Source organism: Ekhidna sp. (assembly GCF_039960695.1).
In the GTDB taxonomy this organism is placed as follows: domain Bacteria; phylum Bacteroidota; class Bacteroidia; order Cytophagales; family Cyclobacteriaceae; genus Ekhidna.
In genome coordinates, this window is sequence record NZ_JBDVKP010000006.1 from 1 (window position 1) to 230,686 (window position 230,686).

Sequence of the window (230,686 nt, forward strand, 5' to 3'; positions counted from 1 at the left end):
TACCGGCCTGCCTGACAACCTAAAATCAGGAATCGAAAACCTCTCCGGCCATTCCATGGACGATGTGAAGGTTCACTACAATTCTTCTCGTCCAGCCCAGCTTCATGCACATGCCTTTGCGCAAGGCAATCAAATCCATCTGGCTTCAGGTCAGGAAAAACACCTACCACATGAAGCCTGGCATGTGGTGCAACAGAAGCAGGGAAGAGTAAAACCGACCATGCAATTGAAATCCAGCGTGCCTGTTAATGACGATCCGGGATTGGAAAAGGAAGCAGATGTGATGGGTGCAAAAGCCAGATTAAGTGAAAACTCTAGAATTCACAACTCAGTACAACATAAAAATGAAAGTGGAAGTAAAGTAATCCAAAAGCAAAATGCACAACAAGCTGGTATGCTTGGTGGATATGCTCCAGGCGCCAATACTAATCTATACAATGCTAGAGGGGGTATAGGACTTCCGAATGGAACACTCTATACCCATGCTCTCCCGGCCGTACCTTCAGCGAATGGAACAGCTGGCGTGCTAGACGCTTACATGACTGCTACTCGACCTTATGCTGGCCCTTTGGCAGGAAGACAGTTTCTTGATTCACCAAACAATCCACAGATGCCACCATCTGTAGCTAATTGGGGTGGTGGTGGAGCAAACTATATTACTACACTTGAAAATTGGCTTCAAGCTCCTGTTAATACATTAAATGCAATGGTTCCACCTGGTGGTACAAGAGCGGGAGCTATCGCTTTCCAAAATACATTAGCTGCCAACCGAAACGCCCTAAGAAATACTGCAGCATATGGATTGATCGATCCATTCATTTCGCAGCTTACTATACCCGTGGTAGGCGCAGCTGCTCCCTGGATTATTAGAACCAATTTCTCTCATGCTTCCTTTGGCTATATAATTGACATTGATATTGGGCCACACAATGTGCACGGACAAATTGCAGCAAGTGTACCTGCATTTACAGCTATAAGTGGGGCGGTTCCGGGTGTGGCTGCTCCACATGTTTATTCGCCGGGGCACGATACAACTAATCTTAACACGGTAGGACAACAGATCGGTACTGTAGCAGGTGGATCTACACATGGTGCCAACCATATTGGACTTGACGCGGTTACAAAACTAGCTGCAGAAGGTGCTCGTTTTGAGCCCGTTCGTCAGTTAGGAACAAACCTTAAAATCAATTCTATATTCTTTGCCACTAGTCATTCGGACAATCAGGTCAAATATTTGGATTTTCAGACGCTATATCAGCGTTGGGGGACCTGGTTCGGAAGAGCTTATTCCATTACATCAGCCGCTGTAAAAGCGCAAGTGCTAGCACATGGACACGTCTTGAATCGTCCACTTGATTTGCCAAGTGACTATGACACGGGAGCAGGTGCACCAGCGCATGCAGAAGTCGGTAATTATACAACAGCTATTACACATTACATTCAGGCGATTAACCATGCGAAGCAGAAGAAAATAAATTATGCAAAAGGTAAGGGACCAAAAAAACAACATGCAGTGGCTGCTTACAATCGTGGGAGAAATCAGGAAATTGAAATGGCTAAATATTGGCTTCGCCCATATAATGTGATGGTTCCTCATTTGGTTCATGCCGTCAGACATCCTGCACCGCCTCCTGTAGCAATTGTCCCTGTTGTCGTACCGCCTGTAGCTGTGCCGGTTGGAGTTGGTGCTGGTGTAGCTCCTCCTCCTGCTAACAACCACACGATGAGAAATATCCTAATAGGAGGTGTATTTTTCGCAATAGTGGCGGCAGTTGAGGTAAACAACTACTTATACGGCCAAAACGGACTTTTTTATGATTATGGAAAATTCAAATAGCCTTACAATAGGTAAATGAAAATTGAGTAACTGAGGCCAAAAGATTAATTCAAATTTTCTGCCTTCTTTTTGATTGCAGTGTCCTCAATCTCTTCAAAATACTCATCAGCCTTCCAATCATTCTCCTTGTCACCATCTATTAGGTAAAGCAAGCCTAAGTACCATCTTGCCTGATCCTGGAAAAGGTGATTGGGATCATTGACCAGTCGAATCAAAACATCCTCCGCTGATTTAAAATCCTTTAAAGCCATGTAGCTAATTGCCAGCATCAATTGAGCTCTATAATCATTCGGAGTTTCTGTTAATAAAATTTCAAATTGAATAATCGCAGAAGCATATTCTCCATCTCTGTAATGGATGGTTCCTAGCATATAAGTGTCAGTGTCTTCGGTCAAACCTCTTGGTGTAGTCTGGATAACATACGGTTCGAAAAATTCATTATAGATTTCATCTGGAGTGCTAGGTGTAGAAAGCGTCCAGATAATCCACGAAGCTGAGATGAGTAGAGCTACTGTTGCAGCAATTTTTAACGGACTAAATCCACTGGATGATTTCTTATTGAAGTAATCTGTACTGGTTTCATTTACAATCCTTCGAAAGATGTTAAAATCACTTTTATCACTTAAGACTTCATTAAGCTCTTGCTCTAACTTTACCCTTTTACGAAGTACTTCATCCTTTTCGAGTTGATCTTCAAAACGTCTGAGCTCAATTCCCTCGAGTTGTTTTTGAAGATATTTTTCAATTTTTCGTTGAGTATCTTTATTCATTCCCTAATCAGCATTTTATACTCAGGATCATTTTCAATGGCCTTTATCAGGCTTTCTTTACACTGAAATTTCCTCTTTTTTGCATAAGAGACACTTGCAAAGCCAAAATGCTCTGCGATTCTTTTCATGTCTATACCATTGAGAAACATCTTCAGAATTTCCTGACACTTTTCGCTGATTTCATTGAATTTTTTGATGTAGTAATTGTATCGGTCAATTTTAAGAACAGTATCTTCCAACTCTTCCTGTGCAATATTGTGAATGTCATCGGACATTTCCATGGGACGATTTTTCTTCTCACGCAATCGCTTCTTCCATATATTGGAGCTTACGGCATGCAAGTAGGTTTTGAATTGGCAGGTGAGTTCAAACTCTTTATTTGATACATTCTGAAAAATAGCCATCATCGCATCCTGAAAAACATCCTTGGCATCATCTTCTGAACCAGAGTTTTTTAGGATATGACTTTTTACATAGGGATAAAAATTCTCATATACCTCTTTAATAGTTTTTTTCTTACCCTTCCTTAGACCATCAATAATGGTTTCATCAGAATTGTTTCTTAAAAATTCTATACTAATCATTCTAATAGTGCAAAACGGTGACGGTTCAATTAGAAGTGTATGTGATTTTAATTCAATAACCTTTTAGTTGCAAACTATTTTGGATAATTTGTAAGGCTTACGCCAACAAACCGGAACCACCATGACTCACTATCTGCCGGCAATGAAAATTGTCAGGAGAGCTGCACTATCGCTCTGCCTAATTTTTACAATACCGTTAATTGAAATAAATGCAAATTGTTCGAACCAATCAACTAATCATGATAAAATAGATCTTAAAAATCTAACTCAAATTGAATACGCACACCTCTATTTTGAGGGGATGATAGATACAGACTTCAATGCCCTAATAGATCCATCTACCAAGGAAGAAAAGACTGAATCGAATGAAATTTTTTTGAGTTTACTCACGCGAGTGAATCAGCTGAGATCGCTAACACTTAATGATCAGGGAGCCGAAAAAAATATTAATCATCTATCCAGTCGAATTCAGACTGATGTTGCTTTGTTGGGATTAATCAATGATAAGGATCAATTATCACCTTATGTGATTAATTATGCCTACTTAGATAGAAAAAGCCACTATTATTCCATCAAGCTTGATTTGATGAATTCACAAGCGAAAAAAGGACTAATAACAGAAAAAAGCCTCATATCATTTTACAAGGTTGCATTACATTTCGTGGATGAATTTTACACTTCGGGACTCATTAATAATTACCGTAAAAATGTACAAACAGACAAATATGGTCTTTTGGAAAAAATGTTGAAGTACATATCTCAATCTCCTTCGATTCAAAGTTATAAATCCACAGTCGACAAGATTTATTCTGTAAGTAGAAGCGGTGAGGTGAGCTTAAATAGAAGCCTTATAATCAAAGGGAATAATCGCTCAAAAGTTATAGCTGGTTTGATGATGCAAATAGAGCCCTTAGAGCAAAGGCTTTATCAAAGCACAATGACTGATGACCATATAACATATCAGCATTTAAGAAATGAACTTAGAGATAGATATTTGAAAGTAATTCAGTCAAAGAATTTTTCAGAAATGAAAGTGTTAACTGATAAGCAATTTGACATAACAACCATCGCATTTTTTTCAGGTAAAGACTACATCTTTCAATATGTCTCCGATGAATCAGAATCATTTCAGCTGATTGATCATCCGCTAAACTTGTTAAATCAAGAGGTTAAATATATCATCGATGAAATGGATAATGCACTTACTCAATTCAGCGGGAATATGAATTCTTTGCGGCAGATTGAAAAGGTTTTGAAATCAATATCTGATGATATTATCAAGCCTGTTGAGAAGAACCTATTGGGTACGATACAGATTATTCCGGATGGTCAATTATGTTTTTTTCCATTCGAGATGCTTATCAATAACAAGAGTGAGTTTTTGTTTGAGGCACATGAGATTGCCTATCAATTTGACTTTGATCATTTGTCTTCTGAAATCCAATTCGATGAATTGTATAACGTAAATGGAAAATTTGAAGGAATGCGAAAGCTTGCAGCACCTAAAAGTGAACTTTCATTGGAGAATTTTAAATCCATAGCTGAGGACAAGTCTTTGCTTCACTTAAGTACACATCAAATTTTTGAAGATAACGAACCTCATATTTTATTAAGTCGATCAGATTCAGTAAGTAGGGGAGATTGGTATGATACACCTGATATCATGGGAGTTTTAATGAGTATGTGCGCTGGATTTAGAGGTCAGCTAATATCCGGAGAAAATGCCAGAAGTTTTGGAAATAGGGCGTTCGAGGCAGGTGCTGAAAATGTAGTGTCAAGTTTATGGTCTGTTGATGATTTTGCTACAACGCGTTTGATTGAAAAGTATCTAGAAAATCTAGATAATGGTATGACAAGTAACGTAAGCTTAAGGCAGGCTAAGCTCAGTTATTTAAGGGAAAGTGATAGCTTTCACCGGCATCCCGTTTTTTGGGCTGCCTTTGTTCATTATGGGAGTAGTTACAAAGCATTAAAAAAAACAAATTATTTATTCATTGCTTTGTTCTTTTTTCTACCAATCATTTTTTTCAAGCTTAAAATTAGAATTAAGTATTGACCGCATACGAGCGTTCAGTTAGAATTGATTTTTTGTAATGCAGTGCCGAATATATTTAGGGGAATGTTCATTCTAACTTGCCTTTCAAGTGAAAGTTCCATAAAACAAATATTATGAAGGCTAAAAGACAAAAAACAGATACATCTAGATCTGGCCGAAAATTGGTACTATCTAAGTACCGAACTTACCTCAAAGAGAAACTCTCATCTGTCTATAAAAACTATTTTCCTTTTGAAGAGCTGAGTCCACTGGATCATTATTTAAATGAGGAAGGCGTATATGCTGAACAAGACCATCTAGGCAATCCAAGGATAATAGTACAGATAAAAATGAATCCATTGAGAATCGAAGTACAGGAACTGGCGAGTCATACAAGACGAGTAGTTTGGCAAATGATCGGTGGCTAATCTATCGATATCGATAAACTTCATGAGGACCAAATCCCAAAAGATTTATTGTTTTATCATAACTGGCTCCAAGATTACGTGCAAGTTTTTTTGAGGACTCGTTAGAAGTATCGATATAGCTAACGAGCGAATCCATCTTTAATTCGTTCAAAGCAAAATCTCTTACCCGGATTCCTGCCTCATATCCAAAACCCTTTCCCTGAGCTTCTGGAAGTAGCCAATATCCAAGCTCTGGTTCTGGCCATGGTTCTGAATTCCATAAACCGACTGTCCCAATTAAATTCCCTGATGATCGTTCTTGCAAAGCAAGATATGAGTAGCTGAGTAGTTCATAGTGTCCAATGTATGTTGCCAATAGACGCCAGGAATCCTCTGAGTTTTTCACACCGCCAACAAAAAGTGCATTTTCCTTTTTCGAAAAAAACTTCGCAAGTTGATTGAAATCTTCAGCTTTCCATTGTCTGAATATCAATCTTTCTGTTTCCAGGTGAATCATAGGCTTTAGAGGATGATTTTGTATCACCAAATCTATCATTTCTCTTTTTATGAATTTGCAGCCCAAATAGTGGCCTTAAAAAACGAACTCTTCTTATCAGCAATTCATACATCATCATACTCCCCACAAACGTGAAAATGTTCACGATTATAAACGTTCCGAAAGAGCTGACATTCATAGGGAAAAGCACATAACAACCAATATAAATGAATATCATATGAATGATATACACAGGATACGCAGCCTGACTTAGATATTCCAATGCTTTACTTGGTTGGTTCAAGTGTCTATAGCCAAATCCAAAAACAGTAAAGATCCATAGACAAGATTCGACAGCCATTAAATAGTCAGGTGTCCGTAATTCGAAGAATAGCAATCTGATTAGATAGAAAATCACCGCGTGTGTAAAAAGCATCCACCTTTGCTTTTTCACATTGTTCCAAAAAACGCTCCCAGCAAATACACAACAAAAACCAGTACAGAATGCAACGAGTCCTAATGCAAACCCATGCCAGGTCATTGCATACATTTCATATTCTTGAGGAGCTGAGATTATTCCTTCAAGAATAAATGGAATCATAAGTAGTAGGAGGCTCCATTGATTTGCGAGTAATCTTTTGACGAAATGTCCAATTGGTCCCTGCCTATTTCGCTTCAAGTAAAAGAAGACAGGTGACAGTAGAATCACATAAACAAATATGTTCCCCAAAAACCAAAGGTGGGCTGGGTTTGGTACATATTTAATTTCCTGGGTATAATAATCCTGCCATAGAAATATGTGCAAAGGAACAATGGCCAAAATTCCGAAAATATAGGGTAACAATATGCGCCTTGATCTTTCGGCAAGCAGTTGTATCCAATCTCTGCGTTGTATAGCAAACCATACACCCATGCCAGATACAAAGAAGAGTAAAGGAATTCGCCAAATGTTCAATATTGACATTGGTATCCAAATAGCCTCAATTGGTTCATTGGATTGAATAAAACCGATAAATACCCCCCACGGCTGAAAAGCGATCGCTACATGATAAATTAATAGTAACCCGATCGCAAGTACTCTAAGCCAGTCAATATCGTGTCGTCTTTCAATAATCATTGAACACTTTCTTTTATCAATTCGGCTATGACTGGACGAGCATTTTCTATTTGATCATAGTCGAGCTTTAAACCCAATGGACCCAGGTCACGACTGATTTGATCATAGAATGGTTTCATATCTTCAAATGGAGCAGAGATTGTTTCTAGTGGTGTAGAGCCATAGTTGTTGCGTAAGGTGATATCCGCGCCATTGTCCAATAGCATTCTGGAAATTTCAGTCCTTCCAAAAAATGAAGCTGAGTGCAAAGGAGTAGAACCATCAGCACTTTTTACATTAAGATCGGCTCCAGCTTTTATAAGCAGTTCAGCAACTTGAGGCTTTCCGAAAACTGCTGCTATACTTAAAGGAGCAGATCCATATTGATCTTTTTCATTTAGATCTGATTTAGCTGCTATGTGAGCTTTAAGTGCATCTAAATTCCCCATGAATGCTGCTTCATGCAAGGTCATTTTAGGGCTACTTGATTCTGATGTTGATTTTTGACCATTTGAGTCACACGCGCTAAGGCTTACAAGAGCCACAAGCAAATACGCTGATATGGATTTTCTAATGGAATTCAGTTTTAAATTGTTCATTGTTATTGTGTTATAAATGTTTGATGAAACAAAGGTCGGAATGGAAATAAGGGTATGGCTATCAGGTATGAGACAAGATTTGTCAACTATGAATTATCTCTTATAACTATGAATCATCACTATAAACTATGATGCAAAAGGCTTAATTTGTGTTGCTGAAGGGTATTTATTTGACGATCATTGTTGCCACTTAAGCACAATATATATGGCTGATTTTCTTCATCCTGAAAACGATTTCCTGCAAAAGGTTATAGCCATTATAGAAGAAAACCTTGCTGATGAACATTTTGAGGTACCCGATCTGGCTCAGCAGCTAAACATGAGTCGATCCAATCTTCTAAGAAAAGTGAAAAGCCTTTCCGGGCTCTCGGTGAGTGTATTTATCCGACAAGTAAGGCTACATCACGCCAAGCAGCTTTTAAGAGATGATTCGCTTACAATCTCAGAGGTTTCGTTCAAAGTAGGCTTTAATAGCACTTCCTATTTCACCAAGTGCTTTCGTGAGACATTTGGATATCCACCCGGAGAGGAAAAAAGTCAAATAGTCGAAGAAACGGACACTCTTATAGGTGAAGGAAAAAGATTAAAAGCTAAATGGTTGCTAATCATTGGTTCTCTGATCGCAGCAATCTCTTTGATCTTAATGGCAAAAGAGTCAACTGGCTTTGTTGAGTTGGATAAATCAATAGCGGTGCTTCCATTTAAAAATGATAGCAACGATTCATCAAACGTCTACATCATCAATGGACTGATGGAGACCATCTTGGATAATCTTCAGAAGATTGAAGATTTGGATGTCACCAGTCGTACCACTGTAGAGAAATATCGTGGAGTTGTAAAAACAATTCCTGAATTGTCAAGGGAGCTCAATGTAAGTTATTTCGTGGAGGGAAGTGGTCAAAAAATCGGCAATCAAATACTACTTACTATTCAGTTGATCGACGCAAAAAATGATCGTCATATCTGGTCGCAGCAGTATGAACGCGAGGCGAGCGATATATTCAAGATTCAGCAGGAAGTTGCCAAAAAAATCGCAGTTAAAATCCAAGCAATAGTAACGCCAGAAGAGCGTAAGAGAATTGAAAAAATTCCAACTGAAAATGCGGTTGCATATGATAATTACCTCAAGGGTCTCGATTTGACAAAAAATATGAAGACACCTGATGGACTTGATGAAGCAATCTCATACTTCGAGAAAGCGATTGTTGAAGACCCACAATTTGCTCTGGCACATGCATATATTGCCATTTGCTATTATTACCTGGATATTTTTCAAGTCGATAAACAATACAGTCTTGAAATTAATACCTATGCGGATAAGGCACTATTATTCGACGAGGAGTTACCCGAAAGCCTCATTGCTAAAGCATTGTTTTACATGCAGGATGAGCAATATGAATTATCGGCAAAATTCTTCGACAAAGTTTTGAGCTACAGCCCCAATTCGGGTTGGGTACATAATCGACTGTCTGATATTTACGCAGATTATATACCGAATACTGAGCAGTACCTGAAGCACGCTATACAAGGTATTCAATACGCGATTTCTGATCAAGATTCTGTGGAAGCAAGCTACACGTATTTGCATTTAGGCAATGCTTTAGTAGAGACAGGATTCATCAATGAATCAGAGCAATACATTCAAAAATCATTGATGTTCAATCCCGAAAATAGATTTTCTGAATACCTCTACATCTACCTTAAATTGGCTCAGAATTTTAACTTAAAACGAACTAGACAAGAGTTAATCTCTCTCCTGGAAAAAGACACAATGCGTTTAGATATTATTCAGGAGATAGGAAAAGTGAGCTACACAATGGAAGAATATGATGTGGCTTGGGAGTATTATAAGAAATTCCTTAGGATCAAGGAAATGTTCAACCTGGATATTTACAATTCAGAAGATATCCATATCGCATATGTTTTAGAAAGACTAGGCAGGAAAGAGGAAGCAGATGGCTATTACCAGAAATTTTTAACCTATGCTGAAAACGATCCGACGATTTATCATGATTTAAACATGTGTTCATACTTTGCTGCCAAAGGGGAAGTGGAAACAGCGATGGAATATTTCAAATCATTCACTGACAAAAGTGACTATTTCTATTGGTTGATTTTGTTCCTTGATAAGGATCCTATCATACTTAAACTTTCTGACCATGATGATTTCAACCAAACACTAAAGACAATCACGGAGAACTTTTGGATTCAGCACATGGAAATGAGAAAACTGCTAGAAGAGGAGGGAGTGATCTAAACCTCAACATGAAATCAATTCTTAACAAACACCTTATCACTTTCAGGATGATGCGTTTGATACATGTGATAGTTTATTCCGTCTTTTAAACCCACATCTGGTACGATGATGTTTTTCGCTTTTGCCGATCGCATAACAGCAACGTAGATATCAGAAGCAGGCACGATTACATCCGCGCGATCTGGATTCAATTGAAGTTTATTTAATCGATCTTCAAACGTGAGATTTTTCAATACATCCTGAGTTTTTATGAGTCTTTCTAAGCTCATCTTCTTTGATTTCGAATTAGAACGAGAGAGTTCGAATAGTTTATTAATGTTTCCACCAGTCCCTACTGCGGTAATCTTTTCTCCTTTTTTTAAAGCATACTTAGCAACCCAATCACGCATTTCTTTCCAGGAATCTGGCGTATCCCGACCTTCAAGTGTTCTTACCGATCCCAATTTGAAGGAATGAGAGTAGACTTTTATATGATTCTCATAGATATTGAGTTCTGTACTACCACCTCCAACGTCAATATGTATATAGTGACCATTGTCCAACCCTTGCAAAATAACCTTGTTAATCATTTCTGCTTCTTCCTCTCCTGAAATGATTTGAATTGGTAAATCAAGTTTTTTCCGAACCTTTTTGATGATGTTATTACCATTTTCAGATTCCCTCATAGCTGAAGTTGCACAGCCATAAAACGCATCTATCTCATACAGGTCGATCAGGTTTTTATAAGCTGTCATTAGTTTGAAGAATCGATCGATATTATAATCACTGATTCTTCCTGTAGAAAAAACATCGTGACCTAAACGAAGCGGAAATCTTACATATTCGAGCTTCTTAAATGTAATGACCTTGTCGTACTCAAGCACGCGTGTTATTTGTAGTCTAACCGCATTAGACCCAATATCTATGGCAGCCAATTTCATAAAGCTAAATTACATTGATTCCAGTCCTAGTAACTCGTTTGAAGAACAATATCACCAAAATTATTAATCGATGATAGAGAACTTGATTGTTTCCAATGTAGCCCCATGAATCTCATCCTTTAATTTGAGAATGTAGGTTCCAGAAGGAATTTTTAATTCAGATCGATTGAATGTCCATCTTTGATTCGAATCAAGTTGCTTCTCAAGTATAGGTTTTCCGCTTATTGAGTAGACAAGAAGAACAGGCTTCACTAATTCTATATCGGAAACAACCGTTATGTGATTGGAGGTAAGTGGGTTTGGGAAAACAGAAAGTGACCTAAGATTGGCATCAGTAAATGAAACGTGAATTATCTCATGAAACTCATACTCACCATTAAAATCGACCTGTTTTATTTGATAAAAGTAGCTCCCATTAGAAACATCCAAGTCAGAGTATGAGTAGCGCACTTCCGAGTTAGTATTTCCAGCACCGCTGACTTTTGCAATGGAATTAAATGTCTTGCCATCTGTGGATCTCAGTAATTCAAAATGATCATTATTTATTTCAACCGCGGTTATCCAGGAAAGATCAATTCCACTATCCTTTTTTCGCCCAGTAAATGATACCAATTCCACCGGCAGTGGAGCTCCACCTCCAATCGTCATTGTTGCTCCGGGATCACTGGTTAATATGGTTCCATATGCCTCCTCATCTGTCATGCCAGGGACATCACCTATATCTACAGTAGCACCGTCTTCAGCATGGATTCCACTACCAGATTCTACATCATTGCCATCTCGAAAGGAGTCACTGATTGTCAAACTTCCACCATCTTTAACAATGATCATGTCCGCATCGCCGGGCACGTCATCTGGTGGGTCTTCGTCAAACTTTACATCATCAAATGCAACAACAGTTCCATAAATATTTAATACTGAACTTTGGCCATCATCATTCATTACAAGATCATCAAGATCCATATCCAATGTTTGCATAAGATCAATTACCGAGGTGCCGAAAAGTGATAAATCTCCTGTTGAATTATTAACAATGCCAGCAAAGCTGCCAAGCGTATTGTGAAATTCAATATTTTTTGATGAATTTGTGGCTGTCATTGTAGATCCATCCTCTTGTGTAAATGTACCCCCAGTCACAATGATCCCCCGATTGAATTCTAATGTACCGCCACTAAAAGTAACATCAGAGTTAGTAAAGAGTAACTCTTCACCCGTACTACCATTATAATCCAGTAGACCACCGGTCATACTGAAAACTCCATTTGTCATAGATAGCTGATCATCTACATCAAGCTCACCACCTGTGATTTCAATTTCTCCACCATTGGTAGCGGTGATAAATTCCGCGGTGAATAAGCCCGGATCAGCAACTATTAGTTTACTTCCGGAACCATCTATGGAAGTAACTCCCTCGGAAGAAATATCCAAAGTGTCTTTTACCTCCAATTGTCCTCCATTAAGAATGTTAATTTGACCAGGTCGAAAAGCTGAGAAAACATCTACTGTAGCTAAGAGACCATCTATTGTTATAGTGGAACCATTAGAAGGAAGACTAGGATTACTACTCCAATTTGTAGGATCGTTCCAATTTGATCCTCCCCCCACCCACGTCTGTGCATGAGATGAAGCGGCGGTCAGAAAAGTTATCACCAATAACTTAAAGTGAAAATTGCGTGGTATCATAATTAGCATTTTTTGTTTAAGAACCTTGAATATGGTTAGGGTGATAACTGAATTCAAATCGCAAAATAACTTTGAGGTGACTTTAGAAAAGAAAATCGGAGGTATACTATGTGTATACAAGTGATAAACAGCTCAAAAATGAGAGTCATCGAGGAAAGTATTTTAGCCTATGTTGTATTGCGACTTGGGAAAGATCGAAAGCTGAGTATATTTGCTACACTTATCAAGAAAGACTGAGGGATTGGGCCCAATGACGTCTTAGCAACCTGATCTCCAATGTGTGATTTTCGGTGCTACTTCCCAACCTGCAGTAGCAGGGGAGATGAGCGAATCCATTCGGAACTTTCTCTGGTAAGTAAGCTTTAAACCAGAGAATGAAGAACTTACTTAACACTTTACATAAAAAAATTCTGGTGCTCGATGGCGCTATGGGCACCATGATTCAGCGTCATAAACTTGAAGAGAAGGATTTTCGTGATGAACGATTAAAAAATCATTCAAAATCATTAAAGGGTAACAACGATCTACTTTCAATCACCAGGCCTGATATTATTAAAGACATTCACAGGAGGTACTTTGAAGCAGGAGCTGACATTGCTGAAACTAATACATTTTCAAGCACTACCATCGCTCAAGCTGATTACGGATTAGAGGAGCTAGTGTATGAATTAAATTTTCAGTCGGCAAAAATTGCGAAAGAGGTCGCTCATGAATTTTCTAGAAGTAATCCCGATAAGCCCAGATTTGTTGCTGGATCAATGGGACCAACTAATCGAACAGCATCACTATCTCCTGATGTAAATGATCCTGGATTTCGTGCAATTACTTTTGAAGAGCTGAAAGTAGCATACAAGCAGCAGGCCGAAGCCTTACTAGATGGTGGTGTCGATATGTTATTAGTTGAAACTGTGTTTGATACTCTTAATGCAAAGGCAGCTCTCTTTGCGATTGAAGAAGTTAAAGAAGAGCGAAATATTGAAATTAATGTCATGGTGTCAGGTACAATTACTGATGCCTCTGGAAGGACGCTTTCCGGTCAAACTACCGAAGCATTTCTGATCTCGATTTCACATATGGACCTTTTGAGTGTTGGGCTGAATTGTGCACTGGGGGCTTCCCAACTCAGACCTTACCTTAAAACCTTATCAGATAAAACGGATTTTTTTGTGAGTGCGCATCCAAATGCAGGACTTCCAAATGAATTCGGCCTATATGATGAGACACCAGAACTAATGACGGATCAGATCCGTGAATTTCTTGATGAAGGTTTAATCAACATTATAGGAGGATGCTGCGGTACTACTCCGGAGCACATCGCTTCTATCGTAGAATTAGCTGCTCAATATGAGCCACGAAAGAAGGGGGAGCTGGTATGAAACCATTAATTCTCTCTGGACTTGAACCTTTGATCATCACCGAACACACCAATTTTGTCAATGTTGGTGAACGAACCAACGTTACTGGCTCAAAAAAATTTGCCAGACTCATAGCTGAAGATAAATATGATCAAGCACTTGAAGTAGCATTGGATCAGGTAAGAGGAGGAGCCCAAATCCTGGATGTAAATATGGATGAAGGCATGCTCAATGGCAAGGCTGCTATGATTAGGTTCCTAAACTTAATTGCTTCAGAACCTGAAATCGCACGAATTCCGATTATGATAGATTCGTCCAAATGGGAAATCATCGAAGCGGGTTTACAGTGTATCCAAGGAAAGGGAGTTGTAAACTCTATAAGCCTGAAAGGAGGGGAATCGGAATTTATCGAGCAAGCCACCAAGGTCAAGCGATACGGAGCAGCAATAATTGTCATGGCTTTTGATGAAAACGGTCAAGCGGATAGCTATGAAAGACGAATAGAAATTTGTGAAAGAAGCTATCGAATCTTAGTAGACCAAGTCAAATTCCCATCTCAGGATATAATTTTTGACCCAAACATCTTTCCTGTCGCTACAGGAATTGAAGAACATAATAATAATGCGATAGATTTTTTTAACGCTACAAGATGGATCAAACAAAACCTTCCTGACGCTAAGGTGAGTGGGGGAGTTAGTAATGTCTCATTCTCTTTTCGTCTCAATAATGTAGTAAGAGAGGCCATGCACTCAGCTTTTCTGTACCATGGAATAAGAGCAGGTATGGATTTAGGAATTGTAAACGCAGGAATGATTGAAGTATACGATGAAATTCCTAAAGATTTTCTGGAGCATGTTGAAGATGTTTTGTTTAATAGGAGAGAAGATGCCACTGATCGATTAGTAGCATTTGCAGAAAATGTGAAGGGTTCCGGTAAGCAAAAAGTAGAAGATTTAGGCTGGAGAAATGCCACTGTCGAGGCTCGATTATCACATGCGCTGGTCAAGGGGATTGTAGAATTTATTGAGGATGATACTGAAGAGGCAAGAACTAAATATGATAGTCCACTCAAGGTAATTGAGGGACCACTTATGGATGGAATGAATGTTGTTGGTGACCTATTTGGGAGTGGGAAAATGTTTTTGCCACAAGTAGTAAAGAGTGCACGCGTAATGAAGAAATCTGTGGCATATCTGACACCATACCTGGAAGAAGAAAAGGCAGCTGGAAATACGCGAGGAAAAATCCTTTTAGCAACAGTGAAAGGTGATGTTCATGACATTGGTAAAAATATTGTTGGGGTTGTTATGGCATGCAATAATTTTGAAATTGAGGATATGGGCGTTATGGTTCCTGCTGATAAAATACTTGATCGAGCCGAGGAAATTGATGCAGACATAATAGGCCTCAGTGGTCTGATTACACCTTCCCTTGATGAAATGGTGTATGTAGCTGAAGAAATGAAGCGTAGACAAATGAAAACTCCTCTACTCATAGGTGGAGCTACTACATCACGCATTCATACGGCCGTAAAAATCGCACCAAAATACAATCAAACAGTCGTACACGTTTTGGACGCATCCAAAAGCGTGGGAGTTTCTACCAGCTTGTTAAGCGATCGTTCACCAGAATTTAGTGAGCTGATTAAAACTGAATATAAAGAGTTGGCTGAATCGCATGCTTTAAGAACGGAAGCTAAGAATTATATTTCATATGAAACTGCAAGAGAAAATGGAGCGATCGATATTAACAGGTCGTTAGATTTAACTTCCCCAAATAAGTTGGGACTTTTAGTTTTTGACGACTATGATTTAAGTGAAATAAGAAAATATATAGACTGGACACCTTTCTTTTCTACTTGGATGTTAAAGGGGAAATACCCTGCCATTTTTCAAAATCCAACTGTAGGTGGTGAAGCAAAGAAACTCTTTGATGATGCAAAAGAAATGCTTGATGAGATCATCTCTCAAAAAGCATTAACCGCAAAAGCAGTAGTAGGTCTATTCTCTGCTAAAAGGACCGGTGATGATGTGGAAGTCACCAGCGATGGAGATAAAACAAAATTTCATTTTCTCAGACAACAGGGTAAGAAAGCACCCGGAATTCCTAACCTTTCTTTAGCAGACTTTCTTCATCCTGATGAGCAAGATTATTTAGGTGGGTTTGCTGTAACTGCCGGAATTGGAATCGAAAAATTGATTGAAAAATACAAGGCAGACCACGATGATTACAAAGAAATCATGATCAAAGCTTTAGCCGATAGATTGGCAGAAGCATTTGCTGAACTCATGCATGAGAAGGTAAGAAAGGATCTTTGGGGTTATGCAACTGATGAACAATGGTCGAATGATGATTTGATCAAAGAAAAGTACGCTGGAATTCGTCCGGCTCCTGGATATCCTGCATGTCCAGATCATACAGAAAAGAGAACATTGTTTAATCTTCTGAATGCCGAACAAAACATAGGGATTCAGCTGACTGAGTCTTTTGCAATGTATCCGGCATCTTCGGTTAGTGGATTTTACTTTTCTCATCCAGATGCTAAGTATTTTGGACTTGGGAAAATTGGTAAAGATCAGGTGGAAGATTATGCTCGAAGAAAACAAATGAAAATAGAAGAAGTAGAAAAGTGGTTGGCACCTAACCTAAATTATAAATGAAAGTAACCGAACATATTGATCGTGCAGAGGGCAGTCTATTTTCGTTGGAGATAATTCCACCTAAGAAAGGGGATAGCATAAGAAATCTGTTTGATCAAATTGACCCTCTGATGGAGTTTAAGCCTCCATTTATAGATGTCACTTATCATCGCGAGGAGTATGTTTATAAAGAACGTGAAAATGGACTTTTAGAGAAGCGAAGCATCAAGAAAAGACCCGGCACAGTCGGTATATGTGCTGCGATTCAAAATCATTATTCGATTGATGCAATTCCGCACATTATCTGCGGTGGTTTTTCCAAAGAAGAGACGGAGAATGCACTAATTGATCTCAATTTCTTAGGCATTGATAATGTATTGGCGCTTCGAGGTGACAACATAAAATCTGAACCCGCTTTTATTCCTGAACCAGATGGTAATGCTTATGCATCGGAGCTTGTAGGGCAAATTGCGGCAATGAATAATGGAGAGTATATGGATGAAGAATTGCAAAATGCCATTCCAACGAACTTTTGTATTGGAGTTGCAGGATACCCAGAAAAACACTTTGAAGCACCTAATATGAACTTCGATCTGAAATGGTTGAAAAGGAAGGTAGAACTTGGAGCTGAATACATAGTCACTCAAATGTTTTTTGATAACAAAGCATTTTTCAAGTTTGTTGATGATTGTAGAGCAATTGGGATAAAAGTACCCATCATCCCAGGGTTGAAACCTGTTGCTACAAAAAGTCATCTCACTACACTTCCTAAGATTTTCAAGATTGACCTACCTGATGAATTGGAACAAGAAATAGGAAAATGCAAAGACAACACAGAAGTGCGCGAACTTGGAATTGAATGGGGGATTCACCAGTGTCGAGAATTGATTGATGCTGGTGTGCCGGTTCTTCATTTTTATAGTATGGGAAAATCAGATGCGATACATCGGATAGCCAGGGAGTTTTTTTAGTTTTGAAAATTATAAACAGCATCCATAATTAAATGAAGATTATCGAATGTCCAAGAGACGCCATGCAAGGGATGCATGATTTTATTCCAACCGAAACTAAGATCGATTACATCAATCATTTACTTACAGTAGGTTTTGATACCATTGATTTCGGAAGCTTTGTTTCCCCGAAGGCCATACCTCAGATGCGTGATACTGCGGAAGTTCTGGCTCAATTGAATTTGTCTAGTACAAGCTCACACCTCTTGGCTATTGTGGCAAACATTCGTGGAGCTAAAGATGCCTGTCAATTTGATGAAATAAGATATTTAGGATATCCACTTTCTCTATCGGAGACTTTCCAGCAACGTAATACCAATCGATCCATTGATGATGCATTTAATGATTTAGCAGAGATGCAAGAGCTTTGTGAAGATCATGAGAAGGTCTTGGTTGTTTACTTATCGATGGGATTCGGTAACCCCTACGGTGATCCCTACGAAATGGATTTTGTTGGTGAGTTTGTAGATCGCCTAGATGAGATGGAGGTTCAGATAATTTCTCTCGCTGATACCATAGGTGTTTCTGATCCTAAGAATATTTCTAAACTTTTTGAGACGTTGATTCCCAAGTTTCCACACATTGAATTTGGTGCCCACTTGCATTCAACGCCAGATACGATTGCAGGGAAAGTGGCAGCTGCTTACGAATCAGGTTGTCGTCGCATGGACGGTGCAATCAAAGGGTTTGGCGGATGCCCGATGGCCAAAGATGATCTGACAGGCAATATGGCAACAGAGAAGATGCTTGATTACTTTAAGTCAAAGGATGTTGAGACCGGACTTAATATGAAAAAATTTGAAGAGGCCATGAATATGACCCCTAGGGTTTTTGGGTAGTTCATTTATTCGTCCTTTAATACGTCTACCGGATTTAGTCTAGCTGCCGAAATAGACCTTGACCCCATAGTCAGGGTGGTCACAATGCCCGTAACGACCAGAGCTGTAGTTATTATTTCCCAGCCTATAGTGATGTGATATTCAAACCCCTCGAGCCAGCCTTTCATGAGCCAGTACGACCCAGTGGCAGAGATGGCAAAAGCAATGATTAGTAACAGCATTACCTCTTTTGCAAAAAGACGTAGAATCTGATGTATCTCCGCACCTACAACTTTTCGGATTCCAATTTCCTTTCTCTTGGCATTCGCCATGTAATCTGTCAATCCGTATAGTCCTAAAATGCTGATTATCAGCGCCACTATGACAAAGAAACTAATGCTTTTGCCAATGACTTCTTCGAATTTGTATCTGGATGCAATTCGCTCATCAAGAAAGCTATATTCAATAAGGAGTTCTGGATATGTCTGATCCCAAATGGTTTCTACTTTAGCCAGAGTTTCAACTGGGTCAGCTGTTTTAGACACTTTAAAAGCTAACTCATAATAGCCTTGTGGTTCATATGAAAGCATTACAGGCATGAGCTCAGATTTTAGTGATCTCGCATTAAAATCTTTAATAACTCCAACAATCTTTTTCTTACCTCCCCATGTTGCTTCTAACTCCATTCCTACTGCATCATGCGCATTTCCCAAATTGAATTTAGAGAGCCCTATTTCAGTTAATAGAATATTTTCATTCGAGTCATTTGAGTTTAAATCACGACCACTAATCAACTCAAGACCAAATAGGTTTACGTAGTTTTCGTCTATGCTTTTTGAGTTTACTGTGAAGGTTTCTTCATTACCAATTAGTGGGTTGAAAAATTTATCCGTGTTGTTGGTGTTAGCCATTGGACTACCAAGATGAAGAGATGTTGCCTCAATCTCTGGCAAAGCATCGAGTTGACCTTTCAGTCTTTTTTGTTTATCAGGATCAGGCTCGGGAAATTGTAACGTGATGATATTATCAGAGTCAAATCCCATATCGTAATTCTTCATGTATTTGATTTGAGAAAATATAATAATTGCCCCCATTATCATCATGATTGAAAAGCCGAATTGAACACCAACCAGCAATTTCCGCATTGGAATTTTGCTCTGTTTGTCAATATTGGAAATCTTGATTTTGATAGCACTTAGTGCTGAGAATTTAGACAATACAAGTGCCGGGTACAGACCTGATAAAATGGTCATGGAAACCAGAATAATAATTGAGAAAATAATCCAGTCATTCAAAACAACTGATGTTAGTTCGAGTGTAGTTCCTAACATAGTGTTGAAAAGAATGAGAATTTGTGATGCTAATACAAATCCAACACCAAGAGAAATTAAAACAATAACAAAAGTTTCTAGAATAAATTGAGCAATTAAATCAATTCGTTGTCCACCCATTACTTTTCTAATGCCAACTTCCCTGGCTCTTTTCAGCGCACGTGCTGTTGTAAGGTTAATAAAGTTGATACTTCCAATTATCGCTAATAGAATAGCTATTGCATAGGAAATAGTGGTGTATTTTGGTTCAAAGGAAATTCCACTATAATTCCCAATTGGCTCAAAATGAACGTTGGCCAGAGGCTGCAATTCTAAATCATATCCCTCGATTTGATTGAATTTAACATAAGCGTCCTTAAGACTATTTTCAAACACAATTGGATCGGTATTTTTATCCAATCTCAATAGGTTTTGAGTTCCTCCATTGAGCCTTCCCCAAATTTTGCCCTCTCCAAAGTATGGATTTACACCATCTTGCTTATCATAATAGACCATCATTTCGAATGGAAAATCTGTATTTCTTGGTAAGTCTTTGTAGATACCGGTTACAACTAAGTTATGTTTATTAGCCAATACAATTGTTCGCCCAATGAATGATTCCAAGGTGCCATCATTTCCAAAAAATTTTCTGGCTGTTGAAGCTGATAAATAAGTGGCGTTCGGATTGTCTTCATTTGTCTGTCCAGCAATCCATTCAAAGGTTAGAATATCGAAAATTTCATGATAGACAAATCCAATTCGTTCTTGCTTGAGCTTTTTTAGTTGATTATCTGCTTCTGGAATATTAATCTGATCGGATAAGAGAAAGGTATTGGTAATAGCGACAACTCTTGAAAGCTCGGGCTTTAAAGCCTGAGAAAGTGGGTGTGGAACGGTTGAAGTTTTGCCTTCATCATTTCCTATCTGATAGGTGCCAATTATCCGATAGATATCATCGTAATGTTCCTGATGCTGATCAAAGTTGCTCTGGAAATTTATAATTGTGTAAATAGCGATCACACATGAAATACCAAGAGATAATCCAAGTGTTCCTAGAAAGAAATACACTTTGTTTCGAGTCAGGGTCCTGACAGATGTAATCAAAAAATTCTTAAGCATGGCAGGAAGGGTTTGTTGCTTTTAATATGAATACTATGCCAAAAGATGAAAGTGACAGATTATCAGATGTTTATCTGATATTGATTTTCAATGGAATGTCCATATTTGAACGTTAAAATGATCGCTCAGGCTATTCCAAACTTCTTCCCGGGCATGCTTTTTACCAAATTTTTGAATTCCAAGCTGAGTAGGTGAGAGGCAACCTGATTGATTGAAATCTGGGTTTTTATTGAAATCAAGTCTATTTCTATGGGTGACCGACTTTCTGAAAGTAGGGTATAAATAACAAATTCAGATTCATTTAATTCAGGTAATATTTTTTCATCTTCATTTTCATCTGCTGTTAAATCCCAATTAAGATGGTAGACCAAATCTTCAACGCCAGTATAAATCAGCGCTCGCTGGGTGGCTATCAATTTGTTAGTTCCTTCAGAATAGGTATGGCCCACATCTCCTGGCACAGCAAAGACGAGCCGGCCATATGAATCAGCTATGTTGGCAGTAATCAATGCGCCCCCTTTTTCGGCAGCTTCAACTACAATAGTAGCATCCGTCATTCCTGCGATTATTCGGTTTCTTGCAGGAAATAAATGTGGATCTGGTTTGGTTCCTGGAATGCTTTCTGAAATAATTCCACCTAATCCCTGCATTTCCTCAGCATATTTCTTGTGAATTGATGGATATATTCGATCCAACCCACCGGCCAGAACGGCAAAAGTGGGGATCTTCTTTTTCAAACATGATTTATGTGATTGAATGTCTATCCCATATGCCAAACCGCTGACAATTGTAATATCCAATGCACTTAAGTCTGAAACGATTTTGTCAGTGATGGTTTTACCGTATTCGGTTGCCTTACGTGTACCAACAATGGCAACGGTTCTTTTTGGATTTAAATCACCACTGCCTTTTTTATAAATAATATTGGGTGAGTCCGCCACTTGTTTCAATCGCGTGGGAAATAAGGGATTCGTGTAATGCAATGCCTCAGTTCCAATTTTATCTGCGGAGTGTAGAATAGCTTCAGCTTCCTTAAATGGACTAGCACTTTTAAGCATATTAGCCATTTTGTCTCCAACACCAGGTATTTTAAGAAGCTTACTCTTGGGGGATTTAAAAACATCTGCAGCAGAGCCACAGTAGCTGATCAGTTGCTTTATTCCTTTACTACCTACACCTGGTATTAGCTCCAGTGCTATCTGGAAAACTAACTCCTCAGACATATATTATGGAAGTTCGCTTTTTAATTCAGAAAGAAATTTTCTGATTTTCTTTAGAGACTCAATCATCTCCATTTTATCGGAAGCTGTTTCGCCACCATTGGTGATAAAGTCTCTGGCTCCTTGTAGGGTATACCCTTTTTCTTTCACCAAATGGTAAATGAGCTTTACGTTCTGAAGATCGTCTTTAGTGAATTGCCGGTTGCCTTTACGGTTTTTCTTCGGCTTAATATTATCAAACTCTCCCTCCCAAAAACGGATAAGGGAAGTGGCTACACCCAACTCGTCGGCAACTTCGCCGATGGTGTAGTACTTCTTTTCAATTTCCTTTTCCTTGTAGGGCACTGTAGGTGAGTAGACTTTAGTTTTCTTTAAACACTATACTTCCACTCTCATTAATCATCACCGGATTTTCAGGGAAGTCTTCCAAAGATAATCGTTGGATTGTTTTTATTGAAGAAAGATTAGAATCATTTCTTGGCCCGAGTGAATAACTTTGGCGAAAAGAATGAATGCGACCATTCAAAAACCTTCCTAGGGCATCAGTTTGGACTTCTAGCAGTGGGGCTTCACCCGCTAATCCTCTTAAATTAAATCTTCCATAGGTCAAAAAATTACCTAAACTGTAAGCGATAATCCGCTCTTTGTAAACCTCAATTGCCCTGACGATGTGAGGACCATGTCCCAAAACTACGTCAGCACCATTGTCGATCATCAAATGGGAGAGCTCGTAAACATTTCCTCGATCCTCTCCATAGTAGTATTCTCTTTTTCGAGTGACATGTTGATGTTTGGAGCCTTCCGCACCCGCATGAAAGGAAGCCACTACGATATCTGCAAGTGAATCAAGCAATTGGATTGTAGATATGATACTTTCATATTGGTGTATACTTGCGGTTCCTCTGTTAGGTGCAAAGGCACAAAATCCAATTTTTATCTGACCAATTTTCACTATGGTATAAGGCTGGTCGATAGATCCTGCATGAGCAATGCCAAGGGAGTCTAGTACTCGTTGTGTGTTTATTCTGCCTGCTTCTCCAAAATCGTTCGCATGGTTATTCGCAACACTCATAAGATCAAATCCATTTGCTTTGAAATTTCCTGCGAGATATTCTGGTGACCGAAACAGGTAACATAATTTTGGGTTGTTGCACTCCTTCTGATCTCCGCCTTCATTCAAGATGGTCCCTTCAAGATTTCCGAAAGTAATATCAGCACGTTGTAGAATTGGACGTACATGATCCCAGAGGTAGGCACCGCTATCTCGGGGTAAGTAGGATTTATTTGGAAAATTGGTTCCGATCATAAGATCGCCAACTGCAGCAATTTTTACTGTATCAGGAAGCAATCTTTCAAGCGATACTTCAACTTCTTGATTTAAACTGTATAATGTATCACCTTTCTGAGTTATCAAATACACCGTATCAAGCACTGCAATAGCAGGTATGCTATCTGATAGACTTGCTTGATCACTTTGGTTATCTGCAATTGGTTTGACGTTCTTGCAGGCTAAAACAACTCCAAAAATTAATAATAGGTAGCGCGATTTCATATAGCTGTAAAATAAAAAAAGCGGTTAGTCAAATTGACCAACCGCTTAAATTTTAATTCTTTTCTATTTTAGTAGTTACCCATTGACTGATTTTCCAAAGCGGAAAGTCTCAATACTTCAGCGTACTCTTCATCACTCAAATCTTGATAGAAGAAATTGACAGGGTTCACCTTCTTATTGTCTTTGATCACTTCATAATGAAGATGTGGAGCAGTCGATCCTCCTGTATTTCCAGAGTATCCGATGACCTGACCTCTTTTCACTTGCTGTCCAGGCTTAACAATGAACTCGCTCAAGTGAGCATAAAGTGTCTGATATCCAAAACCATGTTTGATTTTGATGTGCTTACCATAACCTGAAAACTTAGTTTTTGCGTAAACAACTTGTCCATCTCCAGTTGCATATACAGGGGTTCCTGTAGGTAACGAAAAGTCAGTTCCTGTATGCATCTTTCTCACTTTATAAATTGGGTGCATACGATAGCCAAAACCTGAGGCCAGTCTTTTTAACTCTTTATTTGAAACAGGTTGAATTGCAGGCATACTGGAAAGTAATGCTTCTTTATCTCTTGCCATACTCATGATATCATCATAAGACTTGGTTTGAATATACATTTGCTTTTTAAGCTTATCAATACGCTGCATGTTGTTGAGAATCAACTCCTCACGTTCCAGCCCTTTTTCCAAAAGATCTCTGTATCTATTCGAGCCTCCTACTCCAGCAGTTCTTATTTCATCAGGAATTGGCTCAACGCCAAATACAACTCGATAAATATCATCATCACGCTCTTCCAATACGGATAACATCTGATTTGCTTCTGCAATATCATTTTCAAGTAGCTCGTAGTAGAGTTTTAATTCCTCGTTTTCTTTTCGAAGTGTAGCCTTAGCTGGTGATTCGAAGTAATGATCTGTGACGAAAAAGATTCCTAATCCAATGATCGAAGAAACAACTAGAAAACCTAACAGGTTAAGCACTATGTCCCAAGAAGAGACTTTTATGCGCTCGTACCGGCAAGATTCAGTGTCATAGTAGTACTTAATTTTAGCCATGGGTTGATAGGGTAATTGTCGTAATTTTGTAAAATAAATTTTTCAGGTGGTTTACAAAATACCGGTGCAATTTACGGATAATTGAGATTTTTTCATAATTACAAGATTTTACAGTAACATTCTAATTTTTCATTCCTAAATGGATTCCAAAGCAATCAGGAAAACTTTCCTTGACTTTTTCGAAAGCAAAACTCACAAAATCGTTCCTTCTGCGCCCATAGTGGTACAAAATGATCCAACTCTCATGTTTACAAATGCAGGGATGAATCAGTTTAAAGACTATTTTTTGGGCAATAAGGTTGCGGAAAATAAAAGAGTTTCTGATACACAGAAATGTTTGCGCGTTTCAGGAAAACACAATGACTTGGAAGAGGTAGGTATCGATACTTACCATCATACAATGTTTGAAATGCTCGGAAACTGGTCTTTTGGCGATTATTTCAAAAAAGAAGCTATTGAATGGGCCTGGGAACTTCTGGTAGATCATTTTAAGCTACCCAAAGAGCGGTTTTATGCTACCATATTTGAAGGTGATAGTACCGAAAAATTAGATCAAGACACCGAGGCAAAGGAAATCTGGATGAAATTTCTACCCGAGGATCGCGTGCTGAACGGTAGCAAAAAAGATAATTTCTGGGAAATGGGTGAAACAGGACCATGTGGTCCATGTTCGGAGCTACATATTGATCTTAGACCGCAAAGTGAGGTAGATAAGATTCCAGGAAAAGACTTGGTCAATCAGGATCATCCACAAGTAGTAGAAATATGGAACCTTGTATTTATTCAATACAATAGGCTTGCAAATGGAACTTTGGAAAACCTGCCCGAAAAACATGTAGATACAGGAATGGGCTTTGAGCGTCTGGCTATGGCTATTCAAGGCAAGCAATCCAATTATGATACGGATGTCTTTCAACCAATGATCCAGTGGATTGCAAAAAAAGCTGGATTAGAGTATGGAAAAGATGAAAAAACCGATATTGCTATCCGAGTTATATCGGATCACATTCGAGCAATCTCATTCACCATTGCAGATGGACAACTTCCAAGTAATAATAAGGCTGGCTATGTCATTCGTAGGATTTTAAGAAGAGCGGTCCGTTATGGATATACTTTTCTAAACTTCAAAGAGCCGTTTTTATACGAGATGCTGGATATTTTGGTAGATCAATTTGATGGTGTTTTCCCGGAACTAACTGGCCAGAAAGATTTCATTGCTAAGGTGATCAAAGAGGAAGAACTTTCTTTCTTGAGAACATTGGATAATGGCCTGAAGAAGCTTGATTCTATTACTTCCGGAAAGTCCAGTGTAATTGAGGGCGCTACTGCTTTCGAACTGTATGATACTTATGGGTTTCCACTTGATCTCACAGCTTTAATCGCCCGAGAGAACAATATGGAGATAGATGAAGCCGGCTTTCAGAAGGAAATGGAAGTGCAGAAAAATCGCTCTAAGAGCGCTGGGAAGCAAACAACAGGAGATTGGAATGTAGTAAATGATGGTGAGGAAATCACATTCCTAGGCTACACGGAGATAAGTGCAACCACCCAAGTACTTCGATATCGGGAGGTTAAGCAAAAAGATAAAGTCCAATATCAACTCGTCTTAGAAAAAACGCCATTCTATGCCGAAAGTGGGGGTCAGGTAGGAGATACCGGTTATTTGCTGTTTGGTGATGAGAAAATTGAAGTCATCGATACGAAGAAGGAAAACGATCTGATCGTACACTTTGTAAAGAAGCTGCCTCAACGGATAAATGGAGAAGTACGCGCTGTAGTTAATGAAAGTAAAAGAAGGCTCACTGAAAACAATCATTCAGCTACTCACTTGCTTCATGCAGCTCTTCGCCAAGTATTGGGAGAGCATGTACAACAAAAAGGGTCACTTGTAAATGATAAAATTCTTCGTTTCGATTTTTCTCATTTCGCAAAGATGACAGATGAGGAAATAGCAAAAGTCGAAAGCATCGTCAATGAAAAAATCAGGAAAAACATTGAGCTGAATGAAAAGCAAAATGTACCCATAGAAACAGCAAAAGAGATGGGAGCAATGGCACTTTTCGGTGAAAAATATGGCGACTTTGTTCGTGTGATCACATTTGATCGTGACTATTCAGTAGAATTATGCGGGGGAACGCACGTTCCTCAAACGGGTAACATTGGCATATTTAAGATTGTGAGCGAAGGGTCTACAGCAGCAGGAGTTCGTAGGATTGAAGCAGTCACTGCTTTACAAGCAGAAAAGTATTATCAACAGAAACTCGATTTGATGGATGAATTGGAAGAAATGCTGAAGCATCCAAAAGATTTAAAGAAGGCAGTTGAAAATCTGATAAAAGAAAATCTTTCCAATCAAAAGAAGATTGAAGAGATGAATCAACAACAAGCCGGGCAAATCAAAAATCAGTTGAAAAATTCTGCTAGTGACGTAAACGGTAAAAAATTAATTACCTATAAAGGTGATTTCCCATCCGCAGATAGTATGAAACAAGTAGCATTCGATCTTAAAAGAGAAGTTGATAATCTTGTACTTCTAGTTGCAGCCAACATTGATAATAAACCGATGTTAACCGTGATGCTATCAGATGAGTTGGTTAAAAATGGACTAAACGCAAATGATGTCATTCGAAAGATGGCAAGCGCCATTAAAGGAGGCGGAGGAGGTCAGCCTTTCTATGCAACTGCTGGTGGCAAAGATCTTTCAGGCCTAGATGAAGCGCTTAAGCTTGGCAAAGAGATGATCACAAGTTCTTAAATGAAAAAGGAAGCTAATACCGACTATCAACTTGTAGTTGGACTGGAGGTTCACATCCAGCTATCCACTGAAAGTAAGCTTTTTGCTTCGGATTCCACTGCTTTCGGACAACCACCCAACACCAATGTGGGTGTGATCACATTGGCACATCCGGGTATTATGCCAAAGCTGAATAAGAAAGCTGTAGAATATGCAATTCGGATGGGTCTTGCTTGTAATTGTGAGATATCGAGGTATTGCATTTTCGACCGGAAGAATTATTTCTATCCAGACCTGCCTAAAGGGTTTCAAACCACTCAGGACAAAACACCAATCTGCATTGGAGGTGAAATACCAGTGCAGCTGAAGGACAATTCTGTGGTTTCAATAAAACTTAATCGAATACACCTGGAGGAGGACGCGGGTAAATCCATTCATGATGAAGAGTCAAATGATTCACTAATTGATTTAAATAGAGCTGGAGTGCCTTTAATTGAACTGGTAACTGAACCAGTTATTGGATCGTCTGAAGAAGCAATGGCTTTATTGACGGAAATCAGAAGAATTATCCGGTATCTCAATATTTGCGATGGCAATATGGAGCAAGGATCTATGAGATGTGACGCTAATATTTCTGTGAAAAAGAAAAACGATTCGCAGTTGGGTAAAAAAGTGGAGGTAAAAAACATGAACTCTATTCGCAACGTGGGTCGAGCTATTGAGTTTGAAATGAAGCGACAGATTCAATGCATAGAAAATAATGAAGAAGTGATCTCAGAGACTCGTTTATTTGACGCAATTGCAGAAAAAACATCAAGCATGCGTACCAAAGAAGAGCTAAATGATTACCGCTATTTTCCAGAGCCTGACTTGAGCCCATTTGAGGTATCACCAGAATGGTTGAGTGAAATAGAAAAACAGATGCCGACAACACCGTACGAATTACGCGCGAAGTTCGCTAATGTCTATGAACTGTCAGACTATGATGCTACGGTACTCATCGACAACAAAGAGCTAGCAACTTTTTTCGAGACAGTATGTGAGAAAACGCATCATTATAAACAAGTTGCAAATTGGATTATCGGACCCATTAAGTCTGTTCTGAATGAGCATAAAGAAGAACGAATACCTCTGACTGCCGATCAATTGGCTGATTTAGTAAATGCAATAGCATCAGGAGCCATAAACTCTTCTGTCGCCACGAAGAAAATTTTCCCAGAGTTGATCCATCAAGCCAAATCATTGGCTGAAATTTTGAATGAGCTTGAACTCCCAACTAATTCACAGGAAGATATTTCAGATGTAATTTTGCATGTCATGAGCACTTTTCCGGATGAGGTAAAAGCCTATCAAAATGGAAAGAAAAATTTGATTGGTATGTTTATGGGAGAAGTAATGAAAAAAACCAATGGAACAGCAGATCCAAAGAGGACGAACGAACTTTTGAGAGATGCGTTAGAAAAAAGAACTAATTAGTGATGATGAAAAATACGTTGATTTTAGGCCTTTTATTAATATTAATTGGATGTAATCAGTCATCTAATGAAGGCGTGAAGCTCTCTGGAAATTTAGAACAATTCCCAGCAGGTGGCTTTGCATATTTGGAGAAAGTGACAGAAAAGGGAATCGAACCACAGGATACGCTTGCTGTAGCTGCCGATGGTTCATTCAGTGCGAATTTAGAAATCAAAGAACCGGCATTCTACAGAGTTAATTTCAACGGCCGTCAGATCATTACTTTGATTCTTACCGGCGAAGAATCTGAAGTTGTGGTGAATGCAAATGGAAATGACCCTAGAGGATTTTCTGAAGTATCTGGTTCATATGATACAGAATATAAGAGACAAATGGATGATATGATGCAAACATATCGTGGGCAAATCCAGCAGATACAGCAAGTTCAACGTCAGGCTCGAGTAGATAATGATGCTCAGGCGTTTCAGAGTGCGCAACTTCAGATGATGGATCTCGCAAAGCGAACTGAAGGCGAGTTGAAAAGCTTGATTCGTGAAGCGAGTCCATCGCTAGCAGCTTTTTATGGCATGCAAATGATTGATGCCAATCAGAATGTTTATTTCATCGACTCCATAGCCTCTCAACTACAAGCGGAAATGCCTGAAAACTTTCATGTGCTGAGCTTGGTTTCAAAAGTGTCTACCAATAAGAGTTTGGCTATTGGAAAGGAAGCACCGGAAATTGCCCTTCAAAATCCAGATGGTGAGGTCATTAAGTTGAGCTCATTGCGGGGCAATTATGTACTTATTGACTTTTGGGCAGCTTGGTGTCGACCATGTCGAGCTGAAAATCCCAATGTAGTTCGTCTTTACAATGAATATTCAACCAATAACTTTGAAATACTTGGAGTTTCGTTGGACCGCACACGGGACAAATGGCTTCAAGCAATTGCTCAGGATGGACTACCGTGGCTTCATGTATCCGACTTAAAATACTGGAAAAGTCAAGCAGCTCAAGATTATCAAGTAGGTGCAATACCCGCTACATTTCTCATCGATCCGGATGGGATTATAATTGCCAAGAATTTAAGAGGTCCAAGTTTGGTGGCCAAGCTTAAAGAAATATTTGGATAGTCAACGGGCTTATCCAAGAAGTAGAAAGAGTTTTTTTTGTTATTACTAGGGGTCTTAGAACCATTAGTTGACAAATAAGTATAAAAACCTAAACTCACTACCAATGAAACTTAAACTCACTACCTACTTATTTTCGTGTACTATTCTTTTCTCAATCTTGGCAAATGCGCAAGAAGCGGAAGCTCCTGTAGGTGATACCATTCTCGAGAACGAAAACCCTTACCGAAAAGGCCAGACTAAATGGCTTAATCAAAATGAATTTTATACTGAAGGATATGACTGGAGCGATCCGGAAATCAATCTATTCCTTAACAAGGCTGTGAAAAGACGATCTACTAGCAATGCTTTGGGCATAGTGGGCGGAAGTATTCTTGTACTTGGGCTAGTAGCCAATATCACTGGGAGTTTAGTGCATAGTATTTCAGACTCAAATCCTAATGAGGAGTATCAGGTAATTAAAGGGCCATATTATCTGGGTGGGGCATTAGTTGTCACATCTGTTGCTCTAAGTTTTGATGCGATAGCTAAACTGAATAAAGCAAAGAACGCTAGAGATAAGAAATTTAAATAATCAATCCCGCTTTGGGCGAGAAATAACGCGAGTAGCAGGTCTCTTTTCCTCAGCTTCCGGGTTTACCTCATTTTCTTTTTTCTTTCCTCGATATTTTATCTGAAGTCCCTGTAAGAAGTTTCTTAGAAATTGATCCTTGCATATTCTGTACTGTTTTTGAGTGGGCTTACGGAAGAAGGCATTGATCTCGTGTTTGCTCACTTCAAAATCAGCCAGATCCAATAGCGCTACAATGTCTTCATCTCGCAGATTTAAGGCAATCTTGATCTTTCGAAATATTAAGTTGTTATTAAGGCTTTTTTCAGGTTTGGGTTGTTCACTATCCTTTTTTCCACGATGTTTAATGATTAGTCCATTGAGAAAAGCTGCAAGATCTACATCATAGATAGGCTTTTGATCTTCTTCATCTTTCTTAAGCCAATCACTGATTTCTGTACGAGTGACTTCCTTCCCGCCATTCTTAAAAAGCTTAATGACCTTATCGTCGCTAAGATCAAATGTGTATCGAATGCGCCGAAGGATGTCGTTGTTGTTCATATCTCACTCATTGGTAGCTGACCAAACATCAAAAGGTATCAACAAACTTCTGTAGTGCTGCCCATAGCTTAGCCTTTTCCTGAATATCTCCTGATATCTGATCGAGCGGTTTGGAGCAAAGAAATTCACTGTTCTTATAAGGAATTGGCGCATAGAATGCCTTTGCTTCAGGAACGAATACAAGTGCTTTTTTGAAATGCACTGATTGATCAAACCCTCCACCAAAAATCTTGTACTGGTCCTGAGGGAGCTTACATGCATCTATGATTTTGTGTAAAAGCTCTATATCTGCTGTATTGTTGCTGCTATGGAAAACTGCAAAAGTAATTTCGCCAGGATCCTCTAAATCATGATGGGGTATTTCAGGTGATTCTTGTGGCGTTTCAATATGAGTCGGTGTCTCTCCTGTTTCAGAAACTGCCTTTTTTTGCTCTTTCTGGCCTGATTCTTTAAAATCTTGATCATCTACTTTTTGTCCTGACTTCTCTTTCGAGGAGATGGCTTTTGGCTCAGCATCTTCCTCTTCCGACTGACTTTTCACTTGTCCTTCAGTGTTTTCGTCTTGAGGCAGCAAGTAGATTTCCTCAGTTATTAACAGATGTAGATGCTCTTGTTCCATGGATTAGTCTTCCATATCAAATATAGACTTTAGTTCTTTGGCTTCACTGGGTTTCATGCGTTTGCCAAGTACTAATCTAAGTTGTCGTCTTCTCAGAGCTCCTTCATACAGTTCTTTTTCGAAATCTGTCTCTGGCTCAACCAATGGAATATCTATTGGCTTACCCGATTGATCAACTGCCACAAATGTGAAGAAGGCTCTGTTGGTATGCACTTTCTTGTCGGCTGGGATATCTTCAGCTATCACTTCCAAATATACCTCCATGGATGAGTTAAATGCACGTGTCACAAAAGCAGAGATAGTTACTGTGTTTCCTTTACGAATAGGCTCAGAAAAAGAGATATTGTCTACAGAGGCTGTTACTACGATTCTGTTGGAGTGCTTTTGTGCAGCGATAGCTGCGGCTATATCCATCCAGTGCATCAGTCTACCCCCCATAAGATTGTCGAGGCCATTGGTATCGTTTGGAAGAACCAACTCTGTCATGGTTACAAACGAATCCTTACAGTTTTTCACTTTTTTCATATGTAGATTTTATATCTGAGTTATAACCTTACTCTAGCGAGTTATGTGCCTTACGCTGGGATTTAACTATCGACGCATTTTTTTAATAAATAAGTTACTTCAAGTGGACCAGCCTTTTGCGCCTCGCAAAGGTACAAAGCTAAAATGGTCGAATTGCTTCTTTTTTATTTTGTTTTCATCCATTTTTTGGATCAAAACCATAGATTGTATGTCATTGTTCCCTACAGGTATCACTAATCTACCGCCAATTTTTAGTTGCTGAATTAGCTCTTCAGGTACTGTAGGAGCTCCGGCTGTCACTATAATGCCATCATACGGCGCAAATCGAGGCATCCCCTTAGATCCGTCACCCTGATACATATGAGGTTGATAACCAAGTTTAGGTAAAAAACGAATAGCTTTTTGGTACAACTTCTTTTGGTATTCAATGGTATAGACTTTGGCTCCCAACTCTACTAGTACACACGCCTGGTATCCAGATCCGGTTCCTATTTCCAGAATTTTATCACCCGGTTTGACTTGAAGCAACTGTGATTGAAATGCCACAGTGTATGGTTGGCTGATGGTTTGACCAGCTTCAATCGGGAAGGCTTTGTCCTCATAAGCATGAGAATCAAAAATTTTATCAAAGAAGAAATGACGAGGAATCTTGCTTATTGCGTTTAAAACAGCTTTGTCTGTTATGCCTTTCTTTGCAATCCCTGAAACCAATTGCTTCCGTAAACCTTTATGCTTGTAGGTATCTTCCAATTCACTTATTTTGAAGCCTAAATTTAATCAGCGTGTTTACAGGAATAGTCGAAACAGTAGGGAAAGTAGAAGAAATAAATCATCAAGGGGCAAATGTTGATTATGCGATTTCATCTAAAATATCTAATGAACTAAAAATAGATCAAAGTGTCTCGCATAATGGTGTGTGCCTCACGGTGACTAAAGTCTTAGGGGGAATACATTGGGTAACTGCTATTGATGAGACACTGAAAAAATCAAATATTGGAAATGCACAGATTGGAGATTTGTTAAATCTTGAGAGGTGCATGAAGGCAGACGGGCGATTTGATGGACACATTGTTCAAGGTCATATTGATTCAACTGCTATTTTAAGGTCTGTAAAAGATGAAAATGGGAGTTGGTTGATGATATTTGAACTGGAAAAGGAGGGACTTGTCGTTGAAAAAGGGAGTATTTGCATTAACGGTACAAGCCTCACTTGTTTCAACGTTGATAAAAAAATCTTTTCTGTCGCGATAATTCCATATACATTTGAATATACCAACTTCAATCAGCTGGCAGTTGGTAGTGTTGTAAATATTGAATTTGATATTATTGGAAAGTATATTCACCTAATCCTAAATAGAAAATAGATGGCACTTAATTGCATGGTGGTAGATGACGACAAAATGTCGCGTCTCGTTATTAAAAAATTTATAGATAAGACTGACTCACTGGTACTATCTCATGATCTTGATAATACTCAGGAAGCACACGATATCCTTTTAGGAGAAAGTGCCAATGATGTAGATGTTGTATTTCTGGATATTGAGATGCCTGGAATGAGTGGTTTGGAGCTTGTAAAATCCCTTCAACATGCATATAATGTAATTCTGGTAACGTCAAAAAAAGAGTATGCAATTGAGGCTTTCGAAGACTCGGTAGCTGACTATTTGGTGAAGCCTGTGGAGTATGAACGCTTCATGAAAGCGGTGAATAAGGTGAAGGAGACGCTGGAGAAAGAGAAGCTCATTGCCGAGCAAGAGGATCACATCTATGTAAAAAGTGATGGTAAACTCTTTAGATTAAGTTATGATCATATCCTTTTTGTAGAGGCTCTTGCAGACTATGTGATATTTAATACCGAGAGCGGTAAAAAGCACATTGTTCATCACACAATGAAGGGAATTGAGAAGCGACTTCCGGAAAGTATTTTCAGTCGTGTGCACCGAAGCTACATTATCAACAGAAATAAGATTCATAAAATAGAAGATTTACAAGTCCATATTGGAGAGAAGACTTTCTCAATTGGAGCTTCCTACAAAGAGTCCTTAATGGAGAAGTTTAACCTTCTTTAGATTTTCGCGTGGGATCAAATAATTACTAGGTATTGGCTGGTCTACTCGATCCAGTCAATGCCTTTTTTTAAAAATTCCAAAGTTTCTTTTTGTAGCACTGTTTCTGGGACATGATCATATTCCCAGTTAGCTTCCGGAGGTAGACTCATTAAAATTGACTCTGTTCGTCCGTTGGTATCAAGTCCAAATTTTGTCCCTTTGTCGTGAACGAGATTAAACTCAACGTATCTTCCTCGTCTAATCTTTTGCCACTTTTTGTCTTCTTCTGAATAAGCCTTATCTCTTAATTCATCCACCGCATCAGTGTAGGCTGGAATGAAGGTTTCGCCTACATCATTTACAAAATTCCAATATTCTTCCTTTGACTTCCCACCACTTTCAGTTAATCGGTCGAAGAAAATTCCACCGATTCCTCTGGTCTCGTCTCTGTGCTTGATAAAGAAGTAATCGTCTGCCCATTCCTTGAATTTAATATAGAATGATGGATCGTGCTTGTCGCAAGTGGACTTCAGGAGTTGATGAAAGGTTTTGGCTTTTTCAGGAATTACTACATGGGGAGTAAGATCTATTCCTCCTCCAAACCACCAGACTCCATTACTCATTTCGAAGTACCGCACATTCATATGAATTATTGGTACCCATGGGTTATTTGGATGCAATACAATTGATACGCCAGTGGCAAAAAAGTCTGTTTCTGATAAGTTGAGCGCTTGTAGAATTTTGTCGGGAGTTGGTCCTGATACTGCTGAAAAATTCACACCTCCTTTTTCAATTAGATGGCCATTTTTAATGACTCTTGATCTACCACCGCCACCTTGCTGTCTGATCCACTTATCTTCTTTGAACGTAGATCTTCCATCTAGCTTTTCTAATGAAGTGCATATAGAATTTTGAAGTCCTCTAAACCAATCTGCTATTTCTTCTTTGCTAATTTTCTCCATCAAAACGGATATCCAATACCAATATTTATTTCTGAATTTCGGCTGAAATTTGAGAATAATTCATTGCCAACAAATCGCTCGCCTTTTTTCTGTGCGGGATCGAATAGTTTCATTCCCAGATCCACTCTGAAGATGAGAAATTGTAAATCAAATCGTAAACCGATACCTGTTCCAACCGCCATCTCTTGCATGAAACTATTGAATTGGAAAACTCCATCATCGCCTTCGTCATCTACTCCTACGAGAGAGTTTCGTACGGTCCATATATTCCCAGCATCAACAAAGATGGCCCCTTCAAGAAATCCAACAAGATCCTGTCTCAATTCAATACTAGACTCGATCAATAATTCTCCTCGCTGTTCATTGCTATAATCGATGAATTCGGTCGGATTTTCATTGGCGTCCTTTTCAAAAATCCCAAATGCTCCTGGCCCAAGTCGTCTGGGCCTCCAGGCCCTAATACTACTACTTCCCCCTGCAAAGAAATATTTTTCATAGGGCAGTGATTTATTATCCCCATAGGGGTAAGCCAGACCTACATTTAATCGAAAAGCCAGATTTGTATTACGTGTCAGTCTTTCAATCTTTCTAAGATCGATTTGAGATTTAGCAAACTGATAAGTTTCGAGACTATCACCAAACAATGAGTTGCCTAGAACATTGTTGAGATTGCCACCAATTTCTGCATTGAACTGGACATACCCACCATCTTGTCCATTTGCATAATCTCCCAGATAAAGATCTAAACGGAATGCAGTACTACTCACAATGGCTGAATTAAAAGCTAGAGCATATGGGTTATTGTCTGTGGTAAGTGAATCAAGGAAAGACTGAAATTCACTTGTTGTGGTTGCGTCTGTCAAGCTAAGTTGAATTGGTATGAGTGTATATTTTATTTGATCTCTAACTTGCCAGCTATATGCCCAAGTACCACGATAAGTCAGTCGTTTATATTCATTGATTCGATCTTCAAAGGAAAAACTGAATGATACCCTGGTTTTTGGGTTGAATCGACCAATCTTATTTTTGTAGTAAGATCCAAGGGGAAATAAAAACTGAGGAAAGGTAATAGCGGCTTCAGCCCCAAATTGACGCGAAGTGTAATTGCCGGCAAATCCGGTTTCCTCGCGCACGGATTGCAGGTCTTCTAACTTCGCATTTGCATCCAAACTTAATATCTCAAGAGTTCTAAATGTATTCCTGTTTTTAAGATTGATATTTACAAAAGGCCCTGGCCTGCCTTGTGTCCGAGATAAACCAAATTCACTGGAGGTTTGGTATTTGTCAAATGATGAGGTAAAAATATTCGCTACGAAGTAGTTTCCAGTTGTGTCGTAATTGATATTAATAAATTTGAAATTGTCCAAATATGACAGTTGCCTTTGGGTTTCAATAGTCAAATTCCTACTGTATGGATCATCTTGCTCCAGCGGAACCCTCCATTCTAATACTTTTTTTGAATATCGATTTTTTCCAAATTTGAAGGTGATATCCCGATATTTTTCCTGAGTTCTATTAAAAGTTTCATTCACACTAGCGTCTGTAATGAATACGATGGAATCCAGGTAGAATATTTTATGCTTGTTTTTCCCCGAAGGGTTTTTGATTATTTCACGCACTATAACAGTATCGCGACCTAATTGAACAGAATCGATTTTGAATTCTAAGTATTGCTTAGAAAATTCATAGTATCCATTGTTTAAAGCCAGGGTATGGATAAAGTCTCTTTCTTTGCTTAGTTTTTCTTGTTCGTAATAACCTTTTTTTAATGGTGATTTATCAAGGTTCTCAAAAATAAGCGCTCGTAAAACTGTATCTGCAATATCATATTGAATGCTATCAATAACATATCTAGTGTTTAATTCGATGTTGTATTTGAGATCTATGTATCTATCATTATGTCCAAACCACCCACTAACCCAGTTTCTTACACTTCGAGCAAACTTTCCGACAGCACCTAAACTATCAATATGAGTAGTGTCTATTTGAATAGAAGCGTCGAAATATCCTTGTGATGATAGATATTGGCTCATTTTTTCGGAAGATAGCCTGGAACTCAAATGGTTATAAATGGAGAGAGGTTCTCCCCAGCGCATAAGCTGATTTCCTTGTTTTACTTTTCTGTTTTTCTTGTCGTACTTTTTAGCTTTTTTGTTTCTTAGTTTCAACCTTTTTGCGTCGGTTTTGGCAGCATCGATCTTCTGGTCATACTTAGCAGCAAGTGAGTCACGTTTGGCAATGGCTTTCTGCTGATCGTAACCTTTGAAGATCCATCCATTTTCGCCCAGCTTGTATAAGTGAGCTAGGTGGGTGAAGGGGTATCCAAATAGAATTCGTGTGTTGGCTTCTTGTTCGTAAAGTCCTTTTGCATCGTCCTCTAAAGAACCGGAAAGTCCGTTAACTCTTTGTGTAGCTAAAATTTGCTGATCATCAACTAAAAATTTAGAGCCCAGGCAGGAGGTAAGGAATATGCCTGCGAATAGTGATATTTGGCTTAGTTTAAAAAATCGCTTCAAATCAGATGCTCTCTAGGAAGGACCAGAAATTTATAAAATCGCTCAAAGTTAAGAAGTACCGCACTCGTGAGGAGTGCTTTTTGGTAGAAGGAGCAAAAAATGTGCAAGAGTTGTTAAATTCTTCATTTAAAGTTGAAATGGTAATCGGTACTGAGAATTTCTTTTCCTTGAATATGAAATCGGGAAATCATCGAAATGAGATTGCAAATGCGGATTTATTATCCCAGCTAGGTACATTTAAGTCTAATGAGGATTGTATTGCAATAGCCAAGATGAAAAATTGGACATTAAGTGACGTGAAGTTTGATGAGCACATTTTTGTTTTAGATGGAGTTGGAGACCCTGGGAATGTTGGTACAATTATCCGAACATTGGATTGGTTTGGGTTTAACCAAATAATCTTATCTCCTGATTGTGCCGAGTTTTATCACCCCAAGGTCATAAATAGTACAATGGGATCTTTTACGCGAATTAATGCCGTGACAGTTGATTTAGAAACGTTTTTTAAGCATAGTGAGCATAAAGCTTATGCTGCTGACATGAAAGGAGCAGAATTAGCAACTGTTGATTTTAATTCGCCATCTGTAATAATAATGGGAAGTGAATCACATGGGATAAGCGAAGACACAAGAAATCACGTCTCGCAATTTGTCACGATACCACAGTACGGCAAAGCGGAATCATTAAATGTCGGAGTTGCCACTGGAATACTGGCTGCTCATTTGCGCATGTCAAGATAGCGCTTCATTAGGGAGGTAGTGGAAGAATCATGCCTTCCATCTCTATTCTCTTTTAATTCTGCTAGAATAGGTTTGGATAATTGTTTTCCTAATTCGACTCCCCATTGATCAAAACTGAAAATATTCCAAATTAACCCCTGAGTAAATACCCGATGCTCATAATAAGCTATGAGTTTACCTAGATTAAATGGATTCAATTCTTTAATTAGGATGCTGGTAGATGGTCGATTTCCTTTGAATACCTTCGAATTTTTTAGAATATTACTTGCTCCGGGATCAATTTCTCGAAGTACTTGTTCCAGTGATTTACCTGTCAGCAAAGCTTCAGATTGAGCAAAGAAATTGGCTAACAACTTTTCATGATGATCGTTGTAATTGTGCGCAGGATTTGCAATGCCAATAAACTCACAAGGTATGACTTTTGTCCCTTGGTGTATTAATTGATAAAAGGCATGTTGACCGTTAGTTCCCGGTTCTCCCCAAATAATTGGTCCTGTTTGGTGTTTCACCTCATTACCTTCCCTGTCAACGTATTTGCCATTACTCTCCATATCCACTTGCTGCAAATAGGATGGAAGGTATCTTAATCTATGGTCGTAGGGTAGAATGGCCATGGAATCATACGTACGAAAATTATTATACCAGATCCCAATTAGCGCAGAAATTACAGGTAGATTACTATCTAAGTCTGTATTTCTGAAATGATCATCCATCTCTTTGCCACCAGATAATAAAGCTTCAAATTGATCATAACCTATCACACATGCGATACTTAAGCCGATAGCGGACCAAAGCGAAAATCTACCACCAACCCAATCCCAAAACTCAAACATGCACTCGCTTGAAATCCCAAAATCAATAACTGCTTTTTCATTGGTGCTTACAGCTACAAAGTGCTTGCTTACATTTTCTTCGCTTCCTCCATTCTTGATAAACCATTCTCTTGCGGAATATGCATTCGTAATTGTTTCCTGAGTAGTAAACGTTTTGGATGCGATTATAAAGAGAGTAGTTTTCGGATTAAGGTTGTCTAGCGTTTCCGCCATTTGCGCTGCATCGACATTAGAAATAAAATGAGGTGTAATACTTTTCCAATAAGGACGCAGCGCATTGGTAACCATCTTTGGCCCCAAATCTGATCCACCAATGCCAATATTGACTATATCTGTAATTGGCTCTCCATTATAGCCAGCAATTGTGCCATCATGTAGCTTCGCTACAAATTTTTTGATTTTGTTAAGTTCCTTTTCAACTTCAAAATTACCTGCACTTCTGAGGGCCACATGTAGAACCGCTCTACCCTCTGTTTCATTGATCTTTTTGCCGTCAAACATTGCCTTGATGCCATCATCTAGTTTACACTCTTTTGCGAGATCAACTAAAGCAGTCATCACATCATCAGAAATTTCATTTTTAGAAAAGTCGAAGTGAAAATCCTGAAGATCAAATGTGAATTTCTTTATTCGGGAGGGCTCTTGAAGTAGCTTTTGAATGTTGTATTTGACTGCAGCTAATTCGTTGAGCTTTACCCATGACTTAGTGGTCGTTGGGTCAATCTTTGGTAGCATGATAAAAAAAATTTAGAAAAATCCAGGAAGGATGTCTTCCCTCACGAAGAGATAATACGAGTATGCCACGAATCCGATCAAATATACAATCCCTTCCGCTCTGTCGAGTTTGTATTTATTCAGCGTAAACATAAATATGAATAGCATGAGTGTTCCTAGCATAACTATATACAAGTCTGTATTCAAGGAAGGTGTGTATACCAATGGCGAATGCACGATTGATGTTACACCAAGAACGAGGAGTAAATTGAATATGTTAGACCCAACAATGTTACCTACAGCTAAATCGGATTTTTTGTGGAAGGCAGCTACAGCGGATGTAGCAAGCTCAGGAAGTGAAGTGCCTGCCGCTAGGATTGTAAGACCTATCATTTTGTCACTAACATGGTAAAATTTTGCGATGGTGACAGCATTTTCAACAATTAGATTCCCGCCAAACACCAATCCAACGATTCCTAAAACGATCATGATAGTTGTCTTCAGACTACCATAAAGTTCAATATCTTCTACTTCAGCTTCTGGATTTCTGCTCAGATTCATAAAAATGTAGACCAGAAAGAGCACAAACATTACAAGCAAAATGATTCCATCCTTGACATCAAGCATGTTAGTTTCTGTGTCAAAGAACAGAGCGTCATTTACTAAGATGAAGAAAATGAAAGTTGCTAAAAGAGAGTATGGCACTTCTTTCCATAGTGCATTTCTTTCAACCGTGAGTGGATAAATAATACTCGCCACTCCAAGAATAAGGAAGATGTTAAAGATATTTGAGCCAATGATATTGCCAAAAACAACTTCATTAGCGCCACTTCCTCCATCTTGAACTGAACCAGAAATTATATTCACGACGAGCTCTGGTGCGGATGTTCCCATCGCAACCACTGTAAGTCCAATAGCTATATCGGAAATATTAAAACGCTTGGCTAAAGAAGAAGCTCCGTTTACCAGGTAGTCCGCCCCTTTGATTAGGAGAACGAAACCTACTATTACAAGCAAAAAATTTAGTAATACGTTGCTCAATTCAGTTTAAGGTTAGATTGGTGACTCACTATTTTGAAAGACTATTTTACATTATCCTTCTAATCTTCGCAAATTAACACTTTTGGTTTATTTAATCCAATAATTTGCCTTTTGATCACAAATTCAAGTCATTCAATAAGTTATGGATTTTTTCTTTCAATTTATCCTCTGTCTTAAAATAGCCTTCTTCATCTAATTCGCTCATAACCGAAAAATAAAATTTAATTTTTGGTTCTGTGCCCGATGGACGAATGCTTACTTTGGTTCCATCTTCAGTAAGGTATTGAAGTACATTCGATTTTGGAAAGCGGATTACCTCTTTTTTTCCCTCCAAGTCAATTTTATGTCCTTCTAAGTAATCTATTATTTGACAGACTTTTGAATTTGCAAGATGTGATGGTGGATTCTTCCGGAAATTATCCATCATTTCTTTAATCTCTGCGACTCCTTTTAGCCCCTTTTTTGTTATGGATTTAAGCTCTTCGTAATAAAATCCATACTGTCTATAAATTTTAATGAGTAATTCAAATACAGTCAGGTTTTGACTTTTTGCCCATGCTGCCATCTCAGCAATCATCACACTGCTAGCCACAGCGTCTTTATCTCGAACTTGCTCTCCAATCATATAGCCGTAGCTTTCCTCACCACCACCGATAAACACTTCCTTCCCTTCTTTCTCACGGATCAATGCTGCTATCCATTTAAAGCCAGTTAATGTGTCATAACAGTTGGTTTTGAAGCTTATGGCAATATCTCTGATTAATTCAGTAGTAACTATTGTTTTACCAATATATTCATCACCTTTCAATCCTTTCTCATTCCACTTTTCCAATAAGTAGTACACTAAAAGTGATCCTGTCTGATTCCCGTTCAGCAATTGAAATTCTCCTTTTGTGTTTTTAACAGCAATACCAACGCGATCAGCATCTGGGTCTGTTGCCAATACGAGATCAGCATCAATTTTTTCTGCCTCTATCAATGCCATTGACATAGCCTCTTTCTCTTCGGGATTTGGATAAACTACTGTCGGGAAATTGCCGTCTGGTGTTTCTTGATCTTTAACAATATGGATATCAGTAAATCCGATTTTCTCTAATGCGACTGGCACCATGGTAATTCCTGTACCATGGATAGAGGAGAAGACAATTTTTAAATCACAATTGGATTTCCTGATCTCAGTAGATAGAGACAAACTGGTGATCATATTTAAATAGGCATTATCTATTGCTTCACCTATTGGTTCGATAAAATCTGGATTAGATTCAAAGTTTATCTCATCTATGGATTTAATCTTTTTCACTTCGCTGATCACATTTTTATCATGTGGAGGAACTAACTGTCCTCCGTCAGACCAGTAGGCTTTGTATCCATTATACTCTTTTGGATTATGCGAAGCGGTAAGAACTACGCCTCCCTGGCAGCCTAAATGTCGTATCGCGAACGATAACTCTGGAGTCGGTCTCAGTTCCTGAAATAAAAAAACCTTGATTCCATTAGCGGAAAAGACATCAGCACACGTTTCTGCGAACAATCGACTATTATTTCGACTATCGTAAGCGATTGCAACTGTGATTTTACCGTCGAATTGTTGCTTCAGATAATTTGAAAAGCCTTGTGTTGCCATTCCAACCGTATACTTATTCATCCGATTGGTCCCGATACCCATTAATCCACGAAGACCACCAGTACCAAACTCCAAATCTATTTGGAATGATTCGGCTAGGTCATCTGGGCTTGCTAAAAGGGTCTGAATTTGACTTTTAGACTCTTCGTCTATATTGCTGGCATTTAACCATTGATAAGCTCTATCCTTTGCGTTCATTTATGCAAATCCTAATTTCGTTTTAACTCTGTGTAAGACTTCATTTGCAACAACAGCTGCTTTTTCCTCACCTTTTTTTAGTTGACCTTCAAGCTCGTCGAGATTACTTATGTAATAGTCGTATTTTTCTCTTTCCACTTTAAATTTTTCGAGTAGCAATTCAAATAATTCCTGCTTGGCATGGCCATAGCCATAATTTCCACCTTCATATTTTTTTCTCATATCAGCAGTTTGACCTTCTGATGCAAGAAGTTTGTAAATAGAAAAGACATGACAGGTATCAGGATTCTTTGGCTCTTCAAGCGGAGTGCTATCGGTCACTATTTGCATTACATTTTTTCTGAGTTTCTTTTCTGGCAGGAAAATATCTATGATGTTGCCGTAGCTCTTACTCATTTTCTCCCCATCGGTTCCAGGAACTGTCATCACTTGATCATCAATTAGCGCTTCCGGAATAGTAAATACCTCGCCAAACTGGTGATTAAATGAGGTAGCCATGTCTCGAGTCATTTCAAGATGCTGTTTCTGATCTTTACCAACGGGTACAAAATCCGCATCATAGAGTAAAATATCGGAGGCCATAAGAACTGGATAATCAAAAAGCCCGGCATTAACATCTGCCAATCGATCAGATTTATCCTTAAATGAATGAGCGTTTGCTAACATTGGAAATGGAGTGAAGCAATTCAGATACCAAGTAAGTTCACAACAAGCCGGTACGCGTGATTGTCTGTAAAAAGTATTTGCGTTTGTATCAAAACCACATGCTAACCATGCAGCTGCTACAGCATTCGTATTTTCTATGCGTAACTTTGAGTCTTTGATGGTTGTGAGTGAATGCAAATCAGCAATAAAAAAGAAAGATTCATTCTCTTTGTTTTTAGACAACTCAATGGCTGGCATGATTGCCCCTAAAAGATTGCCTAAATGTGGTTTGCCTGAACTTTGGATACCTGTAAGTATTCGTGCCATTAATTGAAAAATTTGTGCAAACCTATATAATTTGATGCTTTGTCCTTCGTCTTTAAAAGAACCAAAATGAAAATTACAATGAGACTTTTTCTATCCATTTCAGCACTTTTAGTTCTGATGACAACTATAGCTCAATCAAAGTTGGATTTCGCTAAGGTAGATCATGATTTTGGTGAGATCAGAGAAGAGGCAGGGCCCGCGGAATTTACTTTTCATTTTGTCAACAATGGAGATGAGCCTATTCGGATTACGGGCGTAAAAGCATCATGCGGATGTACAACTCCTGGCTGGACCAACGAACAAGTACTACCCGGTGATTCTGGGTATGTTAAGGCAAAGTACAATCCAAGAAACAGGCCAGGAAGATTTAGGAAATCGTTACGAGTATCAACTACTGATGCGTCATCAAATAAAACACTTTATATCGCAGGATTTGTAAAGCCGAAACCTAAAACACCAGAGCAAGAATATCCAGTTAATTTAGGTGTTTTTAGGCTTAAGTACAGAGGTATGAATATGGGAAAAATCACGACGGAGAAGGTCGTCGAAAAGAAATTCGATATCTATAACAGCTCTGATACAACTGCTATTTTAAATCCAAATTCGATGACACTTCCTGATTATATCACTGTTTCACTGGAGCCTGCATTTTTAAACCCCAGAGAAGTTGGAGAGATTAAGGTTACTTATGACCCAATCAAAAAGAATGATTTTGGATATGTGAGCGATAATATACAGCTGGAAAACGATTCAAAAGAAGACTTATCTGTAATTGCTGTTATAGAAGAATACTTTCCAGTGATGACAGCAGAAGAACTTGATAATGCGCCAAAATTAGAGATTTCTGATAGGTCATTTGACTTTAGTAAGGTTAAAGCTGGAACTGTTCTAGAGATAGAATTTGAATTGGCAAATACGGGAAAAGAGAAACTCTTTTTTAGAAGTGTGAAATCAAACTGTGGATGTATCACATACGAACTTAAAAACAAAGGCATCAAAAAAGGAAAAAGTCAAGTGCTTAAAGTCTTTTTTGACACCTCTGAAATGCGTGGAAACCAGTACAAGTCAATCACCATATATTCAAATGATCCAGTAGCTCCAACACAGATAATAACGATAAAAGGAAAAGTAGAACAATAGAAGATCTTTTATTTCTCCCACTTATTATTTTCTCTATTTACATCTGCCATATATCCGCTTTCATCAATTTCAATTGATTGAATACTGGTATTTGGAGCATCAATTGTAAACTGATAAGTTGGATGTGTCCAGGACCAGTCTGGTAGGATTATACGTTCCAAATTTGATTCGTTTTGCTTTTCACCTCTCATAATTGAAAGTGGTGCATAATAAATTTTCTTGGAACCGTCAGCGAATGTCACATAAACATCCATAGGCATTGGCATTTTACCTTCCCGCTTTAAAGTCACAACGGTTTTTTCTTCAATATCTTCAACCTTAGATACCGCATAGTCAATTGTACTTGTCGTATTCACCCAATAATCGAGATACCAGTCTAATTCTAAATCAGACTCCTTTTCAAATACACGAATCCAATCATTGGCATCTGGGTGTTTGAAACGCCACTGGTAATAATATTTTTTCAGCGCTCTAGCCGTAGCTTCTATCCCGATCACATAATTCATTTGAGCAAGAGCGATTGCTCCCTTGTAATAAGAACCTAATCCATATGCTGCATTCGTTTCAAAATGATCCGCATGTGTACTAAGAGGCTCTTCCTTGCCGGATTGGGTTAGGTAGATGTACGTTCTGTAGTTACCCTCTTGAGTTCGATTGGAATTGCTGAAAATATGGGACATTGTTTCAGCTGTTGCGTAAGTTGTAAAACCCTCGTCCATCCATGCGTAGTAGCTTTCGTTGGTAGCTAAAAGCCCCTGATACCAGCTGTGCAAAGCTTCATGAACCGTCACACCAACCAAACTTTGAAGTTTTCTATTACCGGTGATTAATGTTGCCATTGGATATTCCATTCCACCATCACCACCTTGTATAATAGAATAGTGAGGATAAGGATATTCACCAAAATTTTGCTCGATAAATGAAAATGCTTTCACCGCCAACTCAGGGAGCTGTTTCCATGCTTCTGTTTTTTCTCCTTCTTGGTAAAAGAAATGTAGTTCTGGTCCACCTTCTACCATTGCTGTTGTGTGAGTGTAATCACGATCAGCAGCCCAAACAAAATCATGTACTTTTTCGGCTTCAAATCGCCAAGTAAGTTTTTTCCCCTTTCGTTTTACTTTTACTCCTTCATCTTCGTATCCATACCCAATTTCATTTGGATTTTGCAAAACTCCCGTAGCAGCTACTATATAATCTTTATCTATTGTGAGGTTTACTTTAAAGTCTCCCCATGGGGCATAAAATTCTCTTCCTACATAGGGATGTGTGTGCCAGCCACGTTCGTCGTACTCTGCCATTTTGGGATACCACTGTGCCATACTATAATCTATTCCCTCGGCATTGTCCCGTCCACTTCTACGAATTTGGATGGGCACTTGGCTTTGAAAATTCATATTTAAAACGGTTGCGGAGCCAGGTAGGATTGGTTGGGCAAGTGTAACCTCAAGTAAGGTTCCTTCAACTTTGAAGTTTACCGCTGAACCATCTTGAGTAAGTGATTTTATTTGGTGATACCCAATCTCAGAATCATTCAATTTCGAAATACGATCTCCAACACGTCCATCAGGATCTTCTATTGTTCTACTTCTTTTGTCCATCATGCTCTCAGGCTGGAAAGCGTTGAAATAAAGATGATAGAAAACACGAGTCAAAGTATCTGGACTATTATTGAAATATTTCAATGTTTGACTGCCAGCAAACTGATGGTTTTCTACATTAAAGTCAATATCCATTTCATACGCTACGCTTTGTTGCCAGTACGTTTGTGAGTAGACGAATGATGTCATTCCGACAAATAAAAGTGTGAAAAAGGCTTTCTTAATAAAATTATATTTCATAATCGAAAATTAGTTTAACATTTTATACTCAGTGTGGTTATTAAATACGTATATTCATAAATCAATTAACCACTGAGAGTATGGAAAAAATTTTAGACTTCTTCCTTTTGATCATTTTCGCTTTTGGATCTGCTATCCTCTTTACGTTTGCTGTAATTTGGAAGTTTATTCAAGCAATGTATCAGGTTATTACTTCTAAATAAGTTATACGTCAACCTTGGCGTATTTCGCATTCTTCTCGATGAATTCTCTTCGTGGCGCTACTTCGTCACCCATGAGCATTGAGAATAAATGATCTGCTTCTGCAGCTGACTCTATCGTCACCTGCTTAAGGCTTCTATGCTCTGGATCCATAGTGGTTGTCCAGAGCTGATCAGGATTCATTTCCCCTAGACCTTTATATCTCTGAACTCCGACTGTATCTTCTTTACCTTCTGGTGCAATTTCTTTTATCACACGTGCTCTATCATCTTCCGACCATGCATACTTTTCGGTCTTGCCTTTTTTAATTAAGTATAGAGGGGGTAAAGCAATATATAGGTATCCACTTTCAATAAGTGCCCTCATATATCTAAAGAAAAATGTAAGAATTAGTGTTCGAATGTGGCTACCATCGATATCAGCATCGGTCATAATAATAACCTTATGGTAGCGAAGCTTTTCCATATTTAAGGCTTTCTCATCCTCCTCTGTCCCAAACGAAACCCCAAGTGCTGTGATCATATTCTTGATCTCATCATTATCATATATTTTGTGCTCCTGAGCTTTTTCTACATTCAAAATCTTACCTCTAAGGGGTAGGATAGCTTGGAACTTTCTATCTCTGCCTTGCTTGGCTGATCCACCAGCAGAGTCTCCCTCCACCAAGTATAGCTCGCATACTGAAGGATCTTTATCTGAACAGTCAGCCAGTTTACCAGGCAGACCTGTTCCCGAAAGAACATTCTTTCGTTGTACCATTTCCCGTGCTTTACGAGCGGCATGCCGTGCTTGTGCAGCCACAATTACCTTGGATACAATTTGTTTTGCTTCCTTCGGATGCTCTTCTAGGTATTCATTGAGAATTTCGCTTACGCAAGTATCTACTGCACCCATTACATCGGAGTTGCCAAGCTTAGTTTTGGTTTGACCTTCAAACTGAGGTTCTGCTACTTTTACTGAAATCACGGCCGTAAGTCCTTCACGGAAATCATCACCCGATATATCCACTTTGACTTTGTCCAGAAGTCCAGATTTGTCTGCATAACTCTTCAAAGTTCGTGTTAGAGCTCTTCTGAATCCTGACACGTGCGTACCACCTTCAATGGTATTGATGTTGTTTACATACGAAACTACATTCTCTGAATATGAAGTATTGTAGCTCAGTGCAACTTCTACAGGTACAAGGCCTTTTTCACTTTCAATATAGACTGGGTCAGGAATAAGGCTTTCTCTAGTAGAGTCCAGATAACTAACGAATTCAGCCAATCCACCTTCTGAATAAAAAGTCTCTTTTAGTGGCTCACCGGAATCATCTAGGTCCCTATGGTCGATCATATGAATGGTGATTCCAGAATTAAGGAAAGATAATTCCCTTAATCTGGAGGCGATTGTTTCAGAGTTGTATTTGTTGGCACTGAAGATATCCATGTCCGGTTGGAAATGAATTACTGTCCCACTGATATCCGTTTTGCCGATTTCTTTTACTGGAGCCTGAGGTACTCCAATCTTATACTCCTGCTGAAAAATTTTACCATTTCGGTGTACAGTTGCGATTAGGTGAGACGAAAGTGCATTTACACACGATACTCCAACTCCGTGAAGACCTCCTGATACTTTGTATGTGTCTTTATCAAATTTACCCCCTGCGTGAAGTACTGTCATTACTACCTCAAGTGCACTTCTATTCTCCTTCTTATGGATGTCTGTAGGTATGCCCCGACCATTGTCAGTTACAGTAATTGACTCATCCGTATTGATCTCTACAGTGATCGTATCACAATGACCAGCTAGCGCCTCATCTATTGAGTTATCGACAACTTCCCAAACCATGTGATGGAGGCCTTTTAGACCAATGTCTCCAATGTACATTGCAGGTCTTTTCCTAACAGCTTCAAGGCCTTCTAAAACCTGGATATTACTGGCAGAGTAATCCCCTTTTTGCATTTGCTTATTTTCTTCCATGTGCAGTGATTAAAAAACAGGTAAAAGAGCTTAAATGGCTATTTTTTTGCATTTTTTTGATTTGCTCTCTGTTGTTTAAAATGATGTCATTTTCAATCTACAAAGGTACTTAAATTATATCGATTTGGCGAGATTTTTGATAGTTAAAATAGACCTTTAAAATCACTCTATTACCAAACCTGTAATGCGACTAATTTCCCTCTTGTGTTTTCTATTTCTCACTTCCATTTCCTTAGTTGTTTTCACGCAGGAAACAAATGACCATTTGGACCAGAATGAGGGGGACAGTGTAGTCCTGGAAAGAAGAAAGAGATATGAGGCAACTCTTAAATTCATTGAAGAAATGCGGAGAAGAAGGGAGAAAGATCCTCAAGGGTTTGCAGATTCAATTGCTCAAATAAAGGAGAAACAAAAATTCCACACAGCTTCAGCAAGGATAGAGGAATATAGGCAGTCTCAGAACTTAAATGAGCTAGTTGAAATAGATATTAGTGGAGCCAGGTTAGTTGAAATTCCAGATTGGATATTTGAAGCTAAAAATCTTGAGATTCTGGTTTTGGATAACAATCGAATTTCCGTTTTGCCCGATCGGCTAAACGAGTTGAGTAAACTTCGTAGAATCTATTGGAGACATAACGATCTTGGAAATGCGAATGTCAGAATTTCTAGATTAGATAGTATAGAGAAAATTGACTTGACAGGAAATGATCTTTTAAAGCTACCGAAGGTTCATCGTTTGAAAGGATTGGAAGAATTGGTTTTGGAAGATAATTCGTTTAAAAAAATCCCCACATGGCGAGCAAGAAGACTTAAAGACTTAAAGGAACTAGATTTATCAATAAATCCGCTTGAAATTGATAAAAGATGGTATGGCTTACTTGATCACATTGAGATTTTAAAATTGAATAAATGTCACATTAGTGATTTACATCCTTCAATCTACAGGATGATTGAACTTAAAGAACTCCAAATTCAAGTGAATGATCTTCAAACTATTCCAGATGGAATATCTGCTTTAGAAAAGCTTGAGAAATTGTCATTTTATAAAAATCAACTTGCAGTTCTCCCGAATGATTTTTTTGATTTGGATATGTTGAAAGTTATTGACTTTTACTACAACCAATTTGAGAAAATTCCACCTGAGATAGGCAATTTGAAGAATATAGAAATACTTTATCTTTCCTTTAACAGACTGTACGACATTCCAGGAGAGATTAATCAATTGGAAAATCTTGAAGAGCTGTATATCCATCACAATAGACTGAGTGAAATTCCACTCAAATTAGGCGAGTTACAAAAACTTAAAACATTTCATTTTCAGCATAATTACATACCGGAATTTCCAAGTCAAATTTTAGGAATGAAAAACCTAGTAGATCTGGATATTTCAGATACAGATATTAAATCTATTCCATCGGGTATTATTGATTTACATCTTAAAAATTTCTATTGGCGTAACCTTGAAATTAATCTGGCAGATCCAGATAATAGGCAAACGACTCAGGTATTGATGAAACTAATGGATCAGGGAACCAATGTTGTACCTGGCATCTCTATTGTTGAATTATTTGATGATTAAGAGATATTTATCTTGAAAAATGAATTTTATTACTTGAAAAAGTTCAATTTTGATAGATTAAGACCTCCAGATGAATCAGCTATCACGATTATTTGTATTGATTCTTTTTTTCAATACCGCCAAAATGTACGCTCAAACAAGTATTCCTCAGATTCCTGCTGAAAAGCAAATCAGTTCCAGCACCGGTATATGGCTTGGATTTTATACCAAATATCATTTCAATGATAAGTGGGCATATTACGGTGAGTATCATGTCCGAAAAAGAAATGGATTCGAGGACATGGCACAAGTCTATTTACGATTTGGAGCTACATATACCGTTATGAGATATTTAGACGTTACCGTAGGGTTCGTTCATCCTTTCTATTGGGCGCCTAATCAGGAAGATCCGAATGTAGACAAAATCGTACCACAATATCGATTGTGGCAACAAGCAGTCTTAGCAACTCCATTTGAACACATTAAGCTTTATCATCAGCTGAGAGTGGAACAGCGGTGGAAGCGTGATTACGAAAAAGGTTCTTCCTTTAAGCTAACCCATCGATTTAGATATAAGATGACCGTTTACGTTCCGTTGAATAAACCAGCTTTTGAAAATCACACATTGTTTCTTTCTCTCTACAATGAGATTTTTATTCAAGCTGGAAAAACCATTGTATACAACCATCTGGAAGATAATCGAACGTTCGCTGGATTAGGGTATAACTTAAATGAGCAATTTCAGATTCAAGGCGGATATATGTTTACTTTCAGACATAAAGGATCCCCTTTTGATTATGAAAAACGTCATATTTTCAGATTGAGTTTGTATCACCACATGGATCTTCATCTAAATCGGCATAGGGAGGAGAGAGATATTCCTATTCATTAATAGAGGTCATTTGCCAGCATAACAAGTGTGCAAGCAAACTGTACGTCAATTCCGTTTTCTTTAGCCTTTGTTGCCAAAGAGGGGTTCTCAGATCCAGGATTGAAAATAATTCGTTTCGGATTCAGGGAAAGAATGTATTCTTCCCATTCGCCTTGATTTTGTGGGCCGATATACATTGTAACTGTATCTATATTAGCTATTGATGGCGTCTTTCTAAGGTCTAAAATCTCTTTACCAAATACTTCACCTTTTTTTATTCCCAGAGGTACGATTTCATGATTCTTTGATACCAATCTATTGGCCGCTAAATACGCGTATCTGTTTCGATTAGGTGTAGCACCTATAATCGCAGTTTTCTTGCTCATTGAGTCTTGCTTTTACTTTTTGTAGTAGCAAATCCAATATTCAAACCTATTATCAACGGAAAATGAACAGAGGATTTAATCTCCTGATCAAAATAATTGTCTAAGACTTGAATTGCTTCATATTGTTTGTTGAAAGAACGAGCTGAAACCCCAACCCCAACAAAAGCATCTAAGGTAAAACCTGAAGTACCAACATCTTTCATCCATCGAGAGCCAATGAAAATCCCATATCCGTAAGAGGTTTCTACCAAGTTGCCAAACCTTCTTGGCTCTTGAATGATAAGAGTGTCGGTGTGATTCACCTGGTTGTTGAGGTACTTGAAGTTTACTTCATGACCAAAATAGAACATCCCTAACTTCGAATCTGCATGATAAAATTTTTGTCTAAAATGTACTTTCATTCCTCTTCGGTAAACCTTGTAATCGCCAATTTCACTGTCGGGTGTAAAAAAGGGTGATCTAAGAAGATCAAGTTGTAATTCATAGCCAAGGCGTTCTTGGATGTAATACTCAATGGCAATGGGTAACTGATCATCGAGAAGCCAAATGGGATTAGTTCCAATTATGACACCCTTATACTCGTTAACTCTAGGCAAAAAATACCGTAATCCTCTTTTTTCGGGATGGTAAGTTGGTTTATCAAGGGATTCTTTTTCTTCAAAATCACTTGTTACTCTGGTTTTAAAAATTGGCTTTTCATTCTCATAAATAGGATGGTAGGTGCCTGCCGTAGTTCCGTCGGGATTATATAGTGTCCATTCGCCTACACGTTTATCATCCTTTATTTGACCTTTCATTTTAATGGTGCCGTCAGGATAATATCCGGTGTAATAGCCTTTATTATCATTTAATTCAGCTTCTCCTTCGAGATGCCCTTGATCGCTGTAATAGTACCATTTCCCAGTTTTTTTTCCGCTCAGAATGTGACCTTTAGACTTCTGATTTCCACTTGGATAGTATTCATTAAACTCACCGTCACCTTCATCAAAAAGGACTTCTCCTAAAACTTCACCAGTAGGATAGAAGAGCTTCCAATAACCATCTTTCTGATCATTTGTAATTATTCCTGATTGACTTAATTTACCGTTTTCATGATAGTATTTCCATTCACCTTGACGATCGCCATCAACATATATACCTGAGGCTGCTCGTTCACCGTTTTTGTGATAGTAAATCCATTCTCCACTCCTTAAACCATTTTTAAACTCACCTATTGCCTCTATTTCACCAGACTCGTAATAGTAGATCCATTCGCCTTCACTCTTGTCATTGATGTTTCGACCTTCCATTCTCCGATTACCTGATGGGAAAAATTCAGTGTACTGACCCTTACCATTTTTTATTATTGCCTGTGCTTTGATGGATCCATCTTCGAAAAAATAGTTCCAGATCCCACTCTTCTGATTTTTTGCATAATCACCACTGCTTTTTTCACCATCATTCTCATAGTAAAACTTCCAGTGTCCTTCTTTAGAACTTCCTTTTAGCCTTCCTTCTGATTTGATATTGCCATTTTCGTAGTAATATTTCCAGATTCCTCTGGGGATACCTTTGGTAAATCTTCCAACTGCCTTTTTGCGGCCATTTTCATAGTAGTAGTGCCACGCACTATCGGGTTTATTTTTTTCATACCATCCATAGGTTTTCAACGAACCATTAAAATAAAATGCCTCATATGTTCCCTGAAGAGTAGAATCTTTGATAGAGAAGTGATAAACCTCACGTACTTTGGAACTATCTGAATCGAAAAAATTCTTTCCTTGTTTGATTTGCGAAAATAGGGGTCCAGACAGACTTATAATGACGATATAGGCGCCAATTTTAAGCATGAGGACTTTCCAATGCTCTTTTGAATTTCTGACCCCATTCCTTCATTTCTTCTTGCGTCCATAACTCTGGATAAAAGATAATTCGTTGGCGTCTTGGCGGCAGATATTTTTGCCAGTTAGTTCCTCCAGATGCCTTTATAACATCAGGATCCCTTTGGAGATATCTGGTTGCAGATTTAAGATGCTGAAGTGGCCAATCTACATTGGCTTTTAGATCTAGTTTTTTCATTTCGGTAACAATCTCCTCATTACCTAAATAATGCTCCTTGTATTTGCTTAGTAAATTGCAATCTGCGGTTTGCTGGCCCAGTTCGATAAATTCCTTACCGTACTTTGCTTCGAATTGCCTGAGTGTCAGTGTTTTCTTTCCTGTTGCTAATTCTGTCGCTCCAGTCTTCCAATAAAGAAACTCATAAAGGACTGAAATGTCACTTTCATTTTTTAATTCGTCTCTTTTTTCAAGATTCAGTAAGTTTTTGAAGTCTGTGGAATAAATCTCAAGTTTACGATACTGTGCTGATTGAAATCCACTAGCTGGTAATAGTGCCATTCTGAATGCAAGAAATTGGTCTTGATCCATTCCGTCTGTCATCACATCAAATGAATCTATGAGGTGATCTAAATAGCGATTAATCCTTTTTAGTCTTTTAAGAAATGTGGTTTCTCCCACAGGATCAGTAAAAACAGATTGTTCCATTTCATTTAGGATCATTCTGAAATAAAGCTCTGTAACTTGATGATAGAGGATAAAAATTTTCTCATCAGGAATTGCAGTTCGAGGAGATTGGAGACTAAGAAGTGTATCCAAATGGATATAATCCCAATAGGTTAAGTAATCTGAATAGAGGAGGCCATCCAAGTAGCTGGAAAGGTCCTGACCCATAGCTTCATATTTCTCTCCCAATTTGGTCAATTGTTGACGTATGGTTTCGTCTATCTTCTTTTCCTCCATCGTAGTGTTTTAGTTGAATTATATGGTTGTAAATTTGGCCAAAATTTTAACAACAGATATAAAAACCTCTCCATCTGATGAGTGCAGAAAAGCGAAACTTTGTAGACGAATTTGAATCACCTGATTTTTATGTGTTGGATGATTTACTTACTGATGAACATAAACTTATACGATCATCTGTAAGAGATTTTGTAAAAAAGGAAATTACACCATTTGTGGAAGGATGGGCCGAAAAGAATCATTTCCCTGAAGAAATTGTAAAAAAATTTGGAGAGGTTGGTGCTTTTGGGCCAACGGTACCTTCGGAATACGGGGGTGGCGGATTGGATTACATTTCTTACGGGTTGATTATGCAAGAGATTGAACGCGGTGATTCAGGAATGAGGTCTACTGCATCAGTTCAGGGTTCTCTGGTGATGTATCCAATTTATGCATATGGCTCAGAAAAGCAAAGAAAAAAGTACCTACCAAAGCTTGCGTCAGGTGAAATGCTTGGCTGTTTTGGTCTAACAGAGCCAAATCACGGATCTAATCCAAGTGGTATGGAAACCAACTTCAAGGATATGGGGGATCATTATCTTTTGAATGGAGCCAAAATGTGGATTTCCAATTCTCCGAAAGCGGATATTGCTGTTGTATGGGGAAAGAATGAAGAAGGTAGGATTCATGGCTTAATAGTTGAGCGTGGCATGGAAGGTTTTACTACCCCAGAAACACATGGAAAGTGGTCTTTAAGAGCTTCTTGTACTGGAGAGCTTGTATTTAGTGATGTGAAAGTACCTAAAGAGAATTTGCTGCCAGGCAAAAATGGACTTGGTGCGCCGATGGGTTGTCTGGATAAGGCTAGGTTTGGTATTGCTTGGGGTGCAATTGGGGCTGCAATGGATTGTTACGATTCGGCAAAAAGATACTCAATAGAAAGAATACAGTTTGGTAAGCCCATAGGATCATTTCAATTGGTGCAGAAGAAATTGGCAGAGATGTTAACCGAAATCACAAAAGCTCAATTGCTGAATTGGAAGCTTGGTAAAATGATGGATGAGGGCAAAGCTAGTACTTCACAAATATCGATGGCCAAAAGGAATAGTGTAGAAGTTGCGCTGAATATTGCAAGGGAAGCGAGACAAATTCATGGTGGAATGGGAATTACTGGTGAATACCCTATGATGCGGCATATGATGAATTTAGAATCTGTATTGACTTATGAAGGAACGCATGATATTCATTTACTGATTCTCGGAGCTGAGATAACTGGAATACCAGCCTTTAAATGAATTATTTATAGATAATAGTCAAAACCACCTTCAATGGTGGTTTTTTTGTTTTCGATAGTCGTGAATAATTTGGTGCAAGCTTATGGCTAAAAAAAAGGCCCGATACTTAATCTTCGTGATTTGCATCGGACCAACCAACTATCCTTGGATAGATTTTTCTAGAGTCCTCGGTAACTCTTATAAGTTTTAACCAACTATGGTTCGAGATTAATCACTTTCTGTGAAACGGTATTGGTGTTACCCTTGAAAGTTTTTAAAAATACCCAGAAGTGGGTAGCGTTATCAGCAATTTATTATCAAGTGATAATATAAATACCATTTTTTGGGTATTTATTTTCATATGTGTGGTGGCTACCTTGCCTTAACTTATTACCACCACAACTATGAACTTGAAGTATGTTTGGCTTACACCGATACTCTTATTTTTTATTGGTCATAAAGCAACAGTAAGTCGGTCATCGCGCGAAGTGATGAGGCAGCTAACGGAAGCGCAAATTGTAGAGCCCGAATTGAATTTGGATGAATATTGGCCCTTCCCTGAAACAATTAGTGATGCGGATCCATATTTGTATGAGCTAGAAAAGAAACTTGCTGATCTTAAGCTGTGAAGGAATGCACCAATAGATTAATAGCTAAAGATTTGTTTATTTCGGTGTAGAAGCTGAGATGCACATTCAATAAGCCAACTCCTTCTTACATATCTCTTATGAGATGACTAATTAAAAGAACCAAGTTTTTTTCCGCGGCTTTTGCAGTAGAAATAATGTCTTCAATATTCACTGGAGAAAGATTGTCAGGGTCACATTCATCTGTAAGTACAGAGATGGCGGAAACAGGTAGATTCATTTGATTAGCCGCAATTACTTCTGGGACCGTACTCATTCCTACAACATCCGCTCCAATCATCCTTAAAAATCGATATTCAGCCTTAGTTTCGAGACTAGGACCTTCAACCGAGACATATACTCCCTTATTTAATTTTATTCCACTTTCTGCAGCTATAGAGAGAAGTTTTTTATTCATTTCTTCATCGTAGGGATTACTCATATCTGTGAATATCTGACCAAAAGCGGATGCTTCACGACCTCTTAATGGATTCTCAGGCTGAAGGTTAATATGATCTTCTATAAGCATAAGCTCACCTTTTTTCCAATCAAGATTCATGCAACCGCCAGCATTCGAAACTATGAGTTTTTTAATACCAAGATGTTGCATCACCCTTACTGGGAATACAACCTGACCCATGTTATGTCCTTCATAATAATGAAACCTTCCTTGCATGGCCACAACCTTCTTTCCTTCAAGCACTCCGTAGAGTAATCTTCCCTTATGAAACTCCACAGTAGCAATGGGAAAATGTGGGATGTTAGAGTAGACAAATTCATGTTCAATCTGAATTTCATCAGCAAGTGCACCTAGCCCCGTTCCAAGGATAATTCCAACTTCTGGACTGTCGAATCCTTTTTCTTTTAAGAATTTAACCGCCGCACTTACTTTTTCTATCATTTGCATATTTGGATTCTTTTTTTTGAGCTTGTATTTCTTAGAAATATCTAAATTGACTTGAAATTAAACAGACAACCATCACAATGAAAAAATTTCTTATCGCCTTCTTTTTAATTGCTTGTTTTGCCTGCCATTCTCAAGCTCCACTTACATCTACGAAAATGGAGCTATTTGGAGATCATATTTTTATTCATTTAAGTGTTGATGGATCTGAACCACTTGATTTTATCTTCGATACAGGAGACGGATTACCGGTGATTGATTTGGATATAGCAAAAAAATTAAATCTGGATTTAAATCACGCCTCCTCCAAAACAAGTGCTCAAGGAGCAATTAAAGGAGCATTGATTGATCATAACACTGTAGAACTTAATGGCATTCAGCTTGAGAAAGACATTCAACTCTATGCCACAAGCCTCAGACATTTAGAAATGAGTATTGGAAGAAATATTGATGGAATAATAGGCTACGACCTTTTACATCACTATGTAGTAAGACTGGATTACACGAATGAGATGTTTGAACTTTACACCCAAAGTACTTATGGCCATGATGGATTTGGCGAAAGCTTTGAGTTCAAACTGGATAATTACATTCCTCATATAGAAGGAGAGGTAACTCTAAATGATGGTGAAGTGATTGAAGGTGATTTTTTTATCAATACTGGTGCCGGCACAACACTTGATTTCAATACTAGGTTTGCAAAAAAAGAAGATGTCATTAATCGTACTGGAGAGCATTTTTCATATCCTGTTGCTGGTCTTGGCGAAACGGAGACGTTGCACTATGAAGGACGAGTAATGAATTTCGGATTCGGAACTTTTGATTTTAGCAAAATGCCAATTGGAATTAGCTCTGCCAAACATGGTATTCAGAACAACAAGAAAGTTGCAGGGATAATCGGTAACAAAGTCTTGAAGAGATTTAACATCACATTCGACTATTCAAGAGAAACAATCTATTTTGTTAAGAATAGAAATTTTGAAGATGCATTCAAAGTCAACGCAAGTGGTTTATATCTTCAGATGAGCGAAGATATGAACAAGGTGTTGGTACATCGTGTATATAATGATAGCCCAGCCAAAGTTGGTGGAATAAAGAAGGATGCTGAAATATTAAAAGTTAATGGGAAAGAGGTTAGTGAATATACTCTGCCAGAGCTAAGAGAGTTATTAGAACAAGTAAATGAAGACGTTGAACTAACACTGTGGCAAATGGGCGAAGAGAAGACATTTACATTGGATTTGAGTGCCTTAATTTAAGCACAATTAAGCTTTATCAATGGCCTGCAGGATAATCTTGCAGGCTTTTTTTATTTCATCTTCCGTAATGATTAGGGGAGGAGCAATTCGCATCGATTTATCATTGAATAAAAACCAGTCAGTAACTACACCCAACTCTATCGCTTTATCAATGATTGGTTTTAGAGTATCATAGGATTCAAATTCGACAGCCATCATCAGGCCTTTGCTTCTGACCTCTTTGATTTTTGGATGCTTTAGAAGTTTGTGAAAAAGCTTTTCTTTTTCCTTAATATCATTCAATAACCTTTCATCTAGAATAGTTTGTAGTGTAGCAAGAGAAGCTGCTGAAGAAACAGGGTGCCCACCAAAAGTTGAAATGTGACCTAGTACCGGATTTTCAGTAAATACTTGCATGATCTCCTTATTGGATATGAAGCAACCAATAGGCATTCCACCACCCATTCCTTTCGCACTAACCACCACATCAGGAATAATGTTATAATGTTCAAAAGCCCAAAAATTTCCAGTTCTACCAAAACCACATTGTATTTCATCCAAAATAAGCAGAGTACCAGTCTCATCACATTTTTGTCTAACGGCACTCCAGTATGCATTATTTGCGTGGCATACTCCAGCCTCACCCTGAATGGTCTCAACTATGAATGCTGCGGTTTCGTTAGTGATGGCTTCTAGTTGATCTCGATCTCCGTACTTTATATGGGAAACACCTGGAAGTAACGGACGATAATTCCGCTTAAAAGACTCAGATCCTGTCAAAGACAGTGCACCATGAGATGATCCATGATAAGCGTCATAACAAGATAAAATATTCGATCTTCCAGTGTATCTTTTGGCAAGCTTCATCGCTCCCTCAATTGCTTCACTTCCAGAATTAACGAGATAAACCGAGTTCAATCTCTTTGGAAGAGTGTTAGAAAGAGCTTCTGCTAATCTCACTTGTGGACTTTGGATAAACTCACCATAAACCATGATGTGCAGATGCTTATCTACCTGACTTTTTATAGCTTCAATCACTCTTGGATGTCTATGTCCTACATTCGAAACTCCAATTCCTGATATAAGATCTATGTAGTTCTTACCATCCACATCCTGCATATAAATACCGTTAGCGGAGAGCATTTCCAGCATAAGCGGTGCGTCGGATGTTTGAGCTAAGTGATTTAAGAAAAGTTGTCTTTGTGAAGGCATGATGCAAAGATGCAAGACAAAAAAAGCCGAGACAATTTATCTCGGCTTCCTTTTACATTTATATAAATGTCAGCTTTTACGCTGTATGGCTCTCTTGGCTTTTTCCACAATGTCATTGACACCTAATCCATACTTATCAAGAAGTTCTTCCGGCTTGCCACTTTCTCCAAATTGATTATTGACAGCCACGAATTCTTGCGGTACGAGATTGTTCCTTACAATTGTCTGAGCAATACTTTCGCCCAATCCTCCAGCAACCTGATGCTCTTCTGCTGATACTGCACATCCTGTTTTAGCTATTGACTTTAGAATTGAATCTTCATCAAGCGGCTTTATGGTATGAATATTGATTATTTCTGCTGAAATACCTTGTTCAGAGAGTATAGCTTCGGCCTCAATTGCTTTCCATACAAGGTGTCCTGTAGCAAAAATGGAAACATCACTACCTTCAATCAAGGTAATGGCTTTTCCAATTTCAAAAGGCTGATTTTCCATAAACATTGGCCAGCCCGGTCTTCCAAATCTTAAATAAACCGGGCCATGGTAGTCAGCTATTGCAATCGTTGCTGCCTTTGTTTGATGATAATCACATGGATTAATAACTGTAAAATTAGGAAGCATTTTAGTCATACCAATGTCTTCTAGAACCTGATGGGTAGCACCGTCTTCTCCAAGGGTAAGACCTGCGTGTGATGCACATACTTTCACATTCTTTTCAGAATATGCTATTGACTGCCTTAATTGATCATAAACTCTACTTGTTGAAAAATTTGCAAACGTTCCAGTGAAAGGTATTTTACCACCTGTAGCAAGTCCGGCAGCAATTCCCATCATGTTCGCTTCTGCAATCCCTACTTGGAAAAAGCGTTCAGGAAATTCCTTTTGAAAGGCGTTCATTTTCAATGATCCGGTCAAATCAGCACATAATCCAACAACATTGGGGTTCTTTTTTGCAACCTCAAGCAGACCGTCACCAAACCCTGATCTTGTGTCCTTTTTTTCTGTGTAGGTTAATTTAGTTTTCATATTAATTAAACTGATGTGGTTGGTTAGTAATCCCCTAAAGTTTCTTCAAGCTGGCTAAGAGCATCCGCGAGTTGCTCATCGTTTGGAGCCACGCCATGCCATTTGTGCGTGCCTTCCATAAAGTCTACACCCTTACCCATTTCAGTAGTCATTAATACCATGACTGGCTGGCCTTTACCAGATTTGCTTTTAGCATCTTCAAGTGTCCGGATAAGTTCTTCAATATTGTTCCCATTACATTCCAGGACCACCCATCCAAAAGATTCGTATTTAGCTTTAAGATTACCCAGATCATTGACTTCAGAAATCGGTCCATCAATCTGTTGGCCATTGTAGTCAATGGTTGCAATAAGGTTATCAACTTTATTATGAGCTGCAAAGATAGCAGCCTCCCAAACTTGACCTTCCTGTTGTTCTCCGTCTCCCATCAAAACGAAAACATTTCTATCATCTCCGTTAAGTTTTTTTGATAAGGCCACACCTATAGCAGCCGAAAGTCCTTGTCCGAGTGAACCTGAAGCAATCCTAACGCCTGGCAATCCTTCTTCAGTTGCAGGGTGTCCTTGCAATCTGGATCCTATTTTCCTGAATGTGGCAAGTTCTGCCACTTCAAAGAAGCCTGATCTCGCAAGAACACTATAAAACACAGGAGAAATATGACCATTGGATAAAAAGAATACATCCTCATCTTGTCCTTCCATATTGAATGATGAATCATATTTCATAATGTAACTATAGAGAGTTACAAAATACTCCGTGCAACCCAGGGATCCACCAGGGTGACCGGAGTTTACAGCATGAACCATTCGCACAATGTCACGACGCACTTGAGAGCAAATTCTTTTAAGATTTTCTAGGTTAGGAGGATTTGTCATAGATCAAAATTTAGGTCTGCAAAACTATTGTTTTCAACGAGAATATATGGAACAACATTGAAAATGATCTTTAAGGACCTATTCTCGAATGAAATCATTATGAGTGTACAAATGGTATACTCACATCCATTACGGGTATTGGTCTATGGGTTAGTCCACTGCCTTGCTCTAACATTATCGATCAATAAATATTTTTTTAACAATAAAAAGTAAAGTATGAAGAGGATTTTACTACTTACTACTTTGTTCTTTTTTGCTTTTTCACAATTGATAGCACAAAGAACAGTAACAGGTAAGGTCACCGATGATTCCGGTGAAGGTCTACCTGGCGTAAACGTTGTGATTAAGGGCACAACTACTGGCGTTACCACAGATCTAGATGGTAACTATCAAATCTCTGTAGATGATGGAGCATCACTTGTTTTTTCCTACGTAGGATTTGAAGGACAAGAGGTGGCTGTGGGTTCAAGAACTACAATTGATATTTCTATGAGTGGAGTCACGGAATTACAGGAAGTTGTTGTGACTGGTGTTGCAATTGGCACCTCCACAAAGAAGTTGGGATTTTCTGTTGCTAAAGTAAGTGAAGAGCAGCTCCAGAGAGTGCCAGCTACTGATCCTGGCAACGCTTTGCGTGGAAAAACTGCTGGTATTACAATAGTTCAACCTTCAGGTAATCCAACATCAGCTCCATCTATTCGACTAAGAGGATCGACAAATCTTGCGGGCAGTCAGAGCCCATTAATTATAGTTGATGGAGTGATTACCGACGGATCCCTCGCTGATATTAATATGAATGACGTTGAATCTATTGAAGTGGTCAAAGGAGCAGCCGCTTCTTCTTTGTATGGATCACTGGCAGGCAATGGAGTTGTTCAAGTCATTACTAAAAGAGGAAGAGGTGCCAAAGAGCCAGAATTAAATGTAAGAGCAGAGTACGGATTTTCTCAAATAGCGAGAGATTATCCCATAGCTGAAAGACACTACTTTATGTTAGACGGAAATGGTGATTTCATTTTGAATTCGGGAGGACAGCTCACGGAGGATGTTGCCGATCCAGATGGTTTGATGGATAATCCATACCCCGCAGATTTAAACTTTGATAATGTCAAAGCTTTAATTACTCCTCAGCCTTGGAGGAACTTATCTACCTCTGTAGGAGGAGGATCAGAAAATATTAATTATTATTTATCATATCAGAACCTTAATCAAAAAGGAATTCTTGATGGAGCTCCAGATTTCAACAGAAATTCAGTCAAATTGAATTTGGATTTTTCTCCAATTGAAAAAGTAGAAATAAAATCTACTATTAATTATATAAAGTCGTCTGGTCCCACGGTAAGAGAACAGGGACAAGGTTCAAGTAATTTGTTTTTTGCCGCTCTTACATTCCCTCAGTATATTGATTTGACTGAAAAGGATGAAAATGGCGATTATGTAGCAGCACCAGAAAGATCAACTTGGTTTGATGGAAATTTTTCATATAGCCCGTTATATTTTTTGCAAAATGCTGATTTCGGATTAGAAAGAGATCGGATAATCGGAGGGGTTGACGTTAGTTATAAACCACTTGACTGGTTGACCATAAATGGCGCAATTACGGTAGATAATAGTAATGAGAGATCAAGAACTTTCATTCCTAAAGGCTTTGAAACCAGAGAGCCAGGTTCATTGAATTTTGGTACTATCACTATGGGCACTGAACGAATAGGTACTCAAATTGCCTCAGGCTCCATTATAGCACAACGGAATTTTGGCGATTTTAATACCGCATTAACTTTAAAATACCTCTTTGAGGACAGGACTTATACTTATGAGCAAATAAATTCGTCGGAATTCCTCGCGAACGGAGTTAATACCGTTCAGAATGCTCCTCAAACTAATTTCGGCCTGTTTAATACGAGTCAACCTCAAACAGCGGAGAACTATTTCATCAATTTGGATATAGATTATCAGGATAAAATCATTGCAAGTGGACTAGTACGTAGAGATGGCTCTTCTTTGTTTGGATCTGATGCTCGCAGCAAGTGGTATTACAGAGGATCATTAGCATATAGACTTACTGAAGACTTTGATGTACCAGGTGTTCAGGAATTAAAGCTTCGAGGATCTATAGGGACATCTGGTCAAAGACCTTCTGTATGGTCCTCCCAATACGAAACATTCTCTGTTAGTCAGTCTGGCATTGTTGGAAGAAACTTTGGAAATGCAGACCTGCAACCATCTACTGTTAAGGAAATAGAGTTAGGGATTAATGTAGCATTTTTGAATAGATTTTTGTTCGAGTTTAATTACTCAGATTCTCGAGTAGAAGATGACATATTGCAGGTTCCACTATCTGCTACATCTGGATTTGCTTTTCAATATCAAAATGTTGCTAATCTTAAATCAACAGCATGGGAGTTTATGCTTTCAGGTGATGTTATGACTAAAGATGATTTCAATTGGAATTCAAACTTCAACTTAAGTACTAATGAAACTATTATTAGTTCCTTGAATGGCGTAGCTCCATTCACAAGAAATACTAATACTGCGATTCCTGTATTTAGAGTTGAGGAAGGACTACCATATGGTACTATCTACGGTAGAGATATAGTAACATCCATAGATCAATTGAATACAAATGAAGATGGTATAGTGTTAAATGATCCCCATTACATTGCTACGGGTCAAGGAGCTACTATCGATCAATATGTTACGAATGAAGATGGATATGTAGTTAGAGAGGCTTTCTATAACACATCCAATGAAAATGTAATGTTTGCAATGGATGAGAACGATCAATTCGTTGATAAGCAAATTGGTGATACTAACCCAGATTTCATAATGGGATTTGGTAATACACTTACTTATCAAGGACTTTCTTTATACATACTTTTAGATTATCAGTACGGAGCTGATATCTATAATTATACCAAGCAGCTACTCTATTTTAACTATAGACACCAAGATCAGGTTGAGTATGCATCTGTAGGTAAGCATAGAAACTACAGCGGGCCTAGTAGCAATATATACTATGGTCAAGGGGCCACCTCTCATTTTGTAGAAGATGGCACATTCTTAAAAGTGCGTGAAATTTCTTTATCCTATTTGTTGAATTCTGAACAACTAGGTTCGGTTGCTAATGTGATCAAAAGTGCCAGGATTTCAGTATCGGGGCGTAATTTATTCACATTCACCAATTATTCTGGCTGGGATCCGGAGGTTGGTTTAGGGGATAATCCAACAAACTTCAGAATGGATGAATATTCTTATCCAAACTTTAGAACCTATACCGCATCTCTTCAACTTAAATTTTAAACAATATGAAGATTTTAAAGAGAATATGTTTGTTAACGCTTCTAGTTTTCGCTCAGTCATGTGCGGAGCTTGATGTTGAAAATACTAATGCGCCGGATGCTGATAGAGCATTAGCGAGTAGTACGGACTTGATTAGTTTAGTTACAGGTGGTATGGGTGATGTGTTTTATGGACAAACTGCAAATTCTGGTCCTAATCATATGGCACTTCAGGCTGACATTCTAACTGCGACCAATAATGCTTATGGATTTTGGCATGTTTGTGATCAGCCGCGAAGAGAATTGGTAAATAGTACGGGATATCCAGAATATCATATTTTCGATACGCCATGGACACTAAATAATACTGCTGTTGCTAACTTAAATCTTGTAATTAATCGAATTGTAAAAGATGAAACTATTATTCTCAATGAATCGGGAGATGATGTTTCACAGCAATTATTGGCTTGGGCTTACATGACAAGGGGGGTAGCACTAGGTTCTACAGGTATGGTCTTTGACAGAGGTTACGCTGCTCTAGAGGAAGTTCCTGCCACAGAATTAGTCCTTGTAGACTTCCCTGAAGTTATTGATGCAGCAGTTACATCTTTTGATAGAGCTATCGAAGCGGCAAATGGTGCTTCTTCGTTTGAATTAGATTTTTTTGGCAATATCTATTCAAAAGATTATTTCATCGCGCTATGTAACAGTTACGCTGCTCGATATGCAGCATCTTCTGCTAGAAATAGTTTACAGGCAGCTAATTTAGATTGGGCAGCAATACTTGATTATGCAGAAAAGGGAATTACTGAAAGTTTTATACCTATTTCTGATAACTCTGCTATCGCTGCAGAAAACATATCATTTATTGAATCTCCTATAGCTTCTGATGCTACATATATTCCTGCCGATCAAAAGATTGCTTGGTTGTTTGATCCAGTAAATATGCCTAAGAATTATCCTTCAGATGCCACAGTATTGGATCCTCCGGAGACTGATGATGCAAGGTATGATTTGTACTATTTCTACTCAACGAACTTTGGGTTCCTAAATGCCTCAAGGAATAGGTCGATGTTTAGCAATATGAACTATAACAGATATCCCGAGTTGAGAGGAAATGCGTCATATGCAAATACACCGGTTCCATTGATGTACGCAGCTGAGATGTTATATCTACGTGCTGAAGCTGAATGGTATCTTGGAGATAATTCAACAGCCTTAGGCTTAATTAACTCAGGTCCTAGATCAACAGTTGGTGGTCTTGAGGATGAATTATGTAGTACTGATGACTGCCTAGAGCATCTACTACATTATGAGTACAGCATAGAGCTAGCCCATTCAGGTATGGGTATAGGTTGGGCCTATATGAGAAGACATGACCTACTTCAAATTGGTACACCGCTTCACTGGGCTGTACCTGCACGTGAACTCGAAGTTTTAGGACAGGAAGTTTACACGTACGGAAGTCCAATTAAAGCGGATGGGGTAAATACTGCAGATGGTAGTAATTCTTGGACTAATAACTAATTAATATTATGAAAAAATATATTTTTCCATTAATTGTCCTAGTGACAGTTTTTACTTCCTGTGATCCAGATGATCCAGGATTTGAATCAGTTGATTTTGCTTCAATTGATAGTGTATACAACGTTGTTTCTGGTGAGACCACCGTTGTAGCGGGTACCAATTTTAATTTTTCTGTCAAAAATCGACAAGGATCTTCTTATGAATTCTTCATAACTGGTTACAATGCTACATTCGTGAACGATAATACATATCCTTTTATTGGTACTGGTACATTTGAGTACTTTGATTCTGGAGATCCTGTTAATGCTACCGTAGAAGTCAGAGAAACTACTTCATGGGGGATAAATGAAACGTTTACTTATGATATTGTAGTTGTACCATACAGCAATGATTTCAGTCCAGAGGAAATGTATTCAGGTACCACTCAATATTTACGTTTAGATAATTTGTTTGGTGGCTCTTCTTATAACTGGTCTATTTCAGGTGCCGATAATGCAATGTTGAGTAGTACAGATAGTACAGTAGCTGTTTTAACCACTACAGCGAAGGCAACTGACGATGTAGCAACAGTGACTGTAGTAGAAACTACCGCAACAGGGGATGCAACTGAGTACTCCTTTGAAATAAATATTCTTGCATATTGTGCATATGGCCTTGAAGCGATAGATGGAACTGTTTTTGGAACAACCGAGTACGATTTGAGCTATGGTTCACAGGGTTCTGTGGGTAACTTTGGAGGTGATTATTCCAGTATTGCTTCATTTGATTTCGATGGAACTTCAATTATTGCTAACGATTTGAATGTTAACTGGATGGTGGATTTTTGGGGGGAAACGATAGACGTCCAAAATCCAGTTACAATTAAAGCCGACGAGCTTGGCTTGATTTTGACAATTGATGAGCAAGTATATATGAATACCACATATAATGATGCTCCATACACTTATACGATAGATGGGTCTGGATTAGTTGATGGATGTTTAGGAACTTTTATTCTTGAATGGAATCTATGTAGTGTAGAAGATGGATATTGTTTACCTTTTAGGATGGAAGGCGAATTGCCAAATTAGAATTCTGATAACGATATAAGTTCGAAATGTTAAATATGAAACCTGCAGAGTGGTCTGCAGGTTTTTTTGTGGAATCTTAAAGAAGCACAAGAAAAAGTACAGAGTTAGAGGCATAGACTTAATGAGAGCCAACCACCAATGAAATTAAATTATAGTTGTTAAAACAATAACTTCAATTAAAATCGTCGCAATTACAATGTTACCTTATTGTTAAAGTTGGGATAATTGACTTACTTTGATGGATTAGTAACCTATTTTTTTAACAAAACAAAGTAAAGTATGAAGAGGATTTTACTACTTACTACTTTGTTCTTTTTTGCCGTCACATGTCTGATGGCACAGAGAACAGTGTCCGGTAAGGTCACCGATGATTCCGGTGAGGGATTACCGGGTGTGAACGTTGTGATTAAAGGCACAACAACAGGTGTTACCACAGATCTAGATGGTAACTATCGTATCTCCGTTGATGAAGGAGCTACGCTTATTTTCTCCTATGTTGGATTTAATACTCAAGAGGTATCAGTAGGATCGAGAACTACAATCGATCTTTCTATGTCTGGAGCCACTGAACTTCAAGAAGTAGTTGTTACTGCTTTTGGAGTGGAACGGGAAAAGAAAGCTTTGGGTTATAGCGTGCAGAGTGTTGATAGTAAAGCTATTACCGATGCTGCCGCTCAAAATCCAATTGATGCCTTAAGTGGTAAAGCTGCTGGGGTACAAGTTATCCGTTCTTCGGGTACAGCTGGAGGAGGATCTAGAGTAACTATTAGAGGTGTTACGTCCATGGTTGGAGATAATCAGCCCCTTATAGTAATAGATGGAGTTCGAGTAAACAATGAAACTTATTCAAGTGAGGCTCAAACAGCGGGTACTTCTCAATCTAATAGATTGATGGACCTTAACCCTGATGATATTGCATCAATGAACGTACTTAAAGGTGCTGCTGCAACTGCTCTATACGGTACAGCTGGATCTACAGGAGTAATTGTAATTACTACAAAAAAGGGAAGCAAAGGTCAAGCACTTGATGTGAGTTTTACTTCAAGTGTACAATTTGATCGTGTTTCTACTTTACCGAAACTACAATCAACATATGCTCAAGGATGGTCAGGTGCTTACGATGCACCGGAAACTGGAAGCTCAACATCTTGGGGACCTCATCTGTCGACCCTAAGCTACGATGGAGATTCAAGTTACCCATATGACAAAAATGGTAGAATTGTAAGTGCAACGGATGCAAGCGCAAATGGTCAAGCAGTTAACAGTTATGATAATACTGGTGATTTCTTTCAGACCGGTAAAGCATTTACCAACTCAATTGCAATTGCTGGAGGAGGCGAGACAGCTTCTTTCCGTTTATCTTATTCAAACCATACTCAAGAAGGAATTATTCCTAACAATAAGTATGACAGGAATACTCTTAAGTTAGCTTCAGATCTTCAAGCTACTGATAAGCTAAGATTCTCAGGATCAATCAACTATACAAGATCTGATCATGTTAGAATCCAGCAAGGTTCGAATACCTCAGGTATCAACCTTGGTCTATTCAGAACTCCAGTAACATTTGATAATTCAAATGGATTTGGAGCTGGAGCTGTAGATCAGCCTTCTTCATACATTTTTGAAGATGGATCACAAAGAAACTATCGTGGTGGTGGTGGTTATGACAACCCTTTCTGGGTAGTTAACCTTGCGCAAAGATTGGAAAATGTAGATAGAGTTTTTGGTAACTTGATGGTTACATATGATTTCAGTCAGTGGGTCAAAGTATCATTAAATGTTGGTACTGACTTTACAAGTGATGAGAGAAAGCAGGAATTCGAAATTAATTCAAGAACTGCTCCAGGAGGTCGTGTGATTCATGACGATTATACGGTTAACCAAACAGATGCATACTTGCAAATCTCAGGTGGTGGCCAGTTTGATCAAATTGGGTTTAACTACTCAGCGGGAGTAAATCTATTTAACTACCGATTTGATAATTCATTAACAACTGGTAATTCACTAGCTTCTCAAGGCTTTGTCAATATGGCTAATGCTTCTGACGTGACTAATGTAAGAACTATTAATCGCTACAGAACAATGGGTATTTTCGCAACAGCTGAGGCAAATTATGCGAATACAGTATTCTTAACTTTGACAGCTAGACAAGATTATGATTCTCGACTAAGTGCACCAAGTAAAGATTTTGCTGCAGGTGATATTGGTTTTATCTATCCATCAGTTAGTACCTCATTTGTATTTTCTGAATTATTGGATGTTGATTTCTTAACTTTTGGTAAAGTAAGAGCTTCATGGGCTCAAGTGGGTGCAGGTCCGCCGAACCCATATTCAACTTCTTCTGTTTTCGTTTCTTCGAATGTTGGAGATGGCTGGGGTGACAATATTCCATTCCCGCTTGGTGGTGTAACAGGATTCGAGTTATCAGGAACGCTAGGGAATCCAGAATTGACTCCTGAATCAACTACTTCTGTTGAATTAGGTTTAGACGTACGATTCCTTGATGGAAGAATTGGTTTGGATGCAGCATACTTCAAGAGAGAAACAAAAGATGCTATTCTTCAAGCTTCATTGCCTAGATCAACAGGATACACCAGTGTATGGTTAAACTCTGGAGCAATGACTTCAGACGGAATAGAGCTAACACTTGATGGTGATATTCTTAACTCAGGAGATTTGAGATGGAATACTAGTATCAACTTCACAAAATTCAAATCTGTTGTTGATGAACTTGCTCCAGGACTGGAAAGATTCCAGATAGGTGGATTTACCGGAACGGGTATTTTCTTGATAGCTGGTAACCAATACGGTGCAATTTTTGGAGGTGCTTACCTTCGAGAAGGAGCTGGTGGAGCAAATGATGATGGACTAAATATTCCTGATGGCGAAATCGTTATTAACGATGATCCAGCAAGTGGAGAATATGGATTCCAAATTCCTGATCCATCACTGAGAGCTATTGGAAATAGCAATCCGGATTTCCAGGTTGGTTTTAAGAATAGTATAGACTACAAACGATTTAATTTCTCGTTCTTGCTAGATTGGAAACAAGGTGGTGAGATGTGGAACGGAACAAACTGGGCACTTACTTTCTTTGGCACATCTCAGCTTACAGCTGATACCAGAGAAGAAGCTCCATTTGTAATACCAGGTGTGAAACAATCTGATGGTACGCCAAATGATATTCCTATCGTTAGAGGTCAGAATTACTGGACAAGCTCTCTAGGAGGATTTGGTAGTGTTGATGAGCAGTTTATTCAGTCTACTTCATGGATAAGATTAAGAGAGGTTTCTCTTTCTTACAGATTCGATACATCAAACATATTGAATGGATTCTTTGACGCTGCGTCATTAGGATTCTACGGAAGAAACCTATGGTATGACACACCTTACGATGGTGTTGATCCTGAAACTAGTTTGGTTGGTACAGGGAATGCTCAAGGGTTAGATTATTTTAACCAAGCGAGCTCAAGATCTTACATTGTAAGACTTAACCTTAACTTTTAATTTCTAAAGAGACTAAACATGAAAAATATATTTAAAGCAATAACACTTGCTTTTGGTGTCCTAGTGATGTCAAGTTGTGAAAGTTATTTAGGAGGGGATCTGAATGAGAATCCAAACTCCCCTACAGACGCTCCAGTATCAGTTGTTTTGCCAGTTGGACTGGTAAATGCCGCTGATTTGACTGGTGGATTTTTCTCAAGAAGTACAGGCGTTTTGACGCAGCAAGTTGAAGGAGTTGCGCGTCAATGGTCTTCTATTAACAATTATTCCAGTTTCAACCCTGCGTATGCAAACACAGGATGGAATAACATGTATGAGAATACTTTGATTGAATTCTTTACGGTTAAGGAAAAGGCAGCAGAACTTGGATACGCTCACTATGAGGGTGTAGCTGATATAATGATTGCCTATTGCTTAATGTTAGCTACTGATGTATGGGATGATATTCCTTACAGCGAAGCTCTTCAAGGAACGGATGTTCTACAGCCAGGACTTGATACACAAGCTGAAATTTATACTGAAGTATTTGCATTCTTGAATTCTGGAGCGACATTGCTAGCAGGATCTGATGGAGGCTTAGCTCTTGGTTCTGATGATGTTATCTATGGTGGCAGCGCGAGTCAATGGATAAAGGCAGCATCTGCTCTTGAAGCCAGAGCTCAGCTTCACAATGGTAATTATGCTGCGGCATTAACTGCAGCTCAAAATTCATTCACTAGTTCAAGTGATAATCTAGCTTATCAGTACCCGGGAGGAGATGCAGGAGCTGGTCAGTGGTATCGATTCAATCGAGATAGAACTGGTGACATTGAATTCCATCCGACAATGGAGGGAATTATGGAAGGTTTGGGTGATACCTGGAGAGAGCCAGTATTCGACAATACTTTCATTACATCGCATCCATATTTGACTGATGATTTCAATCAAGAATTAATCACTTACAGAGAGATTAAGTTTATTGAGGCAGAGTGCATTTCAAGAACTACAGGAGATCCTACTACGGCATTTCTCGCTGGAGTTCAAGCGCATTTTGATCATTTGGGAGTTGGAGGATACGCAACTTATGTTGCAGCAAACTATGCTGCAGCACCTTCACTCAATCAAATCATGACTGAGAAGTATATAGCTATGTTCTTACAGCCTGAAGCTTATAATGATTGGAGAAGAACTAATGTTCCTTCTTTAACTCCAACATCTGGCTCAGCTGTACCTGTTCGCTTCCCTTATGGTGAAGATGAAATTACGTTCAATACAAATGTGACGGATGTTGATATTTTCACATCAAATGTTGGATGGGACAACTAATAGTTATTTAAATGAAATATGACATGAAAAAAATAACATATATGATAATGGCATGCTTACTTTTTGTGGCATGCGATAATACGAACCCTTTAGAGGATTTGGGAGGTGCAAAAGCTGCATTCGCAAGTTGGGTTTCGGCACCTTCTGGGGATTTACTTGTATCTGATGCAGCGTCATCAGTTAGTTGGGAATTTGAGTTAATTGATGGAAATGGAGGTAATGATGTTACCTCTGTTGCAATCGACGTAACAGATGGAACGAATAGTGGAAATTTAGCTACTGTTAGTTCTTTTTCAGCAAATAGCAACGGAGTACAAGGAGCTTCGGGAAGTTTTAGCTTAACTGATATTGCTACTGCACTTGGTGTAGCAGTTGGTACGATTGGTGAAGGCGCTGATTTCGATTTTACTATTACAGTAACTAAAAGTGATGGTACTACATGGGGCCAAGCAAATGCTGGTGCTGCATCAGGATATGATCCTGCTGTACCATTCTCTATGAGTACTGCAACTGAAACTGTAAGTGTAGCAAGTTTTGCAACTATAGATACTTACCTTAATTCAGGTAACGTGGATACTGTATTCTTAGAATTTGCTAATGATTTCACTTCAGAATTGTCTGTTCAGCCTACTGTGACACGCATTTCAGCGGGTGGGAATACAGATGATGCCATTGGAGCAGTTCAAGTATTAACAGATGCTAGTGGAGCAGATTCAGTATACTATGTAAGCTATACTCCAGGAGCGGCAGCAAATGATACTATTAACATCGTTGTAGCAGGTGCATCAGCGTTTGCAACTGGATTTGTAATGACAAATGACACGACTGAAATGGTCTACATTATAGATAATGCAAATCCTACAATTGCTGCGAATGGTTCATCTGAGCAGTTTGGAACTGGTGGTGCATCTCTTGGCTACGAGTTCAATCTTGTAGCTAGTGAAACTATTGGTTGGGCAGTACTCGATGTTGATTGGGTAGATGTTGGCACGACTGATTCTACTGTAAAGATTGATGGTGATGATACCGCAGTTTTGAACTATATGTTTGATTGGGCTCAGGCTGACGGTGCAGTGACACTAACAATGACAGTTTATGATTTAGCTGGAAATAGCGTGGCTATTCTTCCAGTAGTATTAAATTAATTTTTAATATTATTAGATTTCAAAAAGGTCACCGCTTGCGGTGACCTTTTTATTTAATTTTTATATTCGATTCATTTAAGCTTCTTATGTCTCAGCTTTTTAAGTTTTATAGAATAGTATTTTTATTACCTGGTATGTTGTTTTTTGGATGTGAAACCAAAAATGAACAAGGTGACAGCACCTTGTTCAAACATGTCTCTAATTCAATAGATTTCATTAATGTTTTAAAAGAGGACACAGAACTCAATCCGTTTATTTATGATAATATCTATAGTGGATCGGGCATAGCTATTGGAGATATTAATGGTGATGAATTACCGGATTTGTATTTTGGGGGAAACCAAGTTAAAGACGAGCTCTATCTGAATCTGGGGAATTGGAAGTTTGAGAAAGTTACTGAGAAGGCCGGAATACTCAATAGAGGAGGATGGACAAGTGGAGTTTCTATGGTCGATATAAATAATGATGGTTTTCTTGATATTTATGTGTGCAAAACCTTGTATGATGATTCACCTGAATTAAGGATGAATGAATTATATATCAATAATGGTGATGGTACATTTTCTGAAGAAGCACAATCCTTTGGTTTAGCAGACCCTTGGAGAAGTCAACAGGCAGTATTTTTTGATTATGATAAAGATGATGACCTTGATTTATTTTTAGTCAATCAGCCACCAAATCCTGGCATACTTTCTGAGTTAAAAGGAAATGACTGGAGAATACCATTGCTTAGCTGGAGACTCATGCGTAATGATGAAGGTTTCTTTAATGACGCAACCGAGGCTGCAAACGTCAATGATGTTGGCTATGGATTGAGTGCAATTCCTTCAGACTTTAATAATGATGGTTGGACTGATATTTATGTAACGAGTGATTACAATAATCCTGACTATTTATATATCAATCAAGGCGACGGCACTTTTAAAAATGTGCTGCAAAAAAGTATGGGTCACATAACCTATTTCAGTATGGGAGTAGATGCCTCAGATATCAATAATGATGGTTGGTCCGATTTAGTTGTTGTGGATATGGTTGCGAAGGACAATTTTGGATTAAAGTCAAATATGAGTGGAATGAATCCTGACGCATTTTGGAATACCGTCGAAAATGGGGGGCATTATCAATATATGATGAATACCCTGCAGCTAAATCAAGGGGTAGATGAATCCGGAACAAACGTCTTTAGTGACATTTCTTTGCTGAGTGATGTTTCATTTACAGACTGGAGTTGGACACCACTTTTTTCAGATTTTGATAATGATGGATTTCAGGATTTATTTATTTCTAATGGTATTTATCGAGAGCTAAGGAATACCGACGCTATTGCTGAAATAAACAAAAGTGTAACGTCCTATTTAAAACAAGGGATGAGTAAAGATGATATTCTGAATAAAGCTATCAATTCATTGTTGGCTATTTATCCTCAAAGACGAGTGTCCAATTACGTTTTTAAGAATAAGAATGGAATGGAATTTCGTGATCTAAGTACAAATTGGGGACTTGATGATGGATTCTGGACAACTTCAGCAGCATATGGTGATCTTGATCTCGATGGCGATCTTGATTTAGTTATAAATAATCTAAACGATACATCAGTCGTTTATCAAAACTTATCTAATGAATTAAATAAGAATAGTTTCATTAAGCTTTCGGTTCCATCAAAGGAGATCGGAGCGAGAATAGAAATTTCTTATAAAGAAGATTCTAAATTACTGTACCAGTTCAGGGAAGTAAATAACATTAGAGGGTTTTATTCTTCTGTAGACCCTACGGTTCATTTTGGTCTTGGCAAAGCCAAAAAAATAGAGCGTTTGAAAATCACCTGGAATGATGGTTCAATAACGGAATTGAAGGAAGTTGCTATAAACAAGACAATAAAATTAGAGAAGCAATCAAGTAGTGAACCTTCTGAAGAAGTAATAAGAGCTTATGCTGGGCTATTTGTAAAGAAGCCTTCAAAGGCTTTTCATAGGGAGAATGAATTTGATGATTTTGAAAGAGAAATATTATTACCGCATAAGCTTTCTGATTTTGGACCAAAGTTATCAGTAAACTCAAAAAATGAAATATATTTTCCTGGTGCATTGAATTCTGTGGGAAAGCTGATAAACCTTCTCACTAACGAAACAAGGGATATCAATTCTAATCCAGATGTTGAAGAAGTTGCATCGGTTTTTTTTGATGCAGACAATGATGGTGATGATGATCTTTATGTTGTTATTGGAGGCAATGAACAAAGTTTAGATCGATCTTCATATCAAGATTTGTTTTACGAAAACAAGGACGGTAATTACTCTAGAAGAAATATTTTACCGACTTTTCAAAGTAGTACCATTGTAGCTAGACCGTTTGATTATGATGGAGATGGAGATGAAGACTTGTTCATAGGAGGTAGACTTGTTCCAGGTGAGTATCCATTGGCACCAGGAAGTCGATTATTCAAAAATACGTTCATTGAAAATGGGATTTTGGGATTTGAAGATGTAACAGCGATATCAGCACCGCAGCTATTAAATACGGGGATGGTAAATGATGCAATCTGGTCAGACTATGATGGAGATGGTGATTATGACCTAATAATTGTTGGAGAGTGGATGCCCATAACTGTATTTAAAAATGAGGCCGGAAAATTGACGAGTGTTTCGAAGGATTTAAATCTTGACGAGAAAACTGGCTGGTGGTTTCATATACAAGCGGCGGACTTTGATAATGATGGAGATGAGGATTATTTAGTTGGAAACCTTGGTCTTAACTATAAGTACAAATCATCTGCTGAGAGCCCATTCTCCCTGTACAGCCACGATTTTGATAGCAATGGGCGGAGAGATATAGTCTTAAGCTATTTTGATTCTGGTAAGGAAGTGCCATTAAGGGGTAAATCATGTTCCAGCCAACAGATCCCTGATTTAAAGAAAAAAATAAAATCTTACAATGAGTTTGCATCCTTAAGTGTAAATCAGATTTATGGTGACGAAGCATTGAGCAACTCACTCACATACAAAGCAAATACATTTAAAAGCATGCTTTTAATGAACGAGAATGGATCACTTATAGAAAAGACTCTGCCAATTGAAGCTCAAATAGCTCCCTTAAGAGCGTCAGTTCCAATTGATTTAAACAAAGATGGATTACTGGATATCATTTATGGCGGCAACCTTTATGGTGCTGAAATAGAAACTCCTCGAGCAGATGCCGGAGTAGGAGGTGTGCTAATTAATGAAGGAGGGTTATCATTTAGGTCATTATCAGCTCACGAGACCAAACTCTATTTAAACAACGATGTTAGAGATATATTAGTAATTGATAACAATACTGAAGTTGATCAATTGATTGTTTCTGCTAATAATGATAGCTTAATGATCTACACGATCAATCCAACATATAAATTCGAATAGATCATGAAAAAAACACTTTGCTATTTTACAATCCTAGCAGCTTTTGCTGTAAACGCTCAGTCTCCATATGAAATAATTGATAGCGTTAGCTCTGAGAGAATAAAGCAAGACATTCAAAAGTTGGTTTCGTTTGGCACAAGACATACAATGTCTGATACTGAGTCAGAAACACGCGGAATCGGAGCGGCTCGAAGATGGATACAATCAGAATTTGAAAAGATAAGTAAGGATTGTGGAGGTTGCCTGGAGGTTTCCACACAACGAACTTTAGAAAAAGGAAGTGAAAAAACACGAATTACAAAGGATACAGAAATTGTTAATGTGATTGCAGTGATTCGAGGAACTAAATATCCAAATCGTTACGTAATCATGTCTGGTGATATTGATAGTAGAGTGTCTGATCCATTAAATTATACTGATGATTCACCGGGTGCTAATGATAATGCTTCGGGTATGGCTGGTGTAATTGAGGCGGCTAGAGTCCTCTCTAAATATGAATTCGAAAGCTCAATAATGCTGGTAGGTCTGTCAGGTGAGGAACAAGGGCTCTACGGAGGGAAACATCTTGCAGCTAAGGCAATAGAAGAGGAATGGGAGATTGTTGGTATACTCAATAATGACATGATAGGTAATATTCAAGGAGTAGATGGAGTAATTGATAATCGAACATTTAGAATTTTCTCTGAACCAACTAATCCGAAAGACTCAGATTTCCAAAAACGAATGATGCGGTATTACGGTGGCGAGGTTGATGGTGTATCAAGGCAGTTGGCAAGGTATGTCTATCAAATAACTAAAACCTACATGCCGGAAATGAATCCGATGATGATTTACAGACTCGATCGATTTGGCAGGGGAGGACATCATCGACCATTTAATGATGCTGGATTTGCAGGAGTACGAATAATGGAGGCACATGAAAATTATACACAGCAACATCAGGATATCCGCGAGGAAGATGGTATTAAATACGGAGATGTAATTGAAGCTGTTAATTTTGAATATGCCAAAAAACTAACCACAGTCAATGCGATTTCGCTTGCCGCACTAGCTTCGGCTCCTTCCCAGCCTCAAAATGTAGCAATAAGTGGAGCTGTTCAACCTTCTACTACCCTTTATTGGGATAAAATTGCCGATCCTAACCTTGCGGGATATAAGGTTTATTTTAGAGATACTACCTCACCAACCTGGGACAAATTTTATCATGTAGATAAAGAGGCAAACGAATTTACCTTAAAAGGAATAGTCATCGATAACTACTTTTTTGGCGTATCGGCTGTAGGTAAGAATGGTAATGAGAGTTTAGTCGTATTTCCGAGTGAAGTAAGGAGATAGAAAGAAATTCAACTACAAAAAGCCTCATACTGAATTCAGTTTGAGGCTTTTTTTATTCCTTCAGTTGAATCCATACATTTTACACGACAGTAAATGGATTCTTTTTAGACCTAATTGGTAGCCTATACACATAAAAATCGAAAAAGGTTGGATTTCGACCCATGCCTTTTTTTACAATTAATTGGATGACTTGGGAGCTAACATTAAAGGTTTATTCAACTAATTAAATTTTATGAAAAAAGCTTACTTAGTATTAATGGCATGTCTTTTTGTTGCCTCAAGTTTGATGGCGCAGAGGACGGTAACGGGTAATGTCACCGATGATGACGGTGAAGGAATACCCGGTGCAACGGTTCAAATTAAAGGAACCACAACTGGTGTAGTTACTGATGTAGATGGTAGCTACAGTTTGACAGTTTCCAATGATGATGTCTTACTTATATCATTTATTGGATTTATTACACAGGAAATTCCTGTTGGAAATAGAACAGTAATTGATGTTTCAATGGCTGCAGATTTCACGGAACTTCAGGAGGTTGTGGTTACAGCAATTGGATTGACAGCTCAAAAAAGAGATTTGGGCTATTCTGTTCAGGAAGTAAATAGTGAGGAAGTAGATCGTGCGAATGAGGTCAATTTAGTAGCTAGCTTAGCGGGTAAAGCTGCAGGTGTTCAAGTAACGAGTTCCGGAGGAACAGCAGGTGCAGGAGCACAAATCAGAATACGGGGAAACTCAACCATTCAAGGATCGAATTCTCCACTATTTGTTGTGGATGGTATTCCGATAGATAATAGTACATTCACTACGGCAGATTCTCCAGAGGATGCAATCTCTAATTTAGGTTCTGGTGGTGTAAATAACTCAAACAGAGCTATTGATATCAATCCGAATGATATAGCTAGTCTTACCGTTTTGAAAGGTCCTGCAGCAACCGCACTTTATGGAGTACGAGCGGGAAACGGAGCTATTTTGATTACAACTAAAAGAGGTAAAAAAGGTGCTGCCAAAATCAATTATTCATTTGGAATGACCTTTGACAAGGTCAATAAGCTACCAGATTTGCAAACGACATATGCTCAAGGTAATGTTGTAAGCGGAGTGCCAACTTTCCAGGGGCCAATGACAGGTTCATTTACAGGAAATAGTTGGGGTCCGAGGATAGATGAGTTGCGTTATGCAAATGAAGCATCAATTTGGGATCCAAATGGACTTATAGTACATTCTTCAGATTCCAGAGCAACAAGTAGAGTAGCGCAAGCATATAACAATACTGAAGCATTTTTTGAAACAGGTATTACGGCAAATCACTACATAAGTGCTAGTGGTGGAACCGATAATGTTAATTACTACCTATCTGTTGGGTACTTGAATCAGGAAGGGATCATTCCGAATAATACGTTTGAGAGAACTTCAGTTAAAGCAACCATTTCATCTAACCTTACGGATAGATTGAAAGCAACAATCTCTACCAACTTTATCAATAGTGGTGGACAAAAAGTACAGAATGGATCAAATACCTCAGGCGTGATGCTTGGGCTATTAAGAACCACACCTTCGTTTGATAATAGAGCTGGTGTCGATCCAGATAACGACCCATCTGCATATCAGTTTGATGATGGAACACCAAGGGCATACAGAGGTCAAATTGGCGGTGGTGCCATTTATGATAACCCATATTGGACTGTTTACAAAAATTTCATGAATGATAACGTAAACAGAGTTATTGGCTATGCACAATTAAGTTATGATTTTACCGAGTGGTTTACATTAAACTCTCGGGTTGGTATTGACCAATATTCAGACTTCAGAAAGTTTAGAAATGATATCGGTTCAGGGTCTTTTGGAGTGGGTCAGGTTATTAACCAGGCGATTACAAATACAGATCTTAATGTTGATGTTTACGGTACGATTCAAAAAGAATTGACCTCTGATATCTATCTAAATGGTACGTTCGGATGGAATTATTATGATAAGAAAGTTGAAAATAGAAGAGAAGATGGACAAGGTCTGGCTTCTAGAGGTTTTTTCAATGCAGCTAGTGCTCAAAGCTTTAGCGTGGTAGAAAGACCAACAGCTAAGCAATTGTATGGTGTATATGGTGACATAAGACTTTCGTATCAAGAAATGCTCTATCTAAACATTACCGGAAGAAATGACTGGTCTTCCACTTTGGGATCGTCTAATAATTCATTTTTCTATCCAGCGGTTGCTCTAGGCTGGGCATTTACTGAAAATATTGATTTAGGAAATGCACTGCCATATGGTAAATTAAGGGCTTCCTATGGAAAAGTTGGTAATGATGCTCCGTTTGGATTTACAGCATCATCATTCACGCAAGCAAGAGTACGAGATGGATGGACTACACCAAACGGTGTTCTTTTCCCAGCTTTAGGAACAAACTCGTTTATTCCTAACAACATTCTTGGTAACCCAGAGTTAAAACCTGAATTCACAACTACCTTCGAGATAGGTGCCGATTTGAAATTTTTAGGAGGTAGAATTACCGCTGATATTACTTATTACAAATCATTGACAGAAGATGCAATCATTAGTGTAGATCTTCCTTACACTACAGGATTTGCTCAAACTGTAATTAATGCTGGTGAAATTGAAAATAAAGGTATAGAGGCAGTAATTACAGGAAGTGTTGTAAGAACGCAGGACTTTGAATATGAGATTGGTTTAATCTTTAATAAGTACGAGTCAATTGTAAATGAGATCGCCCCAGGCTTGGATGTGATCACGATTGATCCATTTGGCACACAACGAATCCAAAAAGGGGAACCGTACGGAATTTTCTTCGGAACTAGATTCCTAAGAGATGATCAAGGAAGAATGGTAATCGACCAGAACACAGGAATGCCTTTGCAAAACCCTGTTGATGGAAAAGTCGGTAACCCAAATCCAGATTTCACACTAGGATTCAGAAATACTTTTACATATAAAGGCATCGAGCTTTCTATGTTATTTGATTTCCGTAAAGGGGGCGATGTATACAATGGTACTTCAGGAGTGTTGAATGGCTTTGGCGTAGGTGCTGAAACATTGGATAGAAATGAGGTTGTAGTTTTCCCAGGTGTGGAAGCTGATGCCAATGGTAATCCAACAGAAACTGTAAATACCCTTGCTGTCGTAAAAGGCGGTACTGACGGAGGTACCAATTTCTATCAAAACTATGGTTTTGTAAACTTGGACGAATTGACTGTACAGGATGGCTCATGGATTAGATTGAGAGATGTAAATATCTCGTATAGCCTACCTGCATCGCTGATAGATGGGCTTCCATTCTCAGCAATTACAATCAATGCAAACGCACGAAATGTATTCTTGATTACCGATTATACTGGGATTGATCCGGAAACCAACTTGACTGGTGCAGCTAGTAATGTATTTGGATATGACTATTTCAATAATCCGAATACGAAGAGTTATGGGTTCAAGTTAAACTTTACCCTATAATCAATCTAAAAAGATAATAAGATGAAAATAAAAGTAATATCTATATTGACTTGTCTCGTTTTAATCAGCAGTTCATGCGATTTTGATGAGGACATTAATGTAAGCCCGGCAACACCTGCTGATGTATCAGCACAAGCGATTGTGCCTGCTGCTCAAGCCGGAATGGCGTGGGTAGTTGGCGGTGAATTGGTTCGATTGAGTGGACTATTCACCCAACAGTTTGTTGGAATTAACGCTCAACAAGCGGATAACTATCGCTATTTATGGGTTCCAGCCGATGGCGATGGAATCTTCTTTAGGATGTATGTATCTACATTGCAGCCTCTAGTAATTATCGATGAAAAGGCAACTGCTGAGGAGTCGAATCATACTTCTGGTATGGCCAAGGTTTTGATAGCTCATGGGCTAGGATCTATGACGGATCTATTTGGCGATGTACCTTATACAAGCGCTTTTGGGGCAAGAGATGGCAACCTTCAGCCTACCTATGATACGCAGGAGGATGTTTATACGACCATTCACAGCTTGTTAGATGACGCAATCACACTTCTTAGTGGACCTGCTGGAAATGGTGCAGCTCTAGGTGGCGATGACCTTATTTATGGTGGTAATACTGCAAGCTGGATTGCTGCAGCACATTCACTAAAAGCTAAGTATTACATGAGGCTTTCAAAGGTAAGTGCAACAGCATATTCAGATGCTGAAGCGGAACTTGCAAATGCAATTGCTTCTTCTGCTGGGGACTTGCAGTTATCATTTGGAACATCTCCTAATGAATCTAATCCTGCATATCAGTTTTCTCAAGATAGAGGAGGTAATATTAATATTGATCCATTTTTCTTTGGCATGCTGAATACGCTGAATGATCCCAGAAGATCTGCTTTATTTTTAGTAGATGCAACTCAGCCTTCTGGCTATTCAACCACATTTGATGCTGGCACTTATTATACCAATATCAATGCTCCAGTGATAATGACAAGCTACACAGAGATGAAGTTTCTCGAAGCGGAAATTGAATTAATGGGAAATAGTGATATTCCTGCAGCGGAAGCCGCTTTGGCCGAAGCTATCGGATCATCTATAGCGAAGCTGACAAGCTCCAGTGATGCGGCATATGTGGCAACAAACTCCGCTTTGGCCGGGCTTGCGGATGATGCAGCTCGCTTGGAGCAGATAATGACCCAAAAGTACATTGCAATGTATTCTAATGGGATTGAGCCATGGGCAGATTATAGAAGAACAGGATATCCAAATCTGACTCCAAATTCAAATGGAATTAACTCGTTCAACTTAAATGGAGAAATACCAAGAAGAGTTTCATATCCACAGACAGAGATTGATTTGAACAATGCAAATGTTCCGATCAAAGATGGGAACTTGCAAACGCCAATGTGGTGGGATAATTAAATGAGAATCAACTAATCAAAAACTAAAACCGGGAATCTTAGATTTCCGGTTTTTTTATGAATTAAGCCTTAGATTTATTCGCTAGCTACTTTAAGATTTGTGCTGTATGGTCTTTGGTTTTTACCTTCTCGATTACTTCTTCAATGTTACCTTTTTCATCGATTAAAAAAGTAGATCTAAGCGTACCCATATATTCTCGTCCCATAAATTTTTTAAGATCCCACGTGCCAAACGCTTCATGAACAGATTTGTCTTCATCAGCGAGAAGTTTGAAGGGTAAATCGTATTTGGTGATAAATTTTTGATGAGATTTTTCTCCGTCGCTACTTACACCTAATACTTCATATCCCTTCTCTTGGAGTGCTTCATAATTATCTCTTAGGTTACAGGATTCTGCTGTACAGCCAGGTGTATTATCTTTTGGATAGAAGTATAAAACAACTTTTTTCCCATGATAGTCAGAGAGTTTTACTGCATTGCCATCCTGGTCTTTGCTTTCAAAATTTGGCGCCTTATCGCCGGGCTTGAGTGTGATCATAATGTTTTAGTATATATCGTTCCGTTGTTCGAATTGTCAATAACTTCTAACATAAACCTTCCACGAAAAGGAATGTTTTTATTCAGTTTTTCAGACCAAACCAGCTTACGCTTGGGCTCATAGTGCATCAGCACAAATTCACCATCGATAGTTGCTTTGAAACTTTTGATGCCGGATAGCTCATCATCAATCCTAAACTTTAGCATATCTGGGTTTGCCATTTTTAGCTCGATATCCGGCGGAATTGAATCTTCAAGTATTGTATATGTAACCAGATCACGAGTGTCAAATGTGATTTGATCATTATCCCATTCTCCTCCCATAAAATTGAAGCGTTTACCAAAAACAGAATACACTTTCGCTTTTTCCTGGTTATAAGAGAGTTGCGGGTTTAAGGAAATATTCATATTTGATCTAATGGGCTGAGTAGGATTCTTAAAGTGAAACAATTCAAGATTTCTTGTAGAATCTATTTTCTTGTCAAATGCCAGATACAAGGTATCAAAAAGGGATCTCCTTGCAAGATTAAGAGTAAATTCGGGTTGAACATAACTGATTTCTTGGTTGGAAGGAAGCAAACCAACCAAATGAGTAGTGATTGTTTCGCCATCTATGAACAAGCTCTTCGGGGTTCCTTTCCTCAGATCCCAGAGGTAGTATTCAACCTCACCTTCTTGTCTGTAGGATTGAATGTTAACCCACTCATCAAGCATGACTGAAGCTTGCTGGGCTGATTTGAAATGAAGGTAGTTCCCAATCTGTTCTATCGCTCTCAACCGAGGAGGTTGAATTACCTCTTCTGCATTTAGTAATATGCGTGTAGTTGATGAATTCTTATAACTATCCTCGGTGTTTATCAGGATTTCTCTTTGGTTCGAGAATGTAATCCCTCGATTGACAACTGTATACATATTGTGCTCATTGCCATCCGCTAGGTATAACTTATTAAACCTTCTGCTTCCTTTTTTATAAGCTGGATAATTATAATGAACGAGTACATTTCGCTGTTTTCCAAACGAAAATGATTCCTTGTGTTCTGAAAATAACGTATCGCCATCCAGCTGAAAGGTTGTTTTCACGATTCCATTTTTGTTTGGAATGCCGTCCATTGGATCATATGAGTAAATTTCAACACCTATGTTTCCTTCCAGATAAATTGGCTCTGTGGTTTGAAACCAACTGGTGTTTTTGATGAGATCAAATTCGTATCGTCCAAAAAAACCATTGACTCGAGCTTTTTCATCTAGTGTTATAAATGCCACTTTCTTCACTACTGGTGGAATATTATCCCTAATTTCTTTAAAACCCAATGTCAACACATCTATGGGTTGATGATTAGCGTCTCTAATTTCAAAATGCAAATGAGGCCCACTAGAGGATCCTGTATTTCCAGAGTATCCGATGATATTTCCCCTTTTAAAAAGAAACTGATTTGCTTCTGGAAAAAGATCTACTTCGAATGATTCTTTTCTGTATTGCTCCTTAAGCACCCATGCAGCAATTTTTGGATCAAAAGCTTCAAGGTGCGCGTACACTGAAAAAGTCCCGTTTGGATGTTTCATATACAATGCATATCCATATCCGGATGAAGACACCTTGATTCTGGAAATATATCCATCAGCAACAGCGTAAATCGGCAAGCCTGTCCTTCCTCCGGTTTTCACATCAATACCTGTATGAAAGTGTGAGCTCCTAATTTCACCTACTGTACCAGCCAAATAGTTTTGTTGACCTGGATTAATTGGAAATTGATAGTCAATGGAATTCAGGTCTTGCCCGATAAGGTTCAAGACGAATAAAAGCAGTATAGATGGTGGTAAAAACCTCACTTTGTTATTTAACCTCAAAATCAAACATCTGTTTATCCTCCAAATATCCTACCAAACGATCACCAATCTTTACTGGACCCACTCCTTTTGGTGTTCCGGTGAACACAATGTCTCCGGTTTTCAATAAGATAAACTGGGATACATAAGAAATAATTTCATCAATTGGCCAAAGCATAAGACTTGTATTTCCCTTTTGAACTTCCTGGTCATTGATTTCAAGTTTAAAGTTGACATCAGACATATCGCTATCTCCTTTTGGGATGAATTTAGAAATTGGAGCTGATCCATTAAATGCCTTGGCAATTTCCCATGGATGACCTTTTTCCTTCACTTTGGTTTGCCAATCTCGTGCAGTAAAGTCTATGCCAAGTCCAATTTCATCATAGTATTGATGTGCAAATTCTTTTTGAATTGATTTTCCCTCTTTTTTTATTTTCACCAAAACTTCGACTTCATGATGTACATCTTTAGAAAAATCAGGATAGAAAAAAGGCTCGTTATTCTTTAGAAGTGCTGTGTCTGGCTTCATGAAAATGATTGGATGTTCCGGCCGTTCATTTCCAAGTTCAGCTATGTGTTCGGCGTAGTTTCTGCCAATGCAAATGATCTTCATATTCTTACTTAAAGTTATACTAAAACCTTCCCGTACTTCTGGATAGATATTTCAGCATTTATACTTGTAGTAAAGATTCTGAAACAAGTTCAGAATGACCAATATTTTAGGCATTTAGTGAGCTAAAATTTCTTCCAGCTCCTCAACCTCCACATGCCCATTGGAATTAATTTCTTTCAAAGTCACTTTTTTCACTTCATTGATGAGGATAGGATCATACTTTGCAGCTACTCGTACATAATTTTCTGTAAAACCATGCATGATGCCATTTTGTAAATCTTCCTCGAAAAGGACTTCAGAAGTATTTCCAAGCATCTGCTCATAAAAATATCTACGCTTCTTTTCCGAAAGACCTCTTAGCATTTTTGACCTTTGGTTTCGTTCTCCTAGATCTACGATACCTTCCATATTAACAGCTTTCGTGTTTGGACGCTCTGAAAAGGTGAATACATGCAGATAGGAAATGTCAAGCTCATTGAGGAAGTTGTAGGTGGTTAAAAATTCTTCTTCTGTTTCACCTGGAAAACCAACGATTACATCCACTCCAATACAGCAGTTTGGCATTAATGATTTAATCTTTTCAACTCGACTTTGGTATAGATCTGATAAATAGCGACGATTCATTTTTTTCAAAATATTATCACTACCAGATTGCAATGGAATGTGGAAGTGCGGAACAAAGCGTTTGGATTGGGCTACGAACTCTATCACCTCGCTGGATAGCAGATTTGGTTCAATAGATGAAATTCGAAATCGATCAATTCCTTCCACTTCATCCAATGCCTTGACCAGATCAATAAATTTTTCTTTCCTTCTTCCTTCCTGAATACCAAAGTCACCGATGTTTACTCCCGTAAGCACAACTTCTTTTACCTCTGTTCGCGCAATCTCTTCAGCCTGTCTTACAATATTTTCAATAGTATCACTTCTACTCTTGCCTCGCGCCAGCGGAATAGTACAAAACGCGCAACCATAATTACATCCATCCTGTACTTTTAGAAATGTTCGTGTCCGATCAGCGATGGAATAGGAGGCGTTATAAGTTTTTGCTTCCTTGATCTCGGAAGCAAACACACCACCTTTTGTGAAATCATCCAGATAATCAAATAAACGAAACTTCTCAGCAGCGCCTAGGACAGCATCAACTCCCTGAATTTCAGCAATTTCTTTTGGTTTTAGCTGCGCATAGCAGCCAATGATGGTGACGAAACTATCTGGGGAAATTTTCTTAGCTTCCTTTACAATCTTCTTGCATTTCTTGTCAGCATTTTCAGTAACTGAGCAGGTGTTGATAATGAAGATATCCGGTTGATCGGTGAAATCAACTTTTACATAACCTTTGCCTTCGAACATCCGGGAGATAGAGGATGTCTCCGAGTAGTTAAGCTTACAACCCAATGTATAGAATGCGACCTTTTTCATATCGGATCGCAAAGTTAAACTGAATAAATATTAAAGCAACGGTGAAAGATACTCCCAAACCGTTTCAGCAACAATCCGGTGACCATCAGGAGTAGGATGGATGCCGTCTCGAAGATTAAGCTCTGGGATACCTGCTACATTTTCTAGCAGAAACGGAATGTATACTGCATCATTTTTTTGAGCTAATTCAGGAAAAATATTTTTGAATTGATTGGTATAGTCTTCTCCAAGGTTTGGTGGCACCATCATACCAGCGATGATAATTTTTGCTTGAGAGTTTTCTTTTTTTACTGCATCTATAATGGCTTGTAAGCTTTTAATCGTTTCTTCTAAAGGCAACCCTCTCAAACCATCGTTTGCCCCAAGCTCGAGAAAAAATATATCTGGCGTCGTACGCAACACCCAGTTTATTCTACTTTTACCTCCCGCTGAGGTTTCTCCACTCAGTCCCGCATTGATGGTTTTGTAGTTCAACCCGAGAGAATCAATTCTCTTTTGAATAAGTGCAGGAAAAGCCTGATCCATATCCAGTTGGTAACCTGCGGTGATGCTATTTCCAAAAAAGAGAATAATCTTTTCAGATTTATCTTTTTCCTGAATAGTTTCATTTTTTTCAGTAGGCTTCTCTGGCACTTCAGTAGTAGCTTCACCAGCTGTACTACAACTAGCAAAAAGGACTAAAAGGACTAAATTTCGGACGCTAACGAGCATAGAATGTGTGTTAGTATTCAAATATGCTTAGTGGTGTAACATATACGCCGCTTAGCTCATTTATGATGTATTGAGCCTAAGTTACAAACATGAGCGAAGGCTTTGCGTTTACATTCCTAAAATTTTCTTCATGCCAAACGAAGCACCCATTTTAGAGGTTTCATCTACTTCCAAAACATTTAAGAACGGAACAAGAGAAGTTCACGTGTTAGTAGATATCAATTTTCAAATAGCAGAAGGCTCATCTGTAGCAGTAGTTGGCCCTTCTGGTAGCGGAAAAACAACCTTGTTGGGATTATGTGCTGGGCTTGATAGACCTACTTCAGGTTCCATTACTCTCAATCGAATCTTGCTTGATCGGTTGACAGAAGATGAAATGGCCCAAATCCGAAATCAACATGTTGGGTTTGTATTTCAAAATTTCCAACTAATTCAGACATTGACTGCATTGGAAAACGTAATGATCCCACTGGAGTTACAAGGAATAAAAAGTGCAAGACAACAAGCTGCTGAGCTATTGGAGCGAGTTGGGTTAGGTGAGCGTATCAATCACTATCCTTCTCAATTGTCTGGTGGAGAACAGCAACGAGTAGCGATCGCACGTGCATTTTCCAATGAACCAAAAATTCTATTTGCTGATGAGCCCACAGGAAATTTGGATGAAGAGACCGGTCAATCTGTGGAAGACTTGCTCTTTGAAATCAATCAGGAAAAAGGAACAACACTTATCCTGGTGACACATGATTTAGAGCTAGCCGAAAAAACCAACCAGATCATACAGCTCAAAGGAGGCAAGATCATTGAACAGCGTAAAGGAAATAATGTTTCTCAAATGAGATCGGCTGCTTCTTAGTTTATGGATAAACGCATAAAAATAGAACCGTCAAAATACAGCCGTTCATGGCCATGGAAAATGGCATGGCGCGACAGTAGAAAAAGTAGAGGTAAGTTGTTGCTTTTCATTACATCCATATCCTTGGGTATTGCAGCGATGGTTGGGATTACCTCTTTTCGAGAAAACTTATTGGTAGAAATTGATAAACAAGCCAAGGGTTTGGTTGGATCGGATGTGCGAATACAAGGTCGCAGAGAGCTACCTGATACGCTGCTGCAGTCATTTAAAGCAATGACTTCCGACTATTCGCATGAAAACTATTTCGCATCGATGGTTATGTTCCCCAAAACTAGCGGAACACGATTGGTACAGGTGCGTGCCTTAGAAGGAGAATACCCTTACTATGGAAATATAGTTACTAAACCAGTTGAAGCTTCTAAGCAGTTTCAGACTGGACGTTATACCCTCGTAGATGAAAAAATGATGCTTCAGTACGGAGCTCAGGTTGGTGACAGTCTTAGTGTGGGCTCTGTGACTTTTGAGATTATAGGTGCGATTACTCAGATTCCTGGTCAAACGGATGTATCCTCATCAGTTTCACCAGTTGTCTACATTCCCTATCAATATTTGGAAGCGACAAAACTGGTTCAAAAGGGGAGTAGAGTAAATTATGTGCACTATTTCATGTTTTCGCAAGATCCTGCAGATACGGCTAAGCTGTGGCGAAAAACTGCAAATTTGACCGAAAGTAAGGGATATGATGTAGAAACCGTGGAAGAAGAGAAGCGAGAAACTGGAGAGGACTTTGAAAATTTGTCAAATTTCCTTGAACTCGTTGCGTTTACCGCCTTACTACTTGGTTGTTTGGGAGTAGCCAGTTCCATTTATGTTTATGCTAAAAGCAAGGTGCAGGCTGTGGCCGTCCTCAGATGTCTGGGAATGAAAGCAAAGCAAGCGGTGAGTGTATACTTGATTCAAGTAACTCTTTTTGGATTTATCGGTGCACTTATTGGAAGTGTTTTAGGACTGGTCATACATATGTATTTGCCGGTGGTTGTGCAGGATTTTCTTCCCATCGACCTGGAACCAGTACCATATTGGCCCGCACTGCTTGTAGGTGTTCTGATTGGAATTGTGATTTCACTTTTATTTGGCCTGTTATCGTTAGTCAGTCTAAGAAATATCAGTCCGCTATCCGCTATTCGACTGGGATTTGGTGATGACAAATTCAAGTTTGATAAACTCCTGATCCCGATTATTGGTGGAATAGCATTATTTATTTTTTTGTCTGTTTATTGGCAGATTCAATCCATTGGACAAGCATTAGTTTTTTCAGGTATACTGATAGGTGCAATTGTGTTTCTTGGTGCAATTGGAAAAGGAATAAGCTGGCTCACCAGGAAGCTGATGCCAAAAAATCTTAAGTACGTCTGGAGGCAGGGCTTTTCAAATTTGTATCGACCTAATAATCAGACAGTAATCTTGATTATGGCATTGGGATTGGGAACATCATTTCTTGCAACGCTTTACTTCATGCAGGATTTATTGGTACAACGCGTTTCTTTATCTGCAGCTAATGATCGTCCAAATACGATTCTCTTCGACATTCAAGATGGGCAGCATGAGGAGATAAAAGCATTGACTCAAGAATATCAATTGCCGGTGATTCAGGACGTGCCTGTGGTCACCATGCGATTGCTTGAAGTCAAAGGATATACTAAAGACAAAGCCTATAATGATACCACTGTTTCAATCTCAGACTGGGCCTATAGCCGCGAATATCGGGTGACCTATCGTGATTCATTGATTGATTCTGAGAAGATTGTGGAAGGTGAGTGGATAGGCGAAGTACGAAACGATAGCATCTTCATCAGTATATCGGAGGGTTTTAAAGACAACTTGGACATTGAGCTAGGAGATGAGCTGGTGTTCAATGTGCAAGGAGCAATCTTAAAGGTTTACGTAGGCAGTTTCAGGGAGATAGACTGGCGCAGGGTACAGACCAACTTTCTGGTATTGTTCCCGTCAGGTGCGCTTGAGCGGGCACCTCAGTTTCATGTGATTGTAACACGTATTGATGAAATGCTAACTTCCGTAAAATACCAACAAGCTGTGGTGAAACAATTTCCAAATGTTTCGATTATAGATCTTGAGTTGATTTTAAAGACCCTCGAAGACGTGCTGGGCAAAGTAGCTTTTGTGATTCAGTTTATGGCCTTTTTCAGCATCGGTACTGGTATTATTGTAATGATTAGCTCGATCATACTCAGTAAGTTTCAGCGCGTTCAAGAAAATGTATTGTTACGAACCTTAGGTGCATCGAAAAAGCAGCTATGGACGATTACAATTGCCGAATACTTCTTCCTCGGGAGTCTTGGAGCGATTAGCGGAATTTTCCTTGCGGCATTGTTTTGCACGCTACTGGGTCAGTTCTTATTTGAATTTACGTTTGTGCCAAATCCGGTACAAATAGGAATAGTCTTTGTGGCTGTGACGGGCATGAGTGTGCTGATTGGATTGCTTAATAGCAGAGGTGTAGTACGCCAGTCGCCAATGGAGGTGCTGAGAAGGGAGGGTTAGCTACCTTCTGCGCATCGGGTAATCAACCTTCTCCAATTCACGCTCAATGAGCTTCTCAATTCGTTTCATTTTGTAGTTGTCGTCCTTGTTCACAAGTGTGATAGCTACTCCACTGGTCTTAGCTCTGGCCGTCCGCCCAATTCGATGGACGTAATCAGCTGCATCGTTGGGTACATCATAGTTTACTACAAGGTTGATGTCTTTGATATCGATACCTCGAGAAAGGACATCCGTAGCAACCAGAATGCGCAATTTCTTAGCTCTAAATTTTAGGAGGATACGTTCGCGTTCATCTTGTTCCAGCATGGAAGAAATACCCTTTGCTTCCAGTCCTACTTTGCTCAGGCTTTTTACAATGTCGGATACTTTCTTTTTAGTTGAACTAAAAACTAATATGCTTTCAAAGTCGTCATATCTGCTAATCAATTTGCTAATTAGCTCTGTTTTATAGCCCTCTTCCACTCGATAGACTTCCTGACTGATTTTCTCTGAGGGTTTGGCTAACTCTAATGTAATCCTGAGTGGATCCTTTAAAATGCTTTTTGCCAGCTTTTCAATTTTTGAAGCCATTGTGGCACTAAACATGGAGGTTTGAGAGAGATTAGGTAGGTAGGTTATGATTTTCTTAATATCATCATAGAAATTCATGTCTAGCATGCGATCAGCTTCATCCAAAATAAGATGAGTTACCTGGTCAAACTTCACATAGCCGAGATTGAGGTGTGAGATAAGTTTACCAGGCGTTGCTACCACAATGTTACTTCCTTGGGTCAATGCCTTTTTTTGCTGGGCAAAGTCGGAGCCATCGCCACCACCATAAATAGCAATAGAGTGTACAGGCAGATAGTAAGAAAACCCTTCAAACTGTTGATCTATCTGAATAGCTAGCTCACGAGTGGGGACAACCACCAAAACCTTGACATCTTCGCTTGGATTTTGTGCCAGGTAGTTTAATGTTGGAATTACGAATGCAGCAGTTTTTCCAGTTCCTGTTTGTGCACAGGCGATTAAATCTTTCCCTTGGAGGATGGCTGGAATGGCTTGTTCCTGAATAGGGGTAGCTTCAGAAAAGCCCATGTGATCGATCGCTTCAGTGAGTTGATCGTCTAGGTTGAATTCATTAAATGTCATGTGCGGCAAAGATGCATAATCCTTTGAAATAAAATGAGGCTGTTTCAATCAGGTAGTCATCCTTTGAAACAGCCTCTGTAATAATTTAAAACATTTTTTAGCTGAGCCAGCCAGCTGATTTTCCCTTCTTTGCCAGGAAGATCAGACCAATGCCGATTAGCAAAACCATAATAGGCATGACTGCACCACCAGGTCCATAAACTTCCATAGAATTACTCATAAAGAAGTTGTAAAACATTTGAACAACGATTCCTAGAAAGGAAATAATCAGAACGATATAGGCAAGTCCTTTTCTAAGGAGGAGTAGTAAGCTACCTAGTGCACCACCCCATACGGCTATGGCGAAAGCAGCCGTAGCCCAGGCAGGTGTTTGATTGATCAAATCTTGCATAGCTTGCTCCATTTGTGCTATTACATCATCTGGTGTATAAGCCTGACTAAGGTAAGCTCCGACTCCCATGAGATTCCAGATTAGTGCAATTACACTTACTACCCAAAACCAGGTAGGTGGTTTTACAGATCCATTTGTCATAATTAATTTAGGTTGGTTATTGATTAAATATACCAATTTAAGGTAACAGAAGAGATAACTTTTTATATTCAGGCCCATGAAGTTTCTAATCGTCATCATTCTACTAGCATTCTCTTTTGATTCACCGGCTCAAATGATCAAAACAGGTCAATGGAGAGGATCTATCATTTATGATAGTCTTCAGATTCCGTTTACGTTTGAAGTTGGATATCCCAATGGCGACGTTCCTGAAATTACCATAATTAATGGATCTGACCGACGTGTGATAAGTAATGCCACAGTGGATGGAGATAGCATCTTTATTCCAATGGAGCCTTTTGATGTTGAAATACGGGCAAAGTTTACGGCGATGAGTATGAGTGGACTTTACAAAAAATACTATCGGGGACTCATTATTCCATTTAAAGCTGAATTTGGAAAGCCACGCATGAAGAAAAATTCAGTGCGTCCCAATGCTCCAATTCAAGAACGATGGGCAATCACGTTGTCTCCAGATACACCAGGGATGTCTCAAGGAATAGGGCTGTTCAAGCAGCGCGGACATATTATTTCCGGAACCATTATGACCCAAGTCAGCGATTACCGTTTTTTCGAAGGTATTTTAGATGGTGACTCTATCAAGCTTTCCTGTTTTGATGGTGCACATGCGTTTGCATTCCTAGGTAGACAAATCGATAACGGATGGTCCGGGGAGATGGTGTATGGGAGTGGGTATTCTGAACCATGGGAAGCCGTATATGATGATGAAGCTGAGCTTAGGGGTCCATTCGAGATGGTAGAAATTGAGCAGGGAAAACATAAACCATATTATGACTTATTAGGTGCAGGTGAAGGAAAAGATGCAATTGATCCAGCGCAGTATGCAGGGAAGGTATTAGTCATTCAACTATTCGGAACGTGGTGTCCCAACAGTCATGATCAGACCAAATACCTGGTGGACTGGTACGAGGAAAATAAACATAGAGGGGTTTCTATTCTTGCATCATCCTATGAAGCTAACTATACAAGAGCATACGGTATGGAGCGACTTGAAAAGTATAAGCAAGTAAACAATATTCCTTATGATCTGGTACTAGGAGGCAGGTTAAGTAAAACTGCCGCAGCAATGCCATTTCCTTTTATGCAGCGCATAGAGGCTTTCCCTACGCTTGTGATATTAGACAAGCAAGGTTATGTGCGTCATGTTCACAGCTACTTCAACGGTCCGGCAACAGGTGATTATTACCGTTCCTTTGATCGACGATTCAATGAAATAATTGACGCTTTAGTCGCCGAATAGGTCACTAATTTTTACAGACATCAGGAAGCTTGAAGTTCCAAATCTTTTACCAATTGATAAAAATCATCAGACTTCAAAATAGCAAATTCAGCGTCGCTGTTGTTGGCTGAATTATCATGGATAATCCAGTCTTTAGTTTCAGCAAGCACCCTGCCTTTGCCATAATCACTTTCCACCATGTCACCGATTTTTACTCTCTTCATACGTATCGATTACAGGTATTAGAACCAGTAAGGTGCCAAATTATTTTGAAAGTACGCTGAATTTTGCCTGTCTACTTGTTAAGAATCAGGAAATACACATTACGTTTTTCTACAATATATCCTCCATGTCGGGTAGACGATAGTTTCGTCAACATTTACCCATTCGCCTACCCAGTTGAAGCCTTCTGTAGTCATTTTGGAGAACGTAATCCTATAGTAACCTTCTAATCCGTTCGGTGCCTTTTGATCTCTATAGAGAACCATATTGCCATTTTCTACGATGTTTCCACCCCATGCTGAAAGAATAGGTGTAGGTGTGCTTGAAGAGTAATAATGTACATACCATCTAGCGCTATCAGCATTGTATTGCCGGATGCTTCCAGAGTGAGCGCCATCCTCTTTGAGTGTTTCATCTTGAACAGCCATTCCGTTCATTATGTACTTAAATGTCCATTCCATCATGACTGTATCTGCCCAAGTATTTTGATTCACTCTAGCTACAGATTTGCATTTACAAGTGCCAATTAATGGAGCATAATCTGCAGTTTGTTTTGGCGCATCAGGATTAATTTTCCCAAATGGATTTGAATTGGACGGCTCATATTCATACTGTGCGAATAGATTAACGGTCGCCAGGATCGAAAAAAGTAGAGTTAAGATTTTCATAAGTTTTGGTTTTTAGTAAACTAAACTTATCAGTCTTTACATACCACTAAAGCATGCAGTTAATGGGAGTAAATTTGCAGGGAATTACAGTGCGGACTGTTTCAATTTATTTTTCAACGCTTTCGCTCCGGTTCGGGATAATGGGAGTTCAGTGGTGTCTGACAACTTAATTATGGAGGTATCAAAATTAATCTGATGCAGAAAATCCAAATTTAATAGCGCTACTCGATGAACTCTGATAAAGCTAAATGGTCCCAATTGCTCTTCCAGTGCTTTCATGCTCTTCCTTAGAGTGAATGCTTGATCTTCTGTATGAATTTTTACGCAATAATCGTCGGACTGTATCCATACAATTTGACTTATTGGAATAGGTTGAAATTTGTTGCCTGTCTTTATGTTAATATGTGGTTCATGTTGGGTAGTCATATTAAGAGCTTGTTCCAGATCAGTACTCTTTCTCTTTAAGTCAGTGATTTCTACAAATTGACTTTCTATTGTTTGCGCTCTAGATCTATTGTATAGAATCATCGAAAGTGTAATGGATGCCATTAAAAATGTAAGCCCTTTTTGAAAAGTAAAAAAGGTCAAAAACTCTAGGAATAAGTTAAAGTTGATTGACAATTGCTGATCAATAATATCATAGACACTTATAATAGTCAGAGAAAAAGCTGCATTTATAAAAATGAGCAGAGCAGTTAGCAAAATGGATTTAACTGGAAGCTCTTGTTGATTGGATACTAAAATTCTCCATATAATAAGTGCACATGGGACACTAAAGAAACCCCATATGAGCCAGCGGATAAAATGTTTTTTTAATAATAAAACAAGAGATAAATCAGTACCTTCTGGTAATAGCCCAAATGTATCAATGTAGTACTTCTGTTGGACTGCATCAAAAAAGATGAGAAACAAAATGAAGACTATAAGTCCAAAGGGGAGTTTTTTATTCACTCACTAAAGGTAATCACATCCCTACCAAAATGAATGGTGCCCAATAATAAGGACGGGCGTATTCTTCTGAGTTGAGAAGTGAGAGTTTTGCTTGTCTTAGGGCAGCATTATATCCATGATGTTCATTGTTTAGATTGTATTTATAAAATTCAATCATCATTTGTGCTGTGGATGCATCAGCAACTTGCCACAATGATACAATGATGTTGTTTGCGCCTGCGTACTGCAACGCACGGCTTAAACCTACAATTCCTTCTCCTTTGGCAACTTTACCCAAACCTGTCTCGCAGGCTGAGAGTGTTACTAAGTCGGCATCAATATTTAAATTGTAAATTTCTCCGGTATATAGGCTACCATCTTCGGTTGCATCGGGTTTTAGGAAAATTCTCGAAAGTGCTGGTTCAGATTCATTGACCAATCCATGAGTAGCAAAGTGGACGTATCGGTATTTTCCCAAACTTTCATTTTTAAAATTTGATTCGCTTGCATCATTGCCTGACTGCACTTTGGTATCGCAGTTGCTACCCATAAACAAGTATCTAATTTCATTAATCTCCTTTTCGGAACCGGGAAGGGAGTTCATCCTCACTTCATTGTTTTCAAAACTTATGGGTGCTATTAATAATATCTCTGGATTGATTTGTCGTTCATCTGCGTGACGTTCATTGAATATGGTGGCGGAATAGTCGTATGAAACATGGTATTCCTTAATGAGGAAAGTGGCATTACTGTAATTATCAGACGCATCATCTGCTCTCACAAAAGATTCAAAGGGAAGTGTGCCAAGTACACCGTCAGGTAAGATTACCAGCTCATTAATACTTGAAGACAAGTTTGGAATTAAAAGCGAGTGAAGCGATTTGGCTGTTTTCATGAAAGCGCTTTTACTATTGTACTTAATTGAATTTCTGAGTGCTGAGGTTAGCTTATCAAAATCTTCCCCTTTTGGTTTTCTTTCTGCTTTCACACCTTTATTCGTGATGATAAAGATGTATAGTTCCTTATCCCCAAGGAAATAAGACAACATTGCCATTTTATCGGTAAGATGTTGCTGAACTGACTCTATGGTAGCTATAGATTGATTGTATTTTAATTTGTAATACTCAGGATAATTGGATTCTAGATTTGAGATGAAAACCCTGTAGGTGTTTTGATAGCTGAAAAGCAAATCTTTCATCTCTTGATTGTCGGCGTTTTCTTGTTGCGCCAACTGCTGCTCAAGGTATGAGATCTCATCTTTAAGACTATCTTCCAGAGATATCTGTTCATCTGGTATTCCAGCAAATTTTTTCGCTTTTGATTCAGTGATGGCTTCTAGTAAAACTGAAGATTTACTTCTTTCACAAAAATCGAACGCAGTTTGAATATGCTTCTTGCGGTTAAAACTTTGCTCACTCAAGATTAGAGATAGTTGAATCCCATTTTCATAAACCTCTTTTGCAATTTGCCCGAGTTTGAGTTTGTCTTGTTCATTTAGTCGTTTTCTGCGAATGATTGTGATAAGATCATCGCATTTTCTGTAAGCATCTATTGCTCCAACCAAATCTTTTACATTGAGAGATTTTTCAAAGTGTAATGCTCCTAACGCAATTGCTTTTGCTTGGAGAGTTCTCAATAGTATATCTGCATTGAAATAATTCTGGAGCTTAGGTAAATCATAGATATCTACATAAACTTGATTTGGGAGGTTGGCATAAATAGCTCGTTGGTAAAACTCCACTGAGACTTTAAACTCGCTCTTAGCTTTATAAATTTCACCAATTGAGAAATAGGTATTGGCTACATCCGGGTGCTTTTCTCCAAATAAACTTATATACATTTGAAGTGCTTCCTTTTGATTTAACAACGCTTGTTCATACGCTTCTTTCAATAAATAAACTCTTCCTATTATTGACTGAATGTATGCCTTGTTTGGGTGCTCATCGTTGTAGGTAGCATCATAGATCTGCCTAACTGTGTTTAATTGTTTAAGTGCATCATCGTAGTTTCCTTGTTCTATTTCAGCAAATGCGATATTCAGATTGGCTCTCAATGCTCTTCGGCTACTATTACCTAGTTGCTCTTCATAAATTCCTTTTGCTCTATTGAAATATATTATTGCTTGGAGCGGATCACTTTTTAAAAAGACTTGCCCAAGATTGTTGTATGAATTGGCAGCTTCTATTGATTGTGCACCAAAAAGCTTCCTTCGCATTTTAAATGCCTGCTCCAGGTATTGGGTAGCGAGCTGCTTGTTTTCATTGTTGTTGTAAACTTGACCTATTGCGTCAAGGCAATTGGCTTTTTCATTTGAATCGTCTTCTGGAAAACTACCTTCAGCAGCTAATAGATTTTCTAATGCATCATCATTGTGGCCAAGATTTAGATAACTGAGGCCTAGAAGAGTTAGACATCTAGCTCTTAATACGTATTGATTGGATATTTCTGCTTGAATAAAATCAAGTGTATTTAATGCCAGACTTTTTGCTTGAAATGGATCACCAAGCTGAATTTTACAGTCGATCATTTTTAGATGAGAACCTACATAGAGGTCATAGTTTCCATTGGCGAAATGAATCTCACCTGCTTCCTTAAATTGGTCGTAAGCTTGTGTAAACTGACTGTTCGCAAACAAAGATTGGGCTTGCTTAAGCTGAATTTCTTGTGCAAATGAATTGAGCAGAGAGATGGTAATGAACGTTGCTGAAAGAATATTTCTCATGATCAAAATTTGTAAACGTAACTTATACTAAGTACTTCATCCCTCGTAAGTCCGTCAGGATTAAAATCTCGGTCAACTAACTTCACGCCTTTAATGAGTTTAATGCTGTTGTTCACATCAAAATGATAGCCAAAACTACCTAAAATAGAGAGTGCTAATCCTGTCGTTTGCGGGAGTTTCACTCGTTCAGTTTCTCCTTGTGGAATACCTTCATCTTTAGTAATGCGATATATTGGAAGTGCTCCTAGCGAGAAATTAAAGTTGGTAAACCTCCAGTTTCTCTCCACTCTGAACATTACATCTATTCCTCTTAACAATTCACGGCCAATGTTATAACTCTGCAGATACTCAGCGTCTGGATAGTTGGGAAATCCGGACCACAAAAACTGATTATTATTTTTCGTGAGTGCAACTTGAATACCAGCTGCAAACAGCCAGTTTCTGCTAATTGCTGAAACACCTGCTATTGCGTCATACGATCCTAGGCTTTGCTGATAGTACATGTGGATTGGAGCATCCACACCGCCAGTATTATTATTATTTACTGTAGTATTTGAATTATTGGATGGAACCTTAGCTCCTAAGGTTCCATTGATGTTCCATTTGTTTGTTGCTTTTAGCAGTCTTGTGTAGCTCAGTGAAATATCACCTAATCCAGCGGTTTCACCCAAAGAACCTTTTACCCACTGATAGGGGAGCTTGATTTGAAACGAGCTGTAATCATTGATTCCAAGGTTAAAATCCACTGTAGCCGCATAGATTATTGGCGTCAGTAGACTGGTTCCCTTGTAATAATTGAATTCTATTGACCTAAGTTTTATTGCTATTCGTTTGCTATAATTCTGATCTGGTTTCATGGCACCCATAGTACAGAATCCTGCATCGCTGCATCCTTGACTGTAAGTAAGTGACACACATATTAAGAATACAAATCCAGCTAAGACGTTTCGCATAAGAAATTGAATTTAAGCCACTACAATAATAAGCAATCAATTAGCACTATAAGAGGAATAATTGTTGCGAAATCTGAATGTCCACCTTTTGTCACTTGAACTAAATCAGAAAAAAACGAATCGCTTTTAAACCTTTTCATTCAGACTCTGTCAAAGGAGCAAATCATTTGAAAAACAATTACAAGAAATAAAACAATTATGAAAAAGCTATTATTTATTACCGCGATTGTATTTGCCACTTTTCTCACATCATGTAATAATGACGATGATGTATCAGGAAATGATTTGGTAGAATCATTAGATATTGACTCAGAAGCGACTCTTGAATCAAACTATGAGGATATAGATCTAATTGTGGAGGCTGGAATGGAAACGCTTGATACTGGAGGGAGAATAGATAGGGATGACGTACTTGATTGTGCAACAATTACTCATGATGAAGAAGCCAAAACTGTTACCATCGATTATGGTGATGGTTGTGAAGGACCTGGAGGAAGAATTAGAGCTGGAATTATCCGAATTGCCTATAGCGATCACAGATTGGTCCCTGGAGCGTTCCGTACAACTACTTTTGATGGATTTAGTGTTGATGGTGTATTGATTGAAGGAACTCGAACAATTGAAAATATTTCTGAAGATATGGATTCAGATCCTAAGTTTAGCATCACACTCACTGATGGCAAGATGACTTTCGAAGATGAAACAACTTCTACACGAGTGTCTGAAAGAATTCGTACTTGGTTTAGAGCAAGCAATCCACTAAATGATGAGGCTAGTGTTGAAGGAAGTGCCAGTGGCACTCGAAGAGATGGTGTAAGCTACTCAGTTGAAATTATCACCCGTCTCATTTATAAAAGAGAGTGTTGGTCAAGTCGAGTATTCATCCCAGTATCTGGTATCAAACAGTTTACGTCTGGAGATAATGTAGCTATTGTTGACTATGGTGATGGAACCTGTGATAATGAAGTGACTATAACGATCAATGGTGGAGATCCCTTCACAAAGGTGATCACTCCAAAAGGAAGAAGATAATATTTGGTAAGTAAGTTTTCAGGTAGGTAATCGCCTCATGATTCTTCGGATGATTGAGGCTTTACTTGCTTATAAAGCAGATGTGAATGCATATGAAATGATATTCGCACCCATCTTCAACGCTTCGATTCGAATTTCTTGAGGATCATTATAGACTGATTGATCTTCCCAGCCATTTCCAAGATCTGATTCAAAAGTGTAAAAGCAAACAAGTCTCTTTTCGTAGATTAAACCAAATCCTTTCGGCGGCTTACCATCGTGCTGATGAATCTTTGGTAGACCCTTATCAAAGTCAAACTTTTGATGATAAATGGGATGATCAAATGGGATCTCTACAAACTCAAGCTCCGGAAAAACTTTCTTCATTTCAATCCGGATAAACTGATCTAAGCCATAATTATCATCGATGTGTAGAAATCCACCTGAGGTGAGGTAGTTTCTGAGATTTTCAACTTGAACATTATTCAAAACCACATTGCCGTGGCCAGTCATATACACATAAGGATATAAGAAAAGATCTGGACTGCCAACATCCACCACATCCTCAGATATGGCCAAGTTGGTGTTGATTTGCTCATTGCAAAACTCGATCAGGTTTGGCAATGCGGTTTTATTCGCATACCAATCACCACCACCATCGTATTTTAGTTTTGCAATCTTAACAGGCTGCGAATGCGCAAAAAATGAAATTACTGTTAGTAGGATCCAGAATTTTCTCATAGACAAATTATACTCATCTCTAATGAAATGGTTTTACTCGAACAGTTCTTTTAATGGATTTCCAGTATTTCCGCTTGGGAATGAAATATCAAGCAATAAGGAAAGTGAAGGCGCAATATCAATAATATCGACCTGTCTAATGCTGCTCCCCTTTTTAATACTATGACCGTAGAAAATGATTGGAATATGCGTGTCATAAGCATACGGTGTGCGATGATCCGTACCTTTTCTACCAAATGCATCATTCAGGTTGCTAGGAGTCAAGTTATAAAGGACGTCCCCACTACGCTTGTTGTTATATCCATTCTGTAATCTGATCAATACTGGATCTGTAAAGTTTCGGTTTGCCACCAAATCTTTATCAAATGCTTCTACTACATAGTCTTCCTTCATTAGGGTTTTAATCACGATTTTCTTTACCTCTGTAGCGTTCAAGTTCTTGCTGTTAATCAGTCCATGATTGAGATAAACTTGCTCATTGATGATTGAACTGATCCATTCACCATCACCATAAATCTTGGATAATTCATCGGTTAGCAATGATTTGATATATCCATTGTTGTGATATCCACCAGGCATTTTGTTTTTATACATATAGGAGGGAACATCAGTAGCTCCGTGATCTGAAGAAAGAAAGACGAGGTAATTATTCTCACCAACTGACTCGTCTAAATAGTTTAATAACTCACTTATTTCTTCATCTAATCGCAGGTAAGTATCCTGCACCTCCATGGATCTAGGTCCAAATCTATGACCAATATCGTCGGTGCCGGAGAAGCTAATTGACAGAAAATCAGGGATGCTGTCTTTACCTAAACTTTCTCCATCAATAGCCCTTAACGCCACTTCTTTTATCATGGTGTTTGTAAACGGAGTGTATTTTAATACCGAAGGATCCTTTTTATATTTTGATAGATTGTGTGGAAATGAAACTCCCATACCACTCCTGATTGGCTGCTCAAATTCGTTTTCATCCGCAATACTTTCATTGTAAGAATCTTCATCTTTGAACAGCTCCCATTGTCCGCTCAATAACTTAAAAGGTCTTTTTTCTTTGTTATAATCTTCAAGCCATTTAGGTAGTTTTTCTGAATAATACGTGCTTGTGATCATTTTCCCACTCCTGAGATCATACCAATAAGCTCCATTTGGATTATGACCAGCTGGTAGCACTGCGCCCCTGTCTTTTAGGGAAATACCTATCACTTTAGATGAAAAGTTGTAATACAACTTCAACTCATCAGTAATTGTAGTAGTGTATAAATTTTTCGGTGAAACTTGTCCATTGGATACCCCTCCCACAACAAGGACAGTCGTGTCTTCTACACAGTTTACTCTTCGGTTTATTGAGGGTTCATACCAATCATTACCAATTATTCCATGTCTGGCTGGTGTAGTACCTGTGAAAATGGAAGCATGTCCAGGGCCTGTTTTCGTTGGGATATAGTTGTAATGCGCATTCTTGAAGACAAAGCCATCCTCTATTAATCGTTTGAAGCCACCTTGACCAAAATCACTATAGTATCGGGATATATAGTCGTATCTCATTTGATCTACTACAATACCAACCACCAATCTTGGTTTTTCTTGCGCTATAAGTATTGAGGACAATAAGACAAATAGACTATATAGTAATTTCTTCATTTGAGGTCTTCTGTTCAGATGCGTGAAGGTATTAAACCAAAATTATTCCAGTATTAAATTGTTTCAATGATCTGGTGAAATTTTCGATTAATAAACACGCTGACGGTATCTTAGAAACTGTAATTTTGCGGCCATGCAAGACAAGATCCTAATTCTCGATTTCGGTTCACAATATACCCAATTAATAGCCAGACGTGTTCGTGAGCTTAATGTTTACTGTGAAATTCATCCGTTTAGCAAATTTGAAATCACACCGGATGTAAAGGGTGTTATCCTTTCTGGTGGTCCTTGTTCAGTATTAGACGAAGGATCTCCCGATATTAATATAGCCGACCTTGGTGAATTACCAGTTTTGGGCATTTGCTATGGTGCGCAGCTTCTCGTAAAGAAAAATGGAGGAACAGTTGCTAAATCCAATCACCGGGAATATGGAAGAGCTAACTTAAAGACCGTTGATTCTCATTACGATTTGCTAAAAGAAGTGGAAATCGGGAGTCAGGTGTGGATGTCTCATGCGGATACGATCACCAAACTACCTGAAACTTTTAAGCTAATATCGGCTACAGAATCGATCCCCGTTGCTGCTTTTAAAATAGAAGACAGGCCTGTATATGGAATCCAATTTCACCCTGAGGTCACCCATAGTACGGATGGAAAGGTAGTCTTGAGAAACTTCGTTGTCCATATTTGTCATGCATCACAGGATTGGACACCCGATATTTTCGCTGAAGAGACAATTGCTCTTCTTAAAGAACAATTAGGTAACGATAAGGTAGTTTTAGGACTATCGGGAGGCGTAGACTCTTCAGTAGCAGCAATGCTAATTCATCAGGCAATAGGCAAAAATTTATACTGCATATTCGTAGATAATGGACTTCTTCGAAAAGATGAATTCGATCAGGTGCTTAAATCATATGAAGGCCTTGGCCTCAATGTAAAAGGAGTGGATGCCAAATCAAGATTCTATTCAGAACTAAAAGGTGAAAGTGACCCAGAAGGTAAGAGAAAAATTATTGGAAGGGTATTCATTGAAGTTTTTGATGAGGAAGCAAAGCGAATCAAAGATGTGAAATGGCTCGGTCAAGGCACTATTTATCCAGATGTAATTGAATCGGTCTCAGTAAACGGACCTTCTGTAACAATCAAATCTCATCATAATGTGGGTGGTCTGCCTGCAAAGATGAACCTAAAAGTAGTAGAACCGCTAAACACGCTTTTTAAAGATGAGGTACGGAATGTGGGTAGGACGCTCGAGATTCCTGACTTTATACTTGGCCGTCATCCTTTTCCAGGTCCTGGCTTAGGTATTAGAATACTAAGCGACATCACAGAGGAGAAAGTGCGAATACTTCAGGAGGTAGATGCACATTTCATTAATGGCTTGAAAGAAGAAGGATTATACGACGAAGTATGGCAGGCAGGAGCGATGCTGCTGCCCGTTCAATCCGTAGGTGTGATGGGTGATGAACGAACTTATGAAAATGTAGTCGCCCTTCGGGCCGTATCAAGTTTGGATGGCATGACTGCTGACTGGGTACATCTTCCATACGACTTCCTGGGACGTGTATCTAACAAAATTATTAATAATGTAAAAGGTGTTAATCGAGTGGTATATGACATTAGTTCCAAGCCACCAGCGACCATCGAGTGGGAATAATTAGCTTTGAAAGAAAAACAACCAACTGTGCGAACTCTCATCTTTAGTTTTTTACTCATCTCAGCTGCCTCTTTGTGCGCTCAGACAAGTCAGGGAGAATATCTAGAAGCAAAACGTCAATTTAGTCTTGGCAACTATACTGAAGCCAAACAAGCATTTCAAAACCTAAATACCGATCGTATTTTCGGCGAATATGCCTCATTCTATTACGCACTGTCTGCTATGAAGCTGAATCAGCCAAAAGTTGCTGAGGATATGTTAAAGCAGATTCAGGTAAAGTACCCCGATTGGGATCAACAGCAAGAAGTAGACTATTGGCTCACTTATTTGGCATTTGATCAAGGAAAGCTTTGGCAGGCATTCCGGCAGGCGGAAAGCTTGCCAGAAAACTGGAAAAACTTTCTGATTGACAATTTCCTGGGGAAGATGAGCTTAGAGGGTCTCGACTCAGCCTACGCGCTTAATCCCAACAATAGCTATATAGGAACCTATTATGCAGAAGCTATTCAAAAACAGCCTTACGATGAGAGAGATCAATTGATGCTTTTGGAGTTAGCTGAAAAATTTGAAATTCAAATCGGAAGAGATGAAAGTTTACCATTGGTGAAGAAAGAAGAATATGCTGTGGCAGTAATACTACCATTTATGTATGAATCTCTAGTAACTCCAAAGACCGTGATTCGAAATTCGATCATATTTGATCTATATCAGGGAATGGAACAAGCACAAAAACAACTTGAAGAACAAGGAATCAAGCTTCATCTTTTTCCATTTGATACCAAGAAAAAAGGAAGCGTAGCATATGACCTGATCAAGGGTGGGAGCCTTGACAATGCCGACGCAATCATCGGCCCATTGTACTCAGGACCTTCCAAGTTTATTTCACAATTCTCTAAAGAGAATAAAATAACTATGATCAATCCAGTTTCCTCTAATGATGAGATTATAGGAGATAATCCATATTCATATTTATTTAAACCAGCCTATTCTACTCAAGGTAGAGAAGCAGCAAAGTTTGCAGCAAAGAAATTTACTGATAACAAGAAACTTTTCATTTTTTATGAAACTGACAGAGATAGTATTGTAGCGAATGCATACCGTGAGACTATTGAAAGAGATAGTTTTTTTGTGGTTCGATTTGAACGTCTCACCAATGAGGATGCACAGCAGATTCAAATTGATTTCACCGAGCAGTATGAAGTTCGGTTGGATACCATGTATTCCCAAGAAGAGATAGATTCTATTTCACTGATGCCTGGCAGATTGGTTCGAACAAGAAGTCTAAGGAACGAAGAAACCGGAAGGATTATCAGAGATAGAAATGGTGAAGATGTTATCGAATCTTATGAAGTAAAATTTACTGTTCAGCCGGACAGCATCGGTCACATTTTTGCGGCAACATCAAGCAATTTGCTTGCTAATAATTTCATTAGCATGGTAGAGGTTCGTAGTGACAGTATTGGTATCATCGGTTATCGAGATTGGCTTAATTTCTCGTTGGTCTCTTATGCACAGCTTGAACGGTTACAAGTGAATTTTCTGAGCCCATCATACTATGATGTGGAGAGCGATAGTTTTGAGAGAATAAAGCGCATATTCGTTGAGAACATTGGGAAAGAACCTAGTGAATATCACATTTATGGCTATGAGCTCACCTGGCAGCTAGGCCAATTGATGAAGGAGCATGGTAAGTATTTCCAGCGCGGTTGGTTGGATGGTGAATTGCGACCTGGATATATCATGGAAGGGCTAAAGTATGGTCTTTACAATGACAATCAACTGGTACCTATCACTACACTGCAGAATCTGGAGTTGAAAAACCAAAGCGTTAAACAAATCGTTGACGGAACAAATGAATATAGCGACAAGTAAAGAGCTTTTTGATCGAGCAAAAGACTATATCCCAGGAGGGGTGAATTCTCCAGTACGTGCATTTAAGGCAGTAGGGGGAGACCCCATTTTTTTTGCTAAAGCAGAAGGTGCTTACATGTATGATGAAGATGGTAATTCCTATATTGATTTAATTAACAGTTGGGGCCCAATGATACTTGGTCATGCCAATAAGCAAATAGAGGAAGCTATTTTCAAGGCAGTTATCGGTTCCCCATCATTTGGTGCTCCAAGTAGGATGGAGGTAGAGTTAGCGGAATTGATTGCCGAAATGGTTCCATCCATTGAGAAGGTGCGTATGGTAAATTCAGGAACTGAAGCCACTATGTCAGCTATTCGATTGGCCCGCGGTTTTACTAAACGCGACAAGGTGCTGAAGTTTGAAGGTTGCTATCATGGACATGGAGATTCGTTCTTAATTGCTGCAGGTAGTGGAGCAATGACAATGGGAGAGCCAGATAGTCCGGGTGTTACCAAAGGGACTGCTCAGGATACGCTTCTCGCTCCTTTCAATAACATCGAGAAAGTAAGAGAAGTCGTTTCATCCAATAAGGGGAAAATTGCTGCAATTATTGTTGAGCCAGTTGCTGGAAATATGGGATGCGTATTACCTGAACCCGGCTTTCTTGATGATCTTAGGTCAGTGTGTGACGAAGATGGTATTTTATTAATTTTCGATGAGGTGATGACAGGCTTCAGGCTGGCTAAAGGTGGTGCTCAAGATATATTTAATGTAAAGCCAGATTTAACAACTTTAGGTAAAATAATAGGGGCAGGTATGCCAGTCGGGGCGTATGGAGGTAGAACAGATGTGATGGATTTTGTTTCGCCGCAAGGACCTGTATATCAAGCAGGAACCTTGTCGGGTAATCCGGTAGCTATGGCGGCAGGATATGCCCAGCTAAGCTATTTGAATGAACATCCTGAGGTTTATACAAATCTTGAAAAAACGACCCAAAAAATCGTGAGTGGATATGAGAAAGTTCTAAAAAAACATAACCTCAATTGCACCATGAATCAAATTGGCAGCATGTTTAGTCTATTCTTTACAGATATAAAAGTAGTCGACTTTGATACTGCCAAATCTTGCGATACAGAGCGGTTTGGGAAATATTTCCGCCACATGCTTAATATGGGCGTTTACCTTGCACCGTCACAATTCGAAACACTCTTCGTCTCCAATTGTATCGGAGATGATGAAATCAAACAGATTGTGTCTTCATTTGATGATTTTCTTAAATCATAGCAAGGGAAATCAGGATACCAATCAAAAGCACAAACGAAACGAAAAATGTGTAGATAAATCCAAGCATTGTGGCTCGGAAAATACTCCATCCGATTTTTATCCCATACACTTTACGAAAGCTGATTACAGCATAGACGAATGTAAGAATCATACATATCGGCCCTCCATAATCTTTGAAATCCTTAATCAATAATGATACTACCCACATCCAGCCTAAAATGAAGAATAAGAAAGAGTGGAGATGAATCGAGTGAATTAGATGCGTGATATAAAGCCCTTTTCTCCAGAAAAAGAGCTTGAGCAAGAAGGCATAAACTGGGAGTATAAAGAATATGATAAGCGGAATCTGCCTCATTAAGTATTCATTCAAAGAGGCGGTAGTCTCCTGATTGATTTTCACAATCTTATTGACAGCAAAGTCATTAGCCCATGATCCCGTAATAATTTTTAATGAATCAATTATACCTGCGGCATCCAGATTGGTCGTTTCAATGAGATGGTTGACCATTTTCTGTCTGGGGTTTGAAAGAGGCCAACCTGTATGTGCCGAGTCTGGTAAATTATAAAGGCTATCAAACTTGGTATCTGAAAGCTCCACTTCCGCACTAAAACCACGCTGTTTTTTATCTTTTACAGTAGGCTCAAACATCTTGGACATAAAGAAAAAGTGAAAGATGCTGATGACTAAGTACCATCTGATTGGATTGGCAAAGTAGACTCTTTTACCTTCTATGAACGCATTGGTAATTTTTCCTGGATTGAAAAGAAAAGGCTTAAAAGTGTGTGCAAAGCGTGAGTCGAGAGATAAAAAATTAGAAGTGACTTCCCTCAATAACAATCCAAGACTTACTTGATTATCCGTATTTTCCTGTCCGCAGTTGGGACAATAGTTGTGTTTCTGATTGAGTAGCTCACCACAGTTTAGGCAAGACTTATGTTTCCTTCTCTTTTTCACTTGGTTTAAACTTGTTGAGTAAAAATGCCACCCCCCACAAACCCAAGGCGATAAAACTATAAAGGATTTGGTTGGTTTCTGTCCTCAACGAGAAGAAAAGAAATACAAAAGCCAAGATGGTGAAAATCCAGATTAAGGTTGGAAAAAGTTTCATTATGCTTCTTTTACTTTCAAGCTTGTGCCTTCGTCTGAAATTATTATGATTGCCACACCTTCATCAATAAAGTTACCCCGAGTAAATGCATCATATATCACACCATCCACCTCTATTTTACCACTTGGCCGCAAGCGCGTATAAGTTTTACCTTCCTTGCCGATCATGGATTTTTCTCTGTAAAAGGTAGATGTAAAGCCTTGTTCCTTATCCTGGACTTCTTGTAGAGCAATACGCTTAAATACATTGCTATTGAGTAGGCTAGCCCCACCAAAAAACATGACAACTATCGCACCCAACAGTCCTGCAATAACTGTCGCGAAGGAAATAAAGATCTGATCACCACCTACAAATGAAAAGTCGAACAGATCGTTATTCAACATGACCAAAACAAGCGAACCTATGGTACATATGAGGCCGAGAATGCCTGCTACTCCAAAACCGGGAATAACAAAAACCTCTATCGCAATAAGAATCACGCCTACAACAAACATCAGTATTTCCCAGTTTTCGGCCAACCCGTTTAAGTAGTTGGGGACAAAGTATAATATAATCGCAATTAGAGCAGCGAGAATAGGAAATCCGACACCTGGTGTTTGTAGTTCAAAGTAGATACCTCCAACGATAATTAGGATCAATATTCCACTGACAAAAGGATTTAGAAAAAGCGAAATTATCTTTTCGGTAGCGCCAAGTTTAAATTCTTGCAGTTCATATTCCTCCACTCCCGAGCGTTTCATGATATCATCTATACCACTAACTTCAGCTTCACAAAATCCGTATTTGATGGCCTCTGAAGTTGATAGTGTTAGAATCTTTCCTTCAGTAGCAATGCTATCCAAGTCAATGTCCTCATCCACCATTGCTTCAGCCATACGTGGATCTCGTCCCTTTGCTTCAGCTGTAGATCGCATAATAGACCTCATATAAGACTGATATTTATCAGGTGCTGCGGCTCCATCTTGGGTAACAACAGTTGCAGCTCCGATGCTTGAGCCTTTTGCCATGTAAATACTGTCCGTTGCTATAGAAATCAAGGCTCCGGCTGATGCAGCATCTTTATTTATAAAAGTATATATGGGCCGATCAAAATTCAAAATACGTGTTCTGATGTCATCTGCATCATTAAGGGCACCACCATAGGTATCTAATTCAAGAATCACATAATCAGCATCAATCTCCAGAGCTTTTTCCAAACCAAGCTCAGAGTATCGATTAGTTCTGGGATCGATCACATCATTAATCTTAAGATGAAGAACTAACGGTTTTTCTTTTTCCTGAGCAATAAGTGCGATAGTAAAAAGAAGGCAAAAAATCGTAAATAGTTTTCTCATATTCGATTGCTAAAGTCACAACAAAAGCTCCAACTTTGAAACTGTCATTCTTAGGTTAAAGTTATCTTAAAAATGAACCACGAGTAAAATTTTCTTTCAATCCATGATCCCAGATTCCATAAAGCACATCAACCTCCAAGGACAAATATGGAATTCTGCAATTGATGAAAGTTCGGGAAAATTATATCTTGACGTTAGAAAAGAGAATGAAGAGATTGTGATGATTAGACTTGATCTTTCGTCATTAAAATATGATAAAAAGAAAGTGAAACATTCTCGCTGGACTCAACTTTTGAGTGTTTATGAAGACATTTTGTATTTTGTTGAATACAAGGATCATCAAGATCCTAATCTTCAGGAGTACTTCAGTCTGGATTGGATGAGCGGGGAAGTAAAGCAAATAGAAACGATCCCAGTTAAGGGAAATCACGTGCTCCAACCGAGCATTTATGAGCATGGTTCAGATTATTATAAAACAGTTGCTGAGTTTCTGGCGTTGGACCTTCCACTTTCCTGTGAATATTTGGAATGGAATGATAAAATCATAATCAGCTACTATCTTCGTTCTGGTAATGATTATGAGCGAAACCTCCTGTTATTGCAAAATGCAAATAAAGAATGGAAGGTTCTTCAAGATAGCCAGATGAAAGGATTTTCTCCTGGCGCGTTTTTTGTGTTCAGAGATCAATTAATATTCATAAAAGACAGAAATGAGGTTTGTGTGTATACTGGGTAGTTTCATGATAGCAATGGCGACATTGGCTAATCCTGTTGATAGTATAAGAGCTGAGCAGCGAGAGGAAGGATTGTTTGTTGTACATGAAGTAGAGGAGGAAGAGACTATATACTCCATTGCCAAAAGGTATGGAGGTTCTGTGATTGGCATTATCAAGCATAATCAGATCGTTGATAATCGCATTGAAATTGGTCAAATTATTTTTGTTCTGGTTGAAGACAATAAGCCTGTTCAAGCGATTGTAGTTCAAGAGTCAAACAATCATGACAACCAAGGAATACATAGAGTAGAACTCGGTGAGACATTATACAGTATCTCCAAGAAGTATGATTTGAAGTTGAAGGACCTGAGAAAGTGGAATAATCTACCAGATAACAATATTTCGCCAGGCATGCCTCTTAAGTTAAAACGGGCCGCATCCATTCCAGCACAGGCAACTGAGGAAGCTTCGGATGAAACAGTAACCATTGAATTCGTAGAGGTTGATAGCGCATTAATTGAAGATAATCCTTTTGCAGGATTTGAAAAATACCTGGTTCAGACAGGAGAAACATTATCGACCATCTGTAGAAAAATTGGTGTCAGTATCGATAGTATTAAACTCTGGAATTCGTTAGAGTCTGATTACCTGAAGATTGGTCAGCAGTTATTTTTTAAACCGTCTGAGTCAGTAAAAGTCTCTGCTATCAATGAGCCTAAAAAGAAAATCCGAACTCAGATCGATGAAAAAGGATTCGAACGGGTTTATGAAGAAGGTGTGGCTTCGGTTATTCAATCTATGAAGACCACTCGATATTTGGCACTCCATCGAGCATTACCAATTGGTACCAATCTGGAAGTTAGAAATCTGATGAATAATCAAATTGTGCATGTTAAAGTAGTAGGTAAACTCCCAAATACTGGATTAAATAAAAATCTCTTATTGAGGTTGTCACAACCTGCCTATGATCAACTCGGAATTTTAGATTCTAAATCGCGCGTAGAAGTTTCTTACAATAAGCAGTGAAGGAAGAGGAACTAAAAGACTTTCTAAATGCAAAGGTTGAGGAGTTTAATCAACCTGGCTTTATAACAAACGATCCAATATACATTCCTCACAGGTTCACAAAAAAACAGGATATAGAAATAGCTGGATTCATAGCCGCAGTATTTGCGTGGGGCCAACGAAAGACAATTATTAATAAAAGTTTAGCGTTTTTGGAATTGATGAATAATGCTCCTCATGAGTTTGTACTGAACTATACTGAGGAGAATTTAAAGCTATTCTTAGATTTTAAACATCGAACATTTAACAGCACAGATGCCCTTTATTTTCTTCATTTTTTCAAATGGTTTTACGAAAGGCACGAGTCGATGGAGGAGGCATTTACAAATGGATTAGGAGTAGATTCCTCAATGGAGGTTCGATTGATAAGCTTTTATGAGCTATTCTTTTCTTTACCTGATCACCCAAAACGGACCTACAAACACATTCCCAATCCCTCTAAAATGTCCGCTTGTAAGCGAATCAATATGTTTCTACGTTGGATGGTTCGAAAGGATGAGAAAGGTGTTGATTTTGGAATTTGGGATACGATCAAACCTAGCCAACTCATCTGTCCTTGCGATCTACATGTAGATAGAGTAGCTCGGAAGTTAGGCTTGATCAAGCGCAAACAGACCGATTGGAAGACTGCCATCGAATTGACGGAAAATCTAAAAAGACTTGATCCCAATGATCCTGTTAAATATGATTTTGCGTTATTCGGACTTGGTATTGTAGAAAAATTTTAACGAAAAATTTATGCTATTTCATCTTATTGTCCGATGATTTAATTGGGTAGTATTCCAGCATTCCACCAGAAATAGATGACATTCCTTCCAGATAAAATAGTACTAATGGTGCGCTGGATTGCTTTTCAATGCCATCTGACCACCTTCCAAAACTAGAGATAGCGCTTCGTTCGGAAAGATAGTTGACATCTACATTAACAGGTGGTTGCAGAACATTATTCCATGATTCTGATTGAACATTTTGAATTTTAAAACTTTGAGATTTATTGGACAATGACGAGCAATAAATTTCACCTTTAGCCTTTGCTAAATTCATAAATACAACCTGAGTACGATCACCAGTTTTCAATTTATTGCGATCGATATTGAAGCTTTTATCCATATTCCGTTGACAGGTTAATAACTCTAGCTTGCCTCCTTCATTTCTTAGTCCTGCACCAAACCTCATACCTGGACGGTTGGCTAACAGCTCACCGGCACCTTTAATTCTAGGTGTACTGATATTGACAGTTTGAGTATAAACATCACGCTTTGGAACAGGCGAACCATTCGGATTAATGACTTTAAACAATCTCACCTTATCCTCCGTGATATCATAATTGGTGAAACTATGGTTTTCAAGCTCTCCATTTTCATAATATAATCCCCAAATCGAGTTATCCGAAGCTGTAATTAGATTGAGCCCTGCACCTGAGCCGTATCTTCGATATTTGGCTATTGGATCTTTTTGCCAGGTATTTAGATTTGAGTCTTTCGTTTTATATACCACAACTTTACCATCTTTCATATCTTGATCCACCAACATAAACCAGCATTTAGCCTGTGGACTATATGCTAATCCTGCACCACCACTGTTCGTATTGTCTTGTGCGAGTCTTCCTACTTCAACAGCGCAGTTAGGATCTTTGTCTAAATCAAAAATCAAAACCATTGACTTCTCCTCCCTTGCATTGCCTAGGGCTGCTTGGCTGAGTCCATACTCAGCTTCAATTACGATTGTTAAATATTTTCCCGTTACTTGAATTGAACATGGATGCGGGTATCCATTTTCTAAATCTTTAAGTTGACTTTGTTTGGTTTTAGTATTGTAGATCCAGAGTTTCCCAACCGGGTTTTTCGATCCGATCGCTACTTTCCCTTTACCTAAACTTCCATCACTAAATGCCACATAGATGTAGTCTTTATACTGACCAATGGCCTGGGCATGCCACCCACCTACAATGGCTGTAAGGTTTTTACTGTCACCACTTAAAGTCTCACGACTAGCAATCGTGTTTGCCATTGATGTAAGCAATTTAGGTTGGTCACCTGTGAGCCACTCAATAGGAATTTTTTCTGATTGAAAATCTACAGGTGTTTCTTTTTTTGATGGATCTGTGATTCTTGAACTTGTTAGACAAGCCAGCATTAATGCTGAAATTATTAGGTACTTGATTTTCATGCGTATTAAGATCAGAGATGATATATAAATCACCTATTAAGATACATAAGATTTAAATCTATTGACGCATGTATTAAAATGATATGGGATATCATCCCCAATGACCTGGATCTTCACGCCATTCTTTCAGAGTTTTTAGCACATCATTTTCAAACATTCGCTCATCTTGTGCATGATCCAGTAGATGATTGTAATCACTGAGAACCACAAGATTGACACCCTTCTCATTAAAGTTGTCTTCAGAAACCTGAAAACCATAAGTGAAAATGGCAACCATTCCAACAACGTCAGCGCCTGCCTCCTTAAGTGCATCAGCTGCTGCGAGAGAACTTCCACCTGTCGAAACAAGATCTTCCACCAATAGGACTTTTTGACCTTTCTCTATCTTGCCTTCAATCATATTTTGAAGGCCGTGTCCCTTGGACTTAGAACGGACGTAGATAAAAGGAAGTCCAAGTTCTTCTGCTACTAATGCACCTTGCGGGATCCCGGCAGTTGCTACGCCGGCGATGACATCAATGCCATTAAAAGAATTTGAAACAGCAAGGCCCAAGGCAGTTTTGATTTTTGATCGCACGTCGGGATAAGAAAGACTGAGTCTATTATCGCAGTAGATTGGAGACTTCCAACCAGATGCCCAGATAAAAGGCTCGTTGGGACTTAGTTTGATGGCTCCAATTTTTAAAAGGTCAGCAGCAACTTCAGCAGCTAGTTGGGGGTTATAGATTTTTATGCTCATGAGAATGCAAAATAAATAAGTCCTGTATTACCTATCAATAATATAGAAGGCTTGTTTCATTTTTAATTTATGTCTTACTTGCCTTCGTTTTTTATCAATGATGAAATGAGCATAATTATTGACCCACCAGCGATGATGCAAGTGGCTTATCTGAATTCCATGTGTTATTTGAGTAGAGCTTACACATGAAAATTTTTATCAATGATATTCCGGTTTATATTCTTTCTGAAAAGAAAGTAAATATGAATAGGGCTTATGGGCTGGTAGTTAGAGAGTTTGAGAGTATTGTTCCAGAGGTACTGGTGGACGATGTTTTAATCATGAATGCCTCTTTTGAGCAAATAGATAGCTTACTCAAGCTAATGACAGATAAAAAATTCAAAAAGCTTCACTCGATTTTTATTTCTTCCAGAGAAAAAAGAGCATTAATAGATTACATTAAAAGTAAATTCAAGGTTATTGAAGCTGCTGGAGGGGTGGTAGAGAACAATGGGAAGCTTTTGATGATCTTCCGTAGGAAAGTCTGGGATATACCTAAAGGTAAGTTGGATGAAGGTGAAACCCTTGAAGAATGCGCCATGAGAGAAGTAGAAGAGGAAACTGGAGTGAAAGTAAGGATAGATCAAAAAATCGATGCTGTCTGGCATACTTATACTACCAAGAAGAAATACATTCTAAAAAAGACACATTGGTATGCCATGAAATGCGTCGATGATAGCAAAATGACACCTCAGAAGGATGAAGGCATTAAAAAAGTAGAATGGATGGGGCTAGAGCAAGTTCGAAAAGCGCTGCATGATTCTTATCGTTCCATCAGGTATGTAATGCAGGAGTATACCAAAATGATGAAGCAAGTCTAAATTAAACTTCATAAGGTAGAAACGGATTCACATCACCTCCGTATCTATGAACTTCACGGATGATACTTGAGCTAATTGGTGCTAGTTCAGGACTTGTGATCAAGAAAATTGTCTCCAGGTCTTCGTTTAAGTACCGGTTAATTTGTGAAATACTGTTTTCGTATTCAAAATCTGTCGTATTCCTCAATCCTCTCACCATGAACTGTGCATTATACTTTTTGGCCAATGAGGCAGTAAGTTCATCATACACTTCAACTTCTACACGATCTTCATCGGCAAATGCTTCCTTGATCTTTTTCACCATCCAGTCTAACTCAAAGTACCTGTTATTTTTAGATGTATTATGACCTATCGCGATGATAACCTTGTCAAAAAGGTCCAGACTCCTTTCTACAATATCATAATGTCCCTTAGTGAATGGATCGAAAGAACCTGGGAAAATAGCCGTTTTCATTTTTTGTCTGGATTGTGCTTAAACACAAAGATACCCACTCAATACATCAAAGTATTGGTGATCTTCTACTTCATCGTAGAGGTAGCTAAATCTTAGAAAAGATGGTTTGGAGCCGAAAGAGATATTTCGAATGTACTTTTTCAATAAAGACATCTCCTCAGAAGCCTGCTTTATAAATCCCCATAAGAACACATGACTTTCTTTGCCACTCATACCAAGTTCATTAAATACCAGCATGATATACTTGAGGTAATCTTGCTTCTTTCGTGCTGCGAACTGATTGTAGTATAAAAGTTTATTACCTTCTGTAGCTACAATGTGCATGATGCCTCGGTCTATATAGACATACATACTTTTCTCTTGAATGTGATCAGCATGCTTCAAGAAGCCTTCTATGAGTGCACTTCCCTGATGGATTACATGTACTTTCTTCTTTTTATAGATTGTCTCAATCCAGCGACAGAGTTTCGTTTCAGCCGCAAAAACATTTACAGAATCTACTGCTACTTGTTTGTAGTAATTAACTTCTTCAAAAGCAGTTTTAATCTCACTATTAAGCGCGAGGTAATCCGCAGCTGATTCTTGCACAAACATGCTTGCTGGAACCATTGAAAATTTGTGTGATTTAAGACACACTTTTACGTCTTTCCAAAAACCGGCTGTGAGATATTCGTGATTATCCAGAATATCTTTGATGAGTCTCAGTCGACCATTTACTGTTTTGATTCCCTCAAGGCGATAGTCTTCAAGACCCATAACCACATTGTCTTGGGAGTCTACAACGGCGAATTGTAAGTCATAAATCCCAACCTGCATGATAAGCGAGTAATGATCAAGTTCATCAATCGTGAACTTGGTATCTTTTACTCGCTTAATCAGCTTATAGGTCGATGTATCTTGTGCAATCAAAATATTTTACTCCCAGTTACCCGCAGTGGTCACACTAGTTCGTGATCCAAATCTCAGCGGCTTTCTGGTATTGTATTCACTATCTTCGTCTCTTGATGAATCTACTGGTCGAGGGTTTTTCACCTCTATTGCATTCACCAATAGTCCAGCTTTTAAGATTTTATCTGCCCAAACGTCAAATTTTACTGGAGGTTGAATTCCAGGAACATATGGAAGTGTGGCTAGATCAAATCTAGGCCACTTGTTGTTACCAAAGAGTGAGTCGATTACTGCCTTGGTACCAAGTGTATCTATTTCAACATAAATACTATCCTTTCCATACGGCTGAGGTATAATAGTCTCGCTTCGCTCGGTCAGGTAAAAGTTTCCTGAATCGATAAACGCAAGTAGTTTATCCCAATCACTTGTGTACTGCCCATGGACAGACATATAAGCAATTTCAGCTTCTCGGATCATCTTCAGTTGTTCAATGATCAAAGCTTCAGCGCTTTCGATTCGCTCCGCTTCATCAATAGATGATTTGATACTGTATACTAAAAACACGGCCAATGACACCCACACTACGAGCATGACCACAGAAACAATCTTCGTTTTACTCATTGCTAAATTTCTTTTTCGCTAGGTTTTTGCAATTATAAATATTTAATGGTGATTCGTGAAGCACCAGATACTATTAATGCTTAAAAGTAAACAAACCCCTAAGATCGGTAATTTTATGTCTTGCACCAGCGGTATTAAAAACATTATGAATGGCGTTTGCAGGAAGATCATCTATTTCATCAGGAGAAAAGAAGCGAGCTTCAATTAAAATTTGTTGATTTTCTGCTAATTCTGGATCCGAACCTAGCTCTAATGTCCCTGAAATAAGCTTTACTTTAAAGAAAAGCTCAATGGCATGATAGGGTTCTTTGATGAATTCGTTAGCAAATAAATATTCACCTATATCTATTTTTAAGTTGGTCTCTTCAAGAAATTCCTTTTTTAGTGCATCATGTAAGCTTTCTCCAAATTCCACACCACCGCCAGGTGGTGACCAGAGATAACCTGCTGGTCCAAGGTTATCATGCTTTAAAAGCAAAATTTTATCTTCTTCTTGTAAGATCCCACAGACTCTGACTCTCACCATTCCTCCGAATGGATTTTCCGTTTGATTTTCGTTTAACATTTAATTGGTTTGTTCGTTAACTTTGAAAGTCCAAGAACTACATTAAAATTAAATTTAGATATGAAATACTTAGCATCATTGCTGTTGGTTGGTTTTGCATTTTTTGCAACTGCCCAAGAAGGAGAAGAGCCCATGACTGGCCCAAAGATTTCGTTTACTGAAAAATCTTTCGATTTTGGTGAAATTACTCAAGGAGAAAAAGTGGAGCATGTTTTCGAATTTGAGAATGTTGGTAATGAACCATTAATTCTTTCTGATGTGAGAACCACATGTGGCTGTACGGCTCCAGAGTGGCCTAGAGAGCCCATTGCACCAGGTAAAAAGGCTAAGTTGAAAGTTGTGTTCAACAGTGCAGGCAAAATGGGAATGCAAAACAAGGTAATTACGGTTATGTCTAATGCTGTGAACAATCCAGAACGTGTGAAGATTGTTACTAATGTAATGCCGCCGGATCCAAACAATTAATAATTTCTAGCGCCAAATATTGCGCTTCCAATTCTGATCATACTGCTCCCTTCTTCAAGAGCGATTTTGTAATCGCCACTCATTCCCATAGAGAGAGTGTTCATTTGAACATTGGTATGATCAGAATTTTTAGTTTCGTCAAAAAGCTGTTTAAGTCTTTTAAACTCTTTTCTAACCTGATCTTCATCATCCGAGTTGGTTGCCATACCCATCATTCCTACGATGCGAATATTTAACAACTCTTTTAACTGATTGTCTGCTAATATTTCGTCAAGTTCGACTTTACTCAACCCAAATTTGGTGTCTTCTTCAGCAATATGAATTTGTAAAAGACAGTCAATGATTCGATTTACTTTTTTTCCTTGTTTATCGACTTCTTTGAGCAATTTGAATGAGTCAATTCCATGTATCAAATGGACGAATGGAGCTATATATTTTACTTTATTCCGCTGCAGATGACCTATCATATGCCAATGAATGTCTTTCGGGAGTTCTTCTGCCTTTTGAGCCAATTCCTGAACTTTATTCTCCCCAAAGTCTAAATGACCAGTTTCATATGCCTCCTGGATGGCTGACATTGGCTTGGTTTTACTTACAGCCACCAAAGTGCAGGTTTCTGGCAATGATTCTTTTAAATCTTTAAGTTGGTTTGATATTTCGCTCATTATTGTCTCTTTTACATCCCTTAAATTTGAAAACTCAAGAATAAGTTTCAATTGATTGAATGGCAATTTTAGGGACATTACTCAAGAAGGGGATCATGTTGCGAGAAAGTTTGGAGCAACTATATACTTCCCCGCTTGATTTACAGAAGCAGGAACTAAGAAACTTATTGATACAATGCCAGTCTACAAAATTTGGGATGTCGCATTCGTTCGATAGTATTCTTACCTCATTTAAAAAGGGGAAGAATGAGTTTTACAAATCCTTTACAGAAAAGGTGCCGATCCATGATTATGATAAAATCTACCAAGATTGGTGGCATATGGCCAAAGAAGGAGAAAGAGACGTATGCTGGCCCGGAAAGATTAAATATTTTGCCTTAAGCTCAGGAACTTCAGGTGCGTCTTCTAAATATATCCCTATCACTCGAGAAATGGTGAAGTCGATACGGAAGACCTCTATGAGACAGATTCTGACCATGGGCAAGTATGACTTGCCTGCTTCACTGTTTTCAAAAGGTATTTTAATACTCGGGGGCAGCACTGACTTAAAAAAAAGCGGTCATTATTTCGAAGGTGATCTAAGTGGCATTACAGCGGCACAAATTCCTTTTTGGTTTCAGCATTTTTATAAACCTGGTAAAAGAATAGCTAAGACCAAAGATTGGAATGATAAGTTGGAGGAGATTGTAAAGAAAGCTCCGGACTGGGATATTGGCATTATCGTTGGTGTTCCCGCATGGCTTCAAATTTTGATGGAAAAGATAATTGAAAAGTACAATCTTAAGACCATACACGACATCTGGCCTAATCTGCAAATCTTCGTTCATGGAGGGGTTTCATTTGAGCCATACAAACGTGGATTTGAGAAGCTTTTAAGTCGCCCACTGAATTACATGGAGACATATCTGGCCTCTGAGGGATTTATTGCATTTCAAGCGTTCCCGAATAGAAAGTCAATGCGATTGGTTATGAACAATGGAATCTTCTATGAGTTTATACCTTTTACCGACACCAACTTTGATGAAGATGGTAAATTGAAATCGGAAGCAAAAACGGTAAAAATTGATGAGATAGAAGAAAACAGAGAATATGCCTTATTGATAACGACGAATGCTGGCGCATGGAGATATATGATTGGTGACGTAATAAAATTCACTTCTTTGGAAGAAGGTGAAATTGTGATTACAGGTCGTACCAAACTTTTCATGAGCTTATGTGGAGAGCATTTAAGTCTCGATAATATGAATAAAGCGATAGAATTGGTAGAGGAAGAAATGAAGATAGATATCAGAGAGTTTACACTGCTGGGAGATAGGTCTGACAGCTTGTTTGCACATCACTGGTACATTGGTACGGATGATGAAGTAGAAAATTATCAACTGAAGGAGCGAATAGATCACCACCTAATGCGACTAAATGATGACTATAAAGTAGAGCGTAGTTCAGCCCTTAGAGAGGTTAGATTGAGCGTATTACCAACGGAAGTTTTTTATAAATGGATGGAGTCCCAAGGAAAAGTAGGCAGTCAAAATAAATTTCCTCGTGTACTTAAGAAAGAAAAGGCACAACTTTGGAGAAATTTTCTGAACGAACAAAATACAGAAGTTAGCTAGATGCCTCCAATTATTAATGGACTGATTTTCGGTCTTATCTTCCTTTTTGCCATTGGTCCGGCATTTTTCGCACTCATACAGACAAGTATTCAGCAAGGATTAAAGAAGGCAATCTTCCTTGCAGTTGGCATTTCTGTCAGTGATATTTTCTATGTAGTTATTGTCCTTTTTGGTATGTCCAAGGCTTTAGAAACCGATGATTTTAAATTTTGGATGGGAATTTTCGGTGCCATTATGTTGGGAGCCTACGGTTTGTATTCATGGTTTAAGACGCCCAAAATTCAGAATGAAGAAGCCATGCTGAACGACTCGAACTATGCCAAGCAGTTTGCAAAAGGGTTGTTGTTGAATGGCTTAAACCCATTTATCATCGTGTCCTGGGCTACATGGGTAAGTGCTATAGCTATCAACTTTGAATATGGCTTTAATCAACAAATTCAATTTTTTGGAGGAATGCTCATCACCATATTTAGTATGGACCTTGGAAAAGCCTTTATCGCGCACCGATTGAAGCATTTAATTACGGTAAGATTTGTAAGAAATATGAATAGGACTGTGGCAATTATTCTTGTGTTGTTCACTATTCAGATCTTATACTTTTTACTTAATAATTACCTATAAAAAAACACGCCCCATACATGGGACGTGTCTACTCTTAAAACCTAACCTAACTTTTTTAACTATCTATTGAATAGTAAAACCAAATATCTTTTCATCAGTATTGGTATTAACTACTAACGTATAAGTGCCTTCATTGAGATTTGTAATCTCTGATAAATCCACCATGATACCATTAATTTCTTTTTCTTCCTCGTTCAAGTAAATTTTGATTTCTTGATTCTTGGGATTGGACAACCATACCTTAGTTCCTTTAGTGAAAACTGGCTGTCCGCTTTCTACTGCAACCGCTTTTTCGCTGAATTCAATTGCTACATCTGAGGGTTGATTTACGGTACCGTATGAAACAACGAAGTTGAATGAAAATACCGAGAGGAGGATTGACACAAACTTTATCATAACTGCTTTTCTTTATTCTATACAACACAAAAAACGAGAAAAACCCTGATTTCGTATCAGGGTTTTAGTTAAGATGTCTTAAAAAATAGTTAAAAAGCTGTTATTTGTCGTTTAGGCTTTCAAATCTCTTTTGGTCAGAATCCAGGTGATAAATAGCATAAAAATCGCCCCCCAGCCTACTGCAATTAGCCATTCATACCAAAAGACATAATCTTTTATTTCCTGAAACAGGTAGCGTGCAAATGGACTTTCGTACACTTTCCCGCACAATTTTTCCATAGAGTAAATAGGGAAAAATTTTACAATCCCGGCGGTATAGTCTCTTGTAAATGGAGCGAACTCCAATATTGAGGTAACTATTGGCTCAAACACCAAACTGTATAGCATCGTAATTACGATTGCAAATCCCGCCTTCTTAATGACCATGGCAAGACTGAAAGCAAAAAGACAAAAGACAACTAGCTGCAAGAAATAAGCTAGTAAGAATTCAAAGTCAGCGAAAATATATTTCAAATCAGTGACATGAGAATACATGAATCCAGCGATTAATCCAGAGCCAAATAGCACAAGTGTGCACATGCCGGCTAAAAAGAGGATTAGTGAAAGTTTTGACATTAAGAATTCTCGCTTACTTATGCCATCAATAATGTTTTGTCTGAGTGTGTTGTAGGAAAGCTCATTGTTTACAGAAACGATCACAATGAAGGAAATAAGTATCTTAACAAAAGATGCCAGCCAAACCGAATTTTGCCAGATATCTGGAAAATCATAAATAGGAAGAATTGTCGGATCGATTCCATCAAAATCGGCTCCTTTACTCTTTAGCCATTCCAGAAAGAACATTCCTCCATTGGTAATAATTAATTGTGCTATTAAATACAGCGCAAACAGAATCCAAAATACCCTGTAGTGCTTCAGTTTCAGCCATTCAAGTGTAAAAGCTCTAATCATTTTCTTTAAGGATTTTTAAGAATTCTTGTTCAAGTGATTTGGATTGAGGAACCAGTTTATTGAGTGCTATTCCCTGGTCAAAGCAGTAGCTATTTAGCTTTTCAGACGACTGACCTTCCTTGAGGTAAGCCATCAGTGTACCATTCTGTTTTTCTAACTTATCTAATCCATCAAATTTTTGAATAGAGCTGGCAAGCGTCTCCAGATTTGAAGCTGAAATCTCCACAGCATTGGTTTCACCAAGAATGCTTTTTACAGATCCTTCGTGAAGTTTTACGCCCTTTCTTAGAATGCAAAAGTCTGTACATACTTTCTGCACTTCGTCTAGCAGATGACTCGCCATTATAATTGTCTTTCCTTGTGCGGCAATGTCTCTTATAAGCTGACGCACTTCAGCGATGCCTTCCGGGTCCAAACCATTGGTGGGTTCGTCAAGCATCAAAACAGGTGGATCTGATAGAAGCGCAGCGGCTAGTGAAAGTCGCTGCTTCATGCCTAAACTATAAGTTTTAAACTTGTCATTTCGTCTTTCGTAAAGATTGACCTGCTTTAGAATATCATCTATTTTGTGTGTACCACATTTTTTAATGTGCGCCACAATCCGAAGGTTCTGGGTGGCAGTTAGGTAGCTATAGAAACAAGGTGTTTCCAGTATAGACCCTATTTTTTGTCGAGCTTCTACGTTGTCTATTCCATCAAACCATTCGAAGCTACCGCTGGTTGGGGCTACTACCTCCAGAATCATTCCTAATGTGGTTGTTTTACCACTACCATTGGGTCCTAGTATACCATAGACCTGGCCAGCTTCTATGGTAAGATCTAGCTGCTCGACGGCCGTCAACTTACCAAATCTCTTTGTGAGTTTATTGATTTTTAATACGCTCATTTGAAGTTGAATTGGTCAGTTAATAACGGTAGCATATCAGAACTTTGAAAGCTTTCTAGCAGCGTTGGGATTTTTGCGAATGGAATGTCGCCACGTAGATAGAATGCTATGGCGTTGCCTTCAGCGGCTACTATTCCTACATACTCATCCTTTTTTCCAATGATTCTCATTTCTTGTTTTCCTAGCATGGTCATGTATTCTTCAAAACCTTTGGCTTGATAATTTCTTATTAAGTCTGTATAGCTTTTGGAGGCAGCAGTTGCTGAGTCCAATGTGTAGATCAATACTTTTTCAATGTCATTGACCATCTCATTAAAATTTGGATTTTGAGCTAGATTGACCATTCTTAATGTGCTGGGATACAAGCAAATAGGATTCATCCACCTAGTGGTCCTTCGTGGTTCTGCGAAATCTTTAATAATAGATTCCTGAGCGATAGAGGGCAAAAAAATGGTTGCCAATAGCGTAGCGAGCAGGTATTTCTTCATGTAGTAGAAGTGCTAATTGTAGCTGTTATGTTTACAAAAAAAAGAAAGGTGGGTAGAAATCGCTCTAGACCCACCTTGTTTTCTATCTTAAATCTTAATCATTGTCATCTTCTTCCAGATTCTTGAGATACTTCAACTCACTCATCCGCATCATGCTGGCAAGCTTTGAAACCTGCTTCAGGTCTATGATCCCGTAAAGGCTCACCATCGCAAATTTTTCCTTTCCACCTGCAACTAATATCAACTCCTCAATGATTCCGTCCTTTTCTTTAATGGAAATCTTTACATTTTCTTCGGCATCCTTTACAGTCATTAATTCTTCGTAGCCGGCTTTGGCTACATCGCTAATGGCGCTGTTGTAAAGACCTTTTGGATCAGAAACTTTTTCGCTGGCTACTACCTTCATGCCTTTGATCTTGCTGATTACGTCAAGGAATTCTTTTTCATCTTCAGTATTTCCTTCCATCTCAGTGAAAAGTGAAAACATTTTACTGCTTACAGATACTTTGGTGAAGGTTTCATCATCTTCGTACTTGTCAAAATACTTGGAAACAACTGCTCCCTGTCCGAAGGCATAGCCAGCAACAGAAAGAATAAACATGGTTAATACAATCTTTTTCATCGTTTTATTTTTTTAATGATCTTTAATCAAGGTTTTGGTTTTCGTATTCGAAAAAATGACTTAGGATTCCTCCTGTAGTTCTTCCTTCGCTTTGTTGATCTTGGTAAGCTCCAATGTATGATTCTGTCCCTGGTTTAATTCGGAACCAATCATCATCAATGCTTCTTTAGTAGCCTGGAAAGCTTTTTCAGGGTCGTCAATCGCAAATGGATCTTTCTTTGCATCGTTGAATACCAACGCTGCTGTAATAACTCCAATCGTAATCGTAGCTGCTGCAGATAGCCAAGCTTTTCTTCTATTTATCGCTTTCGGCCCATCGAATTTTTCTGATTTCTGTTTTGCAAGAAATCTAAAGTAATGACTTTCATTGCTGAGTGCCGGGTTGGATTTAAAGTGTGATTTAATCACTTTCTCCTCATCCAGGGTGGTCTCACCATTCCAGTACTTTTCAAGCAGTTTATCAATTTGCGATCCCATATGCGTCTATTTTTTGCATGGCTTCTTTTACTTTTTTTCGAGCTCGGTGAATGTTGACTTTGACATCACTTTCACTGATCTCGCACGTTTCAGCTATGTCCTGATAGCTCATGTCTTCCACTTCACGAAGGTGGAAAACCTCCTGCTGCTTGGCCGGTAGTGTATTGAGCACCTGCTTCATCAATGACATAAAGTCCTTTGTTATGGCTTGCTCTTCTACCGTGCCGGAATATCTCATATTTACCACTTTTTCATCCAGGTCTGCATATCTGTTTCTACGTAAGATTTCGATGCATCTATTTCGGACAATTCGAAAAGCCCACGCGTTGACTTTCTCTACTTTGTCCAGATCCTTACGAATACTCCAAATTTTCGTGAGGCAGTCTTGCACTACATCCTTTGCAGTCTCTGGCTCATGTACAATCGATAACGCGTATCGATACATGCCGTCAGAAGCTGGAAGTATGTGTTTATGGTATAGGTTTTGTGACATTCAGCTAGATGATGTGGAGGCCCAATGAAAAGTTACAGATTAGTTTAATCTTTTTTTAATCTGTCAATACATTCGTCACAAATGTGGATTTGGTAACCAACCAAAGCAATAAGAAAATGGAAGCCCATTTTAAGTACACATAATAGAAATCATTAGTGTCTTTATAGCGTGTTTCTTTTATTTCAGCCTTTTCCAGCCTGTCTATCTCATCAAAAACCTGGACCAGTGCCTCCTTGTCTGAAACTCGGTAGAATTTGCCATTGCCGATTCTTGCAATCTCTCGAAGTGTAGATTCGTCAAAAGTATTTTCTACCAGCCTTGGCCTTCCAAAAAAATCAGTTCCAAATGGCACCTTACCTTCTCGTCCAATGGCTATCACATACATCTTGATATTGTAGGCGTTTGCCAAATTAGCTGCTGTAATAGGATCAACATTACCAGCTGTATTATCTCCGTCGCTTAGGAGAATCATCACCTTGGATTCTGATTCTGATTCTCTGAGAAAGTTGATTCCTGATGTAACAGCATTGCCTATTGCGGTTCCTCTGCTTTCTATCTTATCGAAATCAATATCTTCAATCAATTCATAAAGTAATCCATAATCAGTGGTGAGTGGGCAGGAAGGAAGAGCATCGCCGGAGAAAATTACCAAACCTATACGGTCTTGAAATCTTCCAGCAACGAAATTGCGAGCAACTTCTTTGGCCGCTTCTAGTCTGTTTGGGAGAAAATCCATGATTTGCATGGATTCCGAAATATCAATATTCAAGACGATATCAATACCCTCGCTCCATTGCTCCACTTGTTCATTTGTGGTTTGTGGACGTGCGAGGCTAATCATTATCATCAATAAGCTAATAATGAAAAAGACAGGAGGAATGAATCGTAGGTAGGTAATCGGATCACTCTTAAGGTCTTTCTTAGTAAGAGCTACCGGAAGCTTTTGATTAAACCTATGGATGAAGAGCCATCGTAAAATGAAAATAAATGGAATGGCAATCATGGCATAAAGCCATATCGGGCTCGCCCAGTCAAAATTTTGAAGTTTTGATGGTGTAAACCATTCAAATGAAAACCAATCTGCAGTTTTATCTTCCATCTTTGATTTCCTCTACTTTTTTTGAATAACGATCCTGAGTAAAGACTTCTATTTGCTCAAAATCCTGAAAAACATCTTCTTGTGTTCGTTTTCCATATACCACACGATCGACAGACATTAATGGTTTTTCTAATTCTTGAGTAAAGTCTTGACTAAGTATCTCTTTGGTAGTAAATACAGTAAAAGGAACCTTATCCAGTCGTTGTTGATAATTTTTCCAAAGCACGAGTGCTTTTTCAGCCAGGTCTGGGTCTGGATCTACTTTTAGCTTTTTGATGTAATTGTTGAATACCACGGAAAACTGTTCATACTGGGAGCGCAATCTTCTAAGTTTAATCCATTTGATAATTTTTTTACCAAAAATTAAAAGCAAAATGATGGTCAGGAGAATGAAACCACCAAGTACATAGTACATCAAAGGAAAATTGAATTGCGTATCTACGAGTTGATAGTCCAGATTAGTTTTTAATGATGTGGTGTCGGAAACGATAGGAGCTAGCTCGGTGAGAAAAATAGAGTCAAGAGGAGTTTCTATTACTGTTGAGTCACTGCCATTGAGAATCACAGCAGGAAGTTTGAGGTATTGAATTTTTTCAATTTCAAATGACTGAATTGTATAAACTGTACTATCATATGCTAGATTATTCTTGATTTGAGTTGCGAAGTACTGTTTACCACTAATCTCGAATGGTGAAAATGAATATAAGCTATCTGGAAAAACCATCTCTAACGATGGAGGATAGGTGGCTGACATCCAAAACCTTACGTCTTGTCCAATAAGAAGACTGTCTTCAATAAATCCACCTCTAACGGAAATTTCCTGCGCACTCAAATTCCATGAGAACAATACAGCCACCATGGTCAATAACCATTTACCTTGTCCTTCTTGCATTGCTTCTATTTCTATGTCTAAATAGTTTGATCAATTTAGGTACGTAATCATCTTCTGTACCAATGGAAATGTAGTTTACATTATTTCTTTTGCAGAAATTTTCGAGTGAGTCTTTATTTTTTCCATGCGTTTTTTCTACGGCATTTTTAAATTCTTTTGATGAAGTATTTAACCACACAGTCTTCCCTGATTCTTTTTCATAAAGTGGAACAATGCCTAGATGTGGGGCTGCTGACTCACGTTTATCCGAAATGTGTACAACTACTAAATCATGTTTACGAGCCAACCCGCGCATGGAGTGAGTGAAGTTCTCATCGATAAAATCTGAAATGATAAATACAATCGCTTTTTTATTGAGCAAGTTTAACGTGTATTTGATGCCTTCATCCAGATTGGTCTTTCTTGATTTGGGTTTCAGTTTGAACATGCGATTGATGATTTCATACGCATGTTTGACAGTTTTACTTGGCTTAATATAATCTTCAACGCGATCAGAGTAGCAAAGCAATCCGACTTTGCTGCCTTCACGTATTGCAGAAAGGGTGAGCAACCCTGTCATTTCTTTGGCTAGGTCAATTTTTTGTCGATTATCTTTTCCAATTTCCTGTGATGCCGAAACATCCAGAAAGAAAAAAACTGTTTGTTCCTTCTCTTCAATAAATGTTTTCATAAAGGTTCCGTGACCTTTAGCAGTAACTCGCCAGTCGATGTTTCGAACATCATCACCCCATTGATATGGGCGCACATCGTCGAATTCCAGACCCGATCCTTTGAAAATGGAATGGAAGTCTCCCTGCATCTGCGAATTAATCGCTTTACGAATACGTATTTCGTATCTTCTAAGTCTTTTGAGGATATCCTTCATATTGAGTTTTTTGCTTTATCAAGTTTGGCATTAATATGGCATTATTGATAATTGCAATGCATGTATGATCTTTGCTAATGGATCAAACTCGCTTTGACCTTCAAAATTATATTTTCACGAATTTATAGACTGATTTGAGAAACCTTTTTTTAACCGTTCTTGTAATAGTTTGCTCTTGCTCTAGTTCAGATGAGCCAAAAGATCTCATTAGTAATGAACAAATGGTGAAAGTAATGATAGAGATTCACTTGCTAGAAGCTAAAATAAATAAGTTACGGATTGATCCGGTAGATAGCACACAGGCCGTCTATAATCATTACGAGAAGTTATTATTCGAAGATCTAGGGATTGATCAGGATCAATACGAACGAAGTTTTAACTACTATGTAGATCATCCAAACGATTTTGAAAAAATCTACAATGCTGTGGTTGACACTTTGATGGAACGAGAGAAATTATTCAACTAGTGAAAGTTTATCCACAGGATATAGAAGAGAAGCTAGGTTTCGATCAAATCAGAGTTCATCTGATCCGTTTTTGTCAGAGTGAACGTGGTGAACAGCTCGCGAAAAAAGCCAAGCCAACAGAGCGTTACGACGTTTTAGTTAGGTGGTTGAATCAAGCAAAGGAGATGATTCGATTGAAAGGTAATTCTGAGGATAAAGTCTCATTTGAGTTTCCTGATATGGATGAATATCTGACCAGAATAAAGGTTCCTGGCTCATTTCTGGATCCACAAGACTTTCATGAATTGAAGAGAGGTGTGAATACACTCACCTCTTGGGTGCAGTTTTTCAAAAAAAAAGGAGGAGACTATCCTGAATTATTTAGTATTTCTAATGCAATAGAAATTGATCCAAATCTTTCTATTCACATAGATAAGGCGATAGATGATAGAGGCGAGATGAAGGATTCTGCCTCAAGAGAGTTATCAGAAATCAGATCTAGTATATCAAAATCTGAAAGAGCCGTTCGTTCCGCCATTCAGAAGATCTTGAAAAAAGCAAAGGATGATCAGTTTACGGATGATGACAGTACCCTTACAATTAGGGATGGGCGTTTGGTAATACCAATAAAAGCTGAACATAAGAAAAAGATTCAGGGATTTGTACATGATGAATCAGCAACTGGTCAAACGGTGTATCTAGAGCCCGGAGAGGTTTTGGATTTAAACAATCAAGTGAGGGAATTGAAATATGCTGAAAAAAGGGAGGTGATTCGTATTTTAATAGTCCTTTCAGACCATCTGCGAGCCAATCTTTCTGATCTAAAAAGTGGTGCTGGACTGCTTGAAAAGTTGGATTTTATCCATTCCAAAGCACTTTTAGCCGACTTTATAGATGGTTCGGTTCCAAAAGTGGAAAACACACAAGCATTCTCATTGATAAATGCTGCGCATCCACTACTCTATTTATCACACCAAGAAAATGGAAAGCCTGTTATTCCCTTAAACCTTGTCCTCAATCGGGATAAGCGAATTCTAATCATTTCTGGTCCAAATGCTGGCGGAAAATCTGTTGCATTAAAAACTGTAGGGTTACTGCAATATATGTTGCAGACTGGCCTTCCGATTTCGGTTAATGAGGAAAGCAAAATGGGTATATTTTCATCCATATTTATAGATATCGGCGATACTCAATCCATAGAAGATGATCTGAGTACGTACAGTTCTCACCTCACGTCTATGAAATATTTCCTTGAGTATACAGATAAGAAGTCAATGTTCCTGATCGATGAATTTGGCAAAGGAACAGAACCACAATTTGGAGGGGCAATTGCCGAATCCGTCCTTTCGGATCTGAATAAAAAGAAAGCGTTTGGTATAGTCACCACTCACTATCAAAACCTGAAAAAAATCGGTGATGAGACAGCAGGCTTGATTAATGGTGCTATGAAATACGACTTGGATGCTTTGGAGCCATTGTTTGAGTTAGAGGTAGGTAAACCAGGAAGTTCATTTGCTTTTGAAATTGCAGGCAAGATCGGCTTGCCGAATCAGATCATTGAATCTGCAAGACAGAAAATAGGTAGTTCTCATGTGGCTTACGATCAATTACTAAACCAGTTGGAAAAGGAAAAGGCGCGTTTTGAAAAGCTTACTAAGAAGCTGGAAGAAGATCAATCTGACATCACAAAGGTTCGTAAAGACTATGAAGATCTGCGCAACATGTTGGAAGAAGACAAGAAGCGGATCATTAAAGAAGCTAAAAAGGAAGCCAACCATATACTTGAAAATGCCAATAAAGACGTGGAACGTGTGATCCGTGAAATAAAGGAAAGCAAAGCATCAAAAGAACGTACAAAGGCTGCAAGGCAAGAATTGGATCAGAAAAAATCCAAATTCCAAGAAAAAAAGGCGGTAACTATTAGTACCTTAAAAGAAGGAGATGTCGTGAGGGTGATTGGTCAGGAGACTACCGGAGCAATACAGAAGATCAAAGGAAAGCAAGCAGAAGTATTATTTGGAGCGATGAAATCCATCGTTTCCACATCAAAGCTTGAAAAAGCAAATGCCTCTCCTCAGGTTAGTTATCAAAAGAAAGTAAAAAAATTAGGCATAGATATAAGTCAGAAGATGGCAAATTTTGAACATGAAATTTCAATTCGAGGCATGCGAGCGGATGAAGCAATGAATAGGATAGAGACCTTTATTGATGAAGCACTTTTGGTTGGTGTTGATGAAGTTAGAATTGTGCATGGCAAAGGACATGGAGTATTGCGCGAGATTGTTAGAAATGTAACAAAGGGACATCCAAGTATAGCGAGTGTGGAAGATGAACATGCTGACCGAGGAGGCGCAGGAATATCTATCATAAAGCTTCAGTAATGAAATTTACCCAACAGCAATTAGCATTAAGAAACGGGAATGATCGAGAGGAAATTTGGATAGCATACAAAGGCGTTATATACGATGTGACCAAGTCCAAACTATGGAAAGAAGGCAAGCATTATGAACATTGGGCAGGGCAGGACTTAACTAATGAATTGCAAGAAGCACCTCATGATACAAAAGTTTTTGAGAAATTGCAGGTAATAGGAAGTTTAATCCAATGAAGATTGTAGAGTCAGGAATAAAAGATGTCAAGGCGCACGAAAGTGTAAAGGTGGTTATGCCTTGCAACCTTTATGGATGTGACTTAGGAGAAAATGTCTTCGTTGGTCCATTTGTAGAAATACAAAAAAATGTAAGAATAGGAGCACGAACCAAAGTACAATCTCATACATTTATCTGTGAACTGGTAACTGTAGGAGAAGATTGCTTTATCGGTCATGGGGTCATGTTTGTTAATGATGATTTTTCATCAGGTAGACCTGCAGATGGTGATAGTACTAAGTGGAGAAAAACATCAATTGGAAATGGTGTATCCATTGGTTCAAATGCCACTCTTATGCCTGTTACTATTTGTGATAATGTGGTCATCGGCGCTGGAGCTGTGGTTACGAAAGACATCACCGAGTCTGGCATATATGCTGGCAATCCAGCAATAAAATTAAGAAATATATGAGCGTACCTTTTGTAGATCTAAAGGCACAGTACGAATCAATCAAAGACGATATAGATACAGCAATTGCTAAAGTCATAAATGAAACTTCATTTATTGGTGGATCAATAATCAAGTCATTTGAAGCTGATTTTGGAAAATATGTTGGAATTAAGCATTGCATTGGTGTAGCGAATGGGACAGATGCTATTGAGATAGCTTTAAAAGGGCTAGGAATTGGAGCGGGTGATGAAGTCCTTGTTCCTGCACTTACTTGGATAAGTACAGCCGGCGCAGTGAATAGTGTAGGTGCCGAGCCTGTCTTTGTAGATGTTTTAGAAGATGAGCGAACGATTAATCCTGAATTAATTGAGGAAAAAATTAACTCAAAAACGAAGGCCATTATTCCGGTGCACCTATATGGTCTGCCAGCAAGAATGGATAAAATCTTGCCAATTGCTAGAAAGCATGGATTACAAATTATAGAAGATTGCGCTCAGGCGCATGGAGCGGAAATACAAGGACAAAAGGTTGGCACTTTTGGGGACATTGCCACTTTTTCATTTTATCCCGGAAAGAACCTTGGTGCCTACGGAGATGCTGGAGCAATAGTAACTTCCAGCGATGAATTGGCAGAGACTTGCAAAATGCTGGCCAATCATGGTCAGCTTAGTAAGCATGATCATCGGATTGTGGGAAGAAACAGCAGGTTGGATACTATACAAGCGGCCATCCTTCAAACAAAATTACCTCACCTCGAGAGCTGGACCAACGCCAGAATTCAAGCTGCAAAATGGTATGATGAAAAGCTCAGTCTAGTGAAGCCAACCATTCCTGAAAACATGAGACATGTATTTCATTTGTTTGTCGTACAATCACCAAAGAGAGATGAACTAATGAACAAACTGAAAGAGGTGAATGTTGGTTGTGCCATTCATTACCCAGCACCTCTTCCTCACTTAGAGAGCTATTCATATAAAGGGTACAAAATCGGAGATTTCCCAGTTGCTGAAAAGCTTTGCAAGGAGATTCTTTCTATACCCATGTTTGCCGAACTTGACGAAGATGAAGTTGATTGGATTTGCGAAATCTTAAATAATGCCTGATCGAATAGTACATATTGGATTTCCTAAAACGGCTACAACATTTCTTCAGTGGGAGGTTTTCCCCTATCTAAAAGAAGTAAATTATGTTGACTATAATGCTTGTAGAGACATCTTCCCTCAAATAGTATTCACTGACAGATTGGATCATGATCTTAAAGTACTATCCAATAAAATGGATAAATATGAGAAGAAGGGTGCAACCAATTTTTATTCATTTGAATTACTAGCTGGATCACCATTTTCCCCAAAAGGGATGAATAGATCCTTAATAGCTGAGTCATTAAAGGATGTAGGGTTTAGTAGAGTAATTATAACTGTCAGAGATCAGGCAAAAGCAATTGATAGCTATTATCGCCAATATATAGTTCAAGGTGGTACTTTAAGATTCAGAAAATGGTTGGATATTAATGATAAACGAGGCTGGCTTCAGAAACACTTTAGTCTTTCTTATCTTAAATATGACTTGCTAGTAGCTCATTATCAAAGTCTATTTGGAAAAGAGAATGTGCTTGTTGTTGACAGTGAAAATTTCCGCAAAGAAAAGGATCAAACAATCGATGATGTCTGTGGCTTTTTAGGAGCGTCAGGTTTAGATACTCCATCCATAAGATCAACAACGGTAAATAATTCACTCACCAACCTGAGTACGAGTATTCTCAGAGTTTGTAATTATTTTACATATAATGGCATAAGGCCGTCCCAATTCTTTCATGATTCCATCTCGACACGAAACTTTTGGTTACTTCTAAAGCTGATACTAGATCCATATTTTTTTCGCATTTTTTCTTCTGCAAAGAGTTACCTGAAAAAATATAAGTTGGAAAAAGAGTTGAAGGCCTATTATGCAGAATCAAATGATGAGCTTGAAAAAATTTGTTCAATACGATTAAAATGAGCGTTTTTTCATCAAATAATTTTGAGTCAAAAGATGTCCTATGTGCAATGTCTCAATATGTGAAATTGATTCATTCGAAAGGGTTTGATCCAAAATTGTTTTACTATAATAGACCCAGGCTATTTCTATCTCTTACGTCCAAATCCTTCGCAAAACCTGTTCGATCAAAAAGGACAGTTTTGATTTTTTTGATTATCTCCACAATGCGATTATTCAAAGGGTTCCTGTCCTTTAAAAGGAATCGTTCTTTTTTAATAGTAGACACTAGAGAATCTTACACTAAAGTTTTTAAAAACAATGAATACTCAGAAGACAATTCGATTCTAAGTAATCTATACACTCATCTTGATTGGAAAAAAATCGGATTACTGGATAGATTCAATGTTCCTTTTGATTCGAATTTTTTTAAAAAAAATTGGTTCAGATTAGTACAAAATATTTCTGCGAGACCAAGGCTATATGAGGAGGTTATTTTGTTTAAGTACTTTGTCTCTCACCTCTCTGATTGGTGGAAAACAAGTACTTCTTGTGATCAATTTTTTACAAACTTAGCAACTCATTCTTTTGATGATGAAGCTGTTCAGGCAATTCACGAACAGTTCTTAAGTTATCGAAAATCAACAAGATTTTTTTTATGGAAAGAAGAGGCTTACCAATGGTTTTTCAAATCATCAAAGGTGAAACGAATCTTAATTTTAGATGAATATAGCCCGAATCAAAAGTGTATTTTGAATGGAGCTTCCAGGTCAGGAGTTGAATGTCTAGCTCTTCAGCATGGCGGAATGCATGATTTACATCCTGGATATGTTTATGGTGTGGAAGATAAGGAATTGAATATTTTTCCTGATCATTTTCTTACTTGGGGCTCTGGGTTTACAGATTTTCTTCTAAAGAGCAATTGGCCGAAAGATGTATCTGAAGTGGGACATCTGAGGACTGACATTATTCCTCAATTGACGAGAAAAAGTGGATCAAAAATGAAGAAAATCATGTTTGCATCCCAACCTCACAAAGATGAAAACTATACCGAAAACACCGCGAAATTAGTTTTTCGGGCATTTGCAACTTTTGACAAAAAGGTGCAGGTTTATATGAGGCCGCACCCTTTGGAACGGGATATAGGAAAGTATCGAAAGTGGGCAGAAGAAGTTGGGTACACGAATCTGGATATGGACACAGATTCTGATTTATATGTCGCCCTATGTGACACTGACATTGTTATTACTGCTTTTTCAACTGTTGGTCAAGAGGCCATCTATTTTAACATTCCATTAATTACGGTCGATTATCTTAATCGCGACATTGCACATTATGTTCAAGAAGGAGTTGCTCAAAATGCAGCAACAACAGAAGAACTTTTAATGATTTTGAAGAATAAGCTTGAAGCATCCAATATTGAAACTAAATCCAATGAGGAATACATCAAGAAACATGCGCACAAGATAGACGGTAGAGTCAGTGAAAGAATTCTCAAGAAGCTTCTATCGGAATAGTAATAGACGTAGTTTTGAATCGGGTTTATTGCCAATTACTACATGATTAAAAAAGCACTCGTTACAGGCGTTACCGGTCAAGATGGATCGTATCTTGTGGAATTTCTTTTAGAAAAAGGGTATGAAGTACATGGAATACGGAGGAGTTCTAGCCAGCCAACCCATAGCCTGGACCGGATCCGACACCTCACCAAATCACCTCAAAATTCCAAGCGTTTTTTCCTTCATTATGGGGATGTTACCGATTCATCCAACATGGTAAAGTTGATCCGAGACATTTCACCTGATGAGATATATAACTTGGCTGCTCAAAGTCACGTCAAAGTTTCCTTTGAAGTGCCTGAGTACACCGCAAACGTGGATGCGATGGGGACCTTACGTATTTTGGAGGCCATAAGAGATTTGAGTATCGAAAAAAAGGTAAAGTTTTATCAAGCATCCACGAGCGAATTATACGGCAAAGCCTTAGAAGTTCCTCAGAATGAAAATACACCATTCAATCCTAGAAGTCCGTATGCCATAGCCAAGCAATATGCGTATTGGATGGTCAAAAATTACAGAGAAGCTTATGGGATATATGCTGTGAATGGCATTCTGTTTAATCACGAATCACCTCGCCGCGGCGAAGCATTTGTCACACGTAAGATTACTTTGGCAGTAAAGAATATTCATTTGGGGAATCAAGACAAATTATATCTTGGTAATCTGGATGCGAAAAGAGATTGGGGTTATGCAAAGGAGTTTGTAGAAGCAATGTGGGCAATGTTACAGCAAGAAAAACCAGAAGATTTAGTCATTGCCACGGGGCAAACTCATACAGTTAGGGAGTTTGTAGAACGAGCCTTTACACACATTGATGTTTCATTGGAATGGGAAGGAAAAGGAAAAGAGGAAAAGGGAATTGATACCAAGACAGGGAAAGTTTTAGTAGCAATTGATCCATACTATTTCCGTCCGACTGAAGTGGATTTACTTATTGGGGATGCCACAAAAGCTGAAAAGAAACTGGGTTGGAAGCCTAAAACGGGGTTTGAAGAGCTAGTTGATTTAATGATGGAAACCGAACTTTCGAGAAAATGAAAAGTGAGGTAATTAACATAGGCTCTAGATCCGTCGGTAAGGAGCAACCTGTATTTATTATTGCCGAAGCAGGTGTCAATCACAACGGAGATGTGAAACTAGCCATAGAGTTAATTAAAGAAGCTAAAAAAGCAGGAGCTGATTGCGTAAAATTTCAAACCTTCAAAGCGGATAGAATTGTTACACAAAACTCACCAAAGGCCGCATACCAATTAAAAACTACTGATGAGAATGAGTCACAGTTTGATATGCTCAAACAACTAGAACTCAACCTTGAAGATTACAAGTTTATTTTGGACGAATGCCAGCGTCAGGACATCTTGTTTCTTTCCACTCCATACAATCATGAAGACGCTGATTTTTTGAATCAACTTGGCGTAGAGGCATTCAAAATAGCCTCAGGTCAGTTTGTGGAGTATCCATTCCTTAGTTATCTCGCATCATTCAATAAACCTTTGATTCTTTCTACAGGAATGTGTACAGAAGAGGAGGTTCGAAATACACTTAATTTTTTGAAGGATCACGGAGATCCTGAACTGATATTGTTACAGTGTACAACCAATTATCCAGCATCAATAACAGATGCTAATATCAACGCAATGGTCTCAATGGGTTTAGAAATGGATGTGATGATTGGCTACTCGGATCATGTGCCGAACAGCTATGCCTGTATGAGTGCGGTAGCTCTGGGAGCACAGGTGATTGAAAAGCACTTTACGCTGGATACCACAATGTCTGGCCCCGATCACAGTAGCTCATTAAATCCAGAACAGTTTGCATTACTTGTTGAAGGAATAAGACAAGTAGAGAAATCGCTAGGTTCAAGTAAAAAACAGCCTACCCAAGCGGAGCAAAAAAATACTTTCGGGATGCGCCGGTGCATGATAGCTAATCAAGGCTTACAAATTGGTCATGTACTTCAAAAAGAAGACATTGGTTTTAAGCGCCCCATGAATGGGCTTTCTCCTACGAGGTTTTATGAAATTCTTGGGAAGCGAATCGTTAGAGACCTAGAAAAAGATGAACCCATAACTGAAGATGTCATCGATTGGTGAGTTCATAATTAAAGATGCTTCGATAAGTGAAGTCAAGAATTTTCTAAGTAATGCTGGAAATTCACTTGACTTGTTTAGGTATTTCGGTAAAAGACCAATTAATGTAATTGATAATCATGTCAAGACCTTGATTGTTAAAAAAAAGGAACAAGTGATTGGCTATGGCCATCTCGATCCTGAAAAAGAAAAACTGTGGTTGGGAATATGTGTAGCAGAGCGTTTTAAGGGCAAAGGCATTGGTCGTATGATCTTAGAAGAGCTTCTAGATTCAGCAAAGTATTTGAATCATGATGAGATTTGGCTCAGCGTTGATAATGACAATTTTGGCGCCATTACTCTGTATGAGAAATTTGGATTTAGGCTTATTGAAAGCCGTCACAATATTCAATTCATGAAGCTATCATTATGAATATTTTTATAAGTAGTGTAGCATTTAAAAATCTAACGATTCCAGAAATCGAAGAAATAGCTATTCAACATCAATTTTCTATTGAATTCAGCGCCAATTTCAACCCCGATCAAGATTTAAGAAATCAGTTTATGACGCTGACCATAGACAGGTTGCCTCATAATTATTTCCCACCTCCGAAAGACCCATTTGTATTAAACCTAGCAAGCCAGGATAGGGAAATTCTTAAACGCTCTCGCAATCACTGCATGAAAGGTATCGAATTAGCATCTATGTGTCGGATGAAATATTTCTCAGCCCATGCTGGATTTTGTCTGGATCCGTCGCCCCATATGCTAGGCAAACAACTTGAACAACCAAGTCATATCGAAAGAGACATGTTCTCGAAAACATTTCTTGATTCTTGCGAAATGCTATCAGAAGTAGCAAAAAATGCAGGCGTGAAGTTTTGTTTCGAAAATAATGTACTGATGCAGATAAACAGGAGAGAAGATGGCATAAACCCGCTCCTATGCGTGGATCCAGAGGAGATTATCCAGGTCTTGGACTTGGTGAATAATGATTCTTTAGGTTTTCTGCTTGATACTGCTCATCTAAAAGTTTCTGCGAACAGTTTGGGTTTTGATAAGGATTTAGCTGTCGGTCAATTGAACGACCGAATTGCATACATTCATCACAGCGACAATGATGGAATGGAAGATACCAATGAGAAACTTACAGCCAATTATTGGTTTTTAAAGCATTTGAAATCATTCAAAAACGTTCCACATGTTGTTGAAGTCAAAAGTCAGTCTATTGACGATTTGAAAAAACAGATATCTTTATTACGATCTTCAGCGGAAGTGATATGAGAGAAATGATCCCAATAATGGAACCTGATTTATCAGGAAACGAACGAAAATATCTAATTGATGCATTTGATTCAGGATGGATTTCTTCCAAAGGGAAGTATGTTGAACAATTGGAAAATGGGCTTGCGGCTTATCATGATGCGGACCATGTACTTGCCGTTTCCAACGGCACAGTAGCATTACATCTAGGCATGGTGAGTCTTGGTATAGGTCCTGGAGATGAGGTAATTGTACCAAATCTCACTTTCGCTGCCTCTCTAAACACGGTAATTCATGCAGGAGCCACACCTGTATTAGCTGAAGTAGATCAAGAAACATACAACATAGATTGCCGCAAAATCGAAAAATATATTTCCTCAAAGACAAAGGCTATAATGGCAGTTCACCTTTATGGTAATCCGTGTAATATGGAGCTCATTCAGGCTATTGCCAAGCAGCATGACCTTTTGATTATTGAGGATAATGCTGAGGGGCTAGGGAGTACTTACGGTACTAGAAAAACTGGAAGCATTGGAGACATAGGTACATTTAGCTTTTACGGAAATAAGACCATCACGACGGGAGAAGGTGGAGCCATCATCTTTAAAAGCAAGGAAGTTTATGAGCATGCCAAAGTATTGAGAGATCATGGAATGAGTCCGGAAAAGAGATATTGGCATGAGTATATCGGATACAATTACAGGCTAACAAATATACAAGCAGCTATTGGATGTGCACAGCTGGAGCGATTGGATCACATACTAAATAAGAAACGTAATATCGCAGATCAATACATCAGCGAACTATCGTCAGTAGATTCAATCCGATTTCAAAAGAGCCTTGGTAATTCGACCAATTCACATTGGCTGTTTACGCCACTTTTTCACAATCTCTCAAGAGATAAATTAGGAATTTATTTGCAAAAAAATGGAGTAGAATCCAGACCTGCTTTTTATCCAATGAGTGAAATGCCGGCCTATTCAAAGTACGTAAAAGAAGATTATTCAATATCCGAATCAATCGCTAAGAGTGGTCTGAGTTTACCGTCCTTTCCATCATTATCAGAGAAGGAAATCGATCTTATAACCAAAACAATTAAAAAGTTTTATGAATAGTTCTACCCTTTTCGTCATTCCCGCGCGTGCAGGATCCAAAGGGGTTCCCAATAAAAATAAACGCCTGCTTAGTGGTAAACCATTGATAGCCTACACGATCGAAGAAGCCTTGAAGGTCATCAGTAATGAACATATATGCGTATCCACCGATGATGAGGAGGTCATAACTTTTGCAAACAAGATGGGACTAGAAGTCCCATTTGTAAGACCTGAGGCACTAGCTCAAGATGATTCCACAAGCAGAGATGTTTTATTACACGCGATTGATTTTTATGCATCAATGGGAAAGTTCTATGAGCGTGTGGTGATGCTTCAACCCACCAGTCCATTACGCAAATCTGAAGATATTTTAGGAGCTTTAGCGCTGTTTAATGATGAAGTGGATTGTGTATTATCGGTAGTGGAAACCAAGTCCAATCCTTACTATGTTTTATTTGAAGAGGGTGAGGAAGGTTATCTGAAAAAATCTAAAAAAGGATTTTTTCAAAGACGACAAGATTGTCCTGCTGTGTATGAACTAAACGGTGCTGTTTATGTCATTCGTGTTGACGCTTTGAAACAAAAAGAAATCACATTGATGGATAGGATAGTTAAGTTCGAAATGAGTGAGCTGCGATCAATTGATATTGATACGGAGCTCGATTTTAAGATTGCAGAATTCCTTTTGAATTAATTGAAGGGGATGGAAATGTGAGAAGAAAAAAAGAGGTCTATTTCCGTAGAATTCATTTAGATAAGGGGTTCAAGAACTAATCTTTCTGGTAATCCATTTCAACTTGGTGAATCTTAAGCCCCAATCAAGTGCGCTCCTTAAATTCTCCTTCATACCTTGAGCAGTGAACTTGTAATATGGACGATTTTTTTCTACATAAAAAAGGTAGTCCTTCACTTCATTGTAGTCATTTTTTATGGAGTAATTGTGATCATTGATCTTAAAGGCAGATTCAATGGTTTGATTTCCAACCACCAGTTCAAATCCATTTTTTGTCAAAATGTTTTTTAGTGATTCCAGAGAAAAATGGAAAGTATGAGCATTTTGAAAATACCTTAAGATATTAGACCGAAAATTCTTATGAACATACTTAATACCAGGAACCTCAATGTATATCACTGTATTCTGATGTGATATTTTTTTTAGCAGTTGTAATTCTTTGTTTAAGTCCAAAATGTGCTCCATTACATGCGAATAGATGATTAAGTCAGGCTTGTACGAGAGACTCAAACTCTCAAGTGAACCAACAGTTAGCGGTAAGCCATGATCTTCTACACCATATTTTACATACTCTGCACCAAGATCTAAACCTTCGACAGCATGCCCTTTTGATCTAAAAAAATGGAGAATACCGCCGGCACCACAGCCAACTTCTAAAACATGCAATTTGTTTTTAGAGATAAGTTTGTTGCTTAAAAGAAAACTAAAAATGCGTTTTCCCTTTCTCCTTTGAGACTCAAAAAAATCAATAGTGGGACTTTCCTTACCTACATAGAGTTTTCTATATTCTTGATTATAGAATTCAGCGTAGGAAGCTTCATTCATTCGTGGATTTGTGTAAACCAAACCACATGAAGAGCAAATATTCGTTATGTATGACAATCCGTACCTATCCTTTTCACCAATTATTGTTGCTCGATTATTTTCACAAACCGGGCAGTTTATGTTTTCAAATTTGTATGTACCGGTATTTACCTTTTGACTAACTAGTTTTTTAGTCTTCTTCTGCAAAGAATTAAGTTTTAATTCTGGACGTCCATCATTTTTAAGTCTTTCAAGTAGCATTAAATATTCTTTTCAGAAGATTTAATCTGGATCGCTATGCCACCCAGGAAGAAAATAATTATCAGTATTCCACTAATCATCATCACTGCATTACCTGAGAAGTACGTCTTAGGCTTAAATTCAAAGACGATCTCATGTTCTCCATTGGGAATTTCTAAAGCTCTGAGCACATAGTTTGCACGCAATATTTCAACATCCTTTCCATCAATGGTCGCATTCCAGCCTTTTAGGTAATAGATTTCTGAGAAAACACCTAAAGCAGACCCTCCAGTGATGTTTGCAGAGTAGCTTACATTATTGGGGGTTTTCTTGGTGGGAACAATTGTCCCTGAACCAGTCACTTGTGGCACTTCAAACTTACTTTGATCGATGAGGGCTTCATTTTTAGTGTCTATTGAACAGACCCGCCCAATTTCTTCGTCAGGAGAATTGACTGGAATTATCTGATTTACTACCCACGCATTTCCATTTGCATATCGATTAGGGAAAACGGCATTTCCTTGGGTTCCAGCATACATAAATTTAGTATTGAGCATATTTAAAACCTGTAGACCAGAAAAGTCCATTGATTGACCTTGCAGAGTTGAAAAAGCTGTTTGAAGCTCAGATTGAATGCAATGATCAATCAAATCTTGATAGCGTCTAATTTTGGCTCCATGGTAACCTCCAAGGGACTCATGAAAATAGGAAGTTCTATTTTCATTGAATGGATTTTGCAGGTTAAGAACACGATCACCATAAAATGCTTGAGAAGCAATTGCCTTGTCAGCATCTGTCATTTGAAAGAAATTTCCAGTAGGGTCCTTTTGAAATTTATCTTCACCCAAAAATCGCTTGGTGAGAGAAAAGCTATCAACAAATACAAGAAAGGCAACACCCAGCAATACCTGATTGGTTTTAACCCTTTTTTTGAATAGTGCCCAGACTACTATAGCAAACCCAACGACAAACATGAGTGCTCTTATGCTGTCCCTTACTAGCAATGACTGACGATCCTCTCGGATTGCCTCAATAAACCAATCGGGAAGTTGAGAGTCAATAGTGCCTCGATATCCCAAGGCACCAGAGAACATCATGAGTGCCAATAAAAATCCTCCACCTATCCCAAACAGGATATATAACTTCTTTTTCAGCGCTTCATTCCATTCCGCACTAACGAGCTTTTCTAAAGCAATGAAACCCAGGAGATTCATTGAAAGAATCGTGATAATGATTGTGAAGGTTACCGATCGAAACTTATTGTATCCAGGTAGATAGTCAAATAATAGGTTGTTAAAGCCTTCGAAATTTTTGCCCCAGCTCATCATAATCCCAAGAATTGCCAGTGATATAAGCCACACTTTGTGCTTTTTGGGTAAGATTAGGATGCCAAGGATAAAAAGAAGGACTATAAGTGTACCGGCGTAATAAGGAGCTGTAAGCGGTTGATCTCCCCAATAAGTAGGTATTGCTTTCACCTGATTCACGATTTGTGATCGGTTGTATCCGGCACTTTGCAATGCTTCAGCCACGGCGGACTTAGTTGAGAGTTCTTGTTGAGATGATCCACCGAAAATATTCGGAACAAATAGGAATAAAGGTTCTGTAATGCCATTACTATATCGAAAAGCATATTCCTTATCCAAGCCCGACGAAGCTTTCTGGTCGGCTTGAAGTTCTGATTTTCCGCGGATTGAATACTTGCTATATTCTAATGTGGTTGCCAGCCTGCCAAAATTCGCTCCTACTGCAAGAAAAGCAGCTGCGACCATAAGTCCCGCATTGATACCAAAACGCTTGAAGTCTTTGTTCTGAATGGCTTGAGCCAGCACATTCACACCATAAACGATCACTATGATAGCTAGATAATAGGTAATCTGGGGATGATTGGTTCGGATTTGCATGGCCAACGCAATAGCAGTTAGTCCAAAGCCAAGCCACCTTCTCCCGGAAAAAGTATATTGGATTCCAGCTAGCACAAGTGGCATTAAAGCAACTGCAGCAATCTTGGCGTTGTGCCCAGCCATGATACCAATAATATTGAATCCATTTAACCCAAATGCAATAGCTCCAGCTGCTGCGATAAGTGGCCGAACTTTAAAGCTGAGCAGAAGGATATAAAAACTGACAAAAGCTACAAATAAGATCGCCTCCGGATGTCCCATACCTAACCGAATAACTTTATATGCATGGGCCATTAAGTCACCAGGATATTGCACGCCTGATAAGTAAGCAGGCATTCCACTAAAGATATAGGGATTCCAAAGTGCTTCTTCGCCAGTTCCATCTCGATGCAACTGAATTTGATGATTACCTCCACGTCCTTGCAATATATCATGCTGATTAATTTGTTTATTACTCAGAAATGAAGGATAGTGAACCAGGATATTAATGACTAGAAATCCAAGTATGATCAGACTGTGGGTAAGTATATTTTTCTTCAGGGTTGAATTCATTTCGGCAGGTTAATTTTTAGGAACCGTTCAAAGGTAAAATGAATGATTTTATTAATATCTGGTGATATTCTGAACAAATAAATTAGAAGGATAAAAATAATTGTGGTTAGAATTGATCTGATTGCAATTACAATTGAAGGATGCAGGTCAAGATTGAAAAAATATGCGAGCCAGAAAACTGCGATGCTTATAAATAGTAGGGTGAAGTGTTTCTTTATAAATGGATGGATTTTGAAATGATATTTCACGTAAACGATTTTCACTATTATGTGAATGATAATAGCTAGAAAATAGCTGAATGCTGCTCCTTCTAAGCCCCAAATGGGTATCATAAAGTAGTTTAGAAAGATCAATAATATCGCAGTTCCTAGTTGGAAAATCAAGTTATACCTGTACAGGTGAGAATAATTAATTATTTCACCAGGAAAACTAGAAATCATCGTGGCAAGTTTTGCTGTACAAACAAGGATGACTACATATAGACCGGCTTTAAATTCACTTCCTTTTGGTATAAAAAGAAATAGATCTTGAAGGTTTGTAACTATGCCGATGAAAATGAGAACTCCTAATATTGACATAGTGATAGAACTACGCTTATATAAGCTCTCTACCTCTTGCATATTTTGGTTCTCCAGCTCGGTAGATAAAATGGGGGAAATAACTTTAGCCATGTTTCTTCTTGGCATTTCTACGATTGTACCAATAAAAAAACAGGTTACAAAAATTCCATTTGCGCTGGCTCCTAACATGGATGTTACAAAATCGTACGTTGCATTATTCATTACAGCAAAACTCCCCGCTAAGAGCATTGAATAAGTCGAAAAATAAAACAACCTTTTTTTCCAGTCGGATGATAGCAAGGAAAATCTAAATTTGAAGCGAAACCCATCAAATATCATTAGTTTCCCAAACAACGCAATCAGAATGAAGGTATAATTAATAGCCAATCCTTTCACAGCCCATTCAAAACTAAACCAGTTCAAAGCATATCCTACTACCAAGACAATTGCTCCTATTCTTAAAAGTACATCTCTTAGAAACGAAGGAAAAAGTACTTTTAAAGTAGTCCTGCTATAGCTAAAGAACATATCGAATAGGCTATTCACAACTATAATAATAGCCGTAATAGCAAGGTAATTCACATATGTTGGTGCAGATTCAAGGTAGCGTTGCTTGATAACATCCTTTAGTAAATAGCCAATTACCATTACTAGCGTACAGCCGGCTATAACAATGAGGAACTGAAATGTGAATGTACTATTTCGATCTTTTTCAGTGAATAAGGGAAAAAATTTTATATATGAACTTGACATCCCAAAGGTGGTAAAAGGAGAAATCATCATTGCATTAGCCGTAATAATTCCAAACAACCCTATCTCATCGAGTAGAAAGTATTCTGGACGTAGATATAGTGTATTTACAAATCCAACAAGAACACCTAAGTATGCGATAGCTGTGCTCCAAAAACTCTGTTTTATAACGACTCCCACTCAGTAGAATTAGAAAAACCACAATTTAATAGAAAGCGCAATCACTGTAACCAGCAATATCATTCGAATGACTCTATCATTTACCCCAACAGACCATCGACTTGCAACCCAGCCACCTATAGATTGACCGGCAGCGAGTACTAAACCGTACTCCCAGTTAATTTTTCCACTGAGGTAAAAGACGACCAAAGCGGCGACTGTATAGGACAGAGCTACGAAAACCTTAATGGCATTTGTCTTGGCCATGTTGAATCCGTGAATGGCAGTAAGAGTAGCAATCATAATGAAGCCGATTCCGGCTTGAATGAAGCCACCATAGATGCCAACAAAAAAGAATGCAACTACACTGATCCAAATCTTTTTGGTCGTTAGCATTTCTTCCGCCTGTTTTTTTATGCTCGGTTTGAAAATGGTAAGCGTCATTACCATGAGCATTATGATAGCAAGTATGCGATTGAATATTGTCTCATTAATATCCACCGCGATCTTAGAACCGATTATTGCCCCCAAAATCGCTGGAATTGCAACATAAATAGCAAAGGGAAACACCCTCACTCCCTTGCTTCTGAACCCAGCAACAGAAAAAATATTTTGAGCAAAAATCGCTACTCTGTTAGATGCATTTGCTTCAGATGACGGCAATCCAAAAAATGAGATAAGGAGAGGAAGAGTGATCAATGAACCTCCTCCAGCGACGGTGTTCATGAATCCTGCAAATAGACCTGCCGCAGCCAAAAGAAGACCTTCTAATAAAGACATTTTAAAACTTGTAATCTGTTAGATTGCAAGCTAATCCATCCGTACAATCAGCCAGCATTTGCATTTGAGTTTTTCCAGTTTTTGGATGCGTTTCTAAAGGACACATCTCTACTAAAGGGATGAGAGTAAACCTACGACTTGGTATGCCAGGATGTGGTATGGTTAGCTTGTCAGACTGGATCACAAGATCGTGAAAGTAGAGGATGTCGATATCGATACACCGTTCTCCCCATTTTTCTATTCTTATTCTTCCAAGCTTTTGCTCTACTTTGAGAATTGATGCGAGAAGCTCCTCTGGTTCTTTTAAAGTGTTTATTTGAAGAATGGCATTTAAAAACCATTCTTGTTCAGCTTTACCCCAAGGTTCTGTTTCATAGATTGATGACTCATCTACTATTTCAATACCTTCCTCAATTATTAGATTTTCAGCCTCTTTAAGGTATTCCAACCGATTGCCCATATTACTGCCCAGCAGGATGTAAATTCCGTTCATACACTTTCTTAATCCAAAGTTTGCTATCCTCGTCTTACTTTTGCGAGTTTCGAAGACAAACTAAATGTACCAAAACTAAATACATGGCTTTTTTAAGAAATCTTTTAGCCACTATTCTCGGCCTGATAATTTTCACCTTTTTGGGATTTATTATGCTCATAGGTGTAGTGGCCTCAGCTTCCTCAGATGAAGTGCCAACTGTCAAATCAAATTCTGTCCTTTATTTTCCAATGTCGGGGATTCTGATGGAGAAGGCTGTAGAGGATCCATTCTTAAATGCATTTGCAGACGGACCAACTCCGCAAAGTTTATTGGATATCATTACCGCCATTAAACGTGCCAAGAGCGATGAACGAATCAGGGGAATCTACATAGAGCCAATGTATCTAGCAGGTAGCTACGCAGGACTTCAGGAAATAAGGGATGCGCTTTTGGACTTTAAAGAGTCAGGTAAGTTCGTTTATGCATATGGCGAGTATATCAGTGAGTCTGATTACTATGTAGCATCTGTTGCAGATAGTCTATTCTTGAATCCAACAGGAGCTATTGAATTCAATGGACTTGGCGTCAATATCACCTTCTATAAAGGCATGTTTGACAAACTGGATATCAAGCCGGAAATTTTTAGAGTGGGAGATTTTAAAAGTTATGTCGAGCCATACATACGGAAGGATTTAAGTCCTGAAAACAGACTTCAGTATACTGAGCTTCTAAACTCTATGTATGGTACCTATTTAAATAACGTTTCCAATTCTATTCGAATCCCGGTAGAAAAGTTGAGAGATATTTCCGACCAAATGAAAGTAAGTCTGCCACAAGATGCTGCTGATGTAGGATTAGTCCACAAGATTGGATATGAAGATGAGCTTAAGAGTGTAATGAAAGAAAAACTTGGGTTAAACGAGAGCAAAGATCTTCGTACGATGAAGATGAACAAATACATCCAGGCGATATCTACAGAAGGTGACTATTCCAGTAATAGAATAGCAGTAATCGTAGCTGAAGGTGATATCGTAATGGGCGGAGATGAAGGGATAGTGGGAGCTACTTTTGCTGAGGAAATTAGAAAAGCACGGAACAACGATAAAGTTAAAGCCATTGTCATGCGAGTGAACTCTGGTGGAGGAAGTATGACAGCTTCAGATATGATCTGGCGTGAGCTTATGCTTACCAAGGGGAAGAAACCAATCATAGCCTCCATGGGTGGAGCAGCTGCGTCCGGAGGATATTACATTGCAATGCCTGCCGATTCCATACTTGCACAGCCAAATACGATTACAGGCTCCATAGGAATTTTCGGAATGTGGTTCAACTTTGGTGAGTTTCTCGAAAACAAAATAGGTATAACGCACGATGTAGTGAAAACAGGAGATTTCTCAGATATCTATACTGTTACTCGTCCATTGAGAGATAGCGAAAGAGCCATTATTCAGCGAGGAGTAAATGAAGGATACGAAGTGTTCACGCAGAAGGCGGCCGATGCTCGTGGTATGACTCAGGCGGAGCTAAAGAAAATTGCGAGTGGGCGTGTATGGAGTGGAGAACAAGCAGTGAAAAACGGGTTGGTTGACCAACTTGGTGATTTCAATGATGCCATTGAAATGGCCGCAAAAGCTGCGGGCATTGAGGACGACTATATGGTGGCTTATTATCCAAAGCAAAAACCATTTATTGAAGAAATTCTTGAAAAGATGAATGCAAAAGTTCAGTTCACGCTATTTGGCGTGGAGGCAGATCCACTGCTGAAACAGGCCAAATCACTTAAAAACCTAAAAGGATTACAAGCAAGACTACCAGGCAATCTGGAAGTACGGTAATAAAAAAAGCGGCATTTGCCGCTTTTTTTATACCCAAATCAAACCTCAAAATTACCTTCTTCCATACCTATCGGCATAGTATCGTTTCTTTCCATATCTACGATAGCGCTTCACATGATAGGCGTTATCAGCGACAGGATTATTCGAAAGCAGATTTAACTCCACGCTATAGGATCTCCTAAGATTTACACTACTCATCCGGAATGGAAGTTGTGAGCCAAATCTCCAAACTCCAGTATCGAGGTAGATGAAGACTTGTCGTCGCTGGTCATAGTATATATTATGCGCTGGAAAATAAGTAAACCTGTGAATATGCTTCGTCTTGTAGCTATGCGCCTGAGCCCATACAGGTGGTCCCTTTCTAATATGCTGCTTATGTGCCTGATGTTTATGTTTCTTATGATGCTTGCATGCCTCTGCATTTGTAAAAGCAAACAACATGACTATCGCTATTCCAAAAATCTGTACACTTCTTTTCATAATTGATAAGTGTTTGGTTCGGCTAAGAAATATCCAAGCATCGTGCCATTACTGATATTAGTATAGCATTTGAGTAGTTCTAAATGACGATTTATAAGCGGTTTGAATGAAGAAAAGGGATTTTAGTAGAAAAGATCAAACCGTTGATCGAAGGATTGAAAACGACCAATTTATAGTAGTAATACCATCTGATCTTCGGTGAAATATCTGCCTTTCCATTTAATAGCGTTTGGCTCTGAGGCAAAAGTTTTGAATCCAAATTGCTCATAAAGCGATTTGGCTTTTTCATTGGTTGGGATCACAGTCAAGTTGATTTGCTCAATATCTTCGATTTCACGAGCTCTTCGAATTATCTCAGAGATCAATTGCTTGCCAATTCCCTTGCCTCTATGATTGGTTGAAACAATCATCCGCGATAGTAAGCCTTTGTGTCTCAACTTTTCCCTATTGGAACCCTCTCTTTTGAAGGTGGCCACTCCAATCAATTCATCCTCTTCGAATGCTCCAAGCGTGATACAGTCATTCTCTGAAGTTAAAAATGGAATGTCTAGATCATCGTTGGGTGAGATACGAAAGCACTCATGGTCATCGATGAGTGCTTGGTGTACAAGCTTCTTATATTGGGATTCAAAGCTAGGTGGGATCTCATTAATCGTGATTTCAGACATAATCTGTTGGTTTGATACGATATTAAGTATCAAAAAAATACTCATACCGCCAATTATTCTTCCATCAATTTTCGTTTCATTCCCTCCAAATTCTTTTTTCGGGGTATATGCATTTTTTTTCGTTCCCAGAGTATCATCCCAAAAGCAAGAATATACATACCTGTTACAAACAGCCATTGGTCTAAAGTTGCTTCAACGACAATCATTTTCAGAATGTAAAAAAATGAAAACGGAAGTAAATACCCCAGTATCATCATCCGGGAAAAATGGATAATGGAATTGGTATTCGCTATGGCATGATCCAGTTCTCCGAACATACTTCGATCGAACGTATTTTCAGCCTTCAATCGTTTATGGCGAGAGATCTGAATATAGATTACAGTGGCAAGCATCATTGCAGATCCTAAAAAATCCCAATAATGAGAATCGTTGAGTGCATCAATAAAAAGGAATATAGCCACGGCCCCATTAATTAGACTAATCCAAGTTTCTACCATATTCATTCGCTTGCTTGCAGCATTCTTTTTTCTTGTAATGCTTTTATGAAGCGCAGTTTCGTTTATTGCGTACATAGTTTCTCCTTTTTGTTCGTCCCAGATTTTTTGCATTTCCTCAAACTCCATATTCGTATTGTTTAGAGTTGGTCACTAATTGCTTTTTGATCCGATGAATCTTCACACCGATATTGCTTTCAGAGATTCCCATCATATCAGCCATCTCTTTGTAGCTATATCCATCAAGAAGAAGAAGTGTAAGCGAACGATCAATCTCATTGAATTGCTTGATTTCTTTATAAAGCCAAGCCACTCTTTCATCCTTAGCTTCTTCATTTGATATGAGCACGTTGGTCATATTTTCTACTTCCTGATGACCAGTTACATGCTTCTTTTCTTTCGTGCTCCACTTAATTGCAGTATTAAGTGCAATCCTGTAAAGCCATGTTGAAACTGCTGAGGAACCCTTAAAATTTGGAATGGACCGAAACATCTGTATGCAGATATCCTGAAAAAGATCATTTTGATCATCTTCTGAGTACGCATACGCTTTGATAATCTTAAAGAGTAAGGCTCGGTATCCATCCAGCCATTCATCAAAGATTTTTCGCTGTTCGCTTTCTTTCATTTTCGAATCGTTACCACACTAGTCCCGGTAGCAGGAGAATTATTACAGAAAAGATATTTTTTCTGTAGATCCGCAGCAATCGAGTGATTGAGGCTTATTTGAGTTGATCCTCAAGGCTACGGGTGACAGGTGATTCTACCTCGCCTGTATGCGCTGTTGTTTTATTTTCTATGAGCATGATTTGACATTCACTCATTGAGGAGACTCTATGATTGACTGCCTTTTTCACAACATAAAAGTCCCCTTTTTTCATCTTAAATGGTTCTTTGCCTTCTTCTTCGAAAAGTAACTCGCCATCGAGTATATAGAATGCCTCATCTTCATTTGCATGATTGTGCCATGGGATGTCCTCACCTTTTATCTTGGCCACCTTTACATAGACATCATTTACCTCACCAATGACTTTAGGTGAAAAGTATTCTTTGACCTGTGATAGATAATCTTGAATATTCATCTGATAAAGATAAAACTCCATGACTTACTCAGCATAACGGATACTACTTTTGCGACATGCCCATTCATGACCTAGTTGTTAGCCCTGAAATTGGATTTAACCTTAAAGCACTTGAGACTTATTTGAGTGATTCTGGACATTTTAAGAAAGGACAGTATGTAGATATCCTAAGGAGGTCGATTGATGCACGACAAAGGAACATTAAAGTTAATCTTCGAATTGAGGTAAGAGATACACCACCCGAGGTGGAGTATGTAGAGTATTTCAAAAAAGATTATAATGTTAAAAACAGTGATCCGGTGATCATTGTAGGGGCGGGTCCTGCAGGATTATTCGCGGCATTAAAAGCAATAGAAGGAGGTCTAAAACCAATTATACTAGAGCGAGGAAAAGATGTTCGTGCACGAAGAAGAGATCTGGCAGCAATTAATAAAGAACATATTGTTAATCCCGAAAGTAACTACTGCTTTGGAGAAGGAGGAGCCGGAACATATTCGGATGGTAAACTTTATACACGATCCAAAAAGAGAGGAAGTATTCGGCGAGTGTTTGAAATCTTAGTAGCACATGGTGCAACGCCTGAGATTTTGTTTGAAGCACACCCACACATTGGTACCAATAACTTGCCCAAGTTAGTGGCTGCATTGAGAGAAACAATTGAAGAGGCTGGGGGAGAAGTTCACTTCAATACCAAGGTTACTGACTTCATTATCAAAGATGGTGAAATGAAGGGGGTTTTTTCCGAAGAATTAGAATTTAGCGGACTTGCTGTTGTATTAGCTACAGGTCACTCAGCGCGAGATATATTCAGATTATGTCAAAAAAGGGGTGTTAAAATTGAAGCAAAACCTTTTGCACTTGGTGCCCGAATTGAACATCCTCAGCAATTGATTGATGAAATACAATATAAATGTTCAGATCGTGGAGATTATTTACCCGCCTCAGCTTATTCACTTGTTTCTCAAACTACTCTTAAGGGTAAAGAAAGAGGTGTTTTCTCTTTTTGCATGTGCCCAGGTGGTTTTATAGTCCCAGCAGCAACGGCACCTGGAGAATTAGTAGTAAATGGCATGAGCCCGTCGAGACGAGACAGTAGATATGCCAATTCCGGAATGGTGGTGGCCGTAGAATTAGAAGACATTCCAGAATACAGAAAGTTTGACGAATTAGCGGCTATGGAGTTTCAAGCAGACGTTGAAAAAAAAGCATGGCATATGGGAGGTAAAACTCAGATGGCGCCAGCTCAACGAATGGTAGATTTTGTAAACGGGAATGTGTCGAATAGCCTTTTAGATACTTCGTACCAACCGGGACTTAAATCTGTAGATATGATGGACGTGCTCCCACATTTTATTGGAAAGAGATTGCGTCAGGGCTTTCAATTCTTTGGACAAAAGATGCGAGGGTATCTGACTAACGATGCACAAATAGTTGGAGTAGAAAGTCGTACCTCATCGCCCGTACGGATTCCAAGAGAAAAAGAAACCTGTGAGCACGTTCAGATCAAACGACTGTTTCCATGTGCAGAAGGGGCTGGTTATGCTGGTGGAATCGTATCCGCAGCAATGGATGGAGAGCGATGCATGGATCAAATAATTAAAAGATACACAACGCATTAAATCCAATTTTTTTACTGAATTGCTAGCTGATACGACTATTTTTGAATAGAATTTTAGTACGCTATGCAATTGAAAATCAGTTCTTTCATTATCATTATTGTATTACTAATACAATGTAAATCCGCTAATGTTGGGCAAGTGGATGACAACAATTACGAAGTGACTCCTGTCATTTTATTGCTTACCGATGAATTTTCTCCAGCTGATTTGGAATTGATTAAGTCGGTGCAAATTGAGAGTATGAAACGTATCAGCAGATCTCAAAATCAATGGATGATTAAAGTAAATGGTAGTAAAGAAGATACTCTTTCGTTGATAGAAAAACTGAAAGCAGATGAGCATGTTCAGGAAGCTTATATTGAAAGTAGCGACCAATCAGACACGGTTACAAACACAAAGTCAGGAAAATCAGATACAAATTAGATACTCATGAGAAGCAAGTTGTTAATCCTCGTTTTCGTTTTTTCCAGCTTGGCTGGTCTAAGCCAAACCACTCAAGAAGTAAAGAATGTCAATGTGAGTAGTCTAAAAGCTATCCATTTGGGAAAAACCCAACCAATCAAGGAATTGATAAGAATCCCTTCAACAGATCGAGATAAAAAGGCAAAAATAAAAACCAGGATAACATCCGCTCCCAACAACTTTACCGGAAGAAACGGCAGCAATGCCATTAGACCCGATTTAGAACATCAAGGAATCGATCCCATTCGTCAGCGCCATAACGTGCCAAATGGAAGAGTAGCTTCGATCACTCCTGCAATCAATATCGATGGATTAGCGAGCTCTTTTGGTTCACCAAATGATCCATCAGGAGATGTAGGACTAAACTATTTTGTGCAGGCAATCAATGCAACGGATATTGCTGTCTATGACAAATCAGATGGCACTCTTATAGATCAATTTGCCGCAAATACACTTTGGACATCAATTAATGAAAGTTCAGCCGGAGATCCCATTATTCTATTTGATCATGAATACAACCGTTGGATCATTACAGAGTTTACTTCGCCTAGCGGTTCTGCCAATCTCCTTTTTGCAATTTCGGAAACAAGCGATCCATTGGGTAGCTATAATGTATATGCTTTTTCGCCACCAAGCTTTCCAGATTATCCGAAATGGGCAATATGGAATGACACATATATGGTAACTACGAATGAGGGCGGCCCGGGAGCTTTGCATCAATACTTTTTTGATCGTGCGGCCTTCATTGCTGGAGAAAGCCAAGTTCAAGCGCAGCGTGTCGAAATAACAGGGAACACAGGAACGGAAGCAGGGTTTTATGTGTCAACACCAGTTAGTTGGATAGGAGATGTAGCTCCTGCGGATGCTAATCCGATCGCAATAAAAATTAACGATTCATCATGGGGCGAAATAGCAAATGATGCTGTCGAAGTATTCATATTTGATGTAGATTTCGAAAATGGAACGACTGTGACAAAAACCACAATTGTTACAACTCCATTTGATGGCTATCCATGTGACAATACCGACCCTCAAGATTTTTCGTGTTTATCCCAACCTGGGACTCAAGGCATTGACGGTATTCCAGAAGTGATCATGAACCTGCCACATTATAGAAATTTTGAAACTCACGAATCGATAGTACTCAGTTTTATTACAGACGTAGATGACGGTAATAATTTGTCAGGTATCCGATGGATGGAACTGAGACGGACCACTGGAGACTGGACCCTGTATCAGGAAGGTTCATATGCCCCCGATGATGGTTTGCATCGCTTCATGCCTTCAATTTCGATGGATAAAGATGGCAATATAGGGCTGGCTTACAACACCACCAGTTCATCCGAGTTTGTAGGAATTAAGTTTACCGGTAGATATGCAGAAGATCCGCTTGGAACAATGACAGTTCCTGAATTTAATGTGGTTGATGGTGGAGCTTCAGTTGGCGGAGATCGATTTGGCGACTATGCCCAAATGGGAATTGATCCGCAAAATGAAAGAACTTTTTGGTATACATCAGAATATGCAGCAACTGGTGGTTCAAAAACCAGAATCGTTGCCTTTCAGCTTGAGGATAATACCAATGATCTAACAGTAACTGCGATAGATCAGCCCAATACTTCCACAATTCTCACTAACGCTGAAACAGTCTCTGTGACTGTCAAAAATATTGGATCGCAGGGTGCAACAAGTTTTGATATAATTCTTAAGCTGGATGATGTGGTTATTGAAACCTATACTCATACTGAGATGCTAGCTTCAGGAGCTACTTTAGCACATGATTTTGCAACAACCATTGATCTATCAGTATTGGGAGATTATAACATTTCAGTGGAAGTAGACCTTGCAGGAGATGAACTCCCTGGCAACGATGTGCTAAGCAAGGCGGTATCAAAACTAGCAGAAAATGATGCGAGCACCTTTATTTCGGCCCCAACCTCCACATGCAGTGAAAGTGTAATTGTGGATGTTCTTATTACGAATAAAGGTGGAGCTACGCTCGAATCAGTTGATATTGAGGTTTACCTGAATGCAGCACTATCTGAAACCATAAATTGGACGGGATCTATTGCAACGAATAAATCAACGATTGAAGAAGTCAGTGTTTCGAACCTTGTTTCTGGTAATAATGACATTTCTGTGATTTTAGTTAATCCAAATGAGTCAACCGATGAAGTAACTACCAATAATGAATCTTCTACTTCCGTTGATTTTGATTCAAATCTTGATCAAGTTGTTTTAACTCTGAATACGGATGAATTTCCGGAAGAAACTTCGTGGGAATTGTTGAATGCCGAAGGCAGTGTGGTTGAATCAGGAGGGCCATATCCCGATCAAATTCTAACAACCATTACAGAGATCATTTGTGTAGATCCGGATGCCTGTTATGAATTTGTAATCTATGATGCATTTGCGGATGGCATATGCTGTGATTTTGGTTCAGGATCATACGAAATTGCTGATAAAAATGATGTAATCATATTTGCAGGAGATGGTATGTATAGCAACAGTGAAAGTACCAATTTCTGTGTGGGTACTTCGTGTAATTTAAATGCCACGGTTGATGTAGTTGATGAAAGTAATAGTCAACCAGGATCTCTTGTAATTGAAGCATCCGGAAGTTATGATTATGAGTATAGCATTGATGGAGGAATCACACTTCAAGAGTCTTCCGTTTTTGATGGTTTAGAAAGTGGAAGCTATGACGTTTATGTCGAAGGACAAGGCGGCAACTGTATTTTCGAAGAAGTAGTAACCGTTGGATTTCAGTGTGGATTGTCGATTTCCATCAGCGAGGAAAAAAATGGTGATGGTACAGGAAATATTGAAATTACCGCCAGTGGAGGGGATACTTATGAATACAGCATAGACGGGGGCAATACCTTTCAAGTCTCAAATTCATTTACTAGCATCGCTTCCGGCACCTATGAAATACATGTTATATCCAATGATGGTCAATGCTTAGAAGTTGGAACTTTCACAGTTGATTTTGTGCTAGGAACTACACTGGATCAATCCATAAAAGTTGCACCTAATCCCACGAATGGAGTTTTTAAAATAAGTGTTCCAGGTCATGATTACATTGATGGGTTTTTGGAAGTTCATGTGATAGATCTAAACGGCAGGGTCATTCAAAATCATCGTTTCAGTAGATATGATCAAGCATTTGAAGGAACCATATCTCTATATGCATATCCAAATGGAATATACTTTTTGAAGCTTGTCAACGCTGAATCAGGAAGGTTGGTGAAAATTCTTAAACAATAAAAAAAGGTGGTCAGCATAGCTGTATCACCTTTAAGAAAAGTAACTATTTAAAACTAATTTCTAGTTATTGTTCCTCGGCGGTCACAGAAAATTGCCCTGTCACTTCTGCTTGAACATCATTATTTCCTTCCCCACTAAAGCTAAATGTTGCGCTTATAACATTACCTGATACGGTTACTTCAATGTTTCCTGAGGTAGCTGTAACTCCAGTGGTTTCAAATGTTGAGGTATTTACAGAAGTAAAAGTTGCAGTGTTGTTAGAAGTGATCGCAAGACTATAGCTTCCGGCCCCATCAAAATTGATTATGGAAATGGCCATAGAATTGCCAGTACCTTCTGAAGCAACTATTGATAGTACATTACCATTACTAGAGCTTGTAAGGTTTGCCTGAACCAACTTTTGACCTTGTACTTCTCCAGAAGCATTGAAACTGGCAGAAATGTCTCCAGTGACGGTGGCAGATAGGCTATTTCCAACCGGGGCAGCATCATCAGAGTCTCCTCCGCATGCAAAAAGGAATGAAGCTAAAATAAGATAGGCGAATAATTTGATCGTTTTCATGACTATTGTTTTTTAGGCTAAGTTCATGGTAGTCAGTACCTGATGAAATACCACCAATTTGCGATTTCACATCCGTATTTCGCGGTATTTTTCTGTTTTTGAAGCTATTTAGCTATGATTTAATTCCTTCAGAATAGACACCTATCTACCGAAACCAACGGTAGATCGAATTAAGAGACAAAGAAAGTTTACAGCAATATCAAATAGCTATTTTTGAAGTTCCCGCTAAATAGTCAAAACCATGAAAACCACGCTAAAATCTCTTATTGCCTTAGCAACATTCTTTCTTTCGCTTTCTCTTGTCGCACAAGAGTTTACAGCAGGAATTAATACAGAAACCCCAAACCCCAATGCAGTTTTGCATCTAGTTGCACCGAATGGTGATCAGGGATTATTGATTCCAAGTTTAACAACAGCCCAGAGAACCGCAATGAATGGCACTTTAACAGCCACTGATAATGGCTTGATGGTGTTTGATAGTGATGCAAACGCCTTCTATTTCTGGGTAAACCCAAATTGGGTTTTGACAACAAACACTGACAATCAAAATTTAACGTTGGCGGGAAATAACCTTACCATCGATAATGGTAATACCATTGATTTGAGCAGTATAAATACAGACAATCAAAATTTGACTTTAGCAGGAACTAACCTTTCGCTAGATAGGGGTAACACTGTAGATCTCACTACTGCAGGATTTGTAGTTACGGAAAGTGATCCTACAGTACCAGCAAACATCAAGGATGGAATCGATTATTCGGAACTTTCAGGTATACCTGCAAACATCGATATAGATGCCACCGATGACCTGACATTAAGCACGGCACCCGCTGCCGGAGATATCGTAGGTGATTTTCAAACGGGTCTTAACCTAAATGTCGGCAGCGTTACTGCCGTTGAAATTGCAGATGGTAGCATAACCAATGCGGACATTGGAGATGTGGCTGTTGGTAAAATCACAGGCGCACCTAACCTGGATACTGATGCAACAAATGACTTAACTACTGCAGATATCGGAACCGCAACTGGAAACGTTGTGACACTATCCGGCCCAAGTACATTGCCAGCATTAGATGGAAGTGCACTTACAGGAGTTACCGCTACAATAGCTGCAAATTCAATTACAGGCACTGAACTAGCAAATGGAGCTGTAGGTTCCACTGAAATTTTAGATGGAAGTATTACTGATATTGATATTAATGCAGCTGCAAATATTGCCGCAAGTAAACTAGATGCCAATGTTATGATACAGGGTGAAAATGTAAGCTTACTTAATAACGATGCTGGTTATGTGGTAAGTGGTGATAACGTTTCCATTTTCACCAATGATGCAGGTTACTTAGGTAGTGGTGATAATGTTTCGGTGTTAGTTAATGATGCTGGATATATTACCGGCGAAAGTCAAGATATAAGTACTGACGCTTCTCCAGGTAATATTTCTATAACAGGCGGTTCTACCATTTCAATAAATGTTGATGACGCTGACAACAGCCCAACGAATGAGATTCAGGATGCCTTGGCGGTAGCGTATGACAATACAGGAGACTTAGTAATTACCACGGCAAATGTAGAGGCTGCCTTAAAGGAATTAGATGCCTCCGTAGCTGCCGGTGATGGAGACAACAGTCCAACGAATGAGATTCAGGATGCCTTGGCGGTAGCGTATGACAATACAGGAGATTTAGTAATTACTACAGCAAATGTAGAGGCTGCCTTAAAGGAATTGGATGCCTCCGTAGCTGCCGGTGATGGAGATAACAGCCCAACGAATGAGATTCAAGATGCATTAGCAGTAGCCTATGACAATACAGGAGACTTGATCATTGCTTCAGCATCTGTAGAAGGCGCACTTAAAGATTTAGATGCCTCCGTAGCTGCCGGTGATGGCGACAACAGTCCAACGAATGAGATTCAGGATGCCTTGGCGGTAGCCTATGACAATACAGGAGATTTAGTAATTACTACAGCAAATGTAGAGGCTGCCTTAAAGGAATTAGATGCCTCCGTAGCTGCCGGTGATGGAGATAACAGTCCAACGAATGAAATTCAGGATGCCTTAGCGGTAGCCTATGACAATACAGGAGACTTGATCATTGCTTCAGCATCTGTAGAAGGCGCACTTAAAGATTTAGATGCCTCCGTAGCTGCCGGTGATGGCGACAACAGTCCAACGAATGAAATTCAGGATGCCTTAGCGGTAGCCTATGACAATACTGGTGATTTGATAATAACGACGCTGAATGTGGAATCGGCCCTAAAGGAATTAGATGCCTCCGTAGCTGCTGGTGATGGAGACAACAGCCCAACGAATGAGATTCAGGATGCCTTAGCCGTAGCCTATGACAATACTGGTGATTTGATAATAACGACGCTGAATGTGGAATCGGCCCTAAAGGAATTAGATGCCTCCGTAGCTGCCGGTGATGGAGATAACAGCCCAACGAATGAGATTCAGGATGCCTTAGCGGTAGCCTATGACAATACTGGTGATTTGATAATCACGACGCTGAATGTGGAATCGGCCTTAAAAGAATTAGATGCCTCCGTAGCTGCCGGTGATGGAGATAACAGCCCAACGAATGAGATTCAGGATGCCTTAGCGGTAGCCTATGATAATACAGGAGACTTAGTAATTACTACAGCAAATGTAGAGGCTGCCCTAAAGGAATTAGATGCCTCCGTAGCTGCTTCTGCTTTAAATTCAGGAAATGGCGTAACTATTAATACCAGTAACATTGACTTGGGTGGCGCTCTTTCTGCGCCCGCCACCATTACTACTGGTGCAGGAAGTAATGACTTAATTGTAGACGGTGCTGGAAGATTTATATCCAATACAGCCATAGAAACTAGTTTAAATAGCCCTGTAATTAATCTGGGCGATGCAGGGACGGATGACATTAATGTTATTGGTGAGTTTAATTTTGAAGCTGGTGTTAACGATTTGGCGCTGGTTGTGACAACTCAGTCCAGCGCTACTCCTATACTAAGAATTCCAGACTTACCTACCAGTGATGAAACATTGGCTTTGGTTAGTGATTTAAGTTCAGTCTCAACTCTTATTGATAATCCATTTACTGATAATTTAATTTCAGGATTAGGGGCTGGAAGTGCTTTGATGACTGGAGGAGATAGAAATGTGTTGCTAGGTGCAAATTCAGGTAGTGGGGTTACTACAGGTACTGATAATATCACTATCGGTCGAAACGCTGCTTTGACGCTTACTACTGGTGTTCGGAATACTCTCATTGGAACGGGTATAAATACCAGCCCCACATCTCAAAATGTAGTTGGAATTGGTTTCAATGCAGCGGCACCAGGTGATGGAAGTGTAGCCATTGGTTTTGGTGCTCAAACCAATAATATAGATGGGATCGCCATTGGTAGAAATGCCCAATCCAATGCAGATGATGCGATTGCCATAGGGGCATTTACAGATGCAAATACACCAGGTACTATTGTGCTTGGAGATGGAACCAATTCCAATTACAGTGTTGGAATAGGTATTCAAAACCCACGAACTCCACTCCAAATAGGAGGAGAATTTGGCATGGGCCATTTTGAGAATATTACAGAAACCATCAATGGAGATGCAATTATGTCAAATTTATATCCTGACTATTCCAATGCAACGATTAATCAACTAAGAAGAACCAATTCAGATTCTGCATCTTTTATATTCTTCGACAATGGTGAAATCTTGTTTATGAACGTCGTAAATGGAGCGCCAGATTCGCAAGTAGATTTATCTGATGCTGGAACAGATGTTCGCAGCTGGATGTCATTAAGAAATACTGGAAACATTGATATATCGGAAGGTATTCGTATTGGCTCACCAGACCCGGGAGATGAGGAAGATGGAATGATCCGTTTCAATGGTTCTGGTTTTGATGGTTATTTTTCCGGAGGATGGAATTCGCTGGGAGGTGGTTTGGCTCTTCCTTACTCGCCAGGATCGGTTGCAAATGCTGCTGATTTATTCTTTATTGAGCAAACAGGAAGTGGTGGAGCTGGAAGATTTCAAGTAAATAATGGAGCTAGCACAGTAAACGCCCTTTCTGTAGAGTCCAATGGAGGTGCAGGATCACGAGCGATACATGTTATAAATACTGGAGCTGGAGATGCTGGAGAGTTTACAATTTCTGGAGGAGGTAATGGAGCGGCAGTGCAAGCAAATACAGATGGTACTGGTGTTGCGGGTTCTTTTGCTATAACCAATGCATCTAACGCATCTAATAGTTTAGTAGTCACCACTTCAGGTGTTGGAGGAGCATTGAGCGCCAGTGTCAACAACGGCACAAGTTCAGGTTCAGCCATTTTTGCGTCTACAAGTGGCACCGGTTCTGGAGTAAATGTTAATCATACAGGTACCACAGGAAATGGCATTCTGGTTAATATGAATGGATCAAGTTCTAATTCAGCTATTGAAGTAATGAACAGCAATGGACCATCTATTATTACGGATGGTAATGTTGGGATCGGATTTAGTTCTCCACGAGGACCCTTAGATGTTAATGTCGGTATCAACACATCATATATTACAGGAAATAGTAACGTTGCCACCGGGCTATTGCAAGTTGAAAATGCAGGAACAGGTGATGCATCCATCCGATTTGACGTACCTGGTAATAACACCGTCCTTGGTATCGATCAGACAGACGGAGCGACTTTCAAAATAAATATGGGTGCCTTACTTACCGATGGTGTAGCAGATTTCGCAATTAGCTCATTAGGAGATGTAGGAATAGGCACCGCTACACCAAGTGCTAAATTGGAAGTAAATGGGAATTTTGCGACTGCCAGCGATATCAGTTTAGGTGGAAATCTGATCAGTGCAGTTTCCGGACCATTCAATGTTGATCCTGTGGCAAGTGACACTCGAATAGTGAGATTGGATGGAGGGCCAATAGCACAAATAGCTGCTGGATTGGAAGGACAAGAGATAATTCTAGTATCAACAGCTCTTAGTGTGGATATCATTGATGCTGACAATGGAGGAAATAACATTCAGCTAGCCAACAATAACCCTAACTTTTTGATGAATGTGAATGCAACGTTGCATTTAGTTTATATAGGTACATTCTGGATAGAAATTGGAAGGAGCGCTCAATAGTATGTCGATGAGAAATATTATCTGTTTAATCAGTTTTTTAATTGCTCAATTGGTTTCCGCTCAGAACATTACTTTCGGAAATCAGACCACACTTTATGTGGGTGATGGAACCGTGTTTTTCTTTGGAGGAAATACAACCTTAAACGGTTCTTTGACCAATACCGGCAGAATCGTTAGTTACAGTGACTTTGATTTTGTCCTCAATACAGACGTTGGCAATCTTAAATTCACAGGTGCCAACGATCAAAATTTAAGTGGAGATACACTTGATGTAGGTGATTTCATCGTGGACAAGCAAGGGAAGCTGACTTTACTGACAGACCGTGTAATTGTTTCAGGAGCCTTAGAAACTACCAATGGAGTAATTGACGCTGAAGAAGAAGAGGATCTATTGGTGAGTGGTAGTTCGCAAGCCGTTGGATCTGGATATGTGGAAGGTAAACTGGTAGGAATATCACAGGGAGGACCTGTTACATTTCCAATGGGTGTGAATGGATCTCCTAATTACATGACCATTTCAAATTTAGCTAATGGCGCTATCGTAAGTGTTGAATGTCGTTTACCCAATCAGAGCCAATTGTTACCTGACGAAGATATGGTTGGCCTGGCCGATGAGGTAGAATGGATATTGAAGGTAAAGGGTGATTCTACAACAGCTCAAATTTCAGTCAATTTTTCAGGGGTAGATCTTGATCCTAATAATTTTTCAAATGGGGAGTTTGTGAGAGCCAATGTATATACGCCAGCCATTGCACTTTATTCGAAGGTAGATACACTTTATCATATCCTAAATGGCACGCAAAACACAGCTGATCCTTTCAATGCCAGTGGTGTAATTACTTCAGACGAGACGATTCTCATTACCAATGAAGGGAGAAGACTGGCGATTGCTCTGGTTCCGTTGGTGGATGAACCAAGATTATTTGTACCTAAGGCTTTTGCACCAAATGCTACTTTAGAAGAAAATCGTGCATTCAAAGCCTATTTTACCGGGACCCTAGTCACATCAATTTCCATAGTGCTATATGATTCATTCAACAAACAAGTATTCACTGTTAGTCAGACAGGAGAAGATCTTGATGTTTCGCAGTTTAGCTGGGACGGTGTATTGAATTCAGGCCTTGATGCACCTGAAGGGGTGTATTATTATAATGTACGCGTAGTAGCAGATTCACAAGAATATAGCCAGGTCGGATCTATTTTATTAGTAAAATGAAGAAATGCCTCCTCACCACTTTTTTTGTATTCAGCTCATTGTTATTGATGGCGCAGGAAGGTCAATTTTCTCAATATTTTGCCAGTTCAAGCGTACTCAATCCAGCCTTTACAGGTACTATTCCTAACCTTTCATTTAACTCCAACTATAAAAGAGGAGGCTCGCCGAGTTCAGATTCTTTTCTGGAATTGCTGCAGGTTACGTTTACCTATCCATTTAAAAAGACAACCAGCAAAGACCATCAAATCGGAGGAGCTGGAATTACTTTTTTTCAAGAAAAAAGAGGGTTTGAGGGCATATATGCATCCAAAAAAATTCTCCTCACAGGAGCCTATGCATTCCGGTTAAGTCGCCTCTCCAACAAGACAATTGTGTTTGGATTGCAAGGAGGAATTGTTCAGCATACCATTGATGGGTCTAGTTTAACCTGGGGATCTCAATTCAATAGATACATAGGATATGACAACACAAAAGTTGGAGAAGAATTGGGTGCAAATCCTGTGTTATATCCAACTTTCAATTTCGGAGTAATTTATTCTGCATTTGACAATGAAAACAGATACATAAGAGATAAAAGTCTCTTGTTAGGTTTGAGTGTGGATAATCTGAACAGGGCTAATGTCTCTATCGAAGGATTGGAAGGCGCAAGGAAAAGCCTTTTGTTTAAAGCATTCGGATCATCAAAGTTGAATTTAGCACCAAGGTGGCACATTCATCCTTCGGCTTATGTTCTTTATTCGCAGGGTAGCAGCCAAATCAATGCTGGAGTTTATTTTTCTACTCTCATTAGCTCCCCAACCTCGAATACCGCGGTAAACCTGCAAGTGGGTTCCTGGTATCGTTTAGAAGATTCAATTATTGTTTTGGCAGGATTTGAAATCGATAATCTTAAAATTGGCTTTAGTTTCGATTTGAATACCCAATCTTTCGATATCTCTGACCAACTAGGAGCCAACTTGCCTACATATGAGGTTTCCTTAACTTACAACCTTGATCTATCAACACCATTGAGAAATATTTCAAGCCCGATATTCTGATCGTAAGTATGAGAAAAATACTCACCACAATAATATGCCTGCTTGTTAGTTTTATTGCAGTTTCTCAATCTATCCCTAAACTTTTGAAACTGGCAGATGAACATTACCAAAATGGTATTTACAATGATGCAATTGAGTTTTATGATAAAATAGCTGGGATTGACAGGAATAATCATTTTGCTAGATTCCGACTTGCTGATTGCTACAATAAGACATTGCAGTATGAAAAGGCCAAGACAGTTTTCTTACAACTGAGCAACACGCCCAATCAAGAATATAGAGCACGCTCGATGTATAGCTATGCAGGCTTGCTAAAGCAAGAAACCAGATTCAACGAGGCAGATTCCATTTATTCTTTTCTAATATCAGTTCCGGATGCAGAGCCTTATCTTGTTGAGTTGGCTAGAAAACAGAGCGAAGGGTGCCAACTGGCACTGCGACAAAAGAAAGCGGATCGTGGGTTTTCTATCCATTCAATGGAAGAAATTAACTCCAGATTTCATGATTTTGGTGCGATTCTGAACCCTTCCAGCAAGCACGTAATACTCGCAACTACACGAAATTTACCAGGCAATCAATATGAGGAACTACAATATGAAGGTCTATTACCAGACCTAGTTTCGTTTGAACTGAGGAACAACGGAAGATGGAGGATGTCTTCCTCCAATCAAGATTTTTCTAATCTAAATACCCAATGGCCGGAAGGATCAGGTTCTTTTACAAGAGATGGAAGTGTCTTTTATTTTTCCTCTTGTATAGAGGGAGAAGGCTCCGAATGTAGCATCATGGTTAGTTACTTGGAAAATAATAAATGGACAGCTCCGGTTCCTCTCAATGCATATATCAACGAGCTTGGTTCAGAGAATAAGCAACCAGCAATTTCCGTGACTGGCGATACGTTATTTTTCAGCTCTAATAGGTCTGGCGGAAGTGGTGGAAGTGATATTTGGATGAGTTTAAAAGGGTTGGAGAAGGAGTCATGGACGCCAGCTATTAACATGGGAGCTGTTATCAATTCGCCTGAAAATGAAATTACTCCCTACTATTCCTCTGCTTTTGAATGCCTTCTCTTTGCAAGTGATGGGCACGTTGGATATGGTGGTTATGACCTTTATGCAGCAAAAGGGGAATCATTCTTTGAGCCGCAGATTTACAACTTAGGAGACCCCTTCAACTCTACATGGGACGATACTTACTTTGCAATATCTGACACTGTCGGATTCTTATCGTCTAATCGTGAAAATCACGAAATTCTGAATGTATACAACTTTGATGTGAGCAATGAACGCTTATTTCTTTCCTTACTTATTTCAGGAGAATCCTTAATCGATGCTCGATTGGTGTCTAAGTTTAGAGATATTCAATCATTGGATTTGGTGACATTTCGAGTAGAAGATTATGCAGGATACGACCTTTTTGAGCCCATCAGGCCTTCCAAGCCTAAACCTAAAATACTTGAAGATAGCATCGTTGTTGCATCTACTGAAACATCGGAAGTTCGATTTGAAAAGCTCTACTATGACTATGGATTACATTCTTTACGATCTGAAGCTGTAGCGGCTTTGCAGAGCTTGGCGCAGCAGGTTCAGGGTCAAGTTTTCGAGGCGATAGATATTTTAGCGTTCACTGATAGTATTGGCTCAAATTCAGCCAACCTCCTATTAAGCCAGCGTAGAGGAGAAGCTGCACGCGCGTATTTGATTTCTCTTGGTATTGATGGTGATAAGATTAATGTGTTGCCAAGAGGTGAAATTCCTTCTCAAGGAAACGATCATTGGTTTAGACGTATTTTTAGGCGAAGAGTGGAGATTATTTTGAAAGTCAATCAAGGCATGCAGTTGCGTACTGCTAAAAGCTATATCGTAAGAAAGCCAAACTCCTTGAAACGAATCGCTGAAATATTAGGCGTGGACTATCAGCAACTTAAGGAATGGAATGGTGATAAGCAGGGAATTATAACAGCTGGAAATACAATTCGAGTTTATGAAGATTCAAATGTTGAGCGACCAATAAACCACCTGGTAGATGAGGAAAGTCTTGACTCGTTTTCAGTTAAAAACTAGCCTTTGGACACGAGGATATAAGCTCCCCAGTTATACGGATTTGAATCCACTTTTCTGAATTCTCTTCTCGCATTGAAAAAGGCTGTTTGCGGATCTTTAACAACCAATAATTCCCTATAAAATAGATTCATAAAATTTCGTGCTGCTTCGTCATTAATTTTCACGAGCGAAAGGAGGACGTTCTGCGCACCGGCAACAAGAAACGCTCGCTGCAGTCCAAATACACCTTCACCGTTTTGTACCTTACCTAAACCAGTCTCGCATGCAGCTAATACCACAAGATTAGTCTGATCTAAAACGAGATTCATTGCCTCATATGCTGAAAGTAAGCCGTCGTTAGTGCTGGATTCAGATTTACTTAGAAATAGCCCTGAGCTATGTAGTGGATCTGTATAGTTGGGGTCATCAATAAAATAACCATGCGTAGCAATATGAATGATTCCTGGATTTATAAAGTTTTTAATTCTATCTTCTGTGGCCTCAGAGAAATAGTAAGTTTCTGTGTTCCATCTTCGAACGTCTAGAATTTCACTAATATCGCTTGCTTCTTTTTCTGCACCAGGTAGCTGATTAAGTGAGTAACCTTCGATCTTGGAGAAATCCGGATTTCCAAAGATTTTGGCATCTGTGACTAACTCTTGAACTTCCCTATAAAGTAGATCTTTACCGCTAGTGATATTAATAATGTCATACTTATCAGACATGTATTTATTGGCTGATTCATCATAAAAAACTACAGGATTAAGTTTATGATAGATGCCATCAGGCGAAAGATAAAGCTTGTTTACATCATGTAAGTGCTCGTCTATTTGTTGCCAAAAAATACCATAGCTGTGCTTATCTTTTACGCCATACTTCAATGAATTTCTGTAGGTGGCAAAACCTTTTGTTAAATCGATTGCTGGAAGTTTTACAGTTTCCAGAACACTATCTTTTTTGATAATGAATGCCATATAATGAGATTCATCTTCAAATCCTTGATCGATTTTTTCATCAACTACATCTACAGAATAATCCCTGTACTGGATGATGTCTATCATGGCTGTGCTGTCCTCAAGCTCCAGGCTAATTTCAGACCAATGGTGATAGGTGGATTTCTCCTGATCCGCAAATACTTTAAACTTTCGGGAAAGGTCTTTTTCCAGACTTGCACATTCCTCTTCAAGATGCGTAATAGAAATTCCTTGTTTGATACGATCAGCTTCTGTTAGCAGGTAAGCCTGAGCTAAACTATATTTCTTTTCTCGCCATGTGTTGTAGTCTCTTTTTATTTTATCATCATCACTATTCTGTATGAGTTTTCTCATTTTCTCTGAAGCGTAAAAGAGAATTCCTCTGGTATTTAGGAAATGATTGAGCGCATTATTGGCGTATTTGGAATCTATGTTTTCATCAGCAAATGCGAGAGCACAAAACCTGCCGATGTTGTATCTGGTTTCATCAAAGTAGAGCTTCCGCTGATTGTCTGTAAGTACTGGGAAGATGTCCTGCATGTGCTTAATCTCTGCTGATAGCGCATGATCGAAAGACTCCATGGCTTTCTGATAATCTTTCACAATCATGTAATACAAGCCAAGGTCATTTACAGTTTTGATATATAGTGGATGATAGTTCCCAAGTGTATTTGCCCTAATTCTTTTGGCCTCTGTTAGTAGCTTTCCTGCCAACGAGAAATTGCCAAACTGAAGATAAAGTAGTGCTACATTGTTAAGTGATGTAGCATAGTTGGCATGTTCTGTTCCATAGATCACCTTGTCCATATCTAGTACTTTCATATACAGATCGAGTGCTTTTGGCAATTCACCCTTGTCTTTATAAATACTTGCCAGATTACTGAGGCTACTCGCATAATCAGGATTCATAGACCCAAACAAATCGAGGAATCCTTGCGAACTTTCTTTAAAGCATGCTTCGGCTTTTTCAATGTCACCTTGCCTTTTATAGATCGTGCCAAGGTTGTTTATCATGTAAGGACGAATGGTTCTGATTTCACCAGCCACATCCAGCGCTTGGTCCATGTAATTGTTGGCCGTTTTCAGATCGTTCAACCGATAGTAAAGGATACTAAGTCCATTGAGAGTCTCAAGAAGCATTACCTTATCATCCTGATAGTTGCTACTCTTTTTTTCCAGATTGTGAAGCAGATAATTCTCAGAATCGGAATATTCGCCTTGCTCTATCTTCAAAGCTGAGAGTCTATCAATGGCGCGGAAATATTGAATCTCATCTTTACCCTTCGCCATTTCGATGGCTCTTAGAAGCTCGCTTTCACTTTTATTCAAATCACCAAAGTGCCGATACGTAGTTCCAAGCTCTATTTGCAGGGCAATACTTATTGAATCGCTAAAGTCTTTTCCTGATGTTAAAGCTTGTTTTAGCGCGTCAAGGCTCTCTTTAAAATTGCCTACTTCTCGGTGAAAAATACCCTGTCTATATAAAAATCTAATTTGGGCTCTCGCATCATCCTCGAGTCTGGTATTGGTTACTCTACCTGCCAAATTGAGAAATCTACCAGCTTTTTCAAATTCACCCAGTTCCTGATACAAAGCAGAAAGATTGTAATAGATGCCAAGTAAATCTTGATGGAGCGAATCTTTTTTGGCTATTTCATGATTCAAGCCACTGTGTAACGCATTTAAGCTTCGCTGCTTATCGTTAATCTCCCATAAAATAAGTCCAACATTATTGTAAAGCCCTGCTAATCCTATCTCAGTCACACATTTGGCAGAATCAAGATCAGTAAGAAGTGAATTGGCGTAGAATTTAGATTTAAGAGGAAAGGAATATTTAAAACGTTCGGCACTATCCAGCTTTTGTAAGCATGACTGCCCCAGTAGTGACACAGACGCAATAGAAAATAGAATTACAAGGCTTTTCCTAAGCATAAATCAATGATGGTAGTCAATTGTAGATAACAAGGATACAACATTCTTTAAATGATCCTTCGATTTTTCCTACCAACCGAGCCTCAAAACCGATGAAGAGGGATGTGGACACTTCTACACTTCGTCTGTAAAGTGTTTTTTAGATTTTTCAGTAGTGAATTTTTCTTGATTGTACTGATCGGTGCCACCCTTTGGAATAGAAAGTGATGCCCAATCTTCACCTTTGATCATTTTGGCTAGATATACGATTTGTCCTATATGGTAGCTGTAATGTGCCAACTGTCGGTGAATGGCGTCAATAACTGTGTGGCCCTCATTTCGGATATAAACAGTTCGATTTAAATCAGTTTCCTTTAATTCCTTTAAAGCATTTGTAAAGGTAGCCCATCCTTCTTCCCACTTCTCCATCATCTCTTCCCTCGTTTTGATCGTAAGTTCAAATTCACCTTCACGGTCTCTCCAGTCCTTTTCACCGTCTTCGGTCAGAAAATTTGTCCATCTTGAAAGCATATTTCCCCATAGATGCTTGACTATAATTGGAATACTGTTGGAACCATCGCCGGGGATAAGGTGTAGTTCATCATCAGAAAGTGAATCAAAGGTTCGTTCGCCAAGCGATTTGTAGTACAAAAGCAGTTTGATAAGGTTCTCGATCATTTGCTAAAAATCAATTAATGTTGTTGCTTGTTCTTTCAATCGTCTCAGACTGGATTCATCAGTTAACCTTCCATCTTCCATCATTCCGTTCACACGAGTCAATTTTGGCTTATTGGCTAATACATGCATACCAAGATAGTTGAAAATATCTGTTAGATGACTCATCGCCATGACGCCACCTTGAATACCAGAAGACAACCCTACCATTGCACATTTCTTTCCTTTGAGTGTCCCCGGAAATTCAAGGGCATCAAGAAAAGTTTTCAGAATACCTGGAAATGATCCATTATATTCAGGAACGATGAACACATATTTTTGTGCAGTTTTCATGTGATCTCGAATGGGATTGAAATCCACGTTGGTTCCCTGATTTTCATAAAGCGCCGTTGCGATAAAATCAGAAGGCAAATTTTCCAGATCAATTATGGTTGATTCGCTGCCTAAGTCTTTTAGTAGTTCCTGATACTGAAGTGCTACTTGCTTGGAGACAGAATTCTTACGATTGGTGCTACTAATGATAGTAATCATATAGGATTTTCTAAATCAAAATTGTAGATATGGACTCATATAGAAATATTTGCCCGATAATTGCGTTTTCTGATCTATTATCAGAGCGCAAATAAACATCAAACCTGTAAAACCTCAGAACGGCTTTTAGTTCAATGTCAATAAAAGTAGATCAACTAACCAAAGTCTACGGAGCTCAAAAGGCGCTGAATAAGATTTCTTTTGAAGCATCTAAAGGAAAAATTACGGGCTTTCTCGGACCAAATGGAGCAGGTAAATCCACCACAATGAAAATTGCAACCGGATACATTGGCCTTACTTCAGGCTCAGTGAATGTGGATGGAATTGATGTCTCTGCCGAACCTCTTCAAGTGAAACGCATTACTGGCTACCTTCCAGAGCATAACCCACTCTATTTGGAAATGTATGTAAAAGAATACCTTGGGTTTGTTGCTTCTGCATATAAATTGGAAAGTAAGACATCTCAAATCTTAAATATGATTGAGGTGTGCGGCTTGCAATATGAACAACACAAAAAAATCGGAGCGCTTTCAAAAGGCTATCGTCAGCGAGTGGGGTTGGCTCAGGCATTGATACACGATCCAAAGGTTTTGATACTGGACGAGCCTACAAGTGGCCTGGACCCTAATCAATTGGTGGAGATAAGGAAAGTAATTAAAGAAGCCAGTAAAGATAAAACGGTGATTTTATCCACACATATCATGCAAGAGGTAGAAGCACTTTGCGATAAAGTGGTAATTATTAATAAAGGGGAAATTGTAGCCGATGATGAAGTGAAAAATTTGAAATCGATGAATTCAGATGTGATTAGCTATCGTGTGGAATTTGAAGAACAGATTGATGTTTTGCTATTTGAAAATGAAGGATTAAAGGTTATCAAACGTGAGACAAACAACTACCAGATTTCCGCATTAGATGATCCGCGAAAGATCATTATGAAGGTCGCTGGAGAACATGCTTTGCCCTTGATCAATATTTCAAAGGAGGAGCAATCACTCGAAGGAGTTTTTCAGGAATTGACAAAAGGAAAATGATTATTAGAATTACCATTTGGACTAACAACACCCACCTGACCTCCCTCAAGGGAGCAATAAGTACTATCAAAAAGTGCAGATTGATTCAGATGAATCATTCTGTGAAAGGATTTTTGAGGTGAGATGAGAAATGAGATAATTCCATATCGAAAAGACCTCAAAGAAAAAGCAAGGGAATTGAGAAAAGATAGTACTCTTTCTGAAGTGCTACTTTGCCAAGAACTTAGAAAAAAACAACTTGGATTTCAGTTTCATCGTCAGGTTCCTATTTTAGAATATATTGTAGATTTTTATTGTCATGAGAAGAAAATGGCCATCGAAATAAATGGAAACTCTCATGAGTGGAAAGTTGCCTACGATAAAAAACGAATTAGCACATTAGAATCAGCAGGTGTAACAGTGCTGGTTTTCGACGATCTTGATGTAAGGAACAATATAAAATGGGTGCTTAATGATGTCCACAAAGAATTATATGGAGAGTAGAAAAAATACCCACAGCGCCTCCCGCAGAGGAAGAATAAATACTAGCATCAAGTGGAATCCAGTTTCAGAGGAATATCCCCCTGAGGGGATTAAAGGGGTGTCTTTTATTATTAGAACAATCTTATGATTACCATTCTAAAAAAAGAAATCAACGAGTTTCTCGATTCACTGATTGCCTATGTGGTGATTGGTATATTCTTGATCGGAATAGGACTTCTGATGTGGGTATTTCCTGATACCAACGTGCTTGATTACGGATATGCCAGTATGGAGACACTTTTTTCTCTGGCACCATACGTCTTCATGTTTTTAATTCCAGCAATCACAATGAAAGCCTTTGCGGAGGAGAAAAGAGGAGGTACCATTGAATTGCTCTATACACTTCCATTTAGAGATATTGAGATAGTTGCTGGTAAGTTCCTAGCTGGATTCCTGCTCGTTATATTTTCGATTCTTCCAACACTGATCTATTACTTCACACTTTCATATCTAGGAAATCCTGTAGGAAACATTGACACAGCGGGCATTATTGGATCCTACATTGGATTGATATTGCTAGGCGGAATTTTCACATCCATTGGTACCTTATCATCAGCACTAACAGGTAATCAAATAGTATCATTTATACTGGCTGCTTTTCTATGTTTTACGTTCTATGCAGGTTTTGATTCAATAGCAGCGATCAATATTTGGTCTGAAACCTCTTACATCATTGAACAAATTGGTATCCTCTCACATTATGAAACCTTAAGTAAAGGCTTAATTGACATGAGTGATGTCTTTTATTTTTTGTCAATGATTGTGCTCTTCTTATACTTAACCAGAATCATATTAAATGTGCAGAAAGGATGAGTGAGCGTAGAAAAATAATATTTCTTCAAAGCCTGGCTGTACTACTTTCTGTTTGGTTGGTTAATCAATTTGCAGATCGATATCGGGTTCAATTCGACCTTACAGAAGAAAAGCGATATACCATTTCACGTGCGACTAAAAATCTCTTGAAATCCCTTAATGAGCAAGTATACTTTGAAGTTTATCTGGCAGGTGAATTGCCATCCAACTTTGAGCGTTTTCAGACTTCAATAGGAGAGATGCTGGAGCAGTTTGCTATTGAAAGTGGAAACAAAGTGCAGTACAAATTCACAGATCCTGCACAAGCAGCCAACGTTCAGGCACGCAATCAATTCTACCAATCATTGATTGACAAGGGGATAGAACCTTCTAATCTAAACTATAAGAATGCAGATGGTGATAAAATGGAAAAACTCCTTTTTCCAGGTGCGATTGTCTCAAAAGGCATGAATGAAATCAGTGTGAATCTGATCAATGGTAATAGTGCCGCAGGTGTAGATGTAGTTCTAAATCAGAGCATCGAAGGGTTAGAATATGAGCTGGCAGCAGCAATAGCTCAATTAGTGGACGGCACAACCAAGAGAATTGCATACATCACAGGACACGGATCACCAGACTCATTGGAAATAGCAGGTTTTCGAAGTACAGTTCTGTCTAAATTTGAACTGTACAACGTATCATTAGCAAATAGACAAGAAATAAGCGGATACGATGCAATCATTGTTGGCAAGCCTACTCAGCCATTTTCGGAAGAGGAAAAGTACTTGATAGATCAATACTTAATGCGAGGAGGCAACCTCATTTACTTTATTGATGCATTGAGCGTTAATATGGATAGCGCATCTGGCGAGGGGACGATAGCTATACCCTATGAAACCAATCTGAATGACCAACTCTTCCGATACGGAGTTCGAATAAATCAGAATTACATATTAGATGTAAATAGTGGACAGTTTCCTGTTGTAGCTGGCAATGTGGGCAGCCAACCACAGATTCAAATGATTCCTTGGCCATTTTTCCCAATAATTACGAATTTCAGCAAACACCCTTCTGTTCGAAATCTGGATGCTATTTTAGGGAGATTTGTGTCTGAAATCGATACCGTGAAAGCAGTGGGAATCAATAAAATCCCATTGATGAACACCAGTCAATACACTAAGCTACTAGGCCCACCAGTTAGAGTAGCTTTCAATGATTTAAGAGATAAACTCAGACCTGAAAGATTTACAGATGGACCCAAAACAATAGGCTATTTGTTAGAAGGATCTTTTATTTCGCTTTACGCAAACCGGTTAGTTCCGCGAGGGTTTGATAAATCAAAATTTCGAGATAAAGGTGAGCCGGGCAAAGTGATTGTGATTGGTGATGGTGACATCATTCGAAATGATTTAGACCCTGAAACGGGAGAGCCGCTTGGTTTGGGAGTAGAACCGTTTACAAAAACGACCTATGCTAATGAAGAGTTTATACTAAATATCCTTGATTATATGGTGGATGATTCCGGACTCATTGAGACGCGATCAAGAGAAGTAAAGATTCGACCTTTGGATCGGGTAAAGGTGCAACAGGAACGAACCAAATGGCAAGCGATCAATCTGACTGTTCCTGTGCTTTTAATTTTACTGATAGGTGGATTGAAATGGCATTTGAGAAAAAGAAAATTTGCTAAGCAATGAGTAAATCAACAAAATACATTGTTGCGATCGCGCTGCTCCTGGGGGCCAACTTGTGGCTGTTTTTTTCAAACAGTGATGATACCCAAACTTCGGAAAAATATTTTGATAGTGAAGACTTAGAAGGAACGAGTGCATTTAAGTTCATGTATGGAGGAGATACAGTACAAATTTCACTGACCGGTGAGGGCTGGCTTGTAAATGATCAATTCCTGGCAGACCAAGGCTTTGTGAATACCTTAATCTCCGTTTTGGAGCGAGTGGAAGTTGGGAACACCATTGAGAATTGGGATAGAGAAGCTATAGGAAGTGTAGAAGTTGAATTTAATTTCAACTCCCGGTATCGATTTCAGTTTGCCACTGATCCAAACAAGACCAGATCCTATTTTGTAACAGAGGCAGGAGCCAAAGAAGTGGCAGTACCTGGATATCGCGATAATGTGGTAGACATATTCACTTTACATCCAGATCAGTGGAGAGATCGGACCATCATTGATGGTAGCTGGAGAACCATACAAAATGTAAAAGTAGAGAATGAAGCAGGTAGTGGCTTTCGAATTTCATTTGTAGATAAATTTTTCCTAGTGAATGGCGAGCAGCCTACAGATAGCTCGGCTGTAGTCAATTACTTAAATCAGTTTCAGCAGTTTCAAGCCAATGAGATGATATCGTTAGGAAGATTTGAAGAAATGGACAGTATAGCAAGTGCTGAGCCTTTTGCGACGGTATTTATTGATGATATAAAATATGACCACCCTATTCAATTGGAGATCTTCCCCAACAAGCTAAATCAATCGTATCATTTGGTTAAAGATCAGGATGGTCAGCAAATGGTGATTGATGCGAGAAGGATCAATCAGATACTTACAAATCCAGAGAATCAGTAAAAAACAATCAGTTAATCAAGGATTAATTGCCGCTTTGAATGAGGTTAGAAGGGCAAATAAGGATACGATTAGATTAAACGTCCATATGATCCTCTCTAGGCAGCATTTCTGATTCATAATCCGACTAAAAATCTCACATTTTGTGATTAAATTAGCGACCCGAAAAAATAGGCAGTTGCCTTAACTCACTAAGCTTTACAACTATATGAAATTCATAGTCTCATCATCTTACCTATTAAAGCAATTATCTGCTATCAACGGAGTAATTACTACAAATCCGGTGGTACCAATTTTGGAGAATTTTTTGTTTGAAATAAGTGATGGTAACCTAACAGTTACTGCATCTGATCTTCAAACTAGTATGATCACCGAGCTTCAAGTAGAAGCAAAGGAAGATGGAAGCATTGCTATTCCAGCAAAAATTTTACTGGAGACATTAAGAAATCTACCAGAACAACCAGTGACTTTCTCGATCGATAGCAACACATATAGTATCGAAATCAACTCAGACAATGGTCGATATAAGCTAGCTGGAGAGAATGCCACGGACTTCCCTAAGATACCTACTGTTTCAGACGGATATTCAGTAAACATATCTTCAGAAGTATTAGGCAAGGCAATCAACAATACCATATTTGCCACGTCCAACGATGAGCTCAGACCAGCTATGACGGGTGTATTTGTGAAACTAGACGAAACTAATACAACATTTGTAGCTACAGATAGTCACCGATTAATTCGCTACCGAAGAGTAGATGTGGTTGCTGACATGGGACACAGCATGATCATCCCTCGGAAAGCACTTACACTACTAAAAACAACATTACCGTCAGAACTGACTAATGTAAACGTGGAGTTCAATGCGTCAAACGCATTTTTCAATTTCAATCAGGTGAAAATGATTTGCCGGCTGATCGATGAGCGATTCCCAGATTATGAAAACGTAATACCGCTTGATAATAACAACAATGTGGTTGTAAAGAAGGATGAGTTACTAAGCTCATTGAAGCGTATTGCGATATATGCAAATAAGACTACTCATCAGGTAAGGTTGAAAATAACTGGTAGCGAGCTTATGATCTCAGCAGAAGATCTTGATTTCTCTAATGAGGCCAACGAACGTCTATCATGCGAGCACGATGGAGAAGATCTGGAAATTGGATTCAACGCTAAGTTCTTAGTCGAAATGCTCAGCAATATTGATTCTGATGATATCACCCTGAAGCTTAGTGCGCCAAATAAAGCTGGTATTATCACTCCGCATGATAAGGAAGAAGAAGAAGATATCCTGATGCTAGTAATGCCTGTAATGCTCAATAATCAGGTTTAAGAATTACAGCTTAGAAGATTTTGAAAAGTGATATCGAAAGGTGTCACTTTTTTTATTGATTACTTTCGAGATCCTTTACCATTTTTCTGATTCGCTTTAGTTTGCGCCCATAAATTAGGTAAATGAGTAGATGAAAAAAACTCCCAATAATAGCAAGAAGCGCAGCCCATATAGCAATGACAGCAATCCATTTCTCGCGAGAATTAATGGTAGAAAGGGCTTCTTCATTCGCTGGATCTAGCATTCCATAGATGAATCCAACAACTAAGGAAATCCAAAAAACTACGTAATAGTGAAGAACATAAAATCGCAAATAGCCATATAGCTTTTTCAGACTTTGTAAAACGTTTCCATCGTAGTTAAATCTTCGTATTTCACGAATTAAGAATTGATAATAAAAAAGATAAATGATGGATATGAAAACATAAAACGCAATTAATCCTACTGAATCCCCTCTACTGGTTACATAAATAATTAGAAAGGGCATAGAAAGAATTGTTAGACTAAACTCAATCCATAGAATAATCTTGATCCAATAGAGTGTCGTTCTAGTGCCTTTTCGCTCCAACTTATCTATTTGAAGGGAAGATGGATCTTCCTTTGCCTTGCTTCTATTCCAGACTGATTTGATGTCTATTTCTTCAGCCATTGATTATTTCTTTTAACTTGTCTTTAAGACGATTCACTTTCACGCCGACATTGCTTACTGTGATACCCAATATCTCACTCATCTCCTTATAACTCTTGTCTTCCAGATAAAGCAGAATAATTGCTCTATCAGATTCTTTGAGCTTTTTGATGCCTGTGTACAATTTTTCAATTTGTTCCTTATCTACATCTTCCTCAATCGCGGAATCCTCTTTCCATTCTAATGGAATGGTCTCCACTTTCCGTTTCATTCTTTTAGAATGTGAAAGGCAAACGTTCAGCGTAACACGATAGACCCAGGTAGAAAGTTGTGAATTACCCTTAAAGGACTTGTGAGACCTCCAAAGCTGCAAAGTAACTTCCTGGACTAAATCCTTCAGCGATTCTTCATCACGCGAATATGCCCTGCATATATGCATGATTAAAGGCATGTTTTCTTCTACGTACGATTTGAAGAAATCTTCTGACACGTTTACTTTGGATGTTAGTGGCTAAAACAATCGATTTATTTCATCGAGCTACTTTTTTTTCTTTGCAGGTGCTTTTTTTCCGCCCCTCCCTTTTTTCTCAGGTGCTTTCTCAGCCAATTCCTTACATTGTTCGAATGTTAATTCTTCAGGCACGACATCTTTTGGAATTTTAACATTCTTCTTGCCAAACTTGATGTATGGTCCCCAACGACCATTAAGTACAGCAACAGTTTCATCTTCATCAAAAGTCTTGATGTATTTGTTAGCATCTGCCTCTCGTTTATCAAGGATAAGTCGTACTGCCTCATCTTCAGTAATCGTAAGAGGATCTTGTTCTTTCTTAATGGATACAAACTTGCCATCATGTCTGATGTAGGGGCCAAATCGACCGACAGCAGCTACCATTGGCTTATCTTCAAACATACCTACTTCTCGAGGCAACTTAAAAAGCTCCAAAGCTTCTTCTAAATTAACAGTATCCATAAACTGGCCATGTTTCAAGCTAGCATATTGTGGCTTTTCTTCACCTTCAACGAGTTCGCCTTTTTGAACGTAGGCACCATATTTTCCATGACGAGCATAGATTTTTTCCCCGGATGCTGGATCTACACCAATCTCTCTGACTTGATTGACGGCTGCTCGGTCGAGATCCGCAGACTTTTCTACGGTAGAATGGAATCCGCCATAGAACTTGTCAATCATTTTATGCCATTCAGTTTTACCTTGAGCTATATCATCAAATTGTTGCTCAACATCCGCCGTAAAGTGATAGTCAATCACATCTGGAAAATGATCTACAAGGAAGTCATTCACCACCATAGCTGTATTCGTTGGGAAGAGTTTATTCTTTTCAGCTCCGGTTATCTCAGTTACTTCCTCCCGCTTTATATCACCATCTTTTAATCGGCACTCGATTGAGATTCGCTCGTGTCCTTCCCGTGCGTCTTTTTCCACATAATTTCTCTTTTGTACCGTTGAAATAGTTGGCGCATATGTTGATGGACGTCCTATGCCCATTTCTTCTAGTTTCTTCACCAAACTAGCTTCAGTATATCTTGGTGGGTGACGCGTAAATCCTTGTTTTGAAAGTATTTCTTTTAGATCCAGTACTTGACCAACATTAACCGGTGGTAGCATATTGGTATTTTCTTCTTCAGCACCATCTTCGTCGGTAGATTCTATATAAACCTTAAGAAATCCTTCAAACTTGACTACTTCACCTTTGGCTACTAGCTTTTCGTCCGTGGTAGATATTCCAATAGTTGCTGTGGTTTTCTCAAGTTGTGCATCGGACATTTGCGAGGCAATAGCTCGTTTCCAAATTAAATCGTATAGCCTATTCTCCGCATCATCTTTTCCAGCCGATTGGATACTAAAATTTGTTGGTCTGATTGCTTCGTGAGCTTCCTGTGCTCCTGCATTCTTGGTTTTGAATACACGTCTATTTGAGTATTCTTCACCGTAATTTGATTTAATAGCTGAAGCTGCTCCATTTAAGGCCTCATCAGATAAATTCAGGGAGTCAGTTCTCATATAAGAGATTTTTCCAGCTTCATAAAGTTTTTGAGCCACAGACATAGTTCTAGCTACCGAATAGCCCAACTTTCTACTCGCTTCTTGCTGCAGGGTTGAAGTGGTAAATGGTGGTGCAGGTGATTTTTTAGCTGGCTTTGTTTCTAGATTTTCGATGGCAAAATCTGCTCCGTTGCACTTCTGAAGAAAGCTCAGCGCGTCTTCCTCCGTCTTGAATTTCTTTGGCAATTCAGCTTTAAGGATTTTACCACCTTCCAAATTGAATTCTGCAGTAATACGAAATGACGATTCAGGATTAAACTTAGCTATTTCTCGTTCTCGCTCTACAACCAGTCGCACTGCCACGGACTGTACACGACCTGCTGAAAGACCACCCTTTATTTTTTTCCATAGAATGGGAGACAACTCAAACCCAACCAGTCGATCAAGGATCCTTCTCGCCTGCTGCGCATTCACCAAATCTATATCTATTCCTCTGGGATTTTGGATGGCATTCTGTATAGCATTTTTGGTAATTTCTCTAAAAACAATTCTTCGTGTTTTTGTATTGTCCAGATCAAGTGCTTCGGATAAATGCCAAGAAATTGCTTCTCCCTCACGGTCATCATCCGATGCAAGGAATATAGTTTCTGCCTCCTTTGCGAGTTTTTTAAGCTCCTTTACTACATCTTTCTTGTCCTTGGAAATTTCGTACGTCGGAGCGAATCCATTTTTTATGTCAATGGCAGAATCATCCTTAGGAAGGTCACGCACGTGCCCATAAGATGATTTTACCTCATAATCTTTCCCCAAATATCCTTCAATTGTTTTTGCCTTAGCAGGCGACTCTACGATGACGAGATTTTTTCCCATGGTAAATTTTTAAGATGAAAAGTGATGAGCGGAACTCATTCAGCGCGTAAACATAACACGACTATTTAAATCCTGTTCAACACAAAATTGAAAAAACTTATTAAACTGAATTTGTTCCAGCTGTTTTTGATGGTTTATATTTAGACCAAACCAACCGAATCGATGAGTAGAAAAATCTACCTGATCCGTCATTCCTATGCAGAAGGACCTAATGGCAAGCGAGATATAGATCGCACCTTGACATTAGAAGGTCAAAGTATGGTGCGCGCTCTTGGCAGACATCTGATCAATCAAAATTTTAACCCAGATATTATTTTATGCAGTACCTCTGCCCGGACAAAAGAAACAGCTGTGAATCTTGTGGAAGAGCTTGGAATGAATGAAGGACTAATTGACTATAAGGATATCATTTATAATGCTTCTGTACGCGAACTACTAGAAGTTCTTAATGAAGTTTCAGATGAAATTAAATCCGTCGCTATCATTGGTCATAACCCAACCATCACTTTTTTTGGCGAGTATCTTTCAGCTTCAATTATTGGAAATATGGAGCCATCTGGAGTGGTGACTATCAAAATAGAAAAGCTTAAATGGTCTGAAATATCACAAGGGACAGGTATTTTCGTAGACTATTACCATCCCAGTCATTAAAAATGTACAATCCCAGTGATGTCGGAAAGAAAGGTAGCATTTTCGGTTTACCTTATAATTTAGAAGAAGCAAGTCTTGTTCTTTTGCCAGTTCATTTGGATGTTACCGTATCATATGGACAGGGTACTTCCAAAGCTCCAAATGTTGTACTTGAAGAGTCATCTCAATTGGATTTATCGCTGCTAAGCATAAATAAACCATGGGATTTGAAGATGGTCATGTATGATCGAATCGTAAAGGCCAGTCAAAACGAAATCCACAGAGGGAGAGCTAAAAATGTGATAAAAGCACTTGAAGCAGGGAAAGAGCCTGAGCACGAACAGATTGAGTTCATCAATGAGTTTTGCAATACTACACATTTGAAGATCAAGGAATTATCTGCATCACTATTGAAGCTCGATAAATTGGTCGGAATAATTGGTGGCGATCATTCCTCCCCACTTGGACTAATGAAAGCGCTGAGCCATAAAATGGAATTTGGTATCCTTCAGATTGATGCTCATATGGATTTAAGAAAAGCCTATGAAAGATTTGAATTTTCACATGCAAGCATCATGTTCAATGCGTTAAAGGAGAATGGAATAAAATCATTGACACAAGTAGGGATTCGAGATTTTTGTGAAGAAGAGGAACATTTTGTTGAGAAATCTGAAAAGCCAATTCATGTTTTTTATGATGAATCCATTTATCGTGAAAAAATAGGAGAACTTAATTGGAGTGAACAAGTTGCTCAAATCATTGAAACACTTCCGCAAAATGTCTACATCAGTTTTGATATGGATGGATTGGAGCCTTCGCTATGTCCAAATACAGGAACTCCAGTGGCTGGTGGTTTGCAGTTTAATGAAGCTACCTACCTATTGGAACAAGTGGTTAGGTCAGGCAGGAAAATTGTTGGCTTTGATGTTTGTGAGGTTGGAAATGATGAATGGGATGCCAATGTGGCTGCTAGAATAATCTATCGAATTGCAACGCTCACCGGCGTTTCGAACAATTTATTGACTTTTCGTAAGCTCATTTAGCAGACTATTGAATGAATCTGTATTGTACTTTGCCATCCCATGATTTTCAACTTTAATTATTCCTTCTTGATTCAATACATAGGTCGTTGGAATAGCATGAGTATCGTATGTATTTGGTAGGCTGGAGCGTAGAAAATAAACTGGGAATTCAAATTCCTTTCTTTTTATAAATTGTCTCGCTTTTGTCTCATCACGGTCGAGAGATATCATCACAAACTTTACATTTCTTTTTTGATTCTGATATAATTCATGAATGTCTGGCATTTCCGCTATACATGGAGGACACCATGTAGCCCAAAAATTGAGAAATACAACTTCTCCCTCAAATTCGGAAAATTGAATGCTGGTGCCATCAAAATCCTGAATCGCAAAGTCATAGGAAGCTTTACGTTCCTCATCTACTAATCCCGGTTTGATTATACCTGTAGCTAGCACTACCTGCTGAACTCTTCCGATCACCTCAGTATGCCAGCCGCCAAAATAAATCACGCCAATTACAGTAATTAACACAATCCATTCTATGAGTTCTTTTTTAAGTTTTTTCTTCATCGTTAGGGGTAATTGTTAATAATACACCCAAATTGTAGAAATGATTCAATGAGTGTCATCATCATATTTTTATAATCTCACTTAGTATTTTTATAAATTAGCGCTTACATAAACATCACCATGCGATGAAGATCAAATCAACAGCTACCGTTCTATTCACCTTATTGTTAATCAGCGTCCAAGCTCAAAAAATCAAATACAAAGATTTGTATCCGGTTTTAGCTGCAAAGAATTACGAAGAGGGGGGACCTAAGCTTATTCAATTTCTTTCGGATGTAAAAAATCAAGAAGAGCCAAATGCAAACCTTCAGATGGGATTGTGGCTGGAAAGTCGCTTTTTAAGTTTTGATGTGGTTGATGATTCTTCGAAAGTGTACCAAGTTGGTGATTCAACTATATTCTTCCTGGAAAAAGCCAAGACTTTGATAACCGAAAAGGAACTCAAAAAGAAAGATGAATATTATCAAGCCTTCTTTAGAAGGGACTTAAGAACTGGCGAATTTGGAATTAAAGTCTCTGACGTTCATCTAGATATTGAGAAGAAGGTAGAAGCTATTGAAACAAGAATAGCTGATGTTAAAGAGATGCATCGTAGAGTGGTTAGAGTTGAAGAAAATCAAGCCGCAGCGATTGAAGCCTATAATGGTTTGGTATCAAAGTTTGCAGTTTATAATAATATGCTCATTGGCGCCGATCAAGAAGTTCAGGCTACACTTTCAAGTATCGAAGAAAATGGAAATAAAAGCGTGGAAAATGTTAACAGTGTGAAAGAATTGGCTATCAAGCTCAGCTCAGAAAAATACAGTCAAGAACCAATGCTAAAGAATATTGCTCAATACGGAGTAGACGGGACAAGTTCTGCTAATATCCGATCTGGCACAATAGAGATCTGGAATTTTGGAGAGTGGGCAAGGGCCGCAAAGTCAGAGATTTTGGGTGGTGTTGCCCTTTTTAAGACTATGGTAAGGAATTATTCAGAAGAACTACGTGCTAAAAAAACAAAAGTAAAGAGTAGTCAAAATGCTGAAATCGGAGATTTTCCAGATAATTTAAGAGAGCAATTTGAAAAGTATGATCCAGGATCTACTGTTGAAAAACTGCTCAAGGTTGAAATGTATGAAGCGAGAATCATCAAGCAAGTAGACCTCCAATTAAATCCTGCATTAATGGATTCTTCGCTAATAGGTTCGCAGCTTGCAATTTTTGAAGCTGCCTACGCTGATGCCAAGGAAATGAATGTACTGGTTGAATCTATTTCCACAGATGACCTGGAAGTGTCCAAAAAGAAGTACACAGATTACATTGAGAGTTTCTTTCAGAAGTACGTCACAGCATCGAAGTATGTCTTAGAGATGCAAGATTGGTCGCGCCGACACGTAAAATGGCTAGGAAACTCAGTTGAGTTTTGGTCTCAAAGGAATCGTTGGGGCGTAGACTCAGAAAACGAAGAAATATTATATCCACTTTTTATGCAGGATGCACCGGAGGGTGGTTTCATGACCATGAATGTGCCGGTGAAAACACCTGATGAAATTGTAGCATATGGTGCAGACCTAAATGCTAAGAAAGGTTTTGTGGCATCTTTTGGACCAGATAGAATAGCTAAATGGAAACTTGAGTTTGATCTACCAGGCACCGATATAGTAAACTACCAAAGCGATTCAATCCCAACCATTGCAGGTTCAGAGAGTTTTTACGTATACAACGCCTCTGTTCAGGAGAATAATTTTGTAGTTGTTAGCTACACACCAGATGGCCGTTTGAATTGGGGGACCGTTGTCTCAATCAATAAAAGACCTGTAGACTTCAAATTTGATGATTTGACGCAAGAGTTAACCATTCTTCTGTACCCAGAAGAGCAACTACCGCTTGATTCTGATGAGCTTGGATATGTGGTGATTGATAGAACTGGAAATGCGAGGTAAGCTAGTTGCAATAACATTATTTTTTGTAATCATTTCATGTGCAGAAGAGCAGCTACCAGAAGGTATTTATGACTATCAGGTAGAAAGGTTACTTAGTGGACAAAGTGGAACCAAAACATGGCACCAGGTCACAAATACCACTAACTGTGTAGATTCTATCAAACTTGTCTTTGACTTGATCGTGAGCACTTCAGTTGATTCACTTGATGTATCAATGATATCTGGATGCTCCCCATCTACCACAAACCTTATTGGAAGAGCGAATGCTTCAAAAGCGATGGATAGACAATTATTTTCTGATTCTCTGATTTTTGCTGATGGTACCATTTGGATCGTTAATCAGCTCACATCCAAACAGTTGACTTTAACTGCGGACGGTCAAAGTGTCAGTTACAGTGTAGAGTAAAAAATGCTACGTATCGGTTTTTGCCCGGTTCTTGGGCATTTTCATGTAGATCATCGAAATTTTCTTAATTATTTAAAACAGTTAATTAAAATTTGCTATCTATATATAAGACCAACTATCATCAAAATGCTACGTTTTCGATTACTTACAATCTTTTGGTGTACTGCATTCCTTTCAGTGTCACAAACAACTGTAGTTTCCTATGACTTTAACAATTCAGATCAGGGCTGGTCTGCTACTTCTAATACAAATGGAGACTGGTTGCGCGGGACGGATATCTTTAGCTCCGGATCTAATGATGCGTACTGGTACACCTCTCCATCTAATTACAACAATGACGCAGTTTTAGTCATTGAGAGTCCTGTGATAGATCTAACAGGAGAAACCGACTTACTATTTTCTATACGGATACGTCACAATACTGAAGCCGCGTGGGACGGATTTCAGGTAGAGTATAGCGCGAATGGAGGAGGAGTTTGGACTGACCTTGGAGCAGTGGGTGATGGTGTAAACTGGTATAATGATACTGATGTAGATGCAATAGCAAATGGAGCAGATGGTTGGTCTGGTGATAATATTGCCTGGGAGACCTCTCAAATTGGTCTGCCAGCCACCTTGGAAAATAATGCAAACGTGATGATTCGCATTAGATTTGAAAGCGATGGGTCTGTTACAGATGAAGGAGTAGCTTTTGATGATATATCAATTAGCTCAGGATTTGATATTCAAGTAGATGGAAATAGTAATGAAATAAGCGATGGTGATTCAAGTCCATCTTTCAATGATTTTACTGATTTTGGAAGTGTAGATATTACTTCGGGAACTCGTACTAAGACCTATACCATTACGAATGTTGGTGGTGGTACGCTCACTTTGAATGGAGGAACATCTGTAACGCTAAGTGGAACACATGCAGCAGATTTTTCCGTTACCAACCAGCCAGGGTCTACAACATTAGATGCAGTTGAATCCACCACCTTCACAATTGAAATGGATCCTTCAGCAACCGGGCTAAGGAGCGCCACAGTCTCCATAGACAGTGATGATGCAGATGAAGATCCATATACATTTGATATTCAGGGAACAGGAGTTAATGCGGTTGTAGTTCATAATTTTAATTCTTCCGATCACGGCTGGACTGTTACTTCCAACACCAATGGAAACTGGTCTCGTGGAACAGGCACCTTGAGTACTGGAGCTGATGGTTCATATTGGCACACCACTCCAAATAATTCATATAATAATGATGCTGTGCTTACTATCGAGAGTCCTACTATTGATCTTACCGGTGAATCTGACCTGTCTTTGTACATGGATATTCGCTTCGATACGGAAGACGAGTGGGATGGATTTAAAGTAGAATACAGTGACGATGGAGGAACAAGCTGGTTTGATTTAGGTGCTGTGGGTGAAGGTGTAGGTTGGTACAATGATACCGACGTGGACGCATTTGCGAATGGTGAAGATGGGTGGTCTGGTGATAATACGGCCTGGTTTGCAGCACAAATAGGATTACCAGCCGCTATAGAAAACATCTCTAATGCGCAGTTTAGGGTACTATTCGAAAGTGACGGATCTGTTACAGGTACAGGTGCTGCTTTTGACAACTTCATGATTTATACAGGAATCCCTGATATCTATGTAGAATCTAACAGCGTAGAAATTGTCGATGGCGAAACAAGTACAAACCCACTAGCGAATACAGATTTCAGAAGTGTAGACATTACATCAGGCACTCGCACTAAAACATATACTATTACAAATATTGGAGGTGCAACGCTAACCTTTACCGGAGGAACTCCAGTGACAATTAGTGGGTCGGCGGCTTCTGATTACACGGTAACCAGCCAGCCTGCAGCAAGTTTAGTTGGCTTTGCTTCCACGACATTCGCCATTGAATTTGATCCATCAGCATCGGGATCAAGAAGTGCGACAGTATCAATTGCGAGTGATGATCCCGATGAAGACCCATTCACTTTTAACATCACTGGCACGGGCGATAACGCGATAATTTTTCAGGATTTTGATAGTGGAAACGAAGGCTGGACGGTCACTTCCAATACCAACGGCGATTGGTCTAGAGGTACTGGAATATTAAGTACTGGAGCAGATGGAAGTTATTGGCATACTACCCCAACCGGAGGATATAACAATAATGCTGTTTTAACGATTGAAAGTGGCACCTTGGATTTAACGGGAGAAACTTCATTAACGCTATTCATGGATGTCAGATATGATACTGAGGCAGATTGGGATGGATTTCAGGTAGAATACAGTGATGATGGAGGGACAACATGGTATGACCTGGGTTCTACCGCAGAAGGAATCAATTGGTATAATGATACCGATGTAGATGCTTTTGCAAATAATACTGATGGTTGGTCCGGTGATAATTCCAATTGGGAATCAGCCGAAATAGATTTGCCTATTGTCCTGGAAAATAATTCTACCGTACAGTTTAGAGTTCTCTTTGAGAGTGATGGAGGAGTAACAGGAACAGGAGTAGCTTTTGACAACTTCATGATTTTTGGAGATGTAACACCACTCCCTGTAGAGCTTTTAACATTTGCAGGATATGCACTGAATAATCAAGTAGAACTTGAATGGACAACTGCTGTTGAGATCAACAACGACTATTTCGAAGTGCAGCATTCTTTAGATGGAATTGAATTCTCAACGATTGATATGGTCGATGGGAATGGATCGTCAAATGAATTATTGAGTTACAATTTCATTCATCAAAGCCCGGCATTAGGAAACAATTATTATAGATTGAAACAAGTTGATTTTGATGGTGCTGAAGAGATTCATCCAATTATTCAGGTGTACAATGACTATTACTTTGATGGTATGGAAGTTACTATTTACCCAAACCCAACACAAAGTGATGAAATGAACTTTCGCATCATTTCTGGAGACGATCATACATCATTTGAAATGACAGTTCTAAACCTGGATGGTAAAATATTGTTGAAGAAAACTATTCCTGGTACTACTAATTTGGATCAACGAATGATGCAAAACTTCAAGCTAAAAGCTGGAATCTACATTGCCACCTTTCTACAAGGAGATCGATTAATTACGAAAAGACTTATTGTTAGATGAAATAAAAAGTCGCCTTCTAACCATTTTTAGCATTATTATAAGTAGAGGTTATCGAAAAGTGAAGTCCTAAATTTTCTAGATTGGTCAATACAACACAGTATATGATCATTTGAACGAAAAAGTCCATAAATACTCATACATTTTGGTATTTTTCCTACAAACCTTAGTTAGGATACCACGATGAACTCTTTTTTACGTTTAGCTCTACTTTGCATTGTAGGATGGCTACCATGTGTGCTTTTAGGACAAAGCGGTCCGGGAGGAATACAAGATAATTCTTCAAATCTCTTTTGGTTGAAAGGAGATGTTGGTCTTTTCGAAACCGGCGGACTTGTGAGCCTTTGGGAGGATCGAGCCTCTTCCAACGATGCAAGCCCACCCATAAGTCAGGAGCCAGCTTACACAGATCCCGCAATCAATGGAATCGCTGGAGTAACATTCTCATCAGGTAAGGAACTTACCATAGCCAATTCCGGGAGCATCAATACCAGCACCTTTTCCACAAGAACGATTTTTATTGTTTTCAGCACTCCATCTTCATTTAGTGGAACACAAGTTTTGTATGAGCAAGGAAACAACTCCGATGGATTGATTATTTACATAGATGGATCAGGTCAATTAAATGCAGGTGTTTACAGCTCGACCAATGACTACTTCATCACCTCAAGTGCATTAACTGCTAGCACAGATTATATAATGAGCTTTACTTTTAATGGCGGATCCACAACCATAGAAGCATTATTAGACAATAACTCTGTTGGTGTAAATACTTCAGTATTAGCATCCGTAACAGGGACTTCTGGAGATATAACTTTCGGAGATAGTGGGGATGGGAATCAAATTAGTGGGGGTTCAACGATTACAAATGGTTCGGCAGGATTTACCGGAATTATTTCTGAGGCTATTTATTACAATGTGGTATTGAATGACGCGGAGATAACAATAATCAATAATTATTTAGGTGAAAAATACGGAATTGTACTTTCGGCAAACGATGAATTTGCTCAGGCAGGATACGAATCCGATCTTGTTGGTATTGGTAGACAAACGGCAGGTAATACATCAACTACAATAACCGGCTCAGGTGGAGAGATTTATTACGACGAAAGCGGCGCTACGCTTGATGCAGATGATGAGTGGGTTATGGCAGGGCATAATGGAGTTGGACATGGTACAACAAAAAGTAATGTAGACGCAGGTCTCATAGGATTTAGTAGATGGTCTCGAATCTGGTATTTAGAAAAAACAGGAACTGTAGACATTACACTTTCCTTTGATACGGACGAGGCAGGATTCGGTAATGCGGATGATATAGGGACAACCGGTGATTTCAAGCTTTTGTATTCCACTGATCCTTCTTCAGTAGATTTTACTGAGGCTTCAGGTACTCCTACAGCCTCGTTTACTGATGGAAACACGAAAGTTACCTTTTCAGTAACTGATGCCAATCTTGCTGATGGTTATTACACACTAGGTGTGACTGAAATCGTCAATTTTTATTCCTACAAATCAGGGGATTGGGATGATCCGTTGAATTGGACAACCGATCCTTCAGGTTCCATTCGTGTGAATCCAGATAGCAGATATCCGAATCAAACAACTGACAACGTTACCATTCTGAATGGAGATGAAATCGATCTTGACGCAGATGCTGTAACATCGAATGGTGGACCATACTCTGTTGGGGATGTTGATGTACGTTTGGGAGGTATATTAGACTTAGAAGGCACATCAAGTCATACTTTTGAAAATCTAAGTGGAAAGGGAACCATACGTTTAAATAGCTTTGATCTCCCATCTGTCACTACCACAAACACATTTATTACTACTTCAGGGGGAACATTTGAATTTTACTATGATGGATCAACCGATTTTAGCATAAATACAAGTCAATCATTTAACAATCTTACCATTAACATGACTAATGATGCCGAAACCCTTGACGGCATCCTGACTCTTCTTAATGATGTAGTAGTCAATGGAGACTTATTAGTTGAAGATGGTACATTTAGAATTAATGATAATGCTTCAACAACAACTCTGTCATTGTTAGTTAATGGCGACGTTTCAGTAGGTGCCGCAGGGACAATTTCTACAGGCACTGGAGATGCTCAAGTAATATGGCCAGGAGGCAACGTAACCGAAACATATCAATTTCATCAATTTGAAATAAAAGGTGATTTTATTAATGAGGGAACTGTATCGTTTACCAATCTTTCAGCTGCTAACCTAGATCAGTATCCGATGGCTGCAGATCCAGATGGTTTTGCCGGCGGAGCAACTGAATATGGAGTGGTAGAAGTGTTGTTTACCTCAAGCACTCAGAATCAAATGGTGACTTGCAATGGACCAACAACGTTTTACAGAATAGAAGTTGATAAGGGATCAGACGATACGTATATATGTGAAATAACCGCAAATAATTCAGCGAATTTCGACATTTTTGGAAGGGTAGCCTTTGCTCAGCATGTTGGTTCTAATTCATCAGAGTATGTAAACCCAAAAGCGTTGGGCTTAGAAAAAGGAACCCTTAAGTTATCTGATAATATTGTTATTCCAGAGGTCACTACAGCAGATCTAAATGGAAATATTGCGAGAGTTTGTTCAGGAACCTGTAACACTGATTTTGTTATTTTCCCTGACGCAAGATTATGGCTTGCAGGAACCTCTTCATTGACTTCAGAACAGCAAAGAGGCATCCAGGTGATGGGCAAGTTGCAGATTAGTGATAATGCAACACTTTCCAAGGGATCAGGTACATGCCAGATCTTATTTGATGATTCTGCAATCATGCTAATTGAGGGAGGTACAACTACAGTTAGTCAAATTCGAACAGTCGGAGGCCCTATTGATCCTAGAGGCGCATACATCCACACAGGAGGAACTGTAAACGTGAATCCGTATAATAACTCTGCTTCTTATCCTGTAGACGATATAGGTGATGGAGCAAATGGGTCTCACGCACTTTTTAGCTTACCGTATTCTGAAATGAACTTTACAATGATGGAAGATGACCCATCTAATCCTACTATTTTGAATATCATCATGGAAGATGATGATGACAATGATCAACCAAAAGAAACAGGAGGTGACGATGTATTAATCCAGATAGGTGTAGACAATGGTAATTATAGTGTTTCTGGGGGCACAATAAATGTTGAAATGAGAAATTTTACAGGTGCTTTTGATGAAGATGATGGGATCATCAATTCAACTGCTCCCTTTTGGAATTTGACGCTTGATAAAGAAGATGGGAATACCCGTCAATACTACATGGGAGCTGTCGATGCCACAGCCTTTACCCCAGCCGCAACTCTTCAAGATCTAATTGTATTAAATGACTTCAGAATGCTTGATAATGGAGGAACAGGATTTGACAGGGTAAGATTCGATGCTAATGGCGGTGATTTGACCATTGGAAATGGATTCTACATTGAAGCAAATACTTATATCGAGACAGAAGTCAACACCATTACATTTAATGGTACTTCTGCTGTGCAACGTATTTCTATTGAAGGCGAGCTTGTTTATGGAGTTCTTTCAGATATGAATGGAATGTACCAGATGGTTCTTTCAGGTGGTGGCACTAAGCGAATAGAAGGTACATTAGATCCATTTGAGATTGGAGACAGTCTTGTTATTGGCTCTGGTGTCATATTTGATGACAATGGATTCAATATTGCTGTGAATGGCGATATATATAATGCAGGGACTCATACTGGCGCTGGAAAAATAGAACTAACAGGTGGTGTAGCTACTCATACTATTGATGGTGATGGCACTGGAATTTTCACCAACTTAGAATTGGATGATGCCAATGGGGCAAACCTACTTGATGATATATTTATTTATGATACCCTGACAATGACTACAGGGATTTTTGACATTGATATTAATGCCCTCGTACTAGCCACAGATTCTTCAGGTATTTCTGGTACGGGATATAGTACAACGAAATACATCAGAACCGCTGGTAATGCTTCAGATGAGGGTATTGCTATGTACATAGCCAATGACAGAGATGATTACTTGTTTCCAATAGGCACAGACCTTGAATCCGGAACAGATAAATACACTCCCGCAGTTTTATCAATAACAGCCGTTAATGGTATTGATAGTGGGTATGTCAAAATAAGCGTCGCTGATGAGGTACTACCAACAATTGAAGCTTCAGAGACTGATAAGTTGAGCTTTTATTGGAGATTAAATCATTCTGGATTTGGTGCTGGTACACTTCCGGATATTTCACTTCAACTGAATTATGATGACGAAGATATCACAGGAAATGAAAATCAGTACAACGGAGGATATGTTTTGGATGAATCTCCATTTTCTCGAGTAGAAGAAGATGCGAATGATGATGACCGAAATTTTAATGAGTTAATTTTTAATGGCACGAGTTCTAACAATGGCGCCTTCCCAGGTAATAGATTCGAAATAATAAATGCAAATTTCAGTGCGGCAGGAAGTAATGCATGGAATGGAGCACCCGAAGTGTATTACAGTCGCGCCATAAATGGAACCTGGTGGGAATGGCAGGATACACAACATTGGTCAACAGATGCAGTTAATCAGCATTTAGGAGCAGCAGCGAGTGATTATCCTCAAGCAGGCGATATCGCTGTAGTAGGAAGTGTTTATGTAGATGCACTTGGTTGTGACCCGTGTATTAACTCAGGCACAGGTAGGCATCAGATTCGAATTGATAATACAGTAGGAAATGTTTCGGTTGCACAATTGATATTTGATTCTCAAGCTGGAGGAACGGCTTTAAATGTGACAGATATGTCAAGAGTTAGAATTCGAGGAGGTCTCACATTAGATGCTGATAAAATTGGCGGCACAGGGGAATTAGTACAGGATATTGGCACAGTCGCTGAAACTGGTACTATTACTGGAGATGTTGGTGATTTTATTGAAGAAAAGGACAACGGATTTTTCTATTGGTTTCAAAGTGTCAACAATGTGACTATTACAGACCGATTTGAATTTCCAATTTTCAGAACTTTTGGAGCAGACGGCACTTTAGATTTTTCTCAAGATGTAACCGCACACGGGATTGTTGTCGATAATGGAACAATAATGTCTATTTCTACAAACTGGACGATTGACAGCTTGGTCCAAATAGGCTCAAATGGTGCTGGTACGATCGAGTTTCCTGACGTAGGAACAAATGTGACATTAGAATGTGGAACATTGATTTATAGTAATGATGCTGGGAATAATATGAGCGTAGAAAATTCAGGAAGTGATGTTCATCGTCTGAAGGTAAATGAAGATATTTCACTAGATGTAGGCACAGGATTTGATTTAACATCAGCTGCGGGGGCTCAGGTAGAATTAGAAGTAGCTGGTAGCGGGAGTCATTCGTTTATCAATAATACAGGTGTAGGTGCTAGCTTATATCGTGTGATTGTAAATAAAGGTACAGATCCATCTGCAACGTTTACTTTTGACGATACTTTCACTTTAAGTGCCTCATCATCAGGTACTTCAAAACCAATAGAGCTTCAGAATGGTACTTTAATTTTGAATAATGGAAGCATTGATGTTGATGTGAATGGAGGAGGAGGAGACTTTGATATTCCATCATCAGCGGCATTGACTATAACCAATGGAACAGTCCGCGTTAGTGCAACAGGTTCAGGATCCGGAAATGGTATTCAATTGGATGGCAAGTTAACTATCAATGGTGGCAGTGCCATTTTTGCTGATGGAACGACTGGTGACAATTATGTAGAGTATGGATCAGGTGGATCAGCAGAAATCGAATTGACAACTGGGAATTTGATTGTCGGCTCTCAATTACGTAGATCCGTACTTTCATCAAATGGAACTATTACTTATTCACAAACCGGAGGTACCTCTTTATTCGGAGTAAATACAACTGCTACTTTCGAAAACACTAGAGGAGTCTTTGAAATTTCCGATGGGAGTTTCACCTTAAACAACAATGATGGTACTTCGCTATTGGCATTAGTAGGCGCTCAAGCCAATCCAACAATAGGAAGTTTTGTAATAGGAACCTCAAGTACCACCCCGACGGTAGCTATGGCTTCTGATACATACATCGATTTTGGATACGATGATGGTACTTACACCACACCCGCTTCGACCACATTCGAATTGAACTCCTATCAGTCACTATCCAATATCCGTGTGGATAGCAGTGATGCAAACAGTCCAACCGTTCAAATGATCATTAATAACCTGACACTTTCTGGAGATTTAGAAATCAACAATAATGGCATTTTTGATGCGAATGGATTGCAGGTAAATTTATCAGGAGATTTTATAAATGACGGCACCTACACACCAAACAATAATCTGTTTGTTTTCGAGGGAACCAGTCAGGTAATAAGTGGAACCACAGCCAGTACGTTTTATGATATGACGATCAATTCATCCGGTACGGTTGCCATAGATAATGTGACGGTTCCTGCATCCGGAATTATAATTACGAACGATTTTTTATTGAACTCCGGTACCTTCAATGATCAGGGAATTGCCACAAATGTGGAAGGAAATGTGGATATTTTAACGACCTATAGCGGAGCTGGAGGTCTTACAATGAATAGCTCAACGGTATCTCAAGAGCTGACCTCATCTGATAAAACTGGATCAATTAGTAAATTAGTTATTGATAATCCTAATGGAGTGACACTGGAGCAAACAGGTGGTGGCGAGGTAGTCACCATTAATATTGATGATGAAATTGCCATTGATGATGGGGTCTTCAATATTTCTGATAATAGACTTTTCATTGATGGAGATGCCACAATTACGACTACTGGTACTTTTGATGAAAACACCATGATTTCAGTAAATGGAGTCAAAAAGAGTGATGGAATTGAAAAAGAATTTAACAACAATACAAGCTTCACAATCCCATTAGGAGTTCCTGGTAAATACACTCCAGTAGATGTAGTAGTCAATAGTAGTGAAACTGCAACTATCTTGTTTAAAGTAATAAATGCAGCACATCCTTCTGCAATTGGTACTGATATTTTAGATTATTACTGGGTAGTTACAACATCAGATTCTGATATTTCTGGATTTGCCGGAAGCTCTATTACTTTTAGCTATATCGGAAGTGATATCAATGGCAACATTAACAATTATGCTAACGCTCGTCTAGAAGCACCAACATGGACTAAGCTACAACCTCCAATTTCCGGAAATGGTATTAATTCTGCCAGTAAGACAATAACGTGGGATGATACAGACTTAGGGAATAATAACTTCACCGGAGAATTTACAATAGGTGATCCGGACGATATTCCAGATGAACTTTTGCTTTATAGAACAGTAACCTCAGCAAGCGGAAACTGGTCCAATACTGCACTTTGGGAGGTATCATTGGACGGAGGATCAAACTATAACCCTGCGGGAGAAACACCACGAGCTGGCTCGGTAGTTGAGGTACGCAGCGATGCTAATATCACCATGTCCTCTGGGACTGATAATAATCAAAATCTATTTAGCGTAGCTGTTGAAGGAGCGCTAAATATCGGAGACTCTGATGGGCATAATTTTGGTGATGTTACTGGGACCGGAACGATGAAACTAGAGTCCGGTACTTTACCAGGAGGAGACTTGGATGTGTTCTTTAATACTTCAGGCGGGGTTATTGAATATGGAGGTGGATCGAGTTTTACCATACCTGCTGATTATACAGATATTAGAGGCATGATAATTAGCGATGGTGCTGTTAAACGATTTCCGTCGGTTATATATTCTGTGGGATCCACTGGTATCGCCATTCAAGATGGGGCAACTCTTTCCAATAACGGAAATATGAATTTTTCAAGTACTGGACCTATTACTATCACCAATGGAGTATTAAATGCTGGAAATGCTACAACCACAATGACTGGAGTTGACCTAACACTCACTGCTGGAACATTTAATGGCAGCGGAGCAGATGCCGTTTTATCGGGAGATATAAACTTAAATGGGGGGACATTCAATGCCGGAAGTGGCGATTTAAGTTTAAGTGGAGATGTAGATTATACTGCTGGTACGTTTAGCAATGGTAGTGGAACAGTAATTTTCACAGGAACAAACCATCAGATAGTGAATGGTGATTTCAAGCTCAACAAGATGTATAATGTTGAAATCAACAAAGCATCTGGTCAAGTGTATATAGGAAATATGGACACCATAGCTGTCGCAAATACATTGACTTTAACACAAGGAAGATTTAATACTGTGGACTCTACAAGTGCTGCACTTTTGTTATGTGATGTTGGTACTGGTGCAGGTAATTATATACGTACCAGTGGTTTTGTAAATGGACCATTATTGGTTGAACTAGGAAACAATCAGTCATTCACTTTCCCAGTAGGAAAAAACAATCTCTATAAGTCTTTTAGGGTGAATACGACAAGTGGTCAGGCAGGAGTTCAAGTATGGGAAGTGGAATTCTATAAAATTTCACCAGTTACCAACGAAGCTGCTGTAGATAATTTTACTGTTGAAGCGGCCAGCAATGTTCAGTCGATTATTCCAGATGAATATTGGCGAGTAAATACTGCTAGTCCCGCCAACGGAGCAACGTTCAGAATGGATGCAAGTATTAATACAATTACTCAGGATGAAATTGATGACCAAGAGTTACGTGTGCTAATTTGGGATGATGCGGGCACAGAGTGGGATGACCTGGGTGGGGTAGCTTCCGGCACACCATCTAATGCATCACTTGTATCAACCCTAGGGGCAGCGTTCAGTGAAAATTATTTCACTTTTGGTTCAGAAAACTCAGCGTCAGCCTTACCAGTCGAGTTAGTTTCCTTTACCGGAATCTCCAAAGAAAACCAGATATTCCTCAATTGGAAAACAGCTTCTGAATTAAATAATGATTTCTTTGAAGTTCAGCGGTCATCCAATGGCACTGCATTTGAAGCTATAGGGGTGATTGATGGAAATGGTAACTCAAGCGAACCAATAGAATATAACTTTATTGACAGAAACCCATTCTTCGGGGTGAATTACTACCGATTGAGACAAGTAGATTTTGACGGAGTTGAAGAGCTGTTACCAGTCATTTTAGTGATGAATGATTTCAAGCAGAAAGGAATAAAAGTATCAACTTATCCTAATCCTTCTTTTGCACATAATGTTCGATTGCGAATTCTTTCTGGCGATGATCACACACCAATCCATATGAAAATAATTGATATGGCCGGAAGAACTTACATAGAAAAACTCTTTCAAGGTTCTTTGATGATTGATGAAAAAGTTAATTCAACGATAAATCTAAAATCAGGAATGTATTACCTAATAGTTGAACAAGGTGGGAATACGAAAAGACATAAAGTCCTGATCAAGTAATTAGAATTTATTTACCGCATTACTTATGCAGCAGGCTACAAAGCCTGCTGTTTCTGTTCGTAGGGTATTTTCACCCAAGGAAACAGCCATGAATCCATTCGCTTTAGCTTGGTCTACTTCTTCTAAACTAAAATCCCCTTCGGGACCGATGAGTATGGTAACTGTCTGATTGGGATTTAAAGCTTCGAATATATATTGGTGCGAATCATCCACGTGAGCAATTAGTTTAATTTTAGCATCAGCATTAGTTAGAAACGCATCTAGTTGAGTTAACTCATTTAGATGAAGTAAAAACGGATTTCCACTCTGTTTCATTGCGCTGATTGCTTTCTTCTCCAATCTATCCAGCCGGAGCTTCTTTCGTTCACTGTGTTTGGTCTGAATGAAAGTCACCTCATCTACACCAATTTCGGAGAGCTTTTCAACTAGCCATTCCATACGATCTGCATTTTTGGTGGGAGCTATAGCTAAATGAATATGAAATTTCTTTTGAGGAGTAAAATTCGAATCAATAATATCAAATGCGCATGATTTTTTGGAAACGTGAGTCAAGATAGCTTGGTGTTTTCCACCATTTCCATCAAAAATCAGAATTTCATCCCCTTGTTGATGCCTCAGAACCTGAGCACAGTGCTTTGACTCCTCTTCTGAAAGTGTGTTTCCTCCATCTTGAATGAATTTTTTGTAAAAAATGGTCATTCGTATAAAAATTTTAACTTGAAAAATTAATTTTTGTGCAAATTGGCTAAAAAGAGGTTAGAAAACGAACCTACTTAATATTGATATGCAAAAATTAAGTACTTTTGGGCATTGAAAATTGCTGAAAATTATAAACCATGGCACAACTCAGACACCAAGCGCTTAATTTAGTTCAAAAAAGAAAGAAGGTAGAAGTAAAAGCCCCTTCAAAACGAATCTCAGATTATTTCGGAGAAATGGCCTTCACAAAGGCTCAAATGCAGACTACTCTTTCACCTGATGTTTTTAAAAGAGTAACTGACTGTATAAAAAATCGAAAAAAAATCGACATTGAAACAGCAGATGCTGTTGCAGCTGCAGTGAAGAATTGGGCCATGGAACGAGGTGTCACACACTACACACATTGGTTTCAGCCACTTACCGGAGCTACAGCAGAAAAGCATGATTCGTTCTTCGACCCAAGCAAGGGTATCGAAAACTTCAAGGCAGAAGCGCTTGTTCAGCAAGAGCCAGATGCCTCTTCCTTTCCAAATGGGGGTATAAGAAGCACTTTCGAAGCTAGAGGATACACCGCATGGGATCCATCTTCACCAATATTTATCTATGGAAAGACACTATGTATCCCAACGATCTTTGTAGCATATACAGGAGAAGCACTTGATCATAAGGCACCATTACTAAAGGCACTTGAAGCTGTTGATAAAGCAGCCGTTAAGGTATGCCGTCTTTTTGACAGAAACGTAGCCAAAGTGAACGCTTCGCTTGGATGGGAGCAGGAATATTTTGTCGTAGATAAGGCTCTTTACAATGCACGTCCAGATTTGGTAATGGGAGGTAGGACACTTTTTGGTCACAATCCGGCCAGAGGACAGCAGCTTGATGATCATTACTTTGGTACTATTCCAACGAGAATTTATGATTTCATGAAGGAATATGAAATCGAAGCACATAGGTTAGGTATTCCACTAATGACCAGACACAATGAGGTGGCGCCTGCCCAGTATGAAGCTGCTCCTATGTATGGTACTGTAAACGAAGCTACTGATCATAATCAGCTGCTGAAGGATGTGATGGAAAAGGTAGCCAACAAGCACGACCTAAGGGTTCTATTCCATGAAAAGCCGTTCGCAGAATTGAATGGTAGTGGAAAACACAACAACTGGTCACTTGTTACAGATACTGGAGTAAACCTTTATCAACCAAGCAGTAGTCCAAAAGAAAATCTTTTATTCTTAACCTTTTTTGTAACTACAATAAAAGCCGTACACGAGTATTCGGGCCAGTTAAGATCAAGCATTGCTTCCGCTGGAAATGATTTTAGATTAGGAGCAAATGAGGCACCACCGGCTATTATATCTGTTTTCATTGGTTCAACCTTGACCAAGGTTCTTGACAAACTGGAGAAGTCTGGTGATATCATGGTTGAGAAAGGAGAGAATCTGTATATGAAATTGGGAATCGATCAGATACCATCTATTATTCTGGATAACACAGACAGAAATAGAACTTCCCCATTTGCATTTACTGGAAATAAGTTTGAATTCCGTGCAGTAGGATCAGATGCCAATGTTTCAGATCCTATGATGGTATTGAATACCATTATGGCAGAGCAACTATCTGATTTTTATAAGAAGGTAAATAAGCTTATTGATTCAGGGAGAGATAAAAGATTGGCCATCATCGATGTACTTCGAGATTACATCAAAGAGTCCAAATCTGTTCGATTTGAAGGTGATGGATATTCTGATGAATGGGTTAAGGAAGCGGAAAAGAGAAAGCTGGCAAATGTAAAAGACACGCCAAGGGCATTAGATTTTTCAATCACAGAGAAAGCGATCAAGTTGTATGAAAAACACAAAGTAATGAGCCGCGTGGAGGTCGAGGCTCGACACGAAATTAGATTGGAGAATTACATCAAGAAAGTACAAATTGAATCAAGGATGATGGGAGATATTGCCAGTAATATGATTATCCCTACGGCTACTAAGTATCAGTCACAATTGATCAGGAATGCAAAAGGTCTAATGGATCTTAGTCTGGATGCAGCTGAGATTAAGAAAACAATCGAAGAGGTGTCCACTCACATTAACAATGTGAGAAGATTGACACATGATATGGTAGAAGAGCGCAAGCGTGTCAATAGGATTGAAAGCATCAGAGAACGTGCCATTGAGTACTGTGATGCAGTGAAAGGTAAATACTTTGAGCCTTTACGATACGCAGTAGATAAGCTGGAGATGCTAGTTGACGATGAAGACTGGCCACTGCCAAAGTATAGGGAATTGTTATTCTTGAAATAAAGAACCAATAGCCCCGACTTTGATCGGGGCTCTCTTATTTACTCACATTTTAAATTCTCTGATGGATTAGCAGTAGCCGCTTTGTAGGCTTGAAAGCCTGTGGTAAGCATGACGAACGCTCCAACAATTAATAGAACAGCTGCGAATATCATTACATTGATTTCGGTATGATATTCAAAGTCATTAAGCCAGTTAGTCATTATTTTATGGCCAATAATAAAGGCCGGAAGCGCGCCGACAAGAACCAGCCAGATAAAGTCCTTTACCAGAAGTATTACTAGGCCTTTTACATCCGCACCTAAAACTTTCCTTACACTAATTTCCTTTGTGCGCTGCTCCGCTGTGAAAGAGGCTAAACCTAAGAGGCCAAGACCAGAAATTAGAATCATCATCACAGCAAATCCAAGGAATAGTTGTCCTCTTAGTTGATCACTTTCATAGGCTTCCATAAAATTTTGATCAAGAAATTGATATTCTAAAGGTGTATTTGGAAAGAGTTCGTTCCATGAAGTTTCAAGATGTGCAAGACCCTCTTCTAAATCGCCACCTATTTTTACCATTGCCTGTCTGTTATTCAGGCTGGGGAATATCATGAACGATTCAATTGGATTATAAAGTGATCGATGATGGAAGTCCTTCACTACTCCAACAACTTTGTGAAACACTGTGCTATCCTGATCAAACTGAAATCGCATACCAATTGGATCATTCCAGCCCATTCTCTCCACCATTGACTCATTGACCATCACAGAAGTAGCGGTATCGCTCGGAAAATCTCTGGAGAAGCCACGGCCATCGATTACCTCAATTCCCAATACATTAAGATAATCGTAATCTACGCCGTACCAGTCTACGCCGTAATCTTCCATTACGCCATCATTAGTCTCTACTTGCATCACATTCTTCCCAAAACCAAATCCCGGTACATTCGTGGCTGTGGAGGCGTTAGTTAAATTAGGATTTTGCAATAATCTAGTTCTAAATGCTTCCCATTTCTCACTGGTACTTCTGTTTAATGTAAAGTTGACAACCTGATCCTTGTTAAACCCAAGGTCAGCATTTCTTACAAATTGCATCTGTTGATAAATAACTAACGTACCAATAAGCATGAAAATCGATATGGAAAATTGAAGTCCCACCAATATTCTTCGTAACCAAACATTACCCGTGCGTTTGTTTCCCGAGCCTCCTTTTATGGCTTTAATCGGGCTAAAACCAGAGAGGTAGAACGCCGGATACGAACCACTCACCAGACCGGTGAAAATTAGGATTCCAATGAGTGTGAAGACAATCTTTTGGGACAGCAAATCGCTTAGTAAAAGAGATGTACCAACTGATGAATTGATTACTGGTACAGCGATAAGAAGTAGCAGTATGCTAATGATCATTGATACAAGCGCAATTACGATGGACTCAACAATGAACTGACGAATCAACGCAGCACGAAACGCACCCATCACTTTTCGGATACCAACCTCCAGAGACCTACGCATTGATCTTGCAGTTGCAAGATTCATATAGTTGATGCAAGCAATAAGGACAAGAAAAATGGCAACAGCAAGGAATATGTATACATAATCGATATTACCAAGTGCCGTCGGTTCGCCTTCAAAGTCTGAGTACAAGTGAATGTCCTGAATGTTGATTACTTCATACTTGACTTTGATGTCGAACTGATCAAAAACAGTTGCCACATACTTAGGAATAATCTCATCATTGAGTCGCTGTTCGACATAAGATGGATCAACGCCCTCATTCAGGACAACATACGTATATAAACCAAAACCGCCCCAGCTTTGCGAGTTTGAATAGCGTTCATTAGTACTAAATGAAGCCATCGCGTCTGGTCGGATGTGTGAGGTAATTGGCACATCTGCATATATGCCAGTCACCTTGTATGAGAAGCGTTCTGTCTCCAATAACTGACCCATTGGGTTTTCACCTTTGAAAATTTTCTCAGCAAGCGTTTGATTTAATACGATGCTGTTTGGAGCATCCAAGGCTGTCTCCGGATCACCTTGAATGAAATTAAAAGAAAAGACATCGAAGACTGTTGAGTCGACTAAGTACATGTCCTCCGCTTCGTAGTTTCTATCATCGAGTCTGAATCGCGTCTGACCACCCCCTGCAAAACGTGTGAACTGTTTGATCTCTTGAAATTCGGTATTTACCGTACTTCCCAATGGGGGTTGAGTCACTGCCCATCTGAAGGCATTATCTGGCTCCGTAATATCCGCAGAGATTCGATAAATATTTTTTGCATTTAGATGATGCTGATCGTAACTCGTTTCTTGATTTAGATATAAAACAATGAGAAGTGCAGAAGCAATCCCAATAGTTAGTCCTAATATGTTTAGAAGTGCGTAACCTGGTTGACGCTTAAGGTGGCGAATGGCCACCATGAAATAATTTCTTAGCATAGGTATTTTGAGTTTTTTTGACAGAACCAATTTACTGAAATAGCTGAGCTACTTTATATCCACTCATCACAATTAAGATTATTTAACGCTATTTAACGATTCTAGATATCTATTGAATAAGCACTTTGTGCACCACTTGTATACACTCAAAATTCGACTTATCTAGTATTGATTCCGTGTTTTGCATATGGTCTAATTATTACCAGATTTAAAAACCTATTCATATGAAAAAAACACCAAAAAAATCATTTCGAAAACGCTTTGTAATCTTTTTACTCTCTGTTTTTATCGGATTCCAATCCTTTTCTCAAAGCGATTACTACTGGGTAGGCGGTACAGGAAACTGGACAGACTTTGCCAATCACTGGGCAACTAGCTCAGGAGGGAATGTATTTCATACGTCTGCTCCAGGTACTGAAAACAATGTTTTTTTTGACGAAAATTCATTTGCATTTCCAGGGGAAGTAGTGACTATTGGAGGAGAAGGAACATTTGCTTTGTGCAAAGACTTGAACTGGACAGGAGCTTTTGCTGCGACGCTTAATTTTATTGGAGGTGATACCAATGATGGGAAAATGTTGGTAGCAGGCTCAGTTACATTAAATGATAATTTAACACTATTAATAAAGGAATTAAGACATATCCCTAACAATGAAAATGTATTATTTGATTCGCGTGGGATTAGCATGAATGAGACTGACTTGCTTTTCAATTTGGGAGGCGGAGGCATTTCAATTGAAGATTCAATTTCAGCTAAGAATATAAGTATATTTTTTCCTAATGATACTTTGGATTTTAACGGTTATCCTGTTCATGCTTTAAACAATATTGCTGTACAGAGTCCCGGAAGCGGTACTATAGATCTCGTAAGTTCAAAATTATATGCAAAATCGATTAACCTAACCCAAGGTATAGCAGATTTGAAATCAAGTAATACAGAGGTACATATAATCTATGTTGGAGGCACCACGCAGATAGATAGAACTAAATTTGTGAACCCTCCATTTGATAAGTATTTTATTCATGCTAGTAGCCACAGCTTCATATTTTTTGATCCGAAATTTAATGAATTGCATGTCGATCCAGGAGTTTTTTTGAATCTATTTACTTCGGTTTTAGAGGTTGAATTTAATCGGTTAGTTGCAAAGGGTGATAGAGATAATCAAATAAGAATAAATGGACATAATGACCTTACTTTTAAGCAGAATGGAGGATCTGTAGATGTTGAATTTGTTTCAATTGACAACGTCAAAGGCATTGGATCTGCCGAATTTAACGCCTACGCCTCAATACCAATTAATTCTACAGACGGTTGGATATTTTCCAAAATTGATCAGGAAATAACATTTGATTTAGATGTGAATAAAGATTACGAGGATGTTGGCGAGTTGATCGACTTATCCGCTACTACAAATTCAGATTTAGAGATCATTTATACCAGTAGTGATGAAAGCGTGGTGCGCGTTATTGGGTCAAGTCAGCTAGAAGTTGTAGGTGTCGGCACTGCGGATATTACTGCCTCACAGGCTGGGGATGAGTACTATACAGAATCCACAAAAACAAACGTGATTAACATAGCTAAGGCAGATCAGATACTTGATTTTGAATCAATTGAAGATCAGTGGATAGGAGATCAGTATGTTAGCTTATCAATTTCATCAAATACGGAATTGCCAATCACATTTGAAATAAATGGGCCAGTGGAAAAGGATGGTGATTTTTTAAATTTTACTGGTACAGGACCAGTTGAAGTAATTGCTTCACAAGTAGGCAATGATAATTATAACGAGGCTATTGAAACTTCGATTTCATTTGAAATTATTAAAGCCAATCAAGAAATTACATTCAATGACATTTCGGATACATGGATAGGGGATGAGCTAGTTAATATCAACGCAACATCTGATTCAGAGCTACCACTTACTTACCAAATAAATGGGCCTGCCACGATAGTAGGAAGTGTGTTAACACTTTCAGGAGAGGGAACAGTACAAATAATTGCATCACAACAAGGAAATGATGATTATAAACCAGCTCCTGATGTAATCAAGCAGTTTGAAGTTTATAAAAAAGAGCAAACAATCACCTTCGCGGAGATTCAAGACATCCCTGAAGACGCAAGCTTTGTAAACCTCGATGCCACCTCAGATGCAGGACTTGAAGTCACGTACTCTGTGGTGGGTCCAGGAGAAGTAGTTGATGGTGCCATGGAATTTACAGGATATGGTATAGTGCAAGTGACAGCCAAACAAATGGGTAATGAATTTTACTCGGCTGCTGAAGATGTGCGAAGGTCTTTTGAGATTCTTGCATCCACGTCTGAAAAACCCTTGTTTCTCACACAACCAGAAGGATTGGGAATGATCTACCCCAATCCGGTTGCTGATTACCTTTACTTTGATCGGCAGCTAAAGATTGAATCCATTTATGTCAGTGACCTGTCAGGAAAAGTGTTTTACAATGGAGCTGTTAAAGGAGATCAGCTTGATGTTTCATCATGGGAAGCGGGCACCTACATACTTTCAATTAAGACCAGCGGTGGCGATACGTATACAGGACGTTTAATAAAAAACTAAGGAAGCTATCTATTAAGGTGGCTCATGAGCGCCTCAAATATGAGCTGCCTTTTTAGAAAATTTGACATTGTCAAACCTAAGTGCGCCTAAGGCAGTACAATGATGTGCTGCCTTTCTTTTTGTGTTTTTTTGCAACTAATTTTGTGATCTATGAAAACAGCTGAAATACATACAAAAAAAGGAGTGATGAAAATCGAATTTTTTGAAGAAGACGCTCCAAATACGGTCAAAAACTTTACAGATCTTGCGAATGACGGATATTATGATGGATTGACTTTTCACCGGGTAATTCCAAACTTCGTGATTCAGGGTGGATGCCCTAAAGGAGATGGAACAGGAGGACCGGGACATCAAATAGATTGTGAACTTGATGGTAACAATCAATACCATGACAGAGGAGTTTTATCCATGGCACATGCTGGTAGAAACACTGGAGGTTCTCAATTCTTCATTTGTCATAGCCGCGAGAACACGGCTCATCTGGATCGCAATCATACTGTATTTGGTAAAGTTGTAGAAGGATTAGATGTCATCGATCAGATCAAAGAAGATGATGTGATGGAGAAGGTAATAATCAACGAATAAGCAGTAATTGAAAGTACACTTAAAGGCTCACGAATTGTGAGTCTTTTTTGTTTAGATGAATATCTTTGACAAGATTGTGTTGATATCGTAAACTAAGCAGCTATGAAGAGCATCTTATTTCCCCTATTTCTTTCAGTCGCCTTTATTTCATTGGCACAAAGTGATCAGATTTCAACCAACGATGGAGAGGTAGTAATTCAGCCAATCACACATGGCACTCTTGTGCTGTCCTGGAATGACGAAGTAATTTATGTGGATCCTTATGGAGGTGCAGATGGTTTTGAAGGAATTGCTGACCCCACGATTATTTTGATTACTGATATCCATGGGGATCATCTGAATGTGAAGACTTTGGCAGCCATAAATACTTCACGAGCTAAATTTTTTGTTCCACAGGCAGTTAAAGACAAATTGCCAGAAGCAATGAAGTCGAGGACTGTAGTAATTGGAAATGGACAAACAGTAGTATTTCAAGAAATAGAAATACTTGCTATTCCTATGTATAACTTGCCTGAGTCTCCCGACGCTCGACACACAAAGGGAAGGGGTAATGGCTATGTCTTAACAATAGGTGGAAAACGTATTTACCTCTCAGGAGATACAGAAGATATTCCAGAGATGCGCAACCTTAAAAATATTGATGTTGCATTTGTATGTATGAATCTTCCATACACGATGGATATAAGTCAAGCTGCCAGTGCAGTCATTGAGTTTCAGCCTTCTATCGTTTATCCATATCACTACAGAGGCAAAGGCGGTCTGAGTGATGTTGAATCATTCAAAACGATGGTTGAAAATTCAGGAATAGCTACTGAAGTTAGACTTAGAGATTGGTACGCTCGATAGTCTTATGCAGCTGCTCTTACCTGATTAAGCCACATTTGAAAAAAGCTCAACTGAACCCACTGTGTGCTTGAAGATTGATTTGTGCTAGTTTCTACAAGTACCCACATTTTGCCGTAATCGTCTTTTTTCCCGGCTAGTACGTTTCTTCGTAGTTCAGATCCATTCACGTTGTAGCTCACTGAGAGATCCATCAACTGATTCAAATAAATTGCTTCCATAACTTTTAGTCTTTTAATTATGATTCAAAGATGATCAAGCCATGGAAGCTGTGGTAGCGTGATTTTGGTATTTTGATAAATTACGTGATTTACTTAAAGAATTATTGCGTTTCTGTATTCGCAAATTCAATGAATTCTTCAGTTGTCATCTTATTAGCTTTTTTAAGGATTCTTCCATTTTTGTCAATGAGATAAAATGTAGGATAGGCACCTTCTGATTTGAATTTCTTTCGGAGTTTAAGATGGGCTTTATTTACTTTTTTGAATAAGTTATGAGGCATTGGATAAGGTCTCATAATTAAGTGAGAATTGACAAGTAGATAATCAGAGTACGTCTCTTTAACTTCGTCTTTAACGAAAATTTCTCGTTGCATTCTCATACAAGGAGTACACCCCTCACCCGATAAATAAAGTAATATAATCTTATCTTCCTCTTTTGCCTTATCAATAAAAAAATCAAACGTATAATTTGTAGAATCTATATTAATAAACTCAAGCCCCTGTGAAAATAATGGGATGCTAAGATTTATAGTTAAAATGGATACGATTAATCTAACTGACATAAATATATTTTTAACTAAATCTACAACTTTTCACACCGTTCGCTAAGACTGCCCTGCATAAGGGCATTGAGTTTTTTTCTAAGTGCAGAACCAGTTTTATTCTCGATGACACGTCCATCTATTTCTTTTACTGGAGTAAGCTCACCCATGGTGCCTGTCGCAAAAACCTCATCAGCATTATAGAATTCAACCAAGCTTAGATTTTTTTCCTGGACGGGAATGTTGTTCGTTTGAGCCAGCTCTAGCATGAAGCCTCTAGTGATGCCATGGAGACAAGCATTTGCAAACGGTGTGTATAGGGTGCCATCTTTTACCATAAAAAGATTAGTATCGTTTAGTTCTGCCACAAATCCTCGTTCATCGAGCATGACACCTGCATCAACCCCAGCAAAGTTGGCTTGAATCTTTGCCAGGATGTTATTTAAGAGATTATTGTGATGGATTTTGCTGTCGAGAAATTGGGGTCCATTTCTTCTTTGGGTAGAAGTGATGACTCGAATGCCTGAGTCATTGTCATAAACCAGAGGCTTCCATTCCGCTAATACGATCAAGCAGCTACCTTTTTGATTAAGTCTTGGATCCATACCAGATGTCACCTTTTCACCTCTACTAAGAGTGATCCGCATAAGGGTGTCCTCCGTCATTTTATTTGCTTCTAAAGTTTGCTTTATCGCGTCTTTCACAAAAGTCCGAGTAGGAATATGTTCAAAAGCGAGGGCTTTGGCCGAAGCAAATAATCTATCAATATGCTTATCTAAATGAAGGATTCCTTCTTTGTAAACTCTGGAACCTTCCCATACGGCATCTCCACCTTGGACGGTGCTGTCAAATACCGAAACTTTTGCTTCATTTCTGTGATATAGGCGATTACCTACCCAAACTTGTATATTTTCATTTTTAGGGTTGTACTTCTGTAGCATGTGCTTTTAGTTTTTCATAATATGAAATCGCTTCTGAGTGGAGTGATTTACAATGCTCTGGCAATGACCGATCACTTGTTTTTTGTTTGGTAAAGCCAGTGGAGTTGTGTACATTTTTATACCAATATTTTGCCCAGACTCCATCTTCCGATTTCGTGCCTTTTTCCCAGGTCAACATCTGTTTTTGAAAAGAAATATTTAGCTGGCGGCATATTTTTGATAGACTTTTTTCAGGATCTTTTAAGATGTCGTTGGAGTCTATGACAATAGGAGGATGAGTGCAATTCTCCTGCACATAATCCAGCAAATCTGCTTCATGCTTTAAACCAATATCTTGAATTGTTGGGTTCGTAATAACCTGAGCAAATGACGCGATCAGCTGTTTGGGATCACGAATCAAGAAGATATTGTGAATATCCTTTAGGTAACTCCAATCAAGCCCTTCGTGGTGATGTGCCATGTTTTTTAGGAATACTATTTCATTCCCCTTTTCCAGGGAGTGAATCTGATCTATTACTTCAATAGGATCACTTGACATACTGGCGATAGTTTCATCTCTTCCTGGATGGTTCAAGCCGGTTTTTACAAGGTAATAAGCATAAAATGGTTCATCAATCACTTTGATCTTTGAGTGTTGAGCAAACGCATACATCAGGGCTGTGGAAATATTTCGTGGGCCAGAGATTAGGTTTATGATCATTTTAGGTTCCTTTTCCAAGGACTAATTTATATCCATTAATGTCTTCTATAACAAACTCGCGCATTTTATAGTCCGTGTTGTTGATCGGTTCTAAGATTTTCACTCCCGCATTTTGGTACTCTTTATATACTTTGTCTACGTCATGCACAAAAATGTATAGTCGAGCTTGATCATCTTTTTTAATCGGATGATTAGAAGTAGTAAAGTGCAAGCCGACAGCATCGTCGCGATTGACAACAGCATAGGTGGGCGGGTCTTTCCAGAGGAATGAAATCGCAAAGCCTAGTTTATCTCGATAGTATTCTGCAGTTGCTTTGACATTTTCTACTGGCAGTATTATAGAGGAATGGGAAAAGAGATTCATGAATTAAAGATCATAAAAAAAGCCCTGACTAAATAGTCAAGGCTTTTAATATGAATATTTTTATGCTTAGGCCATTTGAGCAGTAAGCTTGTCGCTAAGGACGTTTTTAGGAACCGCTCCAATTTGCTTGTCTACGATTTCACCATTTTTAAATACCAACAAAGTTGGAATTGATCGGATGCCGAATTTAGCGGATACTTCAGGATTTGCGTCCACATCTACTTTTCCAATTACTGCCTTTCCTTCAAAATCTCCAGCTAGTTCTTCTACCACAGGACCGATCATTTTACATGGACCACACCACTCTGCCCAGAAATCAACAAGAACAGGTTGATCTGAATTGATGATTTCTTCAAAGTTGCTATCCGTAATTTCTACTGCTTTTGCCATTGTATTATTATTGAATTTTTTTAATTGCTTGTGTTTCGAACACAAAAGTAATTTGAATAGTTTATTCTCTTTTGATAAAACGGAGGTTTGTTGTTGCCTTGACAATTAGTTCTTTTGGAGCAACACCCTGAAATGGAGCTCATCAATACTTTTTAATTCCTTAATTAACTCGTCAGTTGGATCTATAGTGAACTTTCTGCTGAGCATTTCCAGATTAATGGCTCGGTTTTCATAAACGCCAACCAATGACATTTTCAGCAAAGACTTGCCTGGAAACTTTTCAGCAATTCGCTCAACCTCATCTACAATAATTGCATTTACATCCTCTAAGCGCATTTTCAGTTCCAGGCCTTTGGTCATTTTTTCACGAATTTCACTTAAGTGCTCTATGTTTTGAATTTTAAATTCTAATTCTTCACTATTCCATCGGTTTTGAATATTACCAGTGAGGTATAAAAACCAGCCTTTTTCTAGCATTGGCTTGAATTTCAGGTAATCTTGAGAGAAGAGGTAGAAGGTATAGTTGTCGTTAAAATCTTCTAACGTGAATTGACCGAAAGGATTACCTTTTTTAGAGGTTCGATGCTGAACATCACTTACAATGCCACCGATTCGAACGTCTCTGCCCTGCAGTTTTTCAGGCTCGGAGAGTTGATGGATTCCGGCATTTGTTAAATGATCCATTTCAAATTTGAATTGATTCAATGGATGACCAGAAATGTAGAGTCCTACCATTTCCTTTTCAATATTGAGTTTCTCAATATCACCGTAAGGCTCAATTCTACCAACTTTTGGTTGAGTAATATCTGTGCCAGAGGCACCACCAAATAGAGAAGACTGATTGCTAGCTTCTTCCTCTTGCATCCGGTTGGCATAACGAATAGATTTTTCAATTAGGGAAGATCCTTCAGCATCAGGCTCGACATATTGGCGTCTGTGAAATTCTTCAAAGCAATCAAATCCACCTGCCTTAGCCAGGCTTTCAAATGACTTCTTATTGACAGTTCGAAGGTTTACGCGCTTCGCAAAATCAAAAATGTTGGAAAATGGTCCATTTTCGTCACGTTCTTCGATAATTGCCTGGACAGCCGATTCTCCAGTACCTTTAATGGCGCCCATCCCAAAGCGGATTTCACCTTCAGCGTTTACAGCAAAGTCTTTAGCAGATTCATTGACATGTGGACCTAGAACTTTTATCCCACGATTTTTGCACTCTTCCATGAAGAAGCTCACCTTGTCGATACTACTCTGATTGTGAGTAAGCACTGCAGCCATATATTCAGCAGGGTAGTTGGCTTTGAAATAACCGGTATGATATGCCACCACTGAATAGCAGGTACTGTGAGATTTGTTAAAAGCGTATGCTGCGAACGCTTCCCAATCGGTCCACACCTTTTCAAGCTTATCTTCAGGATGTCCTTTTGCCTTAGCCTGTTCAATGAATTTAGGCTTCATTTCATCCAGCACATCACGCTTCTTCTTACCCATTGCTTTACGCAATACATCAGCTTCACCTTTGGTAAAACCTGCCAATGACTGAGATAGAAGCATTACCTGCTCTTGATAGACAGTGATGCCATAGGTCTCTGCCAGGTATTCCTCCATTTCTGGAACATCATAAGTAATAGGTTCCTTTCCGTGTTTTCTGGCGATGAAGTTGGGTATGTATTCCATTGGCCCTGGACGATAAAGGGCGTTCATGGCAATCAAATCTTCGAACTTATCAGGTTTTAGGGCGCGAAGGTGCTTTTGCATGCCCGGTGACTCAAACTGGAAGGTTCCATTTGTTTCACCTCGTTGGTATAATTCATAAGTGGTCTGATCATCCAGAGGAATCTCATCAATGTCTATTTTTATTCCATGACGTTTCTCCACATTCTCCACAGCCGACTTAATAATGGACAAGGTCTTCAATCCTAAAAAGTCCATCTTGAGCATCCCTGCGGATTCTACTACACTGTTGTCAAATTGGGTGACAAGCAGATCAGAATCTTTGGACTTGGCGAGAGGGACAAATTTACTCATGTCATCAGGTGTGATGATTACACCGCATGCATGTATACCCGTGTTTCTAAGTGATCCTTCTAATACAACGGCCTGATTAAGCACCTGGGAGGGAAGATCTTTTCCTTTGCGCAAGTCCTCAAGCTCCTTTACTTCTTCGAAAACGGAAGTAAACTTTGCTCCAGGCCTTTCAGGGACTAGTTTGGCAATGGCATCAGTTTCTGGCAAAGGAAGCTCCATGACTCTTCCCGCATCTCTGATTGCTGATTTGGGTGCCATCGTTCCGTATGTGATAATCTGAGCCACCTGATCAAAGCCATATTTATCAATCACATACTTAATTACTTTTTCACGACCTTCATTGTCAAAGTCTATATCAATATCGGGAAGTGATACTCGATCAGGATTCAAGAAACGCTCAAAAAGGAGATCGTATGCAATTGGATCAACGTTGGTAATTCCGATGCAATAGGCAACTACTGATCCAGCCGCGGATCCTCTACCAGGTCCAACAGCTACACCCATTTCACGTGCTTTTGCAGTGAAATCTTGAACAATCAAAAAATATCCGGGATATCCAGTGTTCGCAATTGTCTCAAGTTCAAAATCAATGCGTTCACGGATTTCATCTGTAATCTCGTCGTAGCGTTTTTCTGCACCTTTATCTGTTAGATGTTTTAGATAGGCGTTTTCACCACGTTTGCCTCCATCTTTTTCATCTTCATGGTTAATGAATTGCTCAGGGATGTCAAATGCGGGGAGCAATACATCCCGTTCAAGGCTGTACGTTTCTACTTTATTTATCAGTTCTGTAATGTTCTCAATTGCATCCGGCAGGTCTCCGAATGATTCCTTCATTTCTTGCTGAGTTTTGAAGTAGTAGTTGTCGTTTGGCAGGCCAGGTCTGAACCCTCGGCCTCTACCAATCGGCGTGCTTTGCTTTTCGTTTTCTTTGATGCAAATCAATACATCGTGTGCTTTTGCGTCTTCACGATCCAGATAGAAATACTCGTTTACAGCAATAAGTTTGATGTCATGCTTTCTCGCAAAATCAACAAGAATTTCATTGAGTCTGTTTTCTTCTTCAAGTCCATGCCGATTGATTTCGAGATAGAAATTTTCGCCAAATAGCTCCTTCCAGTAAACGACCGCTTCTTCAGCCTGTGTTTCTCCCACATTCAAGACAAGATGTGGTATTTCTCCCCCAAGACTACCACTAAGTGCAATCAGATCTTCCTTGTATTCTTCAATGAGTGCTTTATCTATTCGAGGATAAAGACCATAGTTTCCTTCCTTGTAAGCTATTGAGCTAAGCTTGATGAGATTCTCATAACCTTTCTTTGACTTGGCTAGCAGTAGTTGTTTAAATCGCTTGTCGGGATTGTCTTTGGTGAATTGAAGTTTCAGCCTTTCTTCTGCCACATAAAATTCACATCCGATGATGGGTTTGATTCCTGCACCTTTAGCTGCTTTTACAAACTTAAAAGCTCCATACATGTTGCCTAGATCAGTCATGGCTACAGCCGGCATGTCATAGGCTTTGGCTTTGGCGATAATAGCTCCAACATCAGGTGTTGCTTGCAGTACCGAAAATTGTGAATGTCCATGCAGATGGCAAAAGACACCTTTTATGTCCTCGGCTTTTACTTCTTCGGTTCCTATTTTACCACTTGATTCTTCCCTTTTTGTTGCAAAATTCGCAGCATCCAAATTTGGAGCCTCATACGTGATATCATCAGGTTTAGTATCGTCGATGGTTGGAATGATGGATCTGCGGAGACATTCGAAAAATGCCCTGGCAGTTGCGTCTACATCATAGGCTGCATCATGTGCATCGGCGAATGGCTCTCCAAAAAGTTTTTCATAAAGCTCAATAAGCTTGGGTGATTTTAATCGGCCTCCGATACCTCCCTGTAACTGACAAAACTCCTTCGTGTCAAGCGAAGTATCAATATTTTTAGCGTCAGCTAGTAGGTTTTCTTTTTCTGTGCGTAGATATTCCGCTCCAATAATCTTGTTGTCAAATTCGATGTTGTGACCAACAAGAACTTCAGCTCGCTTAACATCTTCTGAAAAGATCTCAAGTACTTCAGCTAAATTTTCTCCAACCTCTAATGCACGCTTGGTTGAAATTCCATGAATTTTTTCAGCGTTAAATGGAATAGTGAAACCTTCCGGTTTGATGATATGATTACCTGTGGAAAGTAATTTCCCTGAATGATCATGCAATTGCCACGCAATTTGTACAAGCCGGGGCCAGTTTTCAAGCTCCTCAACTGGCGCTGTTTTGTTGTGTGGGAGTCCGGTAGTTTCAGTATCAAAAATGAGGTACATAGAGTGGCTTATATTCCTTCAAAATAACACAAAGCCTACCGATGTACTACAAAAAAAGCCCCGAAGAATCGGGGCTGTGGATAACTTGTTGATATGTGGTAAGAGAAACTACTATCATTCGTCCTTCAATGACTTGGCCGGATTGACTCTTGCCGCATTCCATGACTGGAAACTCATAGTGACCCATGCAATCACCAGAGCTATACTTCCAGCCAATAAGAAAATCATAAAATTGATATTGGTTCTATTTTCAAAATCTTGTAGCCACTCACTCATGAAGTAATAGGAGATGGGAGCTGCTATTAAGAAAGCGATTCCGACTAGTTTTAAAAACTCTTTAGAAAGTAGCGTAATGATGCTCATGATGGAAGCGCCTAACACTTTTCTTACACCGATTTCTTTTTTCCGTTGTTCGGCAGTGAAAGCAGCCAAACCGTAAAGCCCTAAACATGCAATAAATATTGCGAGGAAGGCAAATACACCGAAAATATTTCCAAGTTTTTGCTCACTTTCATACATGTCATTAAAGCGTTGGTCTAGAAAGCTGTATTCAAAAGGCTGTCCGGGTGCGAATTCAACCCATTTGTTTTCAAGGAAATCAATTGTAGCTGGAATATTTTCCGTGTCAACTTTAAGACTGAGGAATCCACGACTTCTTCCTAATTCAAATAGTAGCGGCTCAATGCTGTTTCTTAAACTTTGAAAATGAAAATTCTTTACTATACCAATCACTGTATAAGTTTCTACAATCGGGCTTTCTTGAGAGCTCCCATACGTTGATAGTTTTTTCCCTAGAGCATCATCCCATCCTAACCGAGCTACTGCTGCTTCATTTAATAAGATTGCAGAGCTATCACTTGGAAAATCTCTAGAGAAATCCCTTCCTTCTTTGATCTCAATGTCTAGCGTTTTTAGATAGTCATGATCGACTCTAAACTCACTAAAGACGTAACTTTCGTCCTTCGTAGGATTTGAACCTGGAAACCAAAGGTTGTTATTATTATTACTTGGCACAGGTAAAAATCCGGAAAGCGTGGCTGACTTGACATTCGCAAATTGTAACACTTCATTTTTGTACGACTCAGATTTATCACCCATCATCCACGGATTATGCACAAGTAGTACATGATCTTTAGAAAATCCTAGTTTCTTATTTTGGATGTAGGAGAGCTGCTGATAAACAATTGCGGTACCTATAATCATGATGATGCTCACGCAGAATTGAAGTACAACTAGTGTGCTTCTCAAGCCTCCTCCTTTTAGTCCGAGATTGAGTTTACCTTTTAAAACTTCTACGGGACGAAATTTTGAAAGAAAAAATGCCGGATAGCTTCCTGCCAGGAATCCAACAGTTATTAAAACTCCTAACATTATTAGAATAAAGTCAAATGAAAGCAGGCTATTAAATATCATCACTTTATCTGCCAAAGTGTTGAATTGTTCTAACAGTAAAAAGGAAAGCCCGTACGCTAACAAAATTGAAATGAAGGTGATCAAAAATGCTTCGGTTAAGAATTGCTTTCTTAGCTGACTTTTGTATGCACCCATCACTTTTCTTACACCGACTTCTTTTGCTCGTCCTGCTGATCGAGCAGTTGACAGATTCATGAAGTTGATACATGCTAAAATGAGGATGAAAAGGGCAATTGCTGTGAATATGAGCACGTATTTATAATCACCATTGGCGTCCAACTCCCCAAGTTTATCAGACTGAAGATGGATGTCTGTCAATGGGAATAAGAAGAATCCAGCACTGTTACCTGCTTCATAAAATTCTTCCATTGAGGCACCCATAAATTGCTCTATCTCCGGACCAATATACTTTTGAATGAGGTCTGGAAATTTGGCGGCAAGGGCCGCTGGATCTGATCCTTCCCGGAGTTTTAAGTAGGTGTTGAAATTAAAGCTCATCCAAAATGTTTGTTTTGCTTCTTCTCTACTCTCCATGCTTAGCATGATGTTATAATTGAAGTGCGAATTGGAAGGCATATCCTCAAAGACACCAGTAATTTCCCAATCTTCATCATTGTCCATTACCACTGTTTCCCCCAAAGGATCATCGTCGCCAAAGATTTTCTTAGCTGTTGATTGACTTATTACTAGTGTATTAGGTCTTTCCAGACATGTGTTTATATCACCCTTAATTAAGTTGAAATCCCAGAAGGTAAAGAAGTTTGCATCTACGAAAACAACGTCATCTTCATTGTAAGAATTATTTTCTGCTTTTTTCCTGATCGTCCAGTTTCCAGATCCGCGTAAACGTGTTGATTCTTCCACTTCAGGAAATTCTCGGGGCATGGTAGGGCCTGCTGGAGCACTGGCCAGCGCGGTTACAAATTCAGATCCATTGAGAACACCACTGAAGTCCATCCGGTAGATTCGATCTGCGTCTGAATGAAAGGTGTCGTAGCTCAATTCATCTACTACATAAAGTGATATCATCAGGAAGCAGGTCAGTCCAATTGACAGCCCCAGGATGTTTATCAAAGAGTAGAATTTGTGTTTAAATAAGTTGCGCAAGGCAACATTGAAATAATTCTTAAGCATGATTTTGAGTTTTGTCCTTTGAGTTAGTCTTAGTCCTGTTTTTTATCGTAGGATGATCTTGTCTACTCTATCCCACGGGACGTAAACTCGATCTCCATTTGTCTTAATGAGCATGCCAAGGTTTTTTTCACTCACATCCTGGCCGTCTTCCAGGGTGATCTTACTACCGTCTTTAAGCGTAATGTTGGCAGCGTATGAGCCTCTTGGAGTGATTTCTTTGATGTTGCTAAAAGGAATAATGAATTTGACATTGTCATCCTCGCCATTGAGCAATTCGAAGGTGTATTCCTCATCTAAATCATAAATGATCTCACCTGTGTGTTTGTCCCCATTGTCGACCACAACTGTTCCCATAATTTTTTCTGGTTTTGCAAAAGATCCATAGGATGGACCGCTGTTTGGAGCACTTTTAAACGTAACCCTATCAAATTCATCCCAATCGATATCAACACGGCCAAGTCCTTTTACAGTTACAATAATTCCTTTATTGTCGTCATCTACATCATTAGTCCCTCTCAAGTCAAGCATCCGTCCAGACTTAAGCTTGACCAAGCTACTACTGTAGCCATCGCGCTCAATTGACGCAATTTTATCAAAGGAAATTTCATAGTCGTCTCCATCTTCTTCGCCATCCAGCACATCGGTGCCTACGCGTTCGTCATGATCCCATTGGATGAATCCTGTAAATTCCCCCAGATCACAAACAACAGTTCCGTAGAGTGGTTCGCCAAATTTTTCTGCAAGTTTGGATGGGGTAGGAAGGAATTCGATTCGATCTAAATTGCTCCATGAAAGTCTGACATTCCCTAGCTCCTTATCTAGAATGGTGATTTTCGCTCCAACATCGTTGTATCCACTGCCATCGACTTGCACATAATCTCCATTTTTTAGCTCCACTTCTACACGATTATTAGATCTTATTCTAAGAGATTTTAGGTTGCCAAATTCTGCTGAAAACTCGTGAACGAATCGTCCATCGTTATCCTCATCCCAGGAAATATTTACAAATCTTGAAATGATGTTGTCGCTTCTGTCATTGTATCGATCTTCGAGCTCATCTATCTCCCGATTGGTGAGGTAGTCGAGATTTTTGTTTTCTTTTTTTGAAGCATTGAACATATCTGTCCAGTATACTTCCTCTTTGCCCCATCTCAGAGGTCCTTCATAAGTATCACCATCTTCTGTGGTGACCCGCCCATAGATAAATCCGTCATCTTGAGCTTCTGCAGCAAGAAATAGCATGGATGCTAAAACTGTCCCCGATAATTTTAGGTAATTAGCAAATCGTGTCATAAGTATTTGAGTTATAGGTTTTCCTTTTTTCATTTGATGCTACCTAAAGACAAAAGGTTGCACCAAAGGTTAACGTTTGTATTGTATAGTACTTGTTAATGCATAGTACAACGAACAATAAAAGCCTTGGTTACGATTCATGTGAGATTTATCCCTGAAATGAAAAGCCGGATGTGTTAGATTATTTCTGAAACAGTTTCAACTTTATTCGAAATTTTAACTTGTTTCCTTGACGTACAGATGGAAATAATCATTGAGTGGGCAGGATGAAGCTATATTTTTAGCCATTTCAAGAGACTCGGCAGATACCAATACAAAGCCTGCTATTAGTTCTTTTGCTTCTACAAAAGGACCGTCTGTGGTAACACTGTTTTTACTTGGGATTAGCTCACCAGCCTCTAAAGAAAGCCGTCTTGCGGTCACATGTTGTTCACCAAGTTTTTCTGCCCATTTGCCATATTCTTGAATGCAATGTTGTTCTTCGGTAGAGGAGAGTCCTTGCTCATTTTGAGCAGCTATTAGGATTAGGAATTCTTTCATAGTAATATGACGTTTGGGTGATGAATTGTTGGACTATTCAATAATACCAATGATAAGGTTGTTTCCATCAGGATTAAAATTACCGTCTCGATCATAAGCTCCCCAAGGACTGTTTACAATATAAAATAACCTACTACCAACCCACGTACCCTGAGTGGGTTCACCAAGTTGCCCTCCTTGCCCCAGAACTTCCTTGGCAATAATTTCTTTTCCGTTTTTAGAAAGCTCATAGCGAACGACACGATTGGGATTCGTTCCATTATGAAGTCCTATTAATGTCCCGTTATCGAAGTAAAGTCCATCAATTCCTTTTATTAGTACATCATCAGCAGCTATTTCCAACTTCTCTGCTTTCTTAGACTCAAGGTCTATCAGACAAATTCCATCTATGTAATCACTTATATAGATTGCGTTTTGGGTTTTATTTAAGGTAAGTCCTTGCAGGTTAAAGGCAGTTTTAGATAGGTCAACAAAAATTTCGAGTTTTCCTTGCTTGTTGCTAATCCAATAAAGTTTATTGGCAGTTCCATCTGAGATGTAAACATTCCCGGCATCATCCGATATCAGATCTCCGAAATTGTGACCGCCTGGTAATGCATATGTTTCGAGAAGCTCCCCACTTTTAAGATCATATTTTAGTACGCTGGCAAAGCCTTCTTCATTCTGATCAAAGTCTTCATAAAAATTCATAGCGGAAGTACATGCCCACAGTATTTTTTCATCTTTTGAGGTCTCCAGACCCATAACTGACCATGAATTTTTTGGCGAATCAGCCCAAAGTTGTGGCTCTTTACCTTCTTCAATTTTCCAAATACTACCATCCCTCACACCACCTATAAAAAACGCTTTTTGTTTATCAGAATACGTGATAGATTCAGGATGTGCGTAAAGCAGTGGAACCTCTATTGACTTCCCTAAGTTTAGCGTTTTGGTTAATTGAATTTGCTTCTCTCGAATTTGTGCAAAGGCTGGAAGATCAATGATGGATGCAAAGTCTTTATCCTCAGTAAAATCTTGTGTAGCATCCATCAAGATGTATTTTTTTAACACGTTCAAAGACATCTTTTGATTACCTGTTAATGCATATCCACCCGCTAAGTTGTATACAACTGCGGGATAGTTAGGACGCATGGTGTCAATAGTAAACATTTTCTCTCTGAATAGCTCATAGTTCTTCTCTTCGTAAGCTTTTACTCCTTCTTGATAGAGTTCTCTTAAGCTTTGAGTTGTGCCGATGAATGTGGATATGGTGAGTAGTAAATATATTATTTTCCGCATAGTTCTTGTCGATTACACTCCCACAACAGACTTATTCGGTTATACCATTAGCCACTTGTAAAAATGATTAGAACTCTATCTTAAAATCGAATTTTTCACCATTTCGATCAACGATGACAATCGTTTCATCACCTTTTTCAAAGGTGGATAGCGCACGCATGTAGCTCATCATGTCAGAAACGATACTGTCTCCTAGCTGTACAACAATATCTCCTTTTTTAATACCAGCCATGATAGCAGGTTTATCCTCGCTTACTCCATCTATCCTCATCCCAGTGCCGTCAAACATGTAATCAGGAACAACACCTAAAGTCACAGTAAATCGAGGGTTATCGGATTGATCTTTAGTTTTAGTAAAGGCAATCTTTTCATCATCGTCCATGAGCACAATCATGCGTTCAATCAATGATGCAACCTTCAGAATTCCTTGCATATTAATTTTCTCCATATCGTCACCAGGCTTGTGATAATCTTCATGCTGACCGGTAAAAAAATGTAATACAGGGATGTCTTGTAAATAGAAAGAAGTGTGATCAGAAGGCCCTACCCCTGATTCGCTTTTGATTAGTTTGAGACTATCTGCATTCACCTCATCAAGAAGCCAGTTCCAAATAGGAGATGTTCCTGTTCCATTTGTAGCTAATCCTTTTTCTTCATCTAATCGACCCACCATATCCATGTTGATCATAAAGTTTACTTTCGATAAATCTATCGTCGGATTTTTGGTGAAGTAATTAGAGCCCCAAAGCCCTTTTTCCTCACCAGATATTCCAATAAACAGAACATCCCGGTTCAGTTCTTTTTTTGCAAGCACCCTCGCTAAATGCATCATTGCTGCCACGCCACTGGCATTGTCGTCGGCTCCATTATGAATTGCTCGATCTCCTCTGTGTAGTGAGGAAAAATCACCCATTCCCAAATGGTCATAGTGAGCACCTATCACCACAAGTTCATCACCTGGATTATCAATTATTCCAATCACATTATATCCGGTTATTCCATTTAATCCACTTTCTTCGGAAGGTTGAGCATGGGGATTGTCTGGATCGCTTACAAAAAAAGACTGTAAATAACCATTCGATCCTTTGGGTTGAAGGTTTGCATTCTGGAATTGATTGACAATGTAATCAGCAGCCATTTTCTCACCTTCAGTACCTACTTCTCTTCCAGACAATGAGTCACTAGCGAGCACTTTAATATCTTGCTCAATCTGTTTCTCAGGATCATAAGAATCTGTTTGTTCACAGTTTGTAAACATGAGGAAGGGCAATAGAAAAGATAGATACTTTTTCATATTTGATTTGTGAGTTACTTTCGCAGGCTAAAGATACCAACCCATGAAGAACTTTACGATTATTTCAATTTTACTGGTAGCATTTTCATGTACTCGACCTAATAAGCCTGAAGGCGAAACAGCTACAGTAGATTCACTGAAATATGAAAATGAAGTTCATCTTAAAAATGTTCGTCAATTAACATGGGGTGGGAACAATGCTGAGGCATATTGGAGCTTTAGCGGCGAAAGTCTAGTGTTTCAATCGGACTTTGCAGAATGGGGTGTCGAATGTGACCAAATCTTTACTTTGAGCGTTGCAAATTCAGAAAAAGGCAAGCAACCCCCAATGGTAAGTACTGGCTTAGGAAGAACTACTTGTGCGTACTTTTTGCCTGGAGATTCTTTGATTGTTTATGGATCGACACATTTGGCTGACAGCCTATGTCCGGCGGTGCCAGCTCGCAGTACGGGCAAGTATGTATGGCCAATCTATGAAGGATACGACATTTTCGTCGCGAATTTGGAAGGTGAAATTGTTAGCCAGTTGACAAGTGAGGTAGGGTATGATGCAGAAGCAACAGTATCTCCAAGCGGTGATAGAATAATCTTTACGTCTACTCGATCTGGCGATTTGGAATTGTATACCATGAATTTGGATGGATCAGATGTTGTGCAAATCACGGATGAATTAGGATACGATGGCGGTGCATTTTTCTCTCCGGACGGAAGTGAAATAGTATGGAGAGCTTCTCGTCCACAAACTGAGGAGGAAATTACAGAGTATAAAGAATTACTAGAGCAAGGGCTTGTTCAACCAACTGAAATGGAATTGTATATGGCAAATGCCGATGGATCTGATGCAAGGAAGATTACTAGCTTGGGGAATGCAAACTGGGCTCCATTCTTCACGCCGGATGGGAGTAAAATACTTTTTTCTTCTAATCACGCGTCTGAAAGAGGATTTCCGTTCAATTTATTCATGGTGAACTTGGATGGAACTGAACTTGAGCAAGTTACATTCGATGACACTTTCGATTCGTTTCCAATGTTTAGTCCAGATGGTAAGTATTTGGTCTGGGCTTCCAATAGAAATAATGGAGGAACCAGAGATACTAATCTATTCGTTGCCGAGTGGATAGATTAAAAAAAATCCCAACCGAAATGGTTGGGACTTAAATCAATTTTTCGTTTTCATTATTCCTCAAGTGTAACTTTCCGTTCTACCCTATTAAAAGGTCCAGGAATTAGATTTCCATCAGCATCTAGTAATTCTAGCTTTATGGAAACCTGACCCATTGGCAGTCCTTCAATATAGTATGGCGCCCACTCATCAATCATAAATTCATTTCCGTTTACTGTAGCTCTAACCTTGTTTCCTTCAGGAGAAAGCCCGGTATTAAGTAAATAAAAATCTAGCATCACTTTATCAGTATCTGCTCCTTTGTAAGTGCCTTTTGGCCTACTATAAAAAAGGTGTGGAGCTGTTAAATCAGCTGCATCAGCTTCAATATCGCCTACAGTTAGATTCTCAACATAATATGCTCCCTCGCTTTTTACGCTTTCGTGATATGATCTGGAAAGAAATGCAAGAACAACATAATTCCCTTCATCCAACATGTCGTCTACACCTGGCATGTAATGCGCTGCGTATGGGCCATTGTTCACGATGTAGTGAATGTGCTGGCCTTTCCCTGAATTAGCGATTCCTCGCGTGTCGGCACCTTCTGTTGGTACGCCTAGCTCATAATTTTGTACATTGAACGTATAATTTAGGACAAAGCCTGTATCGGTTTCAGTAGTGTTTGATGATATTTTAAGGAGTTGTGCATCCGGATATTCAGGTGATGAAGGCGCTTTAGTTAATGTAATGTTAGGTTTCAATTCCATTTTGTCCGAACTCGCGTCTGCGCTCTCTTCGGATTTCTGTGATGTAGTGCAAGAAAACATCGCAGAAGTAATGAATAGGATAGCTAAGGATTTTAATGTGTTAGTTTTCATAATTTGCTTAATTCTTATTCTTAAAGTTAGTTGTAAATTTTGTTCCTGTCATTCTATAATGGAATCAGATTGTAGACTTGTTGTAACACTCATAAATGTCAGTCAGCAATGAGAAGAATATTTGTTACTATTTTGACTTGCCTAATCTCAATTCCAGTCTTTTGTCAGATCGGCTTCACTATTCCGGTAGATTCTGGTAAAGTGGAGATACCTTTTGAACAGTCAAATAACCTAATCATAATTCCTGTCACCTTTAACAAAAAAGTAATACTGAAGTTCATTTTAGATACTTCCGTAGAATACAGTATACTTTCACAAAAGTCCGTAGGCGATCAACTTGGTATGAATTACATGCGCAAGGTCCAACTTGGAATTGTCAATGGAAAGCCAAGTTTTGGATATTCTGCAAATGGAGTCCAACTCTCTATTGGAGCGGCTACCACTAGTACGAATCATTCGATGTTGGTTTTAGAAAATGATTTTATGAATCTTTCGAATGTAGCAAGAACGACTGTTCATGGTGTCATTGGTTATGATTTGTTTGGACCTTTCGTAGTTCATTTAGACCATTCTAAAAGTAAGCTTGTACTTCATCCGAAATCTAATTTCGAACCTCCCAAGGGATATGATGAAGTGCAAATTGATGTCGTAGCCAGGAAGGCTTTTTTACCGGCTGAAATTGTATTTGAAAACTGGGATAAGGAAATCAAAAAGTTTCAAATTAAAACAGGTGCTACTCACACGGTTCTCTTTAATAGCGACTCGAATCTTTTTCACTTGCCAGCGAGGAAATTAGAAATCCCTCTTGGAATGGGTCCAGCGGGACCGATTGAAGGATATGTTGGACGAGTGCGAGAATTGAAAATAGGGGATGATGAATTTGAAGACGTTATCGCTTCTTTTACCAAAAACGAAGTAGGCAATAGTAAAGAAACCGGATCCATTGGAATGGGTATTTTATCTCGATTTGATATGCTGGTAGATTTTTCAGGAAGTAAATTATATCTCAGAAAAAACCGCGAGTATGGAAAATCATTTGAATATGATCTAAGCGGCATGCGGGTTGACGCGGAAGGAGAGAATAATTTTCGAGTAACTCATGTAATTGCCAGTTCACCGGCGGCAAAAGCAGGAGTGCAGGTAGGTGATCGGGTCTTGAGTATACAAGGTGAATACCTAACCAATGAAAACCTTAACAAATTGCTGAGGTTGTTACTTGAAAAGGAGGGAAAACGAATTCGACTTGAGATAGATCGAAGTGGTCAGAAGCTGGAGTTTTCCTTTTCGCTTGTACGATTGATATAAGAAAGCCCGGACCTAAATCCGGGCTTTATCACTTTTGATAGTTAATTCTTAGTTATCACTTTTAAGAAAGTTTCTCAACACATAGTTGAGGATTCCACCATGCTTATAGTATTCTACATCCACTCCTGAATCCAATCTTACCAACGCTTTAAATTCAACCTTAGAGCCATCTTTCTTAGTAGCAGTTACGTCTACTAATTTACCTGGAGTTAGATTAGTTGAGATTCCGGTGATGTCATACGTTTCCTCACCAGTCAACCCAAATGTATCTTGGGTTTCTCCTTCTTGAAACTGTAGTGGTAATACACCCATGCCCACAAGGTTAGACCTGTGGATACGTTCATAGCTTTCAGTAATCACTGCTTTTACTCCCAGCAATTGAGTCCCCTTGGCGGCCCAATCTCTGGAAGATCCTGAACCGTATTCTTTACCACCAATAACGACCAGTGGAGTTCCCGCTTCCTGATATTTCATGGATGCATCGAAAACGGGCATCTCTTCGCCGGTTGGAATGTACTTCGTCCACCCACCTTCTCGCGATGCGAGCTTATTCTTAATTCGAACATTTGCGAATGTTCCCCTCATCATCACTTCATGGTTTCCTCGTCTGGAACCATAAGAGTTGAAGTCTTTCTTCTCTACACCATTGTTTACCAGATATTGTCCGGCAGGATGTTCAGGTAGGAATTTGCCCGCTGGAGAAATGTGATCTGTAGTTACCATGTCTCCTAATTGGAGAAGAACATTTGCACCCCTGATGTCATTAGGCTCTGGAACTTCTTCAGACATATCATCAAAGAATGGAGCTTCCTGTATGTAGGTAGATTTTGGATCCCAATCGTAGGTTTGACCTTTTGGAGCATTTAGTGCTTTCCAGGTTTCATCTCCATCAAATGCTGTTGCATATGTTTTAGCGTAATCTTCCGGTGTTACCACCTTGCTCATCACCTCATTGATTTCAGCATTGGAAGGCCATATATCTTTAAGATAAACTGGATTCCCATTTTGATCGGTACCAAGTGAATCATTGTTCATATCAAAATCCATCGTACCTGCAATCGCATAAGCCACAACAAGCATTGGAGAGGCAAGGAAGTTCATTTTAATGTTTGCATGAATTCTTGCTTCAAAATTTCTATTTCCGGAAAGCGCTGAACAAACAACCATGTCATTATCAATCACTGCCTTTTGTACTTCAGGAATCATGTCACCAGAGTTTCCAATACAAGTGGTGCATCCGTATCCTACAACATAGAATTTCAATGCTTCCAATTCCTTTAGTAAATAAGATTTTTCAAGATATTCAGTTACAACTCGTGATCCAGGAGCTAAAGAAGTCTTAACCCAAGGCTTTACCTGAAGGCCTTTTTCCAGCGCTTTTTTAGCAACAAGTCCTGCACCAAGCATCACGCTTGGATTGGAGGTATTGGTACATGAAGTGATCGCAGCAATCACAACATCAGCTTCGTTTAATGTGAAGTCACCATAATCTCTTGTCTTAATTTCTATGCTTTGCCTTTTAGACTTGTACTCATCCAGAAGCTTGCTCATTTGAGGCTTCGCATTTCTTAGCAAGATCTTATCCTGTGGCCTTTTCGGTCCAGAGATGGTTGGCTCTACCGTGTCAAGATCAAGTTCTATTACATCTGTATATTCAATCTGAGCACTATCGTCTCTCCATAACATATTCTCTTTGGCATATGCTTCCACCATATCAATATGGGCAGCTGGACGATTCGTCTTGCGCATATAGTCAAGTGTTTGGCTATCGATTGGCCAATGTGTATCAGTGCATCCAAACTCTGGAGACATGTTTGAGATAGTCGCTCTATCCGTAACAGCAAGATTGGCAAGTCCTGGTCCGAAAACCTCAACTATTTTACCAACAACTCCATAATCTCTGAGGAGGCGGGTGATGGTGAGCACAAGATCAGTTGAAGTATTACCTTCTTTCATCTTTCCAGTGATCTTTAATCCAATTACTTGCGGCAGGATCATATAGATAGGTTGTCCAAGCATTGCTGCTTCCGCTTCAATACCTCCAACACCCCATCCGAGAACGCCAATACCATTTACCATCGGTGTGTGAGAGTCGGTTCCCACGAGTGTGTCAGGAAACAAGTACCCATTTCTTTCGATTACACCCTTTGCTAAATACTCAAGGTTGACTTGGTGGCAGATTCCCATTCCCGGAGGCACAACAGAGAAGTTTGTGAATGCCTGCTGTCCCCATTTCAACAGTTTATATCGTTCCTCATTTCTTTGATACTCCAGATCAACATTTTTTTGGTACGAGTCTGCTTTACCGAAGTGATCTACCACTACTGAGTGGTCTATTACCATATCTGCCGGCACAATTGGGTTTGTTTGAGCAGTATCTTTTCCTTTGGCTGCTACAGCAGCTCTAATGGAAGCAATATCAACAACCGCTGGAACTCCTGTGAAATCTTGCATCAGCACCCTTGCTGGGCTGTAAGGAATATCTTTAACACCGGCAGTTTCCTTCCAATTTAGAATGGTGTTTACATGCTCTTCTGTGACGGCAAAAGCATCATAGTTCCGGATAGTATTTTCAAGAAGAATTCGAATGGAATAAGGGAGCTTATTTACAACGTCTTCTTTTTTAGCCAGTTCTCTAAGGCTGAAATAGTTGTGGGTGCCAAGTTGGGTAGAGAGTTGTTTTTCGATTCCGAGAAAATCTTGAGGCATATGTTTAATGATTTAAGATTAATAAATGATCCTCCTCATGAGGGCCGACAAAGATAATTGATTTAGCTATTGCTTCATGCAATTGTTTTAAACAACATAAAATAGCAAAGATTAGATCACGTTTTTGGAAAGAAACTCCATGGTATCCACATCATCTGCGTAATCCCATAGTTCTGGACGCTGTGCTTTACCAAAAGGGATAAAGCCTTTTCCGACAATACATTGTATTTTCTCTGTGCGTGAATCCAGGATGGATTTTAGATTTTCCAATGAATCATACGCTTGATGAAATAATACACTGGTTGGAGAAACTAATTCATCTGTTGAATTGACAAGGAGAAAGCCAGTATCTAAATGCGGTGTCTTATTCACCAGATAGATGGATTTATAATAATCGTAGTTATTTCTGTACTTGTTATGATTGGCCACATCCTGAAACTTCTCAAAATGCGGGAAAGCTTTTTTAAAATCATAGCTTTTTGGAGTGAATACCTTGGATACATTTCTACATCCGAGTCCAAAATATGAAAAGATATCTTCACCAAGTGCTTCGAGCTCTTCCTTGCTTTCTTTTCCATTTAGAATGGCTACAGAGGTTCTGTTTTTTCTTATAATGCTAGGAATATCTTTAAAATAGTATTCGAAGTAGCGAGCTGTATTGTCACTGCCTGTTGCAATTACTGCATCTATATTGGTTAACTTTTCTCTAATCTCGATATTCTTCTTAAAACGCGGCTCAACCTCAATGATCCAATCAACTATTTGTTGAGTTAGGATTTTATCCTCACTGCTGGGCTTTACGGCAACAAAGTGCCCGGTAATCAAAACGGCAAGTAGGTCGTGAAACCCTACTAATGGAATATTGCCTGCCATTACAATGCCCACCACCTTTGGTGTAATATGCTCAAGGTTGTAGCGTCCTACCCATTCATATAGCTTGTGCTCTTCAAGCATAAAGCTGATGCCTTCGAGCGCATTTCTCACACTTTCGTATGAAAACCAGCCATTTTGGGATTTAGCAGATGACGCTAATTGCTGTACTTCAGTGTCTGTGAGTAGAGTTATTTTCTCTCCAAGTTTAGCAAATGCACCTATTTTGTCTTGAATATTCATAAAAATTTGAAATTGTCTGTATTGCCGGTTGGGCTGCAAACTTATTGCGATTAATTTTGTTCCCTCATTTAGAACACGATAAAAAAGCGTTTTTCTATGGCAATAATGATCACCGATGAATGTATCAACTGTGGTGCATGTGAACCCGAATGTCCAAATACGGCAATCTACGAAGGTGGAGTTGAGTGGAAGTGGGCCGATGGCACCGACCTGAAGGACATTGAAATGGAAGATGGATCCAAGGTGGATGCCAAAGAAATCCAAGAACCGGTTTCTGACGAGTTCTACTACATCGTCCCTGGAAAGTGCACAGAGTGTACAGGATTTCATGAAGAACCGCAATGTGCTGCTGTTTGTCCCGTAGACTGTTGTGTACCAGATCCCGATTATGAAGAGACAGAAGAAGAGCTTACAGCTAAAAAAGAATGGCTACACCTCTAAGAGAGGTTTAACGCATTTTCTTTCGCTTTATAAGGTAGGCTCCAAGAACCTTATCAAATGAATCATTGGTGTTAACTGGAACAAAATCCACTTTCATCATACCACATTTGATTTTTAAATCTTGATAAAATTTGGTCATCTCTTTTTTATATAGATCTTTTACTTCATGTGGATTGACTTTTACAGTTTCCTTTGTCTCAAGGTCAATAAATTTGTAAGGTCGATCTTCAAATTCAAAATTGAGTTCACTTGAGTAATCGGAAACATGGAAGAGAATGACCTCATGTTTGTTGTGTTTCAAATGTTGAAGTGCATTCAATAAGTCTTCCTCATTATCATTTTGAAACATGTCTGAGAAAATTACTACCAAGGATCGCCTGTGTATCTTATCAGCCATTTGGTGAAGTACTGAGCTGATATCTGTTTTGGATTCAGGTGTTATTTTCTCCAACTCAGAAAGTTTGGAGAGAATGGTATTTAAATGAGCTTTTGTACTTCTAAGGTCTGTTTCTTCCTCGATTTTGTCAGAAAAAACGGATAAACCAACCACATCTCTTTGCTTGGTGAGTAAGTAAGACAGGGCAGATGCTGCAAAAACTGAAAACTTTAACTTGTCTTTTCCGGGAGTTGGATAATGCATAGAAGCCGAATTATCTACCAAAATCCGACATCTTAAATTAG

At 38.9% G+C, this 230,686-nt stretch carries 187 protein-coding genes and 1 riboswitch (1 of these 188 cut by a window edge); of the genes, 86 read left to right on the plus strand and 101 right to left on the minus strand.

All coding sequences use genetic code 11. The annotated features are described in order from the left end of the window. On the plus strand, window positions 1-1,837 hold a 1,837-nt coding region (locus ABJG98_RS03845; protein ID WP_348278155.1), incomplete at its 5' end, for a DUF4157 domain-containing protein. 44 nt (window positions 1,838-1,881) lie between these two features. Here the strand turns inward: ABJG98_RS03845 and ABJG98_RS03850 are convergent. Beyond that, a complete protein-coding gene (locus ABJG98_RS03850) occupies window positions 1,882-2,607 on the minus strand; it encodes a tetratricopeptide repeat protein (protein WP_348278156.1) in 726 nt (241 codons plus the stop codon). Continuing rightward, the gene (locus tag ABJG98_RS03855) at window positions 2,604-3,191 is read right to left on the minus strand and encodes a sigma-70 family RNA polymerase sigma factor (RefSeq protein WP_348278157.1); all 588 of its coding nucleotides are present in this window, start codon (window positions 3,189-3,191) and stop codon (window positions 2,604-2,606) included. The genes ABJG98_RS03850 and ABJG98_RS03855 overlap by 4 nt, the downstream gene beginning before the upstream one ends. A gap of 121 nt (window positions 3,192-3,312) precedes the next feature. On the opposite strand from ABJG98_RS03855, the gene ABJG98_RS03860 reads away from it, so the two are divergent. Together ABJG98_RS03860 and ABJG98_RS03865 are read left to right on the plus strand one after the other, a co-directional pair. Next, a complete protein-coding gene (locus ABJG98_RS03860; protein WP_348278158.1) occupies window positions 3,313-5,247 on the plus strand; it encodes a CHAT domain-containing protein in 1,935 nt (644 codons plus the stop codon). 113 nt (window positions 5,248-5,360) lie between these two features. Beyond that, a complete protein-coding gene (locus tag ABJG98_RS03865) occupies window positions 5,361-5,654 on the plus strand; it encodes a hypothetical protein (RefSeq protein WP_348278159.1) in 294 nt (97 codons plus the stop codon). A gap of 1 nt (window position 5,655) precedes the next feature. On the opposite strand, the gene ABJG98_RS03870 is transcribed toward ABJG98_RS03865, so the two are convergent. From ABJG98_RS03870 to ABJG98_RS03880, 3 genes are read right to left on the minus strand one after another with little or no spacing between them, the layout of a single operon-like run. Next, a complete protein-coding gene (locus ABJG98_RS03870; protein WP_348278160.1) occupies window positions 5,656-6,150 on the minus strand; it encodes a GNAT family N-acetyltransferase in 495 nt (164 codons plus the stop codon). Further along, window positions 6,101-7,246, minus strand: a complete 1,146-nt coding sequence (locus ABJG98_RS03875; protein WP_348278161.1) for an acyltransferase — start codon at window positions 7,244-7,246, stop codon at window positions 6,101-6,103. Before ABJG98_RS03875 ends, ABJG98_RS03870 begins: the two co-directional genes overlap by 50 nt. Further along, a complete protein-coding gene (locus ABJG98_RS03880) occupies window positions 7,243-7,824 on the minus strand; it encodes an ankyrin repeat domain-containing protein (RefSeq protein ID WP_348278162.1) in 582 nt (193 codons plus the stop codon). Before ABJG98_RS03880 ends, ABJG98_RS03875 begins: the two co-directional genes overlap by 4 nt. A gap of 205 nt (window positions 7,825-8,029) precedes the next feature. On the opposite strand from ABJG98_RS03880, the gene ABJG98_RS03885 reads away from it, so the two are divergent. Continuing rightward, window positions 8,030-10,081 (plus strand): helix-turn-helix domain-containing protein, encoded by a 2,052-nt coding sequence (locus ABJG98_RS03885; RefSeq protein WP_348278163.1) that lies wholly within the window; start codon window positions 8,030-8,032, stop codon window positions 10,079-10,081. 14 nt (window positions 10,082-10,095) lie between these two features. Here the strand turns inward: ABJG98_RS03885 and ABJG98_RS03890 are convergent, their stop codons facing one another. Next, the gene (locus ABJG98_RS03890) at window positions 10,096-11,001 is read right to left on the minus strand and encodes a phosphatase (RefSeq protein WP_348278164.1); all 906 of its coding nucleotides are present in this window, start codon (window positions 10,999-11,001) and stop codon (window positions 10,096-10,098) included. Between the two features lie 63 nt (window positions 11,002-11,064). Further along, entirely contained in the window at window positions 11,065-12,684 is a 1,620-nt protein-coding gene (locus ABJG98_RS03895) for a T9SS type A sorting domain-containing protein (protein WP_348278165.1), read from the minus strand. Window positions 12,685-12,901: 217 nt separating this feature from the next. Then, window positions 12,902-13,013, plus strand: a riboswitch (SAM riboswitch). Between the two features lie 45 nt (window positions 13,014-13,058). On the opposite strand from ABJG98_RS03895, the gene ABJG98_RS03900 reads away from it, so the two are divergent. Genes ABJG98_RS03900 through ABJG98_RS03915 form a run of 4 tightly spaced genes read left to right on the plus strand, consistent with a single transcriptional unit; the run spans window position 13,059 to window position 18,527 of the window. After that, entirely contained in the window at window positions 13,059-14,060 is a 1,002-nt protein-coding gene (locus tag ABJG98_RS03900; protein WP_348278166.1) for a homocysteine S-methyltransferase family protein, read from the plus strand. Continuing rightward, complete coding sequence (metH, locus tag ABJG98_RS03905; RefSeq protein WP_348278167.1) at window positions 14,057-16,699, plus strand: methionine synthase; 2,643 nt, start codon at window positions 14,057-14,059, stop codon at window positions 16,697-16,699. Before ABJG98_RS03900 ends, metH begins: the two co-directional genes overlap by 4 nt. Then, entirely contained in the window at window positions 16,696-17,649 is a 954-nt protein-coding gene (metF, locus tag ABJG98_RS03910) for a methylenetetrahydrofolate reductase [NAD(P)H] (protein ID WP_348278168.1), read from the plus strand. Before metH ends, metF begins: the two co-directional genes overlap by 4 nt. 32 nt (window positions 17,650-17,681) lie before the next feature. After that, window positions 17,682-18,527 carry a hydroxymethylglutaryl-CoA lyase gene (locus ABJG98_RS03915; protein WP_348278169.1) on the plus strand — a complete coding sequence of 282 codons (846 nt, stop codon included), beginning with the start codon at window positions 17,682-17,684 and terminating at the stop codon, window positions 18,525-18,527. Window positions 18,528-18,532: 5 nt separating this feature from the next. Here the strand turns inward: ABJG98_RS03915 and ABJG98_RS03920 are convergent, their stop codons facing one another. The 5 genes from ABJG98_RS03920 to ABJG98_RS03940 all read right to left on the minus strand — a co-directional run bounded on the left by ABJG98_RS03920 (window position 18,533) and on the right by ABJG98_RS03940 (window position 24,759). Next, entirely contained in the window at window positions 18,533-20,935 is a 2,403-nt protein-coding gene (locus ABJG98_RS03920) for an FtsX-like permease family protein (protein ID WP_348278170.1), read from the minus strand. A gap of 125 nt (window positions 20,936-21,060) precedes the next feature. Beyond that, on the minus strand, window positions 21,061-22,158 hold the full coding sequence (gene dprA / locus ABJG98_RS03925) for a DNA-processing protein DprA (RefSeq protein ID WP_348278171.1): 1,098 nt from the start codon (window positions 22,156-22,158) through the stop codon (window positions 21,061-21,063). Between the two features lie 3 nt (window positions 22,159-22,161). Then, complete coding sequence (locus ABJG98_RS03930; protein WP_348278172.1) at window positions 22,162-22,500, minus strand: MerR family transcriptional regulator; 339 nt, start codon at window positions 22,498-22,500, stop codon at window positions 22,162-22,164. Window positions 22,501-22,516: 16 nt separating this feature from the next. After that, window positions 22,517-23,707: a CapA family protein gene (locus ABJG98_RS03935; protein ID WP_348278173.1), complete on the minus strand. Its 1,191-nt coding sequence runs from the start codon at window positions 23,705-23,707 to the stop codon at window positions 22,517-22,519. Window positions 23,708-23,775: 68 nt separating this feature from the next. After that, window positions 23,776-24,759 (minus strand): M23 family metallopeptidase, encoded by a 984-nt coding sequence (locus ABJG98_RS03940; protein WP_348278174.1) that lies wholly within the window; start codon window positions 24,757-24,759, stop codon window positions 23,776-23,778. A 139-nt stretch (window positions 24,760-24,898) separates the two neighbouring features. Between ABJG98_RS03940 and alaS the strand changes: the two genes are divergently transcribed. The 4 genes from alaS (at window position 24,899) to ABJG98_RS03960 (ending at window position 30,652) form a co-directional block, all read left to right on the plus strand. Further along, window positions 24,899-27,514: an alanine--tRNA ligase gene (alaS, locus tag ABJG98_RS03945; protein WP_348278175.1), complete on the plus strand. Its 2,616-nt coding sequence runs from the start codon at window positions 24,899-24,901 to the stop codon at window positions 27,512-27,514. Beyond that, window positions 27,515-28,969, plus strand: a complete 1,455-nt coding sequence (gene gatB / locus ABJG98_RS03950) for an Asp-tRNA(Asn)/Glu-tRNA(Gln) amidotransferase subunit GatB (protein ID WP_348278176.1) — start codon at window positions 27,515-27,517, stop codon at window positions 28,967-28,969. 2 nt (window positions 28,970-28,971) lie between these two features. After that, entirely contained in the window at window positions 28,972-30,081 is a 1,110-nt protein-coding gene (locus ABJG98_RS03955; protein WP_348278177.1) for a TlpA disulfide reductase family protein, read from the plus strand. A 103-nt stretch (window positions 30,082-30,184) separates the two neighbouring features. Further along, the gene (locus ABJG98_RS03960; RefSeq protein ID WP_348278178.1) at window positions 30,185-30,652 is read left to right on the plus strand and encodes a hypothetical protein; all 468 of its coding nucleotides are present in this window, start codon (window positions 30,185-30,187) and stop codon (window positions 30,650-30,652) included. Here the strand turns inward: ABJG98_RS03960 and ABJG98_RS03965 are convergent, their stop codons facing one another. From ABJG98_RS03965 to ABJG98_RS03980, 4 genes are all read right to left on the minus strand, one after another. After that, window positions 30,653-31,189 (minus strand): DUF1456 family protein, encoded by a 537-nt coding sequence (locus tag ABJG98_RS03965; RefSeq protein ID WP_348278179.1) that lies wholly within the window; start codon window positions 31,187-31,189, stop codon window positions 30,653-30,655. It lies immediately after the preceding gene. Between the two features lie 28 nt (window positions 31,190-31,217). After that, the gene (locus ABJG98_RS03970) at window positions 31,218-31,808 is read right to left on the minus strand and encodes a hypothetical protein (protein WP_348278180.1); all 591 of its coding nucleotides are present in this window, start codon (window positions 31,806-31,808) and stop codon (window positions 31,218-31,220) included. Window positions 31,809-31,811: 3 nt separating this feature from the next. Next, complete coding sequence (locus ABJG98_RS03975) at window positions 31,812-32,333, minus strand: acyl-CoA thioesterase (RefSeq protein WP_348278181.1); 522 nt, start codon at window positions 32,331-32,333, stop codon at window positions 31,812-31,814. Window positions 32,334-32,432: 99 nt separating this feature from the next. Continuing rightward, on the minus strand, window positions 32,433-33,092 hold the full coding sequence (locus ABJG98_RS03980) for a protein-L-isoaspartate(D-aspartate) O-methyltransferase (RefSeq protein WP_348278383.1): 660 nt from the start codon (window positions 33,090-33,092) through the stop codon (window positions 32,433-32,435). Window positions 33,093-33,115: 23 nt separating this feature from the next. Between ABJG98_RS03980 and ABJG98_RS03985 the strand changes: the two genes are divergently transcribed. After that, complete coding sequence (locus ABJG98_RS03985) at window positions 33,116-33,697, plus strand: riboflavin synthase (RefSeq protein ID WP_348278182.1); 582 nt, start codon at window positions 33,116-33,118, stop codon at window positions 33,695-33,697. Further along, window positions 33,698-34,402, plus strand: a complete 705-nt coding sequence (locus ABJG98_RS03990) for a LytTR family DNA-binding domain-containing protein (protein WP_348278183.1) — start codon at window positions 33,698-33,700, stop codon at window positions 34,400-34,402. Window positions 34,403-34,443: 41 nt separating this feature from the next. Here ABJG98_RS03990 and hemF read toward each other — a convergent pair whose 3' ends face one another. Both hemF and ABJG98_RS04000 read right to left on the minus strand, forming a co-directional pair. Continuing rightward, on the minus strand, window positions 34,444-35,343 hold the full coding sequence (gene hemF / locus ABJG98_RS03995; protein WP_348278184.1) for an oxygen-dependent coproporphyrinogen oxidase: 900 nt from the start codon (window positions 35,341-35,343) through the stop codon (window positions 34,444-34,446). Next, window positions 35,343-37,859 (minus strand): BamA/TamA family outer membrane protein, encoded by a 2,517-nt coding sequence (locus ABJG98_RS04000; RefSeq protein ID WP_348278185.1) that lies wholly within the window; start codon window positions 37,857-37,859, stop codon window positions 35,343-35,345. Before ABJG98_RS04000 ends, hemF begins: the two co-directional genes overlap by 1 nt. A 5-nt stretch (window positions 37,860-37,864) precedes the next feature. Between ABJG98_RS04000 and ABJG98_RS04005 the strand changes: the two genes are divergently transcribed. Next, a complete protein-coding gene (locus ABJG98_RS04005; RefSeq protein ID WP_348278186.1) occupies window positions 37,865-38,599 on the plus strand; it encodes an RNA methyltransferase in 735 nt (244 codons plus the stop codon). Here ABJG98_RS04005 and pgi read toward each other — a convergent pair. The 4 genes from pgi to trpS all read right to left on the minus strand — a co-directional run bounded on the left by pgi (window position 38,578) and on the right by trpS (window position 43,981). Further along, on the minus strand, window positions 38,578-40,167 hold the full coding sequence (gene pgi / locus ABJG98_RS04010; RefSeq protein WP_348278187.1) for a glucose-6-phosphate isomerase: 1,590 nt from the start codon (window positions 40,165-40,167) through the stop codon (window positions 38,578-38,580). The two genes, ABJG98_RS04005 and pgi, sit on opposite strands and share 22 nt — an antisense overlap. A gap of 12 nt (window positions 40,168-40,179) precedes the next feature. Further along, window positions 40,180-41,163 (minus strand): calcium/sodium antiporter, encoded by a 984-nt coding sequence (locus ABJG98_RS04015; RefSeq protein ID WP_348278188.1) that lies wholly within the window; start codon window positions 41,161-41,163, stop codon window positions 40,180-40,182. A 139-nt stretch (window positions 41,164-41,302) separates the two neighbouring features. Continuing rightward, window positions 41,303-43,009 (minus strand): phospho-sugar mutase, encoded by a 1,707-nt coding sequence (locus ABJG98_RS04020; RefSeq protein ID WP_348278189.1) that lies wholly within the window; start codon window positions 43,007-43,009, stop codon window positions 41,303-41,305. Then, on the minus strand, window positions 43,010-43,981 hold the full coding sequence (gene trpS / locus ABJG98_RS04025) for a tryptophan--tRNA ligase (protein WP_348278190.1): 972 nt from the start codon (window positions 43,979-43,981) through the stop codon (window positions 43,010-43,012). A 78-nt stretch (window positions 43,982-44,059) separates the two neighbouring features. Here trpS and ABJG98_RS04030 point away from each other — a divergent pair, with 78 nt between their 5' ends. Then, window positions 44,060-45,121 carry a DUF1573 domain-containing protein gene (locus tag ABJG98_RS04030; RefSeq protein ID WP_348278191.1) on the plus strand — a complete coding sequence of 354 codons (1,062 nt, stop codon included), beginning with the start codon at window positions 44,060-44,062 and terminating at the stop codon, window positions 45,119-45,121. 8 nt (window positions 45,122-45,129) lie between these two features. Here the strand turns inward: ABJG98_RS04030 and ABJG98_RS04035 are convergent, their stop codons facing one another. Next, window positions 45,130-46,959 carry a M1 family metallopeptidase gene (locus ABJG98_RS04035; RefSeq protein ID WP_348278192.1) on the minus strand — a complete coding sequence of 610 codons (1,830 nt, stop codon included), beginning with the start codon at window positions 46,957-46,959 and terminating at the stop codon, window positions 45,130-45,132. A gap of 80 nt (window positions 46,960-47,039) precedes the next feature. Between ABJG98_RS04035 and ABJG98_RS04040 the strand changes: the two genes are divergently transcribed. Beyond that, window positions 47,040-47,162, plus strand: coding sequence for a hypothetical protein (locus ABJG98_RS04040; protein ID WP_348278193.1), 123 nt, complete (start codon window positions 47,040-47,042; stop codon window positions 47,160-47,162). A gap of 1 nt (window position 47,163) precedes the next feature. Here the strand turns inward: ABJG98_RS04040 and gyrB are convergent, their stop codons facing one another. Next, the gene (gene gyrB / locus ABJG98_RS04045) at window positions 47,164-49,122 is read right to left on the minus strand and encodes a DNA topoisomerase (ATP-hydrolyzing) subunit B (protein ID WP_348278194.1); all 1,959 of its coding nucleotides are present in this window, start codon (window positions 49,120-49,122) and stop codon (window positions 47,164-47,166) included. Between the two features lie 184 nt (window positions 49,123-49,306). On the opposite strand from gyrB, the gene ABJG98_RS04050 reads away from it, so the two are divergent. Further along, complete coding sequence (locus ABJG98_RS04050) at window positions 49,307-50,701, plus strand: leucine-rich repeat domain-containing protein (RefSeq protein ID WP_348278195.1); 1,395 nt, start codon at window positions 49,307-49,309, stop codon at window positions 50,699-50,701. A gap of 70 nt (window positions 50,702-50,771) precedes the next feature. Beyond that, window positions 50,772-51,572 (plus strand): DUF2490 domain-containing protein, encoded by an 801-nt coding sequence (locus ABJG98_RS04055; protein WP_348278196.1) that lies wholly within the window; start codon window positions 50,772-50,774, stop codon window positions 51,570-51,572. On the opposite strand, the gene ABJG98_RS04060 is transcribed toward ABJG98_RS04055, so the two are convergent. From ABJG98_RS04060 to ABJG98_RS04070, 3 genes are read right to left on the minus strand one after another with little or no spacing between them, the layout of a single operon-like run. After that, a complete protein-coding gene (locus tag ABJG98_RS04060) occupies window positions 51,569-51,937 on the minus strand; it encodes a CoA-binding protein (protein ID WP_348278197.1) in 369 nt (122 codons plus the stop codon). The two genes, ABJG98_RS04055 and ABJG98_RS04060, sit on opposite strands and share 4 nt — an antisense overlap. Then, complete coding sequence (locus tag ABJG98_RS04065; RefSeq protein ID WP_348278198.1) at window positions 51,934-53,766, minus strand: membrane-binding protein; 1,833 nt, start codon at window positions 53,764-53,766, stop codon at window positions 51,934-51,936. The genes ABJG98_RS04060 and ABJG98_RS04065 overlap by 4 nt, the downstream gene beginning before the upstream one ends. Then, entirely contained in the window at window positions 53,759-54,718 is a 960-nt protein-coding gene (locus ABJG98_RS04070) for a tryptophan 2,3-dioxygenase family protein (protein ID WP_348278199.1), read from the minus strand. Before ABJG98_RS04070 ends, ABJG98_RS04065 begins: the two co-directional genes overlap by 8 nt. Before the next feature lie 77 nt (window positions 54,719-54,795). Here ABJG98_RS04070 and ABJG98_RS04075 point away from each other — a divergent pair, with 77 nt between their 5' ends. Together ABJG98_RS04075 and ABJG98_RS04080 are read left to right on the plus strand one after the other, a co-directional pair. Further along, window positions 54,796-55,992, plus strand: a complete 1,197-nt coding sequence (locus tag ABJG98_RS04075; protein WP_348278200.1) for an acyl-CoA dehydrogenase family protein — start codon at window positions 54,796-54,798, stop codon at window positions 55,990-55,992. Window positions 55,993-56,375: 383 nt separating this feature from the next. Beyond that, window positions 56,376-56,600: a hypothetical protein gene (locus ABJG98_RS04080; RefSeq protein WP_348278201.1), complete on the plus strand. Its 225-nt coding sequence runs from the start codon at window positions 56,376-56,378 to the stop codon at window positions 56,598-56,600. 85 nt (window positions 56,601-56,685) lie between these two features. Here the strand turns inward: ABJG98_RS04080 and ABJG98_RS04085 are convergent, their stop codons facing one another. Continuing rightward, window positions 56,686-57,498, minus strand: coding sequence for a purine-nucleoside phosphorylase (locus ABJG98_RS04085; protein ID WP_348278202.1), 813 nt, complete (start codon window positions 57,496-57,498; stop codon window positions 56,686-56,688). An 83-nt stretch (window positions 57,499-57,581) separates the two neighbouring features. Here ABJG98_RS04085 and ABJG98_RS04090 point away from each other — a divergent pair, with 83 nt between their 5' ends. Further along, window positions 57,582-58,760 carry an aspartyl protease family protein gene (locus ABJG98_RS04090; RefSeq protein WP_348278203.1) on the plus strand — a complete coding sequence of 393 codons (1,179 nt, stop codon included), beginning with the start codon at window positions 57,582-57,584 and terminating at the stop codon, window positions 58,758-58,760. Between the two features lie 6 nt (window positions 58,761-58,766). Here ABJG98_RS04090 and ABJG98_RS04095 read toward each other — a convergent pair whose 3' ends face one another. The 3 genes from ABJG98_RS04095 to ABJG98_RS04105 form a co-directional block, all read right to left on the minus strand. Beyond that, window positions 58,767-59,951, minus strand: a complete 1,185-nt coding sequence (locus ABJG98_RS04095) for an aspartate aminotransferase family protein (protein WP_348278204.1) — start codon at window positions 59,949-59,951, stop codon at window positions 58,767-58,769. 69 nt (window positions 59,952-60,020) lie between these two features. Then, complete coding sequence (locus tag ABJG98_RS04100; protein WP_348278205.1) at window positions 60,021-60,977, minus strand: transketolase C-terminal domain-containing protein; 957 nt, start codon at window positions 60,975-60,977, stop codon at window positions 60,021-60,023. A gap of 23 nt (window positions 60,978-61,000) precedes the next feature. Beyond that, window positions 61,001-61,852, minus strand: coding sequence for a transketolase (locus ABJG98_RS04105; protein ID WP_348278206.1), 852 nt, complete (start codon window positions 61,850-61,852; stop codon window positions 61,001-61,003). Window positions 61,853-62,068: 216 nt separating this feature from the next. Between ABJG98_RS04105 and ABJG98_RS04110 the strand changes: the two genes are divergently transcribed. From ABJG98_RS04110 to ABJG98_RS04155, 10 genes are all read left to right on the plus strand, one after another. Beyond that, a complete protein-coding gene (locus ABJG98_RS04110) occupies window positions 62,069-65,152 on the plus strand; it encodes a SusC/RagA family TonB-linked outer membrane protein (protein WP_348278207.1) in 3,084 nt (1,027 codons plus the stop codon). A gap of 5 nt (window positions 65,153-65,157) precedes the next feature. Beyond that, window positions 65,158-66,657, plus strand: coding sequence for a hypothetical protein (locus ABJG98_RS04115; protein ID WP_348278208.1), 1,500 nt, complete (start codon window positions 65,158-65,160; stop codon window positions 66,655-66,657). Between the two features lie 8 nt (window positions 66,658-66,665). Continuing rightward, the gene (locus ABJG98_RS04120) at window positions 66,666-67,727 is read left to right on the plus strand and encodes a hypothetical protein (RefSeq protein ID WP_348278209.1); all 1,062 of its coding nucleotides are present in this window, start codon (window positions 66,666-66,668) and stop codon (window positions 67,725-67,727) included. Between the two features lie 279 nt (window positions 67,728-68,006). Next, entirely contained in the window at window positions 68,007-71,234 is a 3,228-nt protein-coding gene (locus tag ABJG98_RS04125) for a SusC/RagA family TonB-linked outer membrane protein (protein ID WP_348278210.1), read from the plus strand. Window positions 71,235-71,252: 18 nt separating this feature from the next. Next, a complete protein-coding gene (locus tag ABJG98_RS04130) occupies window positions 71,253-72,539 on the plus strand; it encodes a SusD/RagB family nutrient-binding outer membrane lipoprotein (protein WP_348278211.1) in 1,287 nt (428 codons plus the stop codon). A 23-nt stretch (window positions 72,540-72,562) separates the two neighbouring features. Next, on the plus strand, window positions 72,563-73,684 hold the full coding sequence (locus tag ABJG98_RS04135) for a hypothetical protein (RefSeq protein WP_348278212.1): 1,122 nt from the start codon (window positions 72,563-72,565) through the stop codon (window positions 73,682-73,684). An 86-nt stretch (window positions 73,685-73,770) separates the two neighbouring features. Then, entirely contained in the window at window positions 73,771-77,079 is a 3,309-nt protein-coding gene (locus tag ABJG98_RS04140) for a CRTAC1 family protein (RefSeq protein WP_348278213.1), read from the plus strand. A gap of 3 nt (window positions 77,080-77,082) precedes the next feature. Further along, complete coding sequence (locus ABJG98_RS04145; protein ID WP_348278214.1) at window positions 77,083-78,414, plus strand: M28 family metallopeptidase; 1,332 nt, start codon at window positions 77,083-77,085, stop codon at window positions 78,412-78,414. A 232-nt stretch (window positions 78,415-78,646) separates the two neighbouring features. After that, entirely contained in the window at window positions 78,647-81,874 is a 3,228-nt protein-coding gene (locus tag ABJG98_RS04150) for a SusC/RagA family TonB-linked outer membrane protein (protein WP_348278215.1), read from the plus strand. A 21-nt stretch (window positions 81,875-81,895) separates the two neighbouring features. Then, complete coding sequence (locus tag ABJG98_RS04155) at window positions 81,896-83,281, plus strand: SusD/RagB family nutrient-binding outer membrane lipoprotein (protein WP_348278216.1); 1,386 nt, start codon at window positions 81,896-81,898, stop codon at window positions 83,279-83,281. Window positions 83,282-83,366: 85 nt separating this feature from the next. On the opposite strand, the gene bcp is transcribed toward ABJG98_RS04155, so the two are convergent. The 5 genes from bcp to ABJG98_RS04180 form a co-directional block, all read right to left on the minus strand. Beyond that, window positions 83,367-83,816 (minus strand): thioredoxin-dependent thiol peroxidase, encoded by a 450-nt coding sequence (gene bcp / locus ABJG98_RS04160; RefSeq protein WP_348278384.1) that lies wholly within the window; start codon window positions 83,814-83,816, stop codon window positions 83,367-83,369. Continuing rightward, the gene (locus tag ABJG98_RS04165; protein WP_348278217.1) at window positions 83,816-85,648 is read right to left on the minus strand and encodes a M23 family metallopeptidase; all 1,833 of its coding nucleotides are present in this window, start codon (window positions 85,646-85,648) and stop codon (window positions 83,816-83,818) included. The genes bcp and ABJG98_RS04165 overlap by 1 nt, the downstream gene beginning before the upstream one ends. A 4-nt stretch (window positions 85,649-85,652) precedes the next feature. Next, the gene (locus ABJG98_RS04170; RefSeq protein WP_348278218.1) at window positions 85,653-86,261 is read right to left on the minus strand and encodes a fumarylacetoacetate hydrolase family protein; all 609 of its coding nucleotides are present in this window, start codon (window positions 86,259-86,261) and stop codon (window positions 85,653-85,655) included. A 114-nt stretch (window positions 86,262-86,375) separates the two neighbouring features. Then, the gene (gene mtaB, locus ABJG98_RS04175; protein WP_348278219.1) at window positions 86,376-87,683 is read right to left on the minus strand and encodes a tRNA (N(6)-L-threonylcarbamoyladenosine(37)-C(2))-methylthiotransferase MtaB; all 1,308 of its coding nucleotides are present in this window, start codon (window positions 87,681-87,683) and stop codon (window positions 86,376-86,378) included. 30 nt (window positions 87,684-87,713) lie between these two features. Continuing rightward, complete coding sequence (locus ABJG98_RS04180) at window positions 87,714-88,394, minus strand: arylesterase (RefSeq protein ID WP_348278220.1); 681 nt, start codon at window positions 88,392-88,394, stop codon at window positions 87,714-87,716. Window positions 88,395-88,524: 130 nt separating this feature from the next. Here ABJG98_RS04180 and ABJG98_RS04185 point away from each other — a divergent pair, with 130 nt between their 5' ends. Together ABJG98_RS04185 and ABJG98_RS04190 are read left to right on the plus strand one after the other, a co-directional pair. Continuing rightward, on the plus strand, window positions 88,525-89,247 hold the full coding sequence (locus tag ABJG98_RS04185) for an ABC transporter ATP-binding protein (RefSeq protein WP_348278221.1): 723 nt from the start codon (window positions 88,525-88,527) through the stop codon (window positions 89,245-89,247). A gap of 3 nt (window positions 89,248-89,250) precedes the next feature. Further along, window positions 89,251-91,809, plus strand: a complete 2,559-nt coding sequence (locus ABJG98_RS04190; protein WP_348278222.1) for an FtsX-like permease family protein — start codon at window positions 89,251-89,253, stop codon at window positions 91,807-91,809. Here the strand turns inward: ABJG98_RS04190 and ABJG98_RS04195 are convergent, their stop codons facing one another. Then, entirely contained in the window at window positions 91,810-92,940 is a 1,131-nt protein-coding gene (locus tag ABJG98_RS04195; protein ID WP_348278223.1) for a DEAD/DEAH box helicase, read from the minus strand. It lies immediately after the preceding gene. A 97-nt stretch (window positions 92,941-93,037) separates the two neighbouring features. Beyond that, window positions 93,038-93,472, minus strand: a complete 435-nt coding sequence (locus tag ABJG98_RS04200) for a hypothetical protein (RefSeq protein ID WP_348278224.1) — start codon at window positions 93,470-93,472, stop codon at window positions 93,038-93,040. A 76-nt stretch (window positions 93,473-93,548) separates the two neighbouring features. On the opposite strand from ABJG98_RS04200, the gene ABJG98_RS04205 reads away from it, so the two are divergent. Beyond that, entirely contained in the window at window positions 93,549-94,751 is a 1,203-nt protein-coding gene (locus tag ABJG98_RS04205; RefSeq protein ID WP_348278225.1) for a TlpA disulfide reductase family protein, read from the plus strand. 20 nt (window positions 94,752-94,771) lie between these two features. On the opposite strand, the gene ABJG98_RS04210 is transcribed toward ABJG98_RS04205, so the two are convergent. From ABJG98_RS04210 to ABJG98_RS04230, 5 genes are all read right to left on the minus strand, one after another. Then, the gene (locus ABJG98_RS04210) at window positions 94,772-94,954 is read right to left on the minus strand and encodes a hypothetical protein (RefSeq protein WP_348278226.1); all 183 of its coding nucleotides are present in this window, start codon (window positions 94,952-94,954) and stop codon (window positions 94,772-94,774) included. Window positions 94,955-95,053: 99 nt separating this feature from the next. Continuing rightward, complete coding sequence (locus ABJG98_RS04215; protein ID WP_348278227.1) at window positions 95,054-95,620, minus strand: hypothetical protein; 567 nt, start codon at window positions 95,618-95,620, stop codon at window positions 95,054-95,056. A gap of 84 nt (window positions 95,621-95,704) precedes the next feature. Then, window positions 95,705-96,571 carry a LytTR family DNA-binding domain-containing protein gene (locus tag ABJG98_RS04220; protein ID WP_348278228.1) on the minus strand — a complete coding sequence of 289 codons (867 nt, stop codon included), beginning with the start codon at window positions 96,569-96,571 and terminating at the stop codon, window positions 95,705-95,707. A 13-nt stretch (window positions 96,572-96,584) separates the two neighbouring features. Then, window positions 96,585-99,272: a CHAT domain-containing protein gene (locus ABJG98_RS04225; RefSeq protein WP_348278229.1), complete on the minus strand. Its 2,688-nt coding sequence runs from the start codon at window positions 99,270-99,272 to the stop codon at window positions 96,585-96,587. A gap of 2 nt (window positions 99,273-99,274) precedes the next feature. Next, on the minus strand, window positions 99,275-100,225 hold the full coding sequence (locus tag ABJG98_RS04230) for a hypothetical protein (protein ID WP_348278230.1): 951 nt from the start codon (window positions 100,223-100,225) through the stop codon (window positions 99,275-99,277). 198 nt (window positions 100,226-100,423) lie between these two features. Between ABJG98_RS04230 and ABJG98_RS04235 the strand changes: the two genes are divergently transcribed. Then, window positions 100,424-101,257, plus strand: a complete 834-nt coding sequence (locus tag ABJG98_RS04235; protein WP_348278231.1) for a hypothetical protein — start codon at window positions 100,424-100,426, stop codon at window positions 101,255-101,257. 69 nt (window positions 101,258-101,326) lie between these two features. Here the strand turns inward: ABJG98_RS04235 and ABJG98_RS04240 are convergent, their stop codons facing one another. Both ABJG98_RS04240 and pafA read right to left on the minus strand, forming a co-directional pair. Further along, entirely contained in the window at window positions 101,327-101,977 is a 651-nt protein-coding gene (locus ABJG98_RS04240; RefSeq protein ID WP_348278232.1) for a DUF4159 domain-containing protein, read from the minus strand. A 33-nt stretch (window positions 101,978-102,010) separates the two neighbouring features. Beyond that, window positions 102,011-103,621 (minus strand): alkaline phosphatase PafA, encoded by a 1,611-nt coding sequence (gene pafA / locus ABJG98_RS04245; RefSeq protein WP_348278233.1) that lies wholly within the window; start codon window positions 103,619-103,621, stop codon window positions 102,011-102,013. Window positions 103,622-103,754: 133 nt separating this feature from the next. On the opposite strand from pafA, the gene guaA reads away from it, so the two are divergent. The 3 genes from guaA to hemL are packed head-to-tail and all read left to right on the plus strand — an operon-like array spanning window position 103,755 to window position 108,414. Beyond that, window positions 103,755-105,278, plus strand: coding sequence for a glutamine-hydrolyzing GMP synthase (gene guaA / locus ABJG98_RS04250; protein ID WP_348278234.1), 1,524 nt, complete (start codon window positions 103,755-103,757; stop codon window positions 105,276-105,278). A gap of 27 nt (window positions 105,279-105,305) precedes the next feature. Further along, window positions 105,306-107,150, plus strand: a complete 1,845-nt coding sequence (locus ABJG98_RS04255; protein ID WP_348278235.1) for a hypothetical protein — start codon at window positions 105,306-105,308, stop codon at window positions 107,148-107,150. Further along, window positions 107,131-108,414, plus strand: a complete 1,284-nt coding sequence (gene hemL, locus ABJG98_RS04260) for a glutamate-1-semialdehyde 2,1-aminomutase (RefSeq protein WP_348278236.1) — start codon at window positions 107,131-107,133, stop codon at window positions 108,412-108,414. Before ABJG98_RS04255 ends, hemL begins: the two co-directional genes overlap by 20 nt. On the opposite strand, the gene ABJG98_RS04265 is transcribed toward hemL, so the two are convergent. Next, window positions 108,404-109,369, minus strand: a complete 966-nt coding sequence (locus ABJG98_RS04265; protein ID WP_348278237.1) for a DUF3667 domain-containing protein — start codon at window positions 109,367-109,369, stop codon at window positions 108,404-108,406. The genes hemL and ABJG98_RS04265 overlap by 11 nt on opposite strands. Before the next feature lie 153 nt (window positions 109,370-109,522). Continuing rightward, on the minus strand, window positions 109,523-110,857 hold the full coding sequence (locus tag ABJG98_RS04270) for an NfeD family protein (RefSeq protein ID WP_348278238.1): 1,335 nt from the start codon (window positions 110,855-110,857) through the stop codon (window positions 109,523-109,525). Between the two features lie 103 nt (window positions 110,858-110,960). Between ABJG98_RS04270 and ABJG98_RS04275 the strand changes: the two genes are divergently transcribed. From ABJG98_RS04275 to ABJG98_RS04285, 3 genes are read left to right on the plus strand one after another with little or no spacing between them, the layout of a single operon-like run. After that, window positions 110,961-111,593, plus strand: a complete 633-nt coding sequence (locus tag ABJG98_RS04275) for a hypothetical protein (protein WP_348278239.1) — start codon at window positions 110,961-110,963, stop codon at window positions 111,591-111,593. Continuing rightward, entirely contained in the window at window positions 111,568-112,599 is a 1,032-nt protein-coding gene (locus ABJG98_RS04280; protein WP_348278240.1) for a LysM peptidoglycan-binding domain-containing protein, read from the plus strand. The genes ABJG98_RS04275 and ABJG98_RS04280 overlap by 26 nt, the downstream gene beginning before the upstream one ends. Continuing rightward, a complete protein-coding gene (locus ABJG98_RS04285; protein ID WP_348278241.1) occupies window positions 112,596-113,366 on the plus strand; it encodes a TIGR02757 family protein in 771 nt (256 codons plus the stop codon). The genes ABJG98_RS04280 and ABJG98_RS04285 overlap by 4 nt, the downstream gene beginning before the upstream one ends. A 13-nt stretch (window positions 113,367-113,379) precedes the next feature. Here ABJG98_RS04285 and ABJG98_RS04290 read toward each other — a convergent pair whose 3' ends face one another. Further along, window positions 113,380-114,807, minus strand: a complete 1,428-nt coding sequence (locus tag ABJG98_RS04290) for a hypothetical protein (RefSeq protein ID WP_348278242.1) — start codon at window positions 114,805-114,807, stop codon at window positions 113,380-113,382. 91 nt (window positions 114,808-114,898) lie between these two features. Continuing rightward, the gene (gene pyrE / locus ABJG98_RS04295; protein WP_348278243.1) at window positions 114,899-115,546 is read right to left on the minus strand and encodes an orotate phosphoribosyltransferase; all 648 of its coding nucleotides are present in this window, start codon (window positions 115,544-115,546) and stop codon (window positions 114,899-114,901) included. Between the two features lie 185 nt (window positions 115,547-115,731). Between pyrE and ABJG98_RS04300 the strand changes: the two genes are divergently transcribed. Continuing rightward, complete coding sequence (locus ABJG98_RS04300; RefSeq protein ID WP_348278244.1) at window positions 115,732-116,406, plus strand: NUDIX hydrolase; 675 nt, start codon at window positions 115,732-115,734, stop codon at window positions 116,404-116,406. A gap of 1 nt (window position 116,407) precedes the next feature. Here ABJG98_RS04300 and coaD read toward each other — a convergent pair whose 3' ends face one another. The 4 genes from coaD to ABJG98_RS04320 form a co-directional block, all read right to left on the minus strand. Continuing rightward, complete coding sequence (gene coaD / locus ABJG98_RS04305) at window positions 116,408-116,860, minus strand: pantetheine-phosphate adenylyltransferase (protein ID WP_348278245.1); 453 nt, start codon at window positions 116,858-116,860, stop codon at window positions 116,408-116,410. Between the two features lie 18 nt (window positions 116,861-116,878). Then, on the minus strand, window positions 116,879-117,769 hold the full coding sequence (locus ABJG98_RS04310) for a DUF3822 family protein (protein WP_348278246.1): 891 nt from the start codon (window positions 117,767-117,769) through the stop codon (window positions 116,879-116,881). Window positions 117,770-117,775: 6 nt separating this feature from the next. Next, the gene (locus ABJG98_RS04315) at window positions 117,776-118,369 is read right to left on the minus strand and encodes a hypothetical protein (RefSeq protein WP_348278247.1); all 594 of its coding nucleotides are present in this window, start codon (window positions 118,367-118,369) and stop codon (window positions 117,776-117,778) included. Window positions 118,370-118,442: 73 nt separating this feature from the next. Further along, entirely contained in the window at window positions 118,443-118,934 is a 492-nt protein-coding gene (locus ABJG98_RS04320) for an NUDIX hydrolase (protein WP_348278248.1), read from the minus strand. A 60-nt stretch (window positions 118,935-118,994) separates the two neighbouring features. Here ABJG98_RS04320 and ABJG98_RS04325 point away from each other — a divergent pair, with 60 nt between their 5' ends. Further along, window positions 118,995-119,399: a DUF1573 domain-containing protein gene (locus ABJG98_RS04325; protein ID WP_348278249.1), complete on the plus strand. Its 405-nt coding sequence runs from the start codon at window positions 118,995-118,997 to the stop codon at window positions 119,397-119,399. Here ABJG98_RS04325 and ABJG98_RS04330 read toward each other — a convergent pair. After that, window positions 119,396-120,142, minus strand: coding sequence for a YggS family pyridoxal phosphate-dependent enzyme (locus tag ABJG98_RS04330; RefSeq protein ID WP_348278250.1), 747 nt, complete (start codon window positions 120,140-120,142; stop codon window positions 119,396-119,398). The genes ABJG98_RS04325 and ABJG98_RS04330 overlap by 4 nt on opposite strands. Here ABJG98_RS04330 and ABJG98_RS04335 point away from each other — a divergent pair. Together ABJG98_RS04335 and ABJG98_RS04340 are read left to right on the plus strand one after the other, a co-directional pair. Then, window positions 120,124-121,677, plus strand: coding sequence for a GH3 auxin-responsive promoter family protein (locus tag ABJG98_RS04335; protein WP_348278251.1), 1,554 nt, complete (start codon window positions 120,124-120,126; stop codon window positions 121,675-121,677). The genes ABJG98_RS04330 and ABJG98_RS04335 overlap by 19 nt on opposite strands. After that, on the plus strand, window positions 121,678-122,298 hold the full coding sequence (locus ABJG98_RS04340) for a LysE family transporter (protein WP_348278252.1): 621 nt from the start codon (window positions 121,678-121,680) through the stop codon (window positions 122,296-122,298). 63 nt (window positions 122,299-122,361) lie between these two features. Here ABJG98_RS04340 and ABJG98_RS04345 read toward each other — a convergent pair whose 3' ends face one another. The 10 genes from ABJG98_RS04345 to ABJG98_RS04390 form a co-directional block, all read right to left on the minus strand. Continuing rightward, window positions 122,362-122,694 (minus strand): hypothetical protein, encoded by a 333-nt coding sequence (locus ABJG98_RS04345; protein ID WP_348278253.1) that lies wholly within the window; start codon window positions 122,692-122,694, stop codon window positions 122,362-122,364. A 111-nt stretch (window positions 122,695-122,805) separates the two neighbouring features. Beyond that, window positions 122,806-123,645 (minus strand): ABC transporter permease, encoded by an 840-nt coding sequence (locus ABJG98_RS04350; protein ID WP_348278254.1) that lies wholly within the window; start codon window positions 123,643-123,645, stop codon window positions 122,806-122,808. Beyond that, entirely contained in the window at window positions 123,638-124,531 is an 894-nt protein-coding gene (locus ABJG98_RS04355) for an ATP-binding cassette domain-containing protein (protein WP_348278255.1), read from the minus strand. The genes ABJG98_RS04350 and ABJG98_RS04355 overlap by 8 nt, the downstream gene beginning before the upstream one ends. Continuing rightward, window positions 124,528-125,019 (minus strand): hypothetical protein, encoded by a 492-nt coding sequence (locus tag ABJG98_RS04360; protein WP_348278256.1) that lies wholly within the window; start codon window positions 125,017-125,019, stop codon window positions 124,528-124,530. Before ABJG98_RS04360 ends, ABJG98_RS04355 begins: the two co-directional genes overlap by 4 nt. A gap of 94 nt (window positions 125,020-125,113) precedes the next feature. Further along, the gene (locus ABJG98_RS04365) at window positions 125,114-125,641 is read right to left on the minus strand and encodes a DUF4252 domain-containing protein (protein WP_348278257.1); all 528 of its coding nucleotides are present in this window, start codon (window positions 125,639-125,641) and stop codon (window positions 125,114-125,116) included. Between the two features lie 60 nt (window positions 125,642-125,701). Next, window positions 125,702-126,118, minus strand: a complete 417-nt coding sequence (locus ABJG98_RS04370) for a hypothetical protein (RefSeq protein ID WP_348278258.1) — start codon at window positions 126,116-126,118, stop codon at window positions 125,702-125,704. Continuing rightward, the gene (locus ABJG98_RS04375) at window positions 126,102-126,611 is read right to left on the minus strand and encodes a sigma-70 family RNA polymerase sigma factor (protein ID WP_348278259.1); all 510 of its coding nucleotides are present in this window, start codon (window positions 126,609-126,611) and stop codon (window positions 126,102-126,104) included. Before ABJG98_RS04375 ends, ABJG98_RS04370 begins: the two co-directional genes overlap by 17 nt. A gap of 55 nt (window positions 126,612-126,666) precedes the next feature. Then, complete coding sequence (locus ABJG98_RS04380; protein ID WP_348278260.1) at window positions 126,667-127,710, minus strand: VWA domain-containing protein; 1,044 nt, start codon at window positions 127,708-127,710, stop codon at window positions 126,667-126,669. Beyond that, on the minus strand, window positions 127,700-128,602 hold the full coding sequence (locus tag ABJG98_RS04385; protein ID WP_348278261.1) for a hypothetical protein: 903 nt from the start codon (window positions 128,600-128,602) through the stop codon (window positions 127,700-127,702). Before ABJG98_RS04385 ends, ABJG98_RS04380 begins: the two co-directional genes overlap by 11 nt. Further along, window positions 128,583-129,467, minus strand: coding sequence for a DUF58 domain-containing protein (locus ABJG98_RS04390; RefSeq protein ID WP_348278262.1), 885 nt, complete (start codon window positions 129,465-129,467; stop codon window positions 128,583-128,585). Before ABJG98_RS04390 ends, ABJG98_RS04385 begins: the two co-directional genes overlap by 20 nt. Window positions 129,468-129,601: 134 nt before the next feature. On the opposite strand from ABJG98_RS04390, the gene ABJG98_RS04395 reads away from it, so the two are divergent. Genes ABJG98_RS04395 through ABJG98_RS04420 form a run of 6 tightly spaced genes read left to right on the plus strand, consistent with a single transcriptional unit; the run spans window position 129,602 to window position 134,950 of the window. Then, window positions 129,602-129,934, plus strand: a complete 333-nt coding sequence (locus ABJG98_RS04395; RefSeq protein WP_348278263.1) for a DUF4296 domain-containing protein — start codon at window positions 129,602-129,604, stop codon at window positions 129,932-129,934. Beyond that, complete coding sequence (locus ABJG98_RS04400) at window positions 129,934-132,294, plus strand: endonuclease MutS2 (RefSeq protein ID WP_348278264.1); 2,361 nt, start codon at window positions 129,934-129,936, stop codon at window positions 132,292-132,294. The genes ABJG98_RS04395 and ABJG98_RS04400 overlap by 1 nt, the downstream gene beginning before the upstream one ends. Next, window positions 132,294-132,521 (plus strand): cytochrome b5 domain-containing protein, encoded by a 228-nt coding sequence (locus ABJG98_RS04405; RefSeq protein ID WP_348278265.1) that lies wholly within the window; start codon window positions 132,294-132,296, stop codon window positions 132,519-132,521. The genes ABJG98_RS04400 and ABJG98_RS04405 overlap by 1 nt, the downstream gene beginning before the upstream one ends. Next, window positions 132,518-132,973 carry an acyltransferase gene (locus ABJG98_RS04410; protein WP_348278266.1) on the plus strand — a complete coding sequence of 152 codons (456 nt, stop codon included), beginning with the start codon at window positions 132,518-132,520 and terminating at the stop codon, window positions 132,971-132,973. Before ABJG98_RS04405 ends, ABJG98_RS04410 begins: the two co-directional genes overlap by 4 nt. After that, window positions 132,970-134,055, plus strand: coding sequence for a DegT/DnrJ/EryC1/StrS family aminotransferase (locus ABJG98_RS04415; RefSeq protein ID WP_348278267.1), 1,086 nt, complete (start codon window positions 132,970-132,972; stop codon window positions 134,053-134,055). Before ABJG98_RS04410 ends, ABJG98_RS04415 begins: the two co-directional genes overlap by 4 nt. Next, window positions 134,048-134,950: a hypothetical protein gene (locus ABJG98_RS04420; RefSeq protein ID WP_348278268.1), complete on the plus strand. Its 903-nt coding sequence runs from the start codon at window positions 134,048-134,050 to the stop codon at window positions 134,948-134,950. Before ABJG98_RS04415 ends, ABJG98_RS04420 begins: the two co-directional genes overlap by 8 nt. Window positions 134,951-135,053: 103 nt before the next feature. Here ABJG98_RS04420 and ABJG98_RS04425 read toward each other — a convergent pair whose 3' ends face one another. Further along, window positions 135,054-135,215 carry a hypothetical protein gene (locus tag ABJG98_RS04425; protein ID WP_348278269.1) on the minus strand — a complete coding sequence of 54 codons (162 nt, stop codon included), beginning with the start codon at window positions 135,213-135,215 and terminating at the stop codon, window positions 135,054-135,056. A gap of 412 nt (window positions 135,216-135,627) precedes the next feature. On the opposite strand from ABJG98_RS04425, the gene ABJG98_RS04430 reads away from it, so the two are divergent. The 7 genes from ABJG98_RS04430 to ABJG98_RS04460 are packed head-to-tail and all read left to right on the plus strand — an operon-like array spanning window position 135,628 to window position 141,605. Beyond that, window positions 135,628-136,443 carry a CDP-glycerol glycerophosphotransferase family protein gene (locus ABJG98_RS04430; protein ID WP_348278270.1) on the plus strand — a complete coding sequence of 272 codons (816 nt, stop codon included), beginning with the start codon at window positions 135,628-135,630 and terminating at the stop codon, window positions 136,441-136,443. A gap of 45 nt (window positions 136,444-136,488) precedes the next feature. Beyond that, window positions 136,489-137,523, plus strand: coding sequence for a GDP-mannose 4,6-dehydratase (gene gmd, locus ABJG98_RS04435; protein WP_348278385.1), 1,035 nt, complete (start codon window positions 136,489-136,491; stop codon window positions 137,521-137,523). Next, the gene (gene neuB / locus ABJG98_RS04440) at window positions 137,520-138,578 is read left to right on the plus strand and encodes an N-acetylneuraminate synthase (RefSeq protein WP_348278271.1); all 1,059 of its coding nucleotides are present in this window, start codon (window positions 137,520-137,522) and stop codon (window positions 138,576-138,578) included. Before gmd ends, neuB begins: the two co-directional genes overlap by 4 nt. Next, window positions 138,562-138,987, plus strand: coding sequence for a GNAT family N-acetyltransferase (locus ABJG98_RS04445; RefSeq protein ID WP_348278272.1), 426 nt, complete (start codon window positions 138,562-138,564; stop codon window positions 138,985-138,987). Before neuB ends, ABJG98_RS04445 begins: the two co-directional genes overlap by 17 nt. Next, entirely contained in the window at window positions 138,984-139,838 is an 855-nt protein-coding gene (locus ABJG98_RS04450; protein ID WP_348278273.1) for a TIM barrel protein, read from the plus strand. The genes ABJG98_RS04445 and ABJG98_RS04450 overlap by 4 nt, the downstream gene beginning before the upstream one ends. A gap of 5 nt (window positions 139,839-139,843) precedes the next feature. Continuing rightward, window positions 139,844-140,932, plus strand: coding sequence for a DegT/DnrJ/EryC1/StrS family aminotransferase (locus ABJG98_RS04455; protein ID WP_348278274.1), 1,089 nt, complete (start codon window positions 139,844-139,846; stop codon window positions 140,930-140,932). Beyond that, a complete protein-coding gene (locus tag ABJG98_RS04460; protein ID WP_348278275.1) occupies window positions 140,925-141,605 on the plus strand; it encodes an acylneuraminate cytidylyltransferase family protein in 681 nt (226 codons plus the stop codon). The genes ABJG98_RS04455 and ABJG98_RS04460 overlap by 8 nt, the downstream gene beginning before the upstream one ends. Before the next feature lie 69 nt (window positions 141,606-141,674). Here ABJG98_RS04460 and ABJG98_RS04465 read toward each other — a convergent pair whose 3' ends face one another. From ABJG98_RS04465 to folK, 5 genes are read right to left on the minus strand one after another with little or no spacing between them, the layout of a single operon-like run. Then, entirely contained in the window at window positions 141,675-142,709 is a 1,035-nt protein-coding gene (locus ABJG98_RS04465) for a class I SAM-dependent methyltransferase (RefSeq protein WP_348278276.1), read from the minus strand. Beyond that, entirely contained in the window at window positions 142,709-145,144 is a 2,436-nt protein-coding gene (locus ABJG98_RS04470; protein WP_348278277.1) for a YfhO family protein, read from the minus strand. Before ABJG98_RS04470 ends, ABJG98_RS04465 begins: the two co-directional genes overlap by 1 nt. Then, window positions 145,141-146,634, minus strand: coding sequence for an oligosaccharide flippase family protein (locus tag ABJG98_RS04475; protein ID WP_348278278.1), 1,494 nt, complete (start codon window positions 146,632-146,634; stop codon window positions 145,141-145,143). The genes ABJG98_RS04470 and ABJG98_RS04475 overlap by 4 nt, the downstream gene beginning before the upstream one ends. 9 nt (window positions 146,635-146,643) lie before the next feature. After that, a complete protein-coding gene (locus tag ABJG98_RS04480; protein WP_348278279.1) occupies window positions 146,644-147,393 on the minus strand; it encodes a sulfite exporter TauE/SafE family protein in 750 nt (249 codons plus the stop codon). A 1-nt stretch (window position 147,394) separates the two neighbouring features. Beyond that, window positions 147,395-147,886: a 2-amino-4-hydroxy-6-hydroxymethyldihydropteridine diphosphokinase gene (gene folK / locus ABJG98_RS04485; protein ID WP_348278280.1), complete on the minus strand. Its 492-nt coding sequence runs from the start codon at window positions 147,884-147,886 to the stop codon at window positions 147,395-147,397. 83 nt (window positions 147,887-147,969) lie between these two features. Between folK and sppA the strand changes: the two genes are divergently transcribed. After that, window positions 147,970-149,703 (plus strand): signal peptide peptidase SppA, encoded by a 1,734-nt coding sequence (sppA, locus tag ABJG98_RS04490; RefSeq protein WP_348278281.1) that lies wholly within the window; start codon window positions 147,970-147,972, stop codon window positions 149,701-149,703. A gap of 51 nt (window positions 149,704-149,754) precedes the next feature. Here sppA and ABJG98_RS04495 read toward each other — a convergent pair whose 3' ends face one another. From ABJG98_RS04495 to ABJG98_RS04515, 5 genes are all read right to left on the minus strand, one after another. Then, window positions 149,755-150,183 (minus strand): hypothetical protein, encoded by a 429-nt coding sequence (locus tag ABJG98_RS04495; RefSeq protein WP_348278282.1) that lies wholly within the window; start codon window positions 150,181-150,183, stop codon window positions 149,755-149,757. Between the two features lie 170 nt (window positions 150,184-150,353). Next, a complete protein-coding gene (locus ABJG98_RS04500; RefSeq protein ID WP_348278283.1) occupies window positions 150,354-150,851 on the minus strand; it encodes a GNAT family N-acetyltransferase in 498 nt (165 codons plus the stop codon). A 53-nt stretch (window positions 150,852-150,904) separates the two neighbouring features. Continuing rightward, entirely contained in the window at window positions 150,905-151,474 is a 570-nt protein-coding gene (locus ABJG98_RS04505) for a hypothetical protein (protein ID WP_348278284.1), read from the minus strand. Further along, a complete protein-coding gene (locus ABJG98_RS04510; protein ID WP_348278285.1) occupies window positions 151,464-151,973 on the minus strand; it encodes an RNA polymerase sigma factor in 510 nt (169 codons plus the stop codon). Before ABJG98_RS04510 ends, ABJG98_RS04505 begins: the two co-directional genes overlap by 11 nt. Before the next feature lie 94 nt (window positions 151,974-152,067). Next, window positions 152,068-152,448 carry a cupin domain-containing protein gene (locus ABJG98_RS04515; RefSeq protein ID WP_348278286.1) on the minus strand — a complete coding sequence of 127 codons (381 nt, stop codon included), beginning with the start codon at window positions 152,446-152,448 and terminating at the stop codon, window positions 152,068-152,070. 35 nt (window positions 152,449-152,483) lie between these two features. On the opposite strand from ABJG98_RS04515, the gene ABJG98_RS04520 reads away from it, so the two are divergent. The 3 genes from ABJG98_RS04520 (at window position 152,484) to ABJG98_RS04530 (ending at window position 157,775) form a co-directional block, all read left to right on the plus strand. Further along, a complete protein-coding gene (locus ABJG98_RS04520; protein WP_348278287.1) occupies window positions 152,484-154,046 on the plus strand; it encodes an FAD-dependent oxidoreductase in 1,563 nt (520 codons plus the stop codon). Window positions 154,047-154,109: 63 nt separating this feature from the next. Next, the gene (locus ABJG98_RS04525; protein ID WP_348278288.1) at window positions 154,110-154,469 is read left to right on the plus strand and encodes a hypothetical protein; all 360 of its coding nucleotides are present in this window, start codon (window positions 154,110-154,112) and stop codon (window positions 154,467-154,469) included. 6 nt (window positions 154,470-154,475) lie between these two features. Beyond that, window positions 154,476-157,775, plus strand: coding sequence for a CARDB domain-containing protein (locus ABJG98_RS04530; RefSeq protein ID WP_348278289.1), 3,300 nt, complete (start codon window positions 154,476-154,478; stop codon window positions 157,773-157,775). A gap of 64 nt (window positions 157,776-157,839) precedes the next feature. Here the strand turns inward: ABJG98_RS04530 and ABJG98_RS04535 are convergent, their stop codons facing one another. Further along, window positions 157,840-158,337, minus strand: a complete 498-nt coding sequence (locus ABJG98_RS04535) for a hypothetical protein (protein WP_348278290.1) — start codon at window positions 158,335-158,337, stop codon at window positions 157,840-157,842. Window positions 158,338-158,578: 241 nt separating this feature from the next. On the opposite strand from ABJG98_RS04535, the gene ABJG98_RS04540 reads away from it, so the two are divergent. The 4 genes from ABJG98_RS04540 to ABJG98_RS04555 are packed head-to-tail and all read left to right on the plus strand — an operon-like array spanning window position 158,579 to window position 167,763. After that, window positions 158,579-163,447 carry a hypothetical protein gene (locus ABJG98_RS04540; RefSeq protein ID WP_348278291.1) on the plus strand — a complete coding sequence of 1,623 codons (4,869 nt, stop codon included), beginning with the start codon at window positions 158,579-158,581 and terminating at the stop codon, window positions 163,445-163,447. A 7-nt stretch (window positions 163,448-163,454) separates the two neighbouring features. After that, window positions 163,455-164,663 (plus strand): hypothetical protein, encoded by a 1,209-nt coding sequence (locus ABJG98_RS04545; RefSeq protein WP_348278292.1) that lies wholly within the window; start codon window positions 163,455-163,457, stop codon window positions 164,661-164,663. After that, window positions 164,660-165,700: a PorP/SprF family type IX secretion system membrane protein gene (locus ABJG98_RS04550; protein WP_348278293.1), complete on the plus strand. Its 1,041-nt coding sequence runs from the start codon at window positions 164,660-164,662 to the stop codon at window positions 165,698-165,700. The genes ABJG98_RS04545 and ABJG98_RS04550 overlap by 4 nt, the downstream gene beginning before the upstream one ends. An 8-nt stretch (window positions 165,701-165,708) precedes the next feature. Then, window positions 165,709-167,763 (plus strand): OmpA family protein, encoded by a 2,055-nt coding sequence (locus tag ABJG98_RS04555; protein ID WP_348278294.1) that lies wholly within the window; start codon window positions 165,709-165,711, stop codon window positions 167,761-167,763. Here ABJG98_RS04555 and ABJG98_RS04560 read toward each other — a convergent pair. From ABJG98_RS04560 to ABJG98_RS04570, 3 genes are all read right to left on the minus strand, one after another. Further along, the gene (locus tag ABJG98_RS04560; protein WP_348278295.1) at window positions 167,760-170,648 is read right to left on the minus strand and encodes a CHAT domain-containing tetratricopeptide repeat protein; all 2,889 of its coding nucleotides are present in this window, start codon (window positions 170,646-170,648) and stop codon (window positions 167,760-167,762) included. The genes ABJG98_RS04555 and ABJG98_RS04560 overlap by 4 nt on opposite strands. A 114-nt stretch (window positions 170,649-170,762) precedes the next feature. Further along, window positions 170,763-171,305 (minus strand): DUF1572 family protein, encoded by a 543-nt coding sequence (locus tag ABJG98_RS04565; RefSeq protein ID WP_348278296.1) that lies wholly within the window; start codon window positions 171,303-171,305, stop codon window positions 170,763-170,765. A 3-nt stretch (window positions 171,306-171,308) separates the two neighbouring features. Continuing rightward, on the minus strand, window positions 171,309-171,833 hold the full coding sequence (locus ABJG98_RS04570; RefSeq protein ID WP_348278297.1) for an NAD(P)H-dependent oxidoreductase: 525 nt from the start codon (window positions 171,831-171,833) through the stop codon (window positions 171,309-171,311). A 134-nt stretch (window positions 171,834-171,967) separates the two neighbouring features. Here ABJG98_RS04570 and gldA point away from each other — a divergent pair, with 134 nt between their 5' ends. From gldA to dnaN, 6 genes are all read left to right on the plus strand, one after another. Further along, entirely contained in the window at window positions 171,968-172,867 is a 900-nt protein-coding gene (gene gldA / locus ABJG98_RS04575; protein ID WP_348278298.1) for a gliding motility-associated ABC transporter ATP-binding subunit GldA, read from the plus strand. 123 nt (window positions 172,868-172,990) lie between these two features. Continuing rightward, window positions 172,991-173,350 carry a DUF559 domain-containing protein gene (locus ABJG98_RS04580; protein ID WP_348278299.1) on the plus strand — a complete coding sequence of 120 codons (360 nt, stop codon included), beginning with the start codon at window positions 172,991-172,993 and terminating at the stop codon, window positions 173,348-173,350. A 123-nt stretch (window positions 173,351-173,473) separates the two neighbouring features. Further along, window positions 173,474-174,202: a gliding motility-associated ABC transporter permease subunit GldF gene (gene gldF, locus ABJG98_RS04585; protein ID WP_348278300.1), complete on the plus strand. Its 729-nt coding sequence runs from the start codon at window positions 173,474-173,476 to the stop codon at window positions 174,200-174,202. Continuing rightward, a complete protein-coding gene (gene gldG / locus ABJG98_RS04590) occupies window positions 174,199-175,878 on the plus strand; it encodes a gliding motility-associated ABC transporter substrate-binding protein GldG (RefSeq protein WP_348278301.1) in 1,680 nt (559 codons plus the stop codon). The genes gldF and gldG overlap by 4 nt, the downstream gene beginning before the upstream one ends. Continuing rightward, complete coding sequence (locus ABJG98_RS04595; protein WP_348278302.1) at window positions 175,875-176,762, plus strand: DUF4340 domain-containing protein; 888 nt, start codon at window positions 175,875-175,877, stop codon at window positions 176,760-176,762. Before gldG ends, ABJG98_RS04595 begins: the two co-directional genes overlap by 4 nt. A 205-nt stretch (window positions 176,763-176,967) precedes the next feature. Next, entirely contained in the window at window positions 176,968-178,092 is a 1,125-nt protein-coding gene (gene dnaN / locus ABJG98_RS04600) for a DNA polymerase III subunit beta (protein WP_348278303.1), read from the plus strand. A gap of 52 nt (window positions 178,093-178,144) precedes the next feature. Here the strand turns inward: dnaN and ABJG98_RS04605 are convergent, their stop codons facing one another. Genes ABJG98_RS04605 through topA form a run of 3 tightly spaced genes read right to left on the minus strand, consistent with a single transcriptional unit; the run spans window position 178,145 to window position 181,595 of the window. Further along, a complete protein-coding gene (locus ABJG98_RS04605) occupies window positions 178,145-178,741 on the minus strand; it encodes a hypothetical protein (RefSeq protein WP_348278304.1) in 597 nt (198 codons plus the stop codon). Beyond that, window positions 178,734-179,210, minus strand: a complete 477-nt coding sequence (locus ABJG98_RS04610; protein WP_348278305.1) for a sigma-70 family RNA polymerase sigma factor — start codon at window positions 179,208-179,210, stop codon at window positions 178,734-178,736. The genes ABJG98_RS04605 and ABJG98_RS04610 overlap by 8 nt, the downstream gene beginning before the upstream one ends. 48 nt (window positions 179,211-179,258) lie before the next feature. Then, the gene (topA, locus tag ABJG98_RS04615; RefSeq protein ID WP_348278306.1) at window positions 179,259-181,595 is read right to left on the minus strand and encodes a type I DNA topoisomerase; all 2,337 of its coding nucleotides are present in this window, start codon (window positions 181,593-181,595) and stop codon (window positions 179,259-179,261) included. A gap of 162 nt (window positions 181,596-181,757) precedes the next feature. Here topA and ABJG98_RS04620 point away from each other — a divergent pair, with 162 nt between their 5' ends. Beyond that, window positions 181,758-182,246 (plus strand): histidine phosphatase family protein, encoded by a 489-nt coding sequence (locus ABJG98_RS04620; protein WP_348278307.1) that lies wholly within the window; start codon window positions 181,758-181,760, stop codon window positions 182,244-182,246. A gap of 2 nt (window positions 182,247-182,248) precedes the next feature. Beyond that, entirely contained in the window at window positions 182,249-183,268 is a 1,020-nt protein-coding gene (locus ABJG98_RS04625; RefSeq protein WP_348278308.1) for an arginase family protein, read from the plus strand. On the opposite strand, the gene ABJG98_RS04630 is transcribed toward ABJG98_RS04625, so the two are convergent. After that, window positions 183,242-183,817 (minus strand): TlpA disulfide reductase family protein, encoded by a 576-nt coding sequence (locus ABJG98_RS04630; protein ID WP_348278309.1) that lies wholly within the window; start codon window positions 183,815-183,817, stop codon window positions 183,242-183,244. The two genes, ABJG98_RS04625 and ABJG98_RS04630, sit on opposite strands and share 27 nt — an antisense overlap. 125 nt (window positions 183,818-183,942) lie before the next feature. On the opposite strand from ABJG98_RS04630, the gene ABJG98_RS04635 reads away from it, so the two are divergent. The 4 genes from ABJG98_RS04635 to ABJG98_RS04650 all read left to right on the plus strand — a co-directional run bounded on the left by ABJG98_RS04635 (window position 183,943) and on the right by ABJG98_RS04650 (window position 198,586). Next, entirely contained in the window at window positions 183,943-185,742 is a 1,800-nt protein-coding gene (locus ABJG98_RS04635; RefSeq protein ID WP_348278310.1) for a hypothetical protein, read from the plus strand. Then, window positions 185,732-186,148 carry a hypothetical protein gene (locus ABJG98_RS04640; protein ID WP_348278311.1) on the plus strand — a complete coding sequence of 139 codons (417 nt, stop codon included), beginning with the start codon at window positions 185,732-185,734 and terminating at the stop codon, window positions 186,146-186,148. Before ABJG98_RS04635 ends, ABJG98_RS04640 begins: the two co-directional genes overlap by 11 nt. 126 nt (window positions 186,149-186,274) lie before the next feature. After that, the gene (locus tag ABJG98_RS04645) at window positions 186,275-189,253 is read left to right on the plus strand and encodes a choice-of-anchor D domain-containing protein (RefSeq protein ID WP_348278312.1); all 2,979 of its coding nucleotides are present in this window, start codon (window positions 186,275-186,277) and stop codon (window positions 189,251-189,253) included. Window positions 189,254-189,433: 180 nt separating this feature from the next. Beyond that, complete coding sequence (locus ABJG98_RS04650) at window positions 189,434-198,586, plus strand: T9SS type A sorting domain-containing protein (protein WP_348278313.1); 9,153 nt, start codon at window positions 189,434-189,436, stop codon at window positions 198,584-198,586. Here ABJG98_RS04650 and ABJG98_RS04655 read toward each other — a convergent pair whose 3' ends face one another. Further along, the gene (locus tag ABJG98_RS04655) at window positions 198,587-199,285 is read right to left on the minus strand and encodes a 16S rRNA (uracil(1498)-N(3))-methyltransferase (protein ID WP_348278314.1); all 699 of its coding nucleotides are present in this window, start codon (window positions 199,283-199,285) and stop codon (window positions 198,587-198,589) included. Window positions 199,286-199,422: 137 nt separating this feature from the next. On the opposite strand from ABJG98_RS04655, the gene ABJG98_RS04660 reads away from it, so the two are divergent. Next, window positions 199,423-201,585: a glutamine synthetase III gene (locus tag ABJG98_RS04660; RefSeq protein WP_348278315.1), complete on the plus strand. Its 2,163-nt coding sequence runs from the start codon at window positions 199,423-199,425 to the stop codon at window positions 201,583-201,585. Window positions 201,586-201,623: 38 nt separating this feature from the next. Here the strand turns inward: ABJG98_RS04660 and ABJG98_RS04665 are convergent, their stop codons facing one another. After that, complete coding sequence (locus ABJG98_RS04665; protein WP_348278316.1) at window positions 201,624-204,005, minus strand: ABC transporter permease; 2,382 nt, start codon at window positions 204,003-204,005, stop codon at window positions 201,624-201,626. A 224-nt stretch (window positions 204,006-204,229) separates the two neighbouring features. Here ABJG98_RS04665 and ABJG98_RS04670 point away from each other — a divergent pair, with 224 nt between their 5' ends. From ABJG98_RS04670 to ABJG98_RS04680, 3 genes are all read left to right on the plus strand, one after another. Further along, entirely contained in the window at window positions 204,230-206,581 is a 2,352-nt protein-coding gene (locus ABJG98_RS04670; protein ID WP_348278317.1) for a T9SS type A sorting domain-containing protein, read from the plus strand. A gap of 150 nt (window positions 206,582-206,731) precedes the next feature. After that, window positions 206,732-207,166 (plus strand): peptidylprolyl isomerase, encoded by a 435-nt coding sequence (locus tag ABJG98_RS04675; protein ID WP_348278318.1) that lies wholly within the window; start codon window positions 206,732-206,734, stop codon window positions 207,164-207,166. Between the two features lie 102 nt (window positions 207,167-207,268). Further along, complete coding sequence (locus ABJG98_RS04680) at window positions 207,269-208,012, plus strand: MBL fold metallo-hydrolase (protein ID WP_348278319.1); 744 nt, start codon at window positions 207,269-207,271, stop codon at window positions 208,010-208,012. Window positions 208,013-208,014: 2 nt separating this feature from the next. Here ABJG98_RS04680 and ABJG98_RS04685 read toward each other — a convergent pair whose 3' ends face one another. The 12 genes from ABJG98_RS04685 to ABJG98_RS04740 form a co-directional block, all read right to left on the minus strand. Then, window positions 208,015-208,230: a hypothetical protein gene (locus ABJG98_RS04685; RefSeq protein ID WP_348278320.1), complete on the minus strand. Its 216-nt coding sequence runs from the start codon at window positions 208,228-208,230 to the stop codon at window positions 208,015-208,017. Window positions 208,231-208,331: 101 nt separating this feature from the next. After that, window positions 208,332-208,793, minus strand: a complete 462-nt coding sequence (locus ABJG98_RS04690) for a hypothetical protein (RefSeq protein WP_348278321.1) — start codon at window positions 208,791-208,793, stop codon at window positions 208,332-208,334. Between the two features lie 20 nt (window positions 208,794-208,813). Further along, window positions 208,814-209,713 (minus strand): aminotransferase class IV, encoded by a 900-nt coding sequence (locus tag ABJG98_RS04695; protein WP_348278322.1) that lies wholly within the window; start codon window positions 209,711-209,713, stop codon window positions 208,814-208,816. Beyond that, entirely contained in the window at window positions 209,691-210,413 is a 723-nt protein-coding gene (locus ABJG98_RS04700; RefSeq protein WP_348278323.1) for a sulfotransferase family protein, read from the minus strand. The genes ABJG98_RS04695 and ABJG98_RS04700 overlap by 23 nt, the downstream gene beginning before the upstream one ends. A 1-nt stretch (window position 210,414) precedes the next feature. Next, entirely contained in the window at window positions 210,415-210,777 is a 363-nt protein-coding gene (locus ABJG98_RS04705; RefSeq protein WP_348278324.1) for a VOC family protein, read from the minus strand. A gap of 66 nt (window positions 210,778-210,843) precedes the next feature. Further along, window positions 210,844-211,212: a thioredoxin gene (gene trxA / locus ABJG98_RS04710; RefSeq protein WP_348278386.1), complete on the minus strand. Its 369-nt coding sequence runs from the start codon at window positions 211,210-211,212 to the stop codon at window positions 210,844-210,846. Between the two features lie 60 nt (window positions 211,213-211,272). Further along, the gene (dnaE, locus tag ABJG98_RS04715; protein ID WP_348278325.1) at window positions 211,273-215,505 is read right to left on the minus strand and encodes a DNA polymerase III subunit alpha; all 4,233 of its coding nucleotides are present in this window, start codon (window positions 215,503-215,505) and stop codon (window positions 211,273-211,275) included. Between the two features lie 114 nt (window positions 215,506-215,619). Further along, on the minus strand, window positions 215,620-218,052 hold the full coding sequence (locus tag ABJG98_RS04720; protein WP_348278326.1) for an ABC transporter permease: 2,433 nt from the start codon (window positions 218,050-218,052) through the stop codon (window positions 215,620-215,622). A 42-nt stretch (window positions 218,053-218,094) separates the two neighbouring features. Then, the gene (locus tag ABJG98_RS04725) at window positions 218,095-219,378 is read right to left on the minus strand and encodes a hypothetical protein (protein WP_348278327.1); all 1,284 of its coding nucleotides are present in this window, start codon (window positions 219,376-219,378) and stop codon (window positions 218,095-218,097) included. Window positions 219,379-219,561: 183 nt separating this feature from the next. Further along, entirely contained in the window at window positions 219,562-219,885 is a 324-nt protein-coding gene (locus ABJG98_RS04730) for a YciI family protein (protein WP_348278328.1), read from the minus strand. 33 nt (window positions 219,886-219,918) lie between these two features. Continuing rightward, window positions 219,919-221,163: a hypothetical protein gene (locus tag ABJG98_RS04735; protein WP_348278329.1), complete on the minus strand. Its 1,245-nt coding sequence runs from the start codon at window positions 221,161-221,163 to the stop codon at window positions 219,919-219,921. 67 nt (window positions 221,164-221,230) lie between these two features. Then, the gene (locus ABJG98_RS04740; protein ID WP_348278330.1) at window positions 221,231-222,457 is read right to left on the minus strand and encodes a M20/M25/M40 family metallo-hydrolase; all 1,227 of its coding nucleotides are present in this window, start codon (window positions 222,455-222,457) and stop codon (window positions 221,231-221,233) included. Between the two features lie 43 nt (window positions 222,458-222,500). On the opposite strand from ABJG98_RS04740, the gene ABJG98_RS04745 reads away from it, so the two are divergent. Next, window positions 222,501-223,583 carry a hypothetical protein gene (locus ABJG98_RS04745; protein ID WP_348278331.1) on the plus strand — a complete coding sequence of 361 codons (1,083 nt, stop codon included), beginning with the start codon at window positions 222,501-222,503 and terminating at the stop codon, window positions 223,581-223,583. A 50-nt stretch (window positions 223,584-223,633) separates the two neighbouring features. On the opposite strand, the gene ABJG98_RS04750 is transcribed toward ABJG98_RS04745, so the two are convergent. Beyond that, the gene (locus ABJG98_RS04750) at window positions 223,634-224,437 is read right to left on the minus strand and encodes a phosphopeptide-binding protein (protein ID WP_348278332.1); all 804 of its coding nucleotides are present in this window, start codon (window positions 224,435-224,437) and stop codon (window positions 223,634-223,636) included. A 108-nt stretch (window positions 224,438-224,545) separates the two neighbouring features. Between ABJG98_RS04750 and ABJG98_RS04755 the strand changes: the two genes are divergently transcribed. Beyond that, window positions 224,546-225,742 (plus strand): aspartyl protease family protein, encoded by a 1,197-nt coding sequence (locus tag ABJG98_RS04755; RefSeq protein WP_348278333.1) that lies wholly within the window; start codon window positions 224,546-224,548, stop codon window positions 225,740-225,742. 48 nt (window positions 225,743-225,790) lie between these two features. Here the strand turns inward: ABJG98_RS04755 and acnA are convergent, their stop codons facing one another. Together acnA and ABJG98_RS04765 are read right to left on the minus strand one after the other, a co-directional pair. Next, window positions 225,791-228,451, minus strand: coding sequence for an aconitate hydratase AcnA (gene acnA, locus ABJG98_RS04760; protein WP_348278334.1), 2,661 nt, complete (start codon window positions 228,449-228,451; stop codon window positions 225,791-225,793). Between the two features lie 111 nt (window positions 228,452-228,562). Continuing rightward, a complete protein-coding gene (locus ABJG98_RS04765) occupies window positions 228,563-229,564 on the minus strand; it encodes an acyl-CoA reductase (RefSeq protein ID WP_348278335.1) in 1,002 nt (333 codons plus the stop codon). A 96-nt stretch (window positions 229,565-229,660) separates the two neighbouring features. Here ABJG98_RS04765 and ABJG98_RS04770 point away from each other — a divergent pair, with 96 nt between their 5' ends. After that, on the plus strand, window positions 229,661-230,005 hold the full coding sequence (locus tag ABJG98_RS04770; RefSeq protein ID WP_348278336.1) for a 4Fe-4S dicluster domain-containing protein: 345 nt from the start codon (window positions 229,661-229,663) through the stop codon (window positions 230,003-230,005). A 7-nt stretch (window positions 230,006-230,012) separates the two neighbouring features. Here the strand turns inward: ABJG98_RS04770 and ABJG98_RS04775 are convergent, their stop codons facing one another. Continuing rightward, window positions 230,013-230,686: the 3' portion of a DUF58 domain-containing protein gene (locus ABJG98_RS04775; protein WP_348278337.1), read on the minus strand. Its footprint extends 226 nt past the window's final position; the window shows 674 of its 900 coding nt (coding positions 227-900); its start codon lies beyond the right edge, outside the window; its stop codon occupies window positions 230,013-230,015.

What these genes read in the sequence shown, in the direction of transcription:
- ABJG98_RS03850 (WP_348278156.1), bottom strand. Translation starts at nt 2,607, where the DNA reads ATGAATAAAGATACTCAACGAAAAATTGAAAAATATCTTCAAAAACAA.
- ABJG98_RS03855 (WP_348278157.1), bottom strand. Translation starts at nt 3,191, where the DNA reads ATGATTAGTATAGAATTTTTAAGAAACAATTCTGATGAAACCATTATT.
- ABJG98_RS03860 (WP_348278158.1), top strand. Translation starts at nt 3,313, where the DNA reads ATGACTCACTATCTGCCGGCAATGAAAATTGTCAGGAGAGCTGCACTA.
- ABJG98_RS03865 (WP_348278159.1), top strand. Translation starts at nt 5,361, where the DNA reads ATGAAGGCTAAAAGACAAAAAACAGATACATCTAGATCTGGCCGAAAA.
- ABJG98_RS03870 (WP_348278160.1), bottom strand. Translation starts at nt 6,150, where the DNA reads ATGATTCACCTGGAAACAGAAAGATTGATATTCAGACAATGGAAAGCT.
- ABJG98_RS03875 (WP_348278161.1), bottom strand. Translation starts at nt 7,246, where the DNA reads ATGATTATTGAAAGACGACACGATATTGACTGGCTTAGAGTACTTGCG.
- ABJG98_RS03880 (WP_348278162.1), bottom strand. Translation starts at nt 7,824, where the DNA reads ATGAACAATTTAAAACTGAATTCCATTAGAAAATCCATATCAGCGTAT.
- ABJG98_RS03885 (WP_348278163.1), top strand. Translation starts at nt 8,030, where the DNA reads ATGGCTGATTTTCTTCATCCTGAAAACGATTTCCTGCAAAAGGTTATA.
- ABJG98_RS03890 (WP_348278164.1), bottom strand. Translation starts at nt 11,001, where the DNA reads ATGAAATTGGCTGCCATAGATATTGGGTCTAATGCGGTTAGACTACAA.
- ABJG98_RS03895 (WP_348278165.1), bottom strand. Translation starts at nt 12,684, where the DNA reads ATGATACCACGCAATTTTCACTTTAAGTTATTGGTGATAACTTTTCTG.
- ABJG98_RS03900 (WP_348278166.1), top strand. Translation starts at nt 13,059, where the DNA reads ATGAAGAACTTACTTAACACTTTACATAAAAAAATTCTGGTGCTCGAT.
- metH (WP_348278167.1), top strand. Translation starts at nt 14,057, where the DNA reads ATGAAACCATTAATTCTCTCTGGACTTGAACCTTTGATCATCACCGAA.
- metF (WP_348278168.1), top strand. Translation starts at nt 16,696, where the DNA reads ATGAAAGTAACCGAACATATTGATCGTGCAGAGGGCAGTCTATTTTCG.
- ABJG98_RS03915 (WP_348278169.1), top strand. Translation starts at nt 17,682, where the DNA reads ATGAAGATTATCGAATGTCCAAGAGACGCCATGCAAGGGATGCATGAT.
- ABJG98_RS03920 (WP_348278170.1), bottom strand. Translation starts at nt 20,935, where the DNA reads ATGCTTAAGAATTTTTTGATTACATCTGTCAGGACCCTGACTCGAAAC.
- dprA (WP_348278171.1), bottom strand. Translation starts at nt 22,158, where the DNA reads ATGTCTGAGGAGTTAGTTTTCCAGATAGCACTGGAGCTAATACCAGGT.
- ABJG98_RS03935 (WP_348278173.1), bottom strand. Translation starts at nt 23,707, where the DNA reads ATGAAATCGCGCTACCTATTATTAATTTTTGGAGTTGTTTTAGCCTGC.
- ABJG98_RS03940 (WP_348278174.1), bottom strand. Translation starts at nt 24,759, where the DNA reads ATGGCTAAAATTAAGTACTACTATGACACTGAATCTTGCCGGTACGAG.
- alaS (WP_348278175.1), top strand. Translation starts at nt 24,899, where the DNA reads ATGGATTCCAAAGCAATCAGGAAAACTTTCCTTGACTTTTTCGAAAGC.
- gatB (WP_348278176.1), top strand. Translation starts at nt 27,515, where the DNA reads ATGAAAAAGGAAGCTAATACCGACTATCAACTTGTAGTTGGACTGGAG.
- ABJG98_RS03955 (WP_348278177.1), top strand. Translation starts at nt 28,972, where the DNA reads ATGATGAAAAATACGTTGATTTTAGGCCTTTTATTAATATTAATTGGA.
- ABJG98_RS03960 (WP_348278178.1), top strand. Translation starts at nt 30,185, where the DNA reads ATGAAACTTAAACTCACTACCTACTTATTTTCGTGTACTATTCTTTTC.
- ABJG98_RS03965 (WP_348278179.1), bottom strand. Translation starts at nt 31,189, where the DNA reads ATGAACAACAACGACATCCTTCGGCGCATTCGATACACATTTGATCTT.
- ABJG98_RS03970 (WP_348278180.1), bottom strand. Translation starts at nt 31,808, where the DNA reads ATGGAACAAGAGCATCTACATCTGTTAATAACTGAGGAAATCTACTTG.
- ABJG98_RS03975 (WP_348278181.1), bottom strand. Translation starts at nt 32,333, where the DNA reads ATGAAAAAAGTGAAAAACTGTAAGGATTCGTTTGTAACCATGACAGAG.
- ABJG98_RS03990 (WP_348278183.1), top strand. Translation starts at nt 33,698, where the DNA reads ATGGCACTTAATTGCATGGTGGTAGATGACGACAAAATGTCGCGTCTC.
- hemF (WP_348278184.1), bottom strand. Translation starts at nt 35,343, where the DNA reads ATGGAGAAAATTAGCAAAGAAGAAATAGCAGATTGGTTTAGAGGACTT.
- ABJG98_RS04005 (WP_348278186.1), top strand. Translation starts at nt 37,865, where the DNA reads ATGCTCTCTAGGAAGGACCAGAAATTTATAAAATCGCTCAAAGTTAAG.
- pgi (WP_348278187.1), bottom strand. Translation starts at nt 40,167, where the DNA reads ATGCTACCAAAGATTGACCCAACGACCACTAAGTCATGGGTAAAGCTC.
- ABJG98_RS04020 (WP_348278189.1), bottom strand. Translation starts at nt 43,009, where the DNA reads ATGAACGCAAAGGATAGAGCTTATCAATGGTTAAATGCCAGCAATATA.
- trpS (WP_348278190.1), bottom strand. Translation starts at nt 43,981, where the DNA reads ATGGCACGAATACTTACAGGTATCCAAAGTTCAGGCAAACCACATTTA.
- ABJG98_RS04030 (WP_348278191.1), top strand. Translation starts at nt 44,060, where the DNA reads ATGAGACTTTTTCTATCCATTTCAGCACTTTTAGTTCTGATGACAACT.
- ABJG98_RS04035 (WP_348278192.1), bottom strand. Translation starts at nt 46,959, where the DNA reads ATGAAATATAATTTTATTAAGAAAGCCTTTTTCACACTTTTATTTGTC.
- ABJG98_RS04040 (WP_348278193.1), top strand. Translation starts at nt 47,040, where the DNA reads ATGGAAAAAATTTTAGACTTCTTCCTTTTGATCATTTTCGCTTTTGGA.
- gyrB (WP_348278194.1), bottom strand. Translation starts at nt 49,122, where the DNA reads ATGGAAGAAAATAAGCAAATGCAAAAAGGGGATTACTCTGCCAGTAAT.
- ABJG98_RS04050 (WP_348278195.1), top strand. Translation starts at nt 49,307, where the DNA reads ATGCGACTAATTTCCCTCTTGTGTTTTCTATTTCTCACTTCCATTTCC.
- ABJG98_RS04055 (WP_348278196.1), top strand. Translation starts at nt 50,772, where the DNA reads ATGAATCAGCTATCACGATTATTTGTATTGATTCTTTTTTTCAATACC.
- ABJG98_RS04060 (WP_348278197.1), bottom strand. Translation starts at nt 51,937, where the DNA reads ATGAGCAAGAAAACTGCGATTATAGGTGCTACACCTAATCGAAACAGA.
- ABJG98_RS04065 (WP_348278198.1), bottom strand. Translation starts at nt 53,766, where the DNA reads ATGCTTAAAATTGGCGCCTATATCGTCATTATAAGTCTGTCTGGACCC.
- ABJG98_RS04070 (WP_348278199.1), bottom strand. Translation starts at nt 54,718, where the DNA reads ATGGAGGAAAAGAAGATAGACGAAACCATACGTCAACAATTGACCAAA.
- ABJG98_RS04075 (WP_348278200.1), top strand. Translation starts at nt 54,796, where the DNA reads ATGAGTGCAGAAAAGCGAAACTTTGTAGACGAATTTGAATCACCTGAT.
- ABJG98_RS04080 (WP_348278201.1), top strand. Translation starts at nt 56,376, where the DNA reads ATGAACTTGAAGTATGTTTGGCTTACACCGATACTCTTATTTTTTATT.
- ABJG98_RS04085 (WP_348278202.1), bottom strand. Translation starts at nt 57,498, where the DNA reads ATGATAGAAAAAGTAAGTGCGGCGGTTAAATTCTTAAAAGAAAAAGGA.
- ABJG98_RS04090 (WP_348278203.1), top strand. Translation starts at nt 57,582, where the DNA reads ATGAAAAAATTTCTTATCGCCTTCTTTTTAATTGCTTGTTTTGCCTGC.
- ABJG98_RS04095 (WP_348278204.1), bottom strand. Translation starts at nt 59,951, where the DNA reads ATGCCTTCACAAAGACAACTTTTCTTAAATCACTTAGCTCAAACATCC.
- ABJG98_RS04100 (WP_348278205.1), bottom strand. Translation starts at nt 60,977, where the DNA reads ATGAAAACTAAATTAACCTACACAGAAAAAAAGGACACAAGATCAGGG.
- ABJG98_RS04105 (WP_348278206.1), bottom strand. Translation starts at nt 61,852, where the DNA reads ATGACAAATCCTCCTAACCTAGAAAATCTTAAAAGAATTTGCTCTCAA.
- ABJG98_RS04110 (WP_348278207.1), top strand. Translation starts at nt 62,069, where the DNA reads ATGAAGAGGATTTTACTACTTACTACTTTGTTCTTTTTTGCTTTTTCA.
- ABJG98_RS04115 (WP_348278208.1), top strand. Translation starts at nt 65,158, where the DNA reads ATGAAGATTTTAAAGAGAATATGTTTGTTAACGCTTCTAGTTTTCGCT.
- ABJG98_RS04120 (WP_348278209.1), top strand. Translation starts at nt 66,666, where the DNA reads ATGAAAAAATATATTTTTCCATTAATTGTCCTAGTGACAGTTTTTACT.
- ABJG98_RS04125 (WP_348278210.1), top strand. Translation starts at nt 68,007, where the DNA reads ATGAAGAGGATTTTACTACTTACTACTTTGTTCTTTTTTGCCGTCACA.
- ABJG98_RS04130 (WP_348278211.1), top strand. Translation starts at nt 71,253, where the DNA reads ATGAAAAATATATTTAAAGCAATAACACTTGCTTTTGGTGTCCTAGTG.
- ABJG98_RS04135 (WP_348278212.1), top strand. Translation starts at nt 72,563, where the DNA reads ATGAAAAAAATAACATATATGATAATGGCATGCTTACTTTTTGTGGCA.
- ABJG98_RS04140 (WP_348278213.1), top strand. Translation starts at nt 73,771, where the DNA reads ATGTCTCAGCTTTTTAAGTTTTATAGAATAGTATTTTTATTACCTGGT.
- ABJG98_RS04145 (WP_348278214.1), top strand. Translation starts at nt 77,083, where the DNA reads ATGAAAAAAACACTTTGCTATTTTACAATCCTAGCAGCTTTTGCTGTA.
- ABJG98_RS04150 (WP_348278215.1), top strand. Translation starts at nt 78,647, where the DNA reads ATGAAAAAAGCTTACTTAGTATTAATGGCATGTCTTTTTGTTGCCTCA.
- ABJG98_RS04155 (WP_348278216.1), top strand. Translation starts at nt 81,896, where the DNA reads ATGAAAATAAAAGTAATATCTATATTGACTTGTCTCGTTTTAATCAGC.
- ABJG98_RS04170 (WP_348278218.1), bottom strand. Translation starts at nt 86,261, where the DNA reads ATGAAGATCATTTGCATTGGCAGAAACTACGCCGAACACATAGCTGAA.
- mtaB (WP_348278219.1), bottom strand. Translation starts at nt 87,683, where the DNA reads ATGAAAAAGGTCGCATTCTATACATTGGGTTGTAAGCTTAACTACTCG.
- ABJG98_RS04180 (WP_348278220.1), bottom strand. Translation starts at nt 88,394, where the DNA reads ATGCTCGTTAGCGTCCGAAATTTAGTCCTTTTAGTCCTTTTTGCTAGT.
- ABJG98_RS04185 (WP_348278221.1), top strand. Translation starts at nt 88,525, where the DNA reads ATGCCAAACGAAGCACCCATTTTAGAGGTTTCATCTACTTCCAAAACA.
- ABJG98_RS04190 (WP_348278222.1), top strand. Translation starts at nt 89,251, where the DNA reads ATGGATAAACGCATAAAAATAGAACCGTCAAAATACAGCCGTTCATGG.
- ABJG98_RS04195 (WP_348278223.1), bottom strand. Translation starts at nt 92,940, where the DNA reads ATGACATTTAATGAATTCAACCTAGACGATCAACTCACTGAAGCGATC.
- ABJG98_RS04200 (WP_348278224.1), bottom strand. Translation starts at nt 93,472, where the DNA reads ATGACAAATGGATCTGTAAAACCACCTACCTGGTTTTGGGTAGTAAGT.
- ABJG98_RS04205 (WP_348278225.1), top strand. Translation starts at nt 93,549, where the DNA reads ATGAAGTTTCTAATCGTCATCATTCTACTAGCATTCTCTTTTGATTCA.
- ABJG98_RS04210 (WP_348278226.1), bottom strand. Translation starts at nt 94,954, where the DNA reads ATGAAGAGAGTAAAAATCGGTGACATGGTGGAAAGTGATTATGGCAAA.
- ABJG98_RS04215 (WP_348278227.1), bottom strand. Translation starts at nt 95,620, where the DNA reads ATGAAAATCTTAACTCTACTTTTTTCGATCCTGGCGACCGTTAATCTA.
- ABJG98_RS04225 (WP_348278229.1), bottom strand. Translation starts at nt 99,272, where the DNA reads ATGAGAAATATTCTTTCAGCAACGTTCATTACCATCTCTCTGCTCAAT.
- ABJG98_RS04230 (WP_348278230.1), bottom strand. Translation starts at nt 100,225, where the DNA reads ATGCGAAACGTCTTAGCTGGATTTGTATTCTTAATATGTGTGTCACTT.
- ABJG98_RS04235 (WP_348278231.1), top strand. Translation starts at nt 100,424, where the DNA reads ATGAAAAAGCTATTATTTATTACCGCGATTGTATTTGCCACTTTTCTC.
- ABJG98_RS04240 (WP_348278232.1), bottom strand. Translation starts at nt 101,977, where the DNA reads ATGAGAAAATTCTGGATCCTACTAACAGTAATTTCATTTTTTGCGCAT.
- pafA (WP_348278233.1), bottom strand. Translation starts at nt 103,621, where the DNA reads ATGAAGAAATTACTATATAGTCTATTTGTCTTATTGTCCTCAATACTT.
- guaA (WP_348278234.1), top strand. Translation starts at nt 103,755, where the DNA reads ATGCAAGACAAGATCCTAATTCTCGATTTCGGTTCACAATATACCCAA.
- hemL (WP_348278236.1), top strand. Translation starts at nt 107,131, where the DNA reads ATGAATATAGCGACAAGTAAAGAGCTTTTTGATCGAGCAAAAGACTAT.
- ABJG98_RS04270 (WP_348278238.1), bottom strand. Translation starts at nt 110,857, where the DNA reads ATGAGAAAACTATTTACGATTTTTTGCCTTCTTTTTACTATCGCACTT.
- ABJG98_RS04275 (WP_348278239.1), top strand. Translation starts at nt 110,961, where the DNA reads ATGATCCCAGATTCCATAAAGCACATCAACCTCCAAGGACAAATATGG.
- ABJG98_RS04280 (WP_348278240.1), top strand. Translation starts at nt 111,568, where the DNA reads ATGAGGTTTGTGTGTATACTGGGTAGTTTCATGATAGCAATGGCGACA.
- ABJG98_RS04290 (WP_348278242.1), bottom strand. Translation starts at nt 114,807, where the DNA reads ATGAAAATCAAGTACCTAATAATTTCAGCATTAATGCTGGCTTGTCTA.
- pyrE (WP_348278243.1), bottom strand. Translation starts at nt 115,546, where the DNA reads ATGAGCATAAAAATCTATAACCCCCAACTAGCTGCTGAAGTTGCTGCT.
- ABJG98_RS04300 (WP_348278244.1), top strand. Translation starts at nt 115,732, where the DNA reads ATGAAAATTTTTATCAATGATATTCCGGTTTATATTCTTTCTGAAAAG.
- coaD (WP_348278245.1), bottom strand. Translation starts at nt 116,860, where the DNA reads ATGAAAACGGCTATTTTCCCAGGTTCTTTCGATCCATTCACTAAGGGA.
- ABJG98_RS04315 (WP_348278247.1), bottom strand. Translation starts at nt 118,369, where the DNA reads ATGAGTAAAACGAAGATTGTTTCTGTGGTCATGCTCGTAGTGTGGGTG.
- ABJG98_RS04320 (WP_348278248.1), bottom strand. Translation starts at nt 118,934, where the DNA reads ATGTTAAACGAAAATCAAACGGAAAATCCATTCGGAGGAATGGTGAGA.
- ABJG98_RS04325 (WP_348278249.1), top strand. Translation starts at nt 118,995, where the DNA reads ATGAAATACTTAGCATCATTGCTGTTGGTTGGTTTTGCATTTTTTGCA.
- ABJG98_RS04335 (WP_348278251.1), top strand. Translation starts at nt 120,124, where the DNA reads ATGGCAATTTTAGGGACATTACTCAAGAAGGGGATCATGTTGCGAGAA.
- ABJG98_RS04330 (WP_348278250.1), bottom strand. Translation starts at nt 120,142, where the DNA reads ATGTCCCTAAAATTGCCATTCAATCAATTGAAACTTATTCTTGAGTTT.
- ABJG98_RS04340 (WP_348278252.1), top strand. Translation starts at nt 121,678, where the DNA reads ATGCCTCCAATTATTAATGGACTGATTTTCGGTCTTATCTTCCTTTTT.
- ABJG98_RS04345 (WP_348278253.1), bottom strand. Translation starts at nt 122,694, where the DNA reads ATGATAAAGTTTGTGTCAATCCTCCTCTCGGTATTTTCATTCAACTTC.
- ABJG98_RS04350 (WP_348278254.1), bottom strand. Translation starts at nt 123,645, where the DNA reads ATGATTAGAGCTTTTACACTTGAATGGCTGAAACTGAAGCACTACAGG.
- ABJG98_RS04355 (WP_348278255.1), bottom strand. Translation starts at nt 124,531, where the DNA reads ATGAGCGTATTAAAAATCAATAAACTCACAAAGAGATTTGGTAAGTTG.
- ABJG98_RS04360 (WP_348278256.1), bottom strand. Translation starts at nt 125,019, where the DNA reads ATGAAGAAATACCTGCTCGCTACGCTATTGGCAACCATTTTTTTGCCC.
- ABJG98_RS04365 (WP_348278257.1), bottom strand. Translation starts at nt 125,641, where the DNA reads ATGAAAAAGATTGTATTAACCATGTTTATTCTTTCTGTTGCTGGCTAT.
- ABJG98_RS04370 (WP_348278258.1), bottom strand. Translation starts at nt 126,118, where the DNA reads ATGGGATCGCAAATTGATAAACTGCTTGAAAAGTACTGGAATGGTGAG.
- ABJG98_RS04375 (WP_348278259.1), bottom strand. Translation starts at nt 126,611, where the DNA reads ATGTCACAAAACCTATACCATAAACACATACTTCCAGCTTCTGACGGC.
- ABJG98_RS04380 (WP_348278260.1), bottom strand. Translation starts at nt 127,710, where the DNA reads ATGGAAGATAAAACTGCAGATTGGTTTTCATTTGAATGGTTTACACCA.
- ABJG98_RS04385 (WP_348278261.1), bottom strand. Translation starts at nt 128,602, where the DNA reads ATGCAAGAAGGACAAGGTAAATGGTTATTGACCATGGTGGCTGTATTG.
- ABJG98_RS04390 (WP_348278262.1), bottom strand. Translation starts at nt 129,467, where the DNA reads ATGAAGGATATCCTCAAAAGACTTAGAAGATACGAAATACGTATTCGT.
- ABJG98_RS04405 (WP_348278265.1), top strand. Translation starts at nt 132,294, where the DNA reads ATGAAATTTACCCAACAGCAATTAGCATTAAGAAACGGGAATGATCGA.
- ABJG98_RS04410 (WP_348278266.1), top strand. Translation starts at nt 132,518, where the DNA reads ATGAAGATTGTAGAGTCAGGAATAAAAGATGTCAAGGCGCACGAAAGT.
- ABJG98_RS04415 (WP_348278267.1), top strand. Translation starts at nt 132,970, where the DNA reads ATGAGCGTACCTTTTGTAGATCTAAAGGCACAGTACGAATCAATCAAA.
- ABJG98_RS04420 (WP_348278268.1), top strand. Translation starts at nt 134,048, where the DNA reads ATGCCTGATCGAATAGTACATATTGGATTTCCTAAAACGGCTACAACA.
- neuB (WP_348278271.1), top strand. Translation starts at nt 137,520, where the DNA reads ATGAAAAGTGAGGTAATTAACATAGGCTCTAGATCCGTCGGTAAGGAG.
- ABJG98_RS04445 (WP_348278272.1), top strand. Translation starts at nt 138,562, where the DNA reads ATGTCATCGATTGGTGAGTTCATAATTAAAGATGCTTCGATAAGTGAA.
- ABJG98_RS04450 (WP_348278273.1), top strand. Translation starts at nt 138,984, where the DNA reads ATGAATATTTTTATAAGTAGTGTAGCATTTAAAAATCTAACGATTCCA.
- ABJG98_RS04455 (WP_348278274.1), top strand. Translation starts at nt 139,844, where the DNA reads ATGATCCCAATAATGGAACCTGATTTATCAGGAAACGAACGAAAATAT.
- ABJG98_RS04460 (WP_348278275.1), top strand. Translation starts at nt 140,925, where the DNA reads ATGAATAGTTCTACCCTTTTCGTCATTCCCGCGCGTGCAGGATCCAAA.
- ABJG98_RS04465 (WP_348278276.1), bottom strand. Translation starts at nt 142,709, where the DNA reads ATGCTACTTGAAAGACTTAAAAATGATGGACGTCCAGAATTAAAACTT.
- ABJG98_RS04470 (WP_348278277.1), bottom strand. Translation starts at nt 145,144, where the DNA reads ATGAATTCAACCCTGAAGAAAAATATACTTACCCACAGTCTGATCATA.
- ABJG98_RS04480 (WP_348278279.1), bottom strand. Translation starts at nt 147,393, where the DNA reads ATGTCTTTATTAGAAGGTCTTCTTTTGGCTGCGGCAGGTCTATTTGCA.
- folK (WP_348278280.1), bottom strand. Translation starts at nt 147,886, where the DNA reads ATGAACGGAATTTACATCCTGCTGGGCAGTAATATGGGCAATCGGTTG.
- sppA (WP_348278281.1), top strand. Translation starts at nt 147,970, where the DNA reads ATGGCTTTTTTAAGAAATCTTTTAGCCACTATTCTCGGCCTGATAATT.
- ABJG98_RS04495 (WP_348278282.1), bottom strand. Translation starts at nt 150,183, where the DNA reads ATGAAAAGAAGTGTACAGATTTTTGGAATAGCGATAGTCATGTTGTTT.
- ABJG98_RS04500 (WP_348278283.1), bottom strand. Translation starts at nt 150,851, where the DNA reads ATGTCTGAAATCACGATTAATGAGATCCCACCTAGCTTTGAATCCCAA.
- ABJG98_RS04505 (WP_348278284.1), bottom strand. Translation starts at nt 151,474, where the DNA reads ATGGAGTTTGAGGAAATGCAAAAAATCTGGGACGAACAAAAAGGAGAA.
- ABJG98_RS04510 (WP_348278285.1), bottom strand. Translation starts at nt 151,973, where the DNA reads ATGAAAGAAAGCGAACAGCGAAAAATCTTTGATGAATGGCTGGATGGA.
- ABJG98_RS04515 (WP_348278286.1), bottom strand. Translation starts at nt 152,448, where the DNA reads ATGGAGTTTTATCTTTATCAGATGAATATTCAAGATTATCTATCACAG.
- ABJG98_RS04520 (WP_348278287.1), top strand. Translation starts at nt 152,484, where the DNA reads ATGCCCATTCATGACCTAGTTGTTAGCCCTGAAATTGGATTTAACCTT.
- ABJG98_RS04525 (WP_348278288.1), top strand. Translation starts at nt 154,110, where the DNA reads ATGCAATTGAAAATCAGTTCTTTCATTATCATTATTGTATTACTAATA.
- ABJG98_RS04530 (WP_348278289.1), top strand. Translation starts at nt 154,476, where the DNA reads ATGAGAAGCAAGTTGTTAATCCTCGTTTTCGTTTTTTCCAGCTTGGCT.
- ABJG98_RS04535 (WP_348278290.1), bottom strand. Translation starts at nt 158,337, where the DNA reads ATGAAAACGATCAAATTATTCGCCTATCTTATTTTAGCTTCATTCCTT.
- ABJG98_RS04540 (WP_348278291.1), top strand. Translation starts at nt 158,579, where the DNA reads ATGAAAACCACGCTAAAATCTCTTATTGCCTTAGCAACATTCTTTCTT.
- ABJG98_RS04545 (WP_348278292.1), top strand. Translation starts at nt 163,455, where the DNA reads ATGAGAAATATTATCTGTTTAATCAGTTTTTTAATTGCTCAATTGGTT.
- ABJG98_RS04550 (WP_348278293.1), top strand. Translation starts at nt 164,660, where the DNA reads ATGAAGAAATGCCTCCTCACCACTTTTTTTGTATTCAGCTCATTGTTA.
- ABJG98_RS04555 (WP_348278294.1), top strand. Translation starts at nt 165,709, where the DNA reads ATGAGAAAAATACTCACCACAATAATATGCCTGCTTGTTAGTTTTATT.
- ABJG98_RS04560 (WP_348278295.1), bottom strand. Translation starts at nt 170,648, where the DNA reads ATGCTTAGGAAAAGCCTTGTAATTCTATTTTCTATTGCGTCTGTGTCA.
- ABJG98_RS04565 (WP_348278296.1), bottom strand. Translation starts at nt 171,305, where the DNA reads ATGATCGAGAACCTTATCAAACTGCTTTTGTACTACAAATCGCTTGGC.
- ABJG98_RS04570 (WP_348278297.1), bottom strand. Translation starts at nt 171,833, where the DNA reads ATGATTACTATCATTAGTAGCACCAATCGTAAGAATTCTGTCTCCAAG.
- gldA (WP_348278298.1), top strand. Translation starts at nt 171,968, where the DNA reads ATGTCAATAAAAGTAGATCAACTAACCAAAGTCTACGGAGCTCAAAAG.
- ABJG98_RS04580 (WP_348278299.1), top strand. Translation starts at nt 172,991, where the DNA reads ATGAGAAATGAGATAATTCCATATCGAAAAGACCTCAAAGAAAAAGCA.
- gldF (WP_348278300.1), top strand. Translation starts at nt 173,474, where the DNA reads ATGATTACCATTCTAAAAAAAGAAATCAACGAGTTTCTCGATTCACTG.
- gldG (WP_348278301.1), top strand. Translation starts at nt 174,199, where the DNA reads ATGAGTGAGCGTAGAAAAATAATATTTCTTCAAAGCCTGGCTGTACTA.
- ABJG98_RS04595 (WP_348278302.1), top strand. Translation starts at nt 175,875, where the DNA reads ATGAGTAAATCAACAAAATACATTGTTGCGATCGCGCTGCTCCTGGGG.
- dnaN (WP_348278303.1), top strand. Translation starts at nt 176,968, where the DNA reads ATGAAATTCATAGTCTCATCATCTTACCTATTAAAGCAATTATCTGCT.
- ABJG98_RS04605 (WP_348278304.1), bottom strand. Translation starts at nt 178,741, where the DNA reads ATGGCTGAAGAAATAGACATCAAATCAGTCTGGAATAGAAGCAAGGCA.
- topA (WP_348278306.1), bottom strand. Translation starts at nt 181,595, where the DNA reads ATGGGAAAAAATCTCGTCATCGTAGAGTCGCCTGCTAAGGCAAAAACA.
- ABJG98_RS04620 (WP_348278307.1), top strand. Translation starts at nt 181,758, where the DNA reads ATGAGTAGAAAAATCTACCTGATCCGTCATTCCTATGCAGAAGGACCT.
- ABJG98_RS04625 (WP_348278308.1), top strand. Translation starts at nt 182,249, where the DNA reads ATGTACAATCCCAGTGATGTCGGAAAGAAAGGTAGCATTTTCGGTTTA.
- ABJG98_RS04630 (WP_348278309.1), bottom strand. Translation starts at nt 183,817, where the DNA reads ATGAAGAAAAAACTTAAAAAAGAACTCATAGAATGGATTGTGTTAATT.
- ABJG98_RS04635 (WP_348278310.1), top strand. Translation starts at nt 183,943, where the DNA reads ATGAAGATCAAATCAACAGCTACCGTTCTATTCACCTTATTGTTAATC.
- ABJG98_RS04640 (WP_348278311.1), top strand. Translation starts at nt 185,732, where the DNA reads ATGCGAGGTAAGCTAGTTGCAATAACATTATTTTTTGTAATCATTTCA.
- ABJG98_RS04645 (WP_348278312.1), top strand. Translation starts at nt 186,275, where the DNA reads ATGCTACGTTTTCGATTACTTACAATCTTTTGGTGTACTGCATTCCTT.
- ABJG98_RS04650 (WP_348278313.1), top strand. Translation starts at nt 189,434, where the DNA reads ATGAACTCTTTTTTACGTTTAGCTCTACTTTGCATTGTAGGATGGCTA.
- ABJG98_RS04655 (WP_348278314.1), bottom strand. Translation starts at nt 199,285, where the DNA reads ATGACCATTTTTTACAAAAAATTCATTCAAGATGGAGGAAACACACTT.
- ABJG98_RS04660 (WP_348278315.1), top strand. Translation starts at nt 199,423, where the DNA reads ATGGCACAACTCAGACACCAAGCGCTTAATTTAGTTCAAAAAAGAAAG.
- ABJG98_RS04665 (WP_348278316.1), bottom strand. Translation starts at nt 204,005, where the DNA reads ATGCTAAGAAATTATTTCATGGTGGCCATTCGCCACCTTAAGCGTCAA.
- ABJG98_RS04670 (WP_348278317.1), top strand. Translation starts at nt 204,230, where the DNA reads ATGAAAAAAACACCAAAAAAATCATTTCGAAAACGCTTTGTAATCTTT.
- ABJG98_RS04675 (WP_348278318.1), top strand. Translation starts at nt 206,732, where the DNA reads ATGAAAACAGCTGAAATACATACAAAAAAAGGAGTGATGAAAATCGAA.
- ABJG98_RS04680 (WP_348278319.1), top strand. Translation starts at nt 207,269, where the DNA reads ATGAAGAGCATCTTATTTCCCCTATTTCTTTCAGTCGCCTTTATTTCA.
- ABJG98_RS04685 (WP_348278320.1), bottom strand. Translation starts at nt 208,230, where the DNA reads ATGGAAGCAATTTATTTGAATCAGTTGATGGATCTCTCAGTGAGCTAC.
- ABJG98_RS04690 (WP_348278321.1), bottom strand. Translation starts at nt 208,793, where the DNA reads ATGTCAGTTAGATTAATCGTATCCATTTTAACTATAAATCTTAGCATC.
- ABJG98_RS04695 (WP_348278322.1), bottom strand. Translation starts at nt 209,713, where the DNA reads ATGCTACAGAAGTACAACCCTAAAAATGAAAATATACAAGTTTGGGTA.
- ABJG98_RS04700 (WP_348278323.1), bottom strand. Translation starts at nt 210,413, where the DNA reads ATGATCATAAACCTAATCTCTGGCCCACGAAATATTTCCACAGCCCTG.
- ABJG98_RS04705 (WP_348278324.1), bottom strand. Translation starts at nt 210,777, where the DNA reads ATGAATCTCTTTTCCCATTCCTCTATAATACTGCCAGTAGAAAATGTC.
- dnaE (WP_348278325.1), bottom strand. Translation starts at nt 215,505, where the DNA reads ATGTACCTCATTTTTGATACTGAAACTACCGGACTCCCACACAACAAA.
- ABJG98_RS04720 (WP_348278326.1), bottom strand. Translation starts at nt 218,052, where the DNA reads ATGCTTAAGAATTATTTCAATGTTGCCTTGCGCAACTTATTTAAACAC.
- ABJG98_RS04725 (WP_348278327.1), bottom strand. Translation starts at nt 219,378, where the DNA reads ATGAAAAAAGGAAAACCTATAACTCAAATACTTATGACACGATTTGCT.
- ABJG98_RS04730 (WP_348278328.1), bottom strand. Translation starts at nt 219,885, where the DNA reads ATGAAAGAATTCCTAATCCTAATAGCTGCTCAAAATGAGCAAGGACTC.
- ABJG98_RS04735 (WP_348278329.1), bottom strand. Translation starts at nt 221,163, where the DNA reads ATGCGGAAAATAATATATTTACTACTCACCATATCCACATTCATCGGC.
- ABJG98_RS04740 (WP_348278330.1), bottom strand. Translation starts at nt 222,457, where the DNA reads ATGAAAAAGTATCTATCTTTTCTATTGCCCTTCCTCATGTTTACAAAC.
- ABJG98_RS04745 (WP_348278331.1), top strand. Translation starts at nt 222,501, where the DNA reads ATGAAGAACTTTACGATTATTTCAATTTTACTGGTAGCATTTTCATGT.
- ABJG98_RS04750 (WP_348278332.1), bottom strand. Translation starts at nt 224,437, where the DNA reads ATGAAAACTAACACATTAAAATCCTTAGCTATCCTATTCATTACTTCT.
- ABJG98_RS04755 (WP_348278333.1), top strand. Translation starts at nt 224,546, where the DNA reads ATGAGAAGAATATTTGTTACTATTTTGACTTGCCTAATCTCAATTCCA.
- acnA (WP_348278334.1), bottom strand. Translation starts at nt 228,451, where the DNA reads ATGCCTCAAGATTTTCTCGGAATCGAAAAACAACTCTCTACCCAACTT.
- ABJG98_RS04765 (WP_348278335.1), bottom strand. Translation starts at nt 229,564, where the DNA reads ATGAATATTCAAGACAAAATAGGTGCATTTGCTAAACTTGGAGAGAAA.
- ABJG98_RS04770 (WP_348278336.1), top strand. Translation starts at nt 229,661, where the DNA reads ATGGCAATAATGATCACCGATGAATGTATCAACTGTGGTGCATGTGAA.